Here is a 174,345-nt window from a genome sequence, read left to right as displayed (position 1 = left end):
GTTGCAATAAGACTCGAGGAGAATTGAAAGATGAACGCTTCGTTTAGGTCTACTGCGCCTTCTAAGGTTGCAATAAGACTCGAGGAGAATTGAAAGCTTAACCGGAAAGGCCTCAGGCCTAAGGCCATGCCGTTGCAATAAGACTCGAGGAGAATTGAAAGTTGAAGCTATGAACTCCAGGAGAGCGAGGCCCATCTCGTTGCAATAAGACTCGAGGAGAATTGAAAGTGGGACCTTTTGGCTTCACCCATATGATGGTCTTCTGAGTTGCAATAAGACTCGAGGAGAATTGAAAGACGGACTTTCTCTTCCAGCTGAGCGATAGGAGGGCTGTTGCAATAAGACTCGAGGAGAATTGAAAGAGTTTCGCATAATGATATTTCCAGCTCGTTTTTATCGGTTGCAATAAGACTCGAGGAGAATTGAAAGCGATTGTAAATGCCCAGTTGTCCAACCCGAAGCGCTCCTGTTGCAATAAGACTCGAGGAGAATTGAAAGATCGCTACAGGGTGGACGTGGAGCCCATCCTGGTGAAGTTGCAATAAGACTCGAGGAGAATTGAAAGATTTGAGCTCCAGCATAAGCTCCACCCAGATAACCACGTTGCAATAAGACTCGAGGAGAATTGAAAGGACGTTGACGACTATAAAGCCCGGGCGATAGCATCTGGTTGCAATAAGACTCGAGGAGAATTGAAAGGTAGCTGGCATTTTGCTCGCGATGTTCTTCGACTACGGTTGCAATAAGACTCGAGGAGAATTGAAAGGCATCAGCGAGCTTCTTCATATGATAGCGAAGCGTCCTGTTGCAATAAGACTCGAGGAGAATTGAAAGAGGTAGAGGGTTGGCGTTTGGAGGTATCCGGAACCGTTGTTGCAATAAGACTCGAGGAGAATTGAAAGTTATCGTTCTTCCATATCTCGGCCTTCCCCTTGATATAGTTGCAATAAGACTCGAGGAGAATTGAAATGTACAGGAGCATCTGGGAGATTGCCAGGGGACTGGCTGTTGCAATAAGACTCTAGGAGAATTGAAATCTTCTTCAACCGCTCCAGCTTCCGCTCTAAGCGCCTTGTTGCAATAAGACTCTAGGAGAATTGAAATAACCACCCAAGCCTGGTAGTGGTCCCTGTCCTTGAATGTTGCAATAAGACTCGAGGGGAATTGAAAGCAAAATCATCAGCATAAACGAATGGGTCAGTCCGAAAGTTGCAATAAGACTCTAGGAGAATTGAAAGAGGGGAAGCGCCTGACCAAGCACGAAAGGGAGATACTGGTTGCAATAAGACTCGAAGAGAATTGAAAGTTAATCGCGTTTATGATACTGTCAAAGATGCTCTGAAGTTGCAATAAGACTCAAAGAAGACCTAGAAAGAAGATTAAAAAGCTCAGAAGAGCCACTGGTTCTCGATACACTCGTCGCACGGAGGCTTCTCGCCGGCTATCGCCTTGAACTTCTTGTAGATACACTCCGGAAGGCCGAGAGGACAGCGGTCCGGGTACTGGCCGGGCCTGACCTTCGTCGGGTCGAGCTTTATCTTGATGTAGGCCTCGTACTCCTCGACCTTCTTCCAGGGCAGAACCTTCGCCCCGTAAATCACGAGTCCGTCGTAAATCTTCGCGTAGTCGCCGATGACGGCGTTCTCCTTGATGATTACGTCCCTGCCAACTACAACTCCCTCGCCGAGTATCGTGTCCTTCAGCTCGGCGCGCTCCTTGATTATGTCGCTACCGATGAGGACGGAGCGCTTGATGTAGGCTCTGTCCTCTATCACTGTGTTCGGGCCGATGTAGGAGTAGGCCTTAATCTTGACGCCGTGCCCTACTTTGACGCCCTCGTCAATGTAGACCGGCCCCTGAATCTCTACATCTTCTGGAACCTCCGCGCTCTCTGCTATCTTGAAGTAGCCGTTCTCGCGAGCCATCTCGTCGAGCGCTATCTGGTGGGCGTAGAACAGGTCGTCTGGCGTTCCGAGGTCGACCCAGTAGGTCCCCTTCGGCATCCGGTAGGCGTAAACCTCACCGCGCTCGACGAACTTCGGCAGGATTTCACGCTCAAAGTAGACCTCCTTGCCCTTAGGAATCTCCTCGAGAACCTTCCTGTTCACGACGTAGATTCCGGCGTCGACGAGGTTGCTCTTGGGCCTCTTGGGCTTCTCCTCGAAGTGGAGCACCTTTCCACTCTCGTCCATCTCGAGAACGCCAAAGCGCTCCGGGTCGTAGACCTTGGTAGCCCCAACGGTTATGAGTCCGCCCTTCTCCTCGTGGGCCTTTATGAGCTCGCGGTAGTCGAAGTTCGTGAAGACGTCACCGTAAATCACGAGGAAGTCATCGCTCACGTACTCCTCAACGTTCTTGAGCGCGCCACCGGTCTCGAGTGGCATGGGGTCGTTGACGAAGCGGATTTCCTTGGGATAGTCCGCCATCTTCTCGTCAATGAACTCCCTTATCTCGCCCCTCATGTAGTGGACGGAGAGAATGACCTCGTCTATTTCGGGGACCTTCTCGAGCGCCTCGAGTATGTACTGGAGGTTGGGCTTTCCGAGGACCGGAATCATCGGCTTTGGCCTCGTTGATGACAGTGGCCTGAGTCTCGTTCCAAAACCGCCTGCGAGAATGACAGCCTTCATGGTTCTCACCGTCTATAGATACCACGGGCCGGCTTATATATTTTACGGCCATAAAATATATTACCGCTGGTGAAAGGTTTAACCGGCGGTGACTATTCTCGAAAAGTTGACGTTAAGGTGGCAAAAGGCCCGGTGGCCCCGAGAATGGAGTGGCTAAGCAGGCTTAACGGCCCCTGCTTGAAGAACGCGAAGCGCCCGACCGGACGAAAAGATGGATGCACCGAACTGTTCGCTAACGCTCGTTTTTGTGGACGTCAAAGCTCGGCCTAAGCACCTTCACCCTCGGCACGAGGCACTTTCCATAACAGACCTTCCTGAGCGGGCAGATCTCGCAGGCCGGCCTCTGCTCAACCTCCTCGATGTAGCCGAGGCTTTTGAGGAGCTCGATTATTCCCTCGACTTCCTCAACCGTAATCCCGAGCTCCCTCGCGATGTCCTGGGGAAAGCGTTTGCCCTCGTTGATGAGCCTCAGCACTTCCTCCATCTTGCCCATCTTCACAACCCCAGCGCCGTTCCAACGTGCCATATCAGGATTCCAAGGAGCGAGGCGACTGTTATCATGTAGACCGTCACCGCGAGCGCCCACTTCCAGTTGCTCTCGGCCCTTATGGCCGCTATCGTGGCCACGCACGGTATGTAGAGCGTCGTGACGACCGCCAGAACGAAGCCCTGCAGTGGGCTCATAGAGGACATCATGGCCTCCTTGAGTGCCTCGCCCGTCAGACCGCCGTAGAGAATGCTGTACGTTGAGATTACGTTCTCCTTGGCAATTATTCCGAAGATTAGGCTCACCCCGGCCTTCCAGTCGAGTCCCATGAGGTTGAGGTAAGGTGCGACGAAGTGGCCGAGCCTCTCGGCGTAGCTCTTTCCTGTTCCAATCGGCACGGGATAGTTGCTGAGGTACCATATCGCTATCGAGCCGACGAGGATTACCGTTCCGGCCTTCTGGACGAACTCCTTGCTCCTCTCCCACGAGTGGAGGAGAAGGCTCCTTCCGCTCGGGATTATGTATTCAGGGAGCTCGATGACGAAGGGGCTTTCCTCGCCGGAGACGAACCTGCTCACGAGTTTGGCGGAGAGCAACGCCACGGCGACCGCTATGAGATAGATTCCAACGGCGACGACCGCGTTCCCTCCAAAGAAGGCCCCCACAAGGAAGCTTATGACGGCGAGTCTGGCGGAGCATGGGATGAACGGGTTGACGAACATCGTCACGAGCCTGTCTCTTTCTTCGTCGAGCGTCCTCGTGGCCATGACGGCTGGAACGTTACAGCCGAGGCCGAGGATTAGGGGTATTATCGCCTTGCCCGGCAGGCCGAACTTCCGCATTATCCCCTCCATCAGCACCGCTACCCTTGCCATGTAGCCGAGGTCCTCGAGGAAGGAAAGCGCGAGGAACAGGAAGAAGACGAGCGGGAAGAAGCTTAAGACTGAGCCAACACCGCTGATGATTCCGTCCACGAGGAGACCGCGCAGGGTCTCGTTGGTTATGTGGGGTGCGAGCCAGCTCCCAAAAGCCGAGAACGCCTCGTCAAGGATTCTCTGGAGGGGCATTCCAAAGGTGAAGACGAACTTGAAGACGAGGTAGAAGACGAAGGCCATCGCTATGAAGCCGTAAACCGGGTGGACGAGGATTCTGTCGAGCTGGTCTGTGAGCGTCTCCCGGGCCTTTCCGTAGCTCATGAACTCGTGGGTAAGGCCGTCTATGAACTCGTACTTCTGACCGGCTATAATCAGGTCCATTGCCCGCCCGTAGCGCTCCTCAGCCTCGCCTATGTGGGTCATTATCTCCTTCAGCTTCTCCTCTCCGAGATAGCGGAGAACGAGCTTCATGACCTCGTCGTCGCGCTGGAGGAGCTTTATCGCCAGCCAGCGGAGCGGGTAACGGCCGGCAAGCTTCGTTCCCTCAAGGCACTTGGAGATGTGCTCGATTTCCCTCTCGACCGCCTCGTCGTAGCGCGGTAGAACGGGGTTCGTCTTTATCTTCCCGTGCGCCATCTCCCATATCTTCTCCTTGAGCTCCTCGATTCCGGCACCTTCCTTGGCGCTGAGCGGGACGACTGGAACGCCGAGGGCCCTGGACATCTTTACGGGGTCTATCTTGATTCCCTTCTTCTCCGCTAAATCGAGCTTGTTGAGGGCTATGATTACGTTCTTCAGCCCCATCTCGAAGATTTCCATGGTGAGGTAGAGGTTCCTGAGAATCGAGGTCGCGTCAACCACGTTAACAACCACATCGGGGTTTCCGTTGAGAAGGAAGTTCCTCGCGACGAGCTCGTCAACGGAGTGAGCGGTGAGAGAATACGTTCCGGGCAAATCGACCACGAGAAAACGCTCGCCTTTGTACTCAAAAACGCCCTCCTTCTTCTCGACGGTAACGCCGGGCCAGTTGCCGACGTGCTGGCGCATTCCGGTTAAGGCGTTGAATATCGTCGTCTTTCCAACGTTGGGATTGCCGGCTAGGGCGACCACCCTCATCGCCATGCTATCACCTCAGAGTTTTCTCACAAGGACTCTTGAGGCCATGCCCTTTCCAAGTGCCAGCCTCGTTCCACCGGCCTCGACTATAACCGGGCCCCTCGGGTAGTTCTCGAGGACCCTAACAATCGCCCCCGGCGCCAGTCCCATCGCGTAGAGCCTGCTCCGGAAGTTCGGCCCTCCCCGCAGGTCAACCACAACCCCTCTCTCGCCAGGAGCGAGTGACAGTAAGGGCACAATCATGTTCATCACCGTTAGGTTTTCCTAATTCCACTTGAGGTTGGTGAATCCCTTAATAAATCTTTGGTGAGCCTAACAAAACTCAGCGGTTCGAATCCAAATCGCCTGGGGTTGGAAAACCGGTCCCTGACCTTGCAAAGGTATTTATAGGGGTGCCAATAGAGAATGTTGGAGGTGTATCACTATGGGTGAGGAGATTAGAAAAACGTCCCTCGGAATGGATGAGAACGTGGAGGGACTGCTCGCGTATCTGCTATGGTGGCTAACTGGAATAATCCTGCTGTTGCTTGAAAAGGAGAGCTACTTCGTACGCTTCCACGCCATGCAGTCAACGGTGACATTCCTGTTTTTCACGATTGCAATCAAGGTCTTTCAGATTATACCGATTATTGGCTGGCTCATCGCCTATCTGCTGTCGCTCCTTGCCATCATAGCCTGGATTGTGGGAATGCTCAAGGCCTACCAGGGCGAGCTCTACAAGTTCCCGATTTTTGGGGACCTCGCCGAGCAGTGGGTCGAGAAGTTCAACGTTTGAGGCTCAGCTTTTTAAGCCCCATCCTTTACGTTTTTTCATGCTTGAGGATGTCGTTGAGGAAATCCGGGAGTTCTCAAGGGAGTCTGGCATTCACCACAAGAAGGTTCTCGTTCTCTTCTCCGGTGGAAAGGACAGCTCGCTCGTTCTCTACCTGCTCAAAGAGGCCGGTCTCAACGTTTCTGCCTTGACGTTCTTTCACCGCTGGAGCTGGCGCGAAACGCTCGGCTGGGCGATGAAGTTTGCAAAGGAGCTCGGCGTCGAGCACTACCTCGTGGACGTTACGGACGGCCTATTACGCGAAGCTGTTGGAAGGAAGGGCCCGGTCTGCATCAACTGCAAGAAGGTCATGCTCTGGAACGCCAAGTGGTTCGCCCTCAACAACGGCTTTGACGTCTTAGCAAAGGGCGACAACGCCAACGATAAGATAATCGGAGCGCTCCTCGACCAGTGCAGAACGGACATAAGGCTCTGTGAGATTCCGAGGATAGGCGTTCCCTTCTTCAGACCCCTAATCAAGTATCCTGCCGACGTCGTCGAACGGCTCGCCGAGGAGGCCGGGATACGGCCGTACCGCATGTACGAGCACGCGAGGAGGAGGCAGTGGCGCGAGGGCTGTCCCTTGCAGTACATAGACCGCGAGGAAATCGTCACGGAGGAGCTGATGAACCTCGCTTACCGGGTGAACTACGAGGTCAGCAGAATCGCGAGGAGGCGGAAGGTCAGGGTAAGCGTCCGCGTGCCGAGCTTCGAGATAATGGCCTGGAACGCCGACGAGGAGACACTCGAAGAAGTTAAAAAAGTTATCGAAAAGTTCAAACGGTGATAGGAATGGATTCGAAGTGGCTCTGCTACCCCCACCTCTGCGCGGTGAGCGACGTTGGGGCGAGGAAGAACAACGAGGACGGGTTCGCCGTTGGAAAGCTCCCCTACGGCCACTACCTTGGGATAGCAGATGGCCTCGGAGGACACGCGGCCGGGGAGGTCGCTTCGGCAATTGCCCTCGAAACGGCCCGGGAGGTCCTCCTGAGCGAATATGAGGACGGAATGGACGGGGCGATGATACGGGTTCTCCTCAGGAAGTCCCACGAGCTCGCGAACTCCGCCGTTCTGGAGGAGGCAGTTGGCGAGAGGGCTGGAATGGGAACGACGCTTCTCACCGCCGTTGTTAGGGGGAGGGAAGTTTTCCTCGCCAACACCGGCGACAGCAGGGCCCAGCTGATAAGGGACGGGAAAGTGCTGGCCCAGACGCGCGACCACAACCTCTTGAGAGAGCTCCTTGACAGGGGGGAACTGACCGAAGAGGAAGCTTGGGGCCATCCAGCGTCCAGCAGGCTCACCCACGTCATCGGTGCCAGTGGGAGGCGCTTCGCCGTGGATTTCTATCGCTGGGAGGCCAGACCCGGTGATTGGCTTCTCATGAGCACCGACGGCCTTCACGACTACGTGAAGCCTGAGAGAATCCTTGAAATCCTGCGCGAGAACAACGAACCCCGCGAGGCCGTTAATGCACTGCTCAACGAGGCCCTCGGCGTCACCCACGACAACGTTACGATAATCCTCTACCGGTGGTTCTGATGCTCCCGCCCGGAAAGCTGAGGAACGACGTCCTGCGGGAGGTAATCTTCCCGAACCTCGGTGTTGATGACGCCAGGGTAATCTACGGACCGAGGGAGGGCTTTGACTCGGCGGTTCTCGAGTACGACGACGAGAACTACCTCGTAATCGCCACTGACCCAACGCTCGGCGTTCCCGCTGAGACCTTCGGCTTCTTCACCTACCATTTTGCATCAAGCGACGTGGCTGTGTTTGGAGCGAGACCGAGGTGGCTCGTGGTTGATTTTCTCCTCCCACCGGGAACAACTAAGGATTTCCTTCGAAAAGCGATGGGGGACCTCAACCGGGAGTGCGAGCGGTATAAAACGGCGGTAATCGGCGGGCACACCGGAGTTTACCCCTCGATTTCCGAGCCAACCGCAACCACAACGGCAATGGGGCTCGTGAAGAAGGAGGAGCTCAAACTTCCCATCGCGAGACCCGGGGATAGGATAATCGTTACGAACAAAGTCGCTCTTGAGTTCGCGGTTTCCTCAGCTTACTTCCGCGCTGAAGAGCTGAGAAAGGTCTTAACCCCCCGGCAAATCGCCGAACTCCGCTCGCTCTATCGGCTCGAGACGGTTCTTCCAGATGCTCTGATAGCGGAGCCCTTCGTCAGGGGGATGCATGACGCTACCGAAGGCGGATTAACGGCGCTCCACGAGATTGCAGATAACTCGGGGGTGGGCTTCAGGGTTTACGGTGAGAGGCTCGAGCTGAACCCCCTTGTAAGGAAAGTCCTTGATTTCTACAGGCTGGAACCGTGGAGTGTCTCCTCAACGGGAACGCTGATAGCGATAACGCCTCCGGAGAACGTCGATTCTCTGATTGCAGAATTGAATAAAAATGGGATTAAGGCCTTCGAGCTCGGTGAGTTCACGGAGGAAAAGGAGAGAATTCTCGTGGAGGGTAGCGAGGAAAGGCCCTTCCCTGAGTTCGAAGGCGACCCCTATGTGGAGCTTTACTGAATATTACTTCACCCTGAACCTCAGCAACGCCGCGAGGCCACCAAGGGCCTTCAGCTTTTCTCCTCCTTCGTGCTCCGAGCTGACGATGACCACTTCACCTCTCGAATACCTCACGGCGTCCATGAGTTCCTCGACCTTCCCCCTGTGCTGGCCCTTCAAAAGCTCGTCGAGAACCAAAAGCGTCTCAACGGCCCCGTAGTTCACGGCTTCCTCCACTTCCCTGAGGCCGTAGGTGGCCAACCCGGTGTTCCTCGCGATGTTCTCAAGGACCTTCTCAACGAGCTGGACTTCCTTCGCAACCCTGTTCTCGTGGTAAACTCTATCAACGGTTCCGCGCTTGATAACCTCGTAGATGCCCGTTCTTCCAGTTACGCTGGTGTCTTCAATGACGACCTTCTTGGCCAGCTCGGGGTAGTTCTCCCTCAAAAACTTGTGGAAGTCCTCCTTGACGAAGCCCGGGCCAGCTACAATCGCCTTCTCGATTTTCTCCCTCTCCATTAGCTCGGCCATAGTCTTGGCCAAGTCGTGGAAGAACTTCTTTTCCTCGCTTTCTCTGTCTGTGTTGTAGCGCTTCCCGCCGAGGTTTCTCCTTATGCTCGCGACCATCTCGACGCCGTACTCGCGGACGAGCGCTATGTCAGCCTCTCCCTCGTCGATGACAACAATCATGACCTTGGCTCTCTTCGAGGCCTCAATCGCCTCCTTAAGGCGCTCTATGTGGTGCTCCTTCCAGCGGGGCTTCTGGATTGTTACAACCGTTCCTTCTTCAATCGTTATCGTGTGGTACTTGCCGAGGGGAACGTCGTCCCTGCTCGCGTAGACTATCGGCCCGGTAACGCGAACCTGGTTCGCGAACTTGTGGAAGTTTATCTTCTCGGCTTTAACGCCGAGATAAACCGGAATGACCTCGACCTTCTCGGCCCTCAGCGAGTCCGTCCTCTGGGCCTGCTTTCTAAGGGTCTTCGCGTAAACTATATCCCCGGGGTCTATGACGTGATAGAGGTGCCAAAGGTCGTCCAGCGTTTCGGCCTTTACCTTCACTATGCCCTCCTTGGGCTTCTCTTCGAGTATCTGCACCCTCTCACCCCTAACGAACTTGGAGGAGAGAATTTAAAGGTTACCAGCCCTCCTCGAAGCGGATTCCCTTTGACTCCATGAAGGCCTTCGCGCGCTCTATCTCCTCCTCGCTTTCACCGAAGAGGATTATCCCGATGTACTTCCCGAAGCCCTTCGGCGAGGAGTGGATTCTAACCTTGAAGCGCTCCAGCGTCTCGTTGAGTATCGGCGCGAGCTTGCTCTCGTCCGTTATCTCCGCCAGTAGCTTTCTCTGGACGAACTTCTTCTTCCCAAGCCTTGGGAGGACTTCCTTCTCGAGCATCGCCTTCATCTCGCGCGGCATTCCGGGAAGGACGAATATCTTAACACCCCCGTGCTCGATGTACGCTCCCGGAGCGGCGCCCTCGGTGTTCTCAAGCGGTTCCGCGCCCTCCGGCAGGTAGGCCATCTTTCTTCTCGCCTCGTTCAGCTCAGGGTCGTCTATGAGGCCCTTCTCGTAAAGCTCGCGGTAAAACGCTCTAATCCTTTCAAGACACTCCTCGCAGAGGACGAGCCTCCTATTGAGGGCTTCCGCAACCGCCAACATCGTAACGTCGTCGTGGGTCGGGCCGAGACCGCCGGAAATAACCAGAACCTCGGGTTTTCTCACTAGGATTTCTCTGAGGACGGTCTTTATCTCCTCCACGTCGTCTCCCACAGTCGTTTTCCTCCTCACCCAGTAGCCCCGCTCGGTGAGTTTCTGGGCTATGAAGGCGGAGTTGTTGTCAACGGTGTTCCCCGTGAGGAGCTCGTCGCCTACCGTCAGTATCTCCGCGAACATTCCCACCACCGGAGAATTTTCAACTTAGGGACTTATAACGCCAGCGGAGGGGTTTTGCAGGAGAATGTCAAAACAGCCACTTCTTGAAGTGCTTTTCACCACGAGTGAAAACAAGGTTTAAGTATTTTATCGCTATAAAACTCCCGGTGGTTGCCATGGCCAGGGTTAAGGTAGGAATCAACGGCTACGGCACGATAGGAAAGCGTGTCGCCTACGCCGTAACCAAACAGGACGATATGAAGCTCATCGGCGTAACCAAGACCAAGCCGGACTTCGAAGCCTACCGCGCGAGGGAACTTGGAATCCCGGTCTACGCCGCGAGCGAGGAGTTCCTGCCAAGGTTTGAGAAGGCTGGCTTCGAGGTTGCCGGAACGCTGGAGGACCTTCTCAACGAGGTTGACGTAATCGTGGACGCAACCCCCGGAGGAATGGGGGCGAAAAACAAGGCCCTCTACGAGAAGGCCGGGGTTAAAGCCGTTTTCCAGGGCGGTGAGAAGGCGAACGTCGCCGAGGTTTCCTTCGTGGCCCAAGCCAACTACGAGAAGGCCCTCGGCAAGGACTACGTCCGCGTCGTCTCCTGCAACACGACGGGTTTAACCAGAACGCTGAGCGCGATTCAGGAGTACATCGATTACGTTTACGCGGTCATGATTAGAAGGGCAGCTGACCCCAACGACACTAAGAGAGGGCCGATAAACGCCATAACGCCGAGCGTTACCGTTCCTTCCCACCACGGGCCGGACGTCCAGACGGTTATACCGATTAACATCGAGACGAGCGCCTTCGTCGTTCCGACGACACTCATGCACGTTCACAGCGTAATGGTTGAGCTGAAGAAGCCGGTCGAGGCGAAGGACGTCGTGGATATCTTTGAGAACACCACGCGCGTTCTGCTCTTCGAGAAGGAGAAGGGCTTCGAGAGCACCGCCCAGCTCATAGAGTTCGCCCGCGACCTGCACCGCGAGTGGAACAACCTCTACGAGATAGCCGTCTGGAAGGAGAGCGTAAACGTGCGTGGAAACAGGCTGTTCTACATTCAGGCAGTGCATCAGGAGAGCGACGTGGTTCCGGAGAACATCGACGCGATAAGGGCGATGTTCGAGCTCGCGGACAAGTGGGAGAGCATAAAGAAGACGAACGAGAGCCTGGGGATTTTGAAGTGATTAAAGCCCCAGCTTTCCCTTTACCTCCTCCGCGCTCAGCCTGACCAGCAAATCCTTCTCTCTGCTCGTCTCTCCGCGAACCAGTTCGATATCAGCCCCTAAAACCTTCGAGAGGAACTTAACGAGTTCCTTGTTCGCCTTTCCTCCAACGGGCGGGGCCTTCACCCTGACCTTCAATCTTCCACGCCACTCGTCGATTCCTTCAATCTCGTTCTTCTTTGCCTTCGGCTGGACGTAAACGAGAAGGAGCGTTCCCTCTTTCGTCTCCTTTATGAATTTTGCGCTCATCTCGAACCCTCCCCGTACTTCCACACGATTTCGGGTGGAAATTCACCGCGCCCGGCCTTTTCGAGTATCTCCCTCGCGACGGAGTAGGCAAAATCGTAGGTTTCCCTGTCAATCAGCCCGTAGTTGAGGGCCATCTCAAGCTCGTCCTCGTCGAGGAGGAACGCTTTCCCGTCCGGGAAGATGAAAACGTCGAGAAACAAATCGAGCATCTCCAAGGTGTTTCCCTCGCGCTTCGTGTATGCTAAGACATCAACGTAGAGTCCCCTGAAGTTGCCCCGCTCATCGTAGACCTTTAAGATGTCGTAGTTCTTTCCGACGAAGGCGAAGTAGAGCATGGTGTAGCCGTTTCTGATGACTTCGACTCCGTTCACCCTCAGAGGGGCGAGCATTCCTTCGAACTTGGCCTTGGCGACGATTACATCGCCCAAATCTGCCACAACTTCGTCGTCCCGTTCGAGAACCCGGTTCGGAATCCGCCGGTAGATAAGGTGGATTTTCATGTCTCCCACCAGAAAGAGTGTAGGAAACGGGGACTCACTCCCCAAAAATCAGCTCCCTGAGCTTTGACGGTAGCTCCTCGATGCTCACCCTTACCTGCTCCCTCGTGTCGCGGTCGCGAATCGTCACCGTGTTGTCCTCGGGCGTCTGGTTGTCGATGGTCACGCAGTAGGGCGTTCCAATCTCGTCGTAGCGGAGGTAGCGCTTTCCGATGGTGTCTTTCTCGTCGTAGACCGCTATAAAGCCCGCTTTCTGGAGCTTTCTGAAGACGTCGTAGGCTATGCCCTTAAGCGGTTCTTTGGCCACGAGCGGGAGGACGGCAACCTCAATCGGCGCCATGTCCTTCTTGAGCCTGAGGTAAGTCCTGTCCTCCTCGATGACGAGGCTGTTCTCGAGGAGCAGGTAGAAGGGCCTGTCTATTCCGAAACTCGGCTCCAGCACATGGGGGACTATTTTCTCGCCCGTTATCTTTTCCTCGACTTCCCTGATTATGAAGTCGTCCTTCTCCAGCTCGTAGCCCTCAATCGTGACCTTGCCCTCATTCTCAAGAAGCTCAACCAGCTCGCGCTTCTTCTCCTCGTCCCAGCCCTTGATGAGCTCGTTTATCCTCTTGGCGTCTTTCCTCAGCTTCGGACCGACGCGCTTGAGGTTGAGGGAAACCTCCAGCTTCCTCACGATTTTCGGCTCGTCGTAGTGGATGAGCACCGTAAGGTCGGCTCCGCTCTCGCGCATGTGCCGGCTTAAGTCGTAGTCTCCCCTGTTCGCTATTCCAACGCACTCGACCCAGCCGAAGCGCTCGCTGTGGATTTCCGCGTCCCAGGTGTCGCGCGAGTAGTGCGCCCTCTCCTCCGGCAGTTGCTGGCGGAAGCGTATCTTGTCCTCCGGAATGCCGATGTCGAGGAGGGTTCTCTTGACCATGACCATGTAGTAGGCGAAGAAGGTGTTCATGATGTAGCCCCTCTTTACCGCCTCCTCGGCGGTGAGCTCAATCTCGCCAAGGTTCTTGAGCTGGTGCTCTATCGGGTAGAGCCTCAGAACCTCGTCCTTGACCTCGTCGAAGTGCGGGTGTTCGGTTTCCTTCGGGTTGAAGAATATCTCGGCCTCGGCCTGCGTGAACTCCCTGAGCCTCAACATCCCCTGCCTCGGTGAAATCTCGTTTCTGTAAGCTTTCCCAATCTGGAAGACGCCGAAGGGGAGCTTGTTCCTTGCGAAGGCGTTCAGCCTTTTGAAGTTCACGAATATGCCCTGGGCAGTTTCTGGCCTCAGGTAGCCCTTCTGGTCGCCGTAGGGGCCGATTTTCGTCTCGAACATGAGGTTGAAGTACCAGACGTCGCTCAGCTCCCCACCGCACTCGGGACAGCGAATGTTGTGCTCCCTGATGAGCTTCGTGAGTTCCTCAGCCGATAACCCCTCGACGTCCATGCTAAGGGCTTCCTCGACGAGGTGGTCGGCCCTGAAGCGGGCACCGCACTTCTTACACTCGACGAGGGGGTCTACGAACTTCTCCACGTGTCCGCTCGCTATGAAGACCTTCTCGGGCGTTATGTCAGGCGTTTCGAGCTCGAAGAAGCCTTCCCTCTGGAAGGCTTCTCTTATCTTCCGCTCTATCTTCCTCTTTATCGTCGCGCCGAGCGGGCCGTAGTCGTAGAATCCGCGTGAACCGCCGTAGATTTCAAAGCTACCCCACGCGAAACCTCGCCTCCTCATCAAATCCTGAAGAATCTCATACTTGTCGGGCTCTCCCATGCTCTATCACCTGAGAGTTGAGCGGGCGAATTTCATAAAAATGTTTTGGGGCCTCCCTTGGAGTTCTGACGATGCCGAAAAACGGAAAGAGTTATAAACCGTTCCCGTCGTTTAGGCTATGAGCTTTGATTGTTTGGAGGTGCGTGAAAATGGCGGAAAGACCACTCGATGTTATTCACAGGTCCCTTGACAAGGATGTCCTCGTGCTCCTCAAGAGGGGTGGCGAGTTCAGGGGAAGGCTCATCGGTTACGACATCCACCTGAACGTCGTCCTCGCCGACGCCTCGCTCATGCAGGACGGCGAGGAGATTAAGAAGTACGGTAAAATCGTCATCAGGGGAGACAACGTTCTGGCCATCTCCCCGGTCGAGATAGAGTGATGACGGGGTGATACCATGGGAGCCGGAACCGCGCCGAAGGGCAAGCGCAATAGGACCCCTACCCACATCAGGTGCAGGCGCTGTGGTAGGAGGGCCTTCAACGTCAAGAAGGGCTACTGCGCCGCCTGTGGCTTCGGCAGGAGCAGGAGAATGAGAAAGTACAGCTGGAGCCACAAGTGGAAGAAGAAGAGGAACCTCTCCTACTGAACCCCTTTTCTTTTGTTTCATTGCGTTCCATTCTGTTCATTCGTTCGCGAGACCGTAACCCTTATTAACTAAAACGCTCTTTTGCCCGTTTAGAGGGGCATCTTAATGATACTCCGCAACGAGACCCAGCGCAGGATATGGCAACTTGCGTGGCCCGCTATCATCGCCAACATCTCCCAGACCCTTCTCAACTTAGTGGACACCTTGATGGTCGGCCACGTGAGTTCCCTGGCGATAGCCGCGGTGGGCCTCGGCGGACAGGTCAGCTGGTTCATGTTCCCGATAATGATGTCGGTCTCCGTCGGAACCCTCGCCCTCGTCGCGCGCGCGATAGGTGCAAAGGACTTCAGGCGGGCGGAGCTCGTTCTCGAGCAGAGCCTCTACCTGGCTTTTCTCCTCGGAATCCCGGTTCTCCTCTTCGGCTGGTTCTTCGGCGACGACGTGCTGAGAATCATGGGCGCGAAGGGAGAGCTTTTAAGTCTCGCCTACGCCTACCTCAAGGTCGTTTTCCTGTTCTATCCCGTCCGCTTCGTGGTCTTCACGATAAACTCGGCCCTCAGGGGAGCCGGCGATACAAAGACCCCTATGAAGGTAGGAATCCTGATGAACGTTCTCAACGCGCTCTTTGACTACCTCCTAATCTACGGGAAGCTCGGCTTTCCGAGGCTCGGAGCCGTTGGAGCGGCCTGGGCATCTGGAATCGGCATAAGCTCGGCACTCGTTGTTCTTCTGGTTCTCCTGCTATCCAACCGGCTCATCCTGAAGTTCGAGCCGAACTGGCGCTTTAACCGGGAGATAGTGGAGAAGATAGTCCGCATAGGCACGCCGACGCTCGTTGAGAGGAGCCTCTTCAGCTTCTACAACTTCCTCTACATGAGCATAGTCACCCGCTTCGGTGACGTTGCCCTCGCGGCGCACCAGATAGGCCTCAGGATTGAGAGCATCGCCTACATGCCTGCCTTCGGCTTCAACGTCGCAACATCGGCCCTGGTAGGCCAGAACCTTGGCGCCGGGAAGCCCGAAGAGGCCGAGAGGACGGTTTATGAAGCTATGAAGATGGCAGGCCTCTTCATGGGCGTCATGGGCGCGGTGCTAATCCTCTTCCCGCGCTACCTCGTCATGCCCTTCCTCAACCCGAACGACCCGAACTACGCCGAGGTCCTTCACCTCGCGAGCATCTACCTCATAATCGTTGGCGTGAGTGAGGTTCCCCTCGCGTGGGTCTTCGTCCTCAGCGGGGCTCTAAGGGGAGCCGGCGACACCAAGAGCCCGATGTACGTTACCGCGATAAGCAAGCTCCTGTTCCGGATTATCCCTGCCTACCTTCTCGGCTTCGGGTTCTCGATTCCGAGCTTTCACCTGCTCGGATTCACGTTCCCGGGCTTTACCTTCGAGGGTCTCGGCGTTATAGCGGCGTGGATTGCGATGAGCCTCGAGACCTTCACGAGCGCAGGAATGTACTGGTGGATTTTCAGGAAGGGCAAGTGGAAGCACGTGAAGGTATGACGGGAACGTTTATATCTCTGTAATGCGTTTCTGTAAACGGTGGTTGTATGGCGGTCATAAGCGTCCGCGTTCCCGACGAGCTTAAGGAGAAGATGAAGAAGTACAACATCAACTGGAGCGAGGAGATACGGCGGTTCATAGAACTCAGGGTAATGGAAATTGAGAGGGAAAAACTGCTGGACGAGATAGACTCGTTCCTTGAGAACGTGCCCGAGTTGCCCAAGGGGAAGGCGACAAAGCTCGTGAGGGGTGACCGTGATAGTAATTGACACCTCGGCCCTCATCAAGTACCTCCTCAAGGAGGAGGGCTGGAGAGGGGTTTCCGCTTTCCTGAGGAAGAACCGAGAAATCACCTCTCTGGAGCTTGCCTTAATTGGAGGGGCAAACGCCGTCTGGAAACGCTACCGCCTGTACAGGGACATAAACTTTGAAACCGCCCAGAGGTTGCTGGACTACCTCCACGCAACGAGGGAGATTATCATCTACGAGAATCCCATTGAATACCTTCCTGAGGGCGAGAAGGTTGCCCTTGAAAACGGCATACCAATCTACGACGCCCTTTACATCGCCCAGGCCCTCAAGTACGGAAGGCTCGCGACGGCCGATGAGAGGCAGGGAAAAATAGCGGAAAAGCTCGGCGTTGAGGTGGTCTACCTCTAAAGCGCCGAGACGTGGAAGATTGCCTCCATAGCCCTTCCGAAGAGATAGCTCAGGAACGCCGCGCCGAGGCCTGTCGCGACCATCTCCGCGACCTTCTTCTTGACCGATATCCCCGAGAGGAGCGAAATCAGCGTCGCCACTATCGCGAGGGCCGAACCCGCGAAGAGTATCGAGAAGGCGAGCGCCGTGAGCGAGTTCGAGGCCAGGAAGTAGGGAGTAACCGGGAAGACGACGCCGAGAAGGTAAGATAAGCCCGTATACAATGCGGCGCGAACCTCGTTCTCCTCGGCCTCTGGAAGAAGGAGCTTTTTAACGGCATCAGGGTTGTCCTTGAGCTTCTCTGCTATCTCCTTAGCCATGTCCTCGGGCATTCCGCCCTCTACCAGCTTCTCCCTGAGTTCTTCGGCCGTTTTCTCGGGCGAGACCTCGAAGAGGACCTCGGTCCTCGAGCGGATTGATTCCTTTACTTGCCTCTGCGAGCGGACCGAGACGAAGGTGCCTATCGCCATCGAGAGCGCTCCTGCTACGCCGACGATGAGACCGCTTATCCCGACGAGCTGGGGGTTGTTCGGGTAAACCGCCGAGAGGCCCGTAACTGCCCCGAGTATCTCGACGAGGCCGTCGTTCATTCCGAGGACGAGGTCCCTGATGTTCTCCACGTGGAAGGCCTTCTCCTCCTCGCGGAAGAACTTCTCGTGCTCTATCTCGTCAAGGATTACCTTCCTGAGGGTTTCGCGTTCCTCATCGCTCATCTCGCGGGCGTATTCGTTGAGGAAGCGGAAGTACTTCTCTATCGCGCTGTTCTCGCCCATCTCAAGGAGGGAAGCGACGGAACCCGGCCCGAGGAACTTCCGAAGGAGCTTAACGCTCCATACCGTCAGTCGGTTCACCCTCGGCCTCGGCGGTTTCTCTTTTCTCTTCTCAAGGAACGACTTCCAGAACTCGGCGTGCCAGCGCTCAAGCTCGGCCAGACGCTTGAACTCTGCCCTTATCTTCTCGTCCTTTTCCCACTCGGCGAGCCTCTCGTACAGCTCCGCGTCGGCCCACTCGTCGAGGTAGAAGCGCCTTGCGAGTTTAACTGCCTCCGAGGACATCGAGCACCACCTCAAAGGGGGCATCGGTTTTTATCGCCGTTGGAGAAAAGTGCGTCCTGCTCGCCCTGTAGCCGAGTTTCTCAAGTCTTTCAATTATTTCGCTCACCTTCCTCACTTCCAGGCCGTTCCTCCGCGCCAGTGAATGGGTGTCATAGTGGAAGGGGACGTCGAGTTCGCCCGCGAGTAGCTCTATAAAGGGCCTCGTTTTCTTATGGGCCGGTTCAAAGGTCTCAAGCTCCTTTGAAAGTTTCTCCACGAACTCAGAATCCTTCAGCGGGCCGAGCCACATCGGGCCGAAGGCCTTGGGCTTCTCCGGGAGGAAGGCTTTCTCGTATGTGAACCTTCCGGTTTTTTCCTGCCAGAGGTAGCCGAGCTGGGCGAGGCTCCTCTCGGCCTTCGTTGCCCCGCTCTTAAAGCGGAGGAAGGCCCTGAAGTAGTGGTCGCGGTAGTAGGCGAGGAGGACTTCAACTCCAAGGTCGTACTTTGCAGAGTATCTAACCACTGTCCCGATGAGGATTCTCAAACCGGCCTCGTGGCACAGCTCTCCCCGTATCGGCCTCGCGAGGTAGTTCTTCACGCAGGCCCTTGAGTAGGCCCCGCAGAGAACTCCGGTATCCGTTGCTGTAACGGCCAGAACGCCCTTCCTCTTCACACTCCTTAGAGCGGTGTCAAGGAACTCCATCGGCGAGCCGAAGGGGTCCAAATCAACCAGGTCAAAGTAGCGGAAGTTCTCCGCCATCAACCTGTTGGCGTCGCCCTTGTTTATGACTATTAGCTTCTCGCCCCAGAGGTAGGAGCGGTCGCCCTCTTCGTAGAGCTCCCCCTCGAAGTTGAGGGCGACGTTCCGCTTCATCAGGCTGTAGGCTTCGTCGCTTATGTCGTTGAGCCAGACTTCCTCCGCTGGACTTTCGAGGGCGTAACGGATTCCCCGTATTCCCGTCGCCGAGAGCGCATCGAGAACCCTCTTGGGTTCAAGAGCACGGGCGACGAGGACGCTTATGTCCCTGTTGAGCGCCATCACGGGGTTGTAGAAGACAGGTGCGTCGTAGATCCGTTCGGCCTTCGGTACGAGGAACCTCGCGGAACCTTCACTGACCTCAATCAGCTCCATTCTCTCACCCGTAAAGAAAAGGGTTGAGGGGCTTTAAAGGTTTAGAGAATCTCGACGATGTCTCCAAGGGCCTGCCCAGGAAGACCAGGCTTGAAGACGGCCTTGACCTCACCGCGGTTGCCGTGGGTCTTGATGACCCTGCCGAACATCTTTCTTCCCGTCGGCGTCCTCCAGACGACCTTCCTGCCGATGAGCTGGGCCGCGCTTCCCCTGTCGTCGATTCCAATGGGCTTGAGAATCATTCTGTGGTTGTCCTGGTGCTCGTGAGAACCCGCGTAGGAGAGGACGACAGCCTTCACCCTTGCCATCGCCCTCACCAGGCCTTGGTTTGGGGGCTGGATTTTTAAGTTTTATCTCCCAGGAACTCGCTCAGGCCATCGTCTATCTCGAGAACCTCTCGGATGGATTTTATCTTCACGAAGTTCACCCTGTCAAAGAGGAGCGGAACGTCGCTCTTGTAGGGTGAGGCCTTTTGAACGAGGAGCGTGTTCTCGTCGAGGACGTAGGTGAAGCGACTCGGGCTGTCGTCAATCCACACGAAGGGTTCATCCGGGTAAAGCTCTCTGAGTGTCTCGAACTTCTTGAGCATGTCCTTCGTTCCCTTGAAGGTTATGACCTCGTCGAACTCGTCGTACCAGTTGGTCTTTTTCATGAAGATGACCTTTCCGCCGGGGTAAGTGTGCTCGCCCGAGAAGCTTATCACTTTTCTCCCGCGCCTCCTGAGCTCCCTGACGACTTCACGGGCGAAGGGGAAGTCTTTGATGTACTTGGGCATCAGATTGTAGTACTCGTGAATCGTGCCCTGCGCCACGAGCTCATGGATGACACCGAGGTGACCGTAGGTGAGCTTGCCCTTGATGAAGAGGAAGAGTGCCTTGTAGTACTCATCGTACAGGTCGCTCTCTATTACCACTGGAATCGTCTTCTCGATGGCTATCCTCAACGCCTTCTCGACCGCGCCGGTGCTGTCAACGAGCGTTCCGTCGAAGTCGAAGAGGTAAACCGTCACACTTAACACCTGTTCAGGTTTCCACCTCGGAGTTTATATCGTTTCCGAAACCGTTTTATCCAACCCCTCCAACTTCCCCCGGTGATGGTGATGAGGATTGAAAAGCTGAGGGAGTTCATAGCGGACAAGGAACTCGATGGCGTGATAATAACACACAAGCCGAACCTCTACTACTTCACCGGCTCGGCCCCCGTTCTCGGTGGCTACCTGCTCGTAACGGCTGATGAAGCCCTTTTCCTCGTCCCCCAGCTTGAGTATGAGGAAGCCAAAGAAACCTCACGCATCCCCGTTGAGGCTTTCAAAAGGGGAACCGAGCTCTTCGAGAGGCTCAAGTCCTTCAAGCTGAGGAAACTCGGAATCGAGGGAAGAACCGCCTACTCAACCGTCCAGAGCTACCGCGAGAAGCTCGGAGTTGAGGAGTTCGTTACCGTTGACGACGTCATAAAGGAGCTAAGAATGGTCAAGACAAAGGAGGAGCTTGAGGTCATCCAGGCCTCGTGCGAGATAGCTGACCAAGCGATGCTCGTTGCCATAGAGGAGATAAGCGAGGGCAAGCGCGAGAGGGAAATAGCCGCCAAGATGGAGTACGTCATGAAGATGAACGGCGCAGAAAAGCCTGCCTTCGACACGATAATCGCGAGTGGCTGGCGCTCGGCCCTTCCCCACGGTGTCGCGAGTGACAAGAGGATAGAGAAGGGCGAACTCGTCGTCATTGACGAAGGTGCCCTCTACAACCACTACAACTCCGACACGACGAGAACGATAGTGGTCGGCAGTCCGAACGAGAAGCAGAAGGATATCTACTATGCCGTCTTGGAGGCCCAGAAGAAAGGTGTCGAGATGGCGAGGCCGGGAATAACGGCGAAGGAGCTCGACACAATCGTCAGGGACGTTATCAGGGAGTACGGCTATGGTGACTACTTCATTCACTCGACTGGACACGGCGTCGGCCTTGAGATACACGAGTGGCCCGGAGTGAACCAGAGCGACGAGACCGTCCTCAAGCCCGGTATGGTCGTCACTGTCGAGCCTGGCATTTACATTCCAAAGTTCGGTGGCGTTAGGATAGAGGACACGATAGTCATAACCGAAAACGGGGCCAGGAGGCTGACGAGGACGGAGAGGGAGCTAATCTGATTCCACTAACTTTTTATTCCACCGATGCGTATTAACAATTCGGCGGTGGTAATGATGGAGAGCGTTGAGAAACTCATCCTCCAAGAGCTTCGCGAGATTAAAGAGGAGCTTAGAGTGCTCAACTCGAAGATTGACAACTTTGCGGGCTATTTCGAAGCCGGTGAGGACGAGCTTCAGGAGCTGATGGCTGAGTTGGAGGACGCTAAGAAAAAGGGCGTAAAGCTCGAGGAGGTTCTCCATGAGCTATGAGGTCGTTCTTTCGAGAAACGCTCTGAAGTACATCAAGAAACTGCCCCCCACTGACAGGGAGCGAATAAAGGGGGCCCTTCTTAAACTCAGCCAGAATCCCTGGTTCACACAGTATAAAAAGCTCAGGGGTTATCCGTTTTATCGCATAAGGGTTGGAGATTATCGCATAATCTACAGCGTTGACGAGGACTCAAAAACGGTCTACGTCGTTCGCATAGGAAGGAGGGAAAACGTTTACGACCTCTAATTCCCTATCATCGCCATTATTTTTCTGTGCAGGGCCTTAATCAGCTCCCTCCTGTCCTCCATCAGGACCACGTCGCTCGAGCCAATAGCTTCCAGATTGAAGGCGAAGGGACTCGGAACGGCGTTCCTCTGGAAGATTACCCTTATCTTCCCCTTCTGAACCCAGCTCAGGAACAGCTCCGCGTTTTCCACGTCCATCTTGTCCTCCATAATCTCGCGGTAGACCTCCTTCAGGAGCGGGAAGTCGGGGTAGTTCTCCTTGAGCACCTTGAGGAGCGAGACCGCCATGACCTGTTGCCTGCCGAGCCTCTTGCTCCTCCCGACGTAGCGCCTCAAAATTAGCAACCCGCAGTTGGCGACGTGCCTGAACCGCCTTTTCAAAAGCTCCGTGTTGTCCAGGGCCCGCTTTAACGTTTCCCTCAGGTCATCAACCTCAAAAAGCTCCATCACCTCCTCCTCGCTCAGCTCAACCTCCGGCGGAAGGAGAAGGGCGAAGCCGTTGTCGTTTATCGCTATCCCTACGTTGCAGTTCTTTTTCTTGCTCACGAGGTAGGCGAAGGCCCTGCTTAGAGCGTCGTTGGCGCGCCTCCCAATTAGCGTGTGGAAGAAGTAGCGGTTCCTCCTGTCCCCCGGAACGAACTCAACAAGAACCGTCTCGTCGTCTGGAACTATTGAATACCTCGCCTGCTCGCGGAAGTAGGCGATTATGGCGCGCGAGGCCTTCTCATCTATCCCGTACTTCTTTATGAGCCTTTTAAGGGCGTCCTTCCTGCTGAGGAGGCCCTTAACCTCCCTCCTAAAGCGCTGAATATCCACCGCTAAATCGAAGCTGAGCGGGAGCATCTCCGAGAACCACGCTGGAATGGTCGGCTTGGCACCCTCGCGCGGAATGACGTAGAGCTTGTTTCCACGGCTCTTGACGAACTCGTAGGTTCTTCCTGCTAAGACGAAGATGTCGCCGGGCATCAGCCTCTCGGCGAACTCCTCCTCAACTGTGCCTATTAGCTTTTTGTCCATTGTGTAAACCCTGATTTTGGCCTCATCGGGAATCGTGCCGACGTTCATGTAGTAAATCGCCCTCGTCATCTTTCCGCGCTTTCCGAACTTCCCGTCCTCCAGCCATATCTTGGCGTAGACCTTCCGCTCCTCCAGTCCGGTGTATTCTCCGGCCAGATATTTCAAAACGCTCATGAAGTCCTCGAAGGGCAAATCCCTGAATGGATAGGCCCTTCTGACGACGCGGTAAGCTTCGTCAACCTCCCAGACCCTGTTTAAGGCCATTCCGAGAAGGTGCTGGACGAGGACGTCAAGCGGGTTCCTTGGAATTCTGACGCGGTCAAGTCGTCTGTTCCTCGCGTTGTGCGCCAAAACGGTAACCTCAACCAGGTCATCTCTATCGAGGGCCAAGATGACGCCTTTGCTGACCTCGTGGAGCCTGTGGCCCGCTCGCCCAATTCTCTGTAAAGCGCGGTTCACGCTCTTCGGCGAGCCGATTAGAACCACTAAATCAATCGTTCCGATGTCTATCCCGAGCTCAAGGCTCGTTGACGTAACAACGGCCTTCAGCTCGCCCCTTTTCAGCTTCTCCTCCACGTCCAGCCTAACCTCGCGCGACAAACTCGAGTGGTGCGCCTCTATGAGGCCTTCAAACTCGGGGTAGCGCTTCTTCAGGTTGAAGGCGACCCTCTCGGCACCGCTCCTCGTGTTGGTGAAGATTAGCGTCGTCCTGTGCTCCCTGATAAGCTCCGCCAGTCTCCTGTAGAGCGCCTCGCTCAGCGCTCCGGCAGGAGTGTAGATTAGGTCCTCGACGACGCTCTCGACCTTTATTTCGGTCTGCTTGGTGAAGCTTACGTCAACGATAAGGCCCGGCCTCGGCTTCCCATCGTCATCGAAGCCGAAGACGAACTTCGCTATCTCTTCCAGTGGGTGTATCGTCGCGCTGAGGCCGATTCTCACGAACCTCTCCTCGGCCATCTCTTGAAGTCTCTCGACGCTCAAGGCCAAATGACTGCCCCGCTTGTTTTCAGCCAAAGCGTGAACCTCGTCTATGATGAGGTATTTAACCGTCTTCAGCCTCTCGCGGAACTTGGGGGCGTTTAGAGCTATCGCAAGGCTCTCCGGGGTGGTTATCAGAATGTGGGGAGGTTTCTTAACCATCTTGCTCTTCTCGTAGCTCGACGTGTCGCTCGTCCTTATGCCGACGCGAATTTCGGGTAAATCGTAGCCGAGCTCCTTTGCCACTTCCTTGATTTCGGCCAAAGGTCCTTCTAAGTTGCGCTTTATGTCGTTGTTCAAAGCCCTCAGCGGCGAGACGTAGAGGACGTAGATTTTATCCTCGAGTTTGCCCTCCTTCCCGAGGAGAATTAGCTCGTTTATGGCCGAGAGGAAAGCGGAGAGCGTTTTTCCGGAGCCGGTCGGCGAGGAGATGAGAACGTTCTCGCCTTTGTGAATCTCAATGACCGCGTAGCGCTGTGGTGGCGTGAAACTTCCGAACTTTCGCCTAAACCACTCCCTAACCGGCTCGCTGAGGATTGAGAATATCTCCTCGTCGCTGTATTCTCTTCTCGCCCACCTTATCCTTTTCCTCGCCATCGGCCACCCGTTGGACTTTCGGTTTTTAAACTATTCGGTTAGTTAAGCAAACTTTTTAAGTGGGCTTGGCGAACTAAATCCGGTGGGAGAATGGAGGTAGAGGAGAAGCTCAGGAAGGTTCTCGACGAGTTCAACCGCCTTCACGGTAGCGAGGCCAGCGCGAGGATTCTAAAGTTCGAGGGTGACGAGGTAATCATAGAGTTCGAGGGTTCCTTCTGCGCCACCTGCGGGCTTTACGACTACTTCGATGACATCAAGTGGGAGGCGATGGATTTGGGCCTTGAGCTTGAGCCGGTTGAGGTTATTGAGGCCGAGGAGGACGATTTCGAGCACGGCCGCTACGTTGTGAAATACAGGCTCGGGAGAAAGCCCGTCCTCGCGGTGAGGGGTAAGGATTAAAACTTTTGGGCAGATTTTTCAGACATGAACCCCTCTCTCCTCGCCGTTGCGCTCGCGCTCATCTTCCTCTGGGACGGCTACTTCTTCTTCAATTACATAATTAGCCTTTTCAGGAATTACGGAATTAGGGAATGGACGCCGGGGGTTTCAATCATAATCCCCGCTTACAACGAGGGGGAAAGGGTTCTCAAGGCTATACGCTCGGCGCTCGCTCAGGATTATCCGGATTTTGAGGTCATCGTCGTCGATGACGGCAGTGAGGACAGCACGTTTGAAGTCGCCTCGTCCGTGAAGGACCCACGCCTGAAGGTCTACAGGAAGGAGCACGGGGGCAAAGCCAGGGCCCTGAACTTCGGCCTTTCCAAAGCGTCTGGCGAGATAATAGTGACGACCGACGCCGACAGCTACCTCGAACCGACCGCGGTTAGGGAACTCGTGAGGCGCTTCTACTCCGACGAAGTGCTCGCCGTTGGAGGACAGGTAAGGGTCATGGGGGATTCCTTCCTTGAGAGGGCGCAGGACGCAGAGCACCTTAGGATAGCGATGTTCCGCAGGGCCAAGGAGCTTGACGACCTTAGCCTCGCTCCCGGCCCGGTTTCAGCCTTCCGCAGAGACGCCCTCGAGAGAATCGGGGGCTTCGTCGAGGACATCGTCGAGGACTACGCCACCACAAAGGCCGTCAAGAGGCTCGGGAAGGTGGTCTACGCGCCGAGGGCAAGGGTCTGGACGGAGATGCCGAAGAACCTCTCAGTTCTCTGGCGCCAGAGGAAGCGCTGGTTCCTCGGCGACCTCAAGAACCTCGGCGGAGGTTTTACCAAGGATTGGAGCTTCCTCCTGCTCGGCGACTTCATAGCCCTCCTCGACGTTTTGGTTCCTCTCTTTTTGCTCGCGACCGGCAACTTTGACCTCTTCGCCCTCTGGTGGTGGTTCGAGGTTGTCACAATGCTTCTCCCAACACTCGTTGAGGGTGGAAAGCTATCCAACGCCCTTCTCTTCCCCATAATTGTCTGGTTCTGGGCGCTCTTCTACCTCTCGCTCCACGTTTATGGTTACATTAGGCTTCTCACCGGGCGGTTGTGATTCACTGCGAATCTAAATCCCGCTTTTGTTCCCCGATTTCAACACCACTACCGCAACGCTTTTAAATCCGAAACCCTTTTAAAGTGCCCAACCCCGTGCTACATAGACTATATAGAATATAGAGAGGTGAGGGAATGATAGCTCTCATCGCAGCGGCGTTCTTTATGGCATGGGCCGTCGGAGCGAACGACAGCGCAAAGGCAGTTGGCACAGCGGTCGGTTCAGGGATAGTGGGCTTCAAACGGGCCGTTCTAATAATAGCGGTTTTCACTACGTTAGGTGCAGTTATCGGCCACTCCGCCGTTTCAGGGACGATAACTGGACTAGCGAGCGGTTTATCGGCTGGAGAAGTCGCTTTGGCGCTCTTCAGCGCGGCATCGGCCGTTACAATTGCGAGCCTGTGGGGACGGCCGATATCGACGACCCAGTCCATAATAGGCGCGCTCATAGGTTCTTCCCTCGCCCTCGGTCTTCCCGTTGACTGGTGGACGATAGGTAAAATCGTCTCGGCGTGGTTCTTCTCGCCGGTCTTCGCCTCTCTCTTAGCGATAGCGATATACAAACTCTACAAGCCATTCCTCAGGAGGATAAAGTGCCTCAAGAACCTCGAACTCACTCAGAAGTGGTTAGTCTTTCTCGCCTCGGCCTTTTCAGCCTTCAATCTCGGCACGAACGAGGTCTCGAACGTCATCGGACTCGCAAAGGCCGGCGGAATGTCCGACCCAAACGCCTTTCTCGCCCTTGTGATGGCCTTCGGAACGCTTACCTTCAGCTATGAGGTTATGATGACGATAGGAAAGGACATAGCACCCCTCGGCCCGACCTCGGCATTCTCGAGTCAGTTTGGGGCATCAATAGCTGTCAGCACCGCGAACCTCTTCGGTCTGCCCGTCAGTTCGGGCCAGGCGATAGTCGGGGCGATAAGCGGGCTGAGCGCCTACAAGGGGGAGCACGTTAACAAAAAGCTCCTCGTGGACATCGTGAAGAGCTGGGTTCGCGCGCCACTCTTCGCCGGAATCCTCGCCTTCCTGCTCATCAAGCTCTTCTCGGCAGGCTTTTAAGGTCGAAGTGGTAGGGCATTGAGAGGTGAGAGCATGGAGTTCAGGTTCGAGGTTAAGGCGCGCGACGCGGCCGGAAGAATAGGAAAGCTCACCGTCAACGGCAAGAGCATCGAAACTCCCGCCATAATGCCCGTCATCAACCCGAAACAGCTCATCGTGACGCCGAAGGAGCTCAAGGAGATGGGCTTTGGGATGATAATCACCAACTCCTACATCATCTACAAGACGCCGGAGCTGAGAGAAAAGGCCCTTGAGCTGGGCATTCACAGGCTTCTCGACTACGACGGGATAATCGAGGTGGATTCTGGCAGTTTCCAGCTCATGCGCTACGGCGAGGTTGAGGTTACCAACGGGGAGATAATCGAGTTCCAGGAGAAAATCGGCGTTGATATAGGCACCTTCCTCGACATTCCGACCCCTCCCGATGCGCCGAGGGAGAAGGCCGAGGAGGACCTCAGGATAACCCTCGAGCGGGCGAGGGAAGCCGAGAGCATCAAGAACATCGCCATGAACGCGGCAGTTCAGGGGTCCACCTACCCGGACCTGAGAACTTATGCCGCGCGGGAGCTCAGTAAGATGAACTTCGAAATCCACCCGATTGGGGCCGTCGTTCCGCTCATGGAGGGCTACCGCTACCGCGATTTGGTGGACGTTGTTATAGCTTCCAAGCTCGGCTTAAGACCGGACAGGCCCGTTCACCTCTTCGGTGCAGGCCATCCGATGATTTTCGCTTTGGCAGTCGCTATGGGCGTTGACCTATTCGACTCGGCGAGCTACGCTTTGTACGCTAAAGACGACCGCTACCTGACGCCCGAGGGAACGAAAAGGCTCGAAGAGCTTGAGTACTTCCCCTGCTCCTGCCCGGTCTGCTCCCGCTACACTCCGCAGGAATTGCGTGAGATGCCGAAGGAGGAACGGACGAGGCTTTTAGCTCTTCACAACCTCTGGGTGATACGCGAGGAGCTAAACAGGGTCAAGCAGGCAATAAAGGAAGGGGAACTCTGGCGCCTCGTTGACGAGCGCGCCCGTTCCCATCCGAAGCTTTACTCCGCCTACAAGAGACTGCTCGAGTACAGGGACTACCTTGAGAGGAACGAGCCGGTAACCAAGGCGAGCGCCTTCTTCAAGGTGAGCGAGGAAGCGATGAGATGGCCCATCGTTTACCGCGCCAAGACGAGGGCCGAGCGCGTCGCCAGAAAGTTCCCCGAGAAGGTAAAACACCCGATATTTGGCGAGATTCCAAAGTACCTGAGTTTGAGCTACCCCTTCGCCCAAAGCGAGGGTGAGGAGGACTTCACGATAGAAAAGCCGAGGAAGAATGAAGCGAGGAAGTACATCATGGCGGTGGCGGAGTATCAGTTCGGCGAAGGAGCGAGCGAGGCTTTCAAAGATGCATTCGTCGAACTCTCGCGGAAGACTGGCATGCCGAGGCAGGTGAAGGCGAAGGGTAAGCACCTCGCGACCTTCAGGGCGGAGGACGGCCTGTTAACGCTCGGCATCGAAGGGGCAAAGAGACTCCACGCGCTCCTGCCGTTCCCGAGGATGCGCGTCGTTGTCAACGAGGATGCCGAACCCTTCGCGAGAAAGGGCAAGAACGTCTTCGCCAAGTTCGTGGTCGATGCCGACCCCTCAATCAGGCCCTACGACGAGGTTCTGGTTGTGAATGAAAAAGATGAACTCCTCGCGACCGGGCAGACTCTCCTGAACGGCGAGGAGTTGAAGGTCTTCCAGAGCGGGCTGGCGGTGAAAGTCAGGAGAGGCGTTGAGAAGTAGAAAATTTTATAACTCCCCCTCCTTCCCTATTTTCGGGCGGGCCCGTGGTCTAGATGGTTATGACGCCACCCTTACAAGGTGGAGGTCCGGGGTTCGAATCCCCGCGGGCCCACCACATCAGCCCTTTCTGACGAAAGCGCTGGCGGAAGATGATGTGCCTTTTTAAGAGTGTAAGTTTTAGAGGGGTTTCTGTCAAACTTGCTCAACTTTTGGTGTTTCACTCCAAGAAGGTGCCCGGAGGCGCCAAAAATAAGTTGAAACTATCTTAAGGGGTTTGTTGTAGTGTTAAACCCTCTAGGGATTTGCTCTTTGGTTAGTGCACGATTGGTATTTACTCGTTAGAGAGAAGGGCACTTGTGCACTTGTTTGGTCAAGCTTTCTTAAAGCTTGCTCGCCTACGCGAAGTTTGACCAAGGCTCGTGATTCTTTTCAAAAACACAACTCTAAGAAGTTTGCATTTTTAAATAATAGTGCTCTCAAGGAATTTCCTTCAAAGGAGCCATTTGGAAGGGGTTTCTCCAGAAAAGCGCTCCTTCGGAGCGCAAGAAAAGTAAACCCACGTGAGAAAGCTTCACAAAATACTAGGAATTCGCATTCCAAAAAAGCCGTTAAAAGCGCAAACACTCTCAACGGAGCCCCTACAAAAAGAATCACAAACTCTAATGAAACTTTGCCTTCGCAAAGTTTCTCTGGTGAAGCTTTTCCCAAAAGCTTCAGCGATGGAGAACGAATGTTCCCAAATATTTAAATCAGGATTAAGTTTGACTCTGAACATATGAGGAAGATAATCAACTGCCCATACTGTAGCAAAATTCATTCAATTGAATTGGATTCAGATTTGAATAATCTATATATTCTTCCCGGGACAAAGCAACGTTCTAAATTTCTTTGGGGCTCGTTTGAAGTGGACAAGAGAAAAATATTAGTTTCTGAAGCTACTTGTCCTTACTGTGATAGAGTATTTACTGTGGTTTCTTTGAAGGGTGAGCTGAATAATGCGTGTGTTATCAAGAGACCTCCGATAATGAGACTTCTTTTTGCAGAGATTTCCTTTAGTTTTCACGGTCGGGAATTTCGAGTTTTCCCATTGTATTGGCTTCTTTTTAGTGTGATGATTATAGGATATTCTCAGGAACGGTTGATGCTTAGTCTTCTTTCTGCAGTTCTCTTGATTGCATTTGTATTCCTGCTTCGTGGCATTAACGACTTCCAAGCTTTTGACTTTTTTGGAAAGCTTCCTCTGAATCTTTCAGGGATATACCTAAGAAAAAACGCACATGTTCTAAATTGCCTGTTTATTAACAATACCTTTAGATCTATAGCGGGTATCGAATTTGCTCTCTTTGGTTTTGGACTTTTTAAATTCCTTCATAATGGTCCATATATAGTGCGTTATCTGATTTACAATATCCTCTTATCATTATTTATTGGATATATGTTTGTAGTGCCAGCGAGTATAATCAATGAAATAGAACTCCTTATCGAAACATTTTCTTACAAGATTGTTTTTGATAAGTGGTTCAACTTTAATGAACTTGGTCAAGTTGTATTAAACGTGCTATCATCCAGTTTGATAATATCTGCTGGATTTGCACTTTTCGTTTTTATAATAGAAAAAGAAGCCTTGGTTGCTATTGGTATAGGGCTCTTTTTAAGTTTGCTTACAGGATTTATTGGTATTCACCTTTTATTAACCCATCATAGAAATATAAAACGTGCTAAACTTAGAGAACTAGAAAAACTTCAAAAGGCTCTTCAAGAGGAATATGAGAAACTGCGTTCTAACCACTCTACTTCAACCAAATTCTCAGAACTAAAAGTGGCCATTGATGCTGTCAAGGAAATAGAGGAATGGCCGAGAAGTTTCAAGTATCTTGTAACTGCTATGGTTACAGTTGGTACTATGGTAATTTCAGCTTTGATTAGTCACTTTCTGAACCTGAAATAAACTAAAAGAGCAAGAACTTTCCGCGAGCGCTTTGCGCCAGCAAAGGGCTCACGGGTAGAGCCTGCTGGGCGTCCTCGGGAAGAGGGTGGCCCAGCGGACGTGGTCAAGCTTGAGGACCCACGCGACGAGCCTCTCAAGGCCGAGACCGAAACCGCTGTGCGGAACGGAGCCGTACTTCCTGAGGTCGAGGTACCACTGGTAGTCCTCGGGGTTCATTCCCTCCTCCAAAATGCGCTGCACGAGCTTGTCGTAGTCATCCTCACGCTGGGAACCGCCTATTATCTCGCCATAGCCTTCGGGAGCGAGCATGTCCGCCGCGAGAACTTTCCTTGGGTCCTCCGGGTCCTCCTTCATGTAGAAGGCCTTGATGCCCTTTGGATAGCCGTAGACGAAGAACGGGGCCTCGAACTCCTCGGTAAGAACCCTCTCCTCGTCGGCGCCCATGTCCTCTCCCCACTCTATCTCGACGCCCTTGCTCTGGAGTATGTCTATGGCCTCGTCGTAGCTTATCCTCGGGAACGGCGGAACGGCGTTCTTAAGGGTCGTTAAATCCTTCCTGAAGGTCTCAATCTCGCCCCTCCTGAGCTCAAGCGCACGCTGAACCATGTAGCTCACCAGCTCCTCCTCGACCTTCATGATGTCCCAGAGGTCCATCCATGCTCCCTCAAGTTCGAGGTGCCAGAACTCGGTGAGGTGTCTCCTAGTCCTGCTCTTTTCGGCTCTGAAGCTCGGCGTGAGCGACCAGACCTTTTCGAGGCCAAATATAGCCGCCTCAAGGTAGAGCTGGGCCGACTGGCTCAGGTAAGCATAGCGGTCAAAGTACTTGAGCTTGAAGAGTGTCGAGCCACCCTCTACCGCCCCTGTGACGAGTATCGGCGGGAAGACCTCGTACCAGCCGTCCTGGAGGAGCCACTCACGAGCGGCCTGAACGAGTGTGGCCTTCACCTTCATTATGCTCGCGACCTTGGGCGAGCGGAGATGCAGGTGCCTGACGTCGAGCAGGAACTCCGGGCTTGCGTCCTTCGTTATCGGGAAGAAGTCAACGTTCTGGATAACTTCAAGCTTATCTGCCCGAACCTCGGCGCCGGTTGGAGCGCGCGGGTCAGCTTTGACGATTCCCTCGATGATGACGCTCGACTCGATACCGAGCTTCTTGGCCTCCCTGTAGGCCTCTTCGTTGAGTTCCTTGGAGAAGACCACCTGAACGATTCCGCTTGAGTCTCTAAGCACTATGAAGACCTTCTTTCCGACTTCCCTCTTCCTGTAAACCCATCCGGCGAGCTTAACCCTCTTTCCTTCCATTTCGGGCTTAACGTCGGCACAGTAAACCTTATCAATCACCTTTACCACCTCCAAAAGCTTTCCAGCGGGGTTTATAACGCTAACCCAATCAGAAGAGGCTATTCAGCCAGAGCGACAGGACCCTTAGCCTTGACTCAATCCGAACGAGCCGGGGCATGGTCGGAGTTTTTCGTTTTGGGATTTAAATCCTTTGGGAATTTGAATGTCACAACGTCAAAAGGTTTAAGTTCTTCCCTGCCGTATGTTCAACGGTGGGAGGATGTTTGCGCTGGTCGGAAAGCTCGTCGATTACCGCTCCGTTCGAGATGGGGCCGTCATCGTCGAGGATAACATCATTCGGGCCGTCGTTCCGGTGGGGGAACTGGGGGAGTGGGGTGTTGACGAAGTTTACGGCGGGAAGAACTACCTCGTGATTCCCGGCCTAATCAACGCCCACACTCACGTGGCAATGGCGCGCTTTAGGGGTCTCGGCGAGGACCTGCCGACGGAGGAGTGGCTTGAGAAAATCATCTGGCCGATGGAGCTGGAATGGACGCGGAAGGAAATCCGTGAGTGGGCTGAAGTCGGCCTTAAAGAGGCTTTGATGAACGGCTCGACGACGGTAAACGACCACTACTTCTTCGCGGACGAGATAGCGAAGGTTGCCGAAAGGCTCGGGATAAGGGCCTTCATCGGCCAGACGGTTATGGACGAGGTTGATTTCCCTCTCGCAAGTCCTGATGAAGGTTCCCGATTCTTCAAGCGCTGGCGGAACCGGAGCGAGCTCGTAACGCCCACCCTGGCACCGCACGCAACGAACACCGTCTCGCTTGAGCTGATGAAAGAACTCGCCGAACTCTCCCGGGAAACCGGTGCAAGGGTTCACGTTCACCTCGCCCAGAGCAGGGCTGAAGTTTCTGATGTTAAAAGGCGCTACGGCCTTTCGCCTGTTGGTCTCCTCGAAAGGGCTGGGCTTTTGAACGAAAGTCTAATCGGCGTCCACGGTGTTTACCTGAACGATTCTGACTTCGAGAGATTGGCCAAGGCCGGCTCGACCCTCGTCCACTGTCCGACGAGCAACGTCAAGCTTGAAGCACGGACCGTGAACCTGAGGACACTCCTTGACATTAGCCTTAACGTGGCCCTGGGCAACGACTCGCCCAACCCAACCGGAATCCTTGACCCCTTCCTTGAGATGAGAACGGCCGGAATCGTGGCTAACCTGACTGCCGGAAAGGCGCACGCGATTCCAGCTCGAGAGCTCTTTGGAATGGCGACCGTTGGAGGGGCAAGGGCTCTTGGATTAAAGGCCGGACTCATTGAGCCCGGCTATCTCGCGGATTTGGTCCTGATAAACGCCGACAAACCATGGCTCAGGCCGTTGGAAAACGTTTACTCGCTCCTCGTTTATTCCGCGAGGGGAAGCGACGTGGAGATGGTAGTTGTCAATGGAAGACCTCTGATGAAATTGAGTAATTCAAAACGCTGACAAAACTCGAGTGTTCTACGCAAGCGGGCTGGTTTTAGTAATGAGTAAAAAAGAATGGGACTAAAATCACTTCCTCCTGAGGAGGAGTGGCAGGATGGCGAGTCCGACTATGAAGGCCGGACCACAGATGCTCGAACCCCCGCTGGTTGAGCTTCCAGTTTCACCTGTGTTGGTGCTCTGGGTCTGCGTTGGCGAGATTTCCTCGGGGGATTTGCCCTCTACCATCAGCTCCCTCCACTCCTTGAGCCACTTGTCGGTGTTCTTAGCGAGCTCCTCGGAGGGAATTGAGATTACCCTGGCAGAGCTGACGTTGAGGGCGTAGCTGAAGCAGGCCGGAAGCTTGACTTCTTTGTTAACCGGATACATCCACTGGTTGAGTGGGAGCTTCTCTTGGGCGGTCTTGCTTATCAGGAAGTTTATGAACTCCTTTGCAAGTTCAAGGTGCTTCGTTCCCTTGACGATTCCCGCTCCCTCAATCTGGACGTAGGCGGTGTTGTTGAGGAAGATTGCCCCAATGTTGGTGCTGTTCTCCTCGCAGGCCGCGTAGGCCGGGTCGGTGGCGTAGCTGACGAACAGAGGGGCCTGGTTCTTGTCCCACATCTCCCAGCCAGCTCCCCAGCCCTTGACGATTATAACGTCGTTCTGCTTGAGCTTCTCCCAGTAGTAGGGCCACTTGTCGCCGTAAACGCCAATCGTCCAAAGGAGGAACGCCATTCCGGTCGAACTCGTCAGCGGGTTCTCGACGATGAGCTTGCCCTTCCACTCTGGCTTCGTCAGGTCTTCAAAGGTCTTCGGCGGGTTCTTCACGACGTCCTTCTTGTAGACTATCGCTATAGCGCCATAGTCATAGGGCGTGAGGTGGAAAGTCGGGTCGAAGTCCTTTATAATCCAATCGGGAATGTACTTCGCGTTCTCCGGCTTGTAGGGGATTAGAATGTCCGCCTGAAGGGCCTTCTGGAGGTAGCTATTGTCTATTCCAACGACGACATCGGCCTGCGGGTTGTTTTTCTCGATTATCAGCTTGCTGAGCACTTCTCCAGCGTCGCCGAACGTCACGAGGCGAACCTTGACGCCGTACTCCTTCTCGAATATCGGAATGATTTCCTTCATCCAGGGCTCGATGCTCTCGTAGGAGTAAACGGTCAGCGTTTCCTCTGCCTTTACAGGCTTCACCCACAGGAGCGAGGCGACGAAAAGGGTCGCCACGAGCAGTGCCAGAGCCTTCCTCATTGAACCACCCCCAATTAACAGGTTGTTCTGTTTCATAACCCGATAATCGGGGGATTAAAAAAGGTTTGCCTCCCAACTCTGGCCACTTCAGTCCTCTACCTTGCTAACCATCTTGATGACGTAATCGGCAGCGTTCTGAAGGGCCACAGAAAAGCCGGGCTCGGTGCCTATAACTATGGTTTCCTTTCCCTTCCTCTTGGCCTCCTGAATTATGGGCAGAAAATCCGCGTCCCTCGTGGCCAGCGCTATAACGTCAACGTCGGAGTTGTAGATGAGTTCCATAGCCTCTATCGCTATCCTAACGTCTGTGTCTCCAGCAACTATCACGGGCTCAAGCCCCTGGTTGACGACGGCTTCTATGAGCCCCTGGGGGGCGTACTGGTTTAGGACAACCTTCGCCACCCTTATCCTTCCAAGCCTTTCAAGGGCCTCGACGATGTCTTCGAGCTTTATCCCGAACTCCTTCCTCAGGATGTTCGGCCCGTCTATTATGAGCCCGATACTCTTACCGCTTATCTCCTCTTCCGGTTCTTTCTCGCGCTTAAGAACCTTGATGAGCGTTTCCTTCACTCCTCTTCCCTCCCCTCTCTCTTGGGCTCAAGGATTATGGTATAATCCGCCGCGTGCTTGAGGGCAACCGAGAAGCCGGGCTCGACGCCGATGACCACCGTTTCTTTCCCCTTCTCCTTGGCCTTGAGTATGACGGGCAGGAACTCCGCGTTCCGCGTCGCGAGGGCTATTACATCTATGTTAGGGTTGTAAATCTCGCGCATGGCCTCAACGGCAAGCTTGACACCGGTCTCGCCGGAAACGACAACCGCCTCGAACCCCTGGTTGGAGACGGCTTCTATGAGCCCCTGGGGAGCGTACTGGTTGAGGATAACCTTCGCAACGCGGATGTCTCCGATGCTTTCGAGAACGTCAACGATGTCTTCGAGCTTTATCCCGAACTCCTTCCTCAGGATGTTCGGCCCATCAATGAGAAGGGCTATTTTCTTTCCGCGCTTGGACTTCTGTTTAATCATCCCAATGCTCTTTATTCCGTCCTTCGTCATCGATATTATCTTTTCCCAGCTTCCGCCTGGCATAGGTGTCACCGTTGAAATCACTGAAACTAACACGGCCTTTTACGGGCCAATGATATAAAAAATGTTCGTCAGAGGAGCCTCTTGTAGTAGTACCAGAGGCCCCTTATTATGTCGCGCACCTCAATCATTGTGAAGGTCTCGGTTCTGTCTATCAGCTTCGCAGTCTCTTCCCAGCTGTGGGCCTGGAGAACGCGGTAGATGAGGAGCTTTATCTGCCTCTCGTCGAGGTACGGCTTCATCCAGCCATCGAGGAAGTAGAGCTTCACTATCGGCTTCACAGCATCTACCACGGTATCGTAGGTCAGGACCTTGCCCGTGAACGCATCAAGCCTCTTCTTCTGAATCTCCGTGAGGTGAACCGGGTAGTCAACGGCCTCACCGAAGGGCGTCTCGAAGAGCCAGCGCGCTATCTCGGGCTCAAGCTCCCTGTGCGTGTCTCCGAGCCACTCGGTAAGCCTTATCCTGAACTCGTCGTTGGCCTTCTTGATGAGCTTCTTGGCCCTCTCGCTTATCGGCTTGAGGACTATGGCGGTAAACTCACCGCTGACCGGGTTTCTCGCGGGGCTGAGGTGAACTACCGCGAAGCCGTTCCTGACCCAGAAGCGGACGAGCTCTTCACTGGCTCCAAAGCCAGAGCCTATCCAGTCGAGGCCCTTTTCCCTCGCTTCCTTTTCGAGGAGTTCTAAGGCCTTGCTTCCCAAGCCTCTGTCCATCGCGTCCGGGTGGGTTGCAATCCTCACTATGCGGTAGCCCTTCAGCTTCGCGAACTCCTTGAGATAGTGGTGCTTGACCATCATGTCCGGGATTATGTTTCCGCGAGGCTTGTACCCCTTGGCCATCTTGTCTATTACCTTCTTCGGAATCCCGCCTTCCTTGGCAATCTGTATTGCCGTCACTATCTTGCCGTTCTTGAGCCTTAAAACCCTAGCCTCGTGGTGGGGCGCGTCAGCGAGTAAAGCCACGTCGCTCGGCCTGTTGCGGTAGTGGGCGAGAATGTATATTCCGACGAAGTGCCTCAAATCGGGCCTGTCGTTCTCGAACCAGTCGTCCAAATCTGGCTCTTCCAGATAGACCTCCTTCTTCTCAATCAGTTCGAAGTCCTCATCGGTGAGCTCCACGGGCTCAGCATCGAGCAGGAGAACGTCGAAGAGCCACCGCTCAATCGGGTCGTTTTCCGCGTAGCGAATCGGCTCGTCCATGTGAAGCTCCTTAAACTCCCTCTTCTCCCTCGCCCTCTTGAGGAACTTCACCGAGAAGCCCCTTCCTGCCCCCTCGTAGCCGTGAATCGTTGAGGAGTAAACGACGCGCTCCTTGTTGAGGTACTTGTGGAGTATCGGAACGTGGATTCCGGCCGCTTCATCCAGAATGTAGAGGTCGGCGCTCTTCCTGTAGCCCTCGGCCGGCGGATAATAGCGCAGGCCGATTTTCCTCGCGTAGAGCTCCTTTATCAGTCCGCGCTCTTCAACGACGTAGGGCTTGAAGCCGAGCCTCTCAAGGGCGCGCTTGGCGAAGCGGAAGAGGGCCTGAACGTTCTCAAGCTCGGGGGCTGTGACAACAATCCTTGTCCTCTTCTTTAGAGCTAAGGCTAGACCTATCGCGCCGATTCCAACGGAAACGCTCTTGCCCCTTCCCCTATCTGCCGTCAGAACGAGCATTCCGCCCTCGACCAGTTCCTCGAAGGCCTTCAAAACCTCAACCTGCCCCTCGGTCAGGGCCATCTCGTAGAGCTCCTTCGGGAAGAGGGTCTCCTCGGGAATGGGGACGCCCTTTCTGGCCTTAATCCTCGCCTGGCTCTTGCTCCTCTTCGGCTTCTTCTTGGCCTTTCCGTTCTCGGTGATGATGTAGATGCCCTCGTGCTCCGTGAACTTCCTGATGAGTCTTCTGTTGAACCGCTTCTTGACGTCGTCTATGGTGTAGGGTGGCGTTACGAGGCTCTTGTGGAAGCCCGTCCACATGTTCTTCCACTTCTCGAAGGGGTGGGCGAGAATGAAAATCAGCCCCCCACCGCGAACGGTCTCGATAATCCTTCCGAGGTCGTTCGGCGAGTAGTCGTAGCTCATGTCAAGGATGAGCAAATCGTAGGTTCTTCCAAGGATGTCACGGGTGTGCTTGAAGGTAACGGCTTTTACCTCGACGTTTGAGCCTGCTAAAACGTCGAAATGCTTCCTGAATGCCTCGTAGCGCTTCCTGCCGAAGGTCTCCTCGCCGAGCGCGTCGGTGGCGTAGAGAACCTCTATTTTATCCTCGCTCTCGTCGCGGAGGCGCTTCTTCATCAGCTCGTCGAGAACCCCGCTCAAAACCCTCGCAGAGGCCCCCGCGAGTATTCCGGCCAGCTCGGCCTTCCTCAGCGTGTCGCCCTCGATTACAATCATTCTCCTGTGGAAGTTCTCGAGGGCCTGGGCTAAAGCGGTCTCGGTGAGCTTTAAGATTGAGTCCTTAACCTTCTCGCCCTTCGCGTAGTCTCTCACTTCTTTGTCAAATCTGACCTTCACGGTCATGGCTTCCCCCCGCTAAAGGGGAGAAGGGGAATTTAAAAACCTTCGGAGCTTTCGAGATGTCTCGATATCCATCGAAACGCTAAGCTTTTATACGAAAAACACCGACTTACCCCGGTGGTTTCTATGAAAGGTCTGACCGAGAAGGACCTCGGAAAGTTCAAGCTCGTCGGCAACCTCGATGCCTTCAGGCGGAAGGTCGTCTTCCAGGTTACCGAGATAAGCGTCGAGAAGGACGACTACTTCTCAAGGCTTTACCTCTACGACGGCAGGAAGGTTAAACCCTTCACCTCGGGAAGGAAGGACTCAAACCCGAGATTTTCGCCAGACGGGAAGCTGATAGCCTTCACCTCCAAGCGCGATAGGGAGAGCAAAGAGTCCGAGCTCTACGTCATCCCAACCGACGGCGGTGAGGCGAGGCTTTTAGCGAAGTTCAAGTACGGCATCAAAAACCTCCGCTTCACCGAGGACGGTAAGAGCATAGCCGTTATAACGCCGATAGACGTCGAGAAAAAGCCCAAGGATGACGTTCACCTTATCAAAGAGATTCCCTTCTGGTTCAACGGCGTCGGCTGGGTCTACGGGAAGAGGAGCGTCGTTTACCTCGTTGACGTCGAGAGCGGAAGGAAGAGGCGCGTAACCCCTAAGAACCTCGACGTCTCGCAGGTTCGCTTCCACGATGGAAAGCTCTACTTTATAGCTCAAGAAGACCGCGAGAGGAAGCCGATGGTGAGCGACCTCTACGTCCTTGAAGGCAGGAAAGCGAAAAAGCTAACTCCCGGAGAGTGGGGCGTGAGCGATTTCATTCCGCTCGACGACGGGACGTTTATCCTCAAGGCCAACACGAGGGAGAGGGGCATTCCGACGAACACGCACATCTACCACTACAACCCCGAGACGGGCGAGCTGAGGAAGCTAACCGCTAAGCTCGACCGCTCGGCCTACAACTCCCTCAACAGCGACGTTCGTGGAGCACAGAGGGCCGAGCTGGTCTTCAGGGACGGCTGGGTCTACTACGTTGCAACCGACGGCCCGAGGGCGAACCTCTTCAGGGTGAACCTTGAGGGGAAGATAGAGCGCGTCATCGGCGGTGACAGGAGCGTCGAGAGCTTCGCAATCGGCGACTACATAGCTTTCACCGCCCAGGACGCGGTCACTCCACTGGAACTCTACGTCCTCCGCGACGGCAATGAGAAGAGGGTCACCGACTTCAACGGCTGGATTAGGGAATATAATCTCTCCAGACCGGAGCACTTCACGGTTAAGGCCAGCGACGGCGTTGAGATAGACGCCTGGATTATGAAGCCCGTTGGTTTTGAGCCGGGAAAGAAGTACCCGGCCGTTCTCGAAATCCACGGCGGGCCGAAGACGGCTTACGGCTACGCCTTCATGCACGAGTTCCACGTTTTGACGGCTAAAGGCTTCGTCGTGATATTCTCCAACCCGCGCGGTAGCGACGGCTACGGTGAGGAGTTCGCCGATATAAGGGGCCACTACGGGGAGCGGGATTATAAGGACCTCATGGAGGTCGTTGACGAGGCCCTAAGGAGATTCGACTTCATTGACGGGGAGAGGCTTGGAGTTACCGGCGGTTCCTACGGGGGTTTCATGACCAACTGGATAGTCGGCCACACCAAGCGCTTCAAGTCTGCCGTAACCCAGCGCTCGATTTCGAACTGGGTGAGCTTCTTCGGCACAACGGACATCGGCTACTTCTTTGCTCCAGACCAGATAGGTGGCGACCCCTGGAGCAACACCGACGGCTACTGGGAGAAGAGCCCGCTTAAGTACGCGCCGAACGTGGAAACTCCTCTCCTGATAATCCATTCGATGGAGGACTACCGTTGCTGGCTTCCGGAAGCGTTGCAGTTCTACACCGCTCTGAAATACCTCGGCAAGACCGTTGAGCTCGCCCTCTTCCCTGGCGAGAACCACGACCTGAGCAGGAGCGGAAAGCCGAAGCACAGGGTTAAGAGGCTTGAACTTATCGTAGGGTGGATGGAGAGGTGGTTGAGGGGCTAATCTTTTCTTTCCCTCAGCACTTTCTCAAAGGTCTCAAGTATTTCTTGGACTTCGGGACTTCTGAAGACGGGCTGAACCTCTTCTAAACTGGGAGCAGTTTCTGATTTTGACTTAATCAGGTATGGATAGAGGTATGAGAGCAGGAGAATTCCGGCGATGAAGGTGAAATCTCCTGTAAAGCAGACGATAAGAAGCAGAGCAGTGATGGGAGATATTATCACGGCTACCTTAATGAGTTGCCTGCTGAGCTTTCTGTTCATGCTGAGTGCAAAGGTGGCGAGATACCCAAAAAATCCAGCGAGGACAATCCAGCCCCTGAATGAAATGAGCGCAAGAGGTATCCATTCGATTCCCGTAACAGGTGGAGTCCTGAGCAGATAAACCCTGCCACTCTTCTCGACTACGCTTGTAAATGCCCTCCATTCAATGATAAGACCAAGCATAGCCGTGATTGGGATGTAGAGAACGACATCGCTCACCATCTTTGGTGGGGTTGCAAAAAGGTACAGTGCCCATGGGAGCAGGAAAAGTCCAAAACCAGCTCCTATAAGACCAGAAAACGCAAAGGACGTTCTCAACTTCCCAAGCTTCGGTATTTCCTCGTCTTCCTTTTCCTCACGCTCCCCGCTTTCAAGGGGATTCCATCGAATAAACCTGTAGGCCTGATACGCAAGAACTATGAGCAACAGCAGAATGTATGGAAAAGCTAAATGAAGTAAAAAATCTCTCGTTTCCTTGTCGCTGAGGGGAGAGGGCACCTTCCCGGAAATATAAACTCCAACCTGTGTTTCTTTGGCCGTTCCGTTCGGATAGCTGAGCTCAAAGGTCAGCGTGCTAACCTTGTTGTAGAGAATCCACTTATTGCTTGAATTAAGATGGAGATATTCCATGAACTGCTCTATGGAGGAGTTTAAACCCAGCGAGATACTAAAGGGCACTTCTACGAATTCTTTTTCGGGGTTAACTTGAACTTCCTGGCCATTTACAAGTTTTGTTCCTGAGAGTTTGACGTGAACTGGAACACCGTTGAAGGACTTTAATTTAACCTTAACATTCTCCATTGGACTTCCCGAGATTGTGCATTCTAAGACGGGGTGGGTTGCGTTTATCATTTGAGAACATACAATATCCGCTCCAAACACAGGTTTAGCAGATGGGACTGCTACCATTATGACGATTAGCGTTACAATAAGCTTCCACCAGTTTCCTTTCTTCATGCCGCCCACCCCTTATCACTTCTCAAGAAGAATGGAATGTCCCTGCCGGCAACCGTTGCGCACAGGACCAAACACGCCGGTCCGAGCCAGAGAATGGTCGTTGGTGGGAAGGCTCCCATTACGAAACCGAGACCCAACCACAGGGCTGAGACAACAGGCGAAACTTTTCTCAGGGCATTTCTCGGTCTGTCGAATCGTCCTAAGAACACAACGAGGGGAAATCCCAGAAGGAGGTAGCTCAGTTCGTCTGGGTATCCTATGGCCGATAGTGGAATCCACTCCAGTCCTGTTGAGACGTACTTTTCATTTTTTGCCTCCGCCCTCTCAAACATTATCATGGCCACCATAACGGAGAGCGTGAGAATTTCCGGGATATGCCCCTCAACGACACCGGGGCCGGCAACCCATGAAAGAGGATACCAGATGAGGGAGTATATGAGACCCGGCAGGAACAACATTACCAGTACCAAATCGAGAGTTCCCACCGGCTCTTTATTATTTCTTGGCTCTGGTGCTTTACCCATCACAAGCCTCGACGTTTCGAGGGCCCAGCTTACAATCAAAAAGAATGTGATTGCAATTATCCATATCAGGTTTTCAACTATCGTCTTAAAAAGTCCGTTGAAAAATGCAACTGCAACGTGCTCTAAAGTTTTAATGATTTCAGGAGTGGCCATGCTCTAACACCTCTTTTTGATTCTCTCAATGTCCTCGTCGAACTTTCTTTTCGCCCATTCCAGCTTTTCAAAGGCGAGCTTTGAGGTGAGCGCGTAGATAAACAGTGAAACGATGAACACCGAAAACAGCGAAGTCGTTTCCTCGGTTGTGTACTGGAGCGCGAGAACGAGCGCAACGCCGATGCTTAGCGGTGTGGAGTAAGTTCTGAAGAACAAGAGAACCCGACGGCACTTTGAGTACGGCAGTTCGGCATACCTCCAAAGGATTATCATCAGAGGAACGGCCAGCAGGAGGGGAAGTGTAAACGGGTAAAAGTAGTCGCTCCAGTGGAAGCTAAACGCGAGCGGAAGGCCTGCAAGCCAGCCGAGGCCGGTGTAGAAGGATATCTTTGGATACTTCGACTTTGCGATTCCGTAGGCGTACGCACTCTCGAACAGCAGAAGGGCAGAGAGACCAGAAAGAACGAGGGCGGACGTCTCGTTTCTTCCGTTTGACATCATTGAAAACGTCGCGAAGGGTATCATCAGAAGAGCTGAGAGGGAAGGCACGAAAGCCCCTCTAAAAATGAAGTATGTCGACAATAGGTCTCCAACGAGGCCCTTTCCGCTGTCCCATTTAGTGTAGCCTGCTATGAACAGAAGAAACAACCCTAAGAGGCCCCATATCAAAGAGAGGACATAGCCCTTTACAGGCATTTTTAGTTTCGCCTCGGTACTTTTCGTTGCAATGATTACCGGCGTTCCATTGGAGTCGTATGTGATAATATAAATTGTAACCGGGACGTTCATTTGAGCGAAAGCAACGTCGGGTAAAACAGTAGGTGTAAAATTAACCAAATCCGCCTCAGAAATCCATATTCCAAACAATCCTCTCCGAATTGGTTCAATTCCTGTCGTTTTTAATCCAACTTTGGCATAATAATCAGGATAACGGGGGGCTTCACCAACGTTGCATTTTAACACCCAAACTCCAAAGTTTTCATTGTATTCTGCTGTCTTAGAGCACTCAACGTGAACTGCATTAACTAAAGGAATCAGGCTAAAAAGGAGTAACAGAGCTATTGCTGTGAATACTTTTTTCATGCCCCTTACCTCCATGCCCTTTCGAACGTATGGGGGACCTACTCTACCCCGGGACTTCTCTTCGGTTTTTTAGGAATGTTCATCACGACCCAGTTAATCAGTGCGACGTGAAGGACGGCCAGGGCAATGAGCGAGTACTTGAAAACCGCGTCCCCACCGAACGTCTTAGCGAGGTAGAACGCCCAGAGGGGCGAGATTAAACCTGCTAGGCGCATTAACCTGTTGAGCCTTTCCTTAAGGTTGAGGACGAATAGCAGGAAGAAAGCACCGATGACCACGGGGAAGTACCAGGGGTTGAACGCCAGCAGTGTGAGGGTAATCCATTCAACGCCCGTCACCGGCGGATTTTTGAAAACATAAGCTCTTCCCTCTCTCTTGAACTTCCAAAAGTCCGCGAGGAAGTACAGTGTGAGGGTTATTAACGGAATCGTGGAGAGATACAGGCGGAAGTCCCCGTAATAACCGGTTGGAGTTCCAAGGTAGTAGAGCAACCACGGCGAAACGCTGAGGAGGGGACCAACCATACCGAGCGTTACTCCCATGTATGTCAGTCTCGATGGGTTGTATTCCGATTTCTCTTTTCGTTTTTTCTTGGAGCGCCGTATTTCCCAAACTGCCACTATTGCCAGGTAGAGGGCAAGAAAGATTATGAGAATCCGCGTGTACCTGTCAAGCTCGAGAGGGGACTTCGGTCCTCCTTCAATGAAGACTTCAATGGTCTTCTTCTCAACCGTCCCGTTCGAGTGGACGATTTCAAAGGTTATGTAGTTCTCTTTCCCGTTGAAAATCCAATTATATGAGCTATCGAGACCTATCCTCGAAGAGGCCGTGCTTATAATACCCCCCATATCAATCCGAAACTCAGCGGTTGAATTGGGCCCAAGGAAAATTGGACTGGAAATCGATTTTATACCCAGGATGTTCTTTCCTGGCACTTTTACCCAGTGACCATAGCTGTAGTATCTATCCATAACGGAAATATTGTCAAATGCAACCACCCTCACGCTTAGGTTTCCCTGCCCGGTCAGGTTGCAGTACATGTCGCTGGGGGTGGGAGGAAGGGTTTTCTGGCAGGTCAGCTCGGTGGCTGAAACGTGAGGAAGTACCAATGACAGGACAATGAGCAGGACGGCGAGCTTTCTCATCTTCCTGCCCCCTCAATTTTTGCGACCTTCTCTTCAATTTCCGCAATCAGGCGTTCTTTTTCCGCCGTGAAGCGCTTGAAGCACTTTTTCTGAATAAAGTACATCACGAAGAGGAGGACGATCAGAAATGCCACGAACGCAAAATCCGGGCGGTATTTGAGCATGAGGAAGCCCGCAATGGCGAGGTTTACAAGAAGAACCAACTCCAAGCGGACTTTACTTAGGGCTGGTCTGGTGGCAAGAATGAAAAACCCAACAATTAGAAGCAATGTTTCAAGTTTGGAAAGTGGATAAATGAAAAGGAACGGGAACAGTGCCCAGCTTAGTCCAAACAGTGGATACGTTCTTTGATGTTTGAGTTTCGAGAGGGATTTATTGTAAGCGACAGAGGATAACTGAAGGGGAATGATGTAATAGCCCCAGAGAAGGATTGTAACGAGAATTAAAACAACCCAGATTGAGAGTCCAAAAACGATATCCCCGTAAAGGCTTTTACCAGTTCCGAAATAGTAGTATAGCAATCCGAAAGTATTGGGACCGAGGAAGTAGAACTCTGCCATGAGCAAAATAAGCAACAACCCAGACAGAACCGCAAACTTATATGTCAAAGATTTATTCTTACGTTTTCCGCCCCAAGTTGCAAGAAGCAGTAAACCTAGAGCCACAAAACCTGTGAGAAATGACGCTATGAGAGAAATAATCAAATTGTCCTCCAGTTCGGCCCAGTTCGGCTTCCCCTCAACATAAACCCGTACATCAAACGTCTTTTGAGTTCCATTTTCCCCAATGAAAACGAACATAAACGTGTGCTTCTTGTTGAAGAGAACCCAGTCGGGAACGAAGTCAAAGTAGTGGTCTTTTATTCCACTCAGAATCCACCTTATACTGAAACTAATGTTGGCGGGGAGTTCGAAGGTATCCCACTCATCGTTGATAGAGTGCTTGTATCCCTTCGAGTCCCTTATCGTGATTAAGTATCCCCTAGGAGGAATCCCATCAACGCTCTTCAGGTAGAGTTTTCCCGTCCCGTTACCCTCTAACCTGCAAACGACTTTATCGGCCGGAGCTCTAGAAGGACATTTCATAGTTGCACCTGTGACGAGCGGAAGGAACAGGAGGAGTGAAACGATGAGCGCAACGATGCCCCTCTTCACCCAACCACCGCTCAGAATACGGCCCAGCGCTTATAAGCGTTTCCTCTTAGAAGCGTAAAGAAAAGTAACTTTAAAGTAGAAGAAAGGCATCAGAGCGTGTAGTCCAGAACCTTCTTGGCCTCCTCGATGTGCTCCGGGTAGACGTTCTTAATCTCCGGGTGGAGAGCCTTGATTACCCTTCCGATGAGCACGAAGAGGGTTCCCGCGATAATCGGAAGCTCGTTGACAACCTCTTCCTCGAGCGGGATGTCGCCGGGTATCTTCTTGAGGACGTACTTCCTGATGGGCTCAATCTGGACCTTCTCGTCCTCGATGACCGCCCTGAAGAGGTTCAGGCTGTTCTTGAAGCCCTTGGTAATCGGTATGTGGCGCATCTTTATCGTGCTTGAGCGCTCGGCCTTGGCGTTCTCGTAGGCAACCTCGAAGAGGTCGCTGAGCTTCTTCTCAACGATGTCCATCATCTCCTCGGCCCTCGGCTTGATGACCGCGAGCTCACAGGTCCTCTCCAGAATCTTCTGGAGCTGTGGATAGGGTATTATCATCTCGGCCATTTCCCATCACCTCCGCGTTCTTGCCGTGGTTTTTTAGTAACCCGGGGTATATAAAACTTTCGGGCCGGGAGATTTTTAAACCGGGCCCTTTAGTTCGCACCATGCTCGGCGTTATACTGGCGTTTCCGGAGAAGAGGTGGGAGAACTACACTCTACCTGTGAATGGGGAGCCCGTCGTCAGGCTCACGGAGAGGAGGCTCTTAACCGCCAAGAGAATCAACGAAACGCTCACAATAGTCAGAAAGGACAAGCTGAAGACTTACTCGCTCCACGTTTCAAACCCCTTTCCCGTGACCGCGAGAAGCAAGATGGAGGCGCTCCTCAAGGCCCTCCCCGACAAGCCCTTCTTCCTGGTCGAGGGCAACATGCCCCTTATAATGCCCTTCCTCGTGAACTACCTCGTCGGCCTCTTCTACGAGAACGAGCCTGAGGCGCTAATCCCCGTCTGGAACGACGGAAGCGCGGAGGTATTTCACGCAGTCTACGAGCCGGACGCGCTGAGGGATGCAATAGAATCGGCGCTCGCCGAGGGTTACAGGAGCTTTTCAAGGGTTACCGAGTTCCTTGACTACGAGCCGGTCTCAATAGAAGAGCTGGCGAAGAGAAACCCCAAGGTTACGCTCAGCTTCTTTCGCGTCAGGAACTCCCTTGACGTCGCCTTTGCGGAGAAAACGATTGAAGAGCTCAAAGCCAGGGGAGAGCCCTTTTAACGGCCTTTGCAACTCCAACGGCCAGGATTGCCTTCGCCATGTCGAAGGGGACGAACGGGAGCACTCCAACGGCGAGGGCCTTTCCGAAGTCACCGTTCAGGTAGAGGCCCAGCCTGAACCAGCCGAGGAGGTAAATTATGCCGATTCCGAGGATTGACCCGAGGAGCCACACTTCCACCCTCTCTGAGCGCTCGGCGAAGAGACCCGCTATGAACGAGGCGAGGGGAAAGGCGAGTAGATAACCGCCGGTTGGGCCGTAGAGGTGCGCGAAACCACCTGTAAAGCCCGCAAAGACCGGAAGGCCGACGGCGCCAGCCAGGATGTAGAGGGCCTGGCTTATAAAGCCGAGCCTCGAACCGAGTAAGAGGCCTGAGATGATGACGGCGAAGACCTGAAGCGTGAAGGGAACGGGCCCGAGGGGAATTTGAATCTGGGCGCTTACAGCGGTCAATGCCACGAACAGTCCGGCCAGAGCGACTTCCCTCGCGTTCATGTTGACGGGATGGGGCTTATCTTTAAAAGCCTTAACGCTCCCGTAGGTGTGGGATGATACGGGTAGAGAACCTTCACTTCGCCTACAACGGACGGGAAGTCCTCAGGGGAATAAACCTGGCCTTTGGGGAGGAAATCCTCGCGTTAGTTGGCCCAAACGGTAGCGGGAAGACGACGCTGGCCAAGCACCTCAACGGCCTTCTCAAGCCGACCAGGGGAAGGGTTCTCGTTGACGGGATGGACACGAGGGAGCACACGGTAGCGGAGCTGAGCAGAAAGGTCGGCTACGTCTTCCAGAACCCCGAGCACATGTTCTTCGAGGAGACCGTATTCAAGGAGGTCGCCTTTGGGCCGAAGAACCTCGGGCTGGATGATTCGGAAGTCGAGGAGCGGGTTCGCTGGGCCCTCGGAGCGGTTGGCCTTGAGGGATTCGAGGAGAGAACGCCCTACTCCCTGAGCGGTGGGGAGAAGCAGAGGTTGGCTATAGCCTGTGTGCTCGCGATGAGGCCGAAGTACCTAATCCTTGACGAGCCGACGACGGGACTCGACTGGAAGGCCGAGAGGAGCGTTGTCGAGACGATTAAATCGCTCCGCGAGGATGGCCATGGAATTCTGCTCATAACCCACGACATGGATTTGGTGCTCGAGCTCGCCGAGCGCGTCCTTCTCCTTAAGGATGGGAAGAAGACCTTCGACGGCCCGGTTGAGGAGTTCTTCAGCCTCGACCTTGAGCGCCACGGGCTTGAGATGCCCGAACTGCTCGTCCTCGCTGAGAAGCTTGGAGCCGGCTTCGTGAGGAGCGTTGAGGAGCTTGCGGGGAGGGTTAGGCATTGATTTATCAGTTTTACGTCGAAAGGGGCTCGCTCCTGCACTCGCTCGACCCACGAGTCAAGATAATCGGCATGCTCATCGGAATAACCTCGCTGATGCTCTTCAACGACCCGAAGGTTCTCATCCCCCTATTCCTGCTCATCCTTCTCTCGGGCAGACTGTTCGGAAAGCTTGGAATAGGCGAGCAGTTGAGACTCCTCAAACCCCTCCTCTTCATCGTCGTTCTAACGGTTCTAATCTGGCCACTCGTTTACAAACCGAGGCTTACGGGCCTTCTGCTCGGCATTTCGTTCTCGCTCCGCCTGCTCGGTTTTGGGCTGGTGACATTCCAGCTCCTGATGACGACGAGGCAGAGGGAGCTGATACTCGGCTTCGTCAGGCTTGGCCTTCCCTACGAGCTTGGCCTAACTTTGACGATAGCGCTCCGCTACATTCCGACGCTCTACGGCATTGCGGGCACGATAATGGACGCCCAGAGGAGTCGCGGTCTCGAGCTCGACAGGGGAAACCTCCTGGAGAGAATTCGGAAGACGATTCCAATCCTGATTCCCCTCATCGTGGCCTCGCTCAAAACGGCCCATGAGCTCAGCATAGCCCTTGAGAGCAGGGCCTTCGGGGCGAGCAAGAAGAGAACCTTTTACCGGGACATTTCGATGAAGGGAAGGGACTATCTGGCCCTTGCAATCCTGCTGGTTTGCTTCGCGTCCCTCCTGTACCTCCGCTTTGCCCTTGGTTTCGGGCACGTTGTCATCTACCGGTGAGCGTCCTGACGAGCGAATCAACGGGAATCGAGTGGTCTCCAAGGGTCGCTATCTGCTCTGGCGGGGCCTTGAGGACGGTGGCGTTCAGCTTGTAGTGCCCGCGGTAGGAGCTGGTTCTCAGGACGATGAGAGAATCGAAGAGCTCCGGTAGGAGGAAGAGCCGGGCAAATTCTCCTGGAAGGTCGAGCTCGTTGAAAGTAAGGGTTTCGTGGTGGAGGACGAGTGTGAGCGAACCCTCGTCGGCCCTCCTTCTCAGTTCCAGAAGTGTTTCCCTGGAGACACCTTTTAGCGTGGGGAACTGTGAAACGAGGACCGTTGAGTCGTCTTCAACGTAATCGAGGGCTTGGACGAGCTCATCGGCGCTGTAAACGCTGGCCGATAGAAGGTTTGAGGGCTCAACTTCGAGTGTCCTCAGGATTGATGGGGAAAAGACCCTCTTCGGCCCGACGTGGTAGGCTTTTCCAGCTTTGAGGGCCTCGCTGAGGAGGGTGTGGACGAACAGCGAGCCGGCTAACTCGTCCGTCGAAACGAGGGCCGACAGTGAACCCCGGCTGAATTCAACCGGGAATCCTTCAAAGGGTTTTACCCCGCTGATTTCCTCAACTGGCTGGAAAAAGCCCGGCATCGCTCATCCTTCGCGGAGGTTCTATTTATCTTTTTCCACTCAGGGATGGAGCATTCCAAGGGTGGCTATCCCCGCGATGCTGAGTATCCCGGCTATGAGTATCTCCACCACTATCGCTATCAGCCACGCCAGGAACGCCCTGAGCCAGTCGGTGTGGAACACCACTTTGATGACCCAGATGTACGTAATCATGAAGGCGAGCCAGCCAAGCGCTACTCCCATCGGGCCCGCGATTGAGAACACCAGAGCCACTATTCCTCCCACTATCGCGCCGAGGATTCCTCCTCCGACTATCGCGACCATTGCGCCGACTATGGACGCGTCCCTTATGCCGACGAGCTTCGCGCTGAATGCCAGGATTAGTCCAGCTATAAAGAGTGCGAAGAGGAACCCGAAGAGGGCAAGGGTTCCAAGACCCGTGAGTGCGGGCTCCATTGGATGACCGTACATGCTATCACCTCATTGAACCTACAACGTTCTACTTTAAGTAAGTTGTCCCAAAAGGCCTATAAGGTCCGACTCCAACGGGAGCCGGTGGTTAAAATGGGCATCGAGAGTGCACTGTGGAACTTCTTCTACAACTACTTCTGGGAGCCCATGTTCACAAGGAGTGGCTACAACGCCATCAACACACTCGTCTACGCACTGCTCTTCGGCTTTGGCGTCATATACTCATACCGCTACATAATAAAGCCCCTGAAAATCAAGGTTGACGAGAGGCTGTTCTGGGCGGTAACGCCGATGGTTGTCTTTGGAGCAACGGTCAGGGCCCTGGTCGACGGCGGTGTCCTTCCGGAGAACCCGCTGATATTAACCCCGGGAATCTTTTTCACGGCCTTCGTCCTCATCCTGCCAGCCATAGTTGCCGACGCAAAGCTCAAGACCTATCCCAAGATAACGATAGCCTGGGGAACGATTCTGGCCCTCTGGGCGAACTACCTTCTCGTTACCCACGCCAAGGACTGGCGTCCCTATGAGCTCACGCTTCTCCACACTGCGGTCAGCTGGGCCGTGGTTCTTGCCTTCTACCGGTGGAGGCCCTTCGACAGGCTCTACCTCTACCCCGTTCTGGCCCACTACTTCGACGTTGCATCGACCGTCGTTGGAATTCACTTCTACGGCTACCACGAGGTTCACTGGATTGAGAGCCACCTCGTCAGCTGGTTCGGGGCTTACATCTACTACCCCTGGATAACCCTAATCCTCGCCGTCGTTTACTACGCCCTCCAGGAGCTCGTTCAGGACGAGGAGGAACGGCGGTTCTGGTATCTTGCGGTTTACATACTCGGTCTCGGGCCTGCAATCCGTGACCCGGCCCAGATGGTTCTCCAGGTTTGATTTTCCTTTTGTTTCTACATCTGCACCTACACAAAACCCAATTAAGTTCCCAAAGGTAACAATTTTGGGGAACGCTCATGAGAATGGAGCGGATTGTTCGACTGGGGATTATAGTGATGCTCATCCTCAACGTCGTGTCCGTTGCGGGGGTGTTCCTCTACGCGAGCAAGGCAAAGGCGGACGGAATCGTCATTGACATCGCGGGCAGGCAGAGGATGCTCACGCAGAAGATGTCCAAGGAAGCCCTCATTGTTGCCCTCGGAAACGACTCCTACCGCGATGACCTCCTCTCGACAGCGGAGCTCTTTGACACATGCCTCAAGGCCCTCCTCTACGGTGGAAAGGCCCCCATTCACGACAAGGAGTGGAACGTACCGCCGGCACCTCCCGAAGTCCGCGACCAGCTTGAAAAGGTTGAGAAGCTCTGGGAACCGTTCTACGAGAGCGTCAAAATCGTCGCCAAGGACGACCCCAACAGTCCTGAGTTCAAGAAGGCGCTTAACTACATCATAACCCACAACGACCAGCTCCTGGCGGAGATGAACACCGCTGTGGGCCTTTACAGCGAGACCTTTGGCAGGAAAATGACCTACCTTGAGTACTATCTCATAGTTATGCTCGTTCTCAGCGTCGTTATCGCGGTTCTCCTCCTCCGCTACCTTGGAAACATTACGTCGGAGTTCGTCGGCGTCCACGAGGAGAGCGAGAGAAAGCGCGATGAGCTCCAGCGCGAGCTTGACATCCTGATAAGCTACATCACGGAGCTATCCAAGGGAAACCTGTCCGTTAGCCTGCCTGAGGGCAAAGGAGAGTTCGCGAAGCTCCACCAGGCCCTTGAGACATTCAGGAAGAGGCTCATTGAGATGCTCGGCACGCTGAAGGAGACAACGGAGAGGCTCGAGGACAGTTCCCAGAGACTACTTGAGATGTCCCGCGAGGGCGTTAACCTCGTCGCCCAGGGGACCGAGGCGATACGGCAGATAGCGGTCGAGGCGCAGAGACAGCAGGAGAACATCAACGAGATAACCGAGGGAATGCGCTACGTTGAGGAAATCAGCGGGGAGAGCGTTAAGGCCATGGAGGAGTTCGAGGTCTCGATGAGGGAAGTGGTGGAGATAGCGAACGAGGGACGCGAGAGGAGCAGGGCCTCGGCCAGCCAGATAGCGGGAATCCAGCGCACCATAGAGCTCGTCAAAGAGGCGGTTGACAACATCAAGGAGATGAGCAAGAACATCGTCAGCATAACCGACGTCATAACGAGTATCGCGGAGCAGACGAATTTGCTCGCGTTGAACGCGGCTATTGAGGCGGCGAGGGCGGGAGAAGCCGGAAGGGGCTTCGCGGTGGTTGCCCAGGAGATAAGGGACCTCGCGGAGGAGAGCAAGCAGGCCGCCGACAACATAAGGAACATAATCGTCCAGATAACCGAACGCATCGATGAGGCCTCACGGCTCACGGACCAGAGCGTCTCTGTGGTGGGAGAGAGCTCAAAGGGGCTTGAGGAAACCGTTGAGTACCTCGGCAACATAGCAACTCTCATAGAGGAGGTCACTCCAAAGATGGAGGAGGTCAAGGAGAGCATACTCCGGACGAGAGAGGAGGTAGAGAAGGCCCTCCGCGCGATGGAGAACCTCGCGGCCAGTTCAGAGGAGACGACGGCCTCAACGGAGGAAGTGACGTCAACGATGGAGGAACAGGAGAACCTGATACGGAACCTTGAGAAGGTTGCATCGGAGATACACGACGCAGTGGAGCGGATGGTTCCGATTATAAGCTCCTTCAAGGTCGGCCTCAAGGAGAAGATAAAGGGAAAGCTCGGGCTCAGCTGAGGGTTCTCCCCTCCTCTATTTCCCTTCTGAGGAGCTTTGCTTCCTCCTCGGCCTTCCTCACGCGGAAGACCCTCGCGATTCTCTCCACCGCTTCAAGCTTTCTGACGATGCCGTCGAGCCACGTGAAGACGTCGCCCGGGTAAACGATTAGACCGTAGACCTTCCTGAAGTGCTCCGCTATCTGACTCGGGTGCTTCCCGCTCCTGCGGAGCTCGATTATGAGGTTTCCAACCCGTTCCATCGCGTACTCGGTGCAGTCCTCTTCACCGCACATGAAGAACTCCTGGTAAATCGTGAACAGCCTTTCCGCGGAGTTGGGGCTGAGCTCGGGAATCACCTTGTCAAGCTCCTCCAGAATAGAAGCGAAGCTCGGCGAGAAGACGTTGGCGCTTATCCTGCCTCTCACGGCCCCCTCAAGCTCCCGCTGGAGCGTTCCGCTTAGATACAGGTTCTCGAAGGGGTGAAGCTTGAGCGCAATCCAGCGAGCGGGCTTCTCCCGAAGGTTCTTCCGGATAAACTCGGCCTCCTTTGGCAGTAAAAAGCTCATACTCACGGCCCTTCCGTAAGGAGTAACCTCGACGAGGGGCTTTTTGAGCCTTACGAGCTCGAACTCCTCCAGCTTTTCTAAAACCTTCTCGGCGCTCTGGTTGGCCCCCAAACAACGCTCCTGGACCTCTTCGATGACGTCAAGTCTGTTGAAAACGCAGGAATGAGCGAGAACGTTGTCCTGCTCAAGCTCGTCGCTCCACTCAACCTGAACCGGCTCTATCGGGGCCGTCAGGAGCTTGAAGGCTATTTCTTCCTCGGTTCCCTCCATCTGGGCCGAATATTTTCTCCCGGGCTCGACTACGAGGTAGACCTTGCCCTTCTCGTGGTAGAGGGGCCTTCCGGCCCTTCCAAGCATCTGGTGGAACTCCCTGACGGTGAGCCACTTGTTGCCCATCGCGAGGCTCTCGAAAATGACCTGGCTCGCTGGAAAGTCCACGCCTGCTCCCAACGCGGCGGTCGTGACGACGACGTCGAGCCTTTGAGCCAGAAACTCCATCTCGGTGAGCTTCCTCTGCTTGTATGGCAGACCGGAGTGGTAGGGTTTCGCGCGGAGGCCCTTGCTCGTTAAATATGCCGAAAGCTCGTGCGTGCGCTTTCTTGAGAAGGTGAAGACTATCGTCTGACCCTTGTAGCCCTGCTTGGATTTTCTCATCGCCTCGGCCCTGCAGAGGTTGGCTATGTGGCGCCACTTCTCGGACTCGTTGCGCGCTATTATGATGTGCCTCTCCAAGTCAACCGGCCTCTCGTCGTAGAGCACCAGCTTGAGGCCGAGCTCTTTAGCCAACTCCTCAGGATTCCCGACGGTTGCGGAGAGGCCTATGAACTGGGCCTTTGGATAAAGTCTCCTCAGCCTTGCGATTAGTCCATCGAGTCTCGGCCCGCGCTCCTCGTCGTCGAGCGTGTGTATCTCGTCTATCACAATCGTCCCGACGTTGCCTATCTTCCTTCCCGCCCTGAGGAGGTAGTCTATTCCCTCGTAGGTTCCCACTATGATGTCAGCGTCAATCCCGGTATCGACAACGACCAGCTCGTCCCGGGTCTTTATACGGCTCATTCCAACGCGAATGGCAACCCTCAGCCCGAGCTTCGAATACCTCCTCCTGAAGTCCTCGTACTTCTGGTTTGCCAAGGCAACGAGCGGAACCAAAAAGAGGAGTTTTTTGCCCTCCATCGCCTTGGGGACTCCGGCCAGCTCACCGATTAGCGTTTTACCGCTCGCAGTCGCGGAAACAACGAGTAAATTCTCGCCTTCGAGGAGGCCGTTCTTGACGGCCAGGCTCTGAACCGGGAGGAGCTCCTTCACGCCCTCGGCCTTCAGAACTTCCTTAAACCTCTCCGGAAGCGGGAGCTCATCAACCTTGACCTTCTCGACCTTGACGTGCTTGGCCTTCAGCTCGTCCCACTTGGTAACTTCCGGGTGCTTAGTCGGGTCGAAGCGCGGGTCAAAGGCGTAGAGCACTTTATCAAGGTCCCTAAACCTGTCGAGGAGCTTCTTTGCCTGCTCGAACATCGCTATGCTGTTGAATCTAAACCTGAGCTCCCTCTTCAGCTCGTCCTCGGCACAGCGCTCGCAGATGTACTCGTTGCGGTACTTTATCCTGTTGCCGGGCGTCAGGACGGTTATCCTGCCCTCGAGGAGGCAGAGACGGCACAGCTCGGCCTTCTCAACGCGCTTGTTCTGGAGCCTCCTCTTAAAGTAGTCCTCCCACTCGTCCGCGTTGACGAGGACGATTCTCGCCTGCCTTAAAAGCTTCTCAATCTCCTTCGGGTTGCGATAGTTGCTCCCCTCCAGAACCTTGAAGAGCCTTCCCTCTCGCATTATGAGGCGGAATATCCGCTCGGCCTTCAGGTTCTTCATCTCGCTAAGCTTTTCCGGCTCGTTCTCGATAAAGAAGGCCTCAAGCTCGTTCTTCTTCCTTCCGGGTCTGATTACGAAGAGCATCTTCACCGCCTCGGTCAGCCGTCCACTCATCACGGCTCAGCGTCGGGAGGCGTCCTCATCGGCGAGCCAACAGTTTTTAAGCTCCTCGACGACGAGGTTCGCCTCGATGAACTTCAGGTTCCTGCCGAACTTCCGCTTCAGGCTCTTCAGGAACTCTTCCAGTTCCGCGGTGTCTCGGAACGTGGCCTTGATGAGCACCTGTGAGTCACCGGTTTTTATGTACAGGAACTCCACGTTGTCGAGCTTCGCTATGTCCCCTATCATGGGGCCGAGCCCCTCGTCGAAGCGCTCGAAGTGCAGGAACACCAAAGCCCTCACGAAGTTCCCGAGGAAAGCAGGGTCAATCACCGCTGAGTAGCCCTTAACCGCCCCGAGCCTTTCGAGCTTCTCAAGTCTGCTCTTCACGCTCGCGGGAGAGAGGTTAACCCTTTTTCCGAGCTCGGTTAGGGTAATCCTGCCGTTTGAGCGAAGGATTCTTAGAATTTCCCTGTCCTTTTCGTCAATCCCTGGCATTTTATCACCGGCAAAGGGAAAGGAAAATCAGCGGGTAATCTTGACCTGCCTCATGAGCTCAAGGGGCTCCGGGTGCTTCTCGAAGTACTCGCGAACCGGCTTGAGGAGCTCGATGAGGTATTCCGCTACCGCGTTCTTGAGGTCGAGCGGGTGGAGCTTTCCTTCCGCGAAGTCCCTCTTGAGCTCCTCGAAGGTGGTGTATGTGACGTCGCCACCGAACTTGGCCGGGCGGTGTATGGTGAACTCCGTCGGCTCCTCGCGGAAGATTATGTACTCCGCCCAGTCGAGGACGGGGTTGTACTTAACTTCTCTCGCCGGGCAGAAGGCCTTCCTGAGCTTTTGCTTAATCTCCTCGGGGCTGTCGTGGATAAATACAGCGGAGTAGGGCTTGCTCTTGCTCATCTTCATCTGGGTCTTGAGCTCTTTGAACTGCTCCTCGCTCTCAATCGGCCAGACCGGCGGTTCCTGCAGGCCAAGGAGGAGGTGGTGGTGTAAAGCAACGGGCTTGAGCTTCTCGCCGTTCCATTCGAGGGCGTGATAGCGGAGCTTCTGGGCAACTTCAATCGCTATGACGTGGGCCTTCCTCTGGTCCATTCCCGCGTGGGCGATGGTAACGCCCTGGTAGAAGATGTCAGCAACTTGCATCGCCGGGTAAATCAGCTTGGCGAAGTCTATCGCCTCTCCCATCTGACGCCCCATTATCGTTATCGAGCGCATCATTCTCGCGAGGGTGACGTTCTTGGAGATGTCTATTACAGTCTGCCAGTAATCACCTTTCTCCAGTATCTCGCTGGCCAGAACGAACTCGACCTTGTCGGGGTCTCCGCCCATCACCTTGATGCTCTGCTTCATTCCCTCCTTGAAGTAACCCAAAGCCACCTTCTGTATGGTCTCCAAATCGCCACCGAGCTTGTCGTTTATCCAGCTGTGCCAGTCAGCAAGGAAAATCCTCGTCTTTATCCCGGCCTTCTGAAGGTCAGCTATCTTCGCTCCGGCCATGAGTCCGGTTCCGAGGTGAATGTAACCGCTGATTTCGAAGCCGATGTAGTGTTGCATCGGGATTCCAACCTCGAAGAGGTGCCTGAGGTTCTCCTCGGTGAGGAGTTCCTCCGTCGGCTTGCGCTTTATGAGCTGAATCCTCTCTTCAACGTCCATCACTACCACCTGAGCCTGAAACGGTGGAAGACTTTAAGGGCTTTGCGGAAGTTTTTCTGGCCCGTTAAACTTTCGGGCGATAAGATTTATAACCGAATCATCGCTAAAGGGGACGGTGATACCATGAAGAAGGTTGCAGTACTGTTGGCGGCAGTTGTTCTGCTGTCGGTTTTTGGGGTGGTTGCCAGCCCAATGGTCAGCGCCGCTGACACCGGCAAGGTTGTCATAGCAGTGGACCTCGCCCACGGCGAGAACCCCAAGGGACTCGACGACGTTACCTACAAGGGCAAGGTTCTGACCCCGGGAATGCTCAAGACCCTGACGCAGTACACCTTCGTTTACTTCGGTGACCCCAAGTACGAGGCGGACCTTGGAATCAAGAGGCTCGGTGACAAAATCACCTACGATGCGCTCAAGAGCAACAACGTTACCATTCTCATCCTCGGCCAGCCGACCAGCCCGCTTCTCCCGGACGAGATTAAGGCCATAAGGCAGTGGCTTGAGGAAGGCGGTAAGGTTCTCTGGGTTGCCGGTGACTCCGACTACGGAAACGGTGCCAAGACCCAGCAGTTCGTTGACAGCCTCCTTGACCAGCTCAACATAACCAACCTCCGCGTTGACCTCGCCTCAGTCGAGGACGCCGTCAGCAACGCCGGTGGAAAGTCCTACCGTGTCATCGCCTACGACGACCCGTGGAAGGACACCCCGAAGAGGGACATCCTCGTCCAGAACCTCAAGTACGGCGGTAAGGTTCTCGCCCACGGTCCGGGTGTCGTTGCCTGGGTCGACGGCAAGGACGGAAGCGGAAACTGGCACCCGCTTACCCCCAACAGCAAGCCCGACGAGGCCTACGTTATAGTCCACTCCAACTCGAGCTCGGACATCACTGAGAACAACGCGCCCGCTGCCAACGCCTACCAGGCTGGCCAGACCGGCGAGTTCCCGATTGTCGCCGCCCAGATTGTCAAGGTTGGAGACAACAAGAAGCCGGACGTCATCATCGTCAGCGGTGAGACCCCGATTGGAGGCTACGAGCCCATGTGGGCCGGCGAGTACTACGGCGTCAAGCTCGACGGTCCGACCGTCATCACCAACATCCTCGAGTGGAGCGTTGAGATGACCAAGGAGGCCCCGACCTCGACCTCAAGCTCGGGCGGAAGCAGCGGAATCTGCGGTCCGGCCTTCATAGTCGGACTCGCCGTCCTGCCACTCCTCCTCAGGAGGAGGAAGTGATTTCCCTCTTTTTTATACCTTTGAACCAACACGCTTTTTAAAGGGAGCCCGAAAAAGGGGTGGGGATTGCCATGAGGCGCATGCTCGGAGTCTTCCTAATACTTGTTTTGGGCCTTAGCGTCGTGGCCAGTGGATGTATTAGCGGTAGCAGTAGCAGTGGTAGCGGTAGCACCGGAACCAGTGGAATCACCCTCGTTATTGTCACGAGACACGATGCTACAATCCAGTACAAGGTCAAGGAGCTCTTCCTCAAGAGCCAGATAGCCAAGGAGTACCACATCACCGACCTGAAGTTCATAGGCGTTCCCGAGTCCCTCTGGCCCGAGTACATTAAGAAGGGCGCCGACGTCGGCTGGGGTGGAGGTCCGACACTCTTCGACGACATGTACAAGATGGGCTACCTCGCGCCGATAACCGACCAGAAGGTTCTCGGTCTCATCGGCAAGCAGATTCCAAAGGAGCTTGCCGGAATGCCCATGATTAGGGAGGACAACGGTAAGGTCTACTGGATTGCGGCGGCCCTCTCGTCGTTCGGTTTCACCGTCAACAAGCAGGTTCTTGAGAAGCAGGGTCTCCCGTTCCCGCACAAGTGGGAGGACATAGCCACCGCTGACTGGGCCCGCGACCCGCCGATGTACGGTATCGCCGACCCGACCAGGAGCACCTCGAACACGAGGATTTACCAGATTATCCTCCAGGCCTTTGGCTGGGACCAGGGATGGAGGATTATGACCCTCATCGCAGCCAACTCCAAGGTCTACGAGGCGAGTGACGCGGTTAGAGATGCCGTCATCAACGGCGAGATTGCCGCTGGAAACACCATCGACTTCTACGGTTACACTGCCATGAAGCAGAACCCGAACTGTGTCTACGTCATCCCGCAGGGTGAGAGTATCATCAACGGTGACCCGATTGCACTCCTCAAGTACAGCAAGCACCCCGAGGCGGCCCAGGCCTTTATCTACTGGGTTCTCACCGAGGGCCAGGCCGTCTGGATGAGCCCGGACATCAACAGGCTTCCGATTAACCCGACCATCTTCAACAAGACCATCACCGAGGAAGAGGCGAAGGTTCTCTTCAACGGCAAGTACGCCGGTGAGACCTTTGCCCAGGCCCGCCCGACCCTCCTCAAGGCGTACAAGCTCTCAATATCGAGCAAGGGCATACCGTTCAACGACAACGAGGCCCTCAAGACCGTGAACGCGCTCCAGTACTACTTCAAGGCCACCCTCATCGACGTTAACGGTCCCCTCCACCAGACCTGGATAGCGATAGTCAACGCCTACAAGAACGGAAAGATAACCAAGGAGCAGTTTGAACAGCTCAAGCAGGAACTCACCGCCCCGATTCAGTTCAAGGACCCCGAGACCGGTAAGATGGTCACCTTCACTGAGGAGTACGCGGCCAAGATAAACGACAAGATTGCCACCGACGCCGGCTTCCAGAGCCAGCTCATGCAGGAGTGGAGGAACGCCGCCCAGGCTAAGTACAACAAGGTCATGGATGACCTCAAGAAGATGGAGGGTAGCTGACCTTTCTTTTCTTCATTTTGACAGGACAAAGTTAAGAAAAGCCATTCTCTCTCCCCGAACTTTCCAGACTCTTTTCAGAAACCTTTAAAACAAGCCCGCAAATCCTAAGGTAGTTGCGAGTAGTTTAAAAACCGCGAGGAGGTAACACTAATGAAGGTCAGCAAGTGGAGTGAAAAGCTCTTCGGAACCCCGTTGCCGGACCCGGTTGTTATAGCGTCCTTCCTGTTCCCCCTGCTGTACCTCATAGCGTTTCTGGTAATTCCAGTTATAGTCATGCTCGGAACGGCCTTCGAGTACAACGGCCACATCTCGCTCTACTGGTTCAAGAGCATCTTTAGTTCGAGCTACTATGTGAACCTCCATCCTGACGGATACCTTGTCAAGACAACGATTTATGGAGGACAGGAGGTCTATCACTTCTCCGGTTGGGACTTCGGTGTCGTCCTCAACTCAATAATCGTTTCAGTGAGCGTCATGATTCTGACAACGCTTCTCGGAACGTTCTTCGCCTTCATAATGGCCCGCTATGAGTTCCCAGGCAAGAACATAATGCGCGTTCTCCTCTTCATCCCGCTCCTCGTTACTCCGTTCGTCAACGTCGTCGTTGTCAAGAAGATGTTCCTTCCGGACGGAATCATCAACTGGATTTTCTACCAGCACCTGCACCTTCTCCCGAAGCCCATATGGATTGACGGTCTCGTCGGTGTCATCATCGCCCAGACTATAACCTACTACCCGATAGTCTACCTCAACGCCTACGCGAGCTTCATCAACATTGACCCGAGCCTTGAGGAGCAGGCCGAGAACCTCGGTAGCAGGGGCTTCCACCTCTTCAGAACGGTCACGCTTCCCCTCGCGATGCCGGGAATTATGGCGGGAGCAATACTCGTCGGCATCTTCAGCCTTGAAGACCTCGCCGCGCCGATAGTCTTCCAGGGAAGTGCCATAGCCAAGAAGCTCATGTCCTACCAGATTTACAGCTCCTTCGTCTCTGGCTTTGCCGTCGGCAACCCGCAGATGGCAGCTTTGGCCTTGATAATGCTCACCATCGCCCTCATAATGTTCCTCGCCGTCCGCTGGTACGTCGGCCTCAAGCAGTACGCCATGCTCAGCAAGGGTGGCAGATGGAAGCCGAGGGTTGCCAAGCCCAAGTGGTGGCAGGCCCTTATCATCGCGTTCGTCGCCGTCCCGCTCCTGCTCATAACCATCTTCCCGCAGATTGGTGTCGTCCTGCTCGCGTTCTCCAAGTCCTGGTACGGCACCTGGCCAACCGGCTTCACCCTTGAGAACATGAAGGCAATAATCACCCAGCCGGACATAGAGCGCGTTATCCTTAACAGCCTCCTCTACTCGACGGTGGCGATAGTCATCATCATCCTGCTCTCGCTTACTGCTTCCTATGCCTCCGGCAGGTTCAAGAAGGCCAAGCTTGCCCCGATACTCGACAGCCTCGCCACCATACCGATAGCCGTCCCCGGAATCGTCATAGCAATGAGCTATTTCTTCTTCTTCTCGACGGTCCCACCGTTCAAGGGAACAATCCTTGACCCCACCAACCTGCTGTACTTCTTCCCGGGAGCGGCGCTCATACTGGCCTACTCCATCAGGCGTCTGCCGTTCGCGGCGCGTTCGATTTCCGCTGGCCTTCAGCAGGTCCACGTTTCACTTGAAGAGGCCGCAATGAACCTTGGAGCAGGAAGGTGGAAGGCACTGACGAGCATACTTCTGCCGATGATTTCCCTCAACCTGCTCGGTGGAGCGATGCTGAGCTTCGTCTACTGTATGAGCGAGACCAGCGTCGGCATCACCCTCGGTTCCATCAACTCAACATGGTACCCGATAACGGCAAAGATGAGGGAGCTCATCATGGGTGCAGTCGGAAGCGCCAACCTCGCCGCGGCCCTCGGTGTCTTCCTCATGCTCGTGCAGATAACGGCCATAGTTATAGCCAACATCATAACCAAGCAGAGGTACTCCTTCATCGGTCTTACCTGAGGTGGTGATTGAGATGGTTGACGTTAAGCTTGAGAACATCGTGAAAACCTTCGATGGAACGACCGCCCTGAAGGGCATAAACCTTCACATAAAGCACAAGGAACTCTTTACCCTGCTCGGCCCGAGCGGGTGTGGAAAGTCCACGACGCTGAGAATTATAGCGGGCCTCGACTACCCTGACAGCGGACACATCTACTTCGGCGACGAGGAGGTCACCTACCTCCCCTCCTACCAGCGCGGTGCCGTTTTGGTTTTCCAGAACTACGCCCTCTGGCCCCACATGACGGTCTTTGACAACGTTGCCTACGGTCTCAAGATTAGGAAAGTGCCCAAGGAGGAAATCAAGAGGAAAGTCGAGTGGGCGCTCGAGCTCGTCAAGCTCAAGGGCTTCGAAAACCGCTACCCGACCCAGCTCTCCGGCGGACAGCAGCAGCGTGTTGCCATAGCCAGGGCGCTCGTTGTCGAGCCGAAGGTCCTCCTCCTTGACGAGCCGTTGAGCAACCTTGACGCCAAGTTGAGACTTGAGATGCGTTCGGAAATCAGGAGAATCCAGCGTGAGCTCGGAATCACCGTCATCTACGTTACCCACGACCAGGAGGAGGCAATGGCCATAAGCGACAGGATAGCGGTTATGAACGTCGGAACCGTCGAGCAGGTTGGAACCCCAAGGGACATCTACGAGAGGCCGAGGACGGAATTCGTCGCGAGCTTCATGGGCAAGACCAACGTCATCCCGGCTAAGGTCGTCGAGAGGAACGGCGACAAGGTCACCGTTGAGTTCGAGAGCTTCCGTCTCGACGGGCTCCACTACACCGAGAAGAGCGACAACGTCGTCCTCGTCATAAGGCCGGAGCGCATAAAGTTCAGGCCCGGCGAGAACACCGTCTCACTTGAGGGAACCGTTGACCTCATCGAGTACTACGGCTTCTTCACCGAGGTCGTCGGTCTCTTCGGCGAGACGAGAATCATAGCCAGGGCAATAAGCGACAAGGAGATAGCCAACCTCAGGCCGACTCAGCCGGTTACCTTCTACGTCGACAGGGACGACATAATCGTTCTCCCCAAGCAGAACCTCTGATTTTTTCTTCTTCATTTGGCCCGGTGGTCGGAATGCTTGACGTTTTCGAGGAGGGCAAGGTTTACGAGGTTCTTCTCGTCACGCGCTCGAACGGTACTCCCGTTGGCGTCGTCCGGGAGGGCGAAAGGCTGAGGTTCAAGCTCTTCCCCGGTAGGAGCTTCCGTGAGATTATCGAAACTGGTAAAGCCTCAATCCAGCTCACCAACGACCCCGAACTGCTCGTCAGGACCGCTCTGAACCTTCCCGTCGAGCTGGAGTTCGTTGAGGCGAACGCCCACCGCTGGATTAAAGGCCTCCCCGGCCTGTACGGGCGGGTGGAGTGGAAGGTCGAGCGCTGGAAGGATGAACTCGGCGAAACGGAGGTTCTGCTCTGCGAGTTTATCCCGGAGGGCGAAATCGAGGGGACGCTACCGGTTAAACCGTTCAGCAGAGCTGACTGCCTGCTAATTGAGATGGCCGTCCTCTTCACGCGCTACCTCGTGAAACCGGAGGAGAAGCTAAGGGCCAGGCTTCTGGAGATGCACTCCCTCTATACACACCTCGGCGGTCGCTCCACTGCTGTGGACCACATGGTATCTTTTTTGACAGAAAATGCTCAAAAAGAACATTAGCGGGCGTCTCGTTGGACAGATTTCAAACGGGAAAGGTTTTAAGCGCCTTTTCTCCCCTTGTACCGGTGATACCATGGCCAGGCGGCTGTTGGCTCTGCTGATTGCGTTTGCAACTGCCCTTTCTGCACTTGGAGCGGTTCCAGCGCTGGCTCAGGACTACTCAACGACCTACAGCGACTACGTTTACCTGCCCGCGCCCGTTGTTCCGGCGTTCGCCATCCCCGGAGGCACCTTCAAGCTCTATCCCAAAGAAGGTGTTCAGGTTGAGTCAGTGACAGCTGTTTCAGTCCTTCACGGCCCGTATGACCTTCAAATAGTTTCCAAGGACGACAATTCAGTCACCCTTCAGACCCCGGATGACATTGCCCCGGACGACTACTTCCTCCTCATAAAGACCAACAAGGGAACTCTCGTTCTCCCGAACGGTCTCAAGGTCTTCAAGGAGTGGCCGAAGACCCTCAAGATTGCCTGGACGAGTGACACCCACGTCACCACCGGTGCAAAGGTCGGTTTCGTCTGCGGACCGTACTTCCAGAGCAACGTCTACAAGCTTGAGGAGATGTGCTCCAACCCGATTCCGCTCCACAGCGTTGTGGCAACTTACAGCGCCTACCAGTACTGGGCAATGAACGGTGCTACCATAATGATAAACACCGGTGACGAGGTCGACACCAGCGGTGACGTTACCGGATACCAGATAATCTACAACATAACCAAGCTCGCCTCCGCTTCCGGCCTTCCGGTCGTTGGAATCAAGGGCAACCACGACGACCCGCCGACCGTTTACACCCAGGTTCTCGGTCCCAAGTACTTCTACGTCACCATCGGCAAGTTCATCATAATCGGCCTCGACACCGGAGGAGACCGCGGTTACCCGACGATGGACGAGATTGAGTGGATGGAGAAGGTTCTCGACGAGCACAAGGGTTACATTCCGATAGTCCTCTACCACCACCCGTACTTCTTCAACCCGCGCTGGAACTACCTCGGCGGTGTCATCCAGGGCCTTGACCCGAGCACCGATTGGGACCAGCTTAAGGAGTACGTCAGTCGCTACTGGGGTGCCGACCAGGAGGTCGCGAAGCGCTTCCTTGAGGACGTCGTTAAGTACAACATCCCGCTCACGATGAGCGGTCACATCCACCACGACATGTACTGGCTCTACATCGACAAGGAGGGCCACAAGCACTACTTCCTCACCCTCACCTCGACCGGCGCTCCCGACAAGGAGCCGAACCCACCGGCCAACCCGAGGCACAGCCCGACCTGGTACGGAAGCAACCTCGTTGTTATCAGCGAGAACGGTAGCGTTGAAATGCCCTACACCCCGGTTAAGATTGAGAACGACAAGGTCAGGAGCGACTTCATCAGCGTTCCCGTTCCGCAGGAGTTCATGATATTCAAGCACCAGACCAGCATGGGAACTATTCTCAAGTTCATCAACGAGCTCAACAACAGCGTTACCGGCCCTATTGTCATCCCGGTTCCAGCCAACGCCAAGGTCGACCCGAGCGTCACCAACGTCACCTACAAGGTTATAGCCTCAAGGGAGATAGCCGGCCAGTACTACATGCTCCTCAACGTGACCGTTCCTAAGGGTGTCTCCCAGCTCGTCGTTGACACCGGAAAGGACACCGAGAAGCCGGTCGTTCAGATTGCCTACCTCCAGCCCAGCCACCCCAAGCCAGACTCACAGTTCACCGTTTACTTCACCGCCCAGGACAACCTTGGCATCAGGGACCTCTACGCGGTTCTCTACGACTCAAACGGCAACATCGTCAAGTACGGCAAGGTTGATAAGTTCCCGGCCGAGCCCTCAAGCGGAAAGCCCGGCGATACCTTCTACATCGTCGAGCTTCCGGGACTCAAGGCCGGCAAGTACAAGCTTGAGATAGTGGCCGAGGACTTCTACGGAAACAAGGCCGTCGTCACCAAGGAGCTCAACATAGCCGAGAGCAAGCCACCCGCGAGCACGAGTCCAACCACTACCACCACTGCCACTACCTCCAAGAAGGGTATCTGTGGTCCTGCCTTAATCGTCGGACTTGCCATAGTGCCACTCCTCCTCAGGAAGAGGCGCTGAGCTTTCTTTTCTTTCCATTTCCACCGCAACTTTTATAAAACCGCCCCGAAACCCTATGAGCGAGGGCCCGTAGCCTAGCAGGATAGGGCGCCGGCCTTCTAAGCCGGAGGTCGCGGGTTCGAATCCCGCCGGGCCCGCCAGAACTCTTTTCGGTGGTGAAGGTGGAGCTCAGGGAATTCCAGGAGATGATTCGGGAAATCTACTTCCACAAGGACTCAAAGAGGGGAGTGGAAAAAACCTTCCTCTGGTTCGTCGAGGAAGTAGGCGAGCTGAGCGAGGCGATACGGAAAAACGACCGCGAGGCTATGGAGGAAGAATTTGCCGACGTTTTAGCTTGGCTCGCGAGCCTTGCAAACCTACTCGACGTTGATTTGGAGGAGGCCGTCAAGGAGAAGTACCCTGGCGTCTGTCCCTACTGCGGGAAGAAGCCCTGTGAGTGCGAGGAGAAGTTCTGACTACCTCTCTTTTTTCAGGGCTGTCCCGGCTCCGAGCAGGAGGAAAACGACGGACAGCAAAATGAGGCCTTTCATTATCCCAACGCGCCCATAGAGCCAGCCGGCCAAAGTGTTTAAACCTCCGTTCAGCGTTGCCGTGAAGAGGGAGTAGAACGAACCTATTGTTGCCCTCTTCTCGTCGGGAATGGCTCTCTGAAAGCGTCCCTGCCACTCCTTGAACACCTGAGCGAAGAGGAGACTTCCAAAAACCAGCGTGAGGAAACCGAGGTAGCCGTTTAACCCCGCGAGTAAGGTTAGGGAGGGAATTAACACGGGAGACCACCTGTAAATGACCGCCCTGAGCTTTTCGCCAAAGTCAAAGTACCACGAGATTCCGCTTATCATGGTGTAGCCGGCGGAAATCCACGAGATTACTATAACGGAAGCGATGAGGCCGTAGAAGTAGAGTTGAATGAAGGACGTGAAAACCGTTAGGGGAAGGCCTATGAGGTTAGCGTAGATGAAGAGCCAGAGGACTTCCGGAGAGTTTCTGACGAAGCGGAGGCTTTCGAGCAGGTGCCTACCGTAAGAGGCACTACTTTTCGCGGTATCCGTTGGAACCGTGGCGAGGATTAGTGCCGAGAGGAGCGCGAAGGGGACGCTGAGCAGAACCGCAAAACGCATGCCGAGGGAGTGTGCGATGAAACCTCCGCCAACGGCTCCGAGGAAGCTTCCGGCCATCTCGAACGACCTCAACCTCCCATAAACCTTCGGGTATTCGCCCTCCCTTCCGTCTCTGGAAAGTAGTTCGTAGAGCCAGCCCGTTTCCGCGCCGGTTAGGAACGCAACCGCGAGCGAATTAAAGAGGGTTGCAAGGAGAACGCCGGGGAAGGAGTGCGCGAGGTAGAGGAGGAGCGTCCCGGGAACCAGCAGGAGTTTAGAGAGCAGGACTCTCGCCTTCTTCGAGATTTTATCTGCAACCACCCCGGTCGGGACCTCAAGCAGGGCAACGAGAACGAGCGAGAGGCCGATGAGGAGGCCAATCTGTCCGTCGGTGAGGCCGAGGCTCCGGAGGTAGATTAGGTAGAAGCCTGAGTAGAAAGTCAGGTGAAGGAGGCTTGAGATGTAGAACCGTCTGACGTAGTTCATGGTGAAAGGTGCGGGTTTTTTCATTAAACGTTTTCGTTGCTTTATTCGTAAACGTTCTCCCGCTTTCCAAATTTGATAACGAGAATAAGCAGTTTCTTTCTCTGAAGCTCGTAGATTACCCGGTACTCACCCAGACGAACTCGAAAGGTGTTCTCTCTTCCCTTGAGCTTCTTAACGTCAAACTTTTCAGAAGGGATTGGGTTATATTTGAGTTCTTCAACGAGTTCTTCAAATTTCCGTCTTATGTGCTCGGGAGCGTCTCTCAATCTTTTTAAGACGTTTCTGTGGAGGAGAACGTTGTAAACCATTCAAAGCACCTCAAAGGCCAAGCTCTTTCTTAGCCTCTTCCCAGGGAATCCCGTTTTCAAGGGTTTCTTTGGAGAGTCTCTCCAGCTCCCTAAGCTCCTCATCACTGACCTCTTCTTCCTCAAGCTCCCTAACCTTCAGCTTGAGAAGTTCCTCCTCTATCTCGTCCAGTTTCTTCCGCATGAGTTGAATGTCACGAAGTATGAGGGCAATATTTACGCTCTCGCTCATCTTCTCACCTTCCTAACATTGGACATTGGGAGACTTAAACTTTCCCTTCCTTTCGACCGTCATCTGAGCGAAAAGACTTTTATACTCCCCCGTGAACTATTCTATGCAGTAATCCGAGGTGATGTGCATGGAGCTTTTGGAGTTCGCGGTCGAGAAGGCCCTTGAGCTTGGCGCTTCCTACGCCGAGGCCCGCTACGAGGAGAAGAGCGGGACTCACCTTGCCATGAAGAACGGTTCTCCCGAGGGAATAGGCATCGAGGCCGACAGGGGAATAGGGATAAGGGTCCTCGCCAACGGCGGAATGGGGTTCGCGAGCACTAACGTCCTAACTAAGGAAAGCGTCGCCGAGGCCGTTAAGAGGGCCGTCAAGCTGGCGAAAGCGGCTTCCCAGGTCAGAAACGAGCCGATTGAGTTCAGCGATGAGGACTTCCACCGCGTTTCCTACAAGGTCAAGATGAAGAAGGACTTCAGGGATATTTCCCCGGAGGAGAAGCTCGAAATCCTGAGGAAAATCGAGGAAGAGGTTAAGGCCACCGGTGCAAACGTGCCGATGCGCTATTTAATGTACTCCGACCAGCTCTGGAAGAAGGTCTTTGTCAACAGCGAAGGCGCCTACGTGAAGAGTAAAATCCCGCGCGTTTCCGTTGTCTACAACCTCGTCGTCTTCGAGAACGGCCAGATGGAGCAGGCTCCCTTCGTCCAGAGGGCATTCTCGGGTGGTTTCGAGCTAATCGAGAAGGACGAGCCCTGGAACTGGGCGGTGAAGGACGTCAAAGCCCTGAAGAGGCTCATAACCGAGGGCAAGAAGCCACCTGAGGGAAGGGTTGACCTCGTCATAAGCCCCGAAGTTGCCGGTATAGCGGTTCACGAGAGCGTTGGGCATCCATACGAGTCCGACAGGATTTTCGGGAGGGAGGCCGCTCAAGCCGGGGAGAGCTTTGTCAAGCCCGACATGCTCGGCGAGAGAATCGGAAGCGAGGTAGTCACTGTCATAGACGACCCGACGATTCCGAACAGCTGGGGCTTCTATCTGTATGACGACGAGGGCGTTAAGGCGAGACCGCGCTACCTGATTAGGAACGGAATCATAACAGAGTTCCTCACCAACCGGGAATACGCCAGAAAGCTCGGACAGCGCTCGAACGCCTCCGCGAGGGCGATAAACTACAACCGCGAGCCGATAGTGAGGATGGCCAACACATACCTCGCGCCCGGCGATTACTCCTTCGAAGAGCTGATTGAGGACATCAAGCTCGGCGTCTACATGGTGTCCTTCAACGAGTGGAACATCGACGACAGGCGCTACCAGCAGAGGTACATCGGCAGGGAAGCCTACCTCATCGAGAACGGCGAGATAAAGTACCCGGTCAGGAGGCCAATCCTTGAGATAACCACGAGAGCTTTGTGGAGCAGTGTTGACGCCGTTGGTAAGGAGGTTGAGTTCTACCCCGGAACCTGTGGCAAGGGCGAGCCGGGACAGGGCGTCCCCGTCTGGATGGGTGGAGCGCACGCGAGGCTTAGGGACATACCGCTGAGGAGGCCGTGAGGTGGTGGCGATGTTCGAGCTTAACGAGTTCATACTCAAAAAAGCTGAAGAGCTTGGCTTCGGCGACGTCGTCGTTCTGAGCTACGAAACGAACAGGAGGCAGGTGCGCTTTGCGAACAACGAGATTACCGTTGCCAAGCACTGGCACGAGAGGAAGGTTGAACTCTTCGTCGAGAAGGACAAGAGGATAGCGAGCACAACTATAACCGAGCTGAGCGAGGAGAACGTCGAGCGGGTTCTGAAGACCCTCAAGAAGAACATCGAGAACCTCTCGCCCAAGGAGGACTACTACGGCATCGCAGAGGGGCCGTTCCAGTATAAAGACATCCCCGAGACCTTCGATAAGGCGATAGTTGAGCTCGACGAACCGAACGACTACGTGGAAATAGCGATAAACACCGCCCTGAGCGAGGGGGCGAAGCGCGTGGCAGGGGTTCTCTACACCGACCACAACAGGCTTTACCTGACCACGAGCAACGGGGTGGAGGCCTTCGACGAGGGAACCGGAATAGAGATAAGCGTTCGCGCTTTCGTGGGCGACCTTGAGAGCGGACACGGGACGTGCTCCGCGAGGGTTCTGAAGAAGTTCGACCCCGAGCTTGCCGGGAGGAAGGCCGGCGAGATTGCCCACATGGCCAAGGACCCTGTGCAGGGGCCCGAGGGGAGGTTCGACGTCATCTTCGACCCGCTCGCCTTCGCGAACCTTCTCAGCTACATGGGCTTCATGCTCTCAGCCTACGCGGCCGAGGCGGGCTTCTCTTTCCTGGCCGGAAAGCTGGGTCAGAAGGTCGCGAGTGAGCTGGTAACGCTCAAGGATATAGGCAACCTGCCCAACGGCTACGGCACGAGGAAATTCGACGACGAGGGCGTTCCTACGAGGGAAACTACCGTCATAGAGAACGGAACCTTCAAGACGTTCCTCCTCAACACGAGCCTCGCCAAGAAGTACGGAACCGAGACGACTGCCAACGCCGGCTTGATAATGCCGAGGCCCTGGAACCTCGTCCTCGAACCGGGCGACTACTCCAAGGCCGAGCTGTTCAGCGAGGTTAAGCGGGGCATCTACATTACCAACGTCTGGTACACGCGCTTCCAGAACTACGTGACCGGCGACTTCTCGACGATACCGCGCGACGGAATCTTCCTGGTCGAGAACGGTGAGTTCAAGCCGATAAGGAACATTAGGGTGAGCGACAACCTTCAGAGAATTTTGAGCAACGTGGTCGCTATAGGCAACGAGCCGTTCCAGGTGCACTGGTGGGAGGTTTCGAGGCCCGTAATCACGCCCTACGTCCTCGTTAAGGACGTCGGCATAACGAGGGCGACGAAGTGATTTTCTCATTTTCTTTAACTTTGTAGCCTACAATGACAGGAAAAAGGAGAGGAGCCAGTCACTCGCTCGCGAGGTCGATGAGCTTTCTCATGTGGATGTCGACGGTATCAAAGACCTCGGCATCGACGTCTCCGGCCTTGACGATGAGCGGGAGTTCCGTGCAACCGAGTATGACTCCCTCGATGCTCATTTCTTTGATATAGCGGTTGATTAGGTCTATTATCCAGTCCCTGCTCGCGAAGTTGCCGAGGGCAAGCTCCTCCTTGATTATCCTCTCAACTTCTTCGATTTCCTCTGCGTTCGGCGTCAGGACTTCGAAGCCGGCTTCGCGGAGGGCCTTCTTGTAAAACTCGGCTGTCATCGTCGTCTTCGTTCCGAGGAGGAGAACCTTCCTAACGCCCCTCTTTCTCATCTCCTCTATGAGGGCGTCGATTATGCTGACCATCGGCGTGTTAATAGCCTTCTGGACGTCGGGAAAGACTATGTGGGGAGTGTTCGCGGTCAGGGCTATTATCTCCGCCCCCGCCCGCTCAAGGGCCTTCGCCGCGTTGATGAGTATCTCCTTCCTGCCCTCCCAGCCCCTCGGGTTGTCCACGAACTCCTTGAAGTTTATGGAGTAGATTATCAGCTCGGGATAAACGTTGGGCTCGAAGCGCTCCCTGCTGACCTCAAGGTACTTCCTGTAATAATAGCAGGTTGACTCCGGGGTCGTCCCTCCGATAAGGCCTATCTTCTTCATCCGGCTTCACCAGAGGTAGTAACCCGGGTTTGATATGAACCTTTTGGTTTAAAACGAAAGGTTTGAGAAGAGACCCGCACACAAACTGCGGGAAAATGGAGAAAAATGCGAAAATCATTCGTTCTTCAGGTGGACGTCGAGTTGCGGGAACGGAATCTCGATGCCTTCCCTGGTGTAGAGCTCGTAAATGCCCTTCGTAAGGTCGCCCTTGACTGCCCAGTAGTCCTCGGTCTTCGCCCAGGCACGGAGCTGGAGGTTTATCGAGGAATCGGCGAGGGCCGTTATAACCACGCTCGGCTCGGGATCGCTGAGAACTTTCGGGTGGCTCTTCATGAGGTCTATCGCGAGCTTTATGGCCCTGTCGAGGTCTGTTCCATAGGCCACTCCAACGTCAACCTCAACCCTTCTCGTGGGTAATCGGGTGTAGTTGGTGATGACGCTTCCCCAGACGAGCTTGTTGGGAATCGTTATCAGTTTGTTGTCAGGTGTCAGGAGTTCAGTTCCCATCAGGCCGATGTTGTTGACCTTGCCCGTCTTGCCGGCAACTTCCACAACTTCCCCTATGTCAACGGGCCTCAGCGCGGCGAGCCACACCCCAGCGGCGAGGTTCGTAAGGGTGTCCTGCAGACCGAAGCCGAGGATTAGGCCTATCACCGCCGACAGGCCAAGGATTATCGGCGATACCGAGATTCCAACGGCCCCGAGGGCCACTATAAGGACTATCAGGTAGAGACCAATGGCCAAAAACCTGCCCAGGAACTCAACAACGAGGGGCGGAAGCTTGGTTTTCTTGAGGGCCCTCTTGAATGTCCCAACGATGGCCTTCGCGATTACGTAGCCCACTATCAGGATGACGAGGGCAGAAATCAGTTGAAATGGCGTTACACCTATGTAGGGAAGCGCCTGGTTTAAGTTCACCATACCAACAACCTCCATACGAAGTTTTATCAAGAAAGGTGAGAAAAGGAACTTAAAAAGGTTCGGGTTAGATAAGCCGTTCAATCTCGTCCCAGAGCCTCTCTGCCAGCTCGCGCTTGTCCATCCTGGGCAGTTTCTTTATCTCGTCCCTGGATACAAGGAGAACCTCGTTTTCCTCGCTTCCAAACGCTTTGAGAGTGTTGGCGACGACGAGGTCGCTCCCCGCGCGCTCAATCTGCCTCCTCGCTTCCTCGATGAGCTTCTCCTCGCCCGTCTCGGCCTTGAAGCCCACGAGGAAAACCTCTGGCTGAAGCTCTTTAATGCGGTCTATTATCTTCGGCGTCGGCTCGAGTTCGAGGGTAAGGGTCTTTCCGCTCTTGATTTTTTCACCGGCTCTGTTCTTAACGCGGAAGTCGCTTACGGCGGCGGCCAAGACAACGACGTCGTATTTCTTCGCCTTCAGCTCGTTTTCTATTGCCTCGAGCATCTCCTCAACAGTTTCCACCTCAATCTGGTTCTCGACGAAGCTCGGGACGCTTTCCTTCGTCCTGATGAGTGTAACTTCGGCCCCCCTGAAGTCAGCCTCTTCGGCTATTGCAACTCCCATTCTGCCACTGCTTGCGTTGGTGATGTAGCGAATCGGGTCTATGTACTCCCTCGTCGCGCCCGCTGTGACCAGAACGCGCTTCCCCTCAAGGCTCTTGGGGTGGAGCTTCCTGATGACGCGATAAACTATCTCGTCGGTCGTCGCAACCTTCGCCTTGCCCTCCTCGAAGCGAGGGCCGATAAACTCGACGCCCAGCTTTTTGAGCTTCTCGATGTTCTCAACCACAATCGGGTGCTCGTACATGCTGGAGTGCATCGCGGGGGCAATCATTATCGGCGTGTGGGCGAAGGCAGTCGTCACAACCGTCGTAACTGGCGTGTCGTCTATCCCGCAGGCTATCTTGCCTATGGTGTTTGCCGTCGCGGGGCAGACGAGAATCAGGTCTGCCTTGTTCTCGTGGTCTCCAGCGAGCTCGACGTGCTCTATGAAGCCCGTGATTTCAGTCACGACGGGGTTTCCGGTGGCGAACTCCATCGCGTAGGGATGGATTATCTTCTGGGCGTTCTCGCTCATCACCGCGTGAACCTCAGCGCCGTGCCTTATGAGTTCCCTGGCCAGCTTGACGCACTCAACCGCGGCTATGCTCCCGGGAATCGCGAGAACGATTTTCTTGCCGACGAGCTTCCGGCTCTTGGTCGCGTAGATAAGCCTAACGTGGTGAAGCATCGGGACCACCAAGAAGAGTTGGAGGGGGAGGTTAAGAAACTTCTGACCGGAGGTTCAAACGAGAACCATCTCCTTGTCGGAGGTGTTGGGCACGTTTGCCCTGAGCTGGATGAAGAGTCCCCCATCAACGATTGAACTCCTAACCTTCTCGGTCTCAAGGAGGTTGACCTTGCCTATCGTCAATTTGAGCACGGTATCAACAAGCTCTTGAGGGGCGTCGGCGGAGGTGCCGACTATTATCGTATCCGGATAAAACTTGCTGACGTTGTAGAGGAGCAGTATGACAACGGGGTAAGAACCCTCGGACACGTCCACCCTGAGGAGGAACGCCTCGTGGATGACCCTGCCGGTTTCCCTTTCGTCAACTATGGTGACCTCCACTGGCACGTCCACGGCGGAGGCTAACCTGAGCAGAAACGTCTGAAGGGCGTTCCTTGATACGGTCGTTCGGACAACGACGCTTCCAGTGTCCTCGCGGTAGTAGACCCACTGGAGCTTGGAGTCCTCCCTAAGTATGACTCCCATAACGTTGTTGAGCCTCTTCACGGGAACCTCGAACTCAAGCGACATCATAGTTAATCCCCTCGCAGGGGTAAGTGTAACTTTAGTTTGTGGATTTGTCGGTTTGAGCCCTTATTAAGTTATTGGATGAAGTCCGAACTATTCCTCCCGGACGGCGTCCTCTTCAAACTTCTTGACTTCCTCCTTGGTCCCAACCCAGACCACTATGGTCGGCTCAACGGTTATCATGCCGTCCTTAATCATCGGCTTGATTTCACATATTGCCTTTTCTATTTTGAAGCCCCTGTCAACGACTTCAATTACAATCGGCAGGTCCGCTGAGAGGCGCATAACGTCGCTTGAGTGAATGTGGCTCTTCTTTCCGAAGCCGTAGATGCCCCGGTAAACAGTCGCCCCCGCTATGCCCATCTCGCGGAGCTTTTCAACTATGGCCTTGTATAGGGGCTTTCCCTTCCAGCGGTCGTTTTCTCCGATGTATATCTTAAGCCTTAGGGTATTCCAGTGCTCGACCTCGACCATACAATCACCTCCTCGCCATCATGAAGCCAAGGAAAACTAAGCCGATGGTTACAAAAACGTTTGCCAGCACGTTGAGTCCCGCTATGAGGTACTCCCTCTCGCGGAGGAGTGAAAACGTCTCGTAGGAGAAAGTCGAGAACGTGCTCAAAGCCCCGCAGAAGCCCGTTCCAAGGAAGAGCCTCCACTCGGGCGTGACGTCAATCCCCCAGAAGAGCAGGCCGTAGAGGTAGCCGAGGATAAAGCTGGCCACGCTGTTCACGAGGAGCGTTCCGACGGGAAAGTCCCGGTAAGTGGGAAGCAGTCCCGAGAGGTAGAACCTTGCCAGTGCACCAAGGGCCCCTCCAAGAGCTATTAGCCCCATGAGTCTCGCGTTCATCCCACCACCCCTGTTTCATTGTGTTTTTCTGAAGGTTACTTGAAAGAACTGGCAACGTTTCAGCCCCCTTGCAGTTAGGTTCCTTTAAAACTTTTCGGTTTTCTCATCTCCGAACGCGTAGGACATGTAGTAGTGGATCAGCCCTTCTGCCTTTGAGAAGTCCCTCTCCTTGAGGCCCAGCATCTTCCTTAGCCTTTTGTTCTCAGCTATCAGCCCGGAAAGAGTTATGGCGAGGTTCTGGTTGTCCAGGGCGGAGTAGTACGTCCTGAACTTCAGGGGGGACCAGTGTCCCTCAAGCTCGTAAAGCCTTTCTTCGAGCCTGTTTATCTCCTCCTCCAGTCTCGCGAGTTCTTCCTTGTCAACCTCTTCATCGAGATAGCCGTCAAGGAGTATTATCCTTAGGGCCTCCTCCGTTCGGAAACCGTTCCTTCTGCAGGTCTCCTCGATTCTCTTCCAGAGCTCGTCGGGGACGTTGAAATGAACTTTCCTCCACCTGCCCTTGGCCCATACCGTGACCTTCATCGCATATCCCCCAGGCGCTTTCTGAGCTCCGCGTTTTCCCTGCTCAGCTCGTTTCTCAGCTCAAGCATGTAACTCCGGTCCTCTTTCGCCTTCTTCTCAAACTCGACGAGCTCCCGGTAGTTGGTTTCCATCTCTTCAAGCTTCCTGAGCAGTCTCTCCCTCCTCTCGAGGAGGAGCCTGAGCTTTAGGGCTTTCAGTGTTCTTTCAAGGCCCTCTACATCCCTCAGCCTCTCTTCAATCTCCTTCCGGTTTCGCCTGATTCTATCAAGTTCTTCACCACTCACCTCAATCTCAACGGCCAACGTTTCTCCCTCCTCTCCTTCCGCCCGCGTTCTGGGCCGACTTCTCTACCGGCAAGGAATTCCACTGCTTCAAGTATCGCCCTCCTCTCTGCCTCCGTTGGTTTTCTTTTGGCCCGGTAGTCAAAGCTCTCTATGAGTCCTTCAAGCCTCTCCCTCAGCCCTTCGAGCTTTCTCCTCTGAACCTCTGAGAACTTTCTCCTTAGGCTTTCGTCGGTAATCCTCCTTAGAACTTCCTCGTAATGTCTCCTGCAGAGGATTGCGGGCGAGTTCTCGTAGGCTTCGATGAGGTTCGGGAGCCTGTCAGCGAGGGATTCGATTAGGATTCGCTCTTTCTCTGCCGTGAGCCTGCAGAGGAGACACTCCTCGGTTTCATCCTCCCCGCGCAGGTAGCTCTCAAGAACGTCCTCGTAAATGACGGAAACCCCGTGGGGGCCAAGAAGGGGATTGGAGAGGGCCAGCCGGAGGACCTTCCAGGCGTGCCTCCTGCAGAGGCCCCCGCTCCCTCGAAAGGCCTTCCTGACGGCCGGGTCATTGGGGTGCTCGTAGAGTATGGTCTCAATCTCTTCATCCTCGAACTTCTCGACTAACCTGCAGACCGGACAACCCGGTTCCTCCATTGCCCTCCTGAATTCGGCCTCTATAACGTCCATAGGCTCCACTAAAGGTAACGCATCATCGAATCAACGACCGCCAGCGCGCGGTAGGTGTTCTGGAAGTTCGAGATGCCGAGTTCAAGGCTCCTCCTGAAGCCACCGTTGGGGTTCTGGAGCTGGCGGATGAACCAGACGTGCCTCCTCGGACAGGTGGGTGTCTCGTTCTGAAGCTCAAGGCCCCTCGTTGCGTAGAACGTCGGCTCAAGGTACGGCGGAAGGCTGTAAGGCACCTCTGTGAACCCACCCCAGTCACCGCAGAGCTCACAGTTCCTGAAGTGGGGGCTCTTGGGCGGGCGGTAGCCAAGGGTGTAGAGCGTGAAGAGCGCCTGGTAGGTCATGGTCGTAGTCGGTTGCTTGACGCCGTAGCCGTTACCGTTGCGGAACTTCATCACGAAGGCCCTAATCGCGTCCTTTTCGGTGGAATCGAACTTTAAGCCAATCTGGTTGAAGGCCTTGGTGACCCAGTAGGTGGCTTCGAGCGGTGTCGCCGTTCCGAACTCCTCGCTCCCACCGAGTCCGACCGCGAACTTGCCTTCCGCGGGGTTGTACTTGGTGAAAACTATGTCGCTCTTCTCCCTTGCGACGTCCTTGGCTCCGAGCAGGGCGAGACCTTCGAGCGCCATCGCTATTGCCACGACTGCAGTCTGGGGCTGGATGGCGTTGCTCAGGAACTCAATGGTTTTCTCCGGTTCCGGGAACTCGATGCCGAGGAGGTTGTAGATTTTAATCGCGTAGTAGGTATCGTTCACGTTGGTATCGTCGAGAACGCTAACGAAGCAGTAACCGCCATCCTCGTGTCGCCTCTCCTTAACGTATCGTAGGACGGCATCAACGTCAACGTAACGTCCGATTTCGTAAAGCTTCGAGCCCATTCTCTCACCTCCCGTGGAGAACAGGCGTCATCAGCCCCTTCGGGCGGTTCGGGCTCGAAGCCCAGGGCGGACGCCATCGCCCATGTATTCACTCGCGGTGGTGCCTTAAAAGCATCATGGTTCAACGCTCTAAAGAACGCTTATAAATCCAGCCATCCCTAAGTCTGAGCGAGGGTAGACTATGGAGTTCATCGGTTTCACATACGTCACGAACTTCCTCGAAGACACCCTACGGGACGCGATGTTCGAGGTCGTTGACGAGGCCAACAGGCTCTTTGACGACTGGGGACTGGGCGTGAGGTTTGTCTACCTCGACAGCCTGACCCTCGAGCCGGGCTACCTGATAAACGTTAAAACACCGGAGGGCACGGTGAGGCTTTACCCGCTCGAAGTCCTCGTTGACTTTCTCGACTACCGCCTCAAGGTTGAGCTCGAGAAGAACGATGAGATAGAGATGAACAAAATCCTTGGCCTGATTAGCTTCCCGCTCGCGTCAAGGAACCGCTACTTTGATTTCTACGAGAGCTTCCTCGGGTTCCAGACGGAAAGAGTTGGAAGGAGGATAATGGTTCTCTCCATGAGGCCCTTCGAGTCGGACGTTCTGAGGATGACTCTGAGGACCCTTGAGAGCCCCCACGTGGAGGACGAAGTCAAGCGTCTCGCCCGTAGAATACTCTCGCGCGAGATTGAGACCTTCAAGGGGCGCCTTCTCAAGGGTATCCTTCACGAGGTCGGTCACGCCTTCGGCCTCGAACACTGCTCCAACCCCTGCGTCATGAACCCGCCGGCGACAATGGCAGAATGGGACTCAAGACCCGCCGTGTTCTGCCGTTCCTGTATGAAAAAACTTGAAGAAACGGTCGGGGAGTTCACTCCCTCAACTCCCGGGCGACCTTAAGCACCCTTTCGGCGTGCCCCTTTGCCCGGACGTTGCGCTTCTCCCACACGATTTCTCCATCGGGGTTTATGATGAACGTGCTCCTTATGACTCCCTCGTACTCCTTTCCGTAGCGTTTCTTCTTGCCCCATGCGCCGAGGGCCTTGATGAGCTGAACCTCCGGGTCGCTCAGGAGCTTCACCTTTAGCCCGTGCTTCTCCTTGAAGCGCCTGTGGCTCTCAACGGAGTCCTTGGAGACCCCAACCACCTGAAAGCCGAGCTTCTCGAACTCGGGGAGCAACTCCGTGAACTCCTTCGCCTCGGTCGTACAGCCGGGGGTGTTGTCCTTCGGGTAAACGTAGAGAACCGTCCACCTGCCCATTACGATGTCCCCGAGCCTGACCTTTCGACCCTCTTCGTCGTAAACCTCAACTTCAAGGAACCCCATGAAACCACCGGAGCTTTTAGGGTGCCCTAATTAATAAACTTTCCGCGGGAAACGTTTTTTAGCGGGAGCGCGTAGTCCCCCATTAGGTGGTAGCATGAGACTTCCGGGGCAGAAGACGAAGATTATAGCGACACTTGGACCGGCTTCGCTCAAGGAGAAAACCGTTTCTGCAATGGTCCGCGCGGGCATGAGCGTCGCGAGGCTCAACTTCGCCCACGGAACACTCGAACAGCACGAGAAAGCTGTAAAGCTCGTCAGGAAGGTTTCGGAGAAACTTGACAGGCCCGTTGCGATACTCGGCGACCTGCCCGGTGTCAAGATTCGCGTTGGAGAAATAGAGGGCGGTTCCGTCAACCTGAGGCGCTGGCAGACGATAACGCTGACCACGAGGGACGTCGTTGGAAACGAGGCGGTGATTCCGGTCGAGTTCAAGGACTTCCCGAGAATGGTCTCCAAGGGTGACGTGATTTACCTCAGCGACGGCTTCATAGCGCTCCGCGTTGAGGAAGTCAGGGGTCAGGACGTTATCTGTAAGGTTCTCGTTGGAGGTACACTGTTCTCCCACAAGGGCATAAACGTCCCGAAGGCGAGGCTGGCGATAGATGCAGTGACCGAGAAGGACTTGGAGTTCGTCGAGTTCTCCCTTGAGGTCGGCATCGATGCCGTAGGAATAAGCTTCGTGGGCTCGGCCTACGACGTCCTCAAGGTCAGGCGCTTCGTTGACTCTCACCACGGAAAGCTGTTCCTCATCGCGAAGATAGAGCGCCCCGACGCGGTCAGGAACTTCGACGAGATTCTTAACGCCTCCGACGGCGTGATGATAGCGAGGGGCGACCTTGGAGTCGAGATGCCCATTGAAAAGCTCCCGATACTCCAGAAGAAGCTCATCAAGAAGGCCAACTGCGCCGGCAAGCCCGTTGTAACGGCCACCCAGATGCTCGAAAGCATGACGCACGAGAAGCTCCCCACTAGGGCTGAAGTCACCGACGTCGCCAACGCCATTCTCGACGGAACCGACGCGGTTATGCTCTCCGAGGAAACCGCGGTCGGAAAGTACCCTGTTGACGCTGTCAGGATGATGGCAAAGATAGCCAAGACCACCGAGGCCTACCGTGACAGTCTCTGGACAAGCAGAACGGTCGAGTGGAAGATGAACGAGTGGAAGGGTCGCGGGCCGACGAAGGGAACGATAAAGGACGCGATAGCGAGGAGCATCATAGAGGCCCTCAACTCGATTGACATCAAGTACATACTCACGCCAACCAGAACCGGACAGACCGCGAGGCTCATAGCAAGGTTCAAGCCGAAGCAGTGGATTCTGGCCTTCGTTACCAATGACTGGGTTAGGAACACACTTATGTTCTCCTACGGAGTCTACCCGTTCAAGGTGGAAGAAACGAGCGAAAGGGAGATAATCCGTCTCATAACGGGCCTCGGACTCGTGAGCGAGGGCGACACCGTCCTGCTGACCAAGGGAACGCCGATAGGAAGGACCGCGGGAACGAACACCATAAGGATTTTCAACGTCTGACCCTTTCTTTTCTGCTTCAGTACCTCAGCCTCGGATTGTACTCAAGGAGCATGAGGCCGTTCTTGAAAATCCTTATCGTTCCACTCTCCGAGAGGCTTATTGCCATCGCCTTCGTGAGCTTGGTTATCCCCGCCGCCGCGATGTGCCTGCTTCCCAGGCCCGGCGGGAGCATCAAATCAATGACCTTCGGCTCGACTTCAAGGTACCTGCCTGCCGATACTATCCGTCCGTCTTCCCTTATCACAAAGGCACCGTCGAGCTGGGCGAACTCCTTTATTATCTCCTTGCTGTCCCTGTCAAGGACGTTTATTTTGTGTCCTTTGAATGGATTGGGAATGAGCTGGTGTGAGTGCTTTAGAACCCTCCTCGTATCTCCGATGACGAATATCGTTCCAACCGGCGTTCCTTCCCTGCCCTCGATGCTGAGCTCTATGGCAATCTCCAGCATTCTCTGAAGGACGCTCTGGTTCTGGGCGAAGAAGCTCTTCATGGCGGAGATTCCCTTCTTAACGGTCTTGATGCCTATCGCGTCCTCGGTAACGTAGACGAAGGAATCTCCTTCGCTGACGATGTTGTGCTCCAGGAGAAACGCGGAGATGAGGTTGAGCACGTTGTTGAGGTCGAGGTTCTGGGGGATGGATACCCTCTTTACCTTCTCGTCCTCGACGTCGAAGGACGAGCCAACGAGGACAACGGGCAGGCTGGTCTCGGGTATCTTCTCTTCCTCTATCTCTTCCATTATCACAAGGGCCTTGGCGTCGAGTTTCTCAGCTATCTCAAGGGCGCTCTCAATGAGAACGGGATGTATCTTCATGGCACTTCGATGTTTTTCGGCCAAAAAGGTATAAAAAGATAGCGGGGAAGCCATACCGGTGATGCCATGAGGTTAGTGGTTGCAATAACCGGTGCAAGTGGGGCAGTGTATGGAATAAGGCTCGTTGAGGTTCTTCGTGAACTTGGTCACGAGGTCATTCTTCTCGCAACGGAGACCGGAATAAAGGTTGCCCGACACGAGCTCGGCGTTGACTTAAAGCCGGATTATCCCGAGGACAACCTCTTCGCACCCACCGCCTCCGGTTCCTACCCGTTTGACGCGATGGTAATCGCCCCCTGCTCGATGAAGACCCTCTCGGCGATAGCCAACGGCTACGCAGACAATTTGATAACCAGAACCGCCGATGTCGCTCTAAAGGAGAGGCGAAAACTCGTGCTCCTTATACGAGAAACTCCCCTCAACGCCATCCATATCGAAAACATGCTTCGCGTGACCCGGGCGGGAGCAATTGTAATGCCTGCATCGCCTGGATTTTACACAAAGCCCAAAACTGTAGATGATATAATAAACTTTATAATCGGCAAAATCTTAGATATTCTGGAAATTAACAACGATATTTACCAGCGCTGGGGGATTCCCCATGGTACAGCTAGATGACCTTGATAGGGCTATACTCAGACTCCTCAAGGAGGACGCTCGTTTAACCATCTCCGAGATAGCGGAGAGGTTAAATCGGCCGGAATCAACGATACACTTTAGAATCAAGAAGCTCCTGGAACGGGGTGTAATCGAGAGGTACACCATCATTCTGGGTGATTCGCTTCGCCCCAAGGCCGTCGCCCTGATTTACATTCAGGCCGAGACGCCAATCATCGAGGACTTCCTTGAGAAGTACATCAGCTACATTATGAAGACCCTCTCTATTCTCCCCAACGTTCTCGCGGTCGCGAGAAGCGGTAAGGACAGCGTCGTTGCCCTCGTCGGTGAGGAGAACGAGGACAAGCTCAACAAGTTCATAGACGAGACAATAAAGGTTCTGCCAACCTTGAAGCGCGTGGAGGTTATCCCCCTCCAGGACTTCGTCAAGGGCAAGGACCTCGTGGGCTTCCTCGTGAGGGTCTGAGATGGAAGTTGAGGTGAAGTTCAGGGTTGACTTCGAGGCGACGAAGCGGAAAATCGAGTCCCTTGGGGCCCTCTTCGTCAGGGAGGAGCTCCAGGAGGACGTTTATTTCTCCCTACCCCTCCCAAAGCTTCTCCGCGTGAGAAAAATTGAAAACCTCGGGAAGGCCTTTCTCACATACAAGGAAATCAGGGATTTGGGCAGGAACGAGGAGTTCGACGAGCTTGAAGTTGAGGTCTCGGACTTTGAGGCAACCGTTGAGATTCTCAAGCGCCTCGGCTTCGAGAAAGACATCGTCGTGAGGAAGAGGAGACTCGTCTATCGGCTGGACGATGTCACCTTCGAGCTCAACGACGTTGAAGACCTCGGCGGTTTCCTCGACATAGAGGTCATCTCCGATGACGTTGAGGAAGCGAAGAGGAAAATCTGGGAAGTGGCAAAGCTCCTCGGCCTGAGTGAGGACGATGTGGAGCCGAGGCTCTACCAGGAGCTCATAAGGGAAGCCATGAGAAAAGAGAAGAACGAAAAAAGCTGACCTAAGGTCCGTTCCTCACTTGGCCGTCGCGACTATCTTGATTATGCCGTTGAACCCAAGCTCGTAGTCCTCCCCGACGCGCCTCTTCGTTCTTGCGTTTACCGCGTAGAGGAAAGTCCTTCCGAGGTCGGTGTGGACCTTATACGCCAAATCCCTCGGCGTTGAACCCTTCGGGAGCAGGTAGACGTGGGGCAAGACGTTGCCGAACTGGTCGGTGAGCTTGTTCTCGTCCTGAACCGGGTAAACCGGAATTAGATTCAGCAACTCGAAAACCGCCCGGTTTATAACCTCCTGAACGCCGGTCGAGCCGAACCTCTTAAGGACCTTCTCCCTGATGAGCTCCAGGGCCTTCTCCTGCTTGGGATTCATTTTCTTGACGATTTTGAAGTCGCTTGAGCCCGGAATGTACTCGATGAAGCCGGCCTTTGCCGCCTTCCTGAGGGTCAGCTCTGCTGCCGCTGAAGTGGGAACGACGATGTAACCCCTATTCTTTCCCTCCTCGATGAGCCTCTTGATTTGCTCGTCTGTGGCGGCATCTGCCTTGTTGGCGGCTATTATTATCGGCTTGTTGATTTTTCTCAGCTCGCGGACGAATGCGAGTAAATCATCGTCGCTCCACTTTGTAGGGTCGCCCGGAAGGCCCACCTTGTGAATCGCTTCCCAGACGTCCTCCTCGGTAACCCCAATTCCGGAGAGGTGGTCGGCTATGGCCTGCTCTAATTTCATGTGCTGGAGTTTAATTCTCTTCGCAAACTTCTCCCAGCCCTTCTTGAGGATTCCGTAAATCCAGTAGTCTATCTCCCTCTCGAGGAACTCGATGTCCTCAACCGGGTCGTGGTAATCCGTCGGCTGGCCCTCGGCGTCGGTCTTTCCGGTGGCATCTATAACATGAATCAGCGCCGAGGCCATTCTCAGGTCGTCGAGGAACTTGTTGCCCAGACCGCGCCCCTCATGAGCTCCTGGCACGAGACCGGCGACGTCAATCATCTTTATCGGAATCAGGGCCTTCCCATCGCGGTACTCGTAGTTCTGGGGGTTCGGCTTACAGCCGAGCTCTTTGCAGGGGTGCTCCGCTATCGCGTAGCTGACCCCAACGTTGGCGTCGATGGTAGTGAACGGGTAGTTCGCTATATCAACGTCAACGAGCGTCGCCGCCGAGAAGAACGTCGACTTTCCGACGTTTGGCTTTCCCACAACGCCTATCTCCATTCCTCCCACCGGCCTAAATTGGGAGGAGGGTTTTAAGGGGTTTCGGCCGAAAGGCATAAACGCTCCCGTGCCCATTATACCCGGTGGTTCCCTTGAGGGTTTATGTCCTGGTCGAGGACTACTCGGGTTATGAAAGCCCGTTTCTTGCACAGCACGGCGTCAGCTTCCTCATCGAGGCCGATGGGAAGAGAATTCTCTTCGATGCCGGCCAGAGCGCAGAGCCAATACTCCACAACATGAAGCTCCTTGGGACAGAGCCGACCTCAATAGACTACGTCTTCCTGAGCCACTGCCACTACGACCACACCGGCGGGCTCTTGGGAATTTTAAGGGCCATCGGAAGGCGCGTTCCGGTTGTAGCGCACCCTTCGATTTTCAGAAGGCACTTCATCACGAGGCCATACCTCCGCGAGATCGGCGTCCCCTTCAGGCGGGAGGAGATTGAAGAGCTCGCTGACCTCTACCTCACCGCCGACCCGCTTCCAATAACGGAGAACGCCTTCTCAACCGGCGAGATAGCAGAGAGGGAGGACTTCGAGAGGGCCGAGCTTGAGGTTTACACCATCGAGAACGGAAAGGTCGTGCGGGACGAGCTGAGGGACGACATGAGCCTCGTTGCCAAAACGCCGAAGGGCCTCGTTGTTGTGAGCGGTTGCAGTCACGCGGGAATCGTGAGCATAGTGAAGCACGCAATACGGCTGACGGGAGAGGAGCGCGTTAAGGCGGTCATAGGAGGCTTTCACCTGATTGAAGCGAGCGAGGAGAGGATAAGGAAGACCGTTGAAGCGTTTCAGAGGCTCGGCGTTGAGGAGGTCTACACGGGACACTGCACCGGTCTGAGGGCGGAGGCAGAGTTCCTGAAGGCCTACGGCGAGCGCTTCCACAAGCTTCACGCCGGAATGGTCATCGAGCTCTGAGCTCCTCAAGGCCGAGGGCAAGCTTTACTGATTTCTCGGCTATGACGTCCATCGGGTCAATCAGGGGAACGCTCAGGTCGTCCGGCTTGAGAGCGACGCTGACCTCGGTACAGCCGGCTATTATTCCATCAACCCTCTTTTCGAGCTTCTTCGCGACCCGCAGGAGGAGTTCCCGCCCGTAGGCAACGTTTCCGGCCTTAACCCCTTTGTATATCCCCTCCATCACAAGCTCCTGCCCGGTTCTGTCCGGCGTCGCGATGGCTATTCCCCTCTTCAGGAGCGCGCGGTGGTAGACGAGGCCTTTTATCGTCCCGTCAGTTGCGAGAAGGCCCACCTTCCTGAGGCCCATCTCCTTCACGCGTTCCGCGGTTTCCTCGACCATGTTGACGAGCGGAATCCGTATGGCCTTCTGGATGTCCTCGGCGAAGAAGTGAGCCGTGTTGCAGGGCATTATGATAAAATCAGCGCCCCAACTCTCAAGCTTCTTCGCGCTGTCTATCAGCTCGGGCCTCGGGTCCTCGCCCCTGCCAAGGATGTAGGCTGTTCTGTCGGGGATTTTCGGGTTGTTGTAGATGATGATACGCGGGTGCTCCTGGTCCCTCTTTGCAGGGGTTTTCTCAACTATCCTCCGGAAGAGCTCGGCAGTTGCCAGCGGGCCCATCCCGCCGAGAATTCCGATGATTCTTTCGGCCATCAAACCACCGTTACACGTTTTTGGGAAACATTTTTAAACTTGGCTACTATGTCTAAATCAAACATGTCTCTACAAGACATGTCTGGGTGAGGAATATGCTGAACTACAAGAGGACGACCCCGAAGAAGGTTCCGGACATCGAGGAGAGGAAGGCCTACATGGTCGGAGGAGGAATAGCCTCCCTCGCGGCGGCGGTTTTCCTCATAAGGGACGCCAGAATGCCAGGAAAGAACATATACATCATAGAGAAGACCCCCGTAAACGGGGGCTGTCTGGACGGCTCTGGAGACCCTGAGAACGGCTACCTCCTCCGCGGTGGCAGGATGTTCGAGGCGCACTACGAAGCGACCTGGGACCTGCTTGGAAGCATCCCCTCTCTCGACGACCCTGAAAAGACAATCCTCGACGAGGTTGTCGAGTTCAACAAGGAATACGTTGGCTCCTCCAAGTGCAGGCTCGTCGGGACTCCGGGCAAAAAGGTTGACTTCTCCAAGTACGGCCTAACCCTCAGGCACCTCAACGAGATGAACGAGCTCCTCATAACACCTGAGGACCAGCTTGGCGGAATAACAATCGAGCAATGGTTCTCCAAGGACTTCTTCGAAACCAACTTCTGGTACTTCTGGGCGACGATGTTCGCCTTCCAGCCCTGGCACAGCGTTGCCGAGATGAGACGCTACATGCTCCGCTTCATGCACCTCGTTCCGGGAATGAACAGAATCGAGGGCGTCCTCAGAACACCTTACAACCAGTACGATTCAATAATCCTCCCGATTCAGAAGTGGCTCCAGGAGAGGGGAGTCAACTTCATCATGGGCACCAAGGTAGTTGATGTTGAAATCGAAGAAATCGACGGCAGAAAATACGTCACCAAGCTCCATACGAAGGGCCAGCACGAGGGGGTTATAGAGGTCAGCCCGAAGGACCTTGTCTTCATAACCCTCGGCTCGATGGTGGACAACTCCACCTACGGCGACTTCGAGCACCCGCCCGTTCTCAACAGGGGCGAAGGCGACAGCTGGAGGCTCTGGAGGAACCTCGTCAAGAGGGACCCGTCCCTTGGAGACCCAGATGCGTTTGCCTCGGATATTGACAAGACCAAGTGGGAGTCCTTTACGATAACCTTCAAGGGTGACAAATTCCTCAAGATGCTCGAGGAGTTCACCGGCAACAGAACCGGAACCGGCGGACTGGTGACCTTTAAGGACTCCTCCTGGCTCATGTCAATAGTGGCCTTCAGGCAACCCCACTTCAGAAACCAGCCTAAGGATGTAACCGTAATCTGGGGCTACGGCCTCTTCGTGGACAGGGAGGGTGACTACATCAAGAAGCCGATGAGCCAGTGCACTGGGAAGGAGATATTCCTTGAGCTCCTCTATCACCTCGGCTGGCTCGATAAGAAGGACGAGCTCCTCGAGACCGTCATAAACGTCAGGACCGCGATGATGCCCTACATAACCGCCCACTTCATGCCGAGGAAGCCCGGCGACAGACCTCCGGTGGTGCCCGACAACTACGGAAACCTCGCCCTCATGGGGCAGTACGTTGAGGTTCCTGGCGAGTGCGTCTTCACCGTCGAGTACTCCGTCAAGTCGGCGATGATTGGCGTTTACAGCCTCCTAGACCTCGGCAGGGAGGCACCGGAAGCCTACAAGCCCTACAGGAGGATAGACTACCTCCTCAAGGCGGCGGAAACCCTCGTTGACGATGACAAAAAGGAGATGCTGAAGAGGAGCCTGAACCTCTTCCTCTTTGGCTGACTCCTCTTTTTACTCTTCCAGCCACACCGAGTCGTCGCCTTTGTAGTTGAGCTTCACAACGAAGAGCCTGAAGGGCTCGTCCTTCTCGTTGATTACCCAGTGAACGGTCTTCGGCTTGACGAGGAAGATGTCGCCCGGCCTCGCGAGGTACTCGGTCTCGCCGATGCCAAGCCTCGCCTCACCATCCATTATGTAAAACAGCTCGTACTGGTGGAGGTGGTAGTGCTTCTTAACCGTCTGCCCCGGCTTCACCTCGACTATCTGGGCGTACGAGCCTTCGGGGAGCTCTCCTTCAAAGAGCGGAAGCTTCCTGTAGGTGCCCCTGTCTATGAGGTTCTTGATTTCGGCCTTCATGGAGGTAACTTGAGGTTGGGGTTAATTAGCTTTACTGGCTCTCTGCGTCCTGTCCGCGGGAACGGGGCTTAATGTTCGGCTGGAGTTTCTCGTCAATGAACTTCTCCAGCTTCCCAAACCCGCCTGCGTGTATTATTGCTCCGAAGAGCGCCCCCAGAACCGCTCCGTAGAGCATTGGCCTGATATCTGCAAGGGATATGCCGAAGAGTTTTGCGAGCAGAAAACCCGAAACCGCCATCGTGAGATAAAACAGAGCGACCTCAAGGCTTTCCGACCTCGGTTTGACGAGCTCTACCACGAGCAGGGGGAGGAGGTAAAGCGCAACGAGCGCCCAGAGACCGAAGAGAAGTCCCGAGATAGCGTTACCCTTCGCCATTCCAAGGGCTATCCCAACGGTGAGCATGAAAAAGACCGCAAATGCTAAATTCCTCCGGGTTATCCCGTGCATTCCGCTTCCCCATTCTTTTTACTCACAGGAGCTCAAATCCCTTCTTTTCGACCCTCATCGAAAGGCTCAAAAGACTTTTATAGTTGTCCATCCCACAAGGGATTGGACAAACGTCAACGGTGGTGGACATGGAGGCACTTGAAAGGGCCCTTAAGTGGGCTGAAGAAAACCTGAAGGCGGAGTACATCGAGTTACGCTACGAGGACCTCAGGAAGACCACGCTCGGCCTCAAGGACGGCGTCTTCACGAGCTTTACCGGCAAGCTCCACAGGGGCGTTGCCATAAGAGTTCTGGCGGACGGTGCCTGGGGATTCGCCTCGACGAGCGAGCTTGAGAACCTTGAGAAGAAGATTGAAGAGGCATACAAGCTCGCCAGAGCGGCCGCGCAGACGAAGAAGGAGAAAATCCAGCTGGCCGAGATAAAGCCGGTCGAGGACTTCGTGGAGAGCAAGATGCGTGTCAAGCCGAGGGAAGTGGACATCGAGGAGAAAGTCTCCCACCTCCGAGAGCTTGAGAAGCTCCTCAAGGAGGACAAGGCAGTTAAGAGCGTTCAGATTCGCTACGAGGACGGTGGGGGGAAGAAGATACTCCTCACCAACGAGGGAACGAGGATAGAGTGGGACTACAACTACCTCTATCAGGGCGCCTACGTTACCGGAAAGGCCGACGGAAAGCTCGCGATGGCGAGGGACAGCATTGGAGCCGTTGACTACGGCTGGGAGCTCATGACCGAGATAGAGCCGAACGAGAAGGTGAAGGAGAGACTTCTCAGGAAGATGCACAGTCAGCTCAAGGGCGTTGCCCCGAAGCGCGGTGAGTGGCCGATTGTGGCCGGTCCGATAGTCGTCGGAATCATCGCTCATGAGGCTTTGGGCCACCTCGCCGAGGCGGACCTCACGATAAACTCGCCCTTCAAGGACCTCATAGGCAAGCAGATTGCACCGGAGTACGTCACGATGAGCGAGCGCTACGTCGAGGGTGGCTTCGGAAACGACAAGTACGACGACGAGGGCGTTCCGGTTAAGGACATTCACATCATCGAGAACGGAATCCTGAAGGAGATAATGCTCAACCGCGAGTACGCCCACAAGTGGGGCATGGAACCCAACGGCCACGCGAGGGCCGAGAGCTACCGCTACCCGCCGATAATCAGGATGCGCAACACGGTTTTCGAGCCCGGCGACCACTCCTTCGAAGAGCTCATCGAGGACATCAAGTTCGGCTACTACGTGGTTGACTTCCGCGGTGGACAGGCACAGCTCAACAGCGCCTTCCAGGTCGGAATCCAGGAGGGCTACGTCATCAGAAACGGAGAGATAGCGGAACCGATAAGGGACACCTCGATTACCGGCGTTGCGATAGAGGCCCTCAAGAAGATAAGCGCCGTCGGCAAGGACTTCGGCCTCGAGGTCGGCTTCTGCGGAAAGGGACAGACCGCCTTCGTCAGCTCCGGTGGCCCGCACATGAGGTTTGACGGGGGAATTCTCATCGGGTGAGGTGGTGACGATGGAGAACCTCATACGCTACGCTGAGAAGCTCTTCGATGAGGTTGAGATTGCCGTTTACCGCTCGAAGGAGGTCAGCGCGAGCGTCGAGCTGAACGAGATTTCCATGACCGGCGTTAGGAGCGGTGCCGTAACCGTAATCCGCGGTATAAAGGACAAGCGCCTCGGCCTGGCCATAGTGGACAGCGACGAGGAGAAGCGCGTCAGAGAGGCGATAGAGCAGGCCGCGAAGATGGCGAGGCTCAACAGCAGGGATGAGAAGTGGGTCTCCCTTCCCGAGCCGGGACAATACAGGGAGAAGCCCAAGCCCAACTACGAGCTGAAAGAAGCTTCTCCCGACGTTCTCGTTGAGATGCTCGTCAGGGCCATAAAGCTCGCCCGCGAGAGGGACGAGCACGTGGTCGTCGCCGGCGGGGAAGGCGGCGTCAGCTGGGAGGAGAGACAGATAGTGAACTCCCACGGAATAGACGTCTTCCAGGAGGGCGGCGCGGCGTTCTTCTTCGTCGAGCTGGTCGGCAGGAAGGGCGACGTTGTAACGCCGGGCATCTTCGACTTCGACGCGAAGCGTGACCTAAACCTCGACGTTGAAGGGGTTGTCGAGAGGGCCGTCCAGAAGGTCAAGTGGGCCTACACCGTCAAGCCAAGCAGGAACGAGGAAGTTCCGATAATCCTCGGTCCTTGGGCAATTGCCGGCCTCTTCAGCTACGCGCTCCTCCCGGCCTTCAGCGGTGAGCGCTTGGTCAAGGAAACAACGCCTCTGGCCGGCAAGGTGGGTGAGAGAATTGCGAGCGACGTGATAACGCTCTACGACGACCCCTTCCACGAGCTGTCGCTTGAGCCAGTCATAGCGGACGGCGAGGGCGTTCCGACGAGGAAGAACGTCCTAATCGAGGACGGAACCTTCAAGGGCTTCGTCTGGGACAACTACTGGGCGAAGGTTTACGGAACCGAGAGCACCGGAAACGGAAAGAGGGACTTAAGGAGCGGAGGAATAAACATAGGCTTCCACAACGTCGTCATAGAGAGGGGCAAGCGCTCCCTTGAGGACATGATAGCCGAAATCGAGCGCGGCTACTTCGTTGACGGCTTCCAGGGCGCGCACTCCAGCAACCCGGACAACGGAAACTTCGCCGTAACGGCGAACCCGGCGTTCCTCATCGAGGACGGTGAAGTGGTTGGTTCGAGCGTCTTCCTCATCGCCGGAAACGTCTACGAGCTCCTCAGGCAGGCGAGCGAGGTAAGCAGGGAGCAGACCGTGATGCCCTTCATGAACACCATAACGACGCCGTTCATAAGGTTCGAGAACGTGAAGATAGCGGGGAAGTGAACAGGCTATTCCACTCTCTTTCATCTTCCCCACTTCCGTTTTTTCTAACCTTGGGGGTGTTTTATCGAGAAAACACCCGCTTTTAAAGTCCCGTTCTCCTCACAAAACATCACTTCAGAACCCTGAAGTCAATCACGATGTTGAACTGTCTCGGCGCGTAGGGGCGAACCTTTCTCCGCTCAAGGAACTCGACCGAAAAGCCCAGCTCGCGTGCAACCGCTTTAATCGTCGCCTCGTGCTCCGAGTATAGGTCCTCCTCCGGACTGAATCCATAGTAGTGGATTATCCCTCCATCCCTAACGCTCAGCATCGCTTCCCTCAAAAAGCGGTCCGCGAACTTGGGCAGGTTCATTACAACGCGGTCGGCTCTGAGCTTTCCGGCAACTTTCCTAACGTCCCCGAGGATTGGAACGACGTTGCTGGCTTTGTTCAGCCTGATGTTCTCCTCAAGGTAGCGAATCGCCCAGGGGTTCAGGTCACAGGCGAAGACGAGCCCCGCCTTCCTCGCGAGGAGGATTGAGTAGGGTCCGACACCGGCGAACATGTCGAAGACGACTTCGCCCGGCTTTGTCTTCCTGAAAATCCTCATTCTCTCCGTGGCGAGACGGGGTGAGAAGTAGACCTTGGCGACGTCGAGCTTGAGCCTTATCCCGTTCTCGCGGTGGAGGGTTTCCGTTCTATTTTCCCCGGCGAGATGGATTAGCTCCCTAACGCGGTATTCGCCTTCAACCTTACTCCCCTTGGCGAAGACGGCCTTTATGTGCCTGTGAACCCTGAGAATTGCCTCGCCGATTGCCCTTCCGTAGGGTATCAGTTCGTCGGGGAGTTCGATTATCGCAATGTCTCCAATTATGTCAAAGGAGCTTGGGAGGAGGGGTTTAACACTATCCGGGACGTCGACGACCTCGCGGTAGCTGTGGGGTCTTCTCTCAAGCCTCTCGAACTCGGCCTCGACCAGCTCGAAACCACTAACTTCCTCTGTCACGGGAAACAGAACGAACTCACTCTCCCGCCTGACGGCGTATCCTTTCGCCAGAACGCCGAGCTCAATGAGCTTCCTCCGCACTTTTTCGGCCTCTCTCTTGGGAACTTTGACGGCGAGCATCGGTTAGGTAGCAAACATAAACATTAAAAACTTTGCTTCTTTTTAAGAGTACCTATTAGATGCGCGGTGACTTTTTCAGTAGTTTACCCTGCTCAGGTAAGTTCCACGTGGTATAAATAACATCTTTCTGCTGAACAAGGTATATATCTGGATTTGAGGAATGCAGATAACATGGCCATCTTAGTACCTCATATCTATCCAATGTATCAAATATTTGAACTGCTAAATCCTTAATTAGCTCTTCAGAAAGTCCTAGTGACTTAAGAGCATTAACTGCAATTTTAATGTTCCTAGAGAGGTATAAATCAATCACAACTGGACAATGGAAATTGTGGTAATTAGAGCAACCATATAACGTGTAACCATCAATCACTCCAACCAATCCATATTCTTTCAAGATGCTTGAAATTTTATCAAATGCAAGGGGATAATTAACTCTAAACTTTCTCTCTTCTTCTCGAATTATTCTTTCGGCCTTGTTAGCAATGGTCTTTTTTCGAGTTACTATCCACCAAACGGTATCCCCAAAGAAAACTCGTTCCACTACTTGTATATCCTCGGTTGGATTCTTCCAGATTGCTATCATTATAACCCTATTTTCGAGTAGATCCACAATATCAGCGTCTTTTGGTATTCTACAACTCTCTGAAGGCCAACTTTCCCAATTCTTATTACTCACTAACTTGCTAAGCAACCATTCATTTGGGCCATCAGTATTTTCACTTAGAACCAGTCGTCCAATGAGCTTTCGACGGATAAAAGAATGTAATCTTTTTGTATCTTCCTCACTCAAATTAGCTTCTCCAAATTTAAAATCATTCTTTGTTAAGATCCGCATTTGAATCACCCAAGGTTAGGATTAGGCACAACCTAAAAAATCTTGTCGTTTATCTAACAACTTTCCATGGCTATTCTAATATCTTTGGATTCCGTTAGAAATGATTGCATCTACCAATTTTCATTTGAGAAGTGATTCTCAGAAAATCTGATTTTTAGAAGAGCTAGAAACATTCCGCCAGCGCTTGCGAAGCAAGGGCTGTTATGGTGCCCCGGCCGGGATTTGAACCCGGGGCGCGGGCTCGAAAGGCCCGCATGTTTGACCGGGCTACACCACCGGGGCTCGATATTAGGGAAGGGTGAGCGTTTAAAAATCTTTCGTCAAGTCTCGGCAAACCTTTTTAAACCTCCCCCCGAGCCTCAAGCGATGGCCATGAAGACCCTCGCGGATGTTCTCAGGGAGGCACTGAGGGAGAAGGGCATAGAGAGCATCGGAACGCTCTCGAAGCGCTTCAGGAAATCCAGGAACAAGCTCCAGGACATCGCGGTTGAGATAGTCCACGGCAAGGGCGCAATCTTCCGCGTTCCCGAGAAGACGGCCGTCGCGTGGGACTTGAACGGAAACCGCGTTGAGGGCTCTTACTATGCCTACGCTCCCCTCTGCATGGCGGACAAGTTCGAGATGGTTCTCTCTCCGGAGGAGCTCCGTTCAAAACTTCCAGAGTGGCCCTACTTCATAATCGACCTCCAGCTGTGGAACAAACACACCCAGAAGGAGAAGGGCAAGGTCTGCCTCCAGATTAACCAGAGCTACGGTCTCTTACGCGACTACTTCACCGGCAGGGAGCTGGCAGTTACAGGGGCCAACGAGGAGTTCAGGGAGATGTTCCACGGTCCCCTTGATAGAATTACCACATATGAGGGTCCGACTGCCGAGTTCCTAAAGGAGAGAGGAATAGACGAGGTCGTCCTCCTCGACCCCTGGGCGGATGAGGTTCTGAGCGAAAAAGACTTCGATGTTAAGGCCTTTATAATCGGCGGAATCGTGGATACTGGCCATGATAAAAAGCTAACCCCCAAAATTGGCGAGGAGCTTGAAGGGGCGGGAATAAAAGTCAGGCGGAGGAAGATAGTCCTCAGGGGTGACGTTACGGGCGTTCCGGACAGGATAAACAGAATCCTCGGCATCATCCTCAAGATGCTCGTTGAAGGAAAGTCTATGGACGAGGCCGTTTACGAGTTCCAGGAACCGCTTCACGCCCGCTGGAGACTCAGAAAGGAGCTTCCAAAGAGAGCAACCCGCTACATGGTTGATGGGAAGACCTACCGCGTCGTCGAGAAGGAACTGTTTGACGAGTACTCGAAGTGGCTCAAAATCCGCCCGGAAGACTTCGTGAAGGTTCTCAGGGAGCTTGACTTGGTCGCGCTCGATAGAAAGAGGATACACCACCTCAACAAGATTTCGAACGCAAGACTGATTAGAGGTAAACTCTACCGCGTGATTCTGCTCAAAAAGGCCGCAATGCTATGCTACAACTGTTGACTGGATAAGTTGATTTAAGGGGAAGCGATTTTATCGCTTTTTGTCCCGTTTAATCTCCTCAACAAGTTCCTTCAGGGCTTTCTGACGTTCCACCTTTGAATAGAAGTCGTATTCCTGTTTTAGGAACTCGTAGTGCTCCCTCTCGTCCTGGGCGAGGCTCTCCATGAGCTTTTTGTGCTCCGGGTCCTCAAGGAGCTCGGCGAGCAGTCTGTAGGCCATCTCCGAGAGTTGCTCCGCGTCCATGCCGATTTCAAGAACCCTTAGGTAGTCCCCAACGGTCCTGAGGCGGTAGTCCTTCTCAGAGAACACCCTCACCCAGCTCTTGAGGTTAACCTCCGGCACTTCTTCCCCCGGAAATAGCGTCCTGAAAAGCCTCGAAACCTCAAGGTCGTGGCTCTTCTCCATCTCAAGGAACTCCCTGAACTTCTCGCGAGGATAGCCGTCGGGGAGGTTCTCGTAGAGGAACCTGTAGAGGCCGGTTGAATCCACCTCGCCCTTGAGGACGTAGGCAATTATCTCCTTTAGTGGCTTCTCTGATAGCTCTTTAACCGCCCGCCGGACCTCCTCTCTGATGCTGGCCTTTTCCATGAACAGCTCAAGCGTTTTGCTCATGGTATCACCCTCCCATAATTGACGCCAACTCTTAAAAACGGTTTTCATTTCGAAGGTTGAGCCAACAGCTTCTTAAGTTCCGTCTCAAATACCCTTTCGGGGATTGCCATGGGAGTCAGTGCCCTCATCCTGTTCAAGAACTACAACATCGGAACCCAGCAGGTTATGGGCGGTTCGCCCTCGGACGTTATCCCGAGGATTTACTCGAAGTTCAGAAAGGCCCACTGCCCGGAGCAGGCGATTCTGAACATAATAAAGGAAAACGGCAACGTCGTCTTCGGAGAGGGAGACAACAAGATGTTCACTGGCTACGACTTCGTTTACAAGGTCTGGTACACCGGAAAAACGCTCTTCATCGAAAACGAGGACCTGCTCGAGGATGATATGATACAAGACGTCCTTGATGAGCTACGCAAGGAGTTTGGGGAGGTCAACATAGAGGTCATCAAGGAACACGACGCGACACTCTTTGAAATCCATCTCTGAACTCTCACCTTTTCCTTCTCCCTTACCCGTAAAAGATGGAAATGCAACGGTAAAAATCAAAGGGAGTGGAGCAGGTATATCAGGCCCACAATCAGTGCGAGAAGAATGTAGGCAACGTAAACGCTGTCGGAACCCCTCATGAGCTCGTGTCTGAACCACTCGGATGCGCTGAGATATGCCTCCGCAAGTTTCTGGTATGCGATGTTGAGCCTTTCCTTCCAGTAAAGCCTTCCGCTCTCTTCCCTCGTTCCGTAGAGCCAGCCCTCTGTTATGAGGAGTATCGCCGAGTGGGCTATCGGTGGGTACTCCGGGTTCCTCAGTCCACCGCTCCAGGCCCTAACGCGCCGGACCCTCCGGAGGACTGTGATGCGAACCAGAACGTAGACAGTGACCCCGAAGACTGTTACAAGCCCTGCGAGGTACGTTGGCGAGATTCCGCCGAAGTCCTTGGCGACGATTAGGAAGCCATCCTTGACCCCGAGCGCACCGGTGACGAAGGCGGTGGCGCCCATTCCTGTGAGCGAGCTCAAAGCACCATCGGCCAGCCTGAAGACTGCCAGGGGGAGAATCCCCACCATCACCAGCACCGCACCCATGAAGGTGTAGGCGATGTCCTCAGCGGAGAGCTCCCTCCTTCCTCCCGCGCGCTGAACTCCGTGGGTTATCATCTTGCTCATCGCAACGCCGGCGACACCCGCGGTTAGGGCAACCAGTGAGCCAACCAGAACCATCAAAACCTTGAGCTTTACATCCGGGATTTTGAAGCTCTGAAGGAGCGTTTCTATGCCCATCCACTCACCGAGGAAGCCCGGAAACGGAGCGACACCGGCCAGGCTGAGGGCGGAGACGTAGCCCGCGACGACGCCGACGGTGGTGAGCCTCCTTGGCCGAACCTCGGGAAAGCGCCCGGTTCCGTTCTCAAGCCTGCTTGCGATGAGAAAGAGGAGACCCTTCGCAACGCTGTGGGCGAAGGCGTAGAAGAGCAACGCCAGGAACGCAAAGGAAGCGAGTGTCTTGTTGCCGGCGTTGAGGGCGAGAACCGTTCCGCCGAAGAGCGCGAGTAAAACGCCGTCGTTCTCAACGGTGCTGTAACCGGGCAGTCTCTTGACGTGCTCAGTTCCAGCTGAATAAGCCGCGCCGAGTATGGCGGTTAGACCGCCGAGCAGGAGGAAGAACGCTCCAACCCAGTTGGCAGGAACCGCGATGAGTAACAACCTCGCAAACCCGTAGACACCCATAAGGGTCACAACTGCGCTGAGGAGGGCACCCACGTTTCCGGGAACCCTCGGATAGGCGTCCACAATCCAGGTATGGAATGGAACCGCGTCCATCTTTACGGCGAAGCCGAGACCTGCCAGGAAGAACGCCAGGCTCCAGAACCCGGAACCTTTCCAGGCCGAAAATGCCGTGGAGCCCGTCTCAACGGAGAGCAGGCCGAAACCGGCCAGGATTAAGAGCGCGCTCAGCTCGCCGAAGGCGAGGAACTTGTAGGCACCCCTCCGTGAGTTCTCCCTCACGGTCATTCCGAAGTAGCTCGCTATAGTCATGACCTCCCAGCCGACGAGGAAGCCGACGGCCCCCTTTGCAAGGAGTATCACGAGCATTCCGGCAATGCTCATCGTGAACGAACCGGCTAACAGCCTCGGATAGTGGTCGTCGTAGCTCAGGCTGAACAGCGAAGCCCCGAGCCATACTATCCCCGAAATCACGAGGAAGTAGCGGGAAACGTCGTCTATTCCCTCCGGCCGGACGAGGGCGAGGACCAGCAGGCCGGCCGAGAGAAGGGCCGAGAGCGCGTAGCTGGCCTTTTTCGAAATCACCGCGAGCAGGGAGGCAACGATGAAGCCTATTGTTATCGCGTAGAACGGGTCAATCATTCGACATCCCTCCCGGCGACCTTGAGGAGGCCCTCTATAATCTGAACGGGACTTGGCGGACAGCCCGGAACGTAGCCGTCAACCGGAACGAAGTCCTCCACCTTCCTATCGCACAGCGCGCCGTTGGCGCAGGAGCCCAAAACTAAGACCCGCTTGGGTTCGGGCATCAGCTCGTAGGCCTCCTTCAGGACCGGAATCATTCCATCGGTCGGACAGCCGGCGACGAGGAGAACGTCCGCGTGCTTCGGCGTCGGCGTGAAGAATATCTTGAGCCTGTGGACGTCGTAGTTCGGGCTGTGGAGGAGTGCAACCTCCCTGTTGCAGGCGTGGCAGGTTCCGACGTCAAGGAAGAAGACGTGGAGTGACTTCCTGAAGGGGAGAGGATTTTTAACCTCACTCAGCCCTGTTTTCTGGCCGAAGGGGACGTTGCAGAGACGGCAGTTGATGCACTTCCTGTAGTCGAATCTCCCATCTTCAACGGCCCCGAACGGGCACTCCGCCGGGGCCTCGAGAGGGAAGCTGAAGAGAAGCTCTTCCTCGCTTACCCTCTTTGGATACTCGCTCGTCAGAACGCCCTTCCTGAGTCCCCTGATAATCCACATCACTCCTCACCTCCCTGCCAGAGGTCTGCATCCGCGAAGTTCAGGCCGAAGCTGTGAAGTCCGAAGGGGAAGTCCGTGAAGATGTTCCCGGTTATGCCCCTGCAGAAGGCCACGTAGTTTATCCTCGACGCTCCCCTGAGGCCAATCCATGAAACCCTGCCGTCCCTCAGCTCCACGAGCGTAAGAACGTCACCATGAGGCGCCTCTGCCAGCCCGAGGTTGAGACCCTCTTTAACCTCTGGGTCTGACTTTAAAGCCCTGAAGTCGATTCCCTCGATAATCTCAAAGGAGCGCTCTATCTCCTCCATGCGAACCATGAGCCTCGCGAGGGCGTCCCCGTCCTCGCACGTCACCGGTTTGTAGGAGTAGAACCTGTCAAAGGCCCGAACGTCCCTCGGGACCCCGGAACCCCTCGATGCTATTCCAACGGCGTCGAGCTCGATTACGTCCTCTTTGCTCAGCCGGCAGGTGTTGTGGAGACGGTCGATGAATATCTTGCTCTCAAGCAACTCCTCCCTCAGCTCGCGGAACTCCTCCTTGAGCTTCCCAAGCCTCTCAACGGCCCTTCCGTCGAGGATTCTAACCCCTCCAGGAACGTTCGCGCCGAAGCCGTAGCGATGGCCGGTCAGCCTGTTAAGAATCCTGAGCGTTTCCTCCTCGAGCCAGTGGAAGTGCATCGTCGCGACCTTCTGAGATGCATCTCCAGCGAGCTTGTGGATGACGTTGAAGTGGTTGTAGAGCCTCTCAATCTCAAGGAGGCCCTTCCTGACCTCCCAGACGTCCTCGTCGGGGTTGGCCTCAACCGCCCTCAGGAAGGCGTAGGTGTAAGCTAAGGCGAAGTTCCCTACGGCCCTCTCAAGAACTGCAATGGTCTCCTCCAGCGGGCGGTTTATCAGCCTTTCCTCGATTCCGCGTTTCTTGTAGCCGTAGACGGGCCTTATCGAGACTATCCTCTCGCCGTAGGTGAGTATCTCGAAGGCCCCGGCCTGCCCCAAGCCACCGGCGGCCGGACCGAAGGTCAAAGGGACCGCGTTGCTTCCCGGCGGGATTCTGATGTAAGGCGTGGTCTCACCAATCAGGGCGGGCGCAATCTTCCTGTCCGGCAGTCTCTCCTCTTCCCTAATGAGGGCCTCGCCCGTGTCGTAGTCGAGCCAGACCGTTAGGTAGTTTCCGTTCCTCCTGAAAACGGCCGAGAGAGCCATCATATTACCAGACCCCCGGTGAGTGCAAGGTAAACTGCGTAGAGGCTTACCCCAAGAGCTACGAGTGTCATCGTCAGGGGTATCAGCTCCTCACCGCGCTGGAACTCCGCTCCCTTTCCCTCTCCGAAGAGCATCTTGGCCGAGTGCCAGTTGAGGGCCAGGAACGAGAGGAGCAGTCCCGTTCCGATGAGGAGGGCCCACCAGCGGTTTATCGAGAGGGCAACCCCGAGTATCGACAGCTCCGCAAGGAAGGTTCCGAAAGGCGGTGCACCGGTCACCGCCAGAGCAGATAATCCGAAAGAGTAGCCGAGTGCCGGGCTGTCCTTCAGCAGGCCGTTGATTTCCCCAATCTCGTGGCCGTACCTGCTCACCGCGCTTCCGGCTGAGATGAAGAGGGCGCCCTTGGCGAAGGCGTGAACCGCGATGAGGACGAATACGAGCTTGAGCAGGCTCGGCCTGTAGTAACTCAGCGCGATGCCTATGGTAGCTACGCCCATCATGTCCATGCTCGAGTAAGCCAGTAGCCTCTTGACGAACCTCTGCGAGGCCATCAGGATTGATGCCACCAGGACCGTCAGGATTCCGACGGTTAGGGCTATGTAGACGGCCTCCTTCCCGAGACCCGTTGATGCCTTGAAGAGGCGGTAGTAAACGAGCAGAGCCGTTGGGAGGAGCGTTCCCGAGAGCATAGCGCTGACCGGCGACGGAGCGCTTCCGTGAGCATCGGGAAGCCAGCCGTGCATCGGGAAGAGACCGACCTTTGTTCCGAAGCCGACTATGGCAAGCAGTCCAACAACGGCGCCGGCTTTCTCGGATAGAACGAGGTGCCTGACGTCGAGGGTTCCCGCGAAGCTGTAGGTTATGACAACGGAGAGGAAGGCTATTCCAAGGCCCGCGGAGGCGATAATCATGTAGCGCCATGCCCCCTCGACGTTCCGCTTCTTGCCGTCTGTGATTATGAGTATCGCGCTGACGACGGTCGTCGCCTCGAGGCCAATCCACATCCAGCCGAGGTTCGAGACGACGGCGGTGAAAATCATCGAGAGCGCGAAGAGCGAGAGGAAGCTCCAGTAGAGCCTGAGCGGGTAGAATGGCCTCTCAACCCTCTCGACGTAGTAGAGCGATGCCAGGGAGGCGAAGAAGTAAATCCAGGCTATCGTCGTTGCCAGAACCATTGAGTACCAGTCGGCGTAGAAGTAGTAGCTCGAGACGGTGTAGCCCCTGAGAAGCATGTCGGTTGCTATTGACGCCGTTATGAACGCCAGCCCGGGGACGATTGCCCTTCCGAGCCTCTCCGAGAGGAGCGGAAGGAGCGTCGCTATGAGCGGTATCGCGAGCAGGTAAACCACTGCCTCCATACTATCACCCCACCAGCTCCTCGACTTCCAATGGCCCGTAGCGCTTCTCGGCACCCAAGACGACCGCGAGCAGGACGAAGGCTATCATGTCGAGCAGTATTCCGAACTCAAGGACCATGGGCATCGGCGATAGCATCACCGCAAGGTAGAGGAGCGCGTTCTCCTCGCTGAGGTAGCCGACTATCTGGGCCAGGGCGTTCCTCCTCGAGGCTATGATGAGCATGCTGAGGAAGAGCAGGACGAAGGCTATGACCCCGCTCCAGTCGTTTGTGGCTTTGTAGACCGGGATGTAGAGGAAGTAAGCCAGGACCGCCACGATGAGGCCGAGAACTATCGCGTGGTGCGTCGTCTTAATCTCCCTTCCGCGCCAGATTCTCTCCTTCCTGACGTCCCTCTGGAGGAGCCAGGGTATCAGGAGCGCCCTGAACGCTATCGTGATTCCGCCGAGGATTATGAGTTCGGGAATCCGCTTTTCCCAGCCGACTATTCCGATAATCAGGCCGATTAGGACGGACTGGAACGCAACCGCGTCAATCAGCGAGTGCATGTAGGACTCGGTGAGCATGAAGAAGGCCGTGAGGAGGACCACCGAGCCGAGCAGGTTGAGGATTTCGTTAATCACGGCGCACCACCCCCGAGGAGGAAGCTGATAACGCCCATTATCGCCAGGAGGAAGCTGGCTGACAGGTAGTCGATGATGCGGAAGAGCCTTATCTTCGCCAGGGTCTCCTCAACGACGACGAAGGCCAAGATGAGGCCGAGCATCTTGACGAAGAGCGTCGCGATTCCCTTGGCAATCTCAACCAAACTTGCGCTCGTCGCGAGGCCCCAGGGGACTGCGAAGACGTTGAGGAAAACCGCCATCAGGATGAAGGACTTCATGTAGCCCGCCCAGGTGTTGAGGGCGTAGAGCGGGCCGGTGTACTCAAGGCCCTTCGCCTGGTCGAGCATTCCGAGCTCGTTGCTCCCGTGGGACTCGATTGGGAGCTTTCCCGTATCGAAGAGCAGGAGCATGAAGAACGCGGCCGTGATGAGAATGTGCGTCGGACTGAGGTACCAGCCCTCAGCAGTTATCCTGTGGTTCATCAGGAAGGGGTTGTTGGTTCCCGTTAGTATGGCCACTCCAAAGAAGACCATTATGAGAACCGGCTCCGCGAAGGCCCCGAAGTTAACCGAACGGGTCGCCCCAATTCCGGTGTAGTAGCTTCCGGTCCTCTCGGTGGCTAAAATCGAGGCCATCGCCGCTAAACCGAATATGAAGGTCCCGCCGAAGAAGTCCACCGTCGGGGCGAACCAGCTCGGGAAGTTGCCGACTATCGGGAGCATCCAGGGCAACGTCAGCATTGCACCGAAGGCTATGAACGGCGCGATAACGAAGAACGGGCCGACTCCCTCTGGAATCAGCGTCTCCTTCCTGAAGAACTTCGCGAGGTCGTAGTAGGGCTGGAAGATGCTTATTCCCTTCCTCGACTCGATGCGCGCCTCTATCTTCTTGAGGATTCCGACCATGAGGGGTGAGAGCAGGAGCACAACTATAACCTGGACTAAACCGATGACTATCCTACCTTCCGGGTTCAAAGGCGTCACCTCCCACTGTGGAGAGAACAGGCGTCATCAGCCCCCACGGGGCGGTTAAGGGCGGACGCCATCGCCCGGAAATTTAACCCGGCGGTTTTATGGGAGCGGGTTTTTAAAGGTTTTGAGAACCCGGGAGTTCACTGATGGACTTCTTTGGGGTGATGCCCTTCTTTTCTCCCCGCCTTGAGGTACTTGTCCATGACTTTAACGGCCTCCTCGTCGCTCCACTTGCCCCCGAGCATCCTGTTCTCGGCTATGTAACCGGCCAGCTTGATGGCCAGCGTCAGGTTCTCGTTGAACAGTTCGTACATCTTGAAGTTCAGCGAGGCTTCCCGCTTTGAGAGCTCCAAGAGTTTCTCCCTCAGCTCCTCAGCGTCCATCTCCACCACCCTTAAGCCTCTCGTTCTCCCTTCGGAGTTCCTCGATGGCCCTCCGCAGAAGCTCGTTGTCCCGCTTCATCTCCTCATACCTGGCCTGCATAAACTCCAGAAGCTTTTCCATCTCTTCGATTCTGGCCTTAAGTTCCTCCTCGTTCAAGGCCCACACCGGGTAAGAATAGAAGGGGAGGCGTAAAAACCTAACTCAGAAGAACACTATAACCGCGTCCCCAACTACTGCCGTCTCGACCTCTTCGCCCTCGCTGAACACCGCCTTCCTGATGACGACGTCGTCCTTGCCCAGCTCGACCTTTTCTCCATCAACCTCAAACTCGACCTTTCCGTTCTCCTTGAGCGCCTTCGCTACCTCATCGGCGTGCTCCTTGAGGTAGGCGATAATCTTCGGCACGAGCTTTCCGTAGCGCGGACCGACGGTTCTGAAGTTGGGCTTTATCTCGGTTATGCGCTCCTCGAGCTCAGGCTCGCCTTTGATGACCTCGAGCCTCTCGATGTTCATCGTTCCGGCTATGTCCCTCTCGATGGCCTTGAGTTTCTCGTAGGAGTCTGTTGCGTAGATGGCCACGTGCTTGAGCTTAGCGTTCAAAGCTAAGCCGTGAGAGTTCTTGTAGCGCCTTATCGCGCCGACTATCTCGCGGGCGAGCTCGCCGAGCTTCTCGGCCTCTTCGTCAATTCTATCCTCCCTGAACTTCGGCCATTCGAGGAGGTGGACGCTTTTAGCGCCAACCCGCTCGCGGAAGAGGTTCTGGTAGAGCTCCTCGGTGATGTGCGGGACGAAGGGCGCCATCAGGAGCATCAGGTTGTAGAGGAGTTCGTAGAGCGCCGTCTTAGCCTTCAGTTTGCTCTCCTCGTCGTCGCCGTAGAGGCGGTACTTAATCATCTCGATGTAGTCGTCAGCGACCTCGTGCCAGACGAAGGTTATCAGCTCCCTCGTCAGAAGGTTGAAGCGGTAGCGCTCCATCTCCTCCGTGGCGAACTTGATGAGCCTGTGAAGCCTGCTGAGAATCCAGCGGTCGAGCGGTTCGAGCTCCTCGGGCGCTTTGGCCGGGTCAAAGTCCTCTAAGTGCCTCTCGGCGAAGCGGTAGATGTTCCAGACCTTCTGCAGGAAGCGGAAGTTGTAGTCAACGGTCTCCCACTTGAACGGGTGGTCCTCCCCGGGCGGGGCAAGGGCCGTCCAGAGTCTCAAAGCATCGGCGCCGTACTTCGGAATGACCTCATCAGGGGCAACAACGTTGCCGTAGCTCTTGCTCATCTTCCTGCCGTCGGGCCCGGCGACCATTCCGTTGATGAGGACGTCGCGCCAAGGCTTCTTTCCTGTAAGCATGTAGGTCCTGAATATCGTGTAGAATGCCCACGTCCTTATGATGTCGGTTCCCTGGGGCCTGAGCGCGGTCGGGAAGTTGTGCTCGAACCAGCGCTTTGCCTCCTCGTCGCCCTTAATCGCGTCGTGCCACCTGCTTATTATCAGCGGGGTTATGCTCGAGTCGACCCAGCAGTCGAGGACGTCTGTTACCGGCTTCGGCTCGCTTCCGTCGGAGCACTTCCTCGGGGGCTTGTCAAAGCGCGGGTCAACCGGGAGCTCATCCTCGTCGGGCAGTATTATCTCGCCGTTATCGCAGACCCAGAAGGGAATCGGCGTTCCAAAAACGCGTTGCCTGCTTATGACCCAGTCCCAGTCCATTGACTCTGCCCAGTCCTTAAGGCGGAGGAACATGTCCTCGGGATACCAGTTGATTTCCTTCGCAACCTTCACTATCTCGTCCGTGAAGTCCTTGACCTTTATGAACCACTGCTTCTTGGGCAACAGCTCAATAGGGGCCATACAGGAGCTTCTCTCGGTGTGCCTGAGAACGCGGTGCCTTATCCTCTCCTTTTTGTACAAGAGCCCCATCTTCTCGAGGTCTTCGGCAATCTTCTTCCTCGCTTCCTCGGTCTTAAGGCCTGCATAAGGCCCGGCGTTCTCGTTCATGGTTCCGTCCTCGTTGATGGCTATGATGACCGGCAGGTTGTAGCGCTTCTGCCAGACGACGTCCTGCTCGTCACCGTAGGTACAGTTGTAGACCGCTCCGGTTCCAAAGCTCGGGTCAACGTCCTCGTCAGCCAGAACCGGTACTTCCCTCTCGAATATCGGGAGTTTAACCTTCTTGCCGACCACATCTTTGTAGCGCTCGTCCTCGGGGTGGACGAAGACGGCAACACATGCCGGCATGAGCTCGGGCCTCGTGGTGGCTATCGGAACGTGACCTGAACCGTCAGCGAGCGGGAGCTTGATGTAGTAGAGGTAGCCTTCTTCCTCGACGTAGCCGACCTCGGCCTTGGCAAGGCTCGTCCTACAGCGCGGGCACCAATAAACAGGGTGTTCGGCCTGGTAAAGCAGACCCTTCTTGTAGAACTCGATGAGGGACTTCTGGACTGCCGCTTTATACCAGTCGTCCATCGTGTGGTATTCTAAATCCCAGTCAGCTGAATAGCCTATCCTGATGAACTGGTTGCGCATGGCCTCGATGGCCTGCCAGGTCCACTCAACGCACTTCTGGAGGAACTTCTCCGGCTGGTCCTTGCTGATTCCGAACTCCTTCTCGACCTTAAGCTCGGTAGGGAGTCCGTGGTTGTCAAAGCCCTGAGGGAAGAGCACGTTGTAGCCGGTCATTCTCTTATAGCGCGCGATGATGTCAATCCAGGTGTGGCTGAGCACGTGACCGAGGTGGAGCGTTCCGCTCGTGAACGGGGGCGGGGTGTCAATCGCGTAGCTCGGCCTCTTCTCGTCGAGCTCGTACTTGTAGATTTTCTCATCGAGCCAGAACTTCTGCCACTTGGGCTCAATCTCGTTCGGGTCGTAGTTCTTCGGGAGCATCTTATCACCTTCCACCGGGTTTTTCCGGGATGTTACACCCTTCGCCGGGGGCGCTTAAAAAGGTTAATCCCCAGATTGGCAGGGCCGAGAGGGCCCCGGTCAGGCCGGCCACGAGGTAGGCCGTGCCGAGCCCGAACTTTCCGGCGAGCAGGCCTATCGTGACGTTTGCAATCGCCGTGAACCCGCTTCCTAAGGTGCTCAGCGTCGAGCTAACCGTCGAGCGGACTTCCGAGGGAATTAAATCGTTCCTGAGGACTGCCATCAGCGGTCCCCTCGCCCCGAGGGTAACCTCTATCGCGAAGAGAAGGACCACACTCCCCCAGAGGCCGGGGACAAGGCCAAGGAGGGCAACCTCAACGCCGAGCAGGGCTGATGTCAGGGCGACTGTTTTCGGAGATGGTTCAAGCTTCCTCACCAGCAACGCGCCGAGGGAAGTGGAGAGCAACATCGTCGCGAAGAGCGGTCCGAGGGCCTCGTCCGGCAGTCCCTTAGCTTTCAGCAGGAGCATCCAGAACGTGAAGAACGCCCGTCCTGTAAAGCTTAATAGGAATGAAGAAAGGAGGAGCAGGTGCAGTCCCCTATTTTCAAGGACCACATGCAGGCCCCTGCGCAGTATTCCGGAGTATCCGAGTTCCGCCTTACCCCTGTTGTCTGGCAGAAGGATGACAGCCATAACGCCGGAGGCTATCGCGAGAAGCCCTGCGATGACCACGGGGGCGTTCGGAGCTAATCCCGCGAGTGCACCTCCGAAGAAGCCACCAGCAAACCTGGCCGGTCCGGAGAGGGCCTTCAGCCTGCTCAGGACGTCCTTTACCAGCTTCCTGTCTCCAAGGGCATCGTAGAGCCAGGGAACCATCGTTCCGCTGACGAGGGCGCTTCCAAGGCCGGAAAGGGACGCACCCGCGAGGACGCCCCAGAGCCCTCCCGAGAGGCCTATAATGACCAGTCCGAGGCCGAAGAGGGAGCTTCCGATTGCATAAACCCTGACCCTGCCGTGCCTGTCCGCGAGACCGCCGGTCGGGAAGTCCGTGAGGAGCTGGGCAAGCTCTGAAACGCTCTGAACCAGCCCAATCTCAGAAAAGCTCAGGCCAACCGACTTAAGCCAGAGGCTCAGGTAAGGCCCAAGAACCGCGGAGCTCAGCGAGCCCACTAAAGCCGTCGCCGTGTAGCGCCATTTCAGACCACGCTCCTGTCTTCCGGTGGACGATAGGCATCACCCGTGCACTGAAATGGGGAGGGGTTTAAAAGTTTTTGCATTGCCCCCTATTTCACTGCCACCAGCCAGTACCTTCTGTCGTTGGGCCTCAGCTCATGTCTGTCCCCATAGATTTTGACCCGCCTGAAGTGTCTTTCCGCCAAAAGCCTCATCTCCCTCGGCGTGTAGATGTTGAGTTCGTCGTCCACCATGAAGGCCCTAACGCTCCCGTCGGGCTTAACTATCTGAACGAGCCTCTTGAAGCGGAGCTTCTGGAAAGCCGGCTCCACCTCGCGCCAGTCGGTTATGACCAGCCTTTCTTCACCCTTTCGCTCGTCCCACACTATCGGGCCGTCCCTTCCGCCGTAGAACCAGCAGGGGAAATCAGCGATGAAAACTCCTCCTGGCTTTAAGGCCCGTTTTACAGAATCAAATAATTCTTGAATTGCAGAATCATCGAAATACATGATGGAGGAGAAGAACATGGTTACCGCGTCGAATTCCTCCTCAAAGTCGAGCTCGAGCGCGTTTCCTCGAATGAACTCGATGCTGAGCCCTGCCCTTTCGGCCTTTCTTCTCGCAACTGCCAGCATCTCCTCGTGGAGGTCGAGGCCCGTAACCTCGTAACCGCGCCTCGCGAGTTCGAGCGTTGGAATTCCTGTTCCGCAGGCCAGGTCGAGGATTTTCTTTACTCCCCTTTCGGCCTCTTTCCGGAACAGCTCCTCAACGAAGTCAATTTCCTCACCTATCCGCTTGGCTCTCCACCTGTAAATCGCGTCGTAGTACTCGGCCAGAACGGTGTAGAGCTCGTGCATAAGACCACCAAAGTGAAGTCGACTTCAATCTTAAAACCCTTCTCCCAGCTCCCTAAAGGCTTCAATAAGCCTGTCGTTCTCCTCAGGTTTCCTCACCGAAAAGCGCACGTATTCCGGCAGTCCGAAGCTCGCACAGCTCCTCACGAGGATTCCGCGCTTCTTCATGGCTTCAACGAACTCGTCAGCGTTCTCAACGCGCTTGATGAAGAAGTTTGCATCGCTTTTAACGTTTAAGGTTTTTTCAAGCCTCTCCTTTTCGCGCCAGATTAGGGGCATCGTCTTCCTGAGGTGCTCGAAGCCGTCTTTGACGAGAAACTCGAGGAAGGCAACTCCCGTCGAGCCTATGCTCCAGGGCATCCTAACGCTCCTGAACGCCTCTTCAAAACCCAAGACGTAGCCGACTCTTATTCCCGGTAAACCGTAGCTCTTGGTGAAGGTTCTGAGCTTCACGATGTTCTCACCCTCAGGACTCTCCGGCTTTTTCACGAAGTCTATGAAGGCCTCGTCGAGAACGAGGAGCGCCCCTCTGTCTTCTACCGCATCGAGAAGTGGCTTGAGCTCCCTAACGCGGTAGAACCTTCCGTCCGGGTTGTTGGGGTTGCAGAAGAAGACGACCGAGTCCCTCTCGACGAGCTCCGCTATTTTTTCCGGTTCGTTCGGGCCTTTGACGACTTTTGCTCCAAAAATTCTCGCTGTTCTCTCGTACTCGCCGTAGGTGTGGCGCGGAATAACAACTCTCCGCCCACGGAGCGCGAGGATTCCGAGTAAATAGAGCGCCTCAGTGATGCCGGCCGTTACGGTTAGAGGCTCACCGACGAGCTCTTCCAGCTCCTCCTCAAGCCTCTCGTAGTAGGGGTAGCGGTTGCTTATCTCCCTCGCGCGTTTGAATATCTCATCGAGCCACTCCGGGGGGTAAGGATTGAGCGACGCCGAGAAGTCGAGCAAGCCTTCCTTCCTCGCACCCCCGTGATAGGTTGAGAACCTCACCGGCTCAAGCATGGACACACCCCCGTTGCGAGGAGTAAAAGGACGATTCCGACCCATTCGGCAACGACGAACCAGTAAACCTTCAGGGCTCGTTTTATGTCTTCGTTTTTCGGCTCCCTGCCCGGGAAGCGGTAAACACCGGGCTTCTCAAGCCAGACCCCGAGGACGGCGCTCATAGCCGACATAGGCTTGTCGGAGTTTATCTTGAACCTTGCAAGGCGGTAGTGCCTGAGAACCTTCAAACCGCCGAGCGGGAGGTAGAGGAGAACGGTCAAGCGGGCGGGAATTAGGTTAAGAACGTCGTCCAGCCTCGCTGAGAACTTGCCGAAGAACTCGTAGCGCTCGCTCCGGTAGCCGAGCATGGCATCGAGCGTGTTCACCGCGCGGTAGAGCAGGGCTCCAGGGAGGCTAAAGAAGAGGAAGTAGAACAGCGGAGCGATTACGGAGTCGTTGAGGTTTTCAGCCAAGCTCTCTATCGAGGCGGAGTTGAGGTGAGCTTCATCGAGGTTTCTAACGTCCCTGCTCACTATCATCGAGACTGCCCTTCTCTTTGCTTCGATGTCCTCGGTTATCGTTCTCGCTATGTGCTCGTGGAGACTCCTTACCGCGAAGGAGCTTTTCAGGAGGTAAACTGCCAGAACGTAGTTCAGCGGGAAAGGAATGTATCGGGGAACGAGCGAGAGGGCTAAAGCGAAGGCAATGACGAGCAGGGCCGTTAAAGCTCCCGCGAGGAAATCCGTAAGGGGGTCTCTTCTTTTCCACTTTCCGTCGAGAAAGCCCGCTATCCTCCCGAACCAGACTACGGGGTGGAGCTTGGCCGGTGATTCCCCAAGGAGGAGGTCCCAGAGAAGCGCGAGGAGAAAAACGATTAGGGCGTCCATTCCCCAAAGGCCTCCCTGATTTTAGCGTACTCGGCGACCATCTCATCATTCGGCTCGCGGACTCCGCGACGCACGTACCAGGCCGGATGTCTCAGGTACTCCACCTCAAAGCCGAGCTCCTGTAAGGCCCTTTCGGCGGTTCTGCCGAGGGCGAAGACGGCTTCCGGCTCGAGGATTTCGAGTTCCCTCGCGAGGAGCTCGTAGGTGCCTTCCGGAACGCGGGACAGCCTGTTGTTCGGGGGGTTGCACTTCACGACGTTGGTTATGTAAACGAAGTCCGGATTGATGCCGAGGTGGAAGAGAACTTTCCTGAGTAAGCTCCCGGAGGCGTCGCGGTAGAAGCACACGCCGGTTTTTCCACAGCCCCGTCTTCCTGGCGCTTCGCCCACGAGGGCGACCCTGGAACCCGTCCAGCCGTTGGCGAAGGGCAGTCCCTCGAACTCCCCTATTTCAAGCTGGTAGTGCAGGTTCTCCCCGCCACAGAAGTACTCGGGGTCCGTCAGGAGGGAGCAGTAGAGGGCAGAAAGCTCTATCGCCCGGGCCTCGGAGGACTCATCGGTTACCAAAAACCTTTCCCGGGGGTTGTAAATCGTCCGGGCGTAGGTTCCGTAAGTTCTCTCGTCCAGATTCATGAAATCGCGCCAGGTTTTCAGTGAAAGTGGTTTGGTCAGAAGGTTTCGCGGATTAACGTAGACGTCGCCGACCCTCTGGAGTTCATCAATCCGAATCAGCATAATGGATAAAAGCTCCAAACCCTTTATAGGCTTGGTGGTTGAATGAAAGGAGTCGCCTTTTTCTCGGGTGGCAAGGACGGCCTCTACGCGGTTCACCTTGCTGAAAGAAACGGAATCGAGGTTCCCTACCTTCTCGCGCTCAAAACCACGATAGGACTCTCACCCCACTGGGAGAACTTCCCGGCCCTCAAAACGCTCGCCGACGCGATGGGGAAGGAACTGCTCACCTTCGATATGAGCAGAGGGAGCAGGGCTTTGGCGGAGTTCATAGCTTCGCTGGACGTTGACTACCTGATATCGGGCGACGTTCTCCTCGAAGACCACCTAAAGTGGATTGAGCGACTCGCGGAAGAGGCTGGAGTCAAGCCCCTTGAACCGCTATGGGGACGGGATACGAGGGAACTCGCCGGGGAAATCCTGAAAGCCGGCTTCGAGTACGCGATAATAGCCGTGAACAAGGAGAAGCTCGGCAAAGAGTGGCTCGGCTACACATTCCGCTCGGTCGAGGATTTGGAGTTCTTCCTCGAAAGGAACCCCGGCGTTGACCCGGTCGGCGAGTTCGCGGAGTTTCACACCGTTGTTTTAGCGTCTCCCCTCTTTGAGGAGCGCTTTGTCCCTGAAATCCTCTCGACCGAGGAGAGCGAGAGGTATCACTGGGTTAGGTTCGAGCTAAGAAATGAGAAAAGGTAAATAGGGGCAAGGCGAAAATAATGGAGGTGATAGGATGGGCGAGATAGTGCTCAGGATAACCGTTCCAGAGGGCTGGAGTGAGGAGATGAGAAAGGCCCTGGAGCGAAGGCTCATCGTGGACGTTACGAGAGAGCTCCAGAAGAGGGTTGAAGAGGCTAAGCAGTTTGAGGAAATCGTGAGGGGCATCAGGATAGAGGAGGAAGACGAGGCTAAGGCCCTTGAGGACGAGATTGCCAGGGAAATAGCCAAGCGCTACGGAGTGGTCTGAATGGAGGTCGTGCTGGACTACAACGTCGTTTTTTCGGCCCTTTACAACAGAGGCGTTGCCTACAAACTTTTCATGCTGAACCACGTGACGAGAGATATTGAATTCTTGGTTCCGGACTACTTCTGGGAGGAGGTCGAACGAAAGAAGGACCGCCTCGCCAAATTAACTCGCCTAACGGAGGAGGACTTCGAATTCGTTCTCAGAATTATCAAGTCCCAGACGATAACGATGCCGGAGCACATCGTCAAGGCTGGCATAGAGGAAGCCCTCTCCCTGTCTCCCGACCCAAAAGACGTCCCTTACGTTGCCCTTGCGCTCGCTCTTAATCTTCCACTTGTTACGGGTGATTTAAAGCTGAAAAACGCCATTAAAGATAGAATTGTCATCTATTCCCCGTCGGAGCTGTTAAAACTCATGGGTGGCTCTGTATGATCCCCGAAGAACTTCTCTTTGAGCTTGAATCCAAAGGAGTAACCCTCGAAAAGATGCTCGACACCGCATTAGAGCTGTACATCGGCGACGAGCGCGAGAGGGTTCGAGAAAGGCTGAGGGGGCTGATGCTGAGGTATCTGGGCGATATCAACGTCCAGGCACTGCTCCTCTCGGCGCTTCTCCTCGAGGAGAACTTCAAGGTTGAGGGCGACCCCGTGAACCTCGTGGCCGACGAGCTCATCGGCATGAACATCGCCGAGCTCATAGGCGGAAAGATGGCGCTGTTTAACTTCTTCTACTACGACACCAGGAAGCCCGGCATCCTTGCTGAGCTTCCGCCGTTCCTCGACGACGCGATAGGTGGCTTTATAGCGGGCTGTATGACGAGGCTGTTTGAGGAGGTGTAGCGGTGCGGAATCTTTTACCCTTCTTCACGCGGATTCCGGTCAAAGGCGACTTCGAGCGGGTTAGGAAGGAGCTCTGGGCTCTCCCCCTGCTCGCGCCGGTAACTTCGGCCCTGGCGACGCTCGTCCTTTATCTGAAACTCCCACTGAGCAACATCCTCTCTGTCCTCGCGCTCTACCTCACGATAGGCCTCCTACACCTCGACGGCCTGGCAGACTGGGCCGACGGGGTTATGGTCAAGGGCGACCGTGAGAGGAAGATTAAGGCCATGAAGGACCTCAACACGGGCATAGCAGGGGTTTTTGCCGTCGTCATGGCCCTCCTCCTGCAGGTTTACTCCCTCCCACTCCTCCCGTTCTATGCGCTCTACCTGGCCGAGCTGAACTCAAAGTTCGCCATGCTTCTCGCTCTGGCAACAAAGAAGCCCCTGGGTCAGGGACTTGGGGCGTACTTCATGGAGGGCATAAATGGAAGGCAACTGGCCATCGGAATGTCCCTCTACCTCCTCCTGCTCCTGCTGGTAGCTTACCTCGAACCGCGCTCGCTCGTGTCTCTCTTCGGCCTCCTTGCGGGAGCGTACGTCATTCACCTCTCGCTAAGGAACTTTGGAGGGCTCAATGGAGACTGCATAGGCGCGGTAGCCGAGATAACGAGAGCCGGGGCGCTCCTGGGAATGGCGGTGGTTTGGATTTACTTCGGGGGTTGAATCCCAGGAATCACGTCGAGCCGGTCCAGTTCCCTGTCCTCAAAGGTTGCGTATGGAATAAACCCCGCCTTTCTGGCCTTCTCTATGAAGTCGAGTATTCTGGCGAGGTTTTCTTCACTTCTCGTCCCGTCATCGACGTAATCAACCACGAAGACGGGCTTTCCGGCGCTGACAACCCTCTCAAGGAGGGGAACCTTTTCGGCCGTCCAGGGACTCGGCTCAAGGCCGTCGTAGAAGACGTCCTCGCTTGCCCAGCCTGAAACGGTGGCGAGAAGCGTCCCGTTGTCGTATTCAAGCAGATACTCACCGTTCTGAGGGATTATTATGAAATCCCGCCCGGCTTTGGAGCGCGTGTAGTTGGCGATTTCGAGGATGAACTCAATCATCTGCCCTGCCGTCCAGCTCTCATTGTACCCCTGCTCAGCCCAGAACCAGTATTCATCGACCTTGTCGAGATAAATCCCGGCAAAGCCCTGGGCGATGATTCTGTCCAGGTAGCGAAAGACGATTTCCTTCCATTCCTCGTCCCAGTACCTGACGGCGTAGTTGCCCTCCCAGTCTGGGTTCTCCGGACCGAGCCACGCCGGCGGGTTCTCCTTCCAGCTCTCGTTCCAGTAAAAGCGGTAGTCCTCGGCCTCTCCGATGCTGATGTAGGCAATCGGAATCACGCCGGCCCGTTTAATCTTCTCTATCTCTCCCCTCGTGTAAGCGGTCTCGTCGCTCCCATCCCGGGAGTAATCCATCACGACCAAATCGAAACCGCTCTCGGCTATAACCTCTGGACTCGCGTTCTGAAGCCAGTAGGCCCAGCTCCTCACGGAGGAAAGCGAGAGGTTTTCGGAAGTACCTGGGAGGTTCATAAACCCCAAACTCGAATTGGATGTCTCGTTCCGGGTTTTGCCCCATGAACTGCCCGGAGATGAAGTGTTCGCACTGATATTTGGGCTTGAGGAAGTTGGGGTGGAATTTTCAGCCCGCCCGGTTCCGGGAACCGCTGAAGTGCTCTCCAAGGTAGTTGTCGTGGAATGCTCATCTGGTGTAATATTTTGAGTTATGGTATGGGCAGTGGAGTGAGGTTGAGTATCGCTTCCGGGGGAAATGCAGGCGGAGATGAACACGAGCAGGACAACGACGGCTATGTAGCGCATATCTCACCTTGGGCGCAAGGTCTTTTAACGCTTGTCCGAATGTTGAGATATGATAATCATCATGGCCGGCGGGCGTTCGAGCAGGATGGGGCGGGAAAAGCCAGTTCTGAAGGTCGGCGGAGTGCCGATGCTACTCCGCGTTTATAGCGAGGCCGAAAAAGTGGGTGAGACAGTTGTTGCCCTCTCAAAAAATACGCCGAAGACTAGGGAGCTGTGCCTCCGCGAGAGAATTCCCTTCGTCGAGACGCCCGGAAACGGCTACGTGGATGACGTTAAGTGGCTCCTCCGCGAGTTCGGGCCATTTATCAGCGTCTCTGCGGATTTGCCCTTCGTTAAGGCGGGCGATATAGCAGGGATTTCGGAGGCCTTTGACGGAAAAACGAGCCTGACGGGAGTTCTACCGCTAAAGCTGGTTCCAAAGGATTTGAAGCCCGTTGTTTATAGAGGCTACGCGATAGTTGGCCTTAACGCCGTCGGAACCGATGGCGAGAGGTTCTTCGAGCTGAGAAACCCGTTGCTCGCTTTGAACGTCAACACGCCGGAAGAGTTAAAGCTCGCTGAGAGAATAGCGAGGCTGGTGGGAAGATGAGGGGGAGCGAGGTTAAGGGAGCGGTGGCATTCGTCATCTTTCTGGCGCTCGCCGTGCTGTTCCTTCTCGGCTTCCTGCTCTTCGCGGTGGTTTTAATCGCTGTAGGCCTGCTGGTCTTCTTCGGGTTCTACGCATACATCCGCCTGAAGCTCTGGTGGGCGAGGAGACACCCGCCGAAGGAACTTGAGGAGCCGGAGGATTATTTTTGAAGTCCAAGCTCCCCTAAAATTCTCTCGACGTCAAGGTTCTTCTCAACAATTCCCGCGAACCTCTCTATTTCCCCCTCAATGCTCCAGCGCTCAACAGAGACAGGCTCAAGGCCCTTCTCAGCCCGCAGGAAGTTGAGGAAGCGCTCCGTGAAGGCGAAGTTGTGGAATATTCCGTGCAGGTAAGTCCCGAAGGCCCTCTCGCCTATCGCTCCCTCAGGCTCGAAGGCTCTGGCGCCGTTGATTGTCCTAATCACCGAGAACGGCCTCTCCGAGACGCTCCTTCCAAAGCGTATCTCGTAGCCCTCGACGGCCATTCCTTTAGCAGGTTCCCAGAGAACCTCGGCACTCAGGTGGTTCGTTCTCTTGGTTTTCTCGAAGACGGTTTTAGCCGGAAGGAGGCCGATTCCCCTAACGGTTCCACGCTTGGACTCGACGGTGTCGATAATCTTCTCCCCGAGCATCTGGAAGCCTCCGCAGATTCCGACTACAAAGGAACCCTCGCGGTGGGCCTCGATTATCGCATCCTCAAAGCCCTCCCTCCTCAGCCAGAGCAAATCCTCGACCGTGTTCTTGCTTCCGGGGACTATTATCACGTCTCCCTTGAGTTCCTCCGGCTTCGTCACGTAATCTATTCCGTTCGCCCAGTGGAGTGGTTCAAAGTCCGTGAAGTTGCTCATGTGGGGGAGCTTGATTATCTGTATGTGAAGCTCGCCCTTCGCCCTGGGAAAATCTGTCAAGGAGTCCTCCTCGGGAAGGCGGTGCTCGATATAGGGAATAACGCCGAGGGTCGGCTTCCCGTAGCGTTTTTCGAGGTACTCAAAGCCCGGCTTTAGGAGGGAAGCGTCCCCGCGGAATTTGTTAAAGACAAAGCCGATTATTGCGTCTCTTTCCTCAGGTTTCAGAAGCTCCATCGTGCCAACTATTGAGGCGAAGCTCCCTCCCCTGTCTATATCGGTGACGAGGATTCCCTTCGCCTTTGCGTGGAGCATGACACGCGTGTTGGCTATGTCGTAGTCCCTGAGGTTAATCTCGACCGGACTGCCTGCCCCCTCAATGATGACCAGGTCGTGGTTCTCCTTCAGCTCGTCCAGAACGGCCATCGCCTTCCTGAAGAGTTCTTCCTTCCGCGAGAGCATGTATTCGCGGGCGGAAACGCTCCCAATCGGCTTCCCCATGAAGACGACCTGACTCCTCATATTTCCTTCTGGCTTGAGCAGAATCGGGTTGAACCTCACGCTGGGTTTCTTTCGGCACGCTATCGCCTGTAAATACTGCGCCCTGCTTATCTCACCGCCCTCGATGCTCGGGGCCGAGTTCAGGCTCATGTTCTGGCTCTTGAAGGGCACCACGTCGTAGCCGAGGTTCGAGAAAATCCTGCACAATGCCGTAACGAGGAGCGACTTGCCCGCTCCGGAAGACGTTCCGAGGACCATTAGCGCTTTTCCCATCTTCAACCCCAAAGCCTATAAGCGGGACTGGATAAAAACTCCACGGTGGTTGGAATGGAGAGCCTCTTCCTTCTCGTCCTGGGCAACACCGAGATAAGCACCGTGCCGGGAATAAGCGTTGCCGGAGCGACGCCGGAGCTGACGAAGCTGACGCCGGTGGCCGACGCTGAGTACCTCTTCCATGAGAAGCCCCTGACGATTGACGTGATTCCCGTAACGCCCGAAGGCCATCCGACGCCGGCCATAATCACCAAAGCGGCAAAGGAGCTCGCGGACTTCCCTGTCCTCGTCGTCAGAGGTGGGACTTATCTTGCTCCTCTCGTCCCGCACGTCCACATCAGCGACGCCGTCGGGCGGGACTTCAGAAAGGAGCCGGCACTTCCGGAATTCGGCGATATAATCAAGCGCGCCAAGCTCTTCGGCGAGGAGCTGAACAAGACGCCGGTGAAGGAACTCGTAATCGGCGAGTCAACGCCCGGCGGAACCACAACGGCTCAGGCCGTCCTCTGGGCACTCGGCTACGAAGCGAGAACCAGCTCTGCCTCACCGGACAATCCCCAGAGCCTCAAGGAGAAGGTCATCGCCGAGGCGTTCGAAAGGGCGGGAATTGAGAAGGGCCAGCTGAGGGACAACCCCCTCGAAGCCCTCAGACAGTTTGGAGACCCGATGATGGCTACCGTAATCGGCATCGCGCTCGGCTTTAGGAAGGATATCGTTTTAGCGGGCGGAACGCAGATGCTGGCCGTTTCAGCGCTTCTCAAGGCCCTCGGCGAGGATTTGAGCAGGTTCATGATTGCCACAACCAAGTGGGTCGCCAACGACAAGAGCGCGACCTTCCTCGAGACCGCGAAGGAAATCGGAATAGTGACTTATTCGGCCGATTTGGACTTCTCGAAGAGCGAGTTCAAGGGACTGAGGGACTACGAAAAGGGCTATGTCAAGGAGGGGGTTGGAGCCGGAGGCGCAACGTGGCTGGCGATAAAGGCCGGCTTCTCACCGGAAGAAGTTAGTACGAAGGTCGAGGAGCTCTACGGAAGGCTCATGGAGATGAAGTGAGTTCTCGCAGGAGTTCGGCTTTTATCCCTGCTCTTACGGCTTTCTCATACATCTTTTTGTCGTCGGTTATCAGTTTGGCGTTTGCCTTCTTTGCACAGGCGAGGAAAAGAACGTCAAAACCGCTCGCCTTTGTGGCAATCCCAAGGTCAATGGCGGTTTCAAGGAGATAAACGTCCGAGTATAGAAGAGAATGTTCGGTAATAAAACTAACCGCAAGCCTGGAAAGGGCAGGATTGTTAGAAAGGCGTGAGACAACGGAAGCAGTTTCTACAAGCATAACAACTGGCTCGTGCAACAGTACTTTACCGATAGTTACTTCATCGAGGATTGACTTTGCTTTTTTGTGAAGTTCAAGTCGAGAGTAGTAAACCTCGTCCCTTTTCTTGCGTTTTGGTGGAACAAAGCCCTTCACGAATACACTGGTGTCAAGAACGAGGTCAGTAGTCATAGTCCTTCTCCCTCATCTTTCGTATCATCTCGGTTATGTCCTCCACGTCTTCTGTGTACTCCGTTTCCTCCTCAGCGAGTCGAATTAAGTCCTCAAGGGTTACCTGGCCCTTTCGAATTTCCTTTAACCGTATTTTCAACAGAAGGTTCTGTGCATCGAGGAACAGCCTCTCGACCTGCCTCTCAACGTCCTCCATTCTCTCACCGGCATTAATAGGAAGCGGAACTATTTAACGCTTCTCGTCCTCTCCCACTTTCTTACGCTCTCCTCAAGCGCCTCCCTGACCGCCCTGCCGATATTGAGGCCGAGCTTCGTCGCCGTTCCAGCCCACTCCGTTTCGCCTTCGAAGGCAAAAACCCCGATGCCGTCGCTCGTCGTCCCGGTGGCTCTGTATCCGAGACTCAGGAGGGTGTAGGTTTTTGCCTCCGTTGCAGTCATTATCGCGTTCGCCATCGCGCCGACGGTTAAGCCATCATCGATGACGAGGGCGATGTTTATCGTCCCCGGCTCCCAGGAAGGCGGTTCCTCACCGGCTATCGCAGGGTTTGTGATTCCCGCGGTAACGTAGGCTGTAACGTTCCCGCTCCTCGAAACCGAGAGCACCTTGCCGATGTCCGCGGCCGTCATAAAACCGACGAAGTTTTTCAATCCGTTTTCGCGCTCAAATGAGAAGCAGTCGGCTTTGTAGTCGCCGGAGTAGTTCTTGGGAACCTTCATGAAAAAGAAGCCGTTTGCCCGGGTTAGACCTCCTCTGTGGGGCGCGTTGCTGAGGGAGAGCATCGGCCTATCGAAGGGCAGGATGAAGTGGTTGGGCGCCATGATACGCCCTCGACCTTGGGGGATATAACCCTTCCTTTGGTGAGGTTAAACGCTTCCGTTTGCTGAAAGGTTATTAAGGCCGGGAAATATTTTACCCCGGTGGTAATATGGGCGTTGAGGAGCACAAGAGAAAGGCACCCAAGAAGTTTCGATTTGCGGTCATAACGGTGAGCGATACCGCGAGCAGGGGCGAGAAGGAAGATGCCAGCGGAAAGTTCCTCATCGAGGAGCTGGAGAAGGCCGGACACGAGCGGGTTCTCTACAAGGTCGTGCCAGATGAGAAGATGGCGATAATAGGTGCCATCGTTGAAGCCTTCGAGAAGGGAGCAGAAGTCGTCGTTACCTCCGGCGGGACCGGAATAGCGAGCAGGGACGTGACGATAGAGAGCCTGAGACCACTTTTTGATAAGGAGCTTACCGGCTTCGGTGAGATTTTCAGGCTGATGAGCTACGAGGAAATCGGCACGGCGGCGATAATGACGAGGGCAACCGCCGGCGTTATCAGGAGCTCGGGAAGGGCGATGGCTGTCTTCTGCCTCCCGGGAAGCCTTGGAGCCGCGAAGACGGGGATAAAGATTATCCTCAAGGAGGCCGGCCACGTCCTCAAGCACGGGAGGGAATGACATGAGGGAGTTCAAGCGCCTCACTCCCTACAGGGAGGCACTGAAGTTACTCCTCGACGACCTGAGTGAGATTGAGGAAACCGAGGAAGTTCCGCTGGAAGAAGCCCTCGGCAGAGTTTTAGCTGAGGACGTCGTTTCGCTGATAGACAGCCCGCCCTTCGACCGTTCGGCGGTTGACGGCTACGCTTTGAGGGCTGAGGACACCTTCCCCGCGAGGGAATACAGCCCGGTGGAGCTGAAGGTCGTTGATGAAATTGTCGCTGGAGAGGAGAGCAGGACGAAGGTAGAGCCCGGAACTGCGGTAAAGCTTATGACGGGCTCGAAGATGCCTGAGGGAGCGAACGCGGTTCTGATGCAGGAGATGGCCGAGCGCGAGGGGGACGTGATAAGGGTTCTCAGACCAGTCGCTCCGGGTCAGAACGTTGCCTTCGCTGGCGAGGACGTGAAAAAGGGAGAGGTAATTTTGAGAAAGGGGCAGGTGCTCAGGCCTCAAGACTTGGCACTCCTCAAGAGCGTGGGTTTCAGGACGGTTAAGGTCAAGAGGAAGCCCAGGGTTGGGATAATCGTAACCGGCGACGAGCTTATTGAGGAGTTCGACGAGGAGGCGTTGAAAGCAGGCAAAATCCTTGAGAGCAACTCCGTCATGCTGAAGGGCCTTGTGAGGCAATATTTCGGCGAGCCGGTCTTTTACAGCGTCGTCCCCGACAACGAAGACGCGATAAGGAATGCAATCGAGAGGGCGAAGGCCGAGAACGACCTCATCCTCGTTACAGGTGGTTCGGCCTTTGGAGACAGAGACTTCGCCCACAGGTTCGTTAAGTTGCTCTTCCACGGGACGACGATAAAACCCGGGAGACCGATAGGCTACGGCGAGAGGGTATTCATAATGAGCGGTTATCCCGTGGCTGTCTTCACACAGTTCCACCTCTACGTCAAGCACGCCCTGGCGAAGCTCGTCGGGGCCAGGAACTACGAGGTTCGCGTTAAGGCGACGCTGACAGACAGGATTCCCAGCCAGCTCGGAAGGCACGAGTTCGTCAAGGTCTGGTACGAGGACGGGAAGGCGAAACCCATCAAAAAGAAGGGAAGCGGGATAATAAGCTCGCTCGTGGAGAGCAACGGTTACGTGGAAATCCCCGAGGACAGTGAGGGATACCTTGAGGGAGAAGAGGTCTGGGTGACCCTATACTAAAAGTCTCTAATCAACGCCCCACTGTCGGGCACCTTTATAATTTCTCTAATGTCTTCTGGAAGTTCTTCAATGATTTCCAATTCCTTTTGGGTAATGTCCTGAATTATCTCCATAGCCTCGCGCTTTCTCTGTTCCAAAATGTCATATACTGGATTATCCCTAAGCCAAGGTATAATTTCTTTAACATTATGCTCGGGAGGTTTCATAAGACCACTCTCAGTCATGGCATTATTCATTATGCAGTTCAGGTTAATAACTCTTTCTGTTATTCGGTTGACACGAGGAGCAGATGTAACCATTGGGAATGTTCTATTGACGGGAGGTCAAGAAAGGGTATGTCGCCCGCCCGTAACGCCCGCCCTCATCGAAGGCAACGCCACACTCAGGCGGGTTAACCCAGGCGGGCGAGAACTGTGCCCGGCCTGGGTTTCCCGCGGTCATCGTGCTCCGGGACGCGGAAGGCCCTCCCGCGGGGACCTCGCTGAGGCCGGGCTGTAGCCCCCGCATCGCCCCCCGGTTCATTCTCCCCGGGGTCCTCGCGCGGGGGCGTTGTTAGGTAGGGGACGCGGTTTATAAACCCTCACTCAAGGAGTTTTCTGAGCTGGTTGAAAAGACGTTCTTCAACGCTGTTTCTGTCTATCACAATGATTAACGTGCCTCCTTTTACCATAACCAGGTCCCTTAGCTTGGAGAGAAACTTCATGAGCGATTCCCACGAATTGTACATGCTGAGGTACTCAACGCAATCGAGAACGACGACACCAGGAATCCCCATTCTTGAAGCTTCCTCAAGGTACTGGAACGTTATCTCCGTCATCTTCGCGAGTTCTGTGGGGTTAAGGGTTCCCGAGATATGTTCTTTCCTAAACGGAACCGCAGTTACGAAATACGTTCTCCAACCTTCCCTGGAGTGCTTTAAATCCCTGAGAAACGCCAGTACAGGAGCATTTTCAAGCTTTGGAAGCAGACTCTCGAACTCATTGGGCTGAAGAATAATCGTCCCACTGTGTATCTCCGGAACCTTAACATCGGCCCTTCCCTCAAGAAATTCCCTTGTTGAGGTCAGACGGTACATGGAGTATGCCATCATAACCGTTAGGGCAGTTGAGAGGGTAAATCCTATGGGAAGGTACCACTCGTAGAGGCCGAACAATGCCGCGGGGATTAAGTGGAGTCCGAATAGGATGACGCTGAGGTAGAGAATCTTTGCGGGTTTCTTGTAAATGGCCTCAATGGGCTTCAACAGAACACCACTCGCGAAGACAAAGGCACCACTCACTCCCAGGGAAACTCCCGCAGTTAGGGCCCAGTCTGCGTTTCCAGTGAAGCGATAGACGAGAACGACGTACCCATAGAACACCGGGGCCATTATGCCCATCCGCTTGAGGGTCGAGTGTGAGAGCTGGATTGATTCCTCTTCAAGGAGCCGTATAGACCCTACGAACACGAACATGGCGAAAATCGTAAGTGATAGCTCGGCTATCGTCTTGAGAACGGGGTTCTTTGAGGCGGAGAACGCCACCATGAGGAAATCCGCGAGCCAGGCAACGGCAAAAAAGAGTGCAGACCTGCGCCTGCGCTTGAGGTACACCCGCATTATCAGGGCAAAGGCCGTGAGGTCAGCTATCATGACGAGAAGCCCGCTGACGATGGGCATCACGTCATTTAGTCCCATGGACAACCCTCCTCGGGTCGGCGAAGCCGTCCCATCTGAACGGTCCGGCCGGCGGAGCCCGGATGGCGGTCTCATCTTCAACCTTCACGACGAGCACCTCCGGTCTGGCTATAATCACGGCCAGCAAACCCCGTTCACCGTAGTCCACCACGCGGTATCCATCCTCGGTTTTTTTGACCGGAAGAACCAGCGTGAATGGCCAGTTGGGATAGTAGGCTATTTCCCGTTTCCCAGGAATACCTACGAGGTCGCCGAAGAGGTAGTAGCCGTAGAGCGGGACTGCCCGGGCGTTTGGGAACTTCTCCTCAACGTCCTTGAGAAAGGTGACGTCAGTCCCAACGCCACTCAGGATAACGGCCTCTATGTCCTCAGACGCGCTCTCGAAGAGTCCGATTAGAGGTGGAGCTGTTCTCGCCAGGTTTATCCTGTCCCTCTTAAGCACGCGCTCTGTGTAGCGAACGAGCGGGTTGAGAATCCTCAGGACTTCCTCAACCCCTTTCTCCTCCAGAACCTTTTTCAGCCCGTCGGTTTCCATTCCTATGAAATACAGGTAGCCACCGTAGTTCCACACGAGCTCGCTTATCTCGTCCTGATACCAGCCGTAGGGACCGTGTGCAAGGGCACGCATCTTGCCCGAGGGAAACGTTTCATTCAGGCCGTAAAGTTCGTCGAGGGCGGATTTAAGGTACGAAACCAGGTACTTAACGTATTCCCTGTCCCAGTGTCCGATGGCCCTCTCGCGCGTCGTTCCCGAGGACTGGTAAAAGCGAACCTTGCCTCTGTAGTCCTCGGGCAGGAAATCGAGCCAGTTGGCGCGCAGGTAGTCCTCGTTGACAAGAAAGCCCCTGTTGAGCAGGTTCTCGACGGTCTCCACCACCGTGTTCCCGAGCAACTCCTCAGCCCTGAGGGAAAACCTCCTCCAGTACGGGGATTTCTCAAGATGAAATTCAATGACCCTTTCGAGGTGGCTCAGAACGTCAGTTTCCTCGACTTTAAGGGGCTCTTCGATTAAATCCTTGGGGACATCATCGTACGTCATGGCATATTATTGTTCAAAGGAAGATATAAGCCTTTCTTAAATACCCTTCTGAATGTTAGTTGCATCCCCGGACCCATAGGGTTAAATAAACCAACGCCTAAGGTTGATGGGTGACGCCATGCCCACCGTTATATATCGTAAAACCCTACTGGATGGGTTTAAATACACCCTGAGCAAGGCCGTGGAAACGACTCCGTTCTGGAAAGAGAAATTCGAGGGTCTTGACCTGGAAGGGATTTCTCCGGAAACCCTCGGTGAGCTAACGGCCAGGGTAACAATCAAGCCCCACGACCTTTACGAGAGGTCCCGTGTCTGGCCGGACTACATACGGGAGGGCCGTCTCTTCCATGCGGTTATGAGGACCAGCGGAACGACCGGCCAGCCGAAGAGGGTGCCCTTCACTCCTGACGACAAGAGACGAACCGCACGCCAGATGGCACCCTGGGTCAACGAGTACTTCGAGAAGGGCGAACGGGTCGCTTCATTCTTCCCGCCACTGCCTTCTTCATCGGGCAACTTCGCGCTGAGCGGGCTTGAAGGCAACAACGCAGGGGTTGCGTACTTCCAGGTACCGATTACCTACCTCCAGAACAGGGAACTCCTTCTCAAGGAGCTCGAGGACATAAAGCCAACCTCGATATGGGCCCTAACTGCCACAGCCTACAACCTCGGCCTCATCCTGCCGGAGAAGCTCAGAGAGGACGTTAAAACGATAGTCGTCGGCGGTGAGACGCTAACACCAGAGCTGGCCAAGGCCACCCTTGAACTGTTCCCGAACGCCGTCGTCATAGACAACTTCGGCTCGACGGAGGACGACGTTACCGGCTTCAGGATAGTTACAAAGAAAGGCACAACGCCGTTCCACTTCGGTGAGTCCGTAATAGTCCTCGAAGATACAGGCGACGAGGATTATCCAGAATACAAGAGGCTCTACATCACAAAGGTCATGCGCGAGGGTGAGCTGACGGGATTACCTCTCTTCAACTACGACATCGGCGATTTGGCGAGGCTCGAAAACGGCGAAGTCGTCAGCATAATCCGCGTTAAGGACGTCGTCGTTCTCTCCGGGGCAAAGCTCCACATAGACCAGGTAATGGAGATAGTCTACGGCCATCCCGAGCTCAAGGACTTCGTGATACTCTATCATCCGCTCTCGCCGGACAATCCGAGGCCCAGGGTGGTCGTAAGGGTTGCCTACGAGGGTGAAAAACCGGCCGGAATCGAGGACGAGGTGAGGGAGCTCATCTACGAGGCCAACAATCCGGTTCGCTACGAGGTCGAGGAAGCGAAGAGCTCGGAGCTCATAATCGAGGCAGTCCCGCTGGAAAAGCTCCGCGAGGGCCTCACAGTCAGGCCTGGGAAGACCAAGAGAATATACGTCGCCGGAAAGGACTTCTGATTTTCTTCCTTTTAATCCTCTTGTCATAATGCCGAAAAGTTATTTAAGGCCCTTCTCAGATTTCCAGCCGGTGGTGGGAATGGCAAAAGCGAAGATTATCCACGACGGAATCCACGGTAGCATGGAGGTCACGGGGGTAATCCTCGAACTCGTCAAAACGCCCGAGTTCCAGAGGCTCAGGCACATAAGACAACTCGGTCTGGCATACCTCGTCTACCCCGGTGCCAATCATTCACGCTTCGAGCACTCCCTCGGAACGTGGCACATTGCGAAGCGCCTCTCCGACGAGGTCGGGCTCGACGAGGACGAAAGCCTGCTCCTCCAGGTCGGCGCTCTGCTTCACGACATTGGGCACGGGCCCCTAAGCCACACCTTCGAGGGAATCTACCGCCATTACGTGAAGGAGCGCGACCACATGCGCCTCGGCCAGGACATTATAACGGGACGGATAAACATAACCGGCGACGAGGACGGCGGAAAGATTCCGGAGATACTGGAAAGCCACGGAATTGAGCCGAGGGAAGTTGCCGACCTAATCCTCGGCAGGGCGAAGAAGCCTTACCTCGGCCAGATGCTTCATGGCGGGGTTGACGTTGACCAGCTCGACTACCTCATCAGGGACGCCCACTACACCGGCGTCGCGCACGGAATAATAGACCTTGAGAGGCTCCTCAAGGTGCTCGAAATCCACGATGACGAGCTCGTCGTCGACGAGAAGGGTGTTGAAGCCGTCGAGGGAATGATGGTGGCGCGCTCGCTGATGTATTCGCGCGTTTACTTCCACCACACGGTGAAGATAGCCGAGGGAATGCTGACAAGAGCCCTGGAGTTCGCTCTTGAAGAGGACCACCTCTGGGACTTCTGGAAGATGACCGACTGCAGGGTTTTAGTTGAACTCGAGGATTTAGAAGGCCTCCCGGCGGAGCTCACGAGGCGCGTTCTTTACCGGAAGCTCTACAAGGCCGCGGTTCTCACGAGCGCGGAGGAGCTCAGCCAGGAGGAAAAGAGAGAGCTGTTGTCGGCTTACAGAAACGTCAAGAGGAGACAGGAGCTTGAGAGGGCCCTGGCGGAGGCCGTTGGTGCAAGCGAGGGCGAGGTAATCCTTGAGTTCAGCATAGCAGACCTGATGCTCAGCGAGCCGAGGCTGAAAGAGACCGGAATAAAGGTGCTCCTTGAAAACGGCGAGGTTCAGCCCCTCTCGAAGGTAACTCCCCTGGCGAACGCCCTCAAGAGGCGTCAGACTCCGAGGTGGGCCGTTCTCATAGCCTCGCCGGAGAAGTACGTCGGAAAGCTCCGCGAGAGCTGGAGAAAGGTGCTCTTCAGCTGAAGAGCTTCGCCTTTATCTCCTTTTTGAGCTCCTCAATCATCTCTATGAGCTCGTCGGCGTCCTTAACTTCCCTGAGGCTCTCCTTCGGGATTATGGGGACCTCCTTGACGACCTCGGTCTTGGTCTTCTCAAGGATGAACACGCCGTCGGAGTTGATTATCCGGCCAACCTCGGCCACCATCTCGGCCCTCTTCACCGTCGAGCGGGTCTTCCTCTCGTCTATCCCCGTCAGGATTCTGAACTCGTCGCCCTTTGAAACCGCGTTGAACGGGGCCTTCTTAACCTTCACAAGACCGAGGCCAAGACGCTTCAGCCTTTCGAAGACCTCCTTTTCGAGGGGGCTTTCGGGCTTAACGTCGAGCTTCGCCTCGACCCTCGCGTTCAGAACGTCAATCGGCTCTGCCAAAGCCTCGTCGAAGAGTTCCTCAAGCCTAATCGCCACCTCAAGGGAAACGGCCTGCTCACCGCGCTCGTAGTTGAGGAGGGTCTTCCTCGAAACCCCGAGGAGCTGTGCCAGCTCGTTGACCGAGTAACCGTGCCTCTCGCGAAGCTCCCTAAGGAGTTCGCCGTTTATCCGGACGTAGAGCCCACCGCGCTCCGCGAAGATGGCGGGTAGCTCGTTGTTTGTGAGGACGTCGTAGAGCGTTTCCGGTCTCAAAGCGTAGATTCCGAAGCGCTCGTAAACAACTCCCTCCTCAAGCTCCGCGTTCTTTGAGCGGAGGCCCACTATAAGCGGGGAGGCGTTGAAGAACTTCGCGAGCCTCTTCAAATCCTCTGCCTGCTCCTCGGTAACGGTGTCTATGTTCACGACGACCTTGAGGAAGAGAAGAACCACTAACCGGCTCGCTACTATGTCAAAGCAGGAACCCCTAAACTCGAGGCGGGCCGTTTTGTAGCCCGCGCTCCTGAGTATCGCCTCAACGGTTTTGATGAGTTTCTCCCTCTCCATCGGGTTTAAATACTCATAACCGCTTAATAAAGTTAAGGTGCGCCCGATGAGGCCGGTCGTTCTCAAAGGCAACCTCGTTTCGCTCGCCGTTCCGCTGAGGGACGACGTAAGGAAAGCGTGGCTCTGGTTCAACGACAGGAGCGTGAGGCTCTTCTTAACGGCCCCAGAAGAAGTCTTCTTCTTTGAGGACGAGATAGAGTGGTACGAGCGGATTAGAAAGGCAAAGGAGCGCGAGAAGGTCTTTTCGATAGTAGAGAACTCAACCTCTTCCCTCGTCGGTTTCATAGGACTCCACAGGATAGACCACCGCGACGGAAGGGCGGAGCTCGGTTACTTCCTCGGAAGGGAGCACTGGGGAAGAGGTTACGGAAGCGAGGCGGTGAAGTTGGCCCTCGATTACGCCTTCAACTGGCTCAACCTCAGGAAAGTCTACGCGAGGGTTTACGAGCCGAACGTTGCCTCGATAAAAGTCCTTGAGAAAAACGGCTTTGAACTCGTCGGGAGACTGAGAAAACACCACCACGTTCCGGGCTACGGCTTCGTGGACGAGCTGATTTTCGAGAGGTTTAGAGAAGAATAAGGAAAGAAGCTCACTCGAGCTTCTTGTAGCAGAACCACCAGTCATAGCACTCGATTTCGCCCTTGGCCTTGGCCTCTTCCCTGGCCTTCTTCTCCTCGATGGTGCTGGCCGGCGGGATGATGACCTTGTCGCCGATGAGCTCGTTCTCGGGCCACTTGTGCGGAAGGGCAACTCCCTTCTCGTCGCTGACCTTGAGAGCCTTGACGAGCCTGAGTATCTCATCCCAGTCCCTGCCGACCTCGGCCGGGTAGTAGACGATGGCCCTTATGACGCCCTTGTCGTCGACGATGAAGACGGCCCTGGCGGTTATCGTTGCTCCGCTCGGAATCATGCCGAGCTTGTCGGCGAGCTCACCGCGGTCGTCGGCTATGACCGGGAACTCAATCTCGACGCCGAGGTTCTCCTTAATCCACTCCATCCACTTGATGTGGCTGAAGACCTGGTCAACGCTAAGCCCTATCGGCTCGACGCCGAGCTCCCTGAACTCCTCGAGCCTCTTCTGCATGGCGTAGAACTCGGTCGTACAGACCGGGGTGAAGTCGGCCGGGTGGCTGAAGAGTATGAACCACTTGCCCTTCTCGGCGAAGTAGTCCGGGAGCTTTATCACTCCGTGGGTGGTCTTGACCTCAACCTCTGGGAACTTTTCTCCTATGACGACCATTTTTCATCACCTCTTCTTTTTGTGTGTCGTCTTCACTATAAACCTCATAGGTTCGAATATATAAGTCTTTCGGTTCGTTTTCGGGAGAAATCTTGGAGAAAAAACAATGGCCCTTAAAAGCCATCGGGGAGGAGTACAGTTATGCCCATCTTTGATTGACATTGTGTAAAATAACCCAAACTCCTGTTGTCAAGAATCAGTGAACAAAAATGTTTATTTGCCGTTAGTCTTTCTAACCTCGACCCACGTTGAATGGTACGCCGAGCCGTTCCCATAATCCTTGACCGTCTCATCAGTCGTCAGGAAGTTGGCATTCCAGCCGAGGAGCCTGACCCAGAAGGCCTTGTAGAGCAGTACAACCCCTCTCGGAACGTCGTCGCTAAGCTTCGCGACCGTCCTTACTTTTCCGCGGTCGTTGAAGACCTCGACCGTCTCGCTGTCCCGGATTCCCCGCTTACCGGCGTCCGCAGGGTTTATGTATAGACTGGGGTCAACCATTCCATAGGTGTTGTGATACTGGCTCGTTATCGTCATTCTGTAGGTTGGCGTGAGCAGGCGGAGCAGGTACTTTCCTTCAAACTTCCTGTATTCAGGAAACGGGCCTAAGCCCCTCTCAACGGCCCTCCGCGAGAAGAACTCGATTTTTCCGCTCGGTGTCTTCCATTTCCTCGGCTTTTCCGGAATTTTGACGAAGCCCTTCGCCTTCAGCTCCTCCCAGCTCAGCCCGTTGAGTTCGAGGACCTTTCGAATTACCTCCTCGTCGCTCTCGTAGAGGTGGGGATTCTCTATCCCGAGGGCCTTCGCGAGAAGCCTCGTCACCTCGCTGTTGCTCTTGCCGTACAGCCTCGCGACCGGCTCGTTCAGAGCAACGTAGCGGTGGTAGTAGGAATCCGCTATGTCAAGCCTCTCGAAGAAAGTGTTTGCCGGCAAAACGACGTCCGAGTAGAGGGCCGTGTCGGTGAGAAAGATGTCGTGCGTAACGACGAAGACGTCGCTCTCGCTTAGGGCTTTTCTCAGCCTGTTCTGGTTCGGAAGGCTCGCGAGGGGGTTGGAGTTGTAGACGTAGAGGAACTTAATCTCGCCCCGCTCGATGTACTCCGCCAGCTTCATCTGGGGGATTCTCTTTGCCGGCTTCGTCCTCAGGAAGGCGCCTTCGGCGTAGAACTTGTCTATCGTTTTCATGTCGTAGATGAAGCCAAAGTGGTGGCCGACGAGGGCGGGAAGGATTGCTATCGCCCTCACCGCCTCCCCGCCAGCAAGGGAGCGTTGGAAGCCGTAGCCGATGTGGATTACCCCCCTCTTTTCGGCGAACTCCCGCGCGAAGGTCTCTATCTCCTCGACGCTCAGCCCGGTTTCGTTGCTTACATAATCGAGCGATAGTGTTTTTACATAATTCTTGAATTCTTCAAAGCCGTAAACGTTCTCGCGGACGAAGGCCCTATCGTAGAGCCCCTCCTCGATGATGAGCTTCGCAACTCCCAAAGCTAAAAGAACGTCCGTGTCAGGCTTCACCTGAAAGAACCTGTCGCTTCTCCTGGCAGTTTCTGTCCTGACGACGTCAACCGTCCAGATTTCAAGGTTATATCTTTCAGCGAGGGCGAAGCCGTGAAGGTTCGTCCAGAAGGCGTTGATGCCCCAGTAGACGATTAACCGCTGGTTTTTAAGCTCCTCGGGGTCGAGACCGACGGCGGTTCCGTAGACGTCCTTAAGTGCCTCCTGCCCGGCCCTGTCGCAGATTCCGTAGTCGAGCACGGCGGTGTTGAGGTAGTGGAAGAGCCTCAGCGGGAAAGCGTAGTTCACAACTCCCCTGTCGCCGGCGTACTGGTAAACGAGAACGCTCTCGCTCCCGTGCTTCTCGATGGTCTCCTTAAGCTTATTCGCCACGAGGCCTATTGCCTCTTCCCAGCTCGCTTCTCTGAAGGGACCGCTCCCCCTCTCGCCGGTTCGGATTAGCGGGTTCTTTAGCCTGTCCTCCGAGTGGAACCACTTCGGAAGCAGAGCGCCCTTGGGGCAGAGAAAGCCGGCCGTTATCGGGTGCTCCGGATTGCCCCTAACCCTGAGCCTTCCATCCTTGAGCTCGCTCACCATCGAGCAGGTGTCGTAGCAGTCCCGCATGCAGACGGAGAAGGGCATGGCAATCACGGGGAAATCTTGACCTTGAAGGCAACGTCCCTCTCGACGAGAACCCTGCCTATCTCCTCGGGCAGAACCGCCATGTCCCAGGCCTTGAAGGGTCCGTACTCCCTCAAGTCGGGCCCGAGAATCGCTGGAAGCTCGGCGGTGACGATGTAGGCTTCCCGCAGTGGCCGTTTAGTTGGTGTTTCAGCTTCGCCCGGCTCGGGTTCGACCTCCGGAAGCTCCTCCCCGACTTCAGGAAGCTCCTCGCGCTCGACGAAGGCCCTGAGAATCCTGAAAATCCTCCTCTCCTCGTCGGTCATCTCCGCTATGGTCCCCTCGACGGCGAGGTCAACAATCTTGTGGAGGCGGAGCTTGATTATCTCCTTCATCAGCTCCTCCGCTATCTTGAGCTGAGCTAAGTAGAGTCTCTCCTCGACGCTTTCTCCCCTCTCGCGGGAGCTCTCGGCGCTCAGCTTGAGGGCCTTGATTAGGCTGTCGAACTCCCTGTAAAAGTCGTCGTCTAACTCCGTCAGTTCGACGCTGGAAAGCTCCCCCTCAAGCAGTTCCCTGAGCTTGACGATGTCCATGCCACCACCTCGGAGAAAAGGAAAGGGGAATCACTCCTCGACGCGTGGGGCGAGGAGGAACACGAGCCTTCCTTCGTCCCTAATCATGTACTCCATCTGGAGGGGCATCTCGTTGCCGAAGCGGAGGATTACCTCGTCGGCCTTGCCGATGCCCTTTATCATGTCGCTGAGGTAGCTGATTCCGTAGGCGCTCTTGGTTTCCTCCTCGACCTCAAGGTCAAGCAAGCCCTCATCCTCAAGGGTGAGCTTAATCTCGACCTCGTTGGTCTCTCCCTCGGCCTTCATGACGAACTCGCTCTCGGTGGCGATGAACTTTATGGCGTCGCTGACGAGGGAGGCATCTTTAACGGCCTCCTTGAGGACCTCGCCGAGGACGACAACCTTGGCCGTGAACGGGAGCTCCGGAAGGTCGAGCTCAAGCTCCTCAACGTCTATGAGCGGAAGGCGGAACGTTCTCTTTGCCGTTCCCTCGAAGGTTATCTCAAGGAAGTTCTCGTCGCCCTTTCTGAGGATGAGGGTGTCCTTGGCCTTTCCGCGCTTGAGTATCTTCTTGAACTGGTCCATGTTGATTCCAACGGTTTCGGGCTCCTCGACCTCGTACTTGGAGAATATGCTCTCCGGGAGGTTTAAGTCAATCAGAACGACCCTGCTCGGGTCCATCGCGCGCATGCTTATGCCTTCCTCGGTGAACTTGAAGGCGGCCTCATCTATCAGGTTGCTCGCTGTCGCGATAAGGTCTGCAAACTCCTTGGCACCGTCAAAAACGACCTCGAACGGCATCTTCATCCCTCCAGTATTTTAAGCATGAGCCTAACCCTTTCTTTTCCGCGGAATAAATAAGCTTTTCCGTTGTCGGTATCGGGAACCCTGCGGTAGGCTTCCTCAAGCTCCTTCAGGGCCTTCCTCGCGAGCCTGACGAGGGTTTCGCGCTCGAGCTCGTTCACTCGTAGGCCCTCCATACGTAGCCACACTTGGTGCACTTGTAGAATATCGTGCTCGGCTCGTCACCGGCCCGCGTCTGCATCTCCCACCAGTAGGCCGTGTCGTTACCGCACTTGGGGCAGGTGACCTTGGTGGTCGGCAGGGTCTTGACGTCCTGCTCGATGACGACTATCTCCTCGTCGGGCTTGTGCTCGACCTTCTGCGTTATTCTGGTTTTAGCCCTGTCCTTCTCCTCGTCGAAGGGCTCCTCGTAGCCACAGACGCGACAGACCCAGACCTTCTTCTTCCGGTCCGGGAGCATGAGGTTACCGCACTTCGGACAGAACTTCATGACCATCCCTCCAGCCGGGGGTTGGGTATGTGGATGGAGAATAAAAAGTTTTGCCAGAAACGCTGAAAGACAAAAACAGAAAATTAAGATAGCATCAACCCTCGATGTAGAACTCGGCGCTCACGCTAAAGGTTCTGGTTGGCGTTGAGACTTTCTTTTCAATCTTGTAGTGGCCTGGCGAAAGTTTCAGCTGGGAGAGGCTGACCTTCTGAGTCCAGCTCTTTCCCGGTTCAAGCTGAACAACCGACTGGATGAACATGAGGTCAACGTTTACCTTGACCCATTCCCCGTTCTCCTCGCGATAGAGCTCGAAGGGATAGCCAACGGTAACGGTCTCATTGCCGTTGTTGGTTACTGTTATGACCATCGTATCCGTCGGTGAGTAGCGTTCCCTGTCGAGGGAGATGGTAACGGGGGCCTTTTCATCGGGGGAGGCCTTGGCCGAGCCGTTGGAACCAATGAGGAAATAACCCGCCACCAATCCGACGATTATTAAAACCACAAAGACTGCCCTCTTCACGAACACCACCTGAAGAAACTAACCTTTTGAGTAATTAACGCTTTCGTTCACTTCAACGTGATTTGAAGGGGTTTGATTTTAACTGTGATTTGAGCCCCTTATTCGAACCCCTGATTTTACGCGCACGGTTACGGTGCCTGGCGGGGGTGCGCGGTGAATGAAGGCCAGGCACCGCTGGAAACGCCTCGAGAAGGGAGCTTATAACTTTTTCTTCAAGAAAATCCGAAGCCACTGGAGAATCCTTGGAAGTAAACCAAAGTAAGAATGGAAAAGCTGGAGGGAGCCCAATCACTCCCTGAGTGGCAGGCCGTGGTCGAAGGAGTAGTAGACCTTCTGGAACTCGGCGCGGAAGCCATAGACGTCGCGCCTGACCTTGGCCGGGTCCTCCTTGTCGATGAGGACGCGCCTGATGAAGTGAGCAATCTCCTTCATGTCGTCCTCGAACATTCCAACGCGGGTCATCTCCTGGACGCCTATACGCAGACCGCTCGGCTCGTTGACCTTCTCAAGCGGGTCCCAGGGCAGGAGGTTCTTGTTGAGGATTATGCCGGCCTCCTCGAGGAGCGGTGCCGCCCAGCCTCCGGCAGCGGGGTGGAGGTCGCTGACGTCAACGATGACCTGGTGGCTCTCGGTGTAGCCCTTGTCCTCGCCGATGACCTTGAAGCCCTCCTCCGCCAAAGCCTCGGCCAGAGCTTTCGCGTTCTTGACGACCTGGGCCGCGTACTTCTCACCGTACTCGAGCATCTCGGCCGCGGTGAGGGTCTTTCCGGCCATGTGGTGGAGGTGGTGGTTGCTAAGGACTCCTGGGAAAATCGCCCACTGGAGTTTGGCTATCTCCTCGGTCTCGCCGAAGCGCTTGTAAATTATGACACCGCCCTGGGGTCCGGGGAACGTCTTGTGGGTCGAGGCGGTGATTATGTCGGCACCCTCGCGGAGCGGGTCCTGGAACTGCTTTCCTGCGATGAGTCCGAGGACGTGGGCGCCGTCGTACATGACGTAGGCACCGACCTCTTTAGCTACGGGCGCGAGCTCCTTGACCGGGTGCGGGAACGGGAAGAGTGAGCCACCGAAGACGACTATCTTGGGCTCGAGCTCCCTGATGAGCTTCTCGGCTTTGTCAACGTCAATGTTGAACTCCTCGTTGTCGAAGGGCCAGGTGTGAACTTCTAATCCTCTCATTCCAGCCGCTCCGAAGGGCATGTGGCTTATGTGGCCACCGTGGCTGGTGTGGAGAACTATCGCCTTGTCGCCCGGCTGGGTGAGGCCGAAGAAGACCGCCTGGTTGGCGTTTGTTCCGGAAATCGGCCTGAGGTCGGCAAAATCGCTCCCGAAGAGCTTAGTGAAGAGCTCGACGCCGATGAGCTCGACTTCATCGACGTACTTACAGCCCTGATAGTACCTCTGCTTCGGCCAGCCCTCGGCGTACTTGTGCATGAAACCGCTCGCGACGGCCCTTGTAACGGTTGGAGAAGTCACGTTTTCGCTCGCTATGAGGTTTATCGTGTGGGCCCTCCAGTTCTCGTGGTCCTCAATAAACTCCAAAACCTTATCGCGGTATTCGCGGTAGCTCATCGTGGACACCTCGGTTGTGCTTCGAACGACGGGGATATAAACCTTACCACACCTGTTCACACGTGCAGAGTTGTGCATTATCGGCTTCGAAGGATTCTTAAGCGGGACACTCAAGCGAAGAACATGCCCTCTGGAAGAATCCGCGGACTCAGTGACGACGGCCTCGGGGTTCTTCAAGCCGGGAACAAAACCGTTTACGTCCCCTTCGCTTACCCCGGCGACATGGTTGGGGTTAAATCAACGAGAAGGCGCTTCGGCAGGTTAATCGCGAGGGACTTCGAGCTTCTTGAGCCTTCCCCTCTGAGGGTTCTTCCGAGGTGCCGACACTTCGAGAAGTGCGGTGGCTGTCTCTGGCAGGGATTAAAATACAGGGCCCAGCTCGAACTCAAGGCTGAACTCTTCGAGCGAATCACCGGAATAAGGGCCGAGATTAAGGGCTCGCCCAAAATCTGGGGATTTCGCAACGTGAGCAACTTCATCGTGACGACGAGTGGCGTTGGCCTCAAGGAGTACGGAAACCCCTTCGGCGTTGTGGGCCTTTCGGAGTGCCCGGTATTCTCGAAGAGAACCCCCGAATACCTGCGCGCCCTCCGCGATTTTCTGGCAGAAACGAAGCTTAGGCCGTGGAGTCTGAAGCGGAAAACCGGCGACGTTCACTACCTCCAGGTCAGGGAGGGCAAGTTCACTGGAGAGGTCATGGTGAACCTCATAGCCCATCGCAGTCCCGCTGAAGAAACGGCCGAAGCTTTTAGGGACTACTTCTCCTTCGCGGACTCGCTCTACTGGAGTCTAAAGGCTGACGACAGAGACGACCCGCGCGGGGAGCCGGAGCTCGTCGATGGAAACCCATTCATACGGGAGAGAATCGGCGACGTAACGTATCTCATTCACCCCAACAGCTTCTTCCAGACGAACAGCTACGCCCTTGAGCTTCTCCTCAGGGCCGTTGAGGACTTCACCGACGGCGAGAGGGTTCTCGACCTCTACTCGGGCGTCGGCACCTTCGGGGTCTGGCTGGCCAAGAGAGGCTTTGCCGTCGAGGGAATCGAGGTTAACCCCTTCGCGGTTGAGATGGCCAACAGAAACGCCGAGCTGAACGGAGTAAATGCCAAATTCCGCGTTGGGAGGGCTGAGGAGACCACGATAGGTGACTACGACACCGTGATAGTGGACCCACCGCGGAGGGGCCTGAGGGAAGCTGGAGAACTCCTCGTGAGGAGCGGGGTTGAGCGGGTCGTTTACGTCTCCTGCAATCCAAAGGCGTTCAGGCTCGACTACGAGAACCACCTGCGGAAGGCTTACCGCGTGGAGGAAGCGGTTCTTGTGGATATGTTCCCTCACACGCCCCACGTCGAGGCGACAATCAAGCTCACCCGGAGACGTTAGGTTTTTTAAGTCCCTTTTTGTACTAACGTCGGTGGGATTATATGATTTTGGGCAGAAAGAAAAAGTTAAAATTCATAAACGGAATCCATCACGGGAATCACCTCGACACCATCTGCGCCTCCCAGAGAAAGGGGTTGAATCTTATCGAGGATGCCGTTCTCGGGAAGTACCCGACCAGGAGCGTCGAGTTCGAAAAGAAAAAGTCCCTCGGAACGAAAAGGCTTGCCTACGAGGTTGTGGACGTTTCTCTTGCAGATGGACTTTCCATAAGAGTCGTGACGCGTGACATGGAACCCGTTACGGCGTTTCCTGCCCTTGAAGGTGTGGAAGTTGGGGTAGAGATTAAAGAAGTCCTTGAGTGGAAAAAGTGGCCCGAAGCTAACGTCTCTGGGGTGGTTCTGAACGAATATTCCCCCGAGGTTACATTCTATGCAACCGACTACATGGAGAAAAAGGAAACATACTTGACCTCTGAGAATCTCAACGTTAAGCTGGCCTTTCTCGCATACACCGGGACGGCGGAGGGACTTCAGAGGGAAACTACAAAACTGCCCGACGGCAAGGATGTCATCGTTGACCTTAACGAGGCGGAAATCCTCCTTCCAGCAAAGATAAGCCTTCAGGGGGCTTTTATAGATGACTACATCATGACTGCCCACGTGCTTGAACTCGGGGAGGTCTCGACGCCCTGTGGCGACGGCTACGTAATGCTCCTCAGCAACGAGCCCCTCGGGAAGATTAGGGCGTTCGTCCTAAAGGAGAACCTGGCGGGGAAAATCAAGAACGGTTCAAGCTTGACGCTTGTAGGCTGGCTTCAGGGCCGGCTTTAACATTCTTTCGATTTTAATCGAAGTCATATATTGTTCTTTCCTTGTAGAACATCGTGACATAACTGTAGTTCTTGTATATCACAATCTTGACCTTATGGACAGTAAAGCCCCACTTGTTGTCGAGCTTTTCCCCTCAACCTGGAAATCAGTTCTCCCACAGAGAGGGCACTTAAGCCGTCTGCCCTTCATCATGTTCACCACGAATGATAGGAAAGAAGAATATATAAAGTCTGTCAGAATCAAACCGCCCTCCAGAAGGGGTCCTGCTTTGCCTTTACCTTCGCAATCATCTTGAGGGCCCTCAGGTCGCTCTCGTCGAGCTCGTTCCTGAGCTGTTTGAGGAGCACTATGACGTCGTTCTTGGTGAGGTCAACGTAGAGGGTCTCACCGGGGTGAATGTGCCTGCCAACTATCGCCCCCTCGATGGCAACGGCCACGGCGTCCCCCTTCCTGGCCTCCTGGACGAAGTCGTTCTTGTTCTTGATGGACTTGATGACGCCGACTTTCTCGCCCGTTTCCTTAATGAGGGCCACTCCCGGCCTTATCCTGCCCTCGAGGACCTCGACGCCGACTATTGCCGGCTTGCTCCTCCTGAAGACGTAGCGTTCGTCCGGGTAGAGCTTGATGACGCCCGGGAAGGTGACGTTCTTGAGGAGCTCGCGCTTTTTCTTCTCTTCCTCGGCCTTCACCCAGGCCTCGTAGTCCTCTATGAGCTTGTAGATGATGTTCCCGACGAAAATCGGCACTCCCTTGGCCTTCGCGACCTCCTCCGCGTCCTCGTTAACCTTGACGTTGAAGCCGAGAACCACTCCGTACTTCGGCCCCTCCTCGCGGACGCTCAAGGCTTCCATAACGTCGGTCTTGCTGATGTTCCCAACGTCGGCCTTCCTTATCGGAATGCCCTTCTCCTGGAGCTCCTTGCTCAAAGCTTCGAGGCTTCCGAGGGTGTCGGCCTTGACGATGACGCCTATTTTACCGGTGCTTATGACGACGCTCTGTATCTGGTTCAGGATTTCCTGCTTGGCCCTCTCTACTTCCTCCTCGCTCCTCGCGGCTATTACCGGTGAACCGGCCAGGGCCTCTTCGAGACCCGGTGCGGCTATCTTCACACCCGCCGCGGCTGTTACCTCGTCAACCTGGTCGAAGCGGAAGCGCGGGTCGCGAATTTCATCAAGGGGCTTGGGCTTAAGGAGCGCGCGGATTTTCGTAACTATCGCCTTGTCCTTTCCGCCGACGACGATTGTGTCGTCCTTCCTCAGCGTTCCGTCGTAGATGATGACGTCTATCGTTGTTCCAAGGCCCAGCTCCTCCCTGACCTCAAGAATCGTTCCGCGCGCCGGTCCCTCGACCTCTATCTTGAGCTTCTCCTCCAGATACTTCTGGCTGAGACCCGCGATGAGAACGAGCAGTTCAGGAACGCCTATGCCGTATTTGGCCGAAATCGGGACTATCGCCAGCTCCCTGGTAAAGTCCTGAACGCGGTCGAAGCGGTTCGCCTGGAAGCCGAGCTCGTAGAACTTGCCGATGAGCTCCCAGAGCTTGGTTTCGAGCTCCTGAACGGCCCTCTGGTCCTGCTTCTTGATGTTGACCAAAAACGGCTCGTCCTCCTCAACCACCCAGCCCTTGATTCTGTCTATCTTGTTGGCGGCGACTATGAAGGGCGTCCTGTAGCGCTTCAGTATCTCGATGCTCTCTATCGTCTGGGGCTGGAAGCCCTCGTTGATGTCAACAACGAGAACGGCCAAGTCCGCTAAGCTTCCTCCCCTCGCGCGCAGGCTCGTGAAGGCTTCGTGGCCGGGTGTATCGATGAAGAGCAGGCCCGGAAGCTTTATCTCGCCCTTCCAGAGCTTTATGAGCGGTCCGGCGAGCTGTTTGACGACGTCAATCGGAACCTCCGTCGCTCCGATGTGCTGGGTTATTCCGCCCGCTTCCTTGCCGGCGACGTTCGTCCGCCTAATCCTGTCCAGGAGCGTCGTCTTTCCATGGTCAACGTGACCGAGAACCGCTATGATGGGCTGTCTAATTCTCTTTGCCATCTTCATCACCTGAGCATAACTCATGGCTGGCCTTTTAAAGGGTTCGGGGCAAGGATTAAAAAGGCTGGTGGTAACTTCTGCCGGTGGTGAAATGATAGCGCTCACACTCGGTCTGATTGTTGGCCTTGGGACGGCCCTCGTACTCGGGAAGCTCAAGGACCGGAAGTCGGAGCTGGCGGTGTCTTTCCTACTCCCCCTTCTGACCTACGAGATGGCGAACGGCATCTACGGCGGATTCGGCGATTACGTCTACTTCTCAACTCCCCTCGGCGATTTCACAACCTCTGAATTCATCGGACTTCAGACGTTCCTTGCGTGGCTGATTATGCTCGTTTACGTTCGGATTAGGGGTAGGGGTGCCTTTGAAATTGATGAGTTCCCCAGCCTTTTCGCGTTTTTCTGGGCAATAACTGCCTTCGGACTCGGGCTCTCCGCGAGTGCATGGCCCGCCTTGGCCCTCCCAGGGCTGATAATCTACGCGCTCCTCGCATGGAGGGGCTGGAAGAATCCCTTCTGGATTCTCAACGCGCGCCCCTGCTCCGGTGAGCTTGAGGAGCTCTCCAGAAAGCTCGGACTCGGTTGTCTAACTGACGAGAAAAGCTACGGCGTTTACAATTTCGAGGGAACTCTCCTCGTTGGGGGTCGGCTTAGGGAGTTTCCCCGCTGGAAAAAGTTAATCGAATGTGTTGCCAAAGTTCGCGAGCCCGGGCGAAATGTCAATCTCTTCCTCCACGCAATATACCTCTCGGCAGTCCCCATAGGAGTCCTGCTGGGGAGGGGTATCACTACGATGCTGCCCCTGCTAATTCTACTCCTGCTCTCCTATTACACCACTCTGAAGCTGTCGGTTTCGCTGACGAGAAGGGCCCTGAGGGGTGAGTGCAGGGCTATTGCAAAGGAATACGCCGAGTTCTTCAAGGAGAAGAAGAGAAAACGGCGGGGATTTATCGTGGACTAACGCTTCACCTCTCAAGGCAGTCTATCGTGTCAAGGTACTCCTTCCTTGCCCTCGCGTGGGTGTGGTAGAACCAGTCCGCCGCCTTACAGTAGCTGTAGAGCTCCTCTGGCTTGAAGTAGAGGCTTATCTCCCTTTCGGCGCTCTCGGGGCTGTCGGAGGCGTGGATAACGTTGTATATCGCATCGCCAACGTCGAGGCCGTAGTCGCCCCTTATGCTCCCCGGCTCCGCATCCTTCGGGTCGGTCGCACCGGCCATCTTCCTGACGACGCTTATGGCGTATCTGCCTTCAACGACCATCACGACGCTCGGGGCCTTGGTGATGTAGTCTATCAGGGCGTTGAAGAAGGGTTTCCCTTTGTGTTCCTCGTAGTGCTTCTCAGCGAGCTTGCGGTCAATCCATATCATCTTCATTCCAACTATCTTGAGGCCCCTCTTTTCAAAACGGCTTATGATTTCGCCCATGAGGCCCCTGACAACGGCGTCCGGCTTCAGAATAACGAGGGTTCTCTCTATCTGCTTGTCGGCCATCGGCAACACCGCTTATAGAATGGGGCGCGCGGTTAATAGGTTTTTTGGAGTCCTGGCAGAAACGTCAAAGTTGGAAATGAGTGAAAAGAAAGAAATCACTTCCTCCTCTTGGCCCTCTGAAGGCGAGCCTCCTGGAAGGCCTTGGTCCACTTGAGCTTCCTCGGGTTCCTGCCCATGAAGTAGAGCTTCTCGCACTTGCTGGAGCAGAAGAAGAGCACTCTGCCGTCGTTCCTGACGAACATCTTGCCCGTTCCCGGCTCGAACTCCCTTCCACAGTAGGAGCAGACGTTCCAGCGGGCCATTTTCAACGCCTCCTCCTGATTTCTCTCGCCTCACGCTCGGTCTCCCTGAGGATGACTATGTCGCCGACGCGAACGGGACCCTTAACGTTCCTCCTGATGACGCGACCCTTGTCGCGCCCCTCGAGGATTCTGACCTTGACCTGGGTAACGCCACCGGTGACGCCGGTTCTTCCAACGATTTCGATAACCTCGGCGGGGTAGCCTTCGTCGCTCATACCTCACACCTCGTAAAGACTCGCGGGATGAACCTTAAACCTTTCGTGATAAGGAAGGAAAAGGAGCTCACTTCATGAGCTCCCTAACCTTCGTGGCAATCTCCTCAACGAGCTCGCGGGCCTTGCCGGGCTCGATGATGGCGACGCTCGCGGCCGGAACCTCGATTCCAGCGGCGGCGCCGAGTTCCTTCTTGCTCGGAACGTAGATGTACGGAATCTCCTTCTCCTCACAGAGTGGCGGAAGGTGGGCAACTATCTCCTCGGGGTCAACGTCCTCGGCAATTATAACGAGCTTGGCCTGGCCCCTCTCGACGGCCTTGGTGGTCTCGTTGGTACCCTTCCTTATCCTTCCGGTGTCCCTGGCTATCTCAACGGCCTCAAGGGCCTTCTCGGCAAGCTCCTGGGGAACCTCAAACTTCACGTAGCTCGGCTTCGCCATCTTTCATCCCTCCGAAACCTCATCGTTCATCCGGTTTTGCGAGGGGAGTTTGGGCGAGAATTTAAAAGGGTTTCGCTATCTCACCTTCCTCAAAACGAACTCGCAGTGTTCCGCGCCCATCGCCTCGCACTTGGTCTCTTCTCCCTCCCAGCGCTCGCCCGTGAACTCAGTGAGGAACTGGGCAAGTGAGCCTGCGTAGTTTGGATGGAACGGGTAGGGATAGCCTTTTCCGCCCGGGAACAGGTGGGTGCCCCTCACTATGACGACTGAATCTGAGAGCTCGACGAGTTCAAGCCTTCCGCCTCCTCCGGCCATGGTGAACTTGAATATGTCCTCAAGGGCCTCGGCGATGCTCGTGTTATGCCTCTTGGAGTACTCGCCGTACCCAAGGAACTGCTTCTTCCCCCATGTGTACAGCAACTCCTTTCCCCTGTCCAGCCCAAGGAAGTCGTAAACCGTCTCGATAAGAGTCCTTTCCGTGGCCTCTTCAACTATCTGAACTCTCGTATCCTTGAGCCAGATTGTTCCGTCCTCCCCTGCCCTGAGCTGGGCCTTCAGCCCCTCTATGCTCTGGTAATGCTCCTTCGTTGGATTTATGCCCTTCCGAGTTCGTATGTACGCGAATTTGGGCTCCAAAACCCGGAGTGGCTGGAGGGAACGTTTTATCTCAACTTTCCCGCCCGCAACTTCAATCACGTAGTCGAATGGTATCAGTATTGCCGCCAGGTCGGACTTTTCAAAGACGTCCGAACAAACGGCAACGAAGGTGGTTTTCCCGAGGGATTTCACGGAGTTGACAAGCCTGACGATAGCCTTTATGTAAATCTTAGGGTTCGACTGAAGGGTGTATTGGGCCGTGACGTCGTCTATGACCAGAATATCGTACTCATCTCCCTGGAGGGCCTCTCTTATGATTGCAGTAGTTATACCCAAATCCAGCGGGTTTGGGAGGACGTTTCGCCCGCCCTGAACGCCCTGGCCGTAGAGGTTTGAGTAGCCGTCCAGTATCGTCAGGGAATCGTCGAGAAATGGCTCGTAATCAATTCCGTGGCTCCTCAGCTCCTTGAGAAGCGTCGGAGGAGGCTGTCTAAAATCAACCACGAGAACTCTTTTACCGCTTTCAAGTGCCTTTAGAACAGCCTGATGCATTAAGATGACGTTATCGTACTCTATTGAGCCAACGAAGGCGACGCTTGAGCCCTCCTCAACACCACCCCCCAGTATGTCGTTGAGCTGTTTCACTCCCAGTGATAGCATTTTATCACCTCTGGGGTCTCCACGGGCTTTCTTATAACCTTTGCGTGTAGTACGACGAACATTAGAAAAATGCCCTTCGAAGGGCAGATAACCGATAATGCTCGAGCGCTCAGGAGCGGCCAAGCTCATCATCCCGGAGGTCAGAAAATAAAGAAACTCATCACGGCATCATGCGATTAGCGGTTTTCCCTGTCGTAGCCCCGGTAAAGCTTAAGACTCCTCCTCGCCCTCGCGCGGGGAATGTGATGGCCCATGAGGGCGACTATCTCGTCGGCTCTGGCCTTCCCGTGGTGGAGCATCTTCCGCTCGGTCTTAATCTTCTCAATCTTGAAGGTGTAGCCCCCAACTTCCACGACCTCTCCGACCGCGAACTCCTCGTCCCTCGGCACCTTCACGCGGAAGGACTGCGTGAGTCCCTTCGGCATGTAAACCGACACCTTGATGACCTTCGGATAGGTCAGGCTCTCGCCCCAGAGAGTCACTATCTCGCCGACCTTCGCCCGGCTCACCCTCTTTCCGCCTTCCAGCTCGATTCCGGTAATCCTTACCTCGTCCTCCTCGGTCTCGACGATGTCTCCGACTCTAATCTCCTCGCCCTCTGGAAGCTCCGCCTCGCTCTTGAAGCTCCTCTCGTGTTTGCTGACGATGAGCGGGACTTTGATGAGCTTCGGAAGCGTCACGTGCCAGACGTTACCGCACTCGTTACAGCGAAGGGTAAGCTCCCTTCCGCGCTCTTTGATGACCTCGACGTCATCGCTACCGCACTCGGGACAGATGAAGTACTCCTCCATGTCTCTCACCAGAGGGGAAGAGTGGCGGGGGGACTTATAAAGGTTCTTTAGATGGCCAACTCAACTTTACCGAATTTTGCAAAAATTGTAAAGTCAAGTTTGCCAAAAACCAGAAGAGGGAAGCGAGAACAGGCCGGCTCAGAGCTGGCTCCCCTCCTCGGGGTTCTTAATCTTCAACAGCGGGCAAACCTCCATGCACTCCCTGCAGTGCGTGCAGAGCTCGTAGTTTACCACTATCTTTTTGCTCCTTGGGTCTATGCTTAGGGCCCCTTCTGGACACTTGCCGACGCAGACACCACAGCCGACACACTCGTAGGCCCTCTTGACGAGGTGGTAGGCGCTGACCGCTTCCCCCTCGTCTGGCGCCTTAGCTTTCCTCGTCCCCGTGAAGAACTCGATGTTTCCAGCCCTTACGACGTCCCCCTCAACGCTTACCTCGCCAAGTATCGGCGCGACCTGCAGGAGGCGCTTTTTGTTGAGGATTGTGTTGAACTCCAGCTCGTAGCCCTCACCTGTCTCCTCAATTTTAACCCTGACTGGCTCCCAGGAGCGCTCCTCGGGAATATCGACGCCGAGCTTCCTCGCTATGGCCTTCTCACCTTTGCTAAGCTTCTTCCAGCGCCAGAAGCCGTAGGTAATCCACTCCTCCGGGAGGCCGAAGCGCTTCCTCCAGTGCTCCAGGGCATTCCTCCACTTCTCCCAGAGCTCGGGCTTCTCGCGCTTGAGCCTCTCGAATTCAGCCAGCGAAGCGCTCGGGCAGAGGAAACAGCCTATCCTGTCGAAGCCCCGCTCGTAGAGCGGGTTGTAGGGCAGGTTTCTACTGAAGATGTAGAGCCACACCTCAATCGCGCGCCAGTGGAATATCGGCGACGCGCCTATCTCGTTTGGCACCCACTCGTTCCTCCAGACCCTCGGCTGTTTGAAGCGCTTTATACTTTCGTACTTTCTCTGACCGACGAACATGAGCACTCCTTTTGGGTAATTCTCCTTTATTGCGAGGGTTATGGGCCCGAGCTTGGTGACCTTACAGCACCAGCGGTAATCGCGACCTGGTGGCGAGAAAACGTAGAGCGCCCTCCAGAAGGCGTCTCCAGCGTCTGCAACGACGAACTTTATACCCTTCGGCTCGAGCTCCTTCCTCAGCTTCTCCACGTATTCCACCGTCTCCGGGAACTCGATTCCAGTGTTGTTGAAGAACACCGTGAAATCGCTTCCGAACTCCTCCAGGGCCAAACCGAGAACGGCCAGGCTGTCCTTCCCGCCGGAGAAGGCAACGGCAACGGGTAAGTCCGAGTACCTGCTCGCCACTTTCCGCATGAACTCCCGGCTTTTCATGACCTTCTCCTCGAGTGCTATCGAATTGGCTCTCAGAACGTCCTCCATCGTTGCCTTTCTTCCCTCGCGGTAGTTGACGCTTTTCTGCCTCTTGGGCTTGACCCCCGTTCCGCGCTCGCCCCGTATTAGGGCCTCGTAGTCCTTCTTCGCTATCCCGGTTGCAAAGACCTCGCCGTCCTCAGAGACGAGAATCACGTCATCGTTCACCCTTATGCTCGGGTCTGCCTCGAGAACGCCGACAGCCAGGAGGTTCGCACCGTTCTTTATCGGCTCGACGGCGCCTTTATCGACTATAACCCACTTCTTCATCCTCTTTCCAAAGCGTTTCCAGAGCGCTATTGCACCTTCAACCTTCAGGCCGGCCCTCCAGCGGAGCTCAACCGGGTCGAACTTGACGTAGCCGAAGACGTAGCCGTCCACAATGATTTCATAGGCCTCGTCCTCGCTCGGGAGCTTGTTGAGGAGGACGACCTTTCCGTCGAGGACTTCTCCAACGTCCACTCCGAAGTGCCCTTTGAAGACCTCCTTTATGAACTCCAAATCCTTCTCAAAGGCGAACCTCAAATCGCCGGGAGGGGTTATGTTCAGCCTGAAGACGCCCTCCTTTCCGTGAACGGCACAGCTATCGCCTATGAGCGGAACGTTGCATTTCTCGCACCAGTTTATGTAGGCTTTTCCAAGGAAAACCGGTCTCCCCATACTCTCACCTGAGGCTGAAAGGGTGAGTGGGTTTATAAACCCGGTGGCGTCCTAAGTTTTACATCTTTGTAAAACTTAAGTCCGTACTGGAATGAATAGGTGTCCACATTAATACATCCGCCATTCAAAGACTTATTGATTCTCCGGTCTGACGTTGGAACCATTGCAGTATTTTTGTGTCTATTAGTGATAAAATTACCTAAAAATCATAACAGTAAGATTTAAGAATGTGCATGAACACCAGGAATAGCACGTCTGGAGGTGAGCGCATGAAAAGAGGTGTTGGAATGGCGCTCGTGCTTCTGGTTCTCGCGGGTGCACTTGCAGTCTCAAATCCCGTTAAGGCGCAGAGCGTTCAGGGGGACAAGCTCAGAATAGTACAGCTTGCCGCTCAGGGCAGTCTCTTCATGGGCGTCTTTAACCCGTCCCCGAGTGGAATGACCGACACGTACACAAGCAGGGTCTGGTATTTCCTCAATGACCCAGCGGTTGTGACTGGCTCGGACGTTCAGTATCACAGTTACAGGTGCCAGCTCATTGATGTCAAGTATAACGTCCAGGTTCCAAGCGGTGCCGTGGTCTGGAACGGAACCCAAAAGAAGTGGGTTTCTCCAAACACTGGGAAGGTGGCGAAGAGTGCCGTCACTTGGAAGTGTGGCCTCGGAACCTGGGTTGACGGCCAGAGGATAACCCTCGCCGACTATCTGTTCAGCTACGCGATGGACTGGGAGTGGGCCTATCAGGACGGCAAGGACGACAAGTACTACAGCCAGGACTGGGCAAACGCCCTCCAGAGCGTTCTCTCGAAGGTCCTTGGTCTCAAGGTTGACAAGGTCACCGACGACTACATCGAGTACACCGTTTACCAGGACTACGTCGTCCCGTACAGCAAGTGGGGAACTGCCGTTGGGAACTACTACGTTAAACCCTCCTTCCCGTGGGAGCTCTACAACGTTATGAGCGAGATGGTTGCCAACGGTGTTGAGGACAAGGCCTTCTCCTGGAGCGAGCAGCCGCAGAACGGTTACCAGATTGATATGATTGACCCGGACCAGATGAAGTACTTCAAGGCCGAGGCCCAGCGCCTCACTGAGAACCCAATACCCCTCTGGCTCAGTGACAAGAGCGGTATTGGCGCGTACTTAAAGATGTGGGGAGTGGATGAGGCCCAGGCGGGAATTACGGCGGATATCGCCAAGAAGGGTTATGAGGCCGTTATCAGCTGGATTGACAAGTACAACAACGCCATAATCGGCGATGGTCCCTACTACGTTGAGAAATACGACCCCAAGGGAATGACCCTCGTTCTCAAACTCGCCAATAACAAGAGGATTGGTTATCCGGGTGAGGTTAACGGTAAGAAGCTTCCGTGGGACCCGTACTGGAAGGAAATCGACATCTACGGAACCCTCAGCGCACAGACTGCCGTCCTTGCGGTTGCCAAGGGCGAGTACGACCTCTACTGGTACGCGGTGACCTACAACGAGTTCCAGAACATCCTTGAGCAGTACGGCAACAACCTCAAGCCAATCAAGAGCATAGCCGTCTGGTGGAGCCTCAACATCAACTTTGCGGGCAACCAGAGCACTGGCCTCGTAGACACTCCAAGCGGAGTCCAGTTCAACCCGTTTGCGCTCCGTGAGGTTAGGTATGCCATGAACTGGCTCATCAACAGGCAGTACATCGTCAGCCAGATACTCCAGGGAAGCGGTGCTCCCCTCTTTGGCCCTGAGGTCAGTGGACAGATAGACGCATACGCCCGGATTTCAACCGTCGCAAAGGCCATGAGTATAACCCCCCAGGGCGACGAGAACTACGCGATAGAGCTCATAGACCACGCCATGACCACCGCCTCTGAGAGATTGAAGGCGATGGGTCACACCCTTGAGAAGAAGGACGGCGTCTGGTACTTTGATGAAAAGCCCGTGACGGTCAAGGTAATCGCCCGTGTCGAGGATAAGAGGCTTGATGAAGGTAAGTACGTTGCTCAGGTTCTTCAGAAGGCTGGTTTCAAGGTTGACCTCCTCCAGTGGCAGAGGAGCCAGGCCAACAAGGTCGTTTACAGCAGTGACCCGGCGACACTTCAGTGGAGTGTGTACACCGAGGGCTGGGTTGTCAGGGGAATTCACCCCGTTACCAGCACCGCAACGGATTTCTGGTTCCTTGACTACTACGTTGCCCCGAACTTCGGAGCGGGAAGCAAGAACCCGTACACCCTGCGCCAAGTCGTTGATGCAGTTTCAAACGGCGACGTTGGCAAGTTTATCACGGCCCTTGGGCTTACCTACTACAACACCCCCGACAAGCTCAGGCCTTTCCTCAACTGGACCGGCTACGACTTCGACATGCTCCTCTTCCAGAACAGCTGGGAGAAGAACGGTGAGACCGTTAGCATAGACAACCTCGACCAGTTCTGGGACCTCTACAAGCTCGCCTACGCTCTTCACCTCTACAACTCGCCAAGGGTCTACACGGTAGAGACCTGGAGGTTCTTCCTCACCAACAGCAGGATAACCGTTGGAATGCCGGACCCCATAAGCGGTGTCGGTAGCTTCGTTTCGGCGAGGTCAGTCAAGCCGGTTTCAGCTGAGAAGACGACAACTACCGGTGGACAAACCACCGGAAGCGCGTCCTCGACGGAAGCACCCTCAACCTCGAGCACTTCAAGCGGTGGCGGAATCTGTGGTCCGGCCTTCATAGTCGGACTCGCCGTCCTGCCACTCCTCCTCAGGAGGAGGAAGTGACCTTTCATTCTTTCCTTTTCGATACCCATTTAAACTCCCGTGCCCTCTTTTCTACGGTGGTTTAAATGACCCGCAAGCTCTACTATGAGGACGCCTACCTCAAGGATGCCAAGGCGAAGGTTCTTGAGGTGAAGGATAACGCCCTGCTCCTCGACCAGACGATATTCTACCCAACCGGCGGGGGTCAGCCCCACGACAGGGGAACGATAAACGGCGTCGAGGTCCTCGACGTTTACAAAGACGACCAGGGCAACGTCTGGCACGTCGTTGCGGAGCCGGAGAAGTTCAAGCCCGGCGACGAGGTTGAACTCAAGCTCGACTGGGACTACCGCTACAAGCTCATGAGAATCCACAGCGCTATGCACCTCCTCGAGCACGTCCTCAACGTCGTCCTGCCCGAGAAGTGGGAGCCCTACGGAAGCGGAATGAGCGCCGAGAAGGGCAGGCTCGACATCGTTTACCCGGAGAACGTGAACAAGTGGAAGCAGGAGATAATCGAGACCTTCAACAGGCTCGTCGACGAAGGCGGAGAGATGAAGATATGGTGGGAAGGTGACACCCGCTACACCCAGATAAGGGACTTCGAGGTCATTCCCTGCGGTGGAACACACGTGAGGGACATAAAGGAAATCGGTCACCTGAAGAAGTTCAAGCGCTCCAGCCTTGGAAAGGGAAAGCAGAGGCTGGAAATCTGGCTTGAAGGCTGACTTGAATGTTGAAACGTGTCATTCAAGGGGAACCGCTATTTCTTCCCCGTACTCACTTATGTGCGGGGATTTCATTATTTTGAGAACTATCTTGTCGATTTCATGCCTGACACGGAAGACCCTGCTAGCGTGCTCCCTGAACTCCTTCAGTGTTCTGTCGGTTATTAAGTCGGTGTTGATGAAGTAAACCGTTGTTCTACTCCTGCTCCCCAGGTACGGGCGAATCATGTGGTTGAAGAGTGACTCCAGGTCGCGTCTGTCCTCTTCGTGTATGGACAGCACCTTGTCAAAGCCGAGGACTATTCTGAACGAGAAGTCAAGGTTTGCCTTCCTGAGGGCCTCCTCGTAGCGCTTCTTTCTTATTGGCAACTCCTTGCTGAGCTCAATCCATCCGACGACGTCCCCTGTCTGGATGAGCCCCCCGATTTTTATTACCTTGATTTGGTCGATGGCCGTTGTGTCGAAGCCGGCGAGCATCATATGGGTCTTAAAGACGTGCAACTGGTCCAGCTCATCGACGATGAGAATCGGCATGTCGTGTTCCTTTAGGCAGTCAATCAGCGTCTTCAGCAGAACGTAGGCGGGGTCGTGGGAGGAGTACTCGATAATCACGTCCTCACCGGGCTGAATGCTACAGAAATACCCAGAGAAACCCATTGCCTCCATGGCGCACCCCCTTAGATTTTTGTAAAGAAACTTCTAAAAAGTTTTCTAAACTTTTGTTTTTGCACCGACCCCGGATATTCAGGCCTTTTCAAACACGTAGAAGTACCTCTCAAGACTCTTGTGAACCCTCTGGTAGTAGCGTCCAAGCATCTTGAAGCCCAGCTTTTCGGCTTCGCCCTTTCCGTCGAAGCTCGTCGGAAAAGCTATCGCGAGCCTTCCACCGGGTCTAAGGACGTTGTAGATACTCCTCAAAACGGCCCTGTAGAGCTCTTCCCTTTTCCTCCCGGCAAGCGTTGCTGCCGTTCCGTAGGGGGGGTCTGTGGCGACAGCTTCAAACTCCTTCCCCGGGAAGAGCTCTTCCAGTCTTGTCGCGTCTCCGAGTTTAAGCTCGAAATCCCTGACTCCGTAGTGCCGAAGGTTCATCTCGGCCCCTTCAACCATCTCGGGCTTTATGTCAACGCCGTAAACCTTGAGCCCGAGCAGGCCCGCCTCGATGAGTATCCCGCCGGCTCCCATCATGGGGTCGAGCAACTCTTTCCTTGCTTTCGTCAGGTTCACCAGCGCGCGCGAAACCCTCGGGTGAAGTGAAATCGGCCGGAAAAACGGCCTGTGGTGGGCCTTTCGTCTCTCGAAGTCCTTGGGGTCGAAGAAGCGTATTTTTATCCCCGCGTAGAGCTTCTCACCACAGTAAACGCGAACAAGCGTGTCCGGCCTTGAGAGGTTCACGCGAAAGCCTTGAGAGTGAATCACCGCCCCAAGCTTCCTCGGCAGGTCGAGGACGTCGTGCCTGCAGTTGGCCATCGTCTCAGTGTCAACCTTAAACGTGCCTTCAATCGGCCACTCCACCTCTCTGGCCTTCCTGAGTAGTTCGTCAACGGAATCAGCTTCAACCAGTAGCTCACCGTACTCGTGGGCAAGGCCGAGGCGGTCGAGGAAGGGGAAGGCCCTCTCGGAGGCGTCAACCTTCAGGAAGAGGTAGTCCTGGCCGACTATCGTCCCTCCCCCGAGTTCGAGCATCGCATTTACCTCGTCCCTCGCCATCTCCGGCAGGTTTCCGAGTATCTCAACGTAGAGCATGGTCTTCACTATTCGGGGCCGTTTTTAAGGTTGTCCCCCAGCAGGTTTTCAACGAATTCCGAGACGTTCTCAACGTCCCGCCCGACCATGACGAAACCAAAATCGCCGTATTTCCTCCGGTAGTTCTCCACGAACAGCTCGTCGTTGAGCGTGTCGCCGACGTAAACCCCTCTTTCACCTTTCACCAGCTCCCAGAGCAGGTCTGGGTTCGGCTTTAGGCCGAGCTCCCTCGTTATGGCGTTCTTAAAGCGGAAGCCGAGGATTTTTTCGGCCAGCTTAAGCTCAAGCTCGCTCCTGCCCGTGACGACCCCAACTCTGAACTTCTCCGAAAGTTCCCTTAAAAGCTCCGCCTCGATGAGCGGTTTTTCCTTCCTCCAGAGGCCCGGAAAGTCGAAGAGCCTTCCGGGATAGGCTTCCCCGAGGTAGAAGGTGTTAAAGACCCTCTCTATGCTCCCCCGGTACATTCCAATCCCGAACCGCTCCCGAACCCACTCTATGCCCTCTCCAGCCGGGAACTCCTCCACTAAGGCCTCAACGTCGCCCGCCATTGAGAAAAGAATCAGCGCCTCGCTCACCTTGAAGTCGTCGCCGAAGCGACCCTTGGAGCGCAGTTTTCTGACCCACTCAAGCTCGATTTCCCGCTCCACCCCGAAGGCCCGGAGGAAGTACTCCACAGTCAGCTTGACGGCCATGTCGTAGCTCTTGCCCACGTCTATCAGCGTCCCGTCCACATCAAAGACCACCCACACTTTAACCACCCACTATTTCCCTCACGGCCTTCAGGAAGGCGTCGTTCTCCCATCTCCTGCCGACGGTTACTCGTATGTGGCCTTCCAGCCTTCCCGAGAGCTTTCTCACCACTATGCCCCTCTTCAAAAGCTCCTCGTAGGCGTCGAGTTTAACGAGGAGGAAGTTGGCGTCGCTCGGATAGGCCAGCTCCCCGAGCTTTCTCCTCATCCTCTCGCGCTCCTCGACGATTTTCCTAACGCGCCTCTCCATCAGGTCTGCATGTCTAAGCGCCACCTTCACAGCGGTCATCGTCATGATTCCAACGCTGAAGGGGGACTTTACCCGATAGAGTGCATCTACAACCTCTTCGCCCGCCAGCATGTAGCCGGCCCTGATTCCGGCCATTCCGAAGGCTTTGGAGAACGTCCTCAGCACCACGAGGTTCTTGTAATCCTCGATGAGCTTCCAGAGGCTCTTTCCCGCGAACTCCGCGTAGGCCTCGTCGAGGATTACAGGCCTTCCGGTTTCGAGAACTCTGACGATTTCCTCCTCAGGCTGGAGGTTTCCGGTGGGGTTGTTGGGCGACGCTATGAAGATTGCCCTCGCGTTTTCTGCTTTTCTGGCTATCGCCTCCCCGTCAATCGTGAAGTCCTCCCGAAGGGGCACTTCAACGACCGGAACGCCGTTCAGCCTCGCATAGAAGGAGTACATTCCGAAGGTCGGTGGGGTCGTGATTATGTGGTTCCCCTCGAAGAGCCTCACGAGGTAGCTCAACAGCTCGTCGCTCCCGTTTCCGACGGCCACGTTGTCCGGCGAGAGACCGTAGAACTCCGCTATAGCTTCCCGCGCCGGCAGGGAGGTTATGCTCGGATAGCGGTTGAAGTCAAGCTCCCTCAGCTCCTCGAAGATTTCCTCCTTCACCCAGTCCGGCAGGTCGTAGGGGCTTTCGTTCTTGTCGAGCCTTATCCGGTAGTTCCCCTCCACGACGCGATACGGCTGAAATGACTTGACCAGCTCGCTTATCACTTCCTCCGCCTCCTCAGCTCGGCCATAACCTCCCCGAGGGAAACGCCGTTGTAAGCGAGGAGAACGAGCAGGTGGTAGAGCATGTCGGCGGTTTCGTAGATGAGGCCTTCCCGCGTCTCGGCAACGAGGACTTCCACCGCCTCCTCGCCGAACTTCTTGTAAATCCTCTCCTTTCCAGCTTTGAAAAGCTCCGAGGTGTAGGAACCTTCGACCGGCTCTTCCTTCCTCCTCCGTATCAGCTCCTCAAGCTCCCTGAGGATTGTGAGCGAGTAGTCCATCGGCAGAACGCGCTCAGGCTCACCAAGCTTCCGGTAGAAGCAGGAGTAGTTCCCGGTGTGGCAGGCAACGCCCTTCTGCTCGACTATGAGCAGGAGCGCGTCGCCGTCGCAGTCTATCCGGATTTCCTTAACCCTCTGGGTGTTCCCGCTGACTTCACCCTTCATTCTCACCCTGCCCTGCGAGCGGGAGTAGTAGTGGGCGTAGCCCGTCTCAAGGGTCCTCCTCAGCGCTTCTCTGTCCATATAGGCCAGCGTTAGAACCTCCCCCTTCGTGTCCTGAACTATGACGGGAACGATTCCGCCGTTCTTCTCCCAGTCGACCTTTTCAATCAGCTCCTCAGCCCCCATGCTACCACCTCAGTAGTCCAGCCTGACCGGAATTCCCCTCTCAGCCAGATACTCCTTCAGCTCGCCGACGGTGTATTCCCCGTAGTGGAAGATTGAAGCGGCTAAAGCTGCCTCGGCCCCGGCTTTGAAGGCCTCGTAGAAGTGCTCGGGCTTTCCAGCCCCACCGGATGCTATCACAGGAATATCCACAGCCTCCGCAACGGCCTTCGTGAGCGCTATGTCAAAGCCCTCCTTCGTCCCGTCTGTGTCCATGCTCGTGAGGAGGATTTCTCCCGCTCCAAGCCTCTCAACGGTCTTCGCCCACTCGATGGCATCAATCCCCCTCGCCTTCCTTCCGCCGTGGGTGTAGACCTCCCAGAAGGAGCCGTTCCACTTGGCGTCTATGGCAACCACGGTGTTTGCCGTTCCTATCAGCTCGGCCATCTCCCTCACGAGTTCAGGCCTATCGACCGCAGAGGTGTTCACGAAGACCTTATCGGCCCCGCGCTTGACTATCTCCCTCGCCTCTTCAACCGTCCTTATGCCCCCTCCGACGGTGAAGGGGACGTATATCTCCCCCGCGATTCTCTCAACGAGGTCGAGGAGAATTCCCCTCTTCTCATATGATGCTGTGATGTCGAGGAAGACTATCTCGTCTATTCCCTCGCTCTCGTAGCGCTTTGCGAGCTCCACCGGGTCTCCCGCATCGCGTATGTTCCGGAACTTTATCCCCTTCACGACCCTGCCCTCTTTTATGTCCAGCGCCGCGATTATCCTCTTCGCGAGCATTCCGCCACCTCCAGCAGTTCTTCGAGGCTGACCTTGCCCTCGTAGAGCGCCTTCCCGACGATGACGCCGGAAAAACCGATTTCCTCAAGCTTCAGCAGGTCTTCAATACCTGAAACTCCCCCCGCGTAGATGAACTCCTCGTCATTCCAAAAGCGCTCGATTTCCTCGATTCCGGTTAAGGTCCCGTCTCTCTCGACGGAGGTGTAGATGAACCTGTCAACGTAGCCCCTCAGCGTCTCGTAGGCCTCTCTAACTGGAATTCCTTCCTCAAGCCAGCCCTTCACAGCTATTCTCCCGTCTTTCGAGTCGAGGCTGACGGTTATTCCCTCGAAATCGTCGGTTATTCTGGCCAGGAACTCCAAATCAAAGGCCCTCGTGCCTATTATCGCGTTCTCGACTCCGATTTCGTAGGCCCTCTCGACGGCCTCGTAGCTCCTCAAACCGCCACCGAGCTGGACCCCCAGCCCGGTCTCGCGGATTATCCTCTCAACCACACCGAGGTTCTTTGGAAAGCCCTCGAATGCCCCGTCCAAATCCACGACGTGGATTTTATCAACGAGCTTAGCAAAGCGCTCCGCTATCTCGACCGGGTCGCCGTAGACCTTAACCCTCTCCCTCTTCCCCCTGTAGAGCCTCACGGCCCTTCCATTCATGATGTCGATTGCCGGATAAACCTCCATCTCAAAGCCCCCTGAAGTTTCTCATGACGGTCAAACCGTTCCGCCCGCTCTTCTCCGGGTGAAACTGGACAGCGTAAACGTTCTCTCTGCAAACGGCCGATGTGAAGACCACTTTCCTTCCCTTTGACTCGTAGTCGGTAACCCCCGCGATTATTTCCTCCTCACCCGGCTCGGCATAGTAGGAGTGGACGAAGTAGAAGTACGCTCCATCCTTAATCCCCTCGAAGAGCGGACAGTCCTTCCGCTTCCAGAGCTGGTTCCAGCCGATGTGGGGCGTTCTAACCCCCTGAAACCTGACGACGTTTCCCCTAAACACGCCGAGGCCGGGCCTTCCGGGGCTCTCCTCGCTCCCCTCGAAGAGGAGCTGTAATCCAAGGCATATCCCGAGGAAGGGCTTCCCCTCGTTTATCGCGTCGAGTATAACGCCCCTCAGCGGTTCGAGCCTCTCCATAACGGCCCCGAAGTTCCCAACCCCCGGGAGGACAAGCTTTTCAGCTTTCTCAATCTCGTAGGGGTCGCTCGTGACGACGCCCCCCAGAGCCTTCCTCACGTTGGCGAGGTTACCTATTCCCAAATCGACCACCGCTATCAAGCTCACACCTCCAGCAGTCCCTTCGTGCTCTCAACCATCTTGCTTTCCCTAATCGCCTGCCCCAGCGCAACGCCGAGCCCCTTGAAGGTCGCCTCGATGACGTGGTGAGCATTTACTCCGCTCAGCGTCTTCACGTGGATTGTCGCCTTCAGCGACCTTGCTAATCCCCAGAGGAACTCCCTGACCAGTGAAACTTCGAATCCCGCCTCACCCTCCTCAAAGCTCAGTTCAGCGCTCACGTAGGGCCTCCCCGAGATGTCCACTGCAACGAGGATTAAGGCATCGTCCATCGGCATAATCGCGCTCCCGAAGCGCCTGAATTTTTCTGGAAGCTTCGAGCGTAGCTCCTCCCCGAGGGTTATGCCCACGTCCTCCCAGAGGTGGTGCCTGAGGTCGTATTCGGCCTTAACTCTGGCATCAACGCCCATGTAGTGGAACAGAGCGGTGAGCATGTGGTCGAGGACTTTGTCGCCCGTCCTTATCTCTCCGGCGACGTTGAGGTCCACTGTTACGTCGGTCTCCCTCGTTGTTCTCCTCATTTCCTCACCTCCATGCTCCTCCTGTGAAGCTCCATGCCCTCTATCTCCGCCAATCTTATTCCAAGCTCTCTCTCGCTCAGGAACTCCTCCCTGCTCACCCGGGCGAGGGTTATCGGCTTGAGGAAATCCCGCACCGTTAGAACCCCGCTGAACTTTGCCGTTCCTCCGGTCGGAAGGACGTGGTTGACGCCGAGGAAGTAGTCCGCCGAGGGAACCGGAGTATAGGGGCCGAGGTATATCGCCCCGGCGTTCTCGATGAGGTCAACCAGGCTGAGCGGGTTCTCGGTTATTATCTCGAGGTGCTCCGGCGCTATCTCGTTCGCTTTTTCGGTGCACTCCGCGAGGCTTTCGCAGAGGATAACTTCAACCCCGTCGCGGGAGCAGTAGTCGGCGAGCTCTTCCGAGGTCGTCAGAAGCCATGCCTTGCTGTCCTTCCCGTGCTCCAGCTGGCTGAGGAGGTCCGCCAGAACGTAGTCCTTCTCGGCCGTTTCATCGGCTATGACCGCTATCTCCGAAGGCCCTGCCAAACTGTCTATTCCCACGACGCCGAACACCTGCCTCTTGGCCTCGTTGACGAACCTGTTTCCGGGCCCGAATATCTTGTCGACCTTCTTCATCCCCACGCCGTACGCCATCGCCCCTATCGCCTGAACTCCACCGAGCTTGTAAACCTCGTCTATGCCGAGCAGTTTCGCCACGTAGAGCACGTAGGGGTTCACCCTGCCGTCCTTCGGCGGAATCGTGACCGCTATCTCCTTGACGCCCGCTATCCTCGCGGGAACGGCGACCATCATCAGCGTCGAGGGGAGCGGTTTTCCGCCGGGGACGTAGATTCCTATCCTCCGTATCGGGCGGTAGATAAGGCCGTAAAGCGAGCCGTTCTTGACGAAAAGTTCGTCCCCCGGCTTCTGCCTCTCGTGGTAGTCCCAGAGTCGCCCTATCGTCCGCTCGATTATTTTCCTGTCCTTCTCGGGAACGAGCCTTTCCGCCTCCTCGAACTCCTCATCCGTCACGCGGAATGGGCCGTCGTAGTTGTCGAACCTCCGCGAGTACTCCCTGACCGCTTCGATTCCCCTTTCGCGTATGTCCCTCAAAATGCCCGCAACGTACTCCTCAAGCTCCATCTCCAATTACCTCCTTTATCGCGAGAATCAGGGCGTTGATTTCATCGAACTTAGTCTTCTGGGAAATCCTGTTGACGAGCAGTTGGGCCGAAACGTCCATGATTTTCTCGACCTCGACGAGGCCGTTCGCCCTTAGCGTTTCGCCGGTCTCTACTATGTCCACTATCGCGTCCGCCACGCCGACCTTGGGAGCCAGTTCGACGCTCCCGCTGAGCTTTATGATTTCGACCTCGACGCCAAGCCTTGAGAAGTAGCTCCTCGCTATCCGCTCGTATTTGGTCGCTATTCTGAAACCGTCCATGTCCTCCGGTGGGACGACGCTCTCAGCCGGCATCGCTAAACTGAGCCTGCACTTTCCGAAGGGAAGCTCCAACGGGACGAAAACGTCACTTTCGCGCTCCTCAAGGACGTCGCTTCCTGCTATACCCACGTCAACGCCGTGCTCGACATAAACGGGAACGTCGAAGGCCCTCGCGAGGAGAACCTCGTTGCCGTTGAACCTCTCGATTAGCTTCCTCTCGCCAGGCTTGTCGATGTTATAGCCGGCCTTCCTCAGGATTTCCAGCGAGCCCCTGAGAAGCCTTCCCTTCGGCAGGACGAACCTCATCTTTCCACCTCCACGGGAACGCCCATCGAGACGAGCTTCCTCGCTTCCCTGAACGAGCTTATGCCCCTGAGGAACCTCCTGCTCCCCCTCTCCCTTACCTTTGCCAGCCCGATGAGGGCCCTGAGGTCGAGGGCGAAGCCGACCGCCGGTCTGCCCCTGAAGGAGTACTCCCCTCCACCGCCTATCGGTCTGCCAATCTCGGGCGAATAGACCTCGAAGATTACGTCCCGGTAGTAGGGAAGCGGTCTGACCGTGCCCAAATCCACGAAGACCCTCTCGTCGTCGACCAGCCCGAGAATCCGGGCGAGCTTGCCGTAGTCGGTTTCCCTCCCGCGGAAGTTGAAGAGGCGCCACAGCTCCTCCTTTTTCTCCTCATCGAGCGGGAGCTTCTCTATGAGCCCGAAGTTCCTCCTTTCGAGGGCCCTGCAGATTGTTTCCCGGAAATCCTCGATTCCCTCCGTTGCCCTTCTCCAGACCTCAAGGCTCCCGAGGTCGATGTAGAACTCCTCGATGCCAAGGCTTTCCAATGCTGTTATGAGGACGCTCAGAACCTCGGCCGTCATGAAGGCCGGCTCACCGCCGATGAACTCAACTCCGGCCTGCCACCTTCCCTCAACTCCGCCGTCGAGGACTTCGCCGATGTAGTAGAGCTTGCCGAAGTCGATGTCGTAGTTCCTGAGCAGTCTGCTCGTCACGTCGGGCTTTATCAGGTAGAATCGGTTGTTGTAGGCGAACTTCGTTCCGCCCCTCAAGGTTTCCCCGTAGGGCTCTATCGTGGGCAGGACAACCTCGCCGTAGCCCCAGAGCTCGAAGGTTCTCCTAAGGTAGCTTGAAACGAGCGCCAGTTGAGAGTACTCCCTAATCCCCTTAAGGACCATCCAAAACACCTCCGAAAATTTTTCGACTAACTACAAGTCCGGCAGAAGAGTCAATGATGAAGGCTAACCCTCAGAAGAGCGGTGTATTTCCTCTCAAATCTCCGAGTTGTAACGCTTTCCGCTTTCATCTCTCACACCACCTGTGGCATTGGTGTGTTTCAAAGAGAGTTATAAACTTATCCGAAGACTTTTCGACAGTTTGAAGAATAATCCGAGCGGAATTGTCAGTGGTTCAAAAATGGGTATGGAGCGCAGAGAAAATCTCACGGAACGACGTATCTCAGGACCACGAACTCCCCGTAGTCCATGACCTTCTCGAAGCCTTTCCGGAGGTAGTAGCCGTAGGCCTCAAGCCAGGGAAACGTTACAACGTAGGGTGTCTTTCCGAGCTCAAGGAGTCTCTTCACCGCGAAATCGAGCAGGGCCTTTCCGTATCCCCTTCCCCTGTATTCCGGGCCGGTCATGAAGAACTCAATTAGGCCCGTCCTCTCGTTCTTCAGCTCATCGGGAACCCAGTGAATTTCCTTGCCCTTGAGGTTGTAGACGAGCGCCACGGTCCCCGCGATTTTTCCACCTTCCCTCAGCAGGTAGAGCTCATCGAACTCCTCTCCGAGTCTGAACTCAAGGAACGGCTCGTAAACCCGCCTGAAACCTTCGAAGTCGTCCGGTGAGGGCTTCTTCTCGACCCACTCCAGGGCGGGATAAGCGCCGTTCGTTGAGCGGTAAACGTCGAAGACGAACCTCAAAAGCTCCTCCTTCAGGACGAGCGGGTCTTTGACCATCTCGATACCCATCTCCGTCCCCCAAAGGTTATTAGGGTCGGGGTTAAAATAACTGTGGTGGTTTTATGGACGAGCTTGAGGCGTTGGCCTTAGCGCTGGAGGTTGAGAAGGCAGAGATGCGCTTCTACCTCGACCTCGCAAGGAGGACGAAGGACGAAAGGGCCAGAAAGATGTTCCTTTTCCTGGCCAAGGAGGAGGCCGACCACTGGGAGGAGTTCGAGGAGAAATTCCTTGAGCGCGTTGCGGAGGAGTGCAAGTTACCGGCCGTAAGCGAAGAGCTCCTCGAAAAGCTTCTCGTCAAGGCCGGGGAGATTGAAAGCGAAGTCGATGCCGTGAGGATTGGAATGGAGCAGGAAAAGCTCACGTGGGAGTTCTACGAGAAGGCCGCGAAGGAAGCAAGGCACGAGTCGGTTAAAAGGCTCTTTGAGGAGCTGGCGAAGATAGAGAAGGCCCACTACGAGTTGCTCAAGGCGCAGTATGACTCGGTCATGAAGACGGGCATCTGGATGGACTACCAGGACTTCAGCCTTGAGGTGGACTAACGCTTTCCTTTTATGGATTCTGAGGGATTTGATGGAGGTGATACCATGCTGGCCAAATACCCGTTTGAGTTACCGAAGGACAGGCCGTTGAGCAAGAGGGAAATCGCCCAGGCCCTTCGCTGGGCTATCGAGGCCGAGCTCGACGCGATAAGCTTCTACGAGCAGTTGGCGGAGCACATCGAGGACGAGAGGATTAGGCACGTCTTCCTTGACGTCGCCAACGAGGAGAAGGAGCACTTTGGAGAGTTCCTGGCGGTTCTCTTCGCCGTTGACGAGGAGCTCGCGAAGTACATGAAGGAGGGCTTTGAGGAGGTTGAAGAAGAAACGGGGATAAAGGTGGAGCTTTGACTTCGCTCCTTTCTACCATTTTAGCTCGCATTAAGGCCCGACATGCATCATCTGGTCGTACATTGCCCAGTCGAGGAGGAGCTCGTACTCGGCTTTGAGGTTGTAGTAGTGGCCCCACTCCATGTCGCTGAGGTAGCGCATTAGCCTCTTCTTCCTCTCGTCCTCGACCATGTTCTCAAGCTCGGCGTAGAACCTAGCCGCTATCTCCTCGGCCTTCATCGCCCACCTGATTAAGTCTATTATGTCCTCCACCTTATCGAGCTTCCTGGCAACGGGCTGGAGCTCCGGTCCTATGTGCTCCTCCGGAAAGACCACTTCCTTTCCGGGGAAGAAGTCGGCGTAAATCTTCCTCAACAGTTCCTCGTGCTTCTTCTCCTCGCCTGCGAGCCAGCTTACCTTTTCCTCCAGCTCCCCTATCTCAACGCTCTCCGCGAGGCTCTCGTAGAACTTCCTCGCGCCGATTTCGGCCTTTATGGCCATTCCGAGGAGTTCTTCAAGCGAGAAGTCCTTAATCCTTTCGAGGGGAAGCCCCTCGTCGAGTTCAGTTATCATACATCATCCCTCCGCTAAAAGCAGTCCAAGTTCGTTATACACCCTCACGGTATTAAACCCTTCCGTTTTAAGAATCGAAACTATCTCGTCCAGTATCTTCCTCTGGACGTTTATCGCCAGCATCTGGCAGGCGTGGCACTCCGGCGTGGAGCGGGCCATGAGGAGAAAGACCTCGACGCACTTACCTTCAACGGTGAGGCCGTAGACGAGGCCCTCCTCGACGATGTTGAGGCCGGTTTCAGGGTCCCTAACCCTTTCGAGTAGCTTCACAACGCGCTTAACTTCCCCGGGGAGGTCCTTCCTTGGACCTGGCTCCGGCCTCTTCCTGGGCCGTAAAAAGTCCGGGAGGGGCATTCAAACCTTCTCCCCGGAGAGGTCTTCAGCCCTGTAACCCTTCCTGTTCTCGAACTTTCCAACAACGTGGTTGCCGAGGTCGTAGACGTAGACGTTGTCGAACTTAACGAGGGCAAAGCGCTCCATTATGTCTCCAATTATCTTGGAGTACGCTATGGGGCTCTCGCCTATGATGTTGTACTCGGCGTGGCTCTCGAAGCGAAGCCATATTTTGAGCGTGTCGTTGGTGACCTCAAGGCCCGCAACAACGCCAGAATCGAGGATATCTCCTCCTGTTACCGGGTCGGTGATTTTCTTCAGCTCCTCGATGACGGCCCTGTATGGCTCGGGCCACTCCCTGTCTGGACTGTAAACCTTCATTTCCCTCACCGATTCCCCTTCGACTGGTCAGTTATAAGCCTTCCTGGGCAGAGTTGAGAACTTTGGCTGAAGGATACGAGAGGAGCAACGCGGTTATCCACAGCGACACCGAGGCGGTGTAAAGCAGGAGTGCCGGCAGGGAGCGGTAGTAAATCGCGTTCACCACCGTGAAGGCCACGAGAAGCCACGCGGACAGGCGGGCCATTGAGGCAGGTTTTTTCGGCGAGTTAGAGTAGAAAGCCACCGCATCCATAAGGAGGAGAAGGGAGACGTCGGAAAACATTAGAATTGTGTATGTTTTGGGCTCTTCGCTGATTGGTATGGAGAGGACCATTAAACCGATTTGAACCAGCATTTCGAGCTTTGCCCCGACGAGTCCGCTCATTGAGAGGGCGTACGCGATGATAGCCGGGCCAATTATGACCAGCACTCCGAGATTGAAGCCGGCGAGGTAGCCTGTAAAGCCAAAGGCCGTTATTAATCCTCCTGCCAGGATTAACCAGGACAGTTTCTCCCTTCCAAGCCGGTTTCGTTCGACGAGCCTCGTCAGGTGCCAAGTGAGAAAGACCCCGACCAGGACGAGCGGACCGTCAACGGACATTACAAGAGAGTACGAATCCATAATTCTCAACCATATAAACTATGGCGTTAAGCCTTTAAACCTTGCCCAAAACCTTAAGTGTTAAAACCTGTAGTTTTGCCGGGGATAAGAGTGGCGGTTGAAGAAAGGTTTGTTCCCATAAGTGGAAGGGAATACCTCCTCGCGGGAAGTCTGCTTCTCCTCCTCGCGCCACTCCTCGGCTCTTTTTCCCTCATCGCCACGGGTCTCGGCCTCGTGGTTTACCTGCTCGGCCTCTACCTGTGGAACGTCGACGTTGACTCAAGGCCACTTAAGCTCTTCGCGGTTGAGGTGGGACTTTTCGCCGTCGCACTTTATCTCTTAACCTTAAGCTCCAAGTGGGTCCTTCTCAATCCTTCCTGGGGCTTTTACAAACTCGTCAACTCCCTTGCGCCGGCTTATCCGGTTCTCGTTGCGAACGCCCTTGTGTACCGGGTGAGAATGGGCCTGTTTGCTGAATCAACGGATGAGCTGAACTTCAACCTCGCCGGAAACGTTTACCTCATCGGCGCCCTCCTCTTTCCCATCCTGGTTGGCGTTGTTTTGATGGCCATCGCCCGCTTCGTCGAGGCCTACTCCTACTGGAAGCTACCTATGACAGCGAAGACCAACGTTACCATCAACTTCTCGCCGAAGAAGGCCATCGCGATTTTCACGGCTTCCCTTCTCCTCTCGCCGGTTCTCTTCCACGTTCCATTTGAGTCGTACGGCCATTCAGCACGGTCCGACGGGGTTGCGCTGTACTGGAAGACCTCGGGTTCCCTCGTGGTTGTGGACGTTCTAATTGCCGTTCCCAGGGACTCCTGCGGGGTTAGGGTGTATGTTGACGGCCGAGCGGTAGGGCAGAACTACGACTTTATGGTCTTCTGGGGTCCTTTTCAGTCCCTTCTGTTCCTGCCTGGCGATGCGGTGATACGGTATCATCTCGAGTTCGGGAAGATGCCGGAGAACGTGACGGTCTCGGTCTGCAGAACGGGCGTTGAATACTCCCAGGGCTTGAACGGGATTGAGGTCAGGACCGTTGAGAACTGGACCACCGTAACGTTTGAACTCTCCAAATAAAAACGGGGGTGGGGCGGAAAAAGAAAGGGGTCACTCGAGCGCGACCTCGTTCTCCCAGAGGCCGTGGATGTTGCAGTAGCTGAGCGCGTAGAGCTTGCCCTTCTTGCTCGTCCTGAAGAAGAAGACCGCCCTCGGCTCGGTCAGCGGGTCGCTGTGGTTGGTGAAGGCAACCCTGCCGACGAGAATCGGGAAGTTCTCCCCCTCGGGGTGGAAGTAGAGTTCAATCCACGCTATGTGGTGCTCCGGGGTGTTCGGGTGCGGTATCTCCTTGCCAACGCTGACCTCGACCTTGACGAGGTCGCCCTCCTTCTCGTACTCTATAACGGGGACGTGCTTCTCCCCCTTCCAGTCTCCACTCTTTATGGTTTCGCTCAGCATCTCAACCACCTCACTCTATCTTTTCAAACTGGTCCTTGGACGCACCGCAGAGCGGGCAGACCCAATCCTCGGGAAGGTCTTCAAACTTGGTTCCGGGCTCTATCCCGTTGTCCGGGTCGCCCTCGTCCTCATCGTAGATGTATCCACAGATTATGCATCTCCACTTTGCCACTTCTTTCACCGATGTAGGATAGGATTGAGCACTTATAAGGTTTGCGGTTCAAACCTGTGAAATGGAAAAGCGAAGGAATCACTCGAAGACCACGAACTTTTCGCCCGGCAGACCGCACACGGGACAGCGCTCCGGGGCCTCGTCGACCGCAGTGTACCCGCAGACAGGGCAGATGTAGACCTTCTTCACCTCGATATCCTCGCCCTTCGCAACCGTCTCCTTGGCCTTCTCGTAAAGCTCGGCGTGGAGCTTCTCGGCCTCAAGGGCGTAGTGTGTGCTCCTTACTGCTTCATTCTCACCCTGGAACTCGGCGGAGTTCTTGTAAACGGGGTACATCTCCTTGACCTCGAAGGTCTCGCCCGCTATGGCTTCCTTCAGGTTCTCCTCGGTCTTCCCGAGCTTGCCCAGGGCTATGAAGTGGTTCTTAGCGTGGACGAACTCCGCGTAGGCTATCGCTCTAAAAAGCTTGGCAACCTTCGGAAAGCCCTCCTTCTCGGCCTGCTCGGCAAAAATCAGGTACTTCATGTGGGCCATGCTCTCGCCTGCGAAGGCGTCCTCCAAAAACTTCTTGGTCATGGCTCTCTCAACGGGCATGGAAAACACCGTACTAAGATGGGAGCGAGAGTATATAACACTTTTCGAACCTGAGGGGAGTAAAGCTGTTGAGAAGAGAAAGAGAAGCGGAAGTCACGAGGCCCACTCGACGAGCTTCCTGACGGCTTCCCTCAGTTTGGCCTCGTCCTCTTCGCTTGGCATTCCCCTGCTCTCGACGGTAGCTACGTGGTCGAACTTGCTCCTCGTTATGAGCGTCTCTATCTTCCTTCCTGCAACCCCGCCCCAGCCGTACGCTCCGACGATTAGGACGGGCTTCTCGTAGTTGGCTTTGTCGAGTATCTCGAAGAGCGTGTAGCGTATGCGCGGGTGTATCTCGGCCTCGAAGGTTGATGCACCGATGATTATGGCTTCGGCACTCGGGACCTCGCCGAGGATGTCGCTCACCGCTGGAGCCTCCCTGTCGGTGAAGCGGTAAACCACCGGCTTCTTTCCGAGCTTCTTAAGCTCGTCGAGCACTATCTCCATTCTCCTCTCAACGAAGCCGTACATCGAGTCGTAGACCACGAGAACCTTGTCCTTCTCGGGAATCCCCGCTCCAACGCGCTCGTAGAACTCGAAGATTCTCTTCGGATTGTGGCACCACGCTATCCCGTGTCCGGGCAGAATCATCTTGGCGTCTTCGACGATTCCAAGGTTCTTGAGCTTCTTGAGGTTCTGAACGATGTACTTGTGGTAGTGGCCAATGACGGTGACGATGTACTTGGTGACGTGAGGCAGATAGCGCTGAACGACCTCCTCGTCGCTGTCGTCTATCGTCTCTGGAATCGAGTAGCCACCACCGGCGTCGCAGCTGAATATCAGCCTGTCCTCGACGACGTAGGTTATCATCGTGTCCGGCCAGTGGAGCCAGGGGACGGTGATGAAGCGGAAGGTCTTTCCGCCGATGCTCATTTCCTCGCCGTCCTTGACGACCTTGAAGTTCTTGCCGACGTCTTTTCCGTAGAAGCCCTCGAGCAGGTTCCTCGCGAAGGCCGTTCCTATGACCTGGGCTTTATAGCCATTGGCCTCGAGGACCTTTGGCAGTGCCCCGCTGTGGTCCGGCTCGGTGTGGTGGACGATGATGTGCGTTATCTCCTCCGGGTTCACGAGTTCCTTCAGCTTCTCGAGGAAGAGGTCTGCGTATTCAGCTTTGGTCGTGTCGAAGAGCACAACCGCGTCCTTCAGCTTCATCAGGTAGGCGTTGTAGGTTATTCCCTCGGGGATGTACCAGGTCGCCTCGAAGTACTTAATCTCATCATCGTCAATCCTGATGATGTAAAGCTCCGGGTCGGTGCAGAGCTTCTCAACTCTGGCCTTCACCATGACTATCACCGGTTTTAGTTCGGTTTTCCGAATAAAAAGGTTTTCACGCGAGAGTAGAGAGCTTTGGTTTTCGGAACGGCCTTCTCCCAGATATTATACCCTCCGGGAGGAGGGAAATCTATAAGTATCCGGAGGGAGGAGGGAAATGGCAATTTCCTCGACGGCCGTTTACCTCATGATTAGTGCTATAATTCCTATGTTCTATGCACAATGGGTAGACTGGCCAAGTGAGATAATTAAGAAGCCCGAGCCTTATTATTATGAGCTTCAGGATGCTCTCAACAGGAGCCTTAAATACATAGTAGCAATGGGGCTTGGATTGAGCCTCTTTTCTTTGGGTATGACATTGATTGTCCCTATCATTGGATATCTATTTTGGGGAGCAACAGGGATTGTACTAATGTGGCTCAGGCACGGGAGGGAACAACTAAAACTCAAACTCCAAGAAATCATGATGAAGGAAGCTATCGCCAAGGGCGTCGAAATCGGCATGAAGAAGGCGAGGGAAACCTAACTCTCCCCGACCTCTTCCAAAATTCTTTTGTAAAGCCCTTCGCTCAGCCAGAAGCCGGTTTCCTTCAGCTTCTCAAGCTCTTCTTTGACACTCGGAATTATCCCCTGGAACTTCGCCCTCAGCAGAACGCCAATCGTTCCAGTAACCTTCAGCCCCAGTGCCCTTGCAACTTCCCTGCCATCGTAGTCGTCGATAAGCAGAAGCTCGGCGTTGGTTTCAAGCGCGAGGACAATTGCCTCGCTCTCCCCCTCATCAAGCTCGAGCATAAGCGACTTCTTGAGGGTCTCGTCCTTTATTTCCACAACCTTTATCCAGTCGGCCTTTTCAATGAGCTCCGCGTCCCTCGAACCTTTTCCCTCAAGGATGCACTCCCTGTAAACAGCCTTTGGAATGATGACTTCACCAAAGAACTCCCTCAAAAGGTCGAGCCTGCCGATTTTGGCGAGGTGAATGAGGGGAGTGGAGTTGCTAACCACGGGCAAAGTCCAAATCCTCCTCAAGCTCTCTCTCAGTGTAGTGCCTCGGGATTCTCCGCCTTGCAAGCTCCTCAATGAATTCCCTCTTCGTAAGCCCGGCTAGTTTGGCGGCTTTCCCAAGGGATAATGCGCCCCTTGAGTAGAGAATCAGCGCTAACTCAAGCTTCAGCTCCCTTTCAACCTCGCTCTTCGGGAGCTTGAGGGAAACGAGAACGTCATCGGGAATAACTATCTCCATCTTTCCCACCGAAGTGTATTCGTGATGCACTTATTTAACCTCTTCGCACTGGCCTCAGAATCACAAGGTAGTAGGGAAACCGCACCCTCGAGAGAACGACCTCGAAGCCATCAAGCTCAATCAGCTCCTCCCGCGGAATCTTCTCCTCCCTCGGCGGACCGCGCTCCGACTCGGGACACCACTCGATTACGAGAACGTAGTCCGCCCTCGACGCCCATCTCAGATAGCCCCGCCAGTCACCGACCTCGTGGAGCGAGAGGGAAAAAGCAACGAGGTTCGGCCTCTTCGGAAGCTCGGGCGGTTTCTCGGAGAGGATTATCTCAACGTTCGCGATGCCCCCACCCTCGATGTTCTCTTTCAGTAACTTCGCCATCGTCGGGTTAGCCTCGACCGCGTAAACCCTCTCAAAGACCCACGAGAGCGGGACGGTGAGGTAGCCGGTCCCTGCTCCAACATCAACGGCAATCTTTCGCTCCATCTTCAGGGACAGTAGATAACGCAGTATCTCTTTTACCGGAAGCGCCCTCCTGCGCTCGGGGTTGTCGAGAGTGTCCGCGAAGGCGGGATTGAAGGGCATAGCCATCACGTCAGGTAGAGTATCGCCAGCGTTAGGAGGTAGAGGAGTATCACGCTCCTGAAGACGCTCCAGCCGAGCTTTTTGATGTCCTCTATCCTGGCCACGTAAGTGGTGTCCTTCAGGTTCCTCACGAGTCTAATTGTTGGCTCGATGAGGGCTATTGCCAGGTAGGGGTTGTAGAGAACCACGATGAAAGCGGGAAGCCAAGCTATCAGCGGGTACTTCCGCGGGAACTTCCTGAAGGCGAGCTTTGTTTCCACATAAGCGGCTCCAATGGCCTCGTAGTAAGCCAGTAGGAACCAGAACACGAGCACCTTATCCGTGAAGGGCTTACCTGACACGGCCGGAGCGAAGAGTGCCGGGACTGCCGGCAGTAGGTTGCCGAGCGCATACGTTACCGGGTTTTTCCAGCCCTTTGCCCGGGAGAATGCGAAGTGGAGGGCGAAGATAACTCCAACGATGGCGAGGGGAATGATGAGCTCATCGACCGTTCCCCAGTAGAGAGCCGGAAGGAGATACGCCAGACCGTTGAGTCCCAGCGCGACGGCCATATCCCGGAGCTTCCACGCGCGGTAGGAGTCGAAGGCGTAGTCGAAGGTGAAGAACGTTAACAGAGCGACGGCAATACCTATTACCCAGCCAACCAAACTGGCACCGCTGAGGAGCAAGCCACCAATTATGGCGAGGATTATCGTTCCTCCCGCCCCGGGCTCCCTTGGAACCCTAAAAATTCTCATCTCAGCTCCCTCCTGACCTCGTCCCTAATCGGCTTCAGAGCTTTTGCGTACTTTTCAAGCCTCTCGAAAAACCTCTCAACCCTCTCGCGGTACTTCTCGTCCTTCAGCTCGTCCCCCTCGAAGAGCTCGCCCACGTTGTAGAAGAGCACCCACGAGACGGGTAGCATGCGGTAGTTCGTCGCGAGGAGCTTTAACTCCTGCAGAAGCCTCGCCCCGCCGGTAACGCTCGAAACTGTGGCGATTCCAACTGGCAACCCCTCGTACTCCTCGAAGAGCGTATCCAGCAGAACCTTCAGCTCCCCGGGAAAACCGCCGTTGTACTCGGGAGCGACGATGATTAGGGCGTCGGCCTCAAGCATCTTCCGCCGGTAATCCTCGACCTCGGGCGGGACCTTCCAGCGGTGGGTGTGGCAGAGTTTGTAGTCTCGAACGTCTATGAGCTCGGCGTCGAAGCGCTCTCTCGCTTTCCTGAGGAGATACCTCGCAACCCTCTCGCTTTCCCTGCCCTCTCTCCCCGTTCCGAGGATTATCTTAACCTTCATAGCAACACCGAGAAGAGTACCGTTATGCGTTTAAAGACCTTATGGGACAAAAATGGGGAACAAAAAGCCGGGAAATCAGGCGAAGGTAACGCTCCTGTCCTTCAGCGAGCGGTTGAGCAGGTCGGCGTGCTCGAGGGTAACCTGGTACTCCGCGAGCTTCTCGAGCCTGAGCTCCTCGCCGTCGAGGATTATCTTGTTGACGTAGACCTTGCCCTCGTCGAAGCCGACGGTGTAGACGAAGAGGTCCTTCTTGCTCAGGTACTCCTTAATCTTCTCGTCCTTAAGGGCCTCTGCGAGTCCGCCAGCGGCGAAAATCCTGACGTGGACGACGAAGGCACCGGGAACGTCCTTCTCGGCGAACTGTCTGAGGGTCTCGACGAATATCCCCTTGGTTTCCTCTATTGGAGTTTCACCGCCGAACTGGAGGACGGTAACCTGGGGGGCGAACTCCTTGACGCGCTCGGCAAGCTCGGCCTCCCTGCCCTTCTCGGCGAGGAAGTGGTAGGTAACGCCCCCGCTGAGGGTTATGAAGGTCGCCTCGGTCGCGGTCGCGATGCTTGAGCAGATGATGTTCTTGCTTGCCACGACGGCAACCTTGTTGAGTCCGAGGTCCGCCAGCGCCTTTCCAACGAGCCTTCCGGTCAGGGCCCTAAGGTAAATCTCCTCCTCAAAGGTAGTCTTTGCCATTTCCAATCACCTCCTTACCCACTTATGTGGGTTTGTTCCCGATACTGACCAGTGATGTTCTGAGATATAACTTTTTCGGTTTCCCTAATGAACTTTTGGTAGGCTAATCTAAAACGCCTCTGACAGAACGACAAAATTTTTCCCGAACTTTCAAGGATAGATTGGCGTTTTGATTACACAAAGGTGGGTTTTTGGAGAACTGCCAATGAAACGCCCAAATACATTCACTCTGACAGCCCTGTTCTAAGGTTCGATAGATAAACTTATAAGGTTCGAAAACAAGAAAGAGTGAGGTGATATCATGCTGAGCGAAAGGATGCTCAAAGCCCTGAACGAACAGCTCAACAAGGAGCTCTTCTCTGCCTACTTCTACCTTGGAATCGCGGCCTACTTCAAGGAGAAGGGCCTCGACGGTTTTGCCAGCTGGATGGAGGCACAGGCGGAGGAGGAACTCGGGCACGCGATGAAGTTCTACGACTACATCTTCAACAGGGGAGGAACGGTCGAGCTTGAGAGGATTGAGAAGCCCAAGCAGGACTTCGAGAGCCCGCTCAAGGCATTTGAGGCGGTTTACCTCCACGAGGTCGGCGTTACGCAGTCCATCTTCAAGCTCGTTGATTTGGCCGAGGAGGAGAAGGACAGAGCGACCTATCAGTTCCTCCAGTGGTTTGTCGAGGAGCAGGTCGAGGAAGAAGCGAGCACAAAGGCGATAGTGGACAAGCTTAGGATAATCGGCGACAATCCGCACGGCCTCTTCATGCTCGACAGGGAGCTGGGCGCGAGGAAAGCCCAGCTGAGAACGCTCTTAGCCCAGGGTGGGTGAGTTGATTCTCGTCTTCGGCGGGACTGGCTTCATTGGCTCTTTCGTTTCTTCTCGCCTTTCCGGGGTTGACGAAGTAGTTCTCGCCGTCAGAAGGTCGGTTGAGGGCTTTAAAACTGTCCGCTTTTCCGAATCTTCCGAAATACCGGCCTTAATCGAAAGGCTGAACCCCGACGTGGTGGTCAACTTCATAGGTGTCCTCAGGGGCGACTACCAAACGGCTCACGTGGAAATCCCGAGGCTTATCGCTGAAGGCGTGAGAAGAACCGGCTCGCGGTTGATTCACACGAGCGCTCTTGGAGCGGACGAGAACTCAAGGGTTCCTTACTTCAGAACCAAGGCCCTTGGCGAGAGGGCCGTGAGGGAAGTTAAAAACCACGCGATAGTGAGACCCTCGTTCGTCCTCGGTCAGGGGCAGAGGCTCTTCCGCGATGCCATACGGTTTAAGGTCTTTCCGAACCTGAAAACGCCTGTCCAGCCGATTGATTTGAGGGATTTGGCCGGGCTTCACCTAAAACTCGTGGAAGGCAAAAAGGGCAAGTTCAACGCCTGCGGAGGGGAAGTCATTTCACTCGGCGAGCTCGTGAGGAAAGTTATGGAAGGGGCCGGGAAAAGAATGCTCCTTCTTCCAGCTCCAGAGCGAGTCCTAAGGCTCCTCGGGAGGCTTGACGGTTCTCTCCTCATGGCCTTAACCGAGAACACCTGCGAGAGAAACGACGCCCTTGAGCTTTTGGGAGCGCTCAGGAGCCTCGACGAGTCAATTAAATGGACGGCGGAGGGGTTGAGGTGAAATATAACTTAGCGAGCTACGTCTATGAGCCCATCAACGGTCTCCTCGAAAGGCCTACCGGAATAAGAAAAGCGCGAAAAAGGCTGATTTCCCGGGCTAAAGGCAGGGTCCTAGAGCTTGGCGTTGGAACCGGGCTGAACCTTCCGTTCTACAGAAACGTTGAGGAAGTACTCGGCGTCGACATCAGCAGAAAAATGCTCGAGAAGGCGAAAAAGAAAAGAGCCGAAGTCCCGGTTAAGCTGATTCAAGCGGACGCAAGAAGCCTCCCATTCTCAGATAAGAGCTTCGAGACCGTGGTTTCTACCTTCTTCCTCTGCGTCGTCCCGGAGAAGGAAAGGGTCATTCGGGAGATAAACCGGGTTCTAAAGCCGAACGGCTTTCTCCTCGCTATGGAGTGTTCCCCTCCTGAAAACAGGGCTTTCAGGGCGTTGCTCTCCGGGATAAGCGCGTTAACATCAAGGCTCACGGGAACTGACTTCAGAACTAACATAGCTCAGCTCCTTCGGGTGGAAGGCTTCAACGTTGAGGAGGAACGGCTCGTCAACGGTGCCGTGAGGCTCATCAGAGCCTCTCCAGAACGAGAATGAACGCTATCCTCGGGAAGAGCCAGCGGAGGCGTTTTGCCCTAAAACCCCTCTTCTCGAACTCTCCCCTAAGTTCCTCCGGCGAGGAAAAGGCATCTATCGAGCTGACAAGGTGTTCGTAAGCTTTTTCGTTGCCCGTCGTCAGCTTTCCGATGATGGGAACAACCGTTCTCGTGTATAGCCATGCCATCTTCCCGAGAAGCGAGGGATTCTTTGAGAACTCAAGGATTACGAGCCTTCCGCCAGGCTTCAGAACGCGGTGGAGTTCCTTTATGGCTTTTTCCCTGTCGGAAAAGTTCCTGAGGCCGAAGGCGACGCTGACTATATCAAAGCTCCCATCGGGATAGGGCATTTCCTCGGCAGTTCCAACGCTCAGCCTCGCGAAGGGAACCTTCCTCCTCGCTATCCTGAGCATCTCCTCACTACAGTCGAGGCCATAGAACTCGCCGGATAGGTTTCTCTTTTCAAGCCTCTTCCTCATGCAGAGCATCATGTCTCCCGTTCCGCAGGCCACGTCAAGGATTTTTAACGGCCTTTCGCGAACCTTAAGGGACTTTAAAACCTCCTCACAGGCCTTTCTCCTCCATAGCCTGTCGAGACCAAGGCTTATCAGCCTGTTGGTCAAATCGTAGCGCTCCGCGATGCTGTCAAAGAGCTCCTTTACCAAGCTCCTCCCTCCCGAGGACCTTCTTTATCTTCGCGGGCCTTCCACCTATGAGGTAGACCCTGTCGGCGACCTTGAAGAGCTCCTCGAGCTGGTGCGAGACGACCAGAACACCTTTTCCAGAATTAGCTAATTCCCGAATTATGGAAAGAAGTTCTTCTTTGGAGCGCGCGTCGAGGCCGGTAAAGGGCTCGTCCAGAATTAGAACGTCGAAGTCCATGAGCAGGGCGCGCAGGAGAGAGGCCTTCCTCCTCGTCCCCCCGCTCACTTCCTTTGGATAGAGGTCGAGGTAGTTCTCCAGGCCGAGTCTCTCAACGTATTCGAGCCTGCACTCCCTTCCCCTGAAGCGGGCCGGCAGGCAGACGTTGTCCCTCAACCTCTTCCAGGGGAGAAGGTAGTCCTCCTGATAGAGGACAGAGGGGTTCTTCACAAAGACCTCGCCCGAATCGGGATTCTCAACTCCCGCCAGAATTTTCACGAGGGTGCTCTTTCCGGTCCCGTTCGGCCCGATGAGGCCGACCACCTCGCCGGCCCTAACCTCAAGGCTAACCCCGTCGAGTATGGGCTCGCTGAAGGACTTTTTCAGATTTCTCACCAGTACCAGCCTTTCACCCATTCCTCGAGCCTCCTTAGTAAAAGCTGGTCGAGGGCTATCATAAGCGCTATGAGGAGCAGTGCCCACGCGAAGACTCCGGCTTTAATTCCCAAATCGTAGGAGTAGACGAGCTGGTAGCCGATTCCGCCAGCGGAGCCAAAAGCCTCGGCAACGACGCTTATCCTGAGCGCTATTCCCAGGGCGACTCTGCCTGCCGAGACCATCTCGGGGAGCGTTCCCGGGACGATGAAGTGCCGGTAGAGCTGAAGCTTTGAGGGTTTGAGAAGAACTATCAGCGGGCGGTATTTTTCTATCACCTTTTCGCTCGAGCTCACTCCGGCCGAAAGCAGTGCCGGAAAGGACGCCATCGCGGTAACGAGTATCGTCGCGATTGAACTCGTAACGCCGAAGAGCATTATGAAGACTATCGTCCAGACGAGGACCGAGACGCTCTGGAGGAAGACGTTTAAAGCGTTCAGAAAGTCCCTGAAGGCCTTTGAGTAGAGCGCCAGAAGCATCGCGAGGCCCGTCAGAAGGGAAGCGACCAGAAAGCCGGAGAAACTGTGGTAGAGCGTCAGCAGAAGCGAGGAGAGGATTAGGGAAAGCCCAACCTCGCGGTAGAACGCCAAAGTCTCAGCCGGGGTGGGGATTAGGGCTGGATACAGGTGGGACAGGACGAGCCATGAGGCCAGTGCAAAGAGGAAAAGGTAGAGCCAGCCCCTCATGCTCAACCCCTGTAGAAGATGTCGAGGTTCTCGGGGTTCTCCTTCAGGTAGCCCCCGAGGTAGGCCAGCTTCCACTCGCTCTTGATGCCGGTTATCAGCTCATCGTTGAGCCTCTCGTCGTTAATTTCTGTTCTGTTGTAGAGAAGGTCAAGCGTTTTTTCATCGAGGTGGTAGAGCTTTCCGAAGATTTCCTTCGTCTCGGCGGGGTGAGTTTTCCAGAACTCGGCGCTCTCAATCTGGGCCTTTATGAAGGCATCGACCAAATCCCTGTGCTTTTCAAGGAAGTCCTCCCTGACGACCCAGACGAGCATTACCGGCGGTCCCTGAACTATGCCACGCTCTCTGGCCTCGTTCCAGAGCTCTGAAAACGTCGCTATTACCGTGTAGTTCTTCACTATAAGCTGGCTTACAATCGGCTCCCAGATTACGACGGCGTCAACGCTTTTGAGCGAGTCCTCAACCGAGCCGGGCGGGACGTTCACGACGGTGTAATCCTCTGGAGTGAGGTTGTAGAGGACCTTCATGTAAGCCTGGAAGAGCTTGAAGGTTCCGGAAGCGACGACGGCGCCGATTTTCTTACCCCTCAGCTCGGCGGGGTTCATATCCTCCTTCCCGATTATCGCTTGGTTCTGAAACATGTCAACGCCGATGATTTTTATTCTAACCCCGCTCTGGGCCAACTTAGCCGCCATCTCAGCGGGAATGACCGCAAAGTCCGTTTCCCCCTTTTCGAGGGCCGCTATTATGTCGGGGGTCTTGCCGAGCCTGAGAACCTCGACCTTGAAGCCGTTCTCCCTGTCAAAACCCTTGGCCTGCATTATATCGAGCGTGCTGATTCCTCCAAGCAGGGTCGCGGCTTTAACGGTGGGAAGCTCCGCCTTTGTGGAGGTGTTTGTGGTCGAGTTCGAGCTTATGCAACCCGAAACCATCACAACCAGCCCGATTAGGAGCAACGCCAAAGCTTTTCTCATTCAAATCCCTCCTAAAAGCTTGTCCGCTATGGCCGAAAGCGTGAGGATTAGGCCGATTGGAATGTTGAGGTTGAATGCCTTTGGAACGTTGTCAAGGCTCTTCCAGACGATTGCGTTCTCGTAGAGGATTAGGGCGCTCGCGACGAGCCAGCCGGCTAGATAAACCCGGCCGAGGCCGTAGAGAAATCCAGCCAGGCCGAAGAGGCCTATAGCGAGAAGATGAAAGGCGAGGGCAATCTTGAGGGCCTTCTCTATGCCAAACCTCGCGGGGATGCTTCCAACGCCGTGCTTAACGTCGAACTCGTAGTCCATTATCGTGTATATCGTGTCGAAGCCTGCCACCCAGAAGAGGACACCGAAGAAGAACGCCCAGGGAATCCGCGCGAGGACTTCCATGAAAGGAGCGTTTCCAGCGACGGCTATCGTTCCGCCCGCAACGGCCAGGGCGAGCGTTAATCCGAGGTGGAGATGAGGGAAGCTGTGCTTTCTTTTAGCTCCGGAGTAGCTCATCGCTATTAACCAGGGAATCGGACTGAGCAGGGCTGTCCAGCGGTTTAATAGGACTGCCGAGACGAAGTAGATTACTGAGCCAACGACGACGAGCCACCAGGCGTCGCTCACCCTAACAGCCCCTCTAATCAGCGGTCTGTTCCACGTCCTCGGGTTCTGGCTGTCTATGTCGAGGTCGGCTATGTTGTTGTAGGCCAAAGCAGAGGTCCTGAGCCCGAGCAGGGCAAGGCTCATCAGGATTAGCTCCCTCAGGGTTACAGGGAAACCGCTGAGGAAAGCGCCGACGTAGGCGTAGGGCAGGCTGAAGAGCGTGTGCTCTATCCTGACGAGCCTCATGAGAGCGTGAAACCTGTTGGCTTCCCTCACCTCTCCGGGGTCAAAGGCCATCGCCACCACCGAGGTATTTCTTGAAAAGCCCTTCGAGCCTTTCAAGGACTTCGGGGTCTTCTTTAACCTCCTCCACGACCCTGCCGTCCATCTCCTCAGGAAGCTTTCTGGTGGCGTCTATGCCGAGCTTGCTCCCGAGCGGAGGCCTCGGAACGGCCGGGTCGAGCGCGTCTGTGTGGGCGTGCGGGATTATTAAAACGTCCCGCTCGGGGTTCACGAAGGAAGCTATCGCCCATATCACCTGGTCTATGTCGTGGGGGTTGATGTCGTCGCTGACAACCACTATGACCTTCGTCAGCGCCATCTGCCCCGTTCCCCAGAGCGCGTTGAGAACCTTCTTCCCCTGCCCGGGGTAGCGCTTCTTTATCGAGACTATCGCGACGCCCTGAAAGACACCGTATTCAGGAAAGTTCACATCGACGACCTCCGGCAAAACGACCCTCATCAACGGGAGGAAAATCCTCTCGATGGCCTTTCCGATTACGGCATCTTCCAACGGCGGTTTCCCGACGACGGAGCCGTAGTAAATCGGGTTATCTCGGTAGTAAATCCTCTCGGCGTGGAAAATGGGGTAGAGCTCGTTCCTCTCGCTCGGCTTATCGTAGAAGCCGAAGTGGTCGCCGAAGGGGCCCTCCTCGCTCAGCTCGTCAACCTGAACGTAGCCCTCTATGACCGCTTCCGCGTTGGCCGGAACGAGGACGCCGTTGGGCAGGCGGTAGAGCTCCAAACCCGAACCGCGGACGAAGCCCGCGAAGAGGAGCTTGTCCATCGGATAAGGAACGGGAGAGACGGCCGTC

The 174,345-nt window shown here is 55.2% G+C and carries 196 protein-coding genes, 3 tRNA genes, 1 CRISPR repeat array and 2 riboswitches (1 of these 202 only partly in view); of the genes, 73 read left to right on the top strand and 126 right to left on the bottom strand.

What is annotated here, in order from left to right; genetic code table 11:
- Position 1: 1 nt before the first annotated feature.
- A CRISPR array of direct repeats spans positions 2-1,373; the repeat unit is 29 nt; unit sequence TTGCAATAAGACTCGAGGAGAATTGAAAG.
- Positions 1,374-1,388: 15 nt separating this feature from the next.
- The 4 genes from E3E28_RS10515 to E3E28_RS10500 all read right to left on the bottom strand — a co-directional run bounded on the left by E3E28_RS10515 (position 1,389) and on the right by E3E28_RS10500 (position 5,351).
- Positions 1,389-2,630, bottom strand: a complete 1,242-nt coding sequence (locus E3E28_RS10515) for a sugar phosphate nucleotidyltransferase (RefSeq protein WP_167915438.1) — start codon at positions 2,628-2,630, stop codon at positions 1,389-1,391.
- Positions 2,631-2,862: 232 nt separating this feature from the next.
- Positions 2,863-3,123 (bottom strand): DNA-binding protein, encoded by a 261-nt coding sequence (locus E3E28_RS10510; protein WP_167915034.1) that lies wholly within the window; start codon positions 3,121-3,123, stop codon positions 2,863-2,865.
- Between the two features lie 2 nt (positions 3,124-3,125).
- Positions 3,126-5,114, bottom strand: a complete 1,989-nt coding sequence (gene feoB / locus E3E28_RS10505) for a ferrous iron transport protein B (RefSeq protein WP_167915033.1) — start codon at positions 5,112-5,114, stop codon at positions 3,126-3,128.
- A gap of 9 nt (positions 5,115-5,123) precedes the next feature.
- Positions 5,124-5,351 (bottom strand): FeoA family protein, encoded by a 228-nt coding sequence (locus E3E28_RS10500; protein ID WP_099211522.1) that lies wholly within the window; start codon positions 5,349-5,351, stop codon positions 5,124-5,126.
- Positions 5,352-5,532: 181 nt separating this feature from the next.
- On the opposite strand from E3E28_RS10500, the gene E3E28_RS10495 reads away from it, so the two are divergent.
- From E3E28_RS10495 to E3E28_RS10480, 4 genes are read left to right on the top strand one after another with little or no spacing between them, the layout of a single operon-like run.
- Positions 5,533-5,883, top strand: a complete 351-nt coding sequence (locus tag E3E28_RS10495) for a DUF4870 domain-containing protein (RefSeq protein WP_167915032.1) — start codon at positions 5,533-5,535, stop codon at positions 5,881-5,883.
- 37 nt (positions 5,884-5,920) lie between these two features.
- Complete coding sequence (locus E3E28_RS10490) at positions 5,921-6,706, top strand: 7-cyano-7-deazaguanine synthase (protein WP_167915031.1); 786 nt, start codon at positions 5,921-5,923, stop codon at positions 6,704-6,706.
- 5 nt (positions 6,707-6,711) lie between these two features.
- Positions 6,712-7,458: a PP2C family serine/threonine-protein phosphatase gene (locus E3E28_RS10485; protein ID WP_167915437.1), complete on the top strand. Its 747-nt coding sequence runs from the start codon at positions 6,712-6,714 to the stop codon at positions 7,456-7,458.
- Positions 7,458-8,444, top strand: coding sequence for an AIR synthase family protein (locus tag E3E28_RS10480; RefSeq protein ID WP_167915030.1), 987 nt, complete (start codon positions 7,458-7,460; stop codon positions 8,442-8,444). Before E3E28_RS10485 ends, E3E28_RS10480 begins: the two co-directional genes overlap by 1 nt.
- Positions 8,445-8,447: 3 nt before the next feature.
- On the opposite strand, the gene E3E28_RS10475 is transcribed toward E3E28_RS10480, so the two are convergent.
- Positions 8,448-9,521, bottom strand: a complete 1,074-nt coding sequence (locus E3E28_RS10475) for an mRNA surveillance protein pelota (protein ID WP_167915029.1) — start codon at positions 9,519-9,521, stop codon at positions 8,448-8,450.
- 40 nt (positions 9,522-9,561) lie between these two features.
- The gene (locus E3E28_RS10470) at positions 9,562-10,320 is read right to left on the bottom strand and encodes a molybdopterin-binding protein (protein ID WP_167915436.1); all 759 of its coding nucleotides are present in this window, start codon (positions 10,318-10,320) and stop codon (positions 9,562-9,564) included.
- 155 nt (positions 10,321-10,475) lie between these two features.
- On the opposite strand from E3E28_RS10470, the gene E3E28_RS10465 reads away from it, so the two are divergent.
- Positions 10,476-11,483 carry a phosphorylating glyceraldehyde-3-phosphate dehydrogenase gene (locus E3E28_RS10465; protein WP_167915435.1) on the top strand — a complete coding sequence of 336 codons (1,008 nt, stop codon included), beginning with the start codon at positions 10,476-10,478 and terminating at the stop codon, positions 11,481-11,483.
- Here E3E28_RS10465 and E3E28_RS10460 read toward each other — a convergent pair whose 3' ends face one another.
- The 3 genes from E3E28_RS10460 to glyS are packed head-to-tail and all read right to left on the bottom strand — an operon-like array spanning position 11,484 to position 14,015.
- Positions 11,484-11,771, bottom strand: a complete 288-nt coding sequence (locus E3E28_RS10460; RefSeq protein ID WP_167915028.1) for a DUF167 domain-containing protein — start codon at positions 11,769-11,771, stop codon at positions 11,484-11,486. It lies immediately after the preceding gene.
- Positions 11,768-12,271, bottom strand: a complete 504-nt coding sequence (locus E3E28_RS10455; protein WP_167915027.1) for a DUF402 domain-containing protein — start codon at positions 12,269-12,271, stop codon at positions 11,768-11,770. The genes E3E28_RS10460 and E3E28_RS10455 overlap by 4 nt, the downstream gene beginning before the upstream one ends.
- Before the next feature lie 34 nt (positions 12,272-12,305).
- Positions 12,306-14,015, bottom strand: coding sequence for a glycine--tRNA ligase (glyS, locus tag E3E28_RS10450; protein ID WP_167915026.1), 1,710 nt, complete (start codon positions 14,013-14,015; stop codon positions 12,306-12,308).
- Positions 14,016-14,164: 149 nt separating this feature from the next.
- Here glyS and E3E28_RS10445 point away from each other — a divergent pair, with 149 nt between their 5' ends.
- The 5 genes from E3E28_RS10445 to E3E28_RS10425 all read left to right on the top strand — a co-directional run bounded on the left by E3E28_RS10445 (position 14,165) and on the right by E3E28_RS10425 (position 16,768).
- Positions 14,165-14,395: an LSm family protein gene (locus tag E3E28_RS10445; RefSeq protein WP_167915025.1), complete on the top strand. Its 231-nt coding sequence runs from the start codon at positions 14,165-14,167 to the stop codon at positions 14,393-14,395.
- Between the two features lie 15 nt (positions 14,396-14,410).
- Entirely contained in the window at positions 14,411-14,602 is a 192-nt protein-coding gene (locus tag E3E28_RS10440; protein ID WP_015859350.1) for a 50S ribosomal protein L37e, read from the top strand.
- Positions 14,603-14,707: 105 nt separating this feature from the next.
- Positions 14,708-16,108, top strand: a complete 1,401-nt coding sequence (locus E3E28_RS10435; protein ID WP_167915024.1) for an MATE family efflux transporter — start codon at positions 14,708-14,710, stop codon at positions 16,106-16,108.
- Between the two features lie 47 nt (positions 16,109-16,155).
- Positions 16,156-16,377, top strand: a complete 222-nt coding sequence (locus E3E28_RS10430; RefSeq protein WP_167915023.1) for a hypothetical protein — start codon at positions 16,156-16,158, stop codon at positions 16,375-16,377.
- Positions 16,364-16,768 (top strand): type II toxin-antitoxin system VapC family toxin, encoded by a 405-nt coding sequence (locus tag E3E28_RS10425; RefSeq protein WP_167915022.1) that lies wholly within the window; start codon positions 16,364-16,366, stop codon positions 16,766-16,768. The genes E3E28_RS10430 and E3E28_RS10425 overlap by 14 nt, the downstream gene beginning before the upstream one ends.
- Here the strand turns inward: E3E28_RS10425 and E3E28_RS10420 are convergent.
- The 4 genes from E3E28_RS10420 to E3E28_RS10405 are packed head-to-tail and all read right to left on the bottom strand — an operon-like array spanning position 16,765 to position 19,982.
- Entirely contained in the window at positions 16,765-17,862 is a 1,098-nt protein-coding gene (locus tag E3E28_RS10420) for a VIT1/CCC1 transporter family protein (RefSeq protein ID WP_167915021.1), read from the bottom strand. The genes E3E28_RS10425 and E3E28_RS10420 overlap by 4 nt on opposite strands.
- Positions 17,843-18,973 (bottom strand): tRNA (guanine(10)-N(2))-dimethyltransferase, encoded by a 1,131-nt coding sequence (locus E3E28_RS10415; protein WP_167915020.1) that lies wholly within the window; start codon positions 18,971-18,973, stop codon positions 17,843-17,845. Before E3E28_RS10415 ends, E3E28_RS10420 begins: the two co-directional genes overlap by 20 nt.
- A 41-nt stretch (positions 18,974-19,014) precedes the next feature.
- On the bottom strand, positions 19,015-19,281 hold the full coding sequence (locus tag E3E28_RS10410) for a 50S ribosomal protein L35ae (RefSeq protein WP_042690112.1): 267 nt from the start codon (positions 19,279-19,281) through the stop codon (positions 19,015-19,017).
- Between the two features lie 35 nt (positions 19,282-19,316).
- The gene (locus tag E3E28_RS10405; RefSeq protein ID WP_167915434.1) at positions 19,317-19,982 is read right to left on the bottom strand and encodes an HAD family hydrolase; all 666 of its coding nucleotides are present in this window, start codon (positions 19,980-19,982) and stop codon (positions 19,317-19,319) included.
- 84 nt (positions 19,983-20,066) lie between these two features.
- Between E3E28_RS10405 and pepQ the strand changes: the two genes are divergently transcribed.
- Genes pepQ through E3E28_RS10390 form a run of 3 tightly spaced genes read left to right on the top strand, consistent with a single transcriptional unit; the run spans position 20,067 to position 21,615 of the window.
- Positions 20,067-21,119, top strand: coding sequence for a Xaa-Pro dipeptidase PepQ (gene pepQ, locus E3E28_RS10400; protein ID WP_206203898.1), 1,053 nt, complete (start codon positions 20,067-20,069; stop codon positions 21,117-21,119).
- Positions 21,120-21,170: 51 nt separating this feature from the next.
- A complete protein-coding gene (locus E3E28_RS10395) occupies positions 21,171-21,368 on the top strand; it encodes a hypothetical protein (RefSeq protein ID WP_240921753.1) in 198 nt (65 codons plus the stop codon).
- Complete coding sequence (locus tag E3E28_RS10390; RefSeq protein ID WP_167915019.1) at positions 21,358-21,615, top strand: type II toxin-antitoxin system RelE/ParE family toxin; 258 nt, start codon at positions 21,358-21,360, stop codon at positions 21,613-21,615. The genes E3E28_RS10395 and E3E28_RS10390 overlap by 11 nt, the downstream gene beginning before the upstream one ends.
- Here E3E28_RS10390 and E3E28_RS10385 read toward each other — a convergent pair.
- A complete protein-coding gene (locus tag E3E28_RS10385; RefSeq protein WP_167915018.1) occupies positions 21,612-24,206 on the bottom strand; it encodes an ATP-dependent helicase in 2,595 nt (864 codons plus the stop codon). The genes E3E28_RS10390 and E3E28_RS10385 overlap by 4 nt on opposite strands.
- A gap of 90 nt (positions 24,207-24,296) precedes the next feature.
- On the opposite strand from E3E28_RS10385, the gene E3E28_RS10380 reads away from it, so the two are divergent.
- The 7 genes from E3E28_RS10380 to E3E28_RS10350 all read left to right on the top strand — a co-directional run bounded on the left by E3E28_RS10380 (position 24,297) and on the right by E3E28_RS10350 (position 30,467).
- Positions 24,297-24,605: a hypothetical protein gene (locus E3E28_RS10380; RefSeq protein ID WP_167915017.1), complete on the top strand. Its 309-nt coding sequence runs from the start codon at positions 24,297-24,299 to the stop codon at positions 24,603-24,605.
- Positions 24,606-24,629: 24 nt separating this feature from the next.
- Complete coding sequence (locus E3E28_RS10375) at positions 24,630-25,685, top strand: glycosyltransferase family 2 protein (RefSeq protein WP_167915016.1); 1,056 nt, start codon at positions 24,630-24,632, stop codon at positions 25,683-25,685.
- Positions 25,686-25,819: 134 nt separating this feature from the next.
- The gene (locus E3E28_RS10370) at positions 25,820-26,746 is read left to right on the top strand and encodes an inorganic phosphate transporter (RefSeq protein WP_167915015.1); all 927 of its coding nucleotides are present in this window, start codon (positions 25,820-25,822) and stop codon (positions 26,744-26,746) included.
- A gap of 33 nt (positions 26,747-26,779) precedes the next feature.
- Positions 26,780-28,519 carry a tRNA guanosine(15) transglycosylase TgtA gene (tgtA, locus tag E3E28_RS10365; protein WP_167915014.1) on the top strand — a complete coding sequence of 580 codons (1,740 nt, stop codon included), beginning with the start codon at positions 26,780-26,782 and terminating at the stop codon, positions 28,517-28,519.
- Between the two features lie 38 nt (positions 28,520-28,557).
- A tRNA-Val gene (locus E3E28_RS10360) sits at positions 28,558-28,634 on the top strand.
- A gap of 291 nt (positions 28,635-28,925) precedes the next feature.
- Entirely contained in the window at positions 28,926-29,267 is a 342-nt protein-coding gene (locus E3E28_RS10355; protein WP_167915013.1) for a hypothetical protein, read from the top strand.
- 27 nt (positions 29,268-29,294) lie between these two features.
- Positions 29,295-30,467, top strand: coding sequence for a hypothetical protein (locus E3E28_RS10350; protein ID WP_167915012.1), 1,173 nt, complete (start codon positions 29,295-29,297; stop codon positions 30,465-30,467).
- A gap of 48 nt (positions 30,468-30,515) precedes the next feature.
- On the opposite strand, the gene asnS is transcribed toward E3E28_RS10350, so the two are convergent.
- Positions 30,516-31,808: an asparagine--tRNA ligase gene (asnS, locus tag E3E28_RS10345; protein WP_167915431.1), complete on the bottom strand. Its 1,293-nt coding sequence runs from the start codon at positions 31,806-31,808 to the stop codon at positions 30,516-30,518.
- Positions 31,809-32,028: 220 nt separating this feature from the next.
- On the opposite strand from asnS, the gene E3E28_RS10340 reads away from it, so the two are divergent.
- Complete coding sequence (locus tag E3E28_RS10340) at positions 32,029-33,237, top strand: amidohydrolase family protein (RefSeq protein WP_167915011.1); 1,209 nt, start codon at positions 32,029-32,031, stop codon at positions 33,235-33,237.
- 66 nt (positions 33,238-33,303) lie between these two features.
- On the opposite strand, the gene E3E28_RS10335 is transcribed toward E3E28_RS10340, so the two are convergent.
- The 4 genes from E3E28_RS10335 to E3E28_RS10320 form a co-directional block, all read right to left on the bottom strand.
- Positions 33,304-34,467 carry a thiamine ABC transporter substrate-binding protein gene (locus E3E28_RS10335; protein ID WP_167915010.1) on the bottom strand — a complete coding sequence of 388 codons (1,164 nt, stop codon included), beginning with the start codon at positions 34,465-34,467 and terminating at the stop codon, positions 33,304-33,306.
- 87 nt (positions 34,468-34,554) lie between these two features.
- Positions 34,555-35,037, bottom strand: a complete 483-nt coding sequence (locus tag E3E28_RS10330; protein ID WP_167915009.1) for a TIGR00288 family NYN domain-containing protein — start codon at positions 35,035-35,037, stop codon at positions 34,555-34,557.
- Entirely contained in the window at positions 35,034-35,555 is a 522-nt protein-coding gene (locus E3E28_RS10325; protein ID WP_167915008.1) for a TIGR00288 family NYN domain-containing protein, read from the bottom strand. The genes E3E28_RS10330 and E3E28_RS10325 overlap by 4 nt, the downstream gene beginning before the upstream one ends.
- Positions 35,556-35,623: 68 nt before the next feature.
- The gene (locus E3E28_RS10320; protein WP_167915007.1) at positions 35,624-38,053 is read right to left on the bottom strand and encodes a tRNA(Met) cytidine acetyltransferase TmcA; all 2,430 of its coding nucleotides are present in this window, start codon (positions 38,051-38,053) and stop codon (positions 35,624-35,626) included.
- A gap of 123 nt (positions 38,054-38,176) precedes the next feature.
- On the opposite strand from E3E28_RS10320, the gene E3E28_RS10315 reads away from it, so the two are divergent.
- The gene (locus E3E28_RS10315) at positions 38,177-40,072 is read left to right on the top strand and encodes a S9 family peptidase (RefSeq protein WP_167915430.1); all 1,896 of its coding nucleotides are present in this window, start codon (positions 38,177-38,179) and stop codon (positions 40,070-40,072) included.
- Here E3E28_RS10315 and E3E28_RS10310 read toward each other — a convergent pair.
- The 6 genes from E3E28_RS10310 to E3E28_RS10285 all read right to left on the bottom strand — a co-directional run bounded on the left by E3E28_RS10310 (position 40,069) and on the right by E3E28_RS10285 (position 45,899).
- Entirely contained in the window at positions 40,069-41,289 is a 1,221-nt protein-coding gene (locus E3E28_RS10310) for a hypothetical protein (protein WP_167915006.1), read from the bottom strand. The two genes, E3E28_RS10315 and E3E28_RS10310, sit on opposite strands and share 4 nt — an antisense overlap.
- On the bottom strand, positions 41,286-41,966 hold the full coding sequence (locus E3E28_RS10305; protein ID WP_167915005.1) for a hypothetical protein: 681 nt from the start codon (positions 41,964-41,966) through the stop codon (positions 41,286-41,288). The genes E3E28_RS10310 and E3E28_RS10305 overlap by 4 nt, the downstream gene beginning before the upstream one ends.
- A gap of 3 nt (positions 41,967-41,969) precedes the next feature.
- The gene (locus tag E3E28_RS10300; RefSeq protein ID WP_167915004.1) at positions 41,970-42,515 is read right to left on the bottom strand and encodes a hypothetical protein; all 546 of its coding nucleotides are present in this window, start codon (positions 42,513-42,515) and stop codon (positions 41,970-41,972) included.
- A gap of 572 nt (positions 42,516-43,087) precedes the next feature.
- Complete coding sequence (locus E3E28_RS10295; protein ID WP_167915003.1) at positions 43,088-44,194, bottom strand: hypothetical protein; 1,107 nt, start codon at positions 44,192-44,194, stop codon at positions 43,088-43,090.
- Positions 44,191-45,348 carry a hypothetical protein gene (locus E3E28_RS10290; RefSeq protein WP_167915002.1) on the bottom strand — a complete coding sequence of 386 codons (1,158 nt, stop codon included), beginning with the start codon at positions 45,346-45,348 and terminating at the stop codon, positions 44,191-44,193. Before E3E28_RS10290 ends, E3E28_RS10295 begins: the two co-directional genes overlap by 4 nt.
- An 89-nt stretch (positions 45,349-45,437) precedes the next feature.
- Positions 45,438-45,899, bottom strand: coding sequence for a DUF1931 family protein (locus E3E28_RS10285; RefSeq protein ID WP_167915001.1), 462 nt, complete (start codon positions 45,897-45,899; stop codon positions 45,438-45,440).
- 101 nt (positions 45,900-46,000) lie between these two features.
- On the opposite strand from E3E28_RS10285, the gene E3E28_RS10280 reads away from it, so the two are divergent.
- Positions 46,001-46,609 carry a molybdenum cofactor guanylyltransferase gene (locus tag E3E28_RS10280; RefSeq protein WP_167915000.1) on the top strand — a complete coding sequence of 203 codons (609 nt, stop codon included), beginning with the start codon at positions 46,001-46,003 and terminating at the stop codon, positions 46,607-46,609.
- Here the strand turns inward: E3E28_RS10280 and E3E28_RS10275 are convergent.
- Positions 46,584-47,102, bottom strand: a complete 519-nt coding sequence (locus tag E3E28_RS10275; protein WP_167914999.1) for a biotin transporter BioY — start codon at positions 47,100-47,102, stop codon at positions 46,584-46,586. The two genes, E3E28_RS10280 and E3E28_RS10275, sit on opposite strands and share 26 nt — an antisense overlap.
- Before the next feature lie 53 nt (positions 47,103-47,155).
- On the opposite strand from E3E28_RS10275, the gene E3E28_RS10270 reads away from it, so the two are divergent.
- Complete coding sequence (locus tag E3E28_RS10270) at positions 47,156-47,935, top strand: energy-coupling factor ABC transporter ATP-binding protein (protein ID WP_167914998.1); 780 nt, start codon at positions 47,156-47,158, stop codon at positions 47,933-47,935.
- Complete coding sequence (locus E3E28_RS10265) at positions 47,932-48,693, top strand: energy-coupling factor transporter transmembrane protein EcfT (RefSeq protein WP_167914997.1); 762 nt, start codon at positions 47,932-47,934, stop codon at positions 48,691-48,693. The genes E3E28_RS10270 and E3E28_RS10265 overlap by 4 nt, the downstream gene beginning before the upstream one ends.
- Here E3E28_RS10265 and E3E28_RS10260 read toward each other — a convergent pair.
- Both E3E28_RS10260 and E3E28_RS10255 read right to left on the bottom strand, forming a co-directional pair.
- Positions 48,680-49,318 carry a hypothetical protein gene (locus E3E28_RS10260; RefSeq protein ID WP_167914996.1) on the bottom strand — a complete coding sequence of 213 codons (639 nt, stop codon included), beginning with the start codon at positions 49,316-49,318 and terminating at the stop codon, positions 48,680-48,682. The genes E3E28_RS10265 and E3E28_RS10260 overlap by 14 nt on opposite strands.
- A gap of 39 nt (positions 49,319-49,357) precedes the next feature.
- Positions 49,358-49,768 carry a hypothetical protein gene (locus E3E28_RS10255; protein ID WP_240921671.1) on the bottom strand — a complete coding sequence of 137 codons (411 nt, stop codon included), beginning with the start codon at positions 49,766-49,768 and terminating at the stop codon, positions 49,358-49,360.
- Between the two features lie 93 nt (positions 49,769-49,861).
- On the opposite strand from E3E28_RS10255, the gene E3E28_RS10250 reads away from it, so the two are divergent.
- Both E3E28_RS10250 and E3E28_RS10245 read left to right on the top strand, forming a co-directional pair.
- Positions 49,862-50,656, top strand: a complete 795-nt coding sequence (locus E3E28_RS10250) for a DUF63 family protein (RefSeq protein ID WP_167915428.1) — start codon at positions 49,862-49,864, stop codon at positions 50,654-50,656.
- A 77-nt stretch (positions 50,657-50,733) separates the two neighbouring features.
- Complete coding sequence (locus E3E28_RS10245) at positions 50,734-52,485, top strand: methyl-accepting chemotaxis protein (protein WP_167914995.1); 1,752 nt, start codon at positions 50,734-50,736, stop codon at positions 52,483-52,485.
- Here E3E28_RS10245 and E3E28_RS10240 read toward each other — a convergent pair.
- The 3 genes from E3E28_RS10240 to E3E28_RS10230 are packed head-to-tail and all read right to left on the bottom strand — an operon-like array spanning position 52,478 to position 56,644.
- Positions 52,478-54,976 carry a DEAD/DEAH box helicase gene (locus tag E3E28_RS10240; protein ID WP_167915427.1) on the bottom strand — a complete coding sequence of 833 codons (2,499 nt, stop codon included), beginning with the start codon at positions 54,974-54,976 and terminating at the stop codon, positions 52,478-52,480. The two genes, E3E28_RS10245 and E3E28_RS10240, sit on opposite strands and share 8 nt — an antisense overlap.
- 36 nt (positions 54,977-55,012) lie before the next feature.
- A complete protein-coding gene (locus E3E28_RS10235; protein ID WP_167914994.1) occupies positions 55,013-55,489 on the bottom strand; it encodes an Lrp/AsnC family transcriptional regulator in 477 nt (158 codons plus the stop codon).
- A gap of 27 nt (positions 55,490-55,516) precedes the next feature.
- Positions 55,517-56,644, bottom strand: coding sequence for a tyrosine--tRNA ligase (locus E3E28_RS10230; RefSeq protein WP_167915426.1), 1,128 nt, complete (start codon positions 56,642-56,644; stop codon positions 55,517-55,519).
- A 123-nt stretch (positions 56,645-56,767) separates the two neighbouring features.
- Here E3E28_RS10230 and E3E28_RS10225 point away from each other — a divergent pair, with 123 nt between their 5' ends.
- From E3E28_RS10225 to E3E28_RS10190, 8 genes are all read left to right on the top strand, one after another.
- On the top strand, positions 56,768-57,877 hold the full coding sequence (locus tag E3E28_RS10225) for a CGP-CTERM sorting domain-containing protein (protein ID WP_167914993.1): 1,110 nt from the start codon (positions 56,768-56,770) through the stop codon (positions 57,875-57,877).
- A 71-nt stretch (positions 57,878-57,948) separates the two neighbouring features.
- Positions 57,949-59,409, top strand: a complete 1,461-nt coding sequence (locus E3E28_RS10220; protein ID WP_167914992.1) for an ABC transporter substrate-binding protein — start codon at positions 57,949-57,951, stop codon at positions 59,407-59,409.
- Positions 59,410-59,559: 150 nt separating this feature from the next.
- Positions 59,560-61,404, top strand: coding sequence for an iron ABC transporter permease (locus E3E28_RS10215; protein WP_167914991.1), 1,845 nt, complete (start codon positions 59,560-59,562; stop codon positions 61,402-61,404).
- Positions 61,405-61,417: 13 nt separating this feature from the next.
- On the top strand, positions 61,418-62,482 hold the full coding sequence (locus tag E3E28_RS10210; RefSeq protein WP_167915425.1) for an ABC transporter ATP-binding protein: 1,065 nt from the start codon (positions 61,418-61,420) through the stop codon (positions 62,480-62,482).
- 32 nt (positions 62,483-62,514) lie between these two features.
- Positions 62,515-63,093, top strand: a complete 579-nt coding sequence (locus tag E3E28_RS10205; RefSeq protein ID WP_167914990.1) for a DUF447 domain-containing protein — start codon at positions 62,515-62,517, stop codon at positions 63,091-63,093.
- 73 nt (positions 63,094-63,166) lie between these two features.
- Complete coding sequence (locus E3E28_RS10200) at positions 63,167-65,176, top strand: CGP-CTERM sorting domain-containing protein (protein WP_167914989.1); 2,010 nt, start codon at positions 63,167-63,169, stop codon at positions 65,174-65,176.
- 63 nt (positions 65,177-65,239) lie between these two features.
- Positions 65,240-65,316, top strand: a tRNA-Arg gene (locus E3E28_RS10195).
- A 21-nt stretch (positions 65,317-65,337) separates the two neighbouring features.
- Entirely contained in the window at positions 65,338-65,631 is a 294-nt protein-coding gene (locus tag E3E28_RS10190; protein WP_167915424.1) for a MazG nucleotide pyrophosphohydrolase domain-containing protein, read from the top strand.
- Here the strand turns inward: E3E28_RS10190 and E3E28_RS10185 are convergent, their stop codons facing one another.
- Genes E3E28_RS10185 through E3E28_RS10175 form a run of 3 tightly spaced genes read right to left on the bottom strand, consistent with a single transcriptional unit; the run spans position 65,632 to position 67,296 of the window.
- Positions 65,632-66,759, bottom strand: a complete 1,128-nt coding sequence (locus E3E28_RS10185) for an MFS transporter (protein WP_167914988.1) — start codon at positions 66,757-66,759, stop codon at positions 65,632-65,634.
- 41 nt (positions 66,760-66,800) lie between these two features.
- On the bottom strand, positions 66,801-67,067 hold the full coding sequence (locus E3E28_RS10180) for a type II toxin-antitoxin system RelE/ParE family toxin (protein WP_167914987.1): 267 nt from the start codon (positions 67,065-67,067) through the stop codon (positions 66,801-66,803).
- A 10-nt stretch (positions 67,068-67,077) separates the two neighbouring features.
- Positions 67,078-67,296, bottom strand: coding sequence for a hypothetical protein (locus tag E3E28_RS10175; RefSeq protein WP_167914986.1), 219 nt, complete (start codon positions 67,294-67,296; stop codon positions 67,078-67,080).
- 127 nt (positions 67,297-67,423) lie between these two features.
- Here E3E28_RS10175 and E3E28_RS10170 point away from each other — a divergent pair, with 127 nt between their 5' ends.
- Positions 67,424-68,842: a TldD/PmbA family protein gene (locus E3E28_RS10170; RefSeq protein ID WP_167915423.1), complete on the top strand. Its 1,419-nt coding sequence runs from the start codon at positions 67,424-67,426 to the stop codon at positions 68,840-68,842.
- Positions 68,843-68,852: 10 nt separating this feature from the next.
- Positions 68,853-70,175: a TldD/PmbA family protein gene (locus tag E3E28_RS10165; protein ID WP_167915422.1), complete on the top strand. Its 1,323-nt coding sequence runs from the start codon at positions 68,853-68,855 to the stop codon at positions 70,173-70,175.
- A gap of 58 nt (positions 70,176-70,233) precedes the next feature.
- On the opposite strand, the gene E3E28_RS10160 is transcribed toward E3E28_RS10165, so the two are convergent.
- The 10 genes from E3E28_RS10160 to E3E28_RS10115 all read right to left on the bottom strand — a co-directional run bounded on the left by E3E28_RS10160 (position 70,234) and on the right by E3E28_RS10115 (position 76,871).
- On the bottom strand, positions 70,234-70,914 hold the full coding sequence (locus E3E28_RS10160; RefSeq protein ID WP_167914985.1) for an aspartate/glutamate racemase family protein: 681 nt from the start codon (positions 70,912-70,914) through the stop codon (positions 70,234-70,236).
- A 114-nt stretch (positions 70,915-71,028) separates the two neighbouring features.
- Positions 71,029-71,835 carry a mechanosensitive ion channel family protein gene (locus E3E28_RS10155; RefSeq protein WP_167915421.1) on the bottom strand — a complete coding sequence of 269 codons (807 nt, stop codon included), beginning with the start codon at positions 71,833-71,835 and terminating at the stop codon, positions 71,029-71,031.
- A gap of 64 nt (positions 71,836-71,899) precedes the next feature.
- Positions 71,900-73,105, bottom strand: a complete 1,206-nt coding sequence (coaBC, locus tag E3E28_RS10150) for a bifunctional phosphopantothenoylcysteine decarboxylase/phosphopantothenate--cysteine ligase CoaBC (RefSeq protein WP_167915420.1) — start codon at positions 73,103-73,105, stop codon at positions 71,900-71,902.
- A 54-nt stretch (positions 73,106-73,159) separates the two neighbouring features.
- Positions 73,160-73,678: a hypothetical protein gene (locus tag E3E28_RS10145; protein ID WP_167914984.1), complete on the bottom strand. Its 519-nt coding sequence runs from the start codon at positions 73,676-73,678 to the stop codon at positions 73,160-73,162.
- A gap of 87 nt (positions 73,679-73,765) precedes the next feature.
- On the bottom strand, positions 73,766-74,146 hold the full coding sequence (locus tag E3E28_RS10140; protein ID WP_167914983.1) for a DUF190 domain-containing protein: 381 nt from the start codon (positions 74,144-74,146) through the stop codon (positions 73,766-73,768).
- A 4-nt stretch (positions 74,147-74,150) separates the two neighbouring features.
- Positions 74,151-74,522, bottom strand: a complete 372-nt coding sequence (gene crcB, locus E3E28_RS10135; RefSeq protein WP_167914982.1) for a fluoride efflux transporter CrcB — start codon at positions 74,520-74,522, stop codon at positions 74,151-74,153.
- Between the two features lie 84 nt (positions 74,523-74,606).
- A complete protein-coding gene (locus E3E28_RS10130; protein ID WP_167914981.1) occupies positions 74,607-75,044 on the bottom strand; it encodes a hypothetical protein in 438 nt (145 codons plus the stop codon).
- The gene (locus E3E28_RS10125) at positions 75,041-75,346 is read right to left on the bottom strand and encodes a hypothetical protein (RefSeq protein ID WP_206203825.1); all 306 of its coding nucleotides are present in this window, start codon (positions 75,344-75,346) and stop codon (positions 75,041-75,043) included. The genes E3E28_RS10130 and E3E28_RS10125 overlap by 4 nt, the downstream gene beginning before the upstream one ends.
- The gene (locus E3E28_RS10120) at positions 75,325-75,996 is read right to left on the bottom strand and encodes a DUF6062 family protein (protein WP_167915419.1); all 672 of its coding nucleotides are present in this window, start codon (positions 75,994-75,996) and stop codon (positions 75,325-75,327) included. Before E3E28_RS10120 ends, E3E28_RS10125 begins: the two co-directional genes overlap by 22 nt.
- A gap of 8 nt (positions 75,997-76,004) precedes the next feature.
- Complete coding sequence (locus tag E3E28_RS10115) at positions 76,005-76,871, bottom strand: hypothetical protein (protein WP_167914980.1); 867 nt, start codon at positions 76,869-76,871, stop codon at positions 76,005-76,007.
- A gap of 14 nt (positions 76,872-76,885) precedes the next feature.
- A riboswitch (Fluoride riboswitch) is annotated at positions 76,886-76,961 on the bottom strand.
- Between the two features lie 91 nt (positions 76,962-77,052).
- Here E3E28_RS10115 and E3E28_RS10110 point away from each other — a divergent pair.
- Entirely contained in the window at positions 77,053-77,769 is a 717-nt protein-coding gene (locus E3E28_RS10110) for a peptidase M54 (RefSeq protein WP_167914979.1), read from the top strand.
- Here E3E28_RS10110 and E3E28_RS10105 read toward each other — a convergent pair.
- Positions 77,741-78,196, bottom strand: a complete 456-nt coding sequence (locus E3E28_RS10105; protein ID WP_167914978.1) for a peroxiredoxin — start codon at positions 78,194-78,196, stop codon at positions 77,741-77,743. The two genes, E3E28_RS10110 and E3E28_RS10105, sit on opposite strands and share 29 nt — an antisense overlap.
- A 94-nt stretch (positions 78,197-78,290) precedes the next feature.
- Here E3E28_RS10105 and pyk point away from each other — a divergent pair, with 94 nt between their 5' ends.
- The gene (gene pyk, locus E3E28_RS10100; protein ID WP_167914977.1) at positions 78,291-79,727 is read left to right on the top strand and encodes a pyruvate kinase; all 1,437 of its coding nucleotides are present in this window, start codon (positions 78,291-78,293) and stop codon (positions 79,725-79,727) included.
- A gap of 16 nt (positions 79,728-79,743) precedes the next feature.
- Here pyk and E3E28_RS10095 read toward each other — a convergent pair whose 3' ends face one another.
- Positions 79,744-80,541: a diadenylate cyclase gene (locus E3E28_RS10095; protein WP_167914976.1), complete on the bottom strand. Its 798-nt coding sequence runs from the start codon at positions 80,539-80,541 to the stop codon at positions 79,744-79,746.
- Positions 80,542-80,607: 66 nt separating this feature from the next.
- On the opposite strand from E3E28_RS10095, the gene E3E28_RS10090 reads away from it, so the two are divergent.
- From E3E28_RS10090 to cyaB, 3 genes are read left to right on the top strand one after another with little or no spacing between them, the layout of a single operon-like run.
- Positions 80,608-81,159, top strand: a complete 552-nt coding sequence (locus E3E28_RS10090) for a UbiX family flavin prenyltransferase (RefSeq protein WP_167914975.1) — start codon at positions 80,608-80,610, stop codon at positions 81,157-81,159.
- Entirely contained in the window at positions 81,143-81,625 is a 483-nt protein-coding gene (locus E3E28_RS10085; RefSeq protein WP_167914974.1) for an Lrp/AsnC family transcriptional regulator, read from the top strand. Before E3E28_RS10090 ends, E3E28_RS10085 begins: the two co-directional genes overlap by 17 nt.
- A gap of 1 nt (position 81,626) precedes the next feature.
- Positions 81,627-82,157, top strand: a complete 531-nt coding sequence (cyaB, locus tag E3E28_RS10080) for a class IV adenylate cyclase (protein ID WP_167914973.1) — start codon at positions 81,627-81,629, stop codon at positions 82,155-82,157.
- Positions 82,158-82,172: 15 nt separating this feature from the next.
- Here cyaB and E3E28_RS10075 read toward each other — a convergent pair whose 3' ends face one another.
- Positions 82,173-83,366 carry a redox-regulated ATPase YchF gene (locus E3E28_RS10075; RefSeq protein ID WP_167915417.1) on the bottom strand — a complete coding sequence of 398 codons (1,194 nt, stop codon included), beginning with the start codon at positions 83,364-83,366 and terminating at the stop codon, positions 82,173-82,175.
- An 83-nt stretch (positions 83,367-83,449) separates the two neighbouring features.
- Here E3E28_RS10075 and E3E28_RS10070 point away from each other — a divergent pair, with 83 nt between their 5' ends.
- Positions 83,450-84,283, top strand: a complete 834-nt coding sequence (locus E3E28_RS10070) for an MBL fold metallo-hydrolase (protein ID WP_167914972.1) — start codon at positions 83,450-83,452, stop codon at positions 84,281-84,283.
- Here the strand turns inward: E3E28_RS10070 and E3E28_RS10065 are convergent.
- Positions 84,270-84,977 (bottom strand): aspartate racemase, encoded by a 708-nt coding sequence (locus E3E28_RS10065; protein ID WP_167914971.1) that lies wholly within the window; start codon positions 84,975-84,977, stop codon positions 84,270-84,272. The two genes, E3E28_RS10070 and E3E28_RS10065, sit on opposite strands and share 14 nt — an antisense overlap.
- A gap of 95 nt (positions 84,978-85,072) precedes the next feature.
- Here E3E28_RS10065 and E3E28_RS10060 point away from each other — a divergent pair, with 95 nt between their 5' ends.
- Entirely contained in the window at positions 85,073-86,737 is a 1,665-nt protein-coding gene (locus E3E28_RS10060) for an oleate hydratase (RefSeq protein ID WP_167914970.1), read from the top strand.
- 9 nt (positions 86,738-86,746) lie between these two features.
- Here the strand turns inward: E3E28_RS10060 and E3E28_RS10055 are convergent, their stop codons facing one another.
- Both E3E28_RS10055 and E3E28_RS10050 read right to left on the bottom strand, forming a co-directional pair.
- Complete coding sequence (locus tag E3E28_RS10055) at positions 86,747-87,091, bottom strand: cupin domain-containing protein (protein WP_167914969.1); 345 nt, start codon at positions 87,089-87,091, stop codon at positions 86,747-86,749.
- Between the two features lie 31 nt (positions 87,092-87,122).
- On the bottom strand, positions 87,123-87,494 hold the full coding sequence (locus tag E3E28_RS10050) for a hypothetical protein (protein ID WP_167914968.1): 372 nt from the start codon (positions 87,492-87,494) through the stop codon (positions 87,123-87,125).
- Positions 87,495-87,667: 173 nt separating this feature from the next.
- Here E3E28_RS10050 and E3E28_RS10045 point away from each other — a divergent pair, with 173 nt between their 5' ends.
- Positions 87,668-89,035: a TldD/PmbA family protein gene (locus E3E28_RS10045; RefSeq protein WP_167915416.1), complete on the top strand. Its 1,368-nt coding sequence runs from the start codon at positions 87,668-87,670 to the stop codon at positions 89,033-89,035.
- Positions 89,036-89,045: 10 nt separating this feature from the next.
- Complete coding sequence (locus tag E3E28_RS10040) at positions 89,046-90,371, top strand: TldD/PmbA family protein (protein WP_167915415.1); 1,326 nt, start codon at positions 89,046-89,048, stop codon at positions 90,369-90,371.
- A gap of 109 nt (positions 90,372-90,480) precedes the next feature.
- On the opposite strand, the gene E3E28_RS10035 is transcribed toward E3E28_RS10040, so the two are convergent.
- The 3 genes from E3E28_RS10035 to E3E28_RS10025 form a co-directional block, all read right to left on the bottom strand.
- Entirely contained in the window at positions 90,481-91,476 is a 996-nt protein-coding gene (locus E3E28_RS10035; protein WP_167914967.1) for a class I SAM-dependent methyltransferase family protein, read from the bottom strand.
- 55 nt (positions 91,477-91,531) lie between these two features.
- A complete protein-coding gene (locus E3E28_RS10030) occupies positions 91,532-92,323 on the bottom strand; it encodes a hypothetical protein (RefSeq protein ID WP_167914966.1) in 792 nt (263 codons plus the stop codon).
- 195 nt (positions 92,324-92,518) lie between these two features.
- Positions 92,519-92,596: transfer RNA gene (locus E3E28_RS10025), tRNA-Glu, on the bottom strand.
- Positions 92,597-92,686: 90 nt separating this feature from the next.
- On the opposite strand from E3E28_RS10025, the gene trm10 reads away from it, so the two are divergent.
- Entirely contained in the window at positions 92,687-93,796 is a 1,110-nt protein-coding gene (gene trm10, locus E3E28_RS10020) for a tRNA (guanine(9)-/adenine(9)-N1)-methyltransferase (RefSeq protein ID WP_167915414.1), read from the top strand.
- Positions 93,797-93,826: 30 nt separating this feature from the next.
- Here the strand turns inward: trm10 and E3E28_RS10015 are convergent, their stop codons facing one another.
- The gene (locus E3E28_RS10015) at positions 93,827-94,408 is read right to left on the bottom strand and encodes a ferritin family protein (RefSeq protein WP_167914965.1); all 582 of its coding nucleotides are present in this window, start codon (positions 94,406-94,408) and stop codon (positions 93,827-93,829) included.
- Positions 94,409-94,516: 108 nt separating this feature from the next.
- Here E3E28_RS10015 and E3E28_RS10010 point away from each other — a divergent pair, with 108 nt between their 5' ends.
- Positions 94,517-94,894 (top strand): hypothetical protein, encoded by a 378-nt coding sequence (locus E3E28_RS10010; RefSeq protein ID WP_167914964.1) that lies wholly within the window; start codon positions 94,517-94,519, stop codon positions 94,892-94,894.
- A 56-nt stretch (positions 94,895-94,950) separates the two neighbouring features.
- Here E3E28_RS10010 and E3E28_RS10005 read toward each other — a convergent pair whose 3' ends face one another.
- From E3E28_RS10005 to E3E28_RS09940, 14 genes are all read right to left on the bottom strand, one after another.
- Positions 94,951-96,771 carry a proton-conducting transporter membrane subunit gene (locus E3E28_RS10005; protein WP_167914963.1) on the bottom strand — a complete coding sequence of 607 codons (1,821 nt, stop codon included), beginning with the start codon at positions 96,769-96,771 and terminating at the stop codon, positions 94,951-94,953.
- Positions 96,768-97,373 (bottom strand): NADH-quinone oxidoreductase subunit B family protein, encoded by a 606-nt coding sequence (locus E3E28_RS10000; RefSeq protein WP_167914962.1) that lies wholly within the window; start codon positions 97,371-97,373, stop codon positions 96,768-96,770. The genes E3E28_RS10005 and E3E28_RS10000 overlap by 4 nt, the downstream gene beginning before the upstream one ends.
- Entirely contained in the window at positions 97,373-98,578 is a 1,206-nt protein-coding gene (locus E3E28_RS09995; protein ID WP_167914961.1) for an NADH-quinone oxidoreductase subunit F, read from the bottom strand. The genes E3E28_RS10000 and E3E28_RS09995 overlap by 1 nt, the downstream gene beginning before the upstream one ends.
- The gene (locus E3E28_RS09990) at positions 98,575-99,933 is read right to left on the bottom strand and encodes a proton-conducting transporter membrane subunit (RefSeq protein WP_167914960.1); all 1,359 of its coding nucleotides are present in this window, start codon (positions 99,931-99,933) and stop codon (positions 98,575-98,577) included. The genes E3E28_RS09995 and E3E28_RS09990 overlap by 4 nt, the downstream gene beginning before the upstream one ends.
- A gap of 4 nt (positions 99,934-99,937) precedes the next feature.
- Positions 99,938-100,555, bottom strand: a complete 618-nt coding sequence (locus tag E3E28_RS09985; RefSeq protein ID WP_167914959.1) for a hydrogenase — start codon at positions 100,553-100,555, stop codon at positions 99,938-99,940.
- Positions 100,552-101,511 (bottom strand): respiratory chain complex I subunit 1 family protein, encoded by a 960-nt coding sequence (locus E3E28_RS09980; RefSeq protein ID WP_167914958.1) that lies wholly within the window; start codon positions 101,509-101,511, stop codon positions 100,552-100,554. The genes E3E28_RS09985 and E3E28_RS09980 overlap by 4 nt, the downstream gene beginning before the upstream one ends.
- A gap of 20 nt (positions 101,512-101,531) precedes the next feature.
- Positions 101,532-101,595: riboswitch (Fluoride riboswitch) on the bottom strand.
- Positions 101,596-101,648: 53 nt separating this feature from the next.
- Positions 101,649-101,897, bottom strand: a complete 249-nt coding sequence (locus tag E3E28_RS09975; RefSeq protein WP_240921670.1) for a hypothetical protein — start codon at positions 101,895-101,897, stop codon at positions 101,649-101,651.
- The gene (locus E3E28_RS09970; protein WP_167914957.1) at positions 101,881-102,057 is read right to left on the bottom strand and encodes a hypothetical protein; all 177 of its coding nucleotides are present in this window, start codon (positions 102,055-102,057) and stop codon (positions 101,881-101,883) included. The genes E3E28_RS09975 and E3E28_RS09970 overlap by 17 nt, the downstream gene beginning before the upstream one ends.
- A gap of 36 nt (positions 102,058-102,093) precedes the next feature.
- Complete coding sequence (locus E3E28_RS09965; protein WP_167914956.1) at positions 102,094-104,760, bottom strand: valine--tRNA ligase; 2,667 nt, start codon at positions 104,758-104,760, stop codon at positions 102,094-102,096.
- A gap of 4 nt (positions 104,761-104,764) precedes the next feature.
- Positions 104,765-105,910, bottom strand: a complete 1,146-nt coding sequence (locus E3E28_RS09960) for an MFS transporter (protein WP_342764496.1) — start codon at positions 105,908-105,910, stop codon at positions 104,765-104,767.
- A gap of 113 nt (positions 105,911-106,023) precedes the next feature.
- A complete protein-coding gene (locus E3E28_RS09955) occupies positions 106,024-106,770 on the bottom strand; it encodes a class I SAM-dependent methyltransferase (RefSeq protein ID WP_167914955.1) in 747 nt (248 codons plus the stop codon).
- A gap of 30 nt (positions 106,771-106,800) precedes the next feature.
- Positions 106,801-107,769: an aminotransferase class I/II-fold pyridoxal phosphate-dependent enzyme gene (locus tag E3E28_RS09950; protein WP_167914954.1), complete on the bottom strand. Its 969-nt coding sequence runs from the start codon at positions 107,767-107,769 to the stop codon at positions 106,801-106,803.
- The gene (cbiB, locus tag E3E28_RS09945; RefSeq protein ID WP_167914953.1) at positions 107,754-108,638 is read right to left on the bottom strand and encodes an adenosylcobinamide-phosphate synthase CbiB; all 885 of its coding nucleotides are present in this window, start codon (positions 108,636-108,638) and stop codon (positions 107,754-107,756) included. The genes E3E28_RS09950 and cbiB overlap by 16 nt, the downstream gene beginning before the upstream one ends.
- Positions 108,626-109,372: a uracil-DNA glycosylase family protein gene (locus tag E3E28_RS09940; protein WP_167914952.1), complete on the bottom strand. Its 747-nt coding sequence runs from the start codon at positions 109,370-109,372 to the stop codon at positions 108,626-108,628. Before E3E28_RS09940 ends, cbiB begins: the two co-directional genes overlap by 13 nt.
- Before the next feature lie 42 nt (positions 109,373-109,414).
- Here E3E28_RS09940 and E3E28_RS09935 point away from each other — a divergent pair, with 42 nt between their 5' ends.
- Genes E3E28_RS09935 through cobS form a run of 5 tightly spaced genes read left to right on the top strand, consistent with a single transcriptional unit; the run spans position 109,415 to position 111,873 of the window.
- Positions 109,415-110,062, top strand: a complete 648-nt coding sequence (locus tag E3E28_RS09935; protein ID WP_167914951.1) for a diphthine--ammonia ligase — start codon at positions 109,415-109,417, stop codon at positions 110,060-110,062.
- A 34-nt stretch (positions 110,063-110,096) separates the two neighbouring features.
- A complete protein-coding gene (locus E3E28_RS09930; protein ID WP_167914950.1) occupies positions 110,097-110,330 on the top strand; it encodes a hypothetical protein in 234 nt (77 codons plus the stop codon).
- Positions 110,331-110,762: a PIN domain-containing protein gene (locus E3E28_RS09925; protein WP_167914949.1), complete on the top strand. Its 432-nt coding sequence runs from the start codon at positions 110,331-110,333 to the stop codon at positions 110,760-110,762.
- Positions 110,759-111,169, top strand: coding sequence for an alpha-ribazole phosphatase CobZ (cobZ, locus tag E3E28_RS09920; protein WP_167914948.1), 411 nt, complete (start codon positions 110,759-110,761; stop codon positions 111,167-111,169). Before E3E28_RS09925 ends, cobZ begins: the two co-directional genes overlap by 4 nt.
- A 2-nt stretch (positions 111,170-111,171) precedes the next feature.
- A complete protein-coding gene (cobS, locus tag E3E28_RS09915; RefSeq protein ID WP_167914947.1) occupies positions 111,172-111,873 on the top strand; it encodes an adenosylcobinamide-GDP ribazoletransferase in 702 nt (233 codons plus the stop codon).
- Here cobS and E3E28_RS09910 read toward each other — a convergent pair.
- Positions 111,858-112,733 carry an MJ1477/TM1410 family putative glycoside hydrolase gene (locus E3E28_RS09910; RefSeq protein WP_240921669.1) on the bottom strand — a complete coding sequence of 292 codons (876 nt, stop codon included), beginning with the start codon at positions 112,731-112,733 and terminating at the stop codon, positions 111,858-111,860. The two genes, cobS and E3E28_RS09910, sit on opposite strands and share 16 nt — an antisense overlap.
- Before the next feature lie 337 nt (positions 112,734-113,070).
- Between E3E28_RS09910 and E3E28_RS09905 the strand changes: the two genes are divergently transcribed.
- Both E3E28_RS09905 and E3E28_RS09900 read left to right on the top strand, forming a co-directional pair.
- Complete coding sequence (locus E3E28_RS09905; RefSeq protein ID WP_167914945.1) at positions 113,071-113,610, top strand: NTP transferase domain-containing protein; 540 nt, start codon at positions 113,071-113,073, stop codon at positions 113,608-113,610.
- The gene (locus E3E28_RS09900) at positions 113,607-113,819 is read left to right on the top strand and encodes a hypothetical protein (protein WP_167914944.1); all 213 of its coding nucleotides are present in this window, start codon (positions 113,607-113,609) and stop codon (positions 113,817-113,819) included. Before E3E28_RS09905 ends, E3E28_RS09900 begins: the two co-directional genes overlap by 4 nt.
- Here the strand turns inward: E3E28_RS09900 and E3E28_RS09895 are convergent.
- Complete coding sequence (locus tag E3E28_RS09895) at positions 113,810-115,267, bottom strand: cobyric acid synthase (RefSeq protein ID WP_167914943.1); 1,458 nt, start codon at positions 115,265-115,267, stop codon at positions 113,810-113,812. The two genes, E3E28_RS09900 and E3E28_RS09895, sit on opposite strands and share 10 nt — an antisense overlap.
- Positions 115,268-115,321: 54 nt before the next feature.
- On the opposite strand from E3E28_RS09895, the gene cobT reads away from it, so the two are divergent.
- A complete protein-coding gene (gene cobT / locus E3E28_RS09890) occupies positions 115,322-116,323 on the top strand; it encodes a nicotinate mononucleotide-dependent phosphoribosyltransferase CobT (RefSeq protein ID WP_167915411.1) in 1,002 nt (333 codons plus the stop codon).
- Here the strand turns inward: cobT and E3E28_RS09885 are convergent.
- The 3 genes from E3E28_RS09885 to E3E28_RS09875 are packed head-to-tail and all read right to left on the bottom strand — an operon-like array spanning position 116,307 to position 117,590.
- On the bottom strand, positions 116,307-116,771 hold the full coding sequence (locus E3E28_RS09885) for a type II toxin-antitoxin system VapC family toxin (protein ID WP_167914942.1): 465 nt from the start codon (positions 116,769-116,771) through the stop codon (positions 116,307-116,309). The genes cobT and E3E28_RS09885 overlap by 17 nt on opposite strands.
- Positions 116,761-116,967 (bottom strand): hypothetical protein, encoded by a 207-nt coding sequence (locus E3E28_RS09880; protein ID WP_167914941.1) that lies wholly within the window; start codon positions 116,965-116,967, stop codon positions 116,761-116,763. The genes E3E28_RS09885 and E3E28_RS09880 overlap by 11 nt, the downstream gene beginning before the upstream one ends.
- A 29-nt stretch (positions 116,968-116,996) precedes the next feature.
- Positions 116,997-117,590: an adenosylcobinamide amidohydrolase gene (locus tag E3E28_RS09875; RefSeq protein WP_167914940.1), complete on the bottom strand. Its 594-nt coding sequence runs from the start codon at positions 117,588-117,590 to the stop codon at positions 116,997-116,999.
- Between the two features lie 107 nt (positions 117,591-117,697).
- On the opposite strand from E3E28_RS09875, the gene E3E28_RS09870 reads away from it, so the two are divergent.
- A complete protein-coding gene (locus tag E3E28_RS09870) occupies positions 117,698-118,213 on the top strand; it encodes a molybdenum cofactor biosynthesis protein B (RefSeq protein WP_167914939.1) in 516 nt (171 codons plus the stop codon).
- A gap of 1 nt (position 118,214) precedes the next feature.
- Positions 118,215-119,405, top strand: a complete 1,191-nt coding sequence (gene glp / locus E3E28_RS09865; protein ID WP_167914938.1) for a gephyrin-like molybdotransferase Glp — start codon at positions 118,215-118,217, stop codon at positions 119,403-119,405.
- Here the strand turns inward: glp and E3E28_RS09860 are convergent.
- From E3E28_RS09860 to E3E28_RS09850, 3 genes are all read right to left on the bottom strand, one after another.
- Positions 119,402-119,629: a hypothetical protein gene (locus tag E3E28_RS09860; RefSeq protein ID WP_167914937.1), complete on the bottom strand. Its 228-nt coding sequence runs from the start codon at positions 119,627-119,629 to the stop codon at positions 119,402-119,404. The two genes, glp and E3E28_RS09860, sit on opposite strands and share 4 nt — an antisense overlap.
- Before the next feature lie 356 nt (positions 119,630-119,985).
- Positions 119,986-121,080, bottom strand: a complete 1,095-nt coding sequence (locus E3E28_RS09855) for a DUF835 domain-containing protein (RefSeq protein WP_167914936.1) — start codon at positions 121,078-121,080, stop codon at positions 119,986-119,988.
- Positions 121,067-122,119 (bottom strand): hypothetical protein, encoded by a 1,053-nt coding sequence (locus E3E28_RS09850; protein ID WP_167914935.1) that lies wholly within the window; start codon positions 122,117-122,119, stop codon positions 121,067-121,069. Before E3E28_RS09850 ends, E3E28_RS09855 begins: the two co-directional genes overlap by 14 nt.
- Positions 122,120-122,237: 118 nt before the next feature.
- Between E3E28_RS09850 and E3E28_RS09845 the strand changes: the two genes are divergently transcribed.
- Entirely contained in the window at positions 122,238-123,518 is a 1,281-nt protein-coding gene (locus tag E3E28_RS09845) for a phenylacetate--CoA ligase family protein (protein WP_167914934.1), read from the top strand.
- Between the two features lie 79 nt (positions 123,519-123,597).
- Positions 123,598-124,845 (top strand): HD domain-containing protein, encoded by a 1,248-nt coding sequence (locus tag E3E28_RS09840; RefSeq protein WP_167915410.1) that lies wholly within the window; start codon positions 123,598-123,600, stop codon positions 124,843-124,845.
- Here the strand turns inward: E3E28_RS09840 and E3E28_RS09835 are convergent.
- Positions 124,838-125,794, bottom strand: coding sequence for a transcriptional regulator (locus E3E28_RS09835; RefSeq protein ID WP_167914933.1), 957 nt, complete (start codon positions 125,792-125,794; stop codon positions 124,838-124,840). The two genes, E3E28_RS09840 and E3E28_RS09835, sit on opposite strands and share 8 nt — an antisense overlap.
- A gap of 46 nt (positions 125,795-125,840) precedes the next feature.
- Between E3E28_RS09835 and E3E28_RS09830 the strand changes: the two genes are divergently transcribed.
- Positions 125,841-126,374, top strand: coding sequence for a GNAT family N-acetyltransferase (locus E3E28_RS09830; RefSeq protein WP_167914932.1), 534 nt, complete (start codon positions 125,841-125,843; stop codon positions 126,372-126,374).
- A 10-nt stretch (positions 126,375-126,384) separates the two neighbouring features.
- Here the strand turns inward: E3E28_RS09830 and E3E28_RS09825 are convergent, their stop codons facing one another.
- The 8 genes from E3E28_RS09825 to glyA form a co-directional block, all read right to left on the bottom strand.
- Positions 126,385-127,035, bottom strand: a complete 651-nt coding sequence (locus E3E28_RS09825; RefSeq protein ID WP_167914931.1) for a peroxiredoxin — start codon at positions 127,033-127,035, stop codon at positions 126,385-126,387.
- Positions 127,036-127,248: 213 nt separating this feature from the next.
- The gene (locus E3E28_RS09820) at positions 127,249-129,168 is read right to left on the bottom strand and encodes a molybdopterin-dependent oxidoreductase (protein ID WP_167915409.1); all 1,920 of its coding nucleotides are present in this window, start codon (positions 129,166-129,168) and stop codon (positions 127,249-127,251) included.
- Between the two features lie 5 nt (positions 129,169-129,173).
- A complete protein-coding gene (locus E3E28_RS09815) occupies positions 129,174-129,740 on the bottom strand; it encodes a hypothetical protein (protein WP_167914930.1) in 567 nt (188 codons plus the stop codon).
- A 30-nt stretch (positions 129,741-129,770) separates the two neighbouring features.
- The gene (locus tag E3E28_RS09810) at positions 129,771-130,520 is read right to left on the bottom strand and encodes a DNA polymerase sliding clamp (protein ID WP_042689803.1); all 750 of its coding nucleotides are present in this window, start codon (positions 130,518-130,520) and stop codon (positions 129,771-129,773) included.
- A gap of 2 nt (positions 130,521-130,522) precedes the next feature.
- Positions 130,523-130,684, bottom strand: coding sequence for a hypothetical protein (locus E3E28_RS09805; RefSeq protein WP_167914929.1), 162 nt, complete (start codon positions 130,682-130,684; stop codon positions 130,523-130,525).
- Positions 130,681-131,013 (bottom strand): transcription factor S, encoded by a 333-nt coding sequence (locus E3E28_RS09800; protein WP_099210765.1) that lies wholly within the window; start codon positions 131,011-131,013, stop codon positions 130,681-130,683. Before E3E28_RS09800 ends, E3E28_RS09805 begins: the two co-directional genes overlap by 4 nt.
- 94 nt (positions 131,014-131,107) lie before the next feature.
- Positions 131,108-131,542, bottom strand: coding sequence for an immunoglobulin-like domain-containing protein (locus tag E3E28_RS09795; protein ID WP_167914928.1), 435 nt, complete (start codon positions 131,540-131,542; stop codon positions 131,108-131,110).
- A gap of 279 nt (positions 131,543-131,821) precedes the next feature.
- Entirely contained in the window at positions 131,822-133,105 is a 1,284-nt protein-coding gene (gene glyA, locus E3E28_RS09790) for a serine hydroxymethyltransferase (RefSeq protein WP_167914927.1), read from the bottom strand.
- 123 nt (positions 133,106-133,228) lie between these two features.
- Here glyA and rlmD point away from each other — a divergent pair, with 123 nt between their 5' ends.
- Positions 133,229-134,491: a 23S rRNA (uracil(1939)-C(5))-methyltransferase RlmD gene (gene rlmD, locus E3E28_RS09785; protein WP_167914926.1), complete on the top strand. Its 1,263-nt coding sequence runs from the start codon at positions 133,229-133,231 to the stop codon at positions 134,489-134,491.
- A gap of 41 nt (positions 134,492-134,532) precedes the next feature.
- Complete coding sequence (locus E3E28_RS09780) at positions 134,533-135,321, top strand: hypothetical protein (RefSeq protein WP_167914925.1); 789 nt, start codon at positions 134,533-134,535, stop codon at positions 135,319-135,321.
- A gap of 239 nt (positions 135,322-135,560) precedes the next feature.
- Here the strand turns inward: E3E28_RS09780 and infB are convergent, their stop codons facing one another.
- A complete protein-coding gene (gene infB / locus E3E28_RS09775; RefSeq protein ID WP_240921751.1) occupies positions 135,561-137,363 on the bottom strand; it encodes a translation initiation factor IF-2 in 1,803 nt (600 codons plus the stop codon).
- Between the two features lie 85 nt (positions 137,364-137,448).
- Here infB and E3E28_RS09770 point away from each other — a divergent pair, with 85 nt between their 5' ends.
- On the top strand, positions 137,449-138,315 hold the full coding sequence (locus E3E28_RS09770; protein WP_167914924.1) for a hypothetical protein: 867 nt from the start codon (positions 137,449-137,451) through the stop codon (positions 138,313-138,315).
- Positions 138,316-138,319: 4 nt separating this feature from the next.
- Here E3E28_RS09770 and ndk read toward each other — a convergent pair whose 3' ends face one another.
- The 7 genes from ndk to E3E28_RS09735 all read right to left on the bottom strand — a co-directional run bounded on the left by ndk (position 138,320) and on the right by E3E28_RS09735 (position 143,882).
- Positions 138,320-138,844, bottom strand: coding sequence for a nucleoside-diphosphate kinase (gene ndk, locus E3E28_RS09765; RefSeq protein ID WP_167915407.1), 525 nt, complete (start codon positions 138,842-138,844; stop codon positions 138,320-138,322).
- Positions 138,845-138,939: 95 nt separating this feature from the next.
- Entirely contained in the window at positions 138,940-139,146 is a 207-nt protein-coding gene (locus tag E3E28_RS09760; protein ID WP_015859485.1) for a 50S ribosomal protein L24e, read from the bottom strand.
- 2 nt (positions 139,147-139,148) lie between these two features.
- Positions 139,149-139,361 (bottom strand): 30S ribosomal protein S28e, encoded by a 213-nt coding sequence (locus tag E3E28_RS09755; RefSeq protein WP_011250261.1) that lies wholly within the window; start codon positions 139,359-139,361, stop codon positions 139,149-139,151.
- Positions 139,362-139,428: 67 nt separating this feature from the next.
- Positions 139,429-139,800, bottom strand: coding sequence for a 50S ribosomal protein L7Ae (gene rpl7ae / locus E3E28_RS09750; RefSeq protein ID WP_042689830.1), 372 nt, complete (start codon positions 139,798-139,800; stop codon positions 139,429-139,431).
- A gap of 75 nt (positions 139,801-139,875) precedes the next feature.
- Positions 139,876-141,057 (bottom strand): V4R domain-containing protein, encoded by a 1,182-nt coding sequence (locus tag E3E28_RS09745; protein WP_167914923.1) that lies wholly within the window; start codon positions 141,055-141,057, stop codon positions 139,876-139,878.
- A 176-nt stretch (positions 141,058-141,233) separates the two neighbouring features.
- Entirely contained in the window at positions 141,234-141,848 is a 615-nt protein-coding gene (locus E3E28_RS09740; RefSeq protein ID WP_167915406.1) for an HVO_0476 family zinc finger protein, read from the bottom strand.
- A 138-nt stretch (positions 141,849-141,986) separates the two neighbouring features.
- Positions 141,987-143,882 carry a phosphoadenosine phosphosulfate reductase family protein gene (locus tag E3E28_RS09735; RefSeq protein WP_167914922.1) on the bottom strand — a complete coding sequence of 632 codons (1,896 nt, stop codon included), beginning with the start codon at positions 143,880-143,882 and terminating at the stop codon, positions 141,987-141,989.
- A gap of 287 nt (positions 143,883-144,169) precedes the next feature.
- Between E3E28_RS09735 and E3E28_RS09730 the strand changes: the two genes are divergently transcribed.
- Both E3E28_RS09730 and E3E28_RS09725 read left to right on the top strand, forming a co-directional pair.
- Positions 144,170-146,626: an ABC transporter substrate-binding protein gene (locus E3E28_RS09730; RefSeq protein ID WP_167914921.1), complete on the top strand. Its 2,457-nt coding sequence runs from the start codon at positions 144,170-144,172 to the stop codon at positions 146,624-146,626.
- 65 nt (positions 146,627-146,691) lie between these two features.
- Entirely contained in the window at positions 146,692-147,333 is a 642-nt protein-coding gene (locus E3E28_RS09725; RefSeq protein WP_167914920.1) for an alanyl-tRNA editing protein, read from the top strand.
- Positions 147,334-147,351: 18 nt separating this feature from the next.
- Here E3E28_RS09725 and E3E28_RS09720 read toward each other — a convergent pair whose 3' ends face one another.
- The 13 genes from E3E28_RS09720 to E3E28_RS09660 form a co-directional block, all read right to left on the bottom strand.
- Positions 147,352-147,999: a DUF257 family protein gene (locus E3E28_RS09720; RefSeq protein WP_167914919.1), complete on the bottom strand. Its 648-nt coding sequence runs from the start codon at positions 147,997-147,999 to the stop codon at positions 147,352-147,354.
- Positions 148,000-148,077: 78 nt separating this feature from the next.
- Entirely contained in the window at positions 148,078-149,076 is a 999-nt protein-coding gene (locus E3E28_RS09715; protein WP_167914918.1) for a TIGR01177 family methyltransferase, read from the bottom strand.
- An 8-nt stretch (positions 149,077-149,084) separates the two neighbouring features.
- Complete coding sequence (locus tag E3E28_RS09710; RefSeq protein WP_167914917.1) at positions 149,085-149,825, bottom strand: HAD family hydrolase; 741 nt, start codon at positions 149,823-149,825, stop codon at positions 149,085-149,087.
- Position 149,826: 1 nt separating this feature from the next.
- The gene (gene hisC / locus E3E28_RS09705) at positions 149,827-150,831 is read right to left on the bottom strand and encodes a histidinol-phosphate transaminase (RefSeq protein WP_167914916.1); all 1,005 of its coding nucleotides are present in this window, start codon (positions 150,829-150,831) and stop codon (positions 149,827-149,829) included.
- A complete protein-coding gene (gene hisIE / locus E3E28_RS09700; protein WP_167914915.1) occupies positions 150,828-151,457 on the bottom strand; it encodes a bifunctional phosphoribosyl-AMP cyclohydrolase/phosphoribosyl-ATP diphosphatase HisIE in 630 nt (209 codons plus the stop codon). Before hisIE ends, hisC begins: the two co-directional genes overlap by 4 nt.
- 9 nt (positions 151,458-151,466) lie before the next feature.
- A complete protein-coding gene (gene hisF / locus E3E28_RS09695; RefSeq protein WP_167914914.1) occupies positions 151,467-152,225 on the bottom strand; it encodes an imidazole glycerol phosphate synthase subunit HisF in 759 nt (252 codons plus the stop codon).
- Positions 152,207-152,905, bottom strand: a complete 699-nt coding sequence (gene hisA / locus E3E28_RS09690) for a 1-(5-phosphoribosyl)-5-((5-phosphoribosylamino)methylideneamino)imidazole-4-carboxamide isomerase (protein ID WP_167914913.1) — start codon at positions 152,903-152,905, stop codon at positions 152,207-152,209. Before hisA ends, hisF begins: the two co-directional genes overlap by 19 nt.
- Position 152,906: 1 nt before the next feature.
- A complete protein-coding gene (hisH, locus tag E3E28_RS09685) occupies positions 152,907-153,503 on the bottom strand; it encodes an imidazole glycerol phosphate synthase subunit HisH (protein ID WP_167914912.1) in 597 nt (198 codons plus the stop codon).
- On the bottom strand, positions 153,500-154,036 hold the full coding sequence (gene hisB / locus E3E28_RS09680; protein WP_167914911.1) for an imidazoleglycerol-phosphate dehydratase HisB: 537 nt from the start codon (positions 154,034-154,036) through the stop codon (positions 153,500-153,502). The genes hisH and hisB overlap by 4 nt, the downstream gene beginning before the upstream one ends.
- Positions 154,033-155,160 (bottom strand): histidinol dehydrogenase, encoded by a 1,128-nt coding sequence (hisD, locus tag E3E28_RS09675; protein ID WP_167914910.1) that lies wholly within the window; start codon positions 155,158-155,160, stop codon positions 154,033-154,035. Before hisD ends, hisB begins: the two co-directional genes overlap by 4 nt.
- Positions 155,150-155,767: an ATP phosphoribosyltransferase gene (gene hisG, locus E3E28_RS09670; RefSeq protein ID WP_167914909.1), complete on the bottom strand. Its 618-nt coding sequence runs from the start codon at positions 155,765-155,767 to the stop codon at positions 155,150-155,152. Before hisG ends, hisD begins: the two co-directional genes overlap by 11 nt.
- A complete protein-coding gene (locus E3E28_RS09665; RefSeq protein WP_167914908.1) occupies positions 155,764-156,645 on the bottom strand; it encodes an ATP phosphoribosyltransferase regulatory subunit in 882 nt (293 codons plus the stop codon). The genes hisG and E3E28_RS09665 overlap by 4 nt, the downstream gene beginning before the upstream one ends.
- Before the next feature lie 263 nt (positions 156,646-156,908).
- Positions 156,909-157,439 carry a GNAT family N-acetyltransferase gene (locus E3E28_RS09660; protein WP_167914907.1) on the bottom strand — a complete coding sequence of 177 codons (531 nt, stop codon included), beginning with the start codon at positions 157,437-157,439 and terminating at the stop codon, positions 156,909-156,911.
- 53 nt (positions 157,440-157,492) lie between these two features.
- On the opposite strand from E3E28_RS09660, the gene E3E28_RS09655 reads away from it, so the two are divergent.
- Together E3E28_RS09655 and E3E28_RS09650 are read left to right on the top strand one after the other, a co-directional pair.
- Positions 157,493-157,969 carry a ferritin family protein gene (locus E3E28_RS09655; RefSeq protein WP_167914906.1) on the top strand — a complete coding sequence of 159 codons (477 nt, stop codon included), beginning with the start codon at positions 157,493-157,495 and terminating at the stop codon, positions 157,967-157,969.
- A gap of 45 nt (positions 157,970-158,014) precedes the next feature.
- On the top strand, positions 158,015-158,317 hold the full coding sequence (locus E3E28_RS09650; RefSeq protein WP_167914905.1) for a ferritin family protein: 303 nt from the start codon (positions 158,015-158,017) through the stop codon (positions 158,315-158,317).
- Between the two features lie 30 nt (positions 158,318-158,347).
- On the opposite strand, the gene E3E28_RS09645 is transcribed toward E3E28_RS09650, so the two are convergent.
- The 4 genes from E3E28_RS09645 to E3E28_RS09630 are packed head-to-tail and all read right to left on the bottom strand — an operon-like array spanning position 158,348 to position 160,205.
- Entirely contained in the window at positions 158,348-158,869 is a 522-nt protein-coding gene (locus E3E28_RS09645) for a ferritin family protein (protein WP_167914904.1), read from the bottom strand.
- Positions 158,870-158,872: 3 nt separating this feature from the next.
- Positions 158,873-159,223, bottom strand: a complete 351-nt coding sequence (locus tag E3E28_RS09640) for an iron-sulfur cluster assembly protein (protein ID WP_167914903.1) — start codon at positions 159,221-159,223, stop codon at positions 158,873-158,875.
- The gene (locus E3E28_RS09635; protein WP_167915405.1) at positions 159,224-159,583 is read right to left on the bottom strand and encodes an iron-sulfur cluster assembly protein; all 360 of its coding nucleotides are present in this window, start codon (positions 159,581-159,583) and stop codon (positions 159,224-159,226) included.
- 31 nt (positions 159,584-159,614) lie between these two features.
- Positions 159,615-160,205 carry a hypothetical protein gene (locus E3E28_RS09630; protein ID WP_167915404.1) on the bottom strand — a complete coding sequence of 197 codons (591 nt, stop codon included), beginning with the start codon at positions 160,203-160,205 and terminating at the stop codon, positions 159,615-159,617.
- Positions 160,206-160,295: 90 nt separating this feature from the next.
- Between E3E28_RS09630 and E3E28_RS09625 the strand changes: the two genes are divergently transcribed.
- Entirely contained in the window at positions 160,296-161,264 is a 969-nt protein-coding gene (locus E3E28_RS09625) for a DUF996 domain-containing protein (protein WP_167914902.1), read from the top strand.
- A 30-nt stretch (positions 161,265-161,294) separates the two neighbouring features.
- On the opposite strand, the gene E3E28_RS09620 is transcribed toward E3E28_RS09625, so the two are convergent.
- The 4 genes from E3E28_RS09620 to E3E28_RS09605 form a co-directional block, all read right to left on the bottom strand.
- Positions 161,295-161,642: a class II SORL domain-containing protein gene (locus E3E28_RS09620; protein ID WP_167914901.1), complete on the bottom strand. Its 348-nt coding sequence runs from the start codon at positions 161,640-161,642 to the stop codon at positions 161,295-161,297.
- 10 nt (positions 161,643-161,652) lie between these two features.
- On the bottom strand, positions 161,653-161,814 hold the full coding sequence (gene rd, locus E3E28_RS09615) for a rubredoxin (RefSeq protein ID WP_167915403.1): 162 nt from the start codon (positions 161,812-161,814) through the stop codon (positions 161,653-161,655).
- 78 nt (positions 161,815-161,892) lie between these two features.
- Positions 161,893-162,408, bottom strand: a complete 516-nt coding sequence (locus tag E3E28_RS09610) for a rubrerythrin family protein (protein ID WP_167914900.1) — start codon at positions 162,406-162,408, stop codon at positions 161,893-161,895.
- A 93-nt stretch (positions 162,409-162,501) separates the two neighbouring features.
- Positions 162,502-163,731 carry an FprA family A-type flavoprotein gene (locus tag E3E28_RS09605; protein ID WP_167915402.1) on the bottom strand — a complete coding sequence of 410 codons (1,230 nt, stop codon included), beginning with the start codon at positions 163,729-163,731 and terminating at the stop codon, positions 162,502-162,504.
- 145 nt (positions 163,732-163,876) lie between these two features.
- Here E3E28_RS09605 and E3E28_RS09600 point away from each other — a divergent pair, with 145 nt between their 5' ends.
- Entirely contained in the window at positions 163,877-164,245 is a 369-nt protein-coding gene (locus E3E28_RS09600; protein ID WP_167914899.1) for a hypothetical protein, read from the top strand.
- Here E3E28_RS09600 and E3E28_RS09595 read toward each other — a convergent pair.
- The 6 genes from E3E28_RS09595 to E3E28_RS09570 form a co-directional block, all read right to left on the bottom strand.
- The gene (locus E3E28_RS09595; RefSeq protein WP_342764509.1) at positions 164,242-164,721 is read right to left on the bottom strand and encodes a DUF3368 domain-containing protein; all 480 of its coding nucleotides are present in this window, start codon (positions 164,719-164,721) and stop codon (positions 164,242-164,244) included. The two genes, E3E28_RS09600 and E3E28_RS09595, sit on opposite strands and share 4 nt — an antisense overlap.
- Positions 164,714-164,959 carry a UPF0175 family protein gene (locus E3E28_RS09590; protein WP_167915401.1) on the bottom strand — a complete coding sequence of 82 codons (246 nt, stop codon included), beginning with the start codon at positions 164,957-164,959 and terminating at the stop codon, positions 164,714-164,716. Before E3E28_RS09590 ends, E3E28_RS09595 begins: the two co-directional genes overlap by 8 nt.
- Before the next feature lie 34 nt (positions 164,960-164,993).
- A complete protein-coding gene (locus E3E28_RS09585) occupies positions 164,994-165,542 on the bottom strand; it encodes a methyltransferase domain-containing protein (RefSeq protein WP_167914897.1) in 549 nt (182 codons plus the stop codon).
- Positions 165,542-166,273, bottom strand: a complete 732-nt coding sequence (locus E3E28_RS09580; RefSeq protein WP_167914896.1) for a hypothetical protein — start codon at positions 166,271-166,273, stop codon at positions 165,542-165,544. Before E3E28_RS09580 ends, E3E28_RS09585 begins: the two co-directional genes overlap by 1 nt.
- Entirely contained in the window at positions 166,270-166,815 is a 546-nt protein-coding gene (locus tag E3E28_RS09575) for an NADPH-dependent FMN reductase (protein ID WP_167914895.1), read from the bottom strand. Before E3E28_RS09575 ends, E3E28_RS09580 begins: the two co-directional genes overlap by 4 nt.
- A 75-nt stretch (positions 166,816-166,890) precedes the next feature.
- Positions 166,891-167,502, bottom strand: coding sequence for a hypothetical protein (locus E3E28_RS09570; protein WP_167914894.1), 612 nt, complete (start codon positions 167,500-167,502; stop codon positions 166,891-166,893).
- A gap of 301 nt (positions 167,503-167,803) precedes the next feature.
- On the opposite strand from E3E28_RS09570, the gene E3E28_RS09565 reads away from it, so the two are divergent.
- From E3E28_RS09565 to E3E28_RS09555, 3 genes are read left to right on the top strand one after another with little or no spacing between them, the layout of a single operon-like run.
- Entirely contained in the window at positions 167,804-168,325 is a 522-nt protein-coding gene (locus tag E3E28_RS09565) for a ferritin (RefSeq protein ID WP_167914893.1), read from the top strand.
- A 1-nt stretch (position 168,326) separates the two neighbouring features.
- Positions 168,327-169,112, top strand: coding sequence for an NAD-dependent epimerase/dehydratase family protein (locus E3E28_RS09560; RefSeq protein WP_167914892.1), 786 nt, complete (start codon positions 168,327-168,329; stop codon positions 169,110-169,112).
- Positions 169,109-169,699, top strand: a complete 591-nt coding sequence (locus tag E3E28_RS09555) for a class I SAM-dependent methyltransferase (RefSeq protein WP_167914891.1) — start codon at positions 169,109-169,111, stop codon at positions 169,697-169,699. Before E3E28_RS09560 ends, E3E28_RS09555 begins: the two co-directional genes overlap by 4 nt.
- Here the strand turns inward: E3E28_RS09555 and ubiE are convergent.
- The 6 genes in view from ubiE to E3E28_RS09525 are tightly spaced (at most 2 nt apart) and all read right to left on the bottom strand, a layout consistent with a single transcriptional unit that may run on beyond the window.
- Positions 169,674-170,363, bottom strand: a complete 690-nt coding sequence (gene ubiE, locus E3E28_RS09550; RefSeq protein WP_167914890.1) for a bifunctional demethylmenaquinone methyltransferase/2-methoxy-6-polyprenyl-1,4-benzoquinol methylase UbiE — start codon at positions 170,361-170,363, stop codon at positions 169,674-169,676. The genes E3E28_RS09555 and ubiE overlap by 26 nt on opposite strands.
- A complete protein-coding gene (locus E3E28_RS09545; RefSeq protein WP_167914889.1) occupies positions 170,344-170,955 on the bottom strand; it encodes an ATP-binding cassette domain-containing protein in 612 nt (203 codons plus the stop codon). Before E3E28_RS09545 ends, ubiE begins: the two co-directional genes overlap by 20 nt.
- The gene (locus E3E28_RS09540) at positions 170,952-171,680 is read right to left on the bottom strand and encodes an ABC transporter permease (RefSeq protein ID WP_206203823.1); all 729 of its coding nucleotides are present in this window, start codon (positions 171,678-171,680) and stop codon (positions 170,952-170,954) included. The genes E3E28_RS09545 and E3E28_RS09540 overlap by 4 nt, the downstream gene beginning before the upstream one ends.
- Positions 171,681-171,682: 2 nt before the next feature.
- On the bottom strand, positions 171,683-172,651 hold the full coding sequence (locus E3E28_RS09535; RefSeq protein ID WP_167914887.1) for an ABC transporter substrate-binding protein: 969 nt from the start codon (positions 172,649-172,651) through the stop codon (positions 171,683-171,685).
- A complete protein-coding gene (locus tag E3E28_RS09530) occupies positions 172,652-173,548 on the bottom strand; it encodes a 4-hydroxybenzoate octaprenyltransferase (RefSeq protein WP_167915400.1) in 897 nt (298 codons plus the stop codon). It lies immediately after the preceding gene.
- On the bottom strand, positions 173,538-174,345 hold the 3' portion of the coding sequence (locus E3E28_RS09525; protein WP_167914886.1) for a UbiD family decarboxylase. Its footprint extends 650 nt past the window's final position; only the last 808 of its 1,458 coding nucleotides appear in the window; the start codon falls outside the window, past its right edge; the stop codon is at positions 173,538-173,540. Before E3E28_RS09525 ends, E3E28_RS09530 begins: the two co-directional genes overlap by 11 nt.

The organism is Thermococcus sp. 21S9, assembly GCF_012027635.1.
Lineage (GTDB): Archaea > Methanobacteriota_B > Thermococci > Thermococcales > Thermococcaceae > Thermococcus.
Note: the sequence above shows the minus strand (reverse complement) of the source record. Positions and strands in the feature narration are given on the sequence as shown.

What these genes read in the sequence shown, in the direction of transcription:
- E3E28_RS10515 (WP_167915438.1), bottom strand. Translation starts at nt 2,630, where the DNA reads ATGAAGGCTGTCATTCTCGCAGGCGGTTTTGGAACGAGACTCAGGCCA.
- E3E28_RS10510 (WP_167915034.1), bottom strand. Translation starts at nt 3,123, where the DNA reads ATGGGCAAGATGGAGGAAGTGCTGAGGCTCATCAACGAGGGCAAACGC.
- feoB (WP_167915033.1), bottom strand. Translation starts at nt 5,114, where the DNA reads ATGGCGATGAGGGTGGTCGCCCTAGCCGGCAATCCCAACGTTGGAAAG.
- E3E28_RS10500 (WP_099211522.1), bottom strand. Translation starts at nt 5,351, where the DNA reads ATGATTGTGCCCTTACTGTCACTCGCTCCTGGCGAGAGAGGGGTTGTG.
- E3E28_RS10495 (WP_167915032.1), top strand. Translation starts at nt 5,533, where the DNA reads ATGGGTGAGGAGATTAGAAAAACGTCCCTCGGAATGGATGAGAACGTG.
- E3E28_RS10490 (WP_167915031.1), top strand. Translation starts at nt 5,921, where the DNA reads ATGCTTGAGGATGTCGTTGAGGAAATCCGGGAGTTCTCAAGGGAGTCT.
- E3E28_RS10485 (WP_167915437.1), top strand. Translation starts at nt 6,712, where the DNA reads ATGGATTCGAAGTGGCTCTGCTACCCCCACCTCTGCGCGGTGAGCGAC.
- E3E28_RS10480 (WP_167915030.1), top strand. Translation starts at nt 7,458, where the DNA reads ATGCTCCCGCCCGGAAAGCTGAGGAACGACGTCCTGCGGGAGGTAATC.
- E3E28_RS10470 (WP_167915436.1), bottom strand. Translation starts at nt 10,320, where the DNA reads ATGTTCGCGGAGATACTGACGGTAGGCGACGAGCTCCTCACGGGGAAC.
- E3E28_RS10465 (WP_167915435.1), top strand. Translation starts at nt 10,476, where the DNA reads ATGGCCAGGGTTAAGGTAGGAATCAACGGCTACGGCACGATAGGAAAG.
- E3E28_RS10460 (WP_167915028.1), bottom strand. Translation starts at nt 11,771, where the DNA reads ATGAGCGCAAAATTCATAAAGGAGACGAAAGAGGGAACGCTCCTTCTC.
- E3E28_RS10455 (WP_167915027.1), bottom strand. Translation starts at nt 12,271, where the DNA reads ATGAAAATCCACCTTATCTACCGGCGGATTCCGAACCGGGTTCTCGAA.
- glyS (WP_167915026.1), bottom strand. Translation starts at nt 14,015, where the DNA reads ATGGGAGAGCCCGACAAGTATGAGATTCTTCAGGATTTGATGAGGAGG.
- E3E28_RS10445 (WP_167915025.1), top strand. Translation starts at nt 14,165, where the DNA reads ATGGCGGAAAGACCACTCGATGTTATTCACAGGTCCCTTGACAAGGAT.
- E3E28_RS10440 (WP_015859350.1), top strand. Translation starts at nt 14,411, where the DNA reads ATGGGAGCCGGAACCGCGCCGAAGGGCAAGCGCAATAGGACCCCTACC.
- E3E28_RS10435 (WP_167915024.1), top strand. Translation starts at nt 14,708, where the DNA reads ATGATACTCCGCAACGAGACCCAGCGCAGGATATGGCAACTTGCGTGG.
- E3E28_RS10430 (WP_167915023.1), top strand. Translation starts at nt 16,156, where the DNA reads ATGGCGGTCATAAGCGTCCGCGTTCCCGACGAGCTTAAGGAGAAGATG.
- E3E28_RS10420 (WP_167915021.1), bottom strand. Translation starts at nt 17,862, where the DNA reads ATGTCCTCGGAGGCAGTTAAACTCGCAAGGCGCTTCTACCTCGACGAG.
- E3E28_RS10415 (WP_167915020.1), bottom strand. Translation starts at nt 18,973, where the DNA reads ATGGAGCTGATTGAGGTCAGTGAAGGTTCCGCGAGGTTCCTCGTACCG.
- E3E28_RS10410 (WP_042690112.1), bottom strand. Translation starts at nt 19,281, where the DNA reads ATGGCAAGGGTGAAGGCTGTCGTCCTCTCCTACGCGGGTTCTCACGAG.
- pepQ (WP_206203898.1), top strand. Translation starts at nt 20,067, where the DNA reads ATGGTGATGAGGATTGAAAAGCTGAGGGAGTTCATAGCGGACAAGGAA.
- E3E28_RS10395 (WP_240921753.1), top strand. Translation starts at nt 21,171, where the DNA reads ATGATGGAGAGCGTTGAGAAACTCATCCTCCAAGAGCTTCGCGAGATT.
- E3E28_RS10390 (WP_167915019.1), top strand. Translation starts at nt 21,358, where the DNA reads ATGAGCTATGAGGTCGTTCTTTCGAGAAACGCTCTGAAGTACATCAAG.
- E3E28_RS10385 (WP_167915018.1), bottom strand. Translation starts at nt 24,206, where the DNA reads ATGGCGAGGAAAAGGATAAGGTGGGCGAGAAGAGAATACAGCGACGAG.
- E3E28_RS10380 (WP_167915017.1), top strand. Translation starts at nt 24,297, where the DNA reads ATGGAGGTAGAGGAGAAGCTCAGGAAGGTTCTCGACGAGTTCAACCGC.
- E3E28_RS10375 (WP_167915016.1), top strand. Translation starts at nt 24,630, where the DNA reads ATGAACCCCTCTCTCCTCGCCGTTGCGCTCGCGCTCATCTTCCTCTGG.
- E3E28_RS10370 (WP_167915015.1), top strand. Translation starts at nt 25,820, where the DNA reads ATGATAGCTCTCATCGCAGCGGCGTTCTTTATGGCATGGGCCGTCGGA.
- tgtA (WP_167915014.1), top strand. Translation starts at nt 26,780, where the DNA reads ATGGAGTTCAGGTTCGAGGTTAAGGCGCGCGACGCGGCCGGAAGAATA.
- E3E28_RS10350 (WP_167915012.1), top strand. Translation starts at nt 29,295, where the DNA reads ATGAGGAAGATAATCAACTGCCCATACTGTAGCAAAATTCATTCAATT.
- E3E28_RS10340 (WP_167915011.1), top strand. Translation starts at nt 32,029, where the DNA reads ATGTTTGCGCTGGTCGGAAAGCTCGTCGATTACCGCTCCGTTCGAGAT.
- E3E28_RS10335 (WP_167915010.1), bottom strand. Translation starts at nt 34,467, where the DNA reads ATGAGGAAGGCTCTGGCACTGCTCGTGGCGACCCTTTTCGTCGCCTCG.
- E3E28_RS10325 (WP_167915008.1), bottom strand. Translation starts at nt 35,555, where the DNA reads ATGCCAGGCGGAAGCTGGGAAAAGATAATATCGATGACGAAGGACGGA.
- E3E28_RS10320 (WP_167915007.1), bottom strand. Translation starts at nt 38,053, where the DNA reads ATGACCGTGAAGGTCAGATTTGACAAAGAAGTGAGAGACTACGCGAAG.
- E3E28_RS10315 (WP_167915430.1), top strand. Translation starts at nt 38,177, where the DNA reads ATGAAAGGTCTGACCGAGAAGGACCTCGGAAAGTTCAAGCTCGTCGGC.
- E3E28_RS10310 (WP_167915006.1), bottom strand. Translation starts at nt 41,289, where the DNA reads ATGAAGAAAGGAAACTGGTGGAAGCTTATTGTAACGCTAATCGTCATA.
- E3E28_RS10305 (WP_167915005.1), bottom strand. Translation starts at nt 41,966, where the DNA reads ATGGCCACTCCTGAAATCATTAAAACTTTAGAGCACGTTGCAGTTGCA.
- E3E28_RS10295 (WP_167915003.1), bottom strand. Translation starts at nt 44,194, where the DNA reads ATGAGAAAGCTCGCCGTCCTGCTCATTGTCCTGTCATTGGTACTTCCT.
- E3E28_RS10285 (WP_167915001.1), bottom strand. Translation starts at nt 45,899, where the DNA reads ATGGCCGAGATGATAATACCCTATCCACAGCTCCAGAAGATTCTGGAG.
- E3E28_RS10280 (WP_167915000.1), top strand. Translation starts at nt 46,001, where the DNA reads ATGCTCGGCGTTATACTGGCGTTTCCGGAGAAGAGGTGGGAGAACTAC.
- E3E28_RS10275 (WP_167914999.1), bottom strand. Translation starts at nt 47,102, where the DNA reads ATGAACGCGAGGGAAGTCGCTCTGGCCGGACTGTTCGTGGCATTGACC.
- E3E28_RS10270 (WP_167914998.1), top strand. Translation starts at nt 47,156, where the DNA reads ATGATACGGGTAGAGAACCTTCACTTCGCCTACAACGGACGGGAAGTC.
- E3E28_RS10260 (WP_167914996.1), bottom strand. Translation starts at nt 49,318, where the DNA reads ATGCCGGGCTTTTTCCAGCCAGTTGAGGAAATCAGCGGGGTAAAACCC.
- E3E28_RS10255 (WP_240921671.1), bottom strand. Translation starts at nt 49,768, where the DNA reads ATGTACGGTCATCCAATGGAGCCCGCACTCACGGGTCTTGGAACCCTT.
- E3E28_RS10250 (WP_167915428.1), top strand. Translation starts at nt 49,862, where the DNA reads ATGGGCATCGAGAGTGCACTGTGGAACTTCTTCTACAACTACTTCTGG.
- E3E28_RS10245 (WP_167914995.1), top strand. Translation starts at nt 50,734, where the DNA reads ATGAGAATGGAGCGGATTGTTCGACTGGGGATTATAGTGATGCTCATC.
- E3E28_RS10240 (WP_167915427.1), bottom strand. Translation starts at nt 54,976, where the DNA reads ATGCTCTTCGTAATCAGACCCGGAAGGAAGAAGAACGAGCTTGAGGCC.
- E3E28_RS10235 (WP_167914994.1), bottom strand. Translation starts at nt 55,489, where the DNA reads ATGCCAGGGATTGACGAAAAGGACAGGGAAATTCTAAGAATCCTTCGC.
- E3E28_RS10230 (WP_167915426.1), bottom strand. Translation starts at nt 56,644, where the DNA reads ATGGACGTTGAAGAGAGGATTCAGCTCATAAAGCGCAAGCCGACGGAG.
- E3E28_RS10225 (WP_167914993.1), top strand. Translation starts at nt 56,768, where the DNA reads ATGAAGAAGGTTGCAGTACTGTTGGCGGCAGTTGTTCTGCTGTCGGTT.
- E3E28_RS10220 (WP_167914992.1), top strand. Translation starts at nt 57,949, where the DNA reads ATGAGGCGCATGCTCGGAGTCTTCCTAATACTTGTTTTGGGCCTTAGC.
- E3E28_RS10215 (WP_167914991.1), top strand. Translation starts at nt 59,560, where the DNA reads ATGAAGGTCAGCAAGTGGAGTGAAAAGCTCTTCGGAACCCCGTTGCCG.
- E3E28_RS10210 (WP_167915425.1), top strand. Translation starts at nt 61,418, where the DNA reads ATGGTTGACGTTAAGCTTGAGAACATCGTGAAAACCTTCGATGGAACG.
- E3E28_RS10205 (WP_167914990.1), top strand. Translation starts at nt 62,515, where the DNA reads ATGCTTGACGTTTTCGAGGAGGGCAAGGTTTACGAGGTTCTTCTCGTC.
- E3E28_RS10200 (WP_167914989.1), top strand. Translation starts at nt 63,167, where the DNA reads ATGGCCAGGCGGCTGTTGGCTCTGCTGATTGCGTTTGCAACTGCCCTT.
- E3E28_RS10185 (WP_167914988.1), bottom strand. Translation starts at nt 66,759, where the DNA reads ATGAACTACGTCAGACGGTTCTACATCTCAAGCCTCCTTCACCTGACT.
- E3E28_RS10180 (WP_167914987.1), bottom strand. Translation starts at nt 67,067, where the DNA reads ATGGTTTACAACGTTCTCCTCCACAGAAACGTCTTAAAAAGATTGAGA.
- E3E28_RS10175 (WP_167914986.1), bottom strand. Translation starts at nt 67,296, where the DNA reads ATGAGCGAGAGCGTAAATATTGCCCTCATACTTCGTGACATTCAACTC.
- E3E28_RS10170 (WP_167915423.1), top strand. Translation starts at nt 67,424, where the DNA reads ATGGAGCTTTTGGAGTTCGCGGTCGAGAAGGCCCTTGAGCTTGGCGCT.
- E3E28_RS10165 (WP_167915422.1), top strand. Translation starts at nt 68,853, where the DNA reads ATGTTCGAGCTTAACGAGTTCATACTCAAAAAAGCTGAAGAGCTTGGC.
- E3E28_RS10160 (WP_167914985.1), bottom strand. Translation starts at nt 70,914, where the DNA reads ATGAAGAAGATAGGCCTTATCGGAGGGACGACCCCGGAGTCAACCTGC.
- E3E28_RS10155 (WP_167915421.1), bottom strand. Translation starts at nt 71,835, where the DNA reads ATGGTGAACTTAAACCAGGCGCTTCCCTACATAGGTGTAACGCCATTT.
- coaBC (WP_167915420.1), bottom strand. Translation starts at nt 73,105, where the DNA reads ATGCTTCACCACGTTAGGCTTATCTACGCGACCAAGAGCCGGAAGCTC.
- E3E28_RS10145 (WP_167914984.1), bottom strand. Translation starts at nt 73,678, where the DNA reads ATGATGTCGCTTGAGTTCGAGGTTCCCGTGAAGAGGCTCAACAACGTT.
- E3E28_RS10140 (WP_167914983.1), bottom strand. Translation starts at nt 74,146, where the DNA reads ATGGTCGAGGTCGAGCACTGGAATACCCTAAGGCTTAAGATATACATC.
- crcB (WP_167914982.1), bottom strand. Translation starts at nt 74,522, where the DNA reads ATGAACGCGAGACTCATGGGGCTAATAGCTCTTGGAGGGGCCCTTGGT.
- E3E28_RS10130 (WP_167914981.1), bottom strand. Translation starts at nt 75,044, where the DNA reads ATGAAGGTCACGGTATGGGCCAAGGGCAGGTGGAGGAAAGTTCATTTC.
- E3E28_RS10120 (WP_167915419.1), bottom strand. Translation starts at nt 75,996, where the DNA reads ATGGACGTTATAGAGGCCGAATTCAGGAGGGCAATGGAGGAACCGGGT.
- E3E28_RS10115 (WP_167914980.1), bottom strand. Translation starts at nt 76,871, where the DNA reads ATGGGCTCGAAGCTTTACGAAATCGGACGTTACGTTGACGTTGATGCC.
- E3E28_RS10110 (WP_167914979.1), top strand. Translation starts at nt 77,053, where the DNA reads ATGGAGTTCATCGGTTTCACATACGTCACGAACTTCCTCGAAGACACC.
- E3E28_RS10105 (WP_167914978.1), bottom strand. Translation starts at nt 78,196, where the DNA reads ATGGGGTTCCTTGAAGTTGAGGTTTACGACGAAGAGGGTCGAAAGGTC.
- pyk (WP_167914977.1), top strand. Translation starts at nt 78,291, where the DNA reads ATGAGACTTCCGGGGCAGAAGACGAAGATTATAGCGACACTTGGACCG.
- E3E28_RS10095 (WP_167914976.1), bottom strand. Translation starts at nt 80,541, where the DNA reads ATGAAGATACATCCCGTTCTCATTGAGAGCGCCCTTGAGATAGCTGAG.
- E3E28_RS10090 (WP_167914975.1), top strand. Translation starts at nt 80,608, where the DNA reads ATGAGGTTAGTGGTTGCAATAACCGGTGCAAGTGGGGCAGTGTATGGA.
- E3E28_RS10085 (WP_167914974.1), top strand. Translation starts at nt 81,143, where the DNA reads ATGGTACAGCTAGATGACCTTGATAGGGCTATACTCAGACTCCTCAAG.
- cyaB (WP_167914973.1), top strand. Translation starts at nt 81,627, where the DNA reads ATGGAAGTTGAGGTGAAGTTCAGGGTTGACTTCGAGGCGACGAAGCGG.
- E3E28_RS10075 (WP_167915417.1), bottom strand. Translation starts at nt 83,366, where the DNA reads ATGGAGATAGGCGTTGTGGGAAAGCCAAACGTCGGAAAGTCGACGTTC.
- E3E28_RS10065 (WP_167914971.1), bottom strand. Translation starts at nt 84,977, where the DNA reads ATGGCCGAAAGAATCATCGGAATTCTCGGCGGGATGGGCCCGCTGGCA.
- E3E28_RS10060 (WP_167914970.1), top strand. Translation starts at nt 85,073, where the DNA reads ATGCTGAACTACAAGAGGACGACCCCGAAGAAGGTTCCGGACATCGAG.
- E3E28_RS10055 (WP_167914969.1), bottom strand. Translation starts at nt 87,091, where the DNA reads ATGAAGGCCGAAATCAAGAACCTCATAGACAGGGGCACCTACAGGAAG.
- E3E28_RS10050 (WP_167914968.1), bottom strand. Translation starts at nt 87,494, where the DNA reads ATGCTCACCGTTGGGATAGCCCTTGGAATGGCGAAGGGTAACGCTATC.
- E3E28_RS10045 (WP_167915416.1), top strand. Translation starts at nt 87,668, where the DNA reads ATGGAGGCACTTGAAAGGGCCCTTAAGTGGGCTGAAGAAAACCTGAAG.
- E3E28_RS10040 (WP_167915415.1), top strand. Translation starts at nt 89,046, where the DNA reads ATGGAGAACCTCATACGCTACGCTGAGAAGCTCTTCGATGAGGTTGAG.
- E3E28_RS10035 (WP_167914967.1), bottom strand. Translation starts at nt 91,476, where the DNA reads ATGCTCGCCGTCAAAGTTCCCAAGAGAGAGGCCGAAAAAGTGCGGAGG.
- trm10 (WP_167915414.1), top strand. Translation starts at nt 92,687, where the DNA reads ATGAAGACCCTCGCGGATGTTCTCAGGGAGGCACTGAGGGAGAAGGGC.
- E3E28_RS10015 (WP_167914965.1), bottom strand. Translation starts at nt 94,408, where the DNA reads ATGAGCAAAACGCTTGAGCTGTTCATGGAAAAGGCCAGCATCAGAGAG.
- E3E28_RS10010 (WP_167914964.1), top strand. Translation starts at nt 94,517, where the DNA reads ATGGGAGTCAGTGCCCTCATCCTGTTCAAGAACTACAACATCGGAACC.
- E3E28_RS10005 (WP_167914963.1), bottom strand. Translation starts at nt 96,771, where the DNA reads ATGATTGACCCGTTCTACGCGATAACAATAGGCTTCATCGTTGCCTCC.
- E3E28_RS10000 (WP_167914962.1), bottom strand. Translation starts at nt 97,373, where the DNA reads ATGTGGATTATCAGGGGACTCAGGAAGGGCGTTCTGACGAGCGAGTAT.
- E3E28_RS09995 (WP_167914961.1), bottom strand. Translation starts at nt 98,578, where the DNA reads ATGATGGCTCTCTCGGCCGTTTTCAGGAGGAACGGAAACTACCTAACG.
- E3E28_RS09990 (WP_167914960.1), bottom strand. Translation starts at nt 99,933, where the DNA reads ATGGAGGCAGTGGTTTACCTGCTCGCGATACCGCTCATAGCGACGCTC.
- E3E28_RS09965 (WP_167914956.1), bottom strand. Translation starts at nt 104,760, where the DNA reads ATGCTCCCGAAGAACTACGACCCGAACGAGATTGAGCCCAAGTGGCAG.
- E3E28_RS09955 (WP_167914955.1), bottom strand. Translation starts at nt 106,770, where the DNA reads ATGCACGAGCTCTACACCGTTCTGGCCGAGTACTACGACGCGATTTAC.
- E3E28_RS09950 (WP_167914954.1), bottom strand. Translation starts at nt 107,769, where the DNA reads ATGCTTGAGCCGGTGAGGTTCTCAACCTATCACGGGGGTGCGAGGAAG.
- cbiB (WP_167914953.1), bottom strand. Translation starts at nt 108,638, where the DNA reads ATGGACGCCCTAATCGTTTTTCTCCTCGCGCTTCTCTGGGACCTCCTC.
- E3E28_RS09940 (WP_167914952.1), bottom strand. Translation starts at nt 109,372, where the DNA reads ATGCTGATTCGGATTGATGAACTCCAGAGGGTCGGCGACGTCTACGTT.
- E3E28_RS09935 (WP_167914951.1), top strand. Translation starts at nt 109,415, where the DNA reads ATGAAAGGAGTCGCCTTTTTCTCGGGTGGCAAGGACGGCCTCTACGCG.
- E3E28_RS09930 (WP_167914950.1), top strand. Translation starts at nt 110,097, where the DNA reads ATGGGCGAGATAGTGCTCAGGATAACCGTTCCAGAGGGCTGGAGTGAG.
- E3E28_RS09925 (WP_167914949.1), top strand. Translation starts at nt 110,331, where the DNA reads ATGGAGGTCGTGCTGGACTACAACGTCGTTTTTTCGGCCCTTTACAAC.
- cobZ (WP_167914948.1), top strand. Translation starts at nt 110,759, where the DNA reads ATGATCCCCGAAGAACTTCTCTTTGAGCTTGAATCCAAAGGAGTAACC.
- E3E28_RS09910 (WP_240921669.1), bottom strand. Translation starts at nt 112,733, where the DNA reads ATGAACCTCCCAGGTACTTCCGAAAACCTCTCGCTTTCCTCCGTGAGG.
- E3E28_RS09905 (WP_167914945.1), top strand. Translation starts at nt 113,071, where the DNA reads ATGATAATCATCATGGCCGGCGGGCGTTCGAGCAGGATGGGGCGGGAA.
- E3E28_RS09900 (WP_167914944.1), top strand. Translation starts at nt 113,607, where the DNA reads ATGAGGGGGAGCGAGGTTAAGGGAGCGGTGGCATTCGTCATCTTTCTG.
- E3E28_RS09895 (WP_167914943.1), bottom strand. Translation starts at nt 115,267, where the DNA reads ATGGGAAAAGCGCTAATGGTCCTCGGAACGTCTTCCGGAGCGGGCAAG.
- cobT (WP_167915411.1), top strand. Translation starts at nt 115,322, where the DNA reads ATGGAGAGCCTCTTCCTTCTCGTCCTGGGCAACACCGAGATAAGCACC.
- E3E28_RS09885 (WP_167914942.1), bottom strand. Translation starts at nt 116,771, where the DNA reads ATGACTACTGACCTCGTTCTTGACACCAGTGTATTCGTGAAGGGCTTT.
- E3E28_RS09880 (WP_167914941.1), bottom strand. Translation starts at nt 116,967, where the DNA reads ATGGAGGACGTTGAGAGGCAGGTCGAGAGGCTGTTCCTCGATGCACAG.
- E3E28_RS09875 (WP_167914940.1), bottom strand. Translation starts at nt 117,590, where the DNA reads ATGGCGCCCAACCACTTCATCCTGCCCTTCGATAGGCCGATGCTCTCC.
- E3E28_RS09870 (WP_167914939.1), top strand. Translation starts at nt 117,698, where the DNA reads ATGGGCGTTGAGGAGCACAAGAGAAAGGCACCCAAGAAGTTTCGATTT.
- glp (WP_167914938.1), top strand. Translation starts at nt 118,215, where the DNA reads ATGAGGGAGTTCAAGCGCCTCACTCCCTACAGGGAGGCACTGAAGTTA.
- E3E28_RS09860 (WP_167914937.1), bottom strand. Translation starts at nt 119,629, where the DNA reads ATGACTGAGAGTGGTCTTATGAAACCTCCCGAGCATAATGTTAAAGAA.
- E3E28_RS09855 (WP_167914936.1), bottom strand. Translation starts at nt 121,080, where the DNA reads ATGGGACTAAATGACGTGATGCCCATCGTCAGCGGGCTTCTCGTCATG.
- E3E28_RS09850 (WP_167914935.1), bottom strand. Translation starts at nt 122,119, where the DNA reads ATGACGTACGATGATGTCCCCAAGGATTTAATCGAAGAGCCCCTTAAA.
- E3E28_RS09845 (WP_167914934.1), top strand. Translation starts at nt 122,238, where the DNA reads ATGCCCACCGTTATATATCGTAAAACCCTACTGGATGGGTTTAAATAC.
- E3E28_RS09840 (WP_167915410.1), top strand. Translation starts at nt 123,598, where the DNA reads ATGGCAAAAGCGAAGATTATCCACGACGGAATCCACGGTAGCATGGAG.
- E3E28_RS09835 (WP_167914933.1), bottom strand. Translation starts at nt 125,794, where the DNA reads ATGGAGAGGGAGAAACTCATCAAAACCGTTGAGGCGATACTCAGGAGC.
- E3E28_RS09830 (WP_167914932.1), top strand. Translation starts at nt 125,841, where the DNA reads ATGAGGCCGGTCGTTCTCAAAGGCAACCTCGTTTCGCTCGCCGTTCCG.
- E3E28_RS09825 (WP_167914931.1), bottom strand. Translation starts at nt 127,035, where the DNA reads ATGGTCGTCATAGGAGAAAAGTTCCCAGAGGTTGAGGTCAAGACCACC.
- E3E28_RS09820 (WP_167915409.1), bottom strand. Translation starts at nt 129,168, where the DNA reads ATGCCCTTCTCCGTCTGCATGCGGGACTGCTACGACACCTGCTCGATG.
- E3E28_RS09815 (WP_167914930.1), bottom strand. Translation starts at nt 129,740, where the DNA reads ATGGACATCGTCAAGCTCAGGGAACTGCTTGAGGGGGAGCTTTCCAGC.
- E3E28_RS09810 (WP_042689803.1), bottom strand. Translation starts at nt 130,520, where the DNA reads ATGCCGTTCGAGGTCGTTTTTGACGGTGCCAAGGAGTTTGCAGACCTT.
- E3E28_RS09800 (WP_099210765.1), bottom strand. Translation starts at nt 131,013, where the DNA reads ATGAAGTTCTGTCCGAAGTGCGGTAACCTCATGCTCCCGGACCGGAAG.
- glyA (WP_167914927.1), bottom strand. Translation starts at nt 133,105, where the DNA reads ATGAGCTACCGCGAATACCGCGATAAGGTTTTGGAGTTTATTGAGGAC.
- rlmD (WP_167914926.1), top strand. Translation starts at nt 133,229, where the DNA reads ATGCCCTCTGGAAGAATCCGCGGACTCAGTGACGACGGCCTCGGGGTT.
- E3E28_RS09780 (WP_167914925.1), top strand. Translation starts at nt 134,533, where the DNA reads ATGATTTTGGGCAGAAAGAAAAAGTTAAAATTCATAAACGGAATCCAT.
- infB (WP_240921751.1), bottom strand. Translation starts at nt 137,363, where the DNA reads ATGAAGATGGCAAAGAGAATTAGACAGCCCATCATAGCGGTTCTCGGT.
- E3E28_RS09770 (WP_167914924.1), top strand. Translation starts at nt 137,449, where the DNA reads ATGATAGCGCTCACACTCGGTCTGATTGTTGGCCTTGGGACGGCCCTC.
- ndk (WP_167915407.1), bottom strand. Translation starts at nt 138,844, where the DNA reads ATGGCCGACAAGCAGATAGAGAGAACCCTCGTTATTCTGAAGCCGGAC.
- E3E28_RS09760 (WP_015859485.1), bottom strand. Translation starts at nt 139,146, where the DNA reads ATGGCCCGCTGGAACGTCTGCTCCTACTGTGGAAGGGAGTTCGAGCCG.
- E3E28_RS09755 (WP_011250261.1), bottom strand. Translation starts at nt 139,361, where the DNA reads ATGAGCGACGAAGGCTACCCCGCCGAGGTTATCGAAATCGTTGGAAGA.
- rpl7ae (WP_042689830.1), bottom strand. Translation starts at nt 139,800, where the DNA reads ATGGCGAAGCCGAGCTACGTGAAGTTTGAGGTTCCCCAGGAGCTTGCC.
- E3E28_RS09745 (WP_167914923.1), bottom strand. Translation starts at nt 141,057, where the DNA reads ATGCTATCACTGGGAGTGAAACAGCTCAACGACATACTGGGGGGTGGT.
- E3E28_RS09740 (WP_167915406.1), bottom strand. Translation starts at nt 141,848, where the DNA reads ATGGAGGAGTACTTCATCTGTCCCGAGTGCGGTAGCGATGACGTCGAG.
- E3E28_RS09735 (WP_167914922.1), bottom strand. Translation starts at nt 143,882, where the DNA reads ATGGGGAGACCGGTTTTCCTTGGAAAAGCCTACATAAACTGGTGCGAG.
- E3E28_RS09730 (WP_167914921.1), top strand. Translation starts at nt 144,170, where the DNA reads ATGGCGCTCGTGCTTCTGGTTCTCGCGGGTGCACTTGCAGTCTCAAAT.
- E3E28_RS09725 (WP_167914920.1), top strand. Translation starts at nt 146,692, where the DNA reads ATGACCCGCAAGCTCTACTATGAGGACGCCTACCTCAAGGATGCCAAG.
- E3E28_RS09720 (WP_167914919.1), bottom strand. Translation starts at nt 147,999, where the DNA reads ATGGAGGCAATGGGTTTCTCTGGGTATTTCTGTAGCATTCAGCCCGGT.
- E3E28_RS09715 (WP_167914918.1), bottom strand. Translation starts at nt 149,076, where the DNA reads ATGCTCTACGTTGAGATACTCGGAAACCTGCCGGAGATGGCGAGGGAC.
- hisIE (WP_167914915.1), bottom strand. Translation starts at nt 151,457, where the DNA reads ATGGGGGCTGAGGAGCTGATTGAAAAGGTCGACTGGGAGAAGAACGGC.
- hisF (WP_167914914.1), bottom strand. Translation starts at nt 152,225, where the DNA reads ATGCTCGCGAAGAGGATAATCGCGGCGCTGGACATAAAAGAGGGCAGG.
- hisA (WP_167914913.1), bottom strand. Translation starts at nt 152,905, where the DNA reads ATGGAGGTTTATCCGGCAATCGACATCATGAATGGAAGGGCCGTGAGG.
- hisB (WP_167914911.1), bottom strand. Translation starts at nt 154,036, where the DNA reads ATGAGGAGAACAACGAGGGAGACCGACGTAACAGTGGACCTCAACGTC.
- hisD (WP_167914910.1), bottom strand. Translation starts at nt 155,160, where the DNA reads ATGGAGCTTGAGGAGTACGTTGCGGGCATTTTGAGGGACATACGCGAA.
- hisG (WP_167914909.1), bottom strand. Translation starts at nt 155,767, where the DNA reads ATGAGGTTCGTCCTGCCGAAGGGAAGGCTTCTCAGGGGCTCGCTGGAA.
- E3E28_RS09665 (WP_167914908.1), bottom strand. Translation starts at nt 156,645, where the DNA reads ATGGTCCTTAAGGGGATTAGGGAGTACTCTCAACTGGCGCTCGTTTCA.
- E3E28_RS09660 (WP_167914907.1), bottom strand. Translation starts at nt 157,439, where the DNA reads ATGGGTATCGAGATGGTCAAAGACCCGCTCGTCCTGAAGGAGGAGCTT.
- E3E28_RS09655 (WP_167914906.1), top strand. Translation starts at nt 157,493, where the DNA reads ATGGACGAGCTTGAGGCGTTGGCCTTAGCGCTGGAGGTTGAGAAGGCA.
- E3E28_RS09650 (WP_167914905.1), top strand. Translation starts at nt 158,015, where the DNA reads ATGCTGGCCAAATACCCGTTTGAGTTACCGAAGGACAGGCCGTTGAGC.
- E3E28_RS09645 (WP_167914904.1), bottom strand. Translation starts at nt 158,869, where the DNA reads ATGATAACTGAACTCGACGAGGGGCTTCCCCTCGAAAGGATTAAGGAC.
- E3E28_RS09640 (WP_167914903.1), bottom strand. Translation starts at nt 159,223, where the DNA reads ATGCCCCTCCCGGACTTTTTACGGCCCAGGAAGAGGCCGGAGCCAGGT.
- E3E28_RS09635 (WP_167915405.1), bottom strand. Translation starts at nt 159,583, where the DNA reads ATGAAGGTTTACAGTCCAGACAGGGAGTGGCCCGAGCCATACAGGGCC.
- E3E28_RS09630 (WP_167915404.1), bottom strand. Translation starts at nt 160,205, where the DNA reads ATGGATTCGTACTCTCTTGTAATGTCCGTTGACGGTCCGCTCGTCCTG.
- E3E28_RS09620 (WP_167914901.1), bottom strand. Translation starts at nt 161,642, where the DNA reads ATGCTGAGCGAAACCATAAAGAGTGGAGACTGGAAGGGGGAGAAGCAC.
- E3E28_RS09610 (WP_167914900.1), bottom strand. Translation starts at nt 162,408, where the DNA reads ATGCCCGTTGAGAGAGCCATGACCAAGAAGTTTTTGGAGGACGCCTTC.
- E3E28_RS09605 (WP_167915402.1), bottom strand. Translation starts at nt 163,731, where the DNA reads ATGGTGAAGGCCAGAGTTGAGAAGCTCTGCACCGACCCGGAGCTTTAC.
- E3E28_RS09600 (WP_167914899.1), top strand. Translation starts at nt 163,877, where the DNA reads ATGGCAATTTCCTCGACGGCCGTTTACCTCATGATTAGTGCTATAATT.
- E3E28_RS09590 (WP_167915401.1), bottom strand. Translation starts at nt 164,959, where the DNA reads ATGGAGATAGTTATTCCCGATGACGTTCTCGTTTCCCTCAAGCTCCCG.
- E3E28_RS09585 (WP_167914897.1), bottom strand. Translation starts at nt 165,542, where the DNA reads ATGGCTATGCCCTTCAATCCCGCCTTCGCGGACACTCTCGACAACCCC.
- E3E28_RS09580 (WP_167914896.1), bottom strand. Translation starts at nt 166,273, where the DNA reads ATGAGAATTTTTAGGGTTCCAAGGGAGCCCGGGGCGGGAGGAACGATA.
- E3E28_RS09575 (WP_167914895.1), bottom strand. Translation starts at nt 166,815, where the DNA reads ATGAAGGTTAAGATAATCCTCGGAACGGGGAGAGAGGGCAGGGAAAGC.
- E3E28_RS09570 (WP_167914894.1), bottom strand. Translation starts at nt 167,502, where the DNA reads ATGGCAAAGACTACCTTTGAGGAGGAGATTTACCTTAGGGCCCTGACC.
- E3E28_RS09565 (WP_167914893.1), top strand. Translation starts at nt 167,804, where the DNA reads ATGCTGAGCGAAAGGATGCTCAAAGCCCTGAACGAACAGCTCAACAAG.
- E3E28_RS09540 (WP_206203823.1), bottom strand. Translation starts at nt 171,680, where the DNA reads ATGAGGGGCTGGCTCTACCTTTTCCTCTTTGCACTGGCCTCATGGCTC.
- E3E28_RS09535 (WP_167914887.1), bottom strand. Translation starts at nt 172,651, where the DNA reads ATGAGAAAAGCTTTGGCGTTGCTCCTAATCGGGCTGGTTGTGATGGTT.
- E3E28_RS09530 (WP_167915400.1), bottom strand. Translation starts at nt 173,548, where the DNA reads ATGGCCTTTGACCCCGGAGAGGTGAGGGAAGCCAACAGGTTTCACGCT.